At 39.3% G+C, this 230,686-nt stretch carries 227 protein-coding genes, 1 pseudogene and 2 riboswitches (2 of these 230 cut by a window edge); of the genes and pseudogenes, 61 read left to right on the top strand and 167 right to left on the bottom strand.

All coding sequences use genetic code 11. The features are described from left to right. Together EM808_RS15435 and EM808_RS15430 are read right to left on the bottom strand one after the other, a co-directional pair. Positions 1–340, bottom strand: the 5' end (the start) of a protein-coding gene (locus EM808_RS15435) for a glycoside-pentoside-hexuronide (GPH):cation symporter (RefSeq protein ID WP_127739090.1). It extends 1,040 nt beyond the left edge of the window; only the first 340 of its 1,380 coding nucleotides appear in the window; its start codon is at positions 338–340; the stop codon falls past the left edge of the window. Positions 341–345: 5 nt separating this feature from the next. Next, complete coding sequence (locus EM808_RS15430) at positions 346–2,745, bottom strand: hypothetical protein (protein WP_127739089.1); 2,400 nt, start codon at positions 2,743–2,745, stop codon at positions 346–348. Positions 2,746–2,946: 201 nt separating this feature from the next. Between EM808_RS15430 and EM808_RS15425 the strand changes: the two genes are divergently transcribed. Continuing rightward, complete coding sequence (locus EM808_RS15425) at positions 2,947–3,816, top strand: AraC family transcriptional regulator (protein WP_164849675.1); 870 nt, start codon at positions 2,947–2,949, stop codon at positions 3,814–3,816. A 52-nt stretch (positions 3,817–3,868) separates the two neighbouring features. Here EM808_RS15425 and EM808_RS15420 read toward each other — a convergent pair whose 3' ends face one another. From EM808_RS15420 to EM808_RS28620, 3 genes are all read right to left on the bottom strand, one after another. Further along, positions 3,869–4,186: a hypothetical protein gene (locus EM808_RS15420; protein ID WP_127739087.1), complete on the bottom strand. Its 318-nt coding sequence runs from the start codon at positions 4,184–4,186 to the stop codon at positions 3,869–3,871. Between the two features lie 538 nt (positions 4,187–4,724). Next, positions 4,725–5,174 (bottom strand): hypothetical protein, encoded by a 450-nt coding sequence (locus EM808_RS15410; protein WP_127739085.1) that lies wholly within the window; start codon positions 5,172–5,174, stop codon positions 4,725–4,727. A 261-nt stretch (positions 5,175–5,435) separates the two neighbouring features. Then, entirely contained in the window at positions 5,436–5,594 is a 159-nt protein-coding gene (locus tag EM808_RS28620; RefSeq protein ID WP_164849674.1) for a hypothetical protein, read from the bottom strand. Positions 5,595–5,930: 336 nt separating this feature from the next. Between EM808_RS28620 and EM808_RS15405 the strand changes: the two genes are divergently transcribed. Continuing rightward, the gene (locus EM808_RS15405) at positions 5,931–6,821 is read left to right on the top strand and encodes a helix-turn-helix domain-containing protein (RefSeq protein WP_164849673.1); all 891 of its coding nucleotides are present in this window, start codon (positions 5,931–5,933) and stop codon (positions 6,819–6,821) included. A 64-nt stretch (positions 6,822–6,885) separates the two neighbouring features. Here the strand turns inward: EM808_RS15405 and EM808_RS15400 are convergent, their stop codons facing one another. Continuing rightward, positions 6,886–7,464, bottom strand: a complete 579-nt coding sequence (locus EM808_RS15400; protein ID WP_127739083.1) for a TetR family transcriptional regulator — start codon at positions 7,462–7,464, stop codon at positions 6,886–6,888. Between the two features lie 214 nt (positions 7,465–7,678). Here EM808_RS15400 and EM808_RS15395 point away from each other — a divergent pair, with 214 nt between their 5' ends. Then, a complete protein-coding gene (locus EM808_RS15395) occupies positions 7,679–8,305 on the top strand; it encodes an FMN-dependent NADH-azoreductase (RefSeq protein WP_127739082.1) in 627 nt (208 codons plus the stop codon). Positions 8,306–8,345: 40 nt separating this feature from the next. Here EM808_RS15395 and EM808_RS15390 read toward each other — a convergent pair whose 3' ends face one another. The 5 genes from EM808_RS15390 to EM808_RS15370 all read right to left on the bottom strand — a co-directional run bounded on the left by EM808_RS15390 (position 8,346) and on the right by EM808_RS15370 (position 14,920). Further along, complete coding sequence (locus EM808_RS15390; RefSeq protein WP_127739081.1) at positions 8,346–9,605, bottom strand: hypothetical protein; 1,260 nt, start codon at positions 9,603–9,605, stop codon at positions 8,346–8,348. 438 nt (positions 9,606–10,043) lie between these two features. Then, positions 10,044–11,414, bottom strand: a complete 1,371-nt coding sequence (locus EM808_RS15385) for an allantoinase (protein WP_127739080.1) — start codon at positions 11,412–11,414, stop codon at positions 10,044–10,046. A 39-nt stretch (positions 11,415–11,453) separates the two neighbouring features. Continuing rightward, entirely contained in the window at positions 11,454–12,851 is a 1,398-nt protein-coding gene (locus EM808_RS15380; protein WP_127739079.1) for an NCS1 family transporter, read from the bottom strand. 850 nt (positions 12,852–13,701) lie between these two features. Continuing rightward, positions 13,702–14,244, bottom strand: coding sequence for a YdhK family protein (locus EM808_RS15375; RefSeq protein WP_127739078.1), 543 nt, complete (start codon positions 14,242–14,244; stop codon positions 13,702–13,704). Positions 14,245–14,317: 73 nt separating this feature from the next. Further along, entirely contained in the window at positions 14,318–14,920 is a 603-nt protein-coding gene (locus EM808_RS15370; protein WP_127739077.1) for a LysE/ArgO family amino acid transporter, read from the bottom strand. Positions 14,921–15,048: 128 nt separating this feature from the next. Between EM808_RS15370 and pdxR the strand changes: the two genes are divergently transcribed. Next, a complete protein-coding gene (gene pdxR / locus EM808_RS15365) occupies positions 15,049–16,488 on the top strand; it encodes a MocR-like pyridoxine biosynthesis transcription factor PdxR (protein ID WP_127739076.1) in 1,440 nt (479 codons plus the stop codon). Between the two features lie 17 nt (positions 16,489–16,505). On the opposite strand, the gene EM808_RS15360 is transcribed toward pdxR, so the two are convergent. The 5 genes from EM808_RS15360 to EM808_RS15340 form a co-directional block, all read right to left on the bottom strand. After that, the gene (locus EM808_RS15360) at positions 16,506–16,847 is read right to left on the bottom strand and encodes a PTS lactose/cellobiose transporter subunit IIA (protein ID WP_127739075.1); all 342 of its coding nucleotides are present in this window, start codon (positions 16,845–16,847) and stop codon (positions 16,506–16,508) included. Between the two features lie 18 nt (positions 16,848–16,865). Next, positions 16,866–18,185, bottom strand: coding sequence for a PTS sugar transporter subunit IIC (locus tag EM808_RS15355; RefSeq protein WP_127739074.1), 1,320 nt, complete (start codon positions 18,183–18,185; stop codon positions 16,866–16,868). A gap of 31 nt (positions 18,186–18,216) precedes the next feature. Further along, positions 18,217–18,531, bottom strand: coding sequence for a PTS sugar transporter subunit IIB (locus tag EM808_RS15350; protein ID WP_285093806.1), 315 nt, complete (start codon positions 18,529–18,531; stop codon positions 18,217–18,219). 138 nt (positions 18,532–18,669) lie between these two features. Next, a complete protein-coding gene (locus tag EM808_RS15345) occupies positions 18,670–20,601 on the bottom strand; it encodes a BglG family transcription antiterminator (RefSeq protein ID WP_235856623.1) in 1,932 nt (643 codons plus the stop codon). Between the two features lie 111 nt (positions 20,602–20,712). After that, positions 20,713–22,740 (bottom strand): Na+/H+ antiporter, encoded by a 2,028-nt coding sequence (locus EM808_RS15340; protein WP_127739072.1) that lies wholly within the window; start codon positions 22,738–22,740, stop codon positions 20,713–20,715. Positions 22,741–22,919: 179 nt separating this feature from the next. Between EM808_RS15340 and EM808_RS15335 the strand changes: the two genes are divergently transcribed. Continuing rightward, positions 22,920–23,189, top strand: a complete 270-nt coding sequence (locus EM808_RS15335) for a DUF3949 domain-containing protein (RefSeq protein WP_127739071.1) — start codon at positions 22,920–22,922, stop codon at positions 23,187–23,189. Positions 23,190–23,541: 352 nt separating this feature from the next. After that, positions 23,542–23,703: a hypothetical protein gene (locus EM808_RS28615; RefSeq protein ID WP_164849672.1), complete on the top strand. Its 162-nt coding sequence runs from the start codon at positions 23,542–23,544 to the stop codon at positions 23,701–23,703. A 37-nt stretch (positions 23,704–23,740) separates the two neighbouring features. Here the strand turns inward: EM808_RS28615 and EM808_RS15330 are convergent, their stop codons facing one another. The 10 genes and pseudogenes from EM808_RS15330 to EM808_RS15285 all read right to left on the bottom strand — a co-directional run bounded on the left by EM808_RS15330 (position 23,741) and on the right by EM808_RS15285 (position 31,419). Then, entirely contained in the window at positions 23,741–24,580 is an 840-nt protein-coding gene (locus EM808_RS15330) for a permease prefix domain 1-containing protein (protein WP_127739070.1), read from the bottom strand. Further along, positions 24,577–24,915, bottom strand: coding sequence for a PadR family transcriptional regulator (locus tag EM808_RS15325; protein WP_127739069.1), 339 nt, complete (start codon positions 24,913–24,915; stop codon positions 24,577–24,579). Before EM808_RS15325 ends, EM808_RS15330 begins: the two co-directional genes overlap by 4 nt. Positions 24,916–25,341: 426 nt before the next feature. Continuing rightward, positions 25,342–26,247 carry a sensor histidine kinase gene (locus tag EM808_RS15320; RefSeq protein WP_127739068.1) on the bottom strand — a complete coding sequence of 302 codons (906 nt, stop codon included), beginning with the start codon at positions 26,245–26,247 and terminating at the stop codon, positions 25,342–25,344. Between the two features lie 20 nt (positions 26,248–26,267). After that, entirely contained in the window at positions 26,268–26,939 is a 672-nt protein-coding gene (locus EM808_RS15315; RefSeq protein WP_127739067.1) for a response regulator transcription factor, read from the bottom strand. A 10-nt stretch (positions 26,940–26,949) separates the two neighbouring features. Continuing rightward, on the bottom strand, positions 26,950–27,729 hold the full coding sequence (locus EM808_RS15310; protein ID WP_127739066.1) for an ABC transporter permease: 780 nt from the start codon (positions 27,727–27,729) through the stop codon (positions 26,950–26,952). Then, positions 27,722–28,639: an ATP-binding cassette domain-containing protein gene (locus EM808_RS15305; protein ID WP_127739065.1), complete on the bottom strand. Its 918-nt coding sequence runs from the start codon at positions 28,637–28,639 to the stop codon at positions 27,722–27,724. The genes EM808_RS15310 and EM808_RS15305 overlap by 8 nt, the downstream gene beginning before the upstream one ends. Before the next feature lie 168 nt (positions 28,640–28,807). After that, complete coding sequence (locus EM808_RS15300; RefSeq protein ID WP_127739064.1) at positions 28,808–29,455, bottom strand: DUF4352 domain-containing protein; 648 nt, start codon at positions 29,453–29,455, stop codon at positions 28,808–28,810. A gap of 341 nt (positions 29,456–29,796) precedes the next feature. After that, a complete protein-coding gene (locus EM808_RS15295; protein ID WP_127739063.1) occupies positions 29,797–30,738 on the bottom strand; it encodes an ATP-dependent 6-phosphofructokinase in 942 nt (313 codons plus the stop codon). Between the two features lie 21 nt (positions 30,739–30,759). Continuing rightward, positions 30,760–31,208: pseudogene (gene rpiB, locus EM808_RS15290) on the bottom strand (ribose 5-phosphate isomerase B). Between the two features lie 19 nt (positions 31,209–31,227). Continuing rightward, positions 31,228–31,419 (bottom strand): GntT/GntP/DsdX family permease, encoded by a 192-nt coding sequence (locus EM808_RS15285; protein ID WP_127739062.1) that lies wholly within the window; start codon positions 31,417–31,419, stop codon positions 31,228–31,230. Positions 31,420–31,667: 248 nt separating this feature from the next. On the opposite strand from EM808_RS15285, the gene EM808_RS15280 reads away from it, so the two are divergent. From EM808_RS15280 to EM808_RS15270, 3 genes are all read left to right on the top strand, one after another. After that, positions 31,668–31,862, top strand: coding sequence for a hypothetical protein (locus EM808_RS15280; RefSeq protein ID WP_127739061.1), 195 nt, complete (start codon positions 31,668–31,670; stop codon positions 31,860–31,862). 17 nt (positions 31,863–31,879) lie between these two features. Then, entirely contained in the window at positions 31,880–32,779 is a 900-nt protein-coding gene (locus tag EM808_RS15275) for a gluzincin family metallopeptidase (protein ID WP_164849671.1), read from the top strand. A 115-nt stretch (positions 32,780–32,894) separates the two neighbouring features. Next, positions 32,895–33,161, top strand: a complete 267-nt coding sequence (locus tag EM808_RS15270) for a hypothetical protein (RefSeq protein ID WP_127739059.1) — start codon at positions 32,895–32,897, stop codon at positions 33,159–33,161. A gap of 55 nt (positions 33,162–33,216) precedes the next feature. On the opposite strand, the gene EM808_RS15265 is transcribed toward EM808_RS15270, so the two are convergent. The 4 genes from EM808_RS15265 to EM808_RS15250 are packed head-to-tail and all read right to left on the bottom strand — an operon-like array spanning position 33,217 to position 35,727. Then, on the bottom strand, positions 33,217–34,446 hold the full coding sequence (locus EM808_RS15265) for a glutathionylspermidine synthase family protein (RefSeq protein ID WP_127739058.1): 1,230 nt from the start codon (positions 34,444–34,446) through the stop codon (positions 33,217–33,219). Between the two features lie 2 nt (positions 34,447–34,448). Further along, positions 34,449–34,904: an RNA helicase gene (locus tag EM808_RS15260; protein ID WP_127739057.1), complete on the bottom strand. Its 456-nt coding sequence runs from the start codon at positions 34,902–34,904 to the stop codon at positions 34,449–34,451. A gap of 15 nt (positions 34,905–34,919) precedes the next feature. Further along, positions 34,920–35,318 carry a DUF350 domain-containing protein gene (locus EM808_RS15255; protein WP_127739056.1) on the bottom strand — a complete coding sequence of 133 codons (399 nt, stop codon included), beginning with the start codon at positions 35,316–35,318 and terminating at the stop codon, positions 34,920–34,922. Positions 35,319–35,343: 25 nt separating this feature from the next. Beyond that, complete coding sequence (locus EM808_RS15250) at positions 35,344–35,727, bottom strand: aminotransferase yhxA (RefSeq protein WP_235856622.1); 384 nt, start codon at positions 35,725–35,727, stop codon at positions 35,344–35,346. 141 nt (positions 35,728–35,868) lie between these two features. Here EM808_RS15250 and EM808_RS15245 point away from each other — a divergent pair, with 141 nt between their 5' ends. Further along, positions 35,869–36,261, top strand: coding sequence for a GNAT family N-acetyltransferase (locus EM808_RS15245; protein ID WP_127739055.1), 393 nt, complete (start codon positions 35,869–35,871; stop codon positions 36,259–36,261). 24 nt (positions 36,262–36,285) lie between these two features. Here EM808_RS15245 and EM808_RS15240 read toward each other — a convergent pair whose 3' ends face one another. Next, positions 36,286–37,251 (bottom strand): quinone oxidoreductase family protein, encoded by a 966-nt coding sequence (locus EM808_RS15240; RefSeq protein ID WP_127739054.1) that lies wholly within the window; start codon positions 37,249–37,251, stop codon positions 36,286–36,288. Positions 37,252–37,408: 157 nt separating this feature from the next. Beyond that, positions 37,409–37,924, bottom strand: coding sequence for a DinB family protein (locus tag EM808_RS15235; RefSeq protein ID WP_127739053.1), 516 nt, complete (start codon positions 37,922–37,924; stop codon positions 37,409–37,411). Positions 37,925–38,492: 568 nt separating this feature from the next. Here EM808_RS15235 and EM808_RS15230 point away from each other — a divergent pair. Continuing rightward, positions 38,493–39,077, top strand: coding sequence for a hypothetical protein (locus EM808_RS15230; RefSeq protein WP_127739052.1), 585 nt, complete (start codon positions 38,493–38,495; stop codon positions 39,075–39,077). A gap of 729 nt (positions 39,078–39,806) precedes the next feature. Here the strand turns inward: EM808_RS15230 and EM808_RS15225 are convergent. From EM808_RS15225 to EM808_RS15190, 8 genes are all read right to left on the bottom strand, one after another. After that, entirely contained in the window at positions 39,807–40,148 is a 342-nt protein-coding gene (locus EM808_RS15225; protein ID WP_127739051.1) for a GIY-YIG nuclease family protein, read from the bottom strand. Positions 40,149–40,165: 17 nt separating this feature from the next. Beyond that, complete coding sequence (locus EM808_RS15220; protein ID WP_127739050.1) at positions 40,166–40,918, bottom strand: DUF2087 domain-containing protein; 753 nt, start codon at positions 40,916–40,918, stop codon at positions 40,166–40,168. Positions 40,919–41,048: 130 nt separating this feature from the next. After that, positions 41,049–41,882 (bottom strand): metallophosphoesterase, encoded by an 834-nt coding sequence (locus EM808_RS15215; RefSeq protein ID WP_127739049.1) that lies wholly within the window; start codon positions 41,880–41,882, stop codon positions 41,049–41,051. Next, on the bottom strand, positions 41,883–42,635 hold the full coding sequence (locus EM808_RS15210; protein ID WP_127739048.1) for a hypothetical protein: 753 nt from the start codon (positions 42,633–42,635) through the stop codon (positions 41,883–41,885). A gap of 208 nt (positions 42,636–42,843) precedes the next feature. After that, positions 42,844–43,320 (bottom strand): GNAT family N-acetyltransferase, encoded by a 477-nt coding sequence (locus tag EM808_RS15205; protein ID WP_235856621.1) that lies wholly within the window; start codon positions 43,318–43,320, stop codon positions 42,844–42,846. Between the two features lie 41 nt (positions 43,321–43,361). Then, complete coding sequence (locus tag EM808_RS15200) at positions 43,362–43,991, bottom strand: class I SAM-dependent methyltransferase (RefSeq protein ID WP_225314755.1); 630 nt, start codon at positions 43,989–43,991, stop codon at positions 43,362–43,364. A 129-nt stretch (positions 43,992–44,120) separates the two neighbouring features. After that, a complete protein-coding gene (locus EM808_RS15195; RefSeq protein WP_127739046.1) occupies positions 44,121–45,002 on the bottom strand; it encodes a GNAT family N-acetyltransferase in 882 nt (293 codons plus the stop codon). After that, on the bottom strand, positions 44,980–45,825 hold the full coding sequence (locus EM808_RS15190) for a tyrosine-protein phosphatase (protein WP_127739045.1): 846 nt from the start codon (positions 45,823–45,825) through the stop codon (positions 44,980–44,982). Before EM808_RS15190 ends, EM808_RS15195 begins: the two co-directional genes overlap by 23 nt. Positions 45,826–46,232: 407 nt before the next feature. Between EM808_RS15190 and EM808_RS15185 the strand changes: the two genes are divergently transcribed. After that, positions 46,233–47,189, top strand: coding sequence for an exonuclease domain-containing protein (locus EM808_RS15185; protein WP_127739044.1), 957 nt, complete (start codon positions 46,233–46,235; stop codon positions 47,187–47,189). Between the two features lie 516 nt (positions 47,190–47,705). Here EM808_RS15185 and EM808_RS15180 read toward each other — a convergent pair. The 4 genes from EM808_RS15180 to EM808_RS15165 all read right to left on the bottom strand — a co-directional run bounded on the left by EM808_RS15180 (position 47,706) and on the right by EM808_RS15165 (position 51,124). Next, positions 47,706–49,034, bottom strand: a complete 1,329-nt coding sequence (locus EM808_RS15180) for a 6-phospho-beta-glucosidase (RefSeq protein ID WP_127739043.1) — start codon at positions 49,032–49,034, stop codon at positions 47,706–47,708. Then, positions 49,031–49,360 carry a PTS lactose/cellobiose transporter subunit IIA gene (locus EM808_RS15175; RefSeq protein ID WP_127739042.1) on the bottom strand — a complete coding sequence of 110 codons (330 nt, stop codon included), beginning with the start codon at positions 49,358–49,360 and terminating at the stop codon, positions 49,031–49,033. The genes EM808_RS15180 and EM808_RS15175 overlap by 4 nt, the downstream gene beginning before the upstream one ends. A 106-nt stretch (positions 49,361–49,466) precedes the next feature. Next, positions 49,467–50,795: a PTS cellobiose transporter subunit IIC gene (celB, locus tag EM808_RS15170; RefSeq protein ID WP_127739041.1), complete on the bottom strand. Its 1,329-nt coding sequence runs from the start codon at positions 50,793–50,795 to the stop codon at positions 49,467–49,469. A 20-nt stretch (positions 50,796–50,815) separates the two neighbouring features. Then, positions 50,816–51,124, bottom strand: coding sequence for a PTS sugar transporter subunit IIB (locus EM808_RS15165; RefSeq protein ID WP_259347236.1), 309 nt, complete (start codon positions 51,122–51,124; stop codon positions 50,816–50,818). A gap of 355 nt (positions 51,125–51,479) precedes the next feature. Here EM808_RS15165 and EM808_RS15160 point away from each other — a divergent pair, with 355 nt between their 5' ends. Then, positions 51,480–51,671 carry an aspartyl-phosphate phosphatase Spo0E family protein gene (locus tag EM808_RS15160; RefSeq protein ID WP_225314743.1) on the top strand — a complete coding sequence of 64 codons (192 nt, stop codon included), beginning with the start codon at positions 51,480–51,482 and terminating at the stop codon, positions 51,669–51,671. 166 nt (positions 51,672–51,837) lie between these two features. Here the strand turns inward: EM808_RS15160 and EM808_RS15155 are convergent, their stop codons facing one another. From EM808_RS15155 to EM808_RS15145, 3 genes are all read right to left on the bottom strand, one after another. After that, positions 51,838–52,869 (bottom strand): homoserine dehydrogenase, encoded by a 1,032-nt coding sequence (locus EM808_RS15155; RefSeq protein WP_127739039.1) that lies wholly within the window; start codon positions 52,867–52,869, stop codon positions 51,838–51,840. 138 nt (positions 52,870–53,007) lie between these two features. Continuing rightward, on the bottom strand, positions 53,008–54,423 hold the full coding sequence (locus EM808_RS15150; protein WP_127739038.1) for a SpoVR family protein: 1,416 nt from the start codon (positions 54,421–54,423) through the stop codon (positions 53,008–53,010). Between the two features lie 174 nt (positions 54,424–54,597). Beyond that, a complete protein-coding gene (locus EM808_RS15145) occupies positions 54,598–56,601 on the bottom strand; it encodes a penicillin-binding transpeptidase domain-containing protein (RefSeq protein ID WP_127739037.1) in 2,004 nt (667 codons plus the stop codon). A 189-nt stretch (positions 56,602–56,790) separates the two neighbouring features. Here EM808_RS15145 and EM808_RS15140 point away from each other — a divergent pair, with 189 nt between their 5' ends. Beyond that, positions 56,791–57,240 carry a thiol-disulfide oxidoreductase DCC family protein gene (locus tag EM808_RS15140; protein WP_182103849.1) on the top strand — a complete coding sequence of 150 codons (450 nt, stop codon included), beginning with the start codon at positions 56,791–56,793 and terminating at the stop codon, positions 57,238–57,240. A gap of 295 nt (positions 57,241–57,535) precedes the next feature. On the opposite strand, the gene EM808_RS15135 is transcribed toward EM808_RS15140, so the two are convergent. Both EM808_RS15135 and dcuS read right to left on the bottom strand, forming a co-directional pair. Further along, complete coding sequence (locus EM808_RS15135; RefSeq protein WP_127739036.1) at positions 57,536–58,243, bottom strand: response regulator; 708 nt, start codon at positions 58,241–58,243, stop codon at positions 57,536–57,538. After that, entirely contained in the window at positions 58,240–59,838 is a 1,599-nt protein-coding gene (dcuS, locus tag EM808_RS15130) for a DcuS/MalK family sensor histidine kinase (RefSeq protein ID WP_127739035.1), read from the bottom strand. The genes EM808_RS15135 and dcuS overlap by 4 nt, the downstream gene beginning before the upstream one ends. A 485-nt stretch (positions 59,839–60,323) precedes the next feature. Between dcuS and EM808_RS15125 the strand changes: the two genes are divergently transcribed. The 4 genes from EM808_RS15125 to EM808_RS15110 all read left to right on the top strand — a co-directional run bounded on the left by EM808_RS15125 (position 60,324) and on the right by EM808_RS15110 (position 67,390). Continuing rightward, positions 60,324–61,208 (top strand): helix-turn-helix domain-containing protein, encoded by an 885-nt coding sequence (locus EM808_RS15125; RefSeq protein WP_127739034.1) that lies wholly within the window; start codon positions 60,324–60,326, stop codon positions 61,206–61,208. 472 nt (positions 61,209–61,680) lie between these two features. Then, positions 61,681–62,748 carry a C40 family peptidase gene (locus EM808_RS15120; RefSeq protein WP_127739033.1) on the top strand — a complete coding sequence of 356 codons (1,068 nt, stop codon included), beginning with the start codon at positions 61,681–61,683 and terminating at the stop codon, positions 62,746–62,748. A gap of 213 nt (positions 62,749–62,961) precedes the next feature. Beyond that, a complete protein-coding gene (locus EM808_RS15115) occupies positions 62,962–64,578 on the top strand; it encodes an SWIM zinc finger family protein (RefSeq protein ID WP_127739032.1) in 1,617 nt (538 codons plus the stop codon). Continuing rightward, the gene (locus EM808_RS15110; RefSeq protein ID WP_127739031.1) at positions 64,565–67,390 is read left to right on the top strand and encodes a DEAD/DEAH box helicase; all 2,826 of its coding nucleotides are present in this window, start codon (positions 64,565–64,567) and stop codon (positions 67,388–67,390) included. Before EM808_RS15115 ends, EM808_RS15110 begins: the two co-directional genes overlap by 14 nt. Positions 67,391–67,495: 105 nt before the next feature. Here EM808_RS15110 and EM808_RS15105 read toward each other — a convergent pair whose 3' ends face one another. Then, positions 67,496–71,290 (bottom strand): S8 family serine peptidase, encoded by a 3,795-nt coding sequence (locus EM808_RS15105; protein ID WP_127739030.1) that lies wholly within the window; start codon positions 71,288–71,290, stop codon positions 67,496–67,498. Positions 71,291–71,685: 395 nt separating this feature from the next. Here EM808_RS15105 and EM808_RS15100 point away from each other — a divergent pair, with 395 nt between their 5' ends. Then, positions 71,686–72,123, top strand: a complete 438-nt coding sequence (locus EM808_RS15100; protein ID WP_127739029.1) for a YwpF-like family protein — start codon at positions 71,686–71,688, stop codon at positions 72,121–72,123. Positions 72,124–72,162: 39 nt separating this feature from the next. Here EM808_RS15100 and EM808_RS15095 read toward each other — a convergent pair whose 3' ends face one another. From EM808_RS15095 to spoIIID, 7 genes are all read right to left on the bottom strand, one after another. After that, entirely contained in the window at positions 72,163–72,561 is a 399-nt protein-coding gene (locus tag EM808_RS15095) for a hypothetical protein (protein WP_127739028.1), read from the bottom strand. Positions 72,562–72,720: 159 nt separating this feature from the next. Beyond that, complete coding sequence (gene fabZ / locus EM808_RS15090) at positions 72,721–73,155, bottom strand: 3-hydroxyacyl-ACP dehydratase FabZ (RefSeq protein WP_127739027.1); 435 nt, start codon at positions 73,153–73,155, stop codon at positions 72,721–72,723. A 101-nt stretch (positions 73,156–73,256) separates the two neighbouring features. Beyond that, complete coding sequence (locus EM808_RS15085) at positions 73,257–73,538, bottom strand: DNA-directed RNA polymerase subunit beta (protein ID WP_127739026.1); 282 nt, start codon at positions 73,536–73,538, stop codon at positions 73,257–73,259. A gap of 15 nt (positions 73,539–73,553) precedes the next feature. Further along, positions 73,554–74,396 (bottom strand): flagellar hook-basal body protein, encoded by an 843-nt coding sequence (locus EM808_RS15080; RefSeq protein ID WP_127739025.1) that lies wholly within the window; start codon positions 74,394–74,396, stop codon positions 73,554–73,556. A 47-nt stretch (positions 74,397–74,443) separates the two neighbouring features. Continuing rightward, positions 74,444–75,262, bottom strand: coding sequence for a flagellar hook-basal body protein (locus tag EM808_RS15075; protein WP_127739024.1), 819 nt, complete (start codon positions 75,260–75,262; stop codon positions 74,444–74,446). Positions 75,263–75,525: 263 nt separating this feature from the next. After that, on the bottom strand, positions 75,526–76,527 hold the full coding sequence (mreB, locus tag EM808_RS15070) for a rod shape-determining protein (RefSeq protein WP_127739023.1): 1,002 nt from the start codon (positions 76,525–76,527) through the stop codon (positions 75,526–75,528). Positions 76,528–77,168: 641 nt separating this feature from the next. Further along, the gene (gene spoIIID / locus EM808_RS15065; RefSeq protein WP_016204804.1) at positions 77,169–77,441 is read right to left on the bottom strand and encodes a sporulation transcriptional regulator SpoIIID; all 273 of its coding nucleotides are present in this window, start codon (positions 77,439–77,441) and stop codon (positions 77,169–77,171) included. 406 nt (positions 77,442–77,847) lie between these two features. Between spoIIID and EM808_RS15060 the strand changes: the two genes are divergently transcribed. The 3 genes from EM808_RS15060 to EM808_RS15050 are packed head-to-tail and all read left to right on the top strand — an operon-like array spanning position 77,848 to position 79,858. Further along, positions 77,848–78,345: a hypothetical protein gene (locus EM808_RS15060; protein WP_127739022.1), complete on the top strand. Its 498-nt coding sequence runs from the start codon at positions 77,848–77,850 to the stop codon at positions 78,343–78,345. A 12-nt stretch (positions 78,346–78,357) separates the two neighbouring features. Next, a complete protein-coding gene (locus tag EM808_RS15055; protein ID WP_127739021.1) occupies positions 78,358–79,281 on the top strand; it encodes an FAD:protein FMN transferase in 924 nt (307 codons plus the stop codon). Then, positions 79,274–79,858 (top strand): ferric reductase-like transmembrane domain-containing protein, encoded by a 585-nt coding sequence (locus EM808_RS15050; RefSeq protein WP_127739020.1) that lies wholly within the window; start codon positions 79,274–79,276, stop codon positions 79,856–79,858. Before EM808_RS15055 ends, EM808_RS15050 begins: the two co-directional genes overlap by 8 nt. 115 nt (positions 79,859–79,973) lie before the next feature. On the opposite strand, the gene EM808_RS15045 is transcribed toward EM808_RS15050, so the two are convergent. The 28 genes from EM808_RS15045 to prfA all read right to left on the bottom strand — a co-directional run bounded on the left by EM808_RS15045 (position 79,974) and on the right by prfA (position 105,665). Further along, positions 79,974–80,885, bottom strand: coding sequence for a M23 family metallopeptidase (locus tag EM808_RS15045; RefSeq protein WP_127739019.1), 912 nt, complete (start codon positions 80,883–80,885; stop codon positions 79,974–79,976). A gap of 214 nt (positions 80,886–81,099) precedes the next feature. Further along, on the bottom strand, positions 81,100–82,116 hold the full coding sequence (gene spoIID / locus EM808_RS15040; RefSeq protein ID WP_127739018.1) for a stage II sporulation protein D: 1,017 nt from the start codon (positions 82,114–82,116) through the stop codon (positions 81,100–81,102). A gap of 301 nt (positions 82,117–82,417) precedes the next feature. Continuing rightward, the gene (gene murA, locus EM808_RS15035; protein WP_127739017.1) at positions 82,418–83,725 is read right to left on the bottom strand and encodes a UDP-N-acetylglucosamine 1-carboxyvinyltransferase; all 1,308 of its coding nucleotides are present in this window, start codon (positions 83,723–83,725) and stop codon (positions 82,418–82,420) included. 33 nt (positions 83,726–83,758) lie between these two features. Next, on the bottom strand, positions 83,759–84,514 hold the full coding sequence (locus EM808_RS15030; protein ID WP_127739016.1) for a YwmB family TATA-box binding protein: 756 nt from the start codon (positions 84,512–84,514) through the stop codon (positions 83,759–83,761). 208 nt (positions 84,515–84,722) lie between these two features. Continuing rightward, positions 84,723–84,959 carry a DUF1146 family protein gene (locus EM808_RS15025; protein WP_127739134.1) on the bottom strand — a complete coding sequence of 79 codons (237 nt, stop codon included), beginning with the start codon at positions 84,957–84,959 and terminating at the stop codon, positions 84,723–84,725. Between the two features lie 203 nt (positions 84,960–85,162). Next, on the bottom strand, positions 85,163–85,570 hold the full coding sequence (locus tag EM808_RS15020; protein ID WP_127739015.1) for a F0F1 ATP synthase subunit epsilon: 408 nt from the start codon (positions 85,568–85,570) through the stop codon (positions 85,163–85,165). A gap of 21 nt (positions 85,571–85,591) precedes the next feature. Next, on the bottom strand, positions 85,592–87,010 hold the full coding sequence (gene atpD, locus EM808_RS15015; RefSeq protein WP_127739014.1) for a F0F1 ATP synthase subunit beta: 1,419 nt from the start codon (positions 87,008–87,010) through the stop codon (positions 85,592–85,594). 59 nt (positions 87,011–87,069) lie between these two features. Beyond that, positions 87,070–87,930 carry an ATP synthase F1 subunit gamma gene (gene atpG, locus EM808_RS15010; RefSeq protein ID WP_127739013.1) on the bottom strand — a complete coding sequence of 287 codons (861 nt, stop codon included), beginning with the start codon at positions 87,928–87,930 and terminating at the stop codon, positions 87,070–87,072. Between the two features lie 35 nt (positions 87,931–87,965). Further along, on the bottom strand, positions 87,966–89,474 hold the full coding sequence (gene atpA / locus EM808_RS15005; protein WP_127739012.1) for a F0F1 ATP synthase subunit alpha: 1,509 nt from the start codon (positions 89,472–89,474) through the stop codon (positions 87,966–87,968). Between the two features lie 24 nt (positions 89,475–89,498). Beyond that, positions 89,499–90,035, bottom strand: coding sequence for a F0F1 ATP synthase subunit delta (locus EM808_RS15000; protein WP_127739011.1), 537 nt, complete (start codon positions 90,033–90,035; stop codon positions 89,499–89,501). Beyond that, on the bottom strand, positions 90,032–90,565 hold the full coding sequence (locus tag EM808_RS14995) for a F0F1 ATP synthase subunit B (RefSeq protein ID WP_127739010.1): 534 nt from the start codon (positions 90,563–90,565) through the stop codon (positions 90,032–90,034). The genes EM808_RS15000 and EM808_RS14995 overlap by 4 nt, the downstream gene beginning before the upstream one ends. Positions 90,566–90,667: 102 nt before the next feature. After that, positions 90,668–90,880, bottom strand: coding sequence for a F0F1 ATP synthase subunit C (atpE, locus tag EM808_RS14990; protein WP_127739009.1), 213 nt, complete (start codon positions 90,878–90,880; stop codon positions 90,668–90,670). Positions 90,881–90,951: 71 nt separating this feature from the next. Further along, positions 90,952–91,656, bottom strand: a complete 705-nt coding sequence (gene atpB, locus EM808_RS14985; RefSeq protein WP_375545222.1) for a F0F1 ATP synthase subunit A — start codon at positions 91,654–91,656, stop codon at positions 90,952–90,954. A gap of 25 nt (positions 91,657–91,681) precedes the next feature. Beyond that, positions 91,682–92,071, bottom strand: a complete 390-nt coding sequence (locus EM808_RS14980) for an ATP synthase subunit I (RefSeq protein WP_127739007.1) — start codon at positions 92,069–92,071, stop codon at positions 91,682–91,684. A 377-nt stretch (positions 92,072–92,448) separates the two neighbouring features. After that, the gene (locus EM808_RS14975; RefSeq protein WP_127739006.1) at positions 92,449–94,707 is read right to left on the bottom strand and encodes a S8 family serine peptidase; all 2,259 of its coding nucleotides are present in this window, start codon (positions 94,705–94,707) and stop codon (positions 92,449–92,451) included. 136 nt (positions 94,708–94,843) lie between these two features. Further along, positions 94,844–95,473, bottom strand: a complete 630-nt coding sequence (gene upp, locus EM808_RS14970; RefSeq protein WP_127739133.1) for a uracil phosphoribosyltransferase — start codon at positions 95,471–95,473, stop codon at positions 94,844–94,846. Between the two features lie 155 nt (positions 95,474–95,628). After that, on the bottom strand, positions 95,629–96,870 hold the full coding sequence (locus tag EM808_RS14965; protein ID WP_127739005.1) for a serine hydroxymethyltransferase: 1,242 nt from the start codon (positions 96,868–96,870) through the stop codon (positions 95,629–95,631). A 303-nt stretch (positions 96,871–97,173) separates the two neighbouring features. Further along, positions 97,174–97,746 carry a TIGR01440 family protein gene (locus EM808_RS14960; RefSeq protein WP_127739004.1) on the bottom strand — a complete coding sequence of 191 codons (573 nt, stop codon included), beginning with the start codon at positions 97,744–97,746 and terminating at the stop codon, positions 97,174–97,176. Positions 97,747–97,778: 32 nt separating this feature from the next. Beyond that, entirely contained in the window at positions 97,779–98,228 is a 450-nt protein-coding gene (gene rpiB, locus EM808_RS14955) for a ribose 5-phosphate isomerase B (RefSeq protein ID WP_127739003.1), read from the bottom strand. A 147-nt stretch (positions 98,229–98,375) separates the two neighbouring features. Then, positions 98,376–99,668, bottom strand: coding sequence for a methyl-accepting chemotaxis protein (locus EM808_RS14950; RefSeq protein WP_127739002.1), 1,293 nt, complete (start codon positions 99,666–99,668; stop codon positions 98,376–98,378). Positions 99,669–99,679: 11 nt separating this feature from the next. After that, positions 99,680–100,129 carry a low molecular weight protein arginine phosphatase gene (locus tag EM808_RS14945; protein WP_127739132.1) on the bottom strand — a complete coding sequence of 150 codons (450 nt, stop codon included), beginning with the start codon at positions 100,127–100,129 and terminating at the stop codon, positions 99,680–99,682. A gap of 190 nt (positions 100,130–100,319) precedes the next feature. Next, positions 100,320–100,874 carry a manganese efflux pump MntP gene (locus EM808_RS14940; protein WP_127739001.1) on the bottom strand — a complete coding sequence of 185 codons (555 nt, stop codon included), beginning with the start codon at positions 100,872–100,874 and terminating at the stop codon, positions 100,320–100,322. A gap of 102 nt (positions 100,875–100,976) precedes the next feature. Further along, positions 100,977–102,017, bottom strand: a complete 1,041-nt coding sequence (locus EM808_RS14935; RefSeq protein ID WP_127739000.1) for an L-threonylcarbamoyladenylate synthase — start codon at positions 102,015–102,017, stop codon at positions 100,977–100,979. A gap of 164 nt (positions 102,018–102,181) precedes the next feature. Beyond that, positions 102,182–102,640, bottom strand: coding sequence for a GNAT family N-acetyltransferase (locus EM808_RS14930; protein WP_127738999.1), 459 nt, complete (start codon positions 102,638–102,640; stop codon positions 102,182–102,184). A gap of 85 nt (positions 102,641–102,725) precedes the next feature. Continuing rightward, complete coding sequence (locus tag EM808_RS28610) at positions 102,726–102,863, bottom strand: hypothetical protein (protein WP_164849670.1); 138 nt, start codon at positions 102,861–102,863, stop codon at positions 102,726–102,728. Further along, positions 102,856–103,602 carry a stage II sporulation protein R gene (spoIIR, locus tag EM808_RS14925; RefSeq protein WP_127738998.1) on the bottom strand — a complete coding sequence of 249 codons (747 nt, stop codon included), beginning with the start codon at positions 103,600–103,602 and terminating at the stop codon, positions 102,856–102,858. Before spoIIR ends, EM808_RS28610 begins: the two co-directional genes overlap by 8 nt. 121 nt (positions 103,603–103,723) lie before the next feature. Further along, positions 103,724–104,581, bottom strand: a complete 858-nt coding sequence (gene prmC, locus EM808_RS14920; protein ID WP_127739131.1) for a peptide chain release factor N(5)-glutamine methyltransferase — start codon at positions 104,579–104,581, stop codon at positions 103,724–103,726. A gap of 10 nt (positions 104,582–104,591) precedes the next feature. Further along, on the bottom strand, positions 104,592–105,665 hold the full coding sequence (prfA, locus tag EM808_RS14915) for a peptide chain release factor 1 (protein WP_127738997.1): 1,074 nt from the start codon (positions 105,663–105,665) through the stop codon (positions 104,592–104,594). Between the two features lie 165 nt (positions 105,666–105,830). Between prfA and EM808_RS14910 the strand changes: the two genes are divergently transcribed. Continuing rightward, positions 105,831–106,679 carry an STAS domain-containing protein gene (locus tag EM808_RS14910; RefSeq protein WP_127738996.1) on the top strand — a complete coding sequence of 283 codons (849 nt, stop codon included), beginning with the start codon at positions 105,831–105,833 and terminating at the stop codon, positions 106,677–106,679. Between the two features lie 47 nt (positions 106,680–106,726). On the opposite strand, the gene EM808_RS14905 is transcribed toward EM808_RS14910, so the two are convergent. The 6 genes from EM808_RS14905 to EM808_RS14880 form a co-directional block, all read right to left on the bottom strand. Further along, complete coding sequence (locus tag EM808_RS14905; protein ID WP_127738995.1) at positions 106,727–107,341, bottom strand: thymidine kinase; 615 nt, start codon at positions 107,339–107,341, stop codon at positions 106,727–106,729. A gap of 208 nt (positions 107,342–107,549) precedes the next feature. After that, positions 107,550–107,762, bottom strand: coding sequence for a 50S ribosomal protein L31 (rpmE, locus tag EM808_RS14900; protein WP_127738994.1), 213 nt, complete (start codon positions 107,760–107,762; stop codon positions 107,550–107,552). Positions 107,763–107,958: 196 nt separating this feature from the next. Next, a complete protein-coding gene (rho, locus tag EM808_RS14895) occupies positions 107,959–109,236 on the bottom strand; it encodes a transcription termination factor Rho (protein WP_127738993.1) in 1,278 nt (425 codons plus the stop codon). Positions 109,237–109,624: 388 nt separating this feature from the next. Then, on the bottom strand, positions 109,625–110,911 hold the full coding sequence (locus tag EM808_RS14890; protein ID WP_127738992.1) for a UDP-N-acetylglucosamine 1-carboxyvinyltransferase: 1,287 nt from the start codon (positions 110,909–110,911) through the stop codon (positions 109,625–109,627). A 640-nt stretch (positions 110,912–111,551) separates the two neighbouring features. Next, positions 111,552–112,409: a class II fructose-bisphosphate aldolase gene (locus tag EM808_RS14885; RefSeq protein WP_127738991.1), complete on the bottom strand. Its 858-nt coding sequence runs from the start codon at positions 112,407–112,409 to the stop codon at positions 111,552–111,554. A 319-nt stretch (positions 112,410–112,728) separates the two neighbouring features. Next, on the bottom strand, positions 112,729–113,091 hold the full coding sequence (locus EM808_RS14880; protein WP_127738990.1) for a response regulator: 363 nt from the start codon (positions 113,089–113,091) through the stop codon (positions 112,729–112,731). 306 nt (positions 113,092–113,397) lie between these two features. Here EM808_RS14880 and EM808_RS14875 point away from each other — a divergent pair, with 306 nt between their 5' ends. Further along, entirely contained in the window at positions 113,398–113,931 is a 534-nt protein-coding gene (locus EM808_RS14875) for a DUF2529 domain-containing protein (protein ID WP_127738989.1), read from the top strand. Between the two features lie 45 nt (positions 113,932–113,976). Here the strand turns inward: EM808_RS14875 and EM808_RS14870 are convergent, their stop codons facing one another. After that, positions 113,977–115,581 carry a CTP synthase gene (locus EM808_RS14870; protein ID WP_127738988.1) on the bottom strand — a complete coding sequence of 535 codons (1,605 nt, stop codon included), beginning with the start codon at positions 115,579–115,581 and terminating at the stop codon, positions 113,977–113,979. Positions 115,582–115,885: 304 nt separating this feature from the next. Beyond that, the gene (gene rpoE / locus EM808_RS14865; RefSeq protein ID WP_127738987.1) at positions 115,886–116,476 is read right to left on the bottom strand and encodes a DNA-directed RNA polymerase subunit delta; all 591 of its coding nucleotides are present in this window, start codon (positions 116,474–116,476) and stop codon (positions 115,886–115,888) included. Between the two features lie 352 nt (positions 116,477–116,828). On the opposite strand from rpoE, the gene cls reads away from it, so the two are divergent. Both cls and uvsE read left to right on the top strand, forming a co-directional pair. Beyond that, a complete protein-coding gene (cls, locus tag EM808_RS14860; RefSeq protein WP_127738986.1) occupies positions 116,829–118,028 on the top strand; it encodes a cardiolipin synthase in 1,200 nt (399 codons plus the stop codon). Between the two features lie 27 nt (positions 118,029–118,055). After that, the gene (uvsE, locus tag EM808_RS14855) at positions 118,056–119,012 is read left to right on the top strand and encodes a UV DNA damage repair endonuclease UvsE (RefSeq protein WP_127738985.1); all 957 of its coding nucleotides are present in this window, start codon (positions 118,056–118,058) and stop codon (positions 119,010–119,012) included. 54 nt (positions 119,013–119,066) lie between these two features. Here the strand turns inward: uvsE and EM808_RS14850 are convergent, their stop codons facing one another. From EM808_RS14850 to EM808_RS14835, 4 genes are all read right to left on the bottom strand, one after another. Further along, positions 119,067–119,453, bottom strand: a complete 387-nt coding sequence (locus EM808_RS14850; protein WP_127738984.1) for a hypothetical protein — start codon at positions 119,451–119,453, stop codon at positions 119,067–119,069. A 595-nt stretch (positions 119,454–120,048) separates the two neighbouring features. Then, positions 120,049–120,234 carry a XapX domain-containing protein gene (locus EM808_RS14845; protein ID WP_127738983.1) on the bottom strand — a complete coding sequence of 62 codons (186 nt, stop codon included), beginning with the start codon at positions 120,232–120,234 and terminating at the stop codon, positions 120,049–120,051. 75 nt (positions 120,235–120,309) lie between these two features. Then, positions 120,310–121,290 (bottom strand): sensor histidine kinase, encoded by a 981-nt coding sequence (locus EM808_RS14840; RefSeq protein ID WP_127738982.1) that lies wholly within the window; start codon positions 121,288–121,290, stop codon positions 120,310–120,312. A 13-nt stretch (positions 121,291–121,303) separates the two neighbouring features. Continuing rightward, positions 121,304–122,002, bottom strand: a complete 699-nt coding sequence (locus tag EM808_RS14835; RefSeq protein WP_127738981.1) for a LytR/AlgR family response regulator transcription factor — start codon at positions 122,000–122,002, stop codon at positions 121,304–121,306. Between the two features lie 231 nt (positions 122,003–122,233). On the opposite strand from EM808_RS14835, the gene EM808_RS14830 reads away from it, so the two are divergent. Next, a complete protein-coding gene (locus EM808_RS14830; protein WP_127738980.1) occupies positions 122,234–122,986 on the top strand; it encodes an ABC transporter ATP-binding protein in 753 nt (250 codons plus the stop codon). Next, positions 122,976–124,130 carry an ABC transporter permease gene (locus EM808_RS14825; protein ID WP_127738979.1) on the top strand — a complete coding sequence of 385 codons (1,155 nt, stop codon included), beginning with the start codon at positions 122,976–122,978 and terminating at the stop codon, positions 124,128–124,130. The genes EM808_RS14830 and EM808_RS14825 overlap by 11 nt, the downstream gene beginning before the upstream one ends. A 39-nt stretch (positions 124,131–124,169) precedes the next feature. Here EM808_RS14825 and argS read toward each other — a convergent pair whose 3' ends face one another. The 4 genes from argS to speE all read right to left on the bottom strand — a co-directional run bounded on the left by argS (position 124,170) and on the right by speE (position 128,287). After that, positions 124,170–125,840 (bottom strand): arginine--tRNA ligase, encoded by a 1,671-nt coding sequence (gene argS / locus EM808_RS14820; RefSeq protein ID WP_127738978.1) that lies wholly within the window; start codon positions 125,838–125,840, stop codon positions 124,170–124,172. Further along, complete coding sequence (locus EM808_RS14815) at positions 125,837–126,277, bottom strand: YwiB family protein (RefSeq protein WP_225314744.1); 441 nt, start codon at positions 126,275–126,277, stop codon at positions 125,837–125,839. The genes argS and EM808_RS14815 overlap by 4 nt, the downstream gene beginning before the upstream one ends. A 214-nt stretch (positions 126,278–126,491) precedes the next feature. Next, positions 126,492–127,364, bottom strand: a complete 873-nt coding sequence (speB, locus tag EM808_RS14810) for an agmatinase (protein ID WP_127738976.1) — start codon at positions 127,362–127,364, stop codon at positions 126,492–126,494. 95 nt (positions 127,365–127,459) lie between these two features. After that, complete coding sequence (gene speE, locus EM808_RS14805; RefSeq protein ID WP_127738975.1) at positions 127,460–128,287, bottom strand: spermidine synthase; 828 nt, start codon at positions 128,285–128,287, stop codon at positions 127,460–127,462. 377 nt (positions 128,288–128,664) lie between these two features. Here speE and EM808_RS14800 point away from each other — a divergent pair, with 377 nt between their 5' ends. Then, a complete protein-coding gene (locus tag EM808_RS14800; RefSeq protein WP_127738974.1) occupies positions 128,665–130,734 on the top strand; it encodes a transglycosylase domain-containing protein in 2,070 nt (689 codons plus the stop codon). A 48-nt stretch (positions 130,735–130,782) separates the two neighbouring features. Here EM808_RS14800 and EM808_RS14795 read toward each other — a convergent pair whose 3' ends face one another. Both EM808_RS14795 and EM808_RS14790 read right to left on the bottom strand, forming a co-directional pair. Next, the gene (locus tag EM808_RS14795; protein WP_127738973.1) at positions 130,783–131,292 is read right to left on the bottom strand and encodes a YwhD family protein; all 510 of its coding nucleotides are present in this window, start codon (positions 131,290–131,292) and stop codon (positions 130,783–130,785) included. A 21-nt stretch (positions 131,293–131,313) separates the two neighbouring features. Next, the gene (locus EM808_RS14790; RefSeq protein ID WP_127738972.1) at positions 131,314–131,952 is read right to left on the bottom strand and encodes a site-2 protease family protein; all 639 of its coding nucleotides are present in this window, start codon (positions 131,950–131,952) and stop codon (positions 131,314–131,316) included. Between the two features lie 204 nt (positions 131,953–132,156). On the opposite strand from EM808_RS14790, the gene EM808_RS14785 reads away from it, so the two are divergent. Next, entirely contained in the window at positions 132,157–132,342 is a 186-nt protein-coding gene (locus EM808_RS14785; protein WP_127738971.1) for a 2-hydroxymuconate tautomerase, read from the top strand. 34 nt (positions 132,343–132,376) lie between these two features. Here EM808_RS14785 and EM808_RS14780 read toward each other — a convergent pair whose 3' ends face one another. The 3 genes from EM808_RS14780 to EM808_RS14770 form a co-directional block, all read right to left on the bottom strand. Continuing rightward, entirely contained in the window at positions 132,377–132,883 is a 507-nt protein-coding gene (locus tag EM808_RS14780) for a YwgA family protein (RefSeq protein WP_127738970.1), read from the bottom strand. A gap of 36 nt (positions 132,884–132,919) precedes the next feature. Beyond that, on the bottom strand, positions 132,920–134,221 hold the full coding sequence (locus EM808_RS14775; protein WP_127738969.1) for an HD domain-containing protein: 1,302 nt from the start codon (positions 134,219–134,221) through the stop codon (positions 132,920–132,922). Positions 134,222–134,396: 175 nt separating this feature from the next. Then, complete coding sequence (locus EM808_RS14770; RefSeq protein WP_127738968.1) at positions 134,397–134,621, bottom strand: YuzB family protein; 225 nt, start codon at positions 134,619–134,621, stop codon at positions 134,397–134,399. 299 nt (positions 134,622–134,920) lie between these two features. Between EM808_RS14770 and EM808_RS14765 the strand changes: the two genes are divergently transcribed. After that, a complete protein-coding gene (locus EM808_RS14765) occupies positions 134,921–136,252 on the top strand; it encodes an MFS transporter (protein ID WP_127738967.1) in 1,332 nt (443 codons plus the stop codon). 136 nt (positions 136,253–136,388) lie between these two features. Beyond that, positions 136,389–137,174 carry an RsfA family transcriptional regulator gene (locus EM808_RS14760; protein WP_127738966.1) on the top strand — a complete coding sequence of 262 codons (786 nt, stop codon included), beginning with the start codon at positions 136,389–136,391 and terminating at the stop codon, positions 137,172–137,174. Between the two features lie 125 nt (positions 137,175–137,299). Here the strand turns inward: EM808_RS14760 and EM808_RS14755 are convergent, their stop codons facing one another. Continuing rightward, a complete protein-coding gene (locus EM808_RS14755) occupies positions 137,300–138,148 on the bottom strand; it encodes a lipoate--protein ligase family protein (RefSeq protein WP_127738965.1) in 849 nt (282 codons plus the stop codon). Between the two features lie 131 nt (positions 138,149–138,279). Continuing rightward, positions 138,280–139,257 (bottom strand): phosphate acetyltransferase, encoded by a 978-nt coding sequence (pta, locus tag EM808_RS14750; RefSeq protein ID WP_127738964.1) that lies wholly within the window; start codon positions 139,255–139,257, stop codon positions 138,280–138,282. 311 nt (positions 139,258–139,568) lie between these two features. On the opposite strand from pta, the gene hemQ reads away from it, so the two are divergent. Both hemQ and gerQ read left to right on the top strand, forming a co-directional pair. Continuing rightward, a complete protein-coding gene (gene hemQ, locus EM808_RS14745; RefSeq protein ID WP_127738963.1) occupies positions 139,569–140,312 on the top strand; it encodes a hydrogen peroxide-dependent heme synthase in 744 nt (247 codons plus the stop codon). A 206-nt stretch (positions 140,313–140,518) separates the two neighbouring features. Then, a complete protein-coding gene (gerQ, locus tag EM808_RS14740) occupies positions 140,519–141,031 on the top strand; it encodes a spore coat protein GerQ (protein WP_396898686.1) in 513 nt (170 codons plus the stop codon). A 55-nt stretch (positions 141,032–141,086) separates the two neighbouring features. On the opposite strand, the gene EM808_RS14735 is transcribed toward gerQ, so the two are convergent. The 5 genes from EM808_RS14735 to EM808_RS14715 are packed head-to-tail and all read right to left on the bottom strand — an operon-like array spanning position 141,087 to position 143,465. Continuing rightward, on the bottom strand, positions 141,087–141,458 hold the full coding sequence (locus EM808_RS14735; RefSeq protein ID WP_127738961.1) for a DUF423 domain-containing protein: 372 nt from the start codon (positions 141,456–141,458) through the stop codon (positions 141,087–141,089). A gap of 16 nt (positions 141,459–141,474) precedes the next feature. Further along, entirely contained in the window at positions 141,475–141,783 is a 309-nt protein-coding gene (locus EM808_RS14730) for a YwdI family protein (protein ID WP_127738960.1), read from the bottom strand. Positions 141,784–141,814: 31 nt separating this feature from the next. Beyond that, positions 141,815–141,985, bottom strand: coding sequence for a uracil-DNA glycosylase (locus tag EM808_RS14725; RefSeq protein WP_127738959.1), 171 nt, complete (start codon positions 141,983–141,985; stop codon positions 141,815–141,817). 59 nt (positions 141,986–142,044) lie between these two features. Beyond that, positions 142,045–142,734: a uracil-DNA glycosylase gene (locus EM808_RS14720; protein ID WP_127738958.1), complete on the bottom strand. Its 690-nt coding sequence runs from the start codon at positions 142,732–142,734 to the stop codon at positions 142,045–142,047. A 14-nt stretch (positions 142,735–142,748) separates the two neighbouring features. Next, positions 142,749–143,465 carry a DUF4230 domain-containing protein gene (locus tag EM808_RS14715; RefSeq protein WP_127738957.1) on the bottom strand — a complete coding sequence of 239 codons (717 nt, stop codon included), beginning with the start codon at positions 143,463–143,465 and terminating at the stop codon, positions 142,749–142,751. A 196-nt stretch (positions 143,466–143,661) separates the two neighbouring features. On the opposite strand from EM808_RS14715, the gene EM808_RS14710 reads away from it, so the two are divergent. Beyond that, positions 143,662–143,985 carry a YflT domain-containing protein gene (locus EM808_RS14710; protein ID WP_127738956.1) on the top strand — a complete coding sequence of 108 codons (324 nt, stop codon included), beginning with the start codon at positions 143,662–143,664 and terminating at the stop codon, positions 143,983–143,985. 40 nt (positions 143,986–144,025) lie between these two features. On the opposite strand, the gene EM808_RS14705 is transcribed toward EM808_RS14710, so the two are convergent. The 3 genes from EM808_RS14705 to EM808_RS14695 are packed head-to-tail and all read right to left on the bottom strand — an operon-like array spanning position 144,026 to position 145,752. Further along, positions 144,026–145,048 (bottom strand): ThiF family adenylyltransferase, encoded by a 1,023-nt coding sequence (locus tag EM808_RS14705; RefSeq protein ID WP_127738955.1) that lies wholly within the window; start codon positions 145,046–145,048, stop codon positions 144,026–144,028. A 13-nt stretch (positions 145,049–145,061) separates the two neighbouring features. Further along, the gene (locus EM808_RS14700) at positions 145,062–145,295 is read right to left on the bottom strand and encodes a MoaD/ThiS family protein (RefSeq protein ID WP_127738954.1); all 234 of its coding nucleotides are present in this window, start codon (positions 145,293–145,295) and stop codon (positions 145,062–145,064) included. After that, complete coding sequence (locus EM808_RS14695) at positions 145,288–145,752, bottom strand: molybdenum cofactor biosynthesis protein MoaE (protein WP_127738953.1); 465 nt, start codon at positions 145,750–145,752, stop codon at positions 145,288–145,290. The genes EM808_RS14700 and EM808_RS14695 overlap by 8 nt, the downstream gene beginning before the upstream one ends. A gap of 411 nt (positions 145,753–146,163) precedes the next feature. Between EM808_RS14695 and pdxK the strand changes: the two genes are divergently transcribed. The 3 genes from pdxK to bshB2 are packed head-to-tail and all read left to right on the top strand — an operon-like array spanning position 146,164 to position 148,054. Continuing rightward, complete coding sequence (gene pdxK / locus EM808_RS14690; protein WP_164849678.1) at positions 146,164–146,988, top strand: pyridoxine/pyridoxal/pyridoxamine kinase; 825 nt, start codon at positions 146,164–146,166, stop codon at positions 146,986–146,988. A 22-nt stretch (positions 146,989–147,010) separates the two neighbouring features. Continuing rightward, the gene (locus tag EM808_RS14685) at positions 147,011–147,358 is read left to right on the top strand and encodes a YojF family protein (RefSeq protein ID WP_127738951.1); all 348 of its coding nucleotides are present in this window, start codon (positions 147,011–147,013) and stop codon (positions 147,356–147,358) included. A gap of 27 nt (positions 147,359–147,385) precedes the next feature. Then, on the top strand, positions 147,386–148,054 hold the full coding sequence (gene bshB2 / locus EM808_RS14680; RefSeq protein ID WP_127738950.1) for a bacillithiol biosynthesis deacetylase BshB2: 669 nt from the start codon (positions 147,386–147,388) through the stop codon (positions 148,052–148,054). A gap of 26 nt (positions 148,055–148,080) precedes the next feature. Here bshB2 and EM808_RS14675 read toward each other — a convergent pair whose 3' ends face one another. Next, positions 148,081–148,548 (bottom strand): SRPBCC family protein, encoded by a 468-nt coding sequence (locus EM808_RS14675; protein ID WP_127738949.1) that lies wholly within the window; start codon positions 148,546–148,548, stop codon positions 148,081–148,083. 240 nt (positions 148,549–148,788) lie between these two features. Between EM808_RS14675 and EM808_RS14670 the strand changes: the two genes are divergently transcribed. The 3 genes from EM808_RS14670 (at position 148,789) to EM808_RS14660 (ending at position 151,264) form a co-directional block, all read left to right on the top strand. Continuing rightward, positions 148,789–149,523, top strand: a complete 735-nt coding sequence (locus EM808_RS14670; protein WP_127738948.1) for an ABC transporter ATP-binding protein — start codon at positions 148,789–148,791, stop codon at positions 149,521–149,523. Then, on the top strand, positions 149,513–150,526 hold the full coding sequence (locus tag EM808_RS14665; protein WP_127738947.1) for an ABC transporter permease: 1,014 nt from the start codon (positions 149,513–149,515) through the stop codon (positions 150,524–150,526). Before EM808_RS14670 ends, EM808_RS14665 begins: the two co-directional genes overlap by 11 nt. Before the next feature lie 87 nt (positions 150,527–150,613). Further along, entirely contained in the window at positions 150,614–151,264 is a 651-nt protein-coding gene (locus EM808_RS14660; RefSeq protein WP_127738946.1) for a TetR/AcrR family transcriptional regulator, read from the top strand. 66 nt (positions 151,265–151,330) lie between these two features. Here the strand turns inward: EM808_RS14660 and EM808_RS14655 are convergent, their stop codons facing one another. Beyond that, complete coding sequence (locus EM808_RS14655) at positions 151,331–152,191, bottom strand: Cof-type HAD-IIB family hydrolase (protein WP_127738945.1); 861 nt, start codon at positions 152,189–152,191, stop codon at positions 151,331–151,333. A gap of 489 nt (positions 152,192–152,680) precedes the next feature. Here EM808_RS14655 and EM808_RS14650 point away from each other — a divergent pair, with 489 nt between their 5' ends. From EM808_RS14650 to cydC, 4 genes are read left to right on the top strand one after another with little or no spacing between them, the layout of a single operon-like run. Beyond that, positions 152,681–154,084, top strand: coding sequence for a cytochrome ubiquinol oxidase subunit I (locus EM808_RS14650; protein ID WP_127738944.1), 1,404 nt, complete (start codon positions 152,681–152,683; stop codon positions 154,082–154,084). Continuing rightward, entirely contained in the window at positions 154,077–155,093 is a 1,017-nt protein-coding gene (gene cydB, locus EM808_RS14645; RefSeq protein ID WP_127738943.1) for a cytochrome d ubiquinol oxidase subunit II, read from the top strand. Before EM808_RS14650 ends, cydB begins: the two co-directional genes overlap by 8 nt. Then, positions 155,093–156,793: a thiol reductant ABC exporter subunit CydD gene (gene cydD / locus EM808_RS14640; RefSeq protein ID WP_127738942.1), complete on the top strand. Its 1,701-nt coding sequence runs from the start codon at positions 155,093–155,095 to the stop codon at positions 156,791–156,793. Before cydB ends, cydD begins: the two co-directional genes overlap by 1 nt. 14 nt (positions 156,794–156,807) lie before the next feature. Next, positions 156,808–158,550: a thiol reductant ABC exporter subunit CydC gene (cydC, locus tag EM808_RS14635; RefSeq protein ID WP_127738941.1), complete on the top strand. Its 1,743-nt coding sequence runs from the start codon at positions 156,808–156,810 to the stop codon at positions 158,548–158,550. A 28-nt stretch (positions 158,551–158,578) separates the two neighbouring features. On the opposite strand, the gene EM808_RS14630 is transcribed toward cydC, so the two are convergent. Beyond that, complete coding sequence (locus EM808_RS14630; protein WP_127738940.1) at positions 158,579–159,478, bottom strand: SDR family oxidoreductase; 900 nt, start codon at positions 159,476–159,478, stop codon at positions 158,579–158,581. Between the two features lie 69 nt (positions 159,479–159,547). Next, positions 159,548–160,024 (bottom strand): Cys-tRNA(Pro) deacylase, encoded by a 477-nt coding sequence (gene ybaK / locus EM808_RS14625; RefSeq protein ID WP_127738939.1) that lies wholly within the window; start codon positions 160,022–160,024, stop codon positions 159,548–159,550. Positions 160,025–160,193: 169 nt separating this feature from the next. Between ybaK and EM808_RS14620 the strand changes: the two genes are divergently transcribed. After that, the gene (locus tag EM808_RS14620; protein ID WP_164849669.1) at positions 160,194–160,916 is read left to right on the top strand and encodes a class I SAM-dependent methyltransferase; all 723 of its coding nucleotides are present in this window, start codon (positions 160,194–160,196) and stop codon (positions 160,914–160,916) included. 36 nt (positions 160,917–160,952) lie between these two features. Here EM808_RS14620 and EM808_RS14615 read toward each other — a convergent pair whose 3' ends face one another. Beyond that, positions 160,953–161,849 carry an NAD(P)/FAD-dependent oxidoreductase gene (locus EM808_RS14615; RefSeq protein ID WP_127738937.1) on the bottom strand — a complete coding sequence of 299 codons (897 nt, stop codon included), beginning with the start codon at positions 161,847–161,849 and terminating at the stop codon, positions 160,953–160,955. 186 nt (positions 161,850–162,035) lie between these two features. Here EM808_RS14615 and EM808_RS14610 point away from each other — a divergent pair, with 186 nt between their 5' ends. Next, on the top strand, positions 162,036–162,200 hold the full coding sequence (locus EM808_RS14610) for a hypothetical protein (protein ID WP_225314745.1): 165 nt from the start codon (positions 162,036–162,038) through the stop codon (positions 162,198–162,200). Between the two features lie 13 nt (positions 162,201–162,213). Continuing rightward, positions 162,214–162,302: riboswitch (cyclic di-GMP riboswitch) on the top strand. Between the two features lie 226 nt (positions 162,303–162,528). Here the strand turns inward: EM808_RS14610 and EM808_RS14605 are convergent. From EM808_RS14605 to EM808_RS14565, 9 genes are all read right to left on the bottom strand, one after another. Further along, a complete protein-coding gene (locus tag EM808_RS14605; RefSeq protein WP_127738935.1) occupies positions 162,529–162,792 on the bottom strand; it encodes a YwqI/YxiC family protein in 264 nt (87 codons plus the stop codon). Between the two features lie 2 nt (positions 162,793–162,794). Continuing rightward, a complete protein-coding gene (locus EM808_RS14600; protein ID WP_127738934.1) occupies positions 162,795–163,220 on the bottom strand; it encodes a YwqH-like family protein in 426 nt (141 codons plus the stop codon). Then, positions 163,220–163,732, bottom strand: coding sequence for a type VII secretion protein EssA (gene essA, locus EM808_RS14595; RefSeq protein WP_268926517.1), 513 nt, complete (start codon positions 163,730–163,732; stop codon positions 163,220–163,222). Before essA ends, EM808_RS14600 begins: the two co-directional genes overlap by 1 nt. Further along, complete coding sequence (gene esaA, locus EM808_RS14590; protein ID WP_164849667.1) at positions 163,719–166,811, bottom strand: type VII secretion protein EsaA; 3,093 nt, start codon at positions 166,809–166,811, stop codon at positions 163,719–163,721. The genes essA and esaA overlap by 14 nt, the downstream gene beginning before the upstream one ends. Further along, positions 166,811–171,277 (bottom strand): type VII secretion protein EssC, encoded by a 4,467-nt coding sequence (essC, locus tag EM808_RS14585; protein ID WP_127738931.1) that lies wholly within the window; start codon positions 171,275–171,277, stop codon positions 166,811–166,813. Before essC ends, esaA begins: the two co-directional genes overlap by 1 nt. Positions 171,278–171,317: 40 nt before the next feature. Beyond that, positions 171,318–172,481: a type VII secretion protein EssB gene (gene essB / locus EM808_RS14580; protein ID WP_127738930.1), complete on the bottom strand. Its 1,164-nt coding sequence runs from the start codon at positions 172,479–172,481 to the stop codon at positions 171,318–171,320. A 14-nt stretch (positions 172,482–172,495) separates the two neighbouring features. Further along, on the bottom strand, positions 172,496–172,735 hold the full coding sequence (gene yukD / locus EM808_RS14575) for an ESX secretion system protein YukD (protein WP_127738929.1): 240 nt from the start codon (positions 172,733–172,735) through the stop codon (positions 172,496–172,498). Between the two features lie 176 nt (positions 172,736–172,911). Further along, positions 172,912–173,205 (bottom strand): WXG100 family type VII secretion target, encoded by a 294-nt coding sequence (locus EM808_RS14570; protein WP_127738928.1) that lies wholly within the window; start codon positions 173,203–173,205, stop codon positions 172,912–172,914. A 285-nt stretch (positions 173,206–173,490) separates the two neighbouring features. Beyond that, on the bottom strand, positions 173,491–174,828 hold the full coding sequence (locus EM808_RS14565) for a 6-phospho-beta-glucosidase (RefSeq protein ID WP_127738927.1): 1,338 nt from the start codon (positions 174,826–174,828) through the stop codon (positions 173,491–173,493). Between the two features lie 111 nt (positions 174,829–174,939). Between EM808_RS14565 and EM808_RS14560 the strand changes: the two genes are divergently transcribed. After that, the gene (locus EM808_RS14560) at positions 174,940–175,695 is read left to right on the top strand and encodes a MurR/RpiR family transcriptional regulator (RefSeq protein WP_127738926.1); all 756 of its coding nucleotides are present in this window, start codon (positions 174,940–174,942) and stop codon (positions 175,693–175,695) included. Between the two features lie 153 nt (positions 175,696–175,848). On the opposite strand, the gene EM808_RS14555 is transcribed toward EM808_RS14560, so the two are convergent. From EM808_RS14555 to EM808_RS14545, 3 genes are all read right to left on the bottom strand, one after another. Then, positions 175,849–176,304, bottom strand: a complete 456-nt coding sequence (locus tag EM808_RS14555) for a threonine/serine exporter family protein (protein WP_127738925.1) — start codon at positions 176,302–176,304, stop codon at positions 175,849–175,851. A gap of 11 nt (positions 176,305–176,315) precedes the next feature. After that, positions 176,316–177,080, bottom strand: a complete 765-nt coding sequence (locus tag EM808_RS14550) for a threonine/serine exporter family protein (RefSeq protein WP_205685858.1) — start codon at positions 177,078–177,080, stop codon at positions 176,316–176,318. A 196-nt stretch (positions 177,081–177,276) separates the two neighbouring features. Beyond that, a complete protein-coding gene (locus EM808_RS14545; protein ID WP_127738924.1) occupies positions 177,277–177,603 on the bottom strand; it encodes a MerR family transcriptional regulator in 327 nt (108 codons plus the stop codon). Positions 177,604–177,851: 248 nt separating this feature from the next. Between EM808_RS14545 and EM808_RS28605 the strand changes: the two genes are divergently transcribed. The 5 genes from EM808_RS28605 to EM808_RS14525 all read left to right on the top strand — a co-directional run bounded on the left by EM808_RS28605 (position 177,852) and on the right by EM808_RS14525 (position 183,466). Then, complete coding sequence (locus EM808_RS28605) at positions 177,852–177,989, top strand: hypothetical protein (protein WP_164849666.1); 138 nt, start codon at positions 177,852–177,854, stop codon at positions 177,987–177,989. Positions 177,990–178,208: 219 nt separating this feature from the next. Further along, complete coding sequence (locus tag EM808_RS14540) at positions 178,209–179,621, top strand: M20 family metallopeptidase (protein WP_127738923.1); 1,413 nt, start codon at positions 178,209–178,211, stop codon at positions 179,619–179,621. A 157-nt stretch (positions 179,622–179,778) separates the two neighbouring features. Then, positions 179,779–180,552, top strand: coding sequence for a MurR/RpiR family transcriptional regulator (locus EM808_RS14535; protein ID WP_127738922.1), 774 nt, complete (start codon positions 179,779–179,781; stop codon positions 180,550–180,552). Positions 180,553–180,706: 154 nt separating this feature from the next. Next, entirely contained in the window at positions 180,707–182,266 is a 1,560-nt protein-coding gene (gene malX, locus EM808_RS14530; protein WP_205685857.1) for a maltose/glucose-specific PTS transporter subunit IIBC, read from the top strand. 9 nt (positions 182,267–182,275) lie between these two features. After that, complete coding sequence (locus EM808_RS14525) at positions 182,276–183,466, top strand: MalY/PatB family protein (protein ID WP_127738921.1); 1,191 nt, start codon at positions 182,276–182,278, stop codon at positions 183,464–183,466. Between the two features lie 285 nt (positions 183,467–183,751). Here EM808_RS14525 and EM808_RS14520 read toward each other — a convergent pair whose 3' ends face one another. From EM808_RS14520 to EM808_RS14485, 8 genes are all read right to left on the bottom strand, one after another. Then, complete coding sequence (locus tag EM808_RS14520; RefSeq protein WP_127738920.1) at positions 183,752–184,735, bottom strand: ABC transporter permease; 984 nt, start codon at positions 184,733–184,735, stop codon at positions 183,752–183,754. After that, positions 184,732–185,673: an ABC transporter ATP-binding protein gene (locus EM808_RS14515; RefSeq protein ID WP_127738919.1), complete on the bottom strand. Its 942-nt coding sequence runs from the start codon at positions 185,671–185,673 to the stop codon at positions 184,732–184,734. The genes EM808_RS14520 and EM808_RS14515 overlap by 4 nt, the downstream gene beginning before the upstream one ends. A 201-nt stretch (positions 185,674–185,874) precedes the next feature. Next, complete coding sequence (gene ald / locus EM808_RS14510) at positions 185,875–187,011, bottom strand: alanine dehydrogenase (RefSeq protein ID WP_127738918.1); 1,137 nt, start codon at positions 187,009–187,011, stop codon at positions 185,875–185,877. 147 nt (positions 187,012–187,158) lie between these two features. Continuing rightward, positions 187,159–188,400 (bottom strand): PucR family transcriptional regulator, encoded by a 1,242-nt coding sequence (locus tag EM808_RS14505; protein WP_127738917.1) that lies wholly within the window; start codon positions 188,398–188,400, stop codon positions 187,159–187,161. 181 nt (positions 188,401–188,581) lie between these two features. Continuing rightward, positions 188,582–189,286 (bottom strand): chitin disaccharide deacetylase, encoded by a 705-nt coding sequence (chbG, locus tag EM808_RS14500; protein ID WP_127738916.1) that lies wholly within the window; start codon positions 189,284–189,286, stop codon positions 188,582–188,584. Positions 189,287–189,438: 152 nt separating this feature from the next. Then, the gene (locus EM808_RS14495) at positions 189,439–190,428 is read right to left on the bottom strand and encodes an ABC transporter substrate-binding protein (protein ID WP_127739128.1); all 990 of its coding nucleotides are present in this window, start codon (positions 190,426–190,428) and stop codon (positions 189,439–189,441) included. A 199-nt stretch (positions 190,429–190,627) separates the two neighbouring features. Then, positions 190,628–191,446: an ABC transporter permease gene (locus tag EM808_RS14490; RefSeq protein WP_127738915.1), complete on the bottom strand. Its 819-nt coding sequence runs from the start codon at positions 191,444–191,446 to the stop codon at positions 190,628–190,630. 26 nt (positions 191,447–191,472) lie between these two features. Further along, a complete protein-coding gene (locus tag EM808_RS14485) occupies positions 191,473–192,231 on the bottom strand; it encodes an ABC transporter ATP-binding protein (protein ID WP_127738914.1) in 759 nt (252 codons plus the stop codon). A 185-nt stretch (positions 192,232–192,416) separates the two neighbouring features. On the opposite strand from EM808_RS14485, the gene EM808_RS14480 reads away from it, so the two are divergent. Both EM808_RS14480 and EM808_RS14475 read left to right on the top strand, forming a co-directional pair. Beyond that, positions 192,417–193,103 (top strand): NAD-dependent epimerase/dehydratase family protein, encoded by a 687-nt coding sequence (locus EM808_RS14480; protein ID WP_127738913.1) that lies wholly within the window; start codon positions 192,417–192,419, stop codon positions 193,101–193,103. Positions 193,104–193,124: 21 nt separating this feature from the next. Next, entirely contained in the window at positions 193,125–194,093 is a 969-nt protein-coding gene (locus EM808_RS14475) for a bile acid:sodium symporter family protein (RefSeq protein WP_127738912.1), read from the top strand. A 63-nt stretch (positions 194,094–194,156) separates the two neighbouring features. Here EM808_RS14475 and EM808_RS14470 read toward each other — a convergent pair whose 3' ends face one another. The 11 genes from EM808_RS14470 to EM808_RS14420 all read right to left on the bottom strand — a co-directional run bounded on the left by EM808_RS14470 (position 194,157) and on the right by EM808_RS14420 (position 206,941). Next, positions 194,157–194,495, bottom strand: a complete 339-nt coding sequence (locus tag EM808_RS14470) for a PTS lactose/cellobiose transporter subunit IIA (protein ID WP_127738911.1) — start codon at positions 194,493–194,495, stop codon at positions 194,157–194,159. A 17-nt stretch (positions 194,496–194,512) separates the two neighbouring features. Further along, complete coding sequence (locus EM808_RS14465; RefSeq protein WP_127738910.1) at positions 194,513–194,833, bottom strand: PTS sugar transporter subunit IIB; 321 nt, start codon at positions 194,831–194,833, stop codon at positions 194,513–194,515. A 17-nt stretch (positions 194,834–194,850) separates the two neighbouring features. Next, complete coding sequence (locus EM808_RS14460) at positions 194,851–196,293, bottom strand: glycoside hydrolase family 1 protein (RefSeq protein WP_127738909.1); 1,443 nt, start codon at positions 196,291–196,293, stop codon at positions 194,851–194,853. After that, on the bottom strand, positions 196,293–197,342 hold the full coding sequence (gene uxuA, locus EM808_RS14455; RefSeq protein WP_127738908.1) for a mannonate dehydratase: 1,050 nt from the start codon (positions 197,340–197,342) through the stop codon (positions 196,293–196,295). Before uxuA ends, EM808_RS14460 begins: the two co-directional genes overlap by 1 nt. Before the next feature lie 2 nt (positions 197,343–197,344). Further along, a complete protein-coding gene (locus tag EM808_RS14450; protein ID WP_127738907.1) occupies positions 197,345–198,676 on the bottom strand; it encodes a PTS sugar transporter subunit IIC in 1,332 nt (443 codons plus the stop codon). A 189-nt stretch (positions 198,677–198,865) separates the two neighbouring features. Then, entirely contained in the window at positions 198,866–200,779 is a 1,914-nt protein-coding gene (locus EM808_RS14445; RefSeq protein WP_127738906.1) for a BglG family transcription antiterminator, read from the bottom strand. Positions 200,780–200,937: 158 nt separating this feature from the next. Then, complete coding sequence (locus EM808_RS14440) at positions 200,938–201,546, bottom strand: DNA-3-methyladenine glycosylase (protein ID WP_205685861.1); 609 nt, start codon at positions 201,544–201,546, stop codon at positions 200,938–200,940. Positions 201,547–201,754: 208 nt separating this feature from the next. Next, entirely contained in the window at positions 201,755–202,147 is a 393-nt protein-coding gene (locus tag EM808_RS14435; RefSeq protein ID WP_127738904.1) for a hypothetical protein, read from the bottom strand. A 436-nt stretch (positions 202,148–202,583) separates the two neighbouring features. Further along, a complete protein-coding gene (locus tag EM808_RS14430) occupies positions 202,584–203,954 on the bottom strand; it encodes an FAD-dependent oxidoreductase (protein WP_127738903.1) in 1,371 nt (456 codons plus the stop codon). Between the two features lie 282 nt (positions 203,955–204,236). Then, positions 204,237–205,253: a PTS transporter subunit IIC gene (locus EM808_RS14425; RefSeq protein WP_127738902.1), complete on the bottom strand. Its 1,017-nt coding sequence runs from the start codon at positions 205,251–205,253 to the stop codon at positions 204,237–204,239. A 482-nt stretch (positions 205,254–205,735) separates the two neighbouring features. Continuing rightward, complete coding sequence (locus tag EM808_RS14420; RefSeq protein WP_127738901.1) at positions 205,736–206,941, bottom strand: MFS transporter; 1,206 nt, start codon at positions 206,939–206,941, stop codon at positions 205,736–205,738. 353 nt (positions 206,942–207,294) lie between these two features. Between EM808_RS14420 and EM808_RS14415 the strand changes: the two genes are divergently transcribed. Further along, positions 207,295–208,638, top strand: coding sequence for an MATE family efflux transporter (locus tag EM808_RS14415; protein WP_127739127.1), 1,344 nt, complete (start codon positions 207,295–207,297; stop codon positions 208,636–208,638). Positions 208,639–208,674: 36 nt separating this feature from the next. Here the strand turns inward: EM808_RS14415 and EM808_RS14410 are convergent, their stop codons facing one another. Beyond that, positions 208,675–210,006 (bottom strand): MATE family efflux transporter, encoded by a 1,332-nt coding sequence (locus EM808_RS14410; RefSeq protein ID WP_127738900.1) that lies wholly within the window; start codon positions 210,004–210,006, stop codon positions 208,675–208,677. A 138-nt stretch (positions 210,007–210,144) separates the two neighbouring features. Here EM808_RS14410 and EM808_RS14405 point away from each other — a divergent pair, with 138 nt between their 5' ends. Next, positions 210,145–211,083, top strand: a complete 939-nt coding sequence (locus EM808_RS14405; protein ID WP_127738899.1) for a Gfo/Idh/MocA family protein — start codon at positions 210,145–210,147, stop codon at positions 211,081–211,083. A 38-nt stretch (positions 211,084–211,121) separates the two neighbouring features. Here the strand turns inward: EM808_RS14405 and treP are convergent, their stop codons facing one another. The 5 genes from treP to tenA form a co-directional block, all read right to left on the bottom strand. Then, positions 211,122–212,555, bottom strand: coding sequence for a PTS system trehalose-specific EIIBC component (treP, locus tag EM808_RS14400; protein WP_127738898.1), 1,434 nt, complete (start codon positions 212,553–212,555; stop codon positions 211,122–211,124). A 289-nt stretch (positions 212,556–212,844) separates the two neighbouring features. Next, on the bottom strand, positions 212,845–213,576 hold the full coding sequence (locus EM808_RS14395) for an energy-coupling factor transporter transmembrane component T family protein (protein ID WP_127738897.1): 732 nt from the start codon (positions 213,574–213,576) through the stop codon (positions 212,845–212,847). Continuing rightward, positions 213,542–215,161, bottom strand: coding sequence for an ABC transporter ATP-binding protein (locus EM808_RS14390; RefSeq protein ID WP_127738896.1), 1,620 nt, complete (start codon positions 215,159–215,161; stop codon positions 213,542–213,544). Before EM808_RS14390 ends, EM808_RS14395 begins: the two co-directional genes overlap by 35 nt. Next, positions 215,139–215,735 carry an ECF transporter S component gene (locus EM808_RS14385; protein ID WP_127738895.1) on the bottom strand — a complete coding sequence of 199 codons (597 nt, stop codon included), beginning with the start codon at positions 215,733–215,735 and terminating at the stop codon, positions 215,139–215,141. Before EM808_RS14385 ends, EM808_RS14390 begins: the two co-directional genes overlap by 23 nt. Further along, positions 215,735–216,418 carry a thiaminase II gene (tenA, locus tag EM808_RS14380; protein ID WP_127738894.1) on the bottom strand — a complete coding sequence of 228 codons (684 nt, stop codon included), beginning with the start codon at positions 216,416–216,418 and terminating at the stop codon, positions 215,735–215,737. Before tenA ends, EM808_RS14385 begins: the two co-directional genes overlap by 1 nt. Positions 216,419–216,544: 126 nt before the next feature. Beyond that, positions 216,545–216,646: riboswitch (TPP riboswitch) on the bottom strand. 310 nt (positions 216,647–216,956) lie between these two features. Between tenA and EM808_RS14375 the strand changes: the two genes are divergently transcribed. The 3 genes from EM808_RS14375 (at position 216,957) to EM808_RS14365 (ending at position 220,850) form a co-directional block, all read left to right on the top strand. Next, positions 216,957–218,573, top strand: coding sequence for a lactate permease LctP family transporter (locus EM808_RS14375; protein ID WP_127738893.1), 1,617 nt, complete (start codon positions 216,957–216,959; stop codon positions 218,571–218,573). 27 nt (positions 218,574–218,600) lie between these two features. Next, a complete protein-coding gene (locus tag EM808_RS14370; protein ID WP_127738892.1) occupies positions 218,601–219,548 on the top strand; it encodes an L-lactate dehydrogenase in 948 nt (315 codons plus the stop codon). 210 nt (positions 219,549–219,758) lie between these two features. After that, positions 219,759–220,850 (top strand): alpha/beta fold hydrolase, encoded by a 1,092-nt coding sequence (locus EM808_RS14365; RefSeq protein ID WP_127738891.1) that lies wholly within the window; start codon positions 219,759–219,761, stop codon positions 220,848–220,850. Positions 220,851–220,890: 40 nt separating this feature from the next. Here the strand turns inward: EM808_RS14365 and EM808_RS14360 are convergent, their stop codons facing one another. Next, positions 220,891–221,229, bottom strand: coding sequence for an MGMT family protein (locus EM808_RS14360; protein WP_127738890.1), 339 nt, complete (start codon positions 221,227–221,229; stop codon positions 220,891–220,893). A gap of 113 nt (positions 221,230–221,342) precedes the next feature. Here EM808_RS14360 and EM808_RS14355 point away from each other — a divergent pair, with 113 nt between their 5' ends. Then, on the top strand, positions 221,343–222,539 hold the full coding sequence (locus EM808_RS14355) for an NAD(P)/FAD-dependent oxidoreductase (RefSeq protein ID WP_127738889.1): 1,197 nt from the start codon (positions 221,343–221,345) through the stop codon (positions 222,537–222,539). Between the two features lie 66 nt (positions 222,540–222,605). Here EM808_RS14355 and rfbB read toward each other — a convergent pair whose 3' ends face one another. The 8 genes from rfbB to EM808_RS14315 form a co-directional block, all read right to left on the bottom strand. Continuing rightward, positions 222,606–223,598, bottom strand: coding sequence for a dTDP-glucose 4,6-dehydratase (gene rfbB / locus EM808_RS14350; protein WP_127738888.1), 993 nt, complete (start codon positions 223,596–223,598; stop codon positions 222,606–222,608). Between the two features lie 559 nt (positions 223,599–224,157). After that, positions 224,158–225,540 (bottom strand): DUF4179 domain-containing protein, encoded by a 1,383-nt coding sequence (locus EM808_RS14345; protein ID WP_127738887.1) that lies wholly within the window; start codon positions 225,538–225,540, stop codon positions 224,158–224,160. Beyond that, positions 225,533–226,057 carry a sigma-70 family RNA polymerase sigma factor gene (locus EM808_RS14340; protein ID WP_235856620.1) on the bottom strand — a complete coding sequence of 175 codons (525 nt, stop codon included), beginning with the start codon at positions 226,055–226,057 and terminating at the stop codon, positions 225,533–225,535. The genes EM808_RS14345 and EM808_RS14340 overlap by 8 nt, the downstream gene beginning before the upstream one ends. Before the next feature lie 112 nt (positions 226,058–226,169). Further along, positions 226,170–226,877, bottom strand: coding sequence for an ABC transporter ATP-binding protein (locus EM808_RS14335; RefSeq protein WP_127738886.1), 708 nt, complete (start codon positions 226,875–226,877; stop codon positions 226,170–226,172). Next, complete coding sequence (locus tag EM808_RS14330; RefSeq protein ID WP_127738885.1) at positions 226,877–227,659, bottom strand: ABC transporter ATP-binding protein; 783 nt, start codon at positions 227,657–227,659, stop codon at positions 226,877–226,879. Before EM808_RS14330 ends, EM808_RS14335 begins: the two co-directional genes overlap by 1 nt. Further along, complete coding sequence (locus EM808_RS14325) at positions 227,649–228,587, bottom strand: branched-chain amino acid ABC transporter permease (protein ID WP_127738884.1); 939 nt, start codon at positions 228,585–228,587, stop codon at positions 227,649–227,651. Before EM808_RS14325 ends, EM808_RS14330 begins: the two co-directional genes overlap by 11 nt. A gap of 9 nt (positions 228,588–228,596) precedes the next feature. Continuing rightward, positions 228,597–229,472: a branched-chain amino acid ABC transporter permease gene (locus EM808_RS14320; RefSeq protein WP_127738883.1), complete on the bottom strand. Its 876-nt coding sequence runs from the start codon at positions 229,470–229,472 to the stop codon at positions 228,597–228,599. 87 nt (positions 229,473–229,559) lie between these two features. Beyond that, on the bottom strand, positions 229,560–230,686 hold the 3' portion of the coding sequence (locus EM808_RS14315) for an ABC transporter substrate-binding protein (protein WP_182101938.1). The gene runs 43 nt beyond the window's last position; only the last 1,127 of its 1,170 coding nucleotides appear in the window; its start codon lies beyond the right edge, outside the window — the gene reads right to left on this strand; it ends in the stop codon at positions 229,560–229,562.

Below are 230,686 nucleotides of genomic sequence, written 5' to 3'. Positions count from 1 at the left end.
AGGTTAAAAAGAATATTACGCCAAATGGGATTGCCAGCCAGAGCCAATATGGACGGTTTTTACCCCATTTTGTATTAGTATGGTCAATGATTAATCCCCAAATCGGCGCATCAAGGGCATCAAAAATCCGGGCAACAAGCAAAATAGTTCCTGTTGCAGCAATAGATATTCCAAAAACATCTGTATAAAAGTACATGATAAAGCTAGTTAATGTACAATATAGCAAATTTCCGGCAGTATCTGTACTTGCATATGCCAAAACTCGTTTTAAAGGCATTTTTGAGTTATTATCGTCTACCTTGTTGTCTTGTAGCTGTTTAGCAGTGCTGCTTTCTACCATTTCTCTCACTCCCTAGTCAGTAATTGTTCTTTCGGCCTAAACTTGCCATTTGTAAACAAAACCTGTGGAACTAGTTGCCCGTTTTCTGAAATGAAGTGTATCTCTTTGTCATAAAAATGATATTCTGTTGGAATGGGAGCATAGCTTGTAATTAACAGCCCTGCTTCTGTTTCTTCGATTGAGCCATTCACAACAGCGATTTTGCCATTTTCCTCATATAAGAACGTCTTTTTGCCAAAACCATCTAAATAAGCAACAAGCTCCTCACCCATATCCCAATCTGCTGTTTCCTCTTCCTTTGTGAATAGACGGGTAAAGATACCGCCATCTCGAAAGAAGGTTGATTGCCCAAAGCGGTTGCGCGATAAATCTGGTCTGTTTACATGAGGACCAGCAATGCTGTAAGTGGAAGCAGCTTCCCCACTATTCAGCTTCGTATCTGTTGCCTTTGCATTTGTGTCATAGCAATACAAAATTCCAATTGTCGCCCGATATGCAGCCTTTAAGTATCTCGTATCATGCAGCTCTTCGTAAGCTTTAAGGCAAGCAGCAGCTGTTACCCCGCCCCAAAGGGAATGGATCATATAAGATAATGCTTCCCACCAGCGATCAGGACTTTGAGCGCGGAAGTCATTAGAAAAGCCTATGTTGGCAAGAACTAATTCTCCGTATCTGTTGGCAGCATCCTGATGATGTGTGCTTGCTAAAGCTCCTGTTGCCGGACCAAAGCCAGCATTATCGTAAAAATGCTCTGTTACTGCCGCTTTATAGGTGGAACTGTCCTGCGCTACCGTTTGGGCGATTTTAGACCAAAGAGAATGAATTTCTTCGTATTTCGCTGTTAAACCGCGACTTTTAAGCTGTTCCAATAATTCGTCGATATATAAGAAAAACACGCCTAGCATTTGGGCTTCTTCTTTTCCTCTTGGAGTCTCGTGCAGATTTGGGTTAACTCGTAATGAAAATACATCTGCGGCCCAGGCTAAATAGGTATCTGGCTTATGCAGCTGCAATACGTCCTCATCGAATTGAGAAAGAAGGTAAAACACATGCGCAATATACTCAAAATCCATACAGCGGTAGAAGTCGCCATACAAATTAACCGGCTTTGTGAAATCCCCATTTTCAAACCACTTTTGGCGAATATAATGGACACAGCTTTCTTCCACCTGCTGTACTTCCTTGCCATTCAGACTGCCGAGCAGGTTATTCTTCAGCACTAAGCTCAATTTTCCTAAAGACTCACCTTGATTAGAAATGGGTGAGTAGCTGTATGGATTTTCGCTGTCAGCGCCATTAAATAACTGATTACTAATATAGCGGGAACGATTTTCGATGATTGTTTTGATTGGTTCCATTACATTCAGGATAATGCTGTCCAAATACTGATCATCTACTTCAATCGTGATTTTATGTTCACCGGCATCACGGAAAAGAAGCTTAGCATTGTATCCCTGTTTCGTTTTTTTCATTTTGCCGACAATATTGACCTTTTTTCTGTTTCCGTATTTATCCAAATGCTCAACAAACGCATCTGTTACATATTTAGTTGCTGGTAGCTGCACCGCAAAATCATAATACTTGCCTGCTATGGCAAGGGGCTGGAATTCAAAGACAGGATGATTGTATTTTGTTTTACCAATTTCGTAGAAGTCCTGCTGATCTTTAAAAGACTCCAGCTTGTATTCCCATTCCTTCTCACCGAAGCCTGCAAGCGTAAAGCCAGCCTTGTTGTATAACCAATCCGCATTTTCAAAGCCATCTGGATAGCCGCCTGCCAAAATCAGCTGGTGGAATAAAAGACCATCCAAGGACGGGGAAACGCTTTCAAAAAAGAGATTATGATAAGCACAATACGTTCCGACAGATAATGTTTGCCCTTTCGTTTGGTACATCCCTAAATGCGGTGCCTCGTTGCTTCTGCGCACACATGCCAGCTTCGTATAATCATTCGAAATAGAGGGATAAACAGCAGCAGAATGATTTGTTTGCATATCCAGATCATTCATCTTGTACATAACATAGGAAAAGGACGACCAGATCGCAAAGTCTGTGATAGTCACTTCCTTCTCTTGACGGTTTTTCATCGTTATATTCCAAGTCAGATTATCCTCAGCCTGCTTTAAATCGTATGTCATATTGACTTCTACTTGTTTAAAGGTGTATGTGACTGTAATTATGGCCTCGTCTTTCCTAACCATTGGTGCTGTATCCGCATTTGTTAGTCTTTTTCCATCAACGACAACAGAAAAATTTCCGAACAGCTTATCTTGTTCTTCATATCCACTTTGCTTGAGATAGCTAGCATCAATAACCCAGTTCATTTTATGTGTATCTTCTTTTAAGATTAAATTTGTTAAATTTCCACTCGGTGAAACTTGTAAGGTGAATCTTTTATTCTCCAAGGAAATACCTCCTTTTTTAATAATTTAACTGAAGCAAAATGAAGATTTTGAAGGTATAATTAATTGTAAACGCTTGCTTTTGTTAGTGCTCTTAAAATATAACAAAATAAATTTAAGATGAACATAAAGGATTCTAATCAATTTTTAAGATATTTCACTCCCTTTTATATGGGAATTAATTGAATTACTGAGGTGATAATGGTGGAAATCGTTTCAATAGCAGTGCCTCCCTTTCCAATTTTTATCGAAGGCAATATCACTACATATGAGAAAGGAACAAACCATCCGGATCGAAGCGATTTAGAGTACTTCGATATTATTCTTGTGCGGAAAGGCCGTCTTTGCTTAACAGAGGACAATAAGGAGTTTATTATCAATAAAAATGAAATGTTTATCCTGCTGCCTTTCAAACACCATTTTTCCACAATCCCGACAGAGGAAGACACAGAGTTTTATTGGCTGCATTTCTATACAAACAGCTATTATACAGAGGAAGGCCAACCGCGGAAGCTAGAATCGACCATTCCTATTCCAGCATTGCATTTTCATAATCACAGCTATACATTGCATCTGCAAAAGCAGTGCAGACTCGTTGATTATGATGAAATTTATAAAAAAATAGACCAGCTGTTAGCGGCCACTACGAAGGAAAATAAGGATTTATCCTTTTGGGATATCCAGATAAGCTTCTTTTCTCTTATTAATCTCTTAGAATCGCAAGGCATGGCAAAGGACAGCGGCTATATCATTTCCGAAAAGGTTGCCCAATATATAAGAGATCACTATAACCAGCCAATAACAAGCACGATACTAGCTAAGGAATTCAATGTTCATGAAAATACGATCGCTAAGTATATGAAAAAATTCTACAAAGTAACTGCACTTGAATATTTAAACACGTACCGGTTAGAGCAAGCCCGCATTCTATTATTAAAAACAGATAACCCGATTCAAACTGTCGCAGAACAATGTGGCTTCAGCTTTGGCCCTTATTTCTCCAGTGCTTTTAAAAAGACTTATGGCATTTCGCCGTTAAATTATCGGAAGAGGCATATGGGGAGGGAGAAATGAGGCTAGACTCTGATAAAAAAGGTGCACTCCATTCACTAAAGTGCACCCCATTTTATTTCTCTATTTTCAATGTTATCGGCTGATTTTCTGCCATCTCCGCCTTATAAAGAACAATATCCCCCTCCATTGGTAGCGATGCATTTGAATTTCTCTTAAAGTTCTCCGCTAAAGCGATTGTCCAGACTGCTTGATCATCCTTTGTCAGCACAACGGCAAGTGTGCCAAATTGAACAATATTCCCCCATTCAAACTGGTCTGTTATCCCGTTTTCTTTTATGGATATTCCTTCTGTGTTACTGATAACCTGAACATTTTCGCCTTGCCAGCTGCCGTGAATTTCAGCTCCAACATGATAATAGCCTCTGCACACTCTCTTTACATTTCAAGCACAGTTAGCCCCAGCCAAGCGCGCATAAAGTAACGATTTCTGTTTTATTTTCATAAGTCTAATACCTCACCATATCGACATAGAGAGAAGTATTAAACCACTCCAATTATACTATTTATTACATCATCGGTACCTTGGTCAGTTTAATTTCCCTTCAATTAAATGGAGCTTTTCACCTTAACCTGAAAATTCCCAATTCCCTATTTCAATATGTGATAATATAAAGACTATACTTATTAATTAGAATAAGTTAGGTCGATTCTATCCGAAGGAGTTGAGCTATATGTTTTTTAAAGAAGACAAAAATTTCGACAGACCTAGTTTTAACATCGCATGTTATACTACCTTTATATATTGGGCATTGCTTTTATTTATTAATGTTATTTTAGAAGGAAATGAGAAAAGTACAATAAGTTCCTTGTTCATACTTTTATCCGGTGTAATGCTTTTGTTTATTAGTGAAAAAGTAACTAAACTTATTAGAAAAAGGAAGGTTCACTAAATGAACCTTCCTTTTTTATCATTGGGACTTACAAAAATAAGTATTAGTAGCACCCGTTCCTGCTTTGATAATTATAATCCCTTTACTTTTCTTATTACATTTATCAAGAATAGCTATACCTAATGCAGGGATAGCAACTAAAAATGCTGTCAATACTGTAGGACTTTTACTCCAGACTTTAGCTACAGCAGCTGCAATGCCCCAAAACCCAGCATTATAAGCTACATTTTTTTTAAGTTCCTTTAATTTGGAATTACTAATTTTATATTCTTTATAAGTAATTCCGCCAATACGCCCCTCCTTTTTGCTTCTTGGATTTTCCTTTTCAATCTCATTTATATAGTTTGCCAATACCATTTGGGGGTTTTCTATAAAGTCTTGACTATTTTCATATTCTTTGATGTAATCATAAAAGTTTCTTGCATTTTCACTTAATAGACTTACCTCATTCTCACTAATCGAAGACATCTTGTGAAGTCCCACAGGCAGAGAGTACAGATGAAATAATCAATAAAAAACAGATACCTATCTTTAATCTAAAGTTACTTAACATGATAACCACCGTTCTATCTATTATTAATAATATAAGGTGAAAAAGAATGTATACAAATCTGTTAAAACTACAAGGAATATACGAATACAAGATTATGATTATAGTATAACTGAAAATCGAACAATATTTTCCATAAAAAAGAGCTGCCACGAGCAGCTCAAGCCTTCTATCTTCTACTATTCTGTTCCACCCAGCAGTTCAATCTCCGAGCGTCTGACAAGCTCTACCGTATAGCTGTACTGCTGAAGATCCTTTATTTCCAGGAAACCGGAGTTATATATATGTATGATTCGGTATTTTCTCCCTTTATATTTGACCTTTTTTCCCAACAGCATATGGTAAACCTCCTACTTAAAATGAGACTAGCGAATCATGAAAATTCTACAAACTTATCAATGCTCAAACGGCAGCCCTGCTGCCTTGACGATCGGATTGTCTAAGGATTGAGATAGGTTTCCAAGTGGTGAGATCAATAGACCAAACAACAAAATGGCTGCAAATAGTTTTTTCATAAGATCACCCTCATCTTTCGCTTTTTTCACAGTATACGTCACTCTTCATACACTTGCGTTTCCGATGAGAGCACTTATCAATCTATATGCTATAATTAAAGGCAGAAAAGCTAGATTTCCCTCAAAAAATATAAAATTTTTTATAAAATGGTGAGAATGATGGTAGAGTTGAACGCTAAAGCACTTGGGGCAGAAATTAAAAGACTGCGGAAAATGAATAAGATTTCTCAGGCACAGCTGGCAGACGGAATTTGCACACAGGCGACAATCAGCGGAATTGAAGCTGGCAGGGGCTATCCAGGGGTGGATATTCTATATATTATTTCTATTCGCCTGAAGGTATCACTAGAATACTTATACAAGATTCTTGTAAATGATGCCGAGGATTATATAAAGGAAACAGAAGAGCTTTTGGAAAATTTAATGAAACAAAAAAATTATCAAGAAGCATTCGAAATATGTCAAAGTGAACGAAAGCAAGGAAGCAGGCAGCTCGGCTATAAATTCGAGCAGCTCATTGCATGGGTACATATCGTTTCTGGCTATTATCTAGAAAAATACGATTATCCCACTGCTATCAAGGAGCTCGAAAATCTTCTCGATGATGATCATCCCCTCTTCGGACAAGACTTTATCGATTTCCGCATTCAAAACAGCATCGCGATCATCTACGCTGAAAACAATCTGTTCCAGAAAAGCTTACGGCAATACAAAAAAATTCTTACCTATAAGGAATTCTTAAAACAACAGCATAAATTCCAAATCAAGCTTCATTATAATATATCGAAATTATTCTTTCTACAGAAAGAATATACGCTGTCATTAGAGCATGCTGATCTCGGTATCGCCCTTGGCAAGCAGAAGGAAGACATATCAATGACAGGCCAGCTTTACTTCCAGCGCGGAGAATGCCTTGAAGTATTATCAGGAGATATAATGAAAGCAATCGACTCATACAGAAGGTCCATGTTCATCTTCGAACTGCTCGGAAACGAACAATATGTGAAGATGGTGAAGGAGCAGAAACGCGAGATATTTGCGCCTGTTTAAGCTCGGAAGCACCGCCTTCTTTCCACAAAAAGAAGCCTTCCCAACTGCTTGGGAAGGCTTTTTATTATCCTTTAAAATAATGGTCCAATCCGCTGACCCATATTGGCACCATCTTTGCGACAAGCTCTTCTGCCGATATTTTTCTGCCTTCCTTGTTCCAGGAATAGCTTGCTCCGTATATCCCCCAGCTCAATGTGGTAGCAATCGCAATATGCTCTTCCTTCGGATTTTCTTCATGCTCCAACAAATGGAGAATCACATCATGAACTGCTTCAATCATTTTGTTCTGGAAGTGATCGCCGAGAGATTCATAGTTTTTGGCACATTGGCCGCTTAATTCTTGATGGTATTGGCACATAACGTAAAACAAACTGCTCAGTGAATTTTCGTTGAACACGGCGTGACAAGATAGACGCTGGTGCAGCGTTTCTCTAAAACCATCCAGTAATGTCAGATCCAGCAGCTCATATTTATCAAGGAAATGCGCATAGAAGGTTGCCCTATTGATGGTTGCCTTTTCCGTGATATCCTTGACCGTTATGTCTTTGAAATCCTTCTCCTGTATCAAAACAGTAAAAGCATCCAATATAAGCTGTCTCGTCCTAAGTACTCGTGGGTCGCTTTTTGCTACGGTCGTTTCCATTTATTCACCTCCATATGTATGTAAATGTTCTATATATTGAACTAAACGACATTTATCGACATTTGTTGTTTAGGCTACATATCAATAATAATGACGATTGCTACTAGTATAATTATATTCTATCATAAAGTAAGCAACACATGTTGTTTAACCAATATGAGTTTAACTAAAACTGCTAGAAATATATAAAATTTAAAATAGGGGTGTTTTAAGAATGGCAAACGTATTATTCGTAAAAGCAAACTCTCGTCCTGCTGATCAAGCAGTGAGCGTTCAATTGTATGATGCTTTCTTGCAAAGCTACAAAGAAACTCACAAAGAAGATACAATCACTGAATTGGATCTTTTCGAAGCAAACCTACCATACTTGGACAACGACAAAATCAACGGTATGTTCAAGCTTGCTAGAGGTATGGAATTAACAGAAGGCGAAAAAGCTGCAACTGACCTTGTAACTAAATACTTGGATCAATTCCTTGCTGCTGATAAAGTAGTATTCGGTTTCCCATTGTGGAACTTCACTGTGCCTGCAGTATTGCACACATACCTTGACTACTTGAGCCAAGCAGGCAAAACTTTCCGTTACACTGCTGAAGGTCCAGAAGGACTTGTTGGCGACAAAAAAGTTATGCTATTGAACGCTGCTGGCGGCGTTTACTCTGAAGGACCTGCTGCTTCTGTTGAATTAGCAGTTCGTTACGTAAAAACAATCCTTGGATTCTGGGGCGTACAAAATCCTGAAACAATCATCATTGAAGGACACAACCAAAACCCAGACCAAGCTGCAGAAATCATTGCTGCTGGTGTTACTAAAGCTGCAACTGCTGCTGCATCATTCTAATATTACAAGGGCTGCTGTATTGCAGCCCTTTTTTATGCTGTCACAGGTCGTTCAAGAGTCCGACTTTGCCTGTTTCAGCGTCTACATAGTGGTGGCAGTCAAGGTAGCCGCATAATGTATATTCTTCGTTGTCATTATCGTAGACATAGCGTGGCTTTAGGATGAAATGACTTTTTACTGCTTCGTATGCTGCTTCTTTTGAAATGTTAATTTCCTCTGGCATTTTATAATTCGGAAGACTCTCTAACATTCCTTTATTGTCCATATAATTAAATGCCTTAAAACTGCTGCCATCCAGCATGATTAGTAGCTTTCTTTTATTGATATTATTAGATTTGGCTGTTTGAACAAGCTTTACGTCAATAAAGTCATAATGTCGGTGAATACTAGTCATTCTCCAATTGCCTGAATCATTTGGATACACTTTCTGCAGAAAGCACCTCACCTCTTTCACGCACATTTTGATGTCTTTATCTGTAAGCGGGAAGGTTTCTGGATGTGGTTCACATGCAAAGGCCTGTTCTGGAGTTACTTTCGTCGTAAGTTCAACTTGCTTCCGTTTAAATCTATTAGGTGTAGGTACATCCCATTTCATCACATAATCGACTTGCTTTGTATTGAGTGTAGGCTCAAAAGAGAATGTTCCGCTAAGGTCATTGCGAATATAAATCTCCTCAATGGCGTATGCACGAACTATCCGCTTTTGCTCATCAACAGGAAAATCCCATTGCTGAAATTGTTGCTTCGTAATTTGCTCTGCTTTGTGAAGGTCGAGTGTATATAGCTCCTCTTTTACAAGGAGTTTGTTCATAAAGTCTCCGTACATACTGAAAAACACAAGGTTGCCCTCTTCATCAAACTCGATATCTATCCACTCTGTTGGTGATATTTCCACGCCAATGATTATTCTTTTAAATGAAAGCCTGGTCTCCTCTTCCCTCCAAAATACAAAATCCTCTTCATAAGTTAAGCCTGTTTCCGCCTCTATCCACTTGATGATTCCCGCTTTATCCTTTACCTGCAAAATAGGCTTGTTTAAATAAGATTTACCGCCAACAAATATGATACTGTTAAACTTCCTTGAATCGATGTAAATACTGATAGAAGCTACTCCTTCTGGAACCTCGTCTTCCTCATCATATGCTTTAATATGCTCTGGCAGCCATTCCATTTCCAGTGTGTACAGTGTTTTGTTCTGATTCGATACGCTTCTGTCTAAATCATGGGAATGAAGATAATAGTTTTCCAAACCAAGCTTCTCCTGCGTATAGTCCACTAATTCTTGTAATCTCGCATCCATGCCTTTCGCCTCCTCTTATAGAAGTTGTTAAGGTAAATTATACCATTATTCGATATGAAAAGAGGCTGGGACAAAACTTTCTAAACACTAATAATAAAATTACATCTAAATTTGAAAAATGAAGCACGTGCTGAAAGAATATTGGTTTTTAAAATTAGTTCGTTTCATTGCGCGCTCGTCCACTCGCTTTCCGCGGGGAGGAAGCTGAGCCTCCTCGTCTTCGCCTGCGGGGTCTCAGCCTGTCCTCTATTTCCCGCAGGAGTCGAGTGTCCTCTGCTCCATTCCACTAAGATTTCTAATCATTGTATTTAAACTAAAAACACAAAAAAACCGAACTATTTAATTGTTGTTGATTAAGTAGCTCGGTTTTTACGCAGATTCACATACTTATGTCCCTGTCTCATTCTCCAATATAAAAAAATCCTAAACCGCTATGGTCTAGGATTTGATTTCTATTTGTTGAATTGGTTTTATCCATTCTCCTTCAGGTCCGTCTGCCTGAATGCCTCCATCATTAAAAATGAGCTTGCCGCGATTAATTGTGCTGTTTATTTTGCAAGGAAAAGTATGGCCAATATATAAGCTGATTTTATTTTTGGCAAAGAAGTTTTCCTCCCTGACAGTATATGATTCATCTGTAGAAACAAGGACAAAGTCTGCATCATAGCCTTCTGCGATTCTTCCTTTTGCTTTCAGTCCAAATCGTTCTGCTGGATTTAAGGCCGTTATTTTTGCGATTTGTTCAAATGGAATCTCGTATTTTAATGCCAATTCCAGCATGGACAGGAAGGAAAACTGTCCGCCGCTAATACCACCCCATGCTTGAAAAATATTGTATACAGCAGAGTCCTTCAAATCACTTGTACATGGCGAATGATCAGAGGAAATCATATCAAACTTTTGCTCAATCAGTAATTTAATAAGCTTTTCCTGTTCCTCTTGTTTACGCAGGGGCGGAGCACATTTTGCGACAGGTCCAAACTCACTCAATGCGTCATGGTTAAATAACAAGTAGTGCGGGCATGTTTCTACTGTGACATTCATGCCTTTTTTCTTTGCTGCTTCAATCTTCTCGATTGCCTCATATGAACTGATATGAACAAAATGCAGCGGGCAGCCAGTTACCTCGGCATAATATAAGGCACGCTGCACTGCCTCTGCTTCTGCGGCAATTGGACGTGTTTCCAAATAGTCATCTGCTGACACTTGCCCTGCTTCTATTTTGCGTGCTGCGAGCCAATCCGTTATCGGACCGCTTTCCGAGTGCAGGGCGAGCACCTTGTTTAAGCCAGCGATGATTTTCATGCCATTAAGCAATGTCACGTCATCGACATTTTCAAATTCTTTATTGCCTGTTGTGGACAGAAATGCTTTAAAGCCAATAACTCCCTCTTCAGCAAGTTCAGCTAAATCTGCTTCATTCCCTGGAACCAAGCCGCCCCACAGCGCAAAGTCTGTATAGGACTCAGCCTGCCCTCTGTCACTTTTCAGGTAAAGAGCTTCTTTATTGATCGTCGACGGAATGCCATTCAGCGGCATATCAAAAAATGTCGTCACACCGCCTGCTGCCATCATTTGTGAGCCTGTGCGGAAGCCCTCCCAGTAATCACGGCCTGGGTCACTAAAGTGAACATGTACATCTATCATGCCTGGAAACACATACTGACCAGATGCATCGATAATACGATTTGCTCCTGAAACAAACTCATCTCCAATTGCGGTGATTTTCCCATTCTTTATGCCAATATTTGTTGTCTGGACTTTATCTGGAAAAACAACCGTTCCATTTTTTATAAGCATGTCAAACATAAGTCTCTCTCCTTTTTTTCAACATATTGAATTAATCATTTATCTTTCAAAAATGGTCCCTTTTTTGAACACAGAGTCTTTAAATGTATATTTCATCAGCAAGAAATAGGAAGCTCCACCAACAATCACTCCGACAATCCAGCCTAAGTCTACTTCAATGAAGGCAGCGCCTGCTCCAAGCAGCATGGCAATGAGGGCACATGGATTAAAGCCGGCAAATGGGCCATTTTCGTTATATATATCAGCAACATTCACAGTTTGTTTTCTCAAAAGATAGTATTCTACGAGCAGGATAGCTACAATCGGACCTAAAAAGGCAGAGTAGATTAACACAAATGTATTCAAACCAGCAGCAGAATCATCTTGAACAAGCACCCAAGGAAAGGAGCAAAATGCCAGCAGACCTGTTATGACAACAGCTACCTTATACTTCAACTTTGTCAGCATTGTGATTACATATGTCGGTGGAATGATATTTGCAACCATGTTAACTGCGACTGCACCAATAACGATGAATGCCGAAACTGCTGCCGTAATGTACGGATTGTCAACAACAATCGCAAACGCCTTAACAGGGTTAGAAATGCCTGTTGCAGATGCAAGCATTGCGCCAATCGTAAGAACAAATCCATACGCGATAAAAATCGGCGAGAAATATAAAATTCCCCGTTTTTTAGTGCTGATGCCTGCCTTCAGCTCACGAGAATAATCAGCCGCACTTAAAAAAATAGCTGCATAGTTGCCAAGGAATACCATGATAAAGGCAAAGAACGGCAGCCCCCATGTACCTTCAGAATGAACCCATCTTTCTGCGATGATTTCTCTGTGTGAAGCCATAAGCACATAGAATACATAAACTAAACCAAGCATAATCACTACAGAAGCTAGAATTTCCACCCATTTAATGGCATGGAAGCCGTAAAGAGAAAGGACGATTTGCACTAGCTGAATCACCACAAAACAAATCACTGTATTATCGAAGGAACCGCCTGTTACTATCTTGGCAATCTCATTTAAGGCAGTGCCACCAATCCAGCTTTGAAAACCAAACCAAATAATTGCTGGAATGCCCCGTAACAAGGCAGTAATGAAGCTTCCCTTTATTCCAAATGACATCCTAAGCTGCATTACGTAAGGTATTCCTGTCTTATAGCCGAGCCGATCATTCAAAGTGAAAAATAAAGAAATGATGCCAATCGCAATAATCGCAGCTACGAATGTTTGCACAAGGTTTAATGTTGCTGCTCCCGCAACAATCAAGCTTGCGCCTAAGGTCATATTCCCTAAATTGACGCCATCACCAATCCACATAAACATATAGGAAAGCGAACCAACTGTCCTCGATTCACCCGATTTCGGCATTAATGATTCATCGACTTCGCCCCCATTCGGGACCTTTACCTCTGCTAATGATTGACTTGCTAAGTTTGTAGACATGGACATCCAACTCCTTTTTATCAAATGTTAAAGCTGAAAATTAAGAGTATTGAGAAAATTCAAGATGCAGCTTGCCAGCTATTTCAGTTGACCAATTCTCCTCCTATTTATTTAACGAATCATTTTCTATCAAGAAATCATTTTAATTGTTAGGTGTAGTAACAATTAGTGTTAAAAAACCTTACATCAGTTAATATGTGTTAATAATATATAAGTTGTTTTTGAAATGCATTGGAGAAAATGTTAATTTTGCGGAGTTTTTCTGGATTATTTGCACATTTTATGGAAAAAGCTTCGAAAAGTAAACAGTTAGTTAACAAAAAGCAAAAGTCCTATCCTAATGTTCGCTTTTTGCCAAGTTATAGATTCGGCTTTTAGAAACTTGTTAACTAATAAATTCGGGATTAGATGGAGAGCACACTACTTTAGCTGCTGCTAGAGATGGCACTGCCCCCTGTGTATCATATTTAATAGTGAAAAACTTTACTAGATTAGCTTTATACATTAAAAACACAACAAATAGGATGAGGCAAAATAAAAGCTAAGCTTTCTAAACACGAATAATAGAATTACAACTAAATTTGAAAAATGAAGATTGTGTCTAAATAGAATGTTGAGTTAAAGTTAGTTCGTTTCATTGCGCGCTCGTCCTCGCGCTTTCCGCGGGGAGGAAGCTAAGCCTGCGGGGGTCTAAGTCTTTCCTCTTTTTCCCTTAGTAGTCGAGTGTCCTCCGCTCCATTCCACTAAGATTTCTAATCATTGTTTAAAACTAAAAAACAAAAAAAAACCGAACTATTTAATCAGTTCGGTTTTTACACAGATTCACATACTTATGTCCAGCTTCCTGCCTTCACTCTCTAGCTTCCAACTCATCCTCTGTCAGCCACTTATGGTCTGTAACTTTTTTTCCGCCATTTGTCGGTGTATAGTCGACCATGTAAACTGTTGTTTCTTCTGCGGCATCAATGACCGCTTCTGCGCCTTTCATGCCTTCCATATGATCTGCTTCTAATGTTACTTCCGTTCCTGGGGCAAGCTTCTCATCGCCTGCGTCCTTGATTTCCTCCTGAACAACCCATTTATGGTTATTCACCTTTTCGCCTCCGTCAACAGGCGTATAGGAAACCTCATATGCAGTCGTATCATAGGCACTCAGCACAGTTCCTTCTGCCCCATCCATGCCTTCCATATGGTCTGCAAGAATGGTAACCTGACTGCCCTCAATAAATTTCGGATTAGTTGCAAGCTCTAGCCCCTCAGGAATTTCGCTTGTTCCTGTATGCATGTGACTCTCACTAGCCGTATCCTCTGTTTCTTTATCTTCTGTTGACGAGCAGCCACCCATTATCAGGGCAGCCGATAATATAGGTAAACTAAGCAGCTTCCACTTCATATGTATATGTCCTCCTTTTATGTATTAGTAATATTGTTATCACTAACAGAGGCTTTTTAAACATGAAGCTTTGTTACAGCAGCTGTTTTGCCATTACTATTGCCATTACCCACATCACAAGAGCTGAGGCTTTGTTAAGCAGTACAAGCAAATTTCCAGTTTTATCTACTTTGCCAAGCATTCTCCCTGTTATCGCAAGTCCAATAAACCAAAGCCACGATACAAGGATACAAGAAAGCGCAAAAAGCTGCTTTTCTGTCCCGCTGTACAGAAGAGAGCTTGTGCCGATTACTCCAACTGTGTCCATAATGGCATGGGGATTCAACAGGGAAACAGACAGCGCAAAGCCGATTTGTTTCCCTGCGCTGAGCGTTTCGCCGCCCTCTGGATTCGGCTTGCTTTTCCATGTCACATAGCCCATATATACAAGAAAACAAGCACCTGCGATAAGAAGCAGGGTTTTTAGCCACACAACATGAAATAAAAACAAGGATACTCCTAATACTGAAAGGAGTATCAGCAATGTATCACATATACTTGCTGTCACAACGGCAGGCAGGCTGTTGCGAAACTTCGCATGCCCTGCTCCTTGATTAAAAATAAATATATTCTGCACACCTAAAGGCAAAATAAGCCCAAGTGCTAATAAAAAACCATGAATTGCTGCTTCTATCATCCGTATTTCTGCTCCTTTAATCTTTTAATAAACATCAGTTTACGGCAACTTTCTCCCTTTGTCTCCAACCAATTGGATGGTAATCTACCCAACCATTTTATATAATGAAGAAAAAACAGGAGACGGAAATGACTTCAGAAAATCATTGGCAGCCAAGCAAGCACATTGCGGTACCGCTTTATCAGCAAATTTATGAATATATTCGAGAACAGATTATTTCAGGAACTTGGCCTGTCGGCTACAAGCTTCCCTCCCAACGTAAATTAGCAGACACGCTTGCCGTTAACCGAAGTACTGTTGTGTATGCGCTAGAAGAACTTAAAGCAGATGGATGGATTGATTCCACTGTTGGGCGTGGAACAGTTGTAGGCAAAAGCACATGGAATTCCCTTGCGGCAAACAAGCCGGCTGATTGGAAAAGCTATGTCCAATCAGGGACACATCTTCCGAATATCCAAATGATTCAGGAGATAAACAAGGCTGAATTCTCTGCTAAGGTGATTAGACTCGGTACAGGGGAGCTTTCGCCAAGCCTCCTGCCAACACATATAATCCAGCAAGCCTTCCAGGAAAGCGCCACATTGTCATTAAGCTATCCAGAAGGAAAGGGAAGCTTTGAATTAAGACAGGCTATCAGCCATTATTTGCGAAAAAAAGGGATTGCCGCATCCCCGAATTCGATTATGATTGTTTCTGGTGCTATTCAAGCATTACAGCTTATTTCCATCGGCCTTCTCGATCAAAATTCTGCCATATTAAATGAATCACCATCCTATTTAAATTCCATCATGGTTTTTCAGTCGGCCGGCATTCAAATGATCCCGATTCCTATAAACAATGACGGGCTTTCATACTCGGCAATCAGCAGGGCGAAAAGGCAGTATAGCACGTCCTTGCTGTACACAATTCCAACCTTTCATAATCCAACAGGATATGTGCTTTCAGAAGCAAAACGGAAGGAGCTGCTTGAGGCATGCTCAAAGGAAAGAATTCCGATTCTGGAAGACGATGTTTATGGAGATTTATGGCTTGATGAACCACCCCCGCCTTCACTTAAGGCGCTCGATAAACAAGGCAATGTCTTGTATGTGGGCAGCATGTCCAAGGTGTTAGGTCCTGGCCTCCGTATTGGCTATATCGCCGCACCAGAGCCTGTCATTGATAGGCTCGCAGATATAAAAATGCAGACAGATTACGGCTCAAGCACACTCTCTCAGTTCGCTGTCGCTAAGCTGCTGGCAAATGGTCAGTACGAAGTGCATATCGAAAAGATGAGACTTGAACTACGGAAAAGACGAGATTTTGTGTTAACACTTCTCTCCCAGTATTTTGCCGATCTTGCTGTTTGGGAAAAGCCGGCAGGCGGTTTTTATATTTGGCTAACACTAAATAAGGAAATTCCGCTGCAGCTATTGTTTAAAAGAGCACTTCAGCAGGGCATCCTAATTAATCCCGGCTCTCTTTACGGAAACTATCACCGTCATATTCGCTTGTCCTATGCTTATGCTTCCTATGAGGAGCTGGAAAAGGGGCTTATTGCCCTTGCTGCATTAATTAGAGAATTTTAATCATAAAAAAGGCAATGTCATCTGCTGACACTGCCTTTTTCCATTATATCAATTCGCTTATACATCGTAATCATTTCCTTCACAAGCTCATAGGTTGTCTCGGCACTCATTAGCTGGTCTTCTGCATGCATAAAGAGGAGGGAAAACGGCAGGCTTTCACCGTTTGCTTCCCTTTGAATTAATGTGCTATGTGTCTTGTGGCTGATAAGGAAAAAGTTTTGCGATTCTTTCAGTTTTTGTTCTGCCAGCTCGTATTCTCCCTTTTTCGCTGCATAGAGTGCTTCCATGACAAGGCTTTTTGCCATTCCAACATTGCTGATGATTGTAAAGCCTGTCATCTCCATTGCATTCTCTGCCATTTCTATATCACGTCCTTATCAAGAATTAAAGTTAACTCCACCATTGGAGATTTCTGCTTGCTCTTGCTCCTTTTCATTCTTCACTGCGATTTTGTCAACAGACTTGAAGAAAGGATAATAGAGGAGAATGGAAATTCCAATTTGGACAACGTTCAACAAAGCGCCTTTCCAGCCACTGACTAGAAAACCGGCGATAATTGGTGGTGTCGTCCATGGAATATTCGTTCCATTTGTTAGCGGGACAAGCCCTGATGACATCGCAAAATAGGCAACAGTCGCCAAAATCAGCGGGTTTAAAATAAACGGAATCATCATAATTGGATTTAGCACGATTGGAATTCCGAAAATAAGCGGTTCATTTATTCCGAAGATTCCAGGGCCGATTGCAAGCTTGCCTAATGTTTTATATTGCTTAGACTTTGCAAAGAATACCAGGATAATAGCAAGTCCTAATGTTCCTCCAAAGCCGCCGACCTTCATGAAGTTTGCGTAAAATTGGAAGTTGATGATATGCGGGATTGCTTCTCCTGCACTGAATGCTGCTGCATTATCTGCTGTCAGTGCAAGCCAGATTGGCTTCATAATACCGCTGACAACATTTGAGCCGTGGATACCAAAGCTCCAAAGTACGCCTTCAAATATGGTAACGATTAATGTTGCTGGTAATGTGTCTCCTAAATATAGCAATGGGACTTGAAGATAATGATAGATGAAAGCTTGAACTGTCCCAAATGGTGTTAGTGTAAAGAGGATGCGAACAAGATTAAAGACGATGATAACGAATAATGCTGGAATAAGAGCAGAGAAAGATCTCGCCACATTTTCCGGCACAGAGTCAGGCATTTTTATCTTCCAGCCTTTTTTATCAATATAACGGACAATTTCAACTGCGGCTATCGCTACAATCATCCCTAGGAATAAGCCGCTTGCCCCAAGATTTGTAACCGGAATTCCTAAACCGCCATCTTTAAGCTCAAGCATTGGAGTAAGAATAAGGAATGCGACCACAACAATGCTGATACAGGCAATACCATCAAGCTTATATGTGCGGGAAAGGCTGCGCGCCATCGCAATGATAACATACACTGTCATGACGTTCATTGTTACATCATAAGGAACAGTAAAATAGGTTGCCCAGTCACTTCCTAATAAGGAGCTCATGAACTCGGCATAGCCACCAATCGGGATATTGCCAAGAAGTAAAAAGATTGAACCGATAATCAATAAGGACATAACACCAAAAAACCCGTCCTTGATTGCTGTAATATATCTGTTGCCATCAAGCTTCATTGCTATTGGACCCATCTTGCTTTCAAGGCTTTCAATAAATTTCTGCATGATCTCCCCTCGTTTCTCTGTTATTGATCTATCAGCTTCCTACAAGACCTAGTGCTTGATCCAGCACCTTTTCTCCATCCATCATCCCGTAATGCTGGATATGGATTTCATCAAGAAGAATATTCTTCCCCTTAAGTCTTTCTGCTATCTCTTCCCTTCTGAACTTCACTTGCGGGCCGAGCAGCATGCAATCAACCTTTCTTGTCTCAAGAACATCGTCAATCTCTGTTGCGGATACTGCAAATATGTTAATGTCCAAGCCTTTTGCCAGGGCTGCTCTGCGCATTTTTGTCACAAGCAGGCTCGTGCTCATTCCTGCTGCACAAACGAGCATGACTGTTTTCACTTTAAGTCCCTCCTGATTGTTAGGATTTCTCTACATTTCCATTGTATAATGAAAGCGCTTAATTTATCATATCTGCATTTTCCGCTTAGGAGCGGAAATCTTTACATGAAATATAAAAAAGCTAATTGCGGTTAACAATTAGCTTCGTACTTTATCATATTGAAACAAGCGGATGACCTCCTGTTTTGACTTCGCCTTAATGACTTGCTGGATGACCTTTTTATCCTCAATGATGGAGATGAGCTGTTCATACATATCCTCTAAATCTCCCTTTGCGTCCTTACTTATATTCAATAAACAGACGACTTGAACCATTTGATTTTCATTCCAGTTAATTGGCCTGGCTAATGTGCAAATCGTCCAAAACGTTTCTGTTGTGTCTGGTGTTGTCGGGTGGGGAATTGCGACGAGATTACCGAAGCTTGTTGCAGCAATTGCTTCCCGCTCTAGCACTAAATTGGCATACTCCTTTGAGACGAGGCCCTGTTCATATAGCATTTCACTCAAAAACTCAATAACAGCCTCTTTTGAGTCGAGCCTTTTTTGGATAAATACATGGGATTCGGCAAGATAGCTGTCTTTATTTTCTTTATCAGCTGAAATAAGCTGTTTCTTAATTCCTTTAATATCCTCTGTTTCAAGGAAATTGCTGACAACTTGAACAGGTGCGATTATTCTTTCCGAAATCGGAATGGTGCTGATGACTAAATCTATAGATGACAAATCATAGTCCGCCAGCCTATAGTAATTAATGCATTCGACGATTTCCAGCTCCCTGTTAAACAACTCTTGCAGTCTGTAGGATAATAGCTTTGCACTGCCAACTCCTGATGCGCATACAAGGATGACCCGTTTCCGTCTTCTTGCCTTTCGCTTCATTCGCTCTAAAGCCACACCGATATGCAGCGCAATATAGCCGATTTCATCCTCCTCAATCTTGATAGACAGCCGCTCCTCCAGACATTTGCTTGCAATAATCGCCCCTTCAAAGGCACTTGGGTATTTCAGCTTGATTTCGTTCACCAATGGGTTGCGAATATTCATTTCATAGCGCAAGCGGTTAAGAGCTGGCCTGATATGAAGAGCAAGAGCATGGGAAAACTCCTTATCGTCAGAAAAATCCCAAGCAAGCTCCGCCTTTAATCTTGCAAGCATACAGACAATTATTTCCCTCGTCTCATCGAATTCCCTGTATTCTGTCAGCGCATTTTCATGTAAAAGCTTTGTCCCCATCAAATGAATAATAATATAATCCAGCTCTGCACTCGGAAATGAAAATCCTGCCAGTGCTTCCACCTCTGCGATTATTTCACCTGCGACCTTTTTTTCAAAAGGATGCTCCTCGCCAATCGGGTGCTCGAGATTCTCCATGGCGAACCCTTTTTCCATTCGTCTGCAGGCAATGACAATATGGTTTGTCAGATTCCCTAAGGCTATATCAGAGATTTCGATATTGTGGACATTCACTTTGCTGATAATAATTTTTTTAATTTGTTCTGCAAAATTTTCGTCTGTTTGCCATGAACTCCTCATTTGAGGAGAGAGCTCCTCCTCCAAAAGCCGATAGTTGGAAAAGCATAGTCGCTTTCTGTATTCACTGCCTGCCACATATACACCGTAATGAGGCTTGACGACAAGTGACAGCTTATATTTCCCAAGCATTTCCCTGACAAAACGCAGGTCCTTTTGAATGGTTGATTTAGAAACATACATTTCTCCCTCAAACTGCTCCAGCTTAACATACCCTTCCTGTAATAAAAGCTGCTTTAACAAAAAGTAGACTCTTCCCTTTTGCTCAGAAAAATCATATCCGACTTGAGGGGAAGCCTTCTGAACTGGTTCGATTTCCTGCTGAAAAACGTTAGCATCCAGCACGTGAAGGCGATATCCCTTCCCCTTCATTGGGCTGATACAAATCCCCAGGTTCTCACAGTCCTCCTGGATGGTTTTTAATTCCTTCCGAATCGTCCTGTCGCTCACGCTCAGCTCCTTTGCAATCCATTCAGCAGTCAACGGTTCTGTATGCTTGCTCAGCAGCAGTAAAATCTCCCTTTGTCGACCAGACAGCATGCCAATCCTCCCCTCTCTTCTGTTTTCTCCTATTATAGCAGAAACCGCTTTCTTATTTTGACAAAAAAATAACAGCAGCCAATAAAAATGGGACTGCTGCTCTTGTCTTATTTATTCTGTATGTTCATATAGTGCCGCACTTTCCACGTAATTGATAAATCTTCTGAGCTCTTTTACCTCTTCTCTATTAATTTCGCCACTCTCATACATACTCTGAATTTCCGATCTTTCCACATCAAGCACCTTTATACGAAGCTCTTCTTTCTGTTCCTCTTGTTTCTCATCGTACTTAACGGAAGAGGTACTCAGCCTTTCTATTATCATCTTGTAATCGAGGATAACCGCTTGGATTTGACCTCGCAGCTCCTCCACTTCAATAGCAAAGTTCTCGAGGAATTCAATAGCTGCCTTCATTGCCTGGATTTGCACATCCTTGCCCTTGCCTATTTTGGCAATAACCAATTCCTTTTCCTTGCGGGAAAACTTCCGCAGCTTTCTCCACCTTCTGAACATTTTGCCGACAAGATAAAGCGTTCCTGATTGGAGGCTGCCTGCTAAAGCTTCTTCCCTGTATTCTAGAGATTGCTCAAATGTATGAAACAGATTGACATCTATTTTATTTTCATCCATTAAGCCTTGTATATAGCGCCTTTCAGCCTTTACTGCCTTTATGCGGATTTCTGTTCTCACATCCATTTCCACATCGAGTGCTTTCATCTTCCCGTTCTGCGCCTTGCCTAGATCGTGTATTCTGCGCCGATATTCTCCAATAAGCTCGTAGGCAGCTGTTTTATTTTCATCCTTCATTTGCTCCTTGATTTGTTCGACCGCCTTATATAACAATCTCTGCTTAAATGGAGCCAAGTCCCTGTCTCCCTCTGCATTCTCCGCTTCCTCTCCCTTGCTTAACATCGGCAGAAAAACGGTTGCCACAATTAAGGTGAACAAAATGACACCTGCTGCTAAAAACAGAAGCAGCGACCTGGCCGGAAATGCTTCGCCACTGTCTAAAAAGTAAGGGATAGACAATATCCCTGCCATTGTTACAGCGCCGCGCACTCCAGTTAACGACACAAACAAGGCATTTTTTAAATTCGGTTTAGCTCCGCCAGGCAAATACCGATATTCGAAATGAGCAAACACATACGACCACACGAAGCGGATTCCGAGGATAATAACACCAATTGCAAGCACATAACCAATCACAAGCCAGTTACCGATGCTCGGATCTGAGACTGTATCTCTCATTGATGATGGGATATTTAATCCTAACAGTAAGAACACAACCCCATTTAATATAAAAAGAATAAGGGACCAAATATTTTCTGTCAGCACCTGTTCCTCTGCACTTGCAAATTCTCGTCTTTCTCTAACTAGTGAATGAACAATTCCGCCCACAACAACAGCGATTACCCCTGAAGCATGCAGCAAGTCCTCTGTCACAATGAAAATAATGAAGGGAGTAATAATATGTAGTAAGGTGTGGAACGTAACATCATTGATACCTTGTTTGCGAAGAATAAACCTCGCCCAAGTTATCAGCAATGCCAGCACCGCACCAAGCAATGCTCCCAATATAAACTTGTACACAAAATCAAGAGATGCCTCCGATAATGAAAAATAACCTGTCACTACTGCAGCAACAGCATAGTTAAAGGCAACTAAGCCAGAAGCATCATTGATAAGCGACTCCCCTCTGACAAGATGAAGCACTCCTGCAGGAATATGGATGCGTTTTGCAATCCCGTTAACAGCAACTGGATCTGTCGGTGACAGAATTGCTGCCAGCGCAAAAGCCGCTGCCAGCGGCACAGCTGGAATCATCCAATTAATGAAATAACCGCCGCCAATTGCTGTCAAAATAACGAGAACAATTGCATTTCCGAATATCGGCGCCCTCATCTTCCATAGCTCCTCTCGTGGAAAATAGCGCCCGTCATTATACAAAAGCGGTGCTACGAATAATAGAAGGAACCATTCTGTATCAATCTCAAAGGAGATATCTTCAAAGACAAAGGCTAAAAGCATTCCAAAAGCAATTTGCGTCAATGCCGTTGGAATGGAGGGTATGTAATGACTAATGATATTTGATATCAACAAGGATAATAACAGCAATATAATCGTGATCAGTAAATCCATGGCATTCTCCCTTAAAAATGAAATTTGGCATAGTTTTTGTCATGTATGTCACTTTTATGTTAGCACAACAAACTATTATGAAATGAATAATCAGCTTACATGAGGAAATCACTTACAATAAGTGGTATAATTATCATAATACAGAATACTCACACTTTTAATCAAAGGAGGTGAATAGAATGTATTCTACCATTTTCATAACGGTAATCAGCCTTTATATACTGCTTTCTATTGTAATGCTTCCATTCCAATACCGCTTTTTAGTAGCATTGAAGCAAGAAGAAGCCAAATTTAAAGCAAAAGGCAAAACACAGGGAGATATGTATGACGAAATGAATGCAGGAGAACAAGCGCTGCACAGCAATATCCAAGGAAGTGCGTTGTTTTTCCTTGCTAATATAATGGCATCCATCGTTTATAAGCTAAAGCACCCAAAGACAAGCGTATAATAACAACTTGAGCAGCCCTAAGCGGCTGCTTTTTATTTTACACGATGGGTCTTTAATGCAAACCTAATCCTCTCTCTTTAACTTAATTTTTTTTCCCGTATATGTTTATAGCCATATATTGTACAACTCAAAACACATTCCAAAAAAATTCTTCCATTAACTTATTACCGTGGTACCCATTTCCTTTATCGTCAGCATATTGATTTCCGAAGATGTAAGAAGACAAGAGGAAGCGAGATTTCTTATTTATAAACAAACTTTACATTATTTAACATACATAAAAACACTTTTATGTTAATATACATTTATGGATAAAAATGTAAACTCTTTTACATTAAATGAGGAGCGAATAATGAATATCAAATGGTTAAATGTTATTTCCCTACTATTATTCTTAGCAGCAATTATGTACAAACTCATCGACCATCAAGCGTTTAATATGGCGGGGGTCTTGATTGCAGCAGTATTTATTTGTATGAATCTTGTGGCGCTAATGAGGAAGAATCCAACATAAAAAAGGAAGGAAGACACATAGGTTCTTCCTTCCTTTTTTATGTTAGAGAGTTTTCTGCTAATTTTTGATGATGTGCTTTGCTTGCTAAGACATATGCTAAATAACCAATAACATTAAATAAAGCAAATGCTATTACCCAACCGATATGTAGTCTTCTATGATGATATGCATTAACAATTGCCCAGATGGTGAATAGAACAATATAAACTGCTAATCCAGCAAATAACGCAATATGAATAAAGCCTTCCATATGGATCGTTTCCATTTTTATGTACCAATCTGACGTCACATACATATAATTGTCATTCATTAACCATTGAGGAGCCCAAACATGTCTTTCTATTTTATAGTTTGGATCAGCTTCTTTTCCATTTGCCCATATGGATGGGGAACCAGATTCCGCTTCTAAATCATGAACATTATAGATTTTCACTTGTGCAATATGGTCTGTGCTTTGAACAATTGCGACGATTTTCTGTTTTGTAGCTTCAGAGATGTTTTGATCCTTTTGTAAAATCGTATACATATTTGTGGCTGCATTAGTATTTTGGATATCGTTTTTTTGTTGATAAAGCTTACTAGCTTCAAATAAAGCTAAACTAGTAAAAAGGACAATTACGGCTAGCCAAAGCACCCATTTTGCGAATGTTTTTTGTGCCTGAAATAGCTGTCTCACAATGGAACGCATTTCCTTTTCGCCGCCAAAACGGGTAATAGCTATCTCGATTGCTTCCTCTTCACTTTTGCCTTCCTCTTTCAATTCATAAACAGCCTCTAGTAAGTGATTTTTCATTTCTGCCTTTATTTCTGCTATCTCTTGTTTATTCCCACCAACACTGTGATAGGCTTCATTAACGAAAGCTTCAATTTGTTTCATATTTCTTCTCCTTCCAAAAATGCATCCATGATTGTTTTAACAAGCTGCCACTCTAATCGTTTTTCTGCATAGCCTTCCTCGCCTAAAGGAGTGATTTTATAATATTTCCGTCTACCCCCAGGCCCTTGCTCATCACCCCAATAAGAAGTGATCCACTCCTGTTTTGCTAATCTTTTTAAAGAAAGGTAAAGAGTCCCTTCCTTTAGTTCAAATTGTTCTTTACTTGTTTCTCGTACAATCTTTGCTATTTCATATCCATACATGTCTCGATTGTTTAATAGTGAGAGGATTAATGTATCTATATGGCCTTTAAGAACTTCTTTATTAATTTCCATTTTTTTCACCTCTGTGAATAATAGTAAAACACAATACCTTATAATGCAAGGTATTATGTTAAAGAGTGGTTATATCGACTCACATAACACAAATAAAAAAAGCTGCAATTAGCAGCTTGACTCCCATTCTAAATAAAAATAGTAATCGCAAAAACTATAAGCAATATGATATGCAGCCACACCATGAATTTAATAATGAAGAGCGCCCAGCTTTTCTTCCTCCTGCCGAAATACAGAAGAACTAGAAATAATAATAGACTAAATAAGCCGCGCGTAATCTGGCCGTCTATTAGAATTAGGATGCTGTTTACGATGGAAGCAATGATAAATAGCACTATATATATGTTGTGAATTTTGGTTTTTTTTCTGGCTTCATGTTGAAATTCGTACAATTTCTTCTACCTCTTTTATAATTTAAGACCTATGTTACTGCAACTGTATTTTAGGGAGATAAATTTTTAGGACAAACAAATTCCCCTCAAGCTCTGCCTGCATTTTCCCGTTCATCTTTTCTACTAGTTTTTTGGAAAGATATAATCCTAATCCGCTTGTTTCTGTGTTCGTTCTGCTGGTGATTTCTGTATAAAAAAGGGTAAAAACCTTTTCTATTGCCACTTTACTTTCGTGTTTAATATCATTTTTCACCGTAAAAATAACATAGCTGCTGTCATCCTCATAGCTGATAAGCGCATTGCTGTTTGCATAGCGAAGAATATTCTGAACGATATTTTGGAATACACGGATAAGCAGCAGGCGATCTGCAATAATTTGGCTGTCTATTATTTGTTCAGGAAATTGCAGGTCAATTTTGTTTTCCTCGAATTGCTCGTAAAAGGACAGGAAAACTTCTTCCACCAGGCTACTAAGGGAAATCGAAGCTAAGTTTACTTCCTTCTGATTTGTTTCCACACGAGCTAAATCATAGAAATTATCGGTCATTTCCATCAGGCTTCTAACAGATTGCTCAATAACGGTTAAATAATTGGCCCGCTTCGCTTCATCCTCTGTTGTGTTTAAGAGTTGGACATATCCATGAATGGATGTGAGCGGTGTTCGCAAATCATGAGATAGTCCGGCAATTGTCAGCTTCACATTCTCTTCCATTTGTTTTGCTTGGTGATTATTCCCCTCGAACTCCGTAATCATTTGATTTAACTCATCCACTAAATTCAGCAATGTTTTGTCACGAAAATCAAGAAATAATCTGCTGCCAAACTTAGCGCGAGCAGAAAGCCCCTTAACACCACTTTTCAGTTTTCGTAGCTCTCGCTTCAAGAAATAAAGATAGAGGATAAGTGCTAACACAAGGAATACTAATATCCACTCCCACATCACTCCAACAAGCCTTTCTGTTAATCAAATTTGAAGCCAATGCCCCATACTGTCTTAATATAATTTGTACCATCTCTATTTAGCTTATTGCGCAAGTTGCTGATATGCATATTAATCGTTTTATCACTGTCAAAAAACGGTTCATTCCATACACTTTCGTATATATTGGCACGGCTGAATACTTTCTGCGGATTTTCTAAAAACAACAGCAGGATCGCATATTCCCGCCCAGTGAGATGAATGGCTTGCTCCTTTTTCTTCACTTCACGATTTTCCAAATTCAAGGTGATATCCCCGTAATAAATGTCCTTCCTAATGCTGACAGAAGCCTTTGCCGCATGTCGCAACTGAATATGAATTCGCGCAAGCAGCTCCTTTATGTCAAAAGGCTTTGTAATATAATCATCTGCCCCGCTCGTTAATAAATCTAATTTTGTATGCTGCTCATTTATAGCCGAGATGACAATGACGGGAACCATTGAGCTTTGGCGGATTTCTTGCAGAAATTCTTGTCCATTCATCCCTGGAAGCATTAAGTCAAGCAGCACTAAATCTATTTGCTTTTGTTCAAAAAGTAATTTCCCCTCCGTACCAGAATAGGCACTAAGTGTTTCAAGCTTATGCAAAGCTAATGCTTCTTTTATAAGTGAATGAATTGCCATATCGTCTTCAATAATTAAAATCGTTGCCATCTCTTTTCCCCTACTTTATGTCTGTTCGTTTAAACAGAAGGATTCCTAAAGTTGATGATACCACGATTGTAATCACACTTACTAATACCATATTAGGATATTTTGCGATATCTATTGGTGCGGCAAAATCAGCATAAAACAAGAATGATTCTGTGAACCAAAAGGTAAGCTCCTTAAAATGCTCCGTTTGCTGAAATATGCCTGCGCCAAAGCCTGTTCCCATCGTATAAAGAAAGCTCCAAATAAGAGAAATTCCAGTACTTTTTGTTAAAAAGGTAATGAAAATATAGATAGAAACGTTCGCCAATAGGAGCAGATATAATGTACTAAATGATTTAATCATAAACGAAGTGTAATCACTGATATGCGCAATTTCCCCAAAGCCAAAAACAGTAGAGAAGCCTGCCATACCGAGTCCTGTCATGATGATCACACCAATAAGTGAAAGAGCTGCGGCCATAATCAATTTTGACAGATAATAATGTGTGCGGCTGCGGCCTAATGATAAGGCATTACGAATTGTCCCATTTTGAAATTCTTCACCAATAAAAAAACTAATAAAGGCGCTGATGATGAGCAAAATCGTTAAAGCATTTTTCTCCATCATCAAAATACTTGTTGCTCCATTAACGACTGTATCGATTGCTTGAACAAGCTTTGCCCCATTACTAACATTCCATTTCGTATTTATAACCTGCAGGATCGGAAGCACCGTTAAAATTGCTAATACAACCCATAATTTTTTACTGTGAAGCAGCTTGATTCTTTCCGCTGTTAAAAGATTAAGCATGTGTGGCACCTCCTGTTAATTGCAAGAAATAATCTTCGAGTTTTTGTCTAGTCACACCAATGCGCAAAACATTAATATCCGCTAATACTAATGACCGGTTAATGCTCGCAACAGCCTCTAATTGTTCATAAATGCTAATTTCTGTTCCATTAATGACTGCATAATCTTTTATTCCTAATTCATCTAATATGACAACAGCCTTTTGAACCTCTGTTGTTTCTAGCTCAATGTATTGACGGGTTTTCGTTGCTAGCTCCTCACGGGCAAACTCACTGATGAGCTTGCCTTCATGCAAAATACCATAATGTGTGGCGATTTGGGAGAGTTCATCAAGCAAGTGACTTGAAAGTAACACAGTAATGCCGCGTTCTGTCACTAAACGCTGAATAATTTCACGCATTTCCACTATACCTGACGGATCAAGCCCGTTTGTTGGCTCATCTAAAATAAGAAATTCCGGATTTGTTATAAGTGTAGACGCAATAGCTAACCGCTGCCGCATTCCTAACGAAAAATTCTTCGCCTTCTTTTTGCCAGTATGACTCAGGTTCATTAGTCTTAATAAGTCCTCGACCTCCCGTTCACTGACACCACCATTTGCCGCTTGTACCTTCAAATTATCACGAGCCGTTAATTCTGGGTAAAGTGCAGGCGTTTCAATGGATTGCCCCATTTTCCGTCTTGCAAGCTGCAAGCCCTTCATCCCAGTTTCACCAAACAGCTCCATGTCGCCCTCCTTAATCGTGATTAGCCCCATAATAATCCGCATAAAGGTTGATTTCCCGGCACCGTTCTCCCCAATCATCCCGTAAATCATTCCTCGTTTAATTTCAATTGAAACCTTATCAAGCGCTTTATGCTTGCCATATAATTTTGTAATATTCGTGGCTTTAAGAATTGTTTCTGCCATTGTTAATCGCCCTTTCCGCTATAATGAACTTAGAATAAATGACAGGTTTAAATAATTTATCTAGAAAAGTATAAAGAAAGTATAAAGAAAATGAGTGGAAATAAAAAAATAGGCTGTCGAGTTTCCCGACAGCCTATAGCACTATATAATACAGTGCCCTTTTTTATATTACTTAATTTCGACTTTTTCGTCACCACTAATAGATAAATACCACTTACCTTTAGCATAAGCATCTTTAGAGATTTCATATACTTGTACATCTGTTACCTTAATACCAGGGTTTAGGTCACTTGCGATCTTGGAGTTATCAATATCTGTTTCAATCGAATAGTTAGAAGAGGCGTCAATATCAGCATCGTATTCTGTACCTTTCTCATCCACTAATTTAAATGATGGTGTAGAGAACATGCTAAGTGGCTTGTCAGATACGTTTTTCACTGTCAATTGAACTGCTACGAATACACCGCCATCAGAAACATCTTTATTTACATACTCATTCCCAACATTGTCTTTCTCTTCAACTTTTGTTACAACTACTTCTGCTTTATCGTCAACTGTTACAGTATCATTTACTTTATATATTTTCTCATCAGACTTAGTTTCAGAAGCTTTTCCAGATGCTGGAGCTGCTTTGTCATCTCCGCCCCCACCACCAAGTGAGCTGATTACTGCAATAATGATTATTATTCCAATAAAGGATAAGAATTTGTGTCTCATAAACCAGTTACGTTGGTCCTTACCGCAATTAGGACATTTTTTTACTCCTTTTGCGATTTCTTGATTACATGCCTTACATGGTACTAACTTTGATGCCATTTCTTTGTTTCCCCCTAATAGTTATATGTATGCATACATATAATACTATATCTTATAAAAATTTGGATATTTTTTATGAAAAAAGTTCTAGCCCGCTATAAAAAATAGGTATTTAGTCATGTTTTATTTTTATTAATATGTTAGCATAGTAAAACACTTTTAATGACAGCGAAGAAAACAAATAAAACTCACCCTTGGTTTGGTGAGTTAAATGATCACTTGGTAACGCTTACGAGAAATTAAACATTTTAATGTCCGTTCATATGCTCCTCTTAAGTTAAATTTTGCTCTTACGTAAAAAAACTCTTTACAGAGAATGGATATTATTTAAATCTGTTAATTCAAATATTTTGAGATACAAAAGGAAGAAACGGTTTGTTATTAGAAGCATGAAGCACCTTATCCAATTCTAACTCCACAATTTGATTGTTTTGAACAGCAAGGCAAACACCCGTCCTGCCTTCAAGCAGAGTGTTTACACTTTGCTCTCCAAATTTTATCCCCATAATCCGGTCTGTAACAGATGGTTTACCGCCTCGTTGAATATGACCAAGTACTAATGGATGGACTTTATATTCAGAGTGACTTTCAATTTCGGCTTTAAATTGATCTGCACTAATGGCTCCCTCTGCTAAAATATATATTTGGCTTTTTCCAGCAGACATTTTTATTCCTTTTAGCACTTTCTCTAAATTCCAGTCGTTGTTCGTTCCGATAATGCCGTCAGCGGCAGTTGCCAGTCCTGCCCAGATCGCAATATCAGAGGCTTGCCGTCCCATCACTTCTATCCCGAAAATATGTTTATGGCTTGCTGCTGATGTTTTTACTTTATCAATGGCATCCACCGCATTTTCTACGGCTGTGTGAAAGCCGAGTGTGATATCAGTCAAGGCGATATCATTATCTATCGTGCCAGGAATGGCGGCAACAGGAAAGCCTAATTGCGACAAAGCCCTTGCTCCATGATAACTGCCGTCCCCGCCGATTACAGCTAACCCATCTATTTCATGCTTCTTTAAGATATCGACTGCTTTTGTCTGGATTTCCTTTTCTGCAAATTCGGGAAATCGTTGGGTGCCGAGAATGGTTCCGCCAACATCAATGACCTTAAATAGCTCTGCTTCTGTTAACAGCATAAATTCTTCTTTAATAATGCCAATATAGCCATTTACACAACCGAAAACCTCTATATCATGTCTGGCTGCTGCCTTCACGACTCCAAAAAGGGCAGCATTCATTCCTGGTGCGTCACCGCCGCTCGTAATGACTGCGAGCTTCTTCATTCCCTATTCCTCCGATCCTTGTTAGCATAGAGATTCTTCTTCCATATCTGCAATCATGCCAATTCTTCTTGCATGCCTGCCTCCCTCAAACTCTGCATCTAACCATGCCTTCACGATTTCCTTTGCTAATACACTGCCGACTATTCTGCCGCCAAAGGCTAAAATATTCGTATTGTTATGCTGTTTCGATAGTCTTGCTGTTGCAGGCTCACTGCAGACAACTGCTCGGATTCCTTTAACCTTATTAGCAGCGATTGATATGCCGACACCAGTTCCGCAAATTAAGATACCCGCGTCTACTTTGTTTGCAACAACATCTTCTGTACCATTTTTCCATATTGAGGATAGTCTGTACTTTCCCCTGACTTAGGTGAATACTCTATTACATCATGCCCTAATTCCTGTAAATATTCCGCAATGCTTGGTCTTAAATTATCTCCGCCATGGTCACATCCAATTGCTATTTTCATTGTAATCCCTCCGATATATTTATACAAATAAGTCTAATATCAGTGTGCAAACCAGTCCAATGACAGAAGAAATCGTCGAAAGAACGGTATATGTTCCGAATGTTTCTTTTAATGTCATGCCTGAATATTCCTTTACAATCCAAAATGCAGCATCATTTACATGGGAGCATATTGTACCGCCACAGCCTATTGCTAACGTTACTAGCGCCAAACATTTTGAAGCATCTGTTTACACTGTACTAAACAAGTAGCTCCATTGTACTTTAATTTTCAATAGTAGTATCAAAAACAAAATAAAGCATTCTATTTATTACACAACACTCGTGTACTATTCCACGATATTAATATTCCAATCATTATCAACTAAAGTTATTTTTCGTTAATTTCTAATTTTTTGACATTTATGTTAATATTATATATATATTGATTGTCAAAATAACTTGTTGAGAGGGAATTTGCTTGAATAAACTTAAGGTTTTTTTCATTATTTTGATTACATTATTAATCATTAGTACGGTTGGGTTTATTATTGTTGGTAAATATCAAATTGGTTTTGGAATAGGGTCTTTTGCCATATTAATTATTGGTGGAATAACTAACTATTATTCTGCAAAATCAAATGATTATATATATCAAAATAAACATAAGAGGTAAGGATTAAATTGTTGAAGATGAAGAACAGCATATTTAAAAGAAGTTTAGTCATTATATTACTTATTTCATTAATTATGGCTGCCTTACTGCTTGTTAATAGACAAACCGAAGCTGTAAGCGATACATATAATGAAGATGGGCTTATTGAACAAAGAGAGCTGAACATAAGCGTTAATGATGAAAACAGGAAGTTTGTAATCATTAACAGTGGATTAAGCTCTAATAAAATAAATAAACTTACAGATGAATTAAAAATAGTCTATAAAAAAATGGTGGAGTTAAATGACTCTCCTACTTATACTCCACCAAAGAAAATAATGATCGAGCTTAATAAAAGTAATTTAATTAGCTATGCTCAAAAGAACAAAGTTGTATTATACAACATGTATAGTGATAATTATTTATTAGTACATGAGCTTTCACATACGTTGTTTGGGTTTGGAAACAGCGATAACAATGAGTTTTATGGTAATTATGGTTTTCTTACACAAGAAGGTTTGGCTGTTTTTTTGCAGTTTTATTTAGAACCAGATAAAAGTGTTTTTCCCAATAACTCTGTTAATCCTGATAAGATTGTCAAATATCTTAAGGGGAAACAAGAGGTCATTAGCCTAAGTAAACTGGGTAATCCCGAAACAGCCATGAATTATTTCAGTATTGAAGGTAACACTCAAACGAGTTATGAAACTTGGATTAGTTATGTAGAAGCAGGTTCCTTTATCCAATTCATCATTAATCAATACTCTTTTGAAGAACTATTCAAAATTTATAATACGGAGAATTTGGAAGCCTCTGTTTCCACTGTATTAAACAAGTCTTTGACAGAGCTAGAGGAGGAATGGCTGACCTATATAGATACATCTGTTTCTGATCTTAGTCAACAAGATAAAGATAATATTATTTTTTTTATTTCGTAGAAAATAGGGCTTTAAAGCATCCTTCTGGTAAAAAAACACCAATAAAACCTCAAGTTTATTTGGAATTTTATGTTAAACTATCCATATAGCGTAAATATTATTGGAGGGATTAGTGATGATGCTTTTTGGTCCATTATTAATAGCCTGTATTCCAGGTATATGTATCCTGCTCATTACTTGGTGGCTTAGTAAAAAAAGCGTATCCTTATTTGTAAAGTTGTTACCGGGGCTTACAACAATAGTCATTGCGATTGTGCTGTTCTACATTGGATTTGAGAATATTAGAGGTTTTGAGGGTGCGGCATACGGACTATTTGCCATATTCCTTTTCCTGTTTGCATCATCTTCTTTCGTGTTTGTAAGAAGGCCAAAAGCAACGTAAAAGAGTGGTAGTTTCGCAACTACCACTCTTTCCTTTTTATCGAATATCCTACTTATCAACCAATGCCAACTGGAAGATAATAAGATAAATTATTCGTTATCGTCCCTCCGGCTCGAAGTCCGATGGCTGATGGCTTTCCGTCGAGGAGGAAGCTGCCGACGAGAAGGTTTGCTTCTTGCTTGCCTTTTTCTGTTTTGATTGGTGCTTTTGGATGCTCGACATATTGTTGGTAGACTGGCAGGAAGTCGGTATATGACTGCTGTGGGTCTGCGGTTGATAGTTTGCCGCTACCTTTGTAGATTTCAACAGTGTCTCCTTCTCTGCCAAATGCCGGCTTTTTCACATATGCTGTGTTTCGTTCTATAAATGGATCTGGCTCTAAATAGGTTGGCAAAAAGTAATTTTCTATCCACTGATGCTCTTCTTCTGTAAAGAAGGCGTGCTGTTCCTCATGAAGGCTCCAAATCACTGCTTGAACTGCCTTGTTTTGCAGAAGGAATGCGGACGGAGGATTGATAATGGACAGCTTTCCTTCCTCGACTAACTCTAACAGCCAAATGCCGATTTTATTTTCCTCCTCATCCTCATCAAGGATAAGGTTTTCAATCGGAAAGGTTTGTCTGTACAAAATATCAATCTGATTTCCAGCCACATCAAATAACCCTTTTCCTCTTTCAATTTGCAGCATATGCAGCGGTATGTATGTACCAATTGTCTCTGAGATTTCCAGTAAATATAGTATGGTTTCCTTATCTTCGATGTTGTCATCATGTGCAGTGAAGGCAACAGTTGGACTGGCCTTGCCACTTGTTTTCGCTGCAGCTTGTATCGCGGTGCGAACAGCTTTTCCTAATGCCTCCTCCATGCCTGCATTTGGATTTTCCACATGGAACTCAGCACAAACTTCGGCATTTGTGGAAAACAGCTCCTTAATAAAGGTTGGCGTATCTGCGTTGATTTCAATGCATTTATAGCTGTTGTTATAAGGAATTAAATCTAGCCTTGAAATGACGCTGGCCTGCTCTATCGTTTCAAGGCGCAGGAAGGAAAACACTTCCTCCGGGAAGCCCATTTCCCGAAACGTTCTGTCTGGTACCTCCTTCAAAAGCCTCCATGCCTTGAAGAAAATATGACCAACCCTTTCACTGATAAGACGGATCTTTTCGACCTCTTTTCTTTCTAGCAAGTGCATATCATAAAGGGCATACTCCTCCCCATACAGGTCTGCCCAAAAGCTGTCTATTTGTGAATAGAAGCGCCTTCTGTTCATTATATGGCGATCCATCCTTACTCCTCCTCCAAATCCTTTACGTACAAGACATAAACGCCTCTGTCCTCATCGATTTCTGTTGATGATACCTCCATTTGACCAACATTAGGCACATCAATGATATCCTTCAGTAAATAGCGGATTACCTCAAAATGGCTTGCAATCGGGATATGAGATATTAGCTTATAGTTATCTGCTTCCAGATGGTTCCTGAACTCTATATGAATACCTTGGCCTCTGTAGCTCTTTTCATCGAGAACCGATACATTTCTGCCTCTATCCTCGATAACGAGTATCTCTTCATTGCCATCCATCTCATTGGAAACAAGCTCATATTGCTGTCCTCTTAAGATGAGGTATGTGCATAATTGCCTTGCATAGAGCTCATCAACACCGACATCCCGAACATCATATTCATAAAACGGGTCGTATTGGCCGTTTCCTTTATCAATAAAATACGTCAGTTTCTTCACTTTGCATCTCCTTCATTAATAGGACAGACATTTCGCCACAATCCAGCCAATTGCAAGCGACAATGAAAACAGCATAACACCGACTGCCCGATTATCTTCTTTAATAGCATTGCTGATGCTAAAGCGGATTGTCACAACCTCTGCCAGCACAAATACGATAATTTGCGATACAATTCCGATTGCCCCCCAGATTGCCATATCTATAAGTGAAACAGAATATTCAGCTGCCGCTCCTAATACAATCGCAAGTCCAATCACCTTACCGCCAAGCAACAGTGCTGCACTGACGTTTTTTTCAGCGATAAGCCTCATTTCATTTATTTTTGGTGTACTTAACATAAATAACAGAATACCGATGACAAGCAGCAAGATTGCTACTCCTAAATAAGAACCGAAATTAAGATATAAGTTCACATTTACACTTCCTCTCTAACATTAATTAGCCTCCGTAGCTCTTCTTCCCGCTTCCGAAGCCACTGCTTTTGTTTGTAGAGTCACTACCGCCGCTCACACTCGAACTGGAGCTGCTTGATTGCTGTTGCTTCTTGTAGCTTGTATTTTTCAACAAGGATGACTTGGAATTATAATATTTTCCGCCATAAAAATAATGGCCGTAATAGCGGGAATTGCTGTCCTCACATTCCCAAACGCCATCATCATCATCCCATTCCCAATTTGTACAGTTCGTATCATCTGGTACTGGCGGGATATCACTATTGCTGTTTGAATTGCCTGTCGCTGTTCCACTGCTGCTGCAGCCTGTAATACCAATAAGGACAGCCGTTGATAAAATGCCTGTCATGACTGTTTTTGTTTTTCCCATGCTAATCACCCCACTCTCATGATGTAACTATACGAATGGATCTTCATAAAGATTCTATTTTTGCAAAAAAATAGTCGGTGACCTAAATTTATTCCTTTATAATAGCTTTATAGCAGGGTTTTTAGGAATGGTGTGGAGCGAATGCAGGTGCAAATAATAGTCAATCTTTCGATTCAGGATAATGAAGTCCCAGATTTGCGGGAGGCTGTCGGCTGGGGCAGACGGGACAAGGATTATCCTGCCTTATTTGAAAGATGTAATTTCTGGGCAGGAGCACGGGATGAAACCGGGAAGCTAATCGCTTTCGGCTATGTTTGCGGGATGGGACTTGAGCATGGATATGTCGAGGATATTATTGTTCACCCAAGCAAGCAGAAGCAAGGAATTGGCGTGAAGCTTGTGAAGGCTTTAATTGAAGAGGCAAAAAGCTTTGGATTAGGCATTTTGACAGTTTCCTTTGATGAGTATAATGCCAACTTTTACAGAACAACTGGGTTTACTGTCTCATCAGGTGGCGTGCTTTATTTGGATTGATAACTACTAATAATCCTCCAGCCATTATGGCAGGAGGATTATTTTTCCGATGTTTTCTCTGCTTTCCAATAAACCATGAGCAGCTTGTCCCTCACTTAACGGAAAAGTAGTTATCGGCGGGAGCAGGAGCCGATTTGCTGCCATTAGCTGAAACAGTTCACCAGAACGGCTGATTCTGTCTGCTCTAGTTTGGAGGACATTCCATAAATCTCCTCCTGTTAACGTTTTGCTTGTATCCATGAGCATACGCGGATCAATCAATGGCGGATCTCCTCCAGCCATCCCGTAAAATACGACCGTCCCGCCAGTTTTTGCTGCTTCAAAGCTCTGCATTAACGTTGCCCCAACAGCATCATAAACAACATCTGCGCCTTTATTGTCTGTCAGCTTCTTAACTGAAGCAGTCCAGTCGCCATCATATGTTAGTGTATGATCTGCTCCTGCTTTTTTTGCTGCTGCCACCTTCTCTGATGTCGAAGCGATCGCAATAACTACCGCGCCTTTCAGCTTCGCCAATTGCACAAGCAGCTGCCCAACACCTCCAGCGGCTGAGTGAACAACCACGAAGTCTCCTTGTTTCACATTAAAGCTGTCTGCAGTCAAATACCCGGCTGTTAACCCTTGAAGTAAAACTGCTGCCGCTTCTTCAAAAGTAATATCATTAGGTACAGGAATCGCTTTATCGAAGGGGACTGCCACTAATTCAGCATTTGCGTAAGGAACATCTGCAAAAGCAATGCGGTCACCTATGTTAATATCCTTCACACCAGCACCAATTGCTTCTACAATTCCTGCCCCTTCATAACCTAGAATGTACGGCGGTTCCCCTTCAAGATGGTAATTGCCCTTCCTTCTGTATATATCTGCATAATTTACGCCAATTGCTTTTGTTCGAACGATTATCTCCTGCTCATGGATGAGGGGATCTGGCACCTCCATCAGCTTTAGCACTTCCTTCGGGCCAAATTCCATAAAGCATAATGCCTTCATTTTAAAAACCTCCTTTTCTTGCTCCTTTTATTTTATTATGTCCACATCCTTCACAAAAGCGGAATATATCTATGGTAATCATCGGGAGTTTCGATTTAGGAATTTAAAAAAGGGACTGAATTGACTCCAGTCCCTGTGCTGTTGCAATAAACCTTTATTAAGCTTCAAGCAAATATCTCGACTTCAACAGCCCAGCATGATGGCGCTCATGACCTGCAATAATATAGGCGATAGAGTTGACGGTAAACTCACCATTATTAGCAAATCCTGTTCTTGTCCAAGCATCCTTTGGCAAACCTTTCAGCAAGGCAACAGTAGCTGCTCTCACAATCGTCCATTCTGCCAAAAGATCTGCAATTGTTCTGCTTGAAAAGAAGGACGCTTCCACATACCTTTCATCATCATACCCGGAAAGTGGTGTTTGGTCGCCTCTTGCCATTCGTAAAATGCGGTAATTCATAATTCTTTCCGTATCCATCACATGACCGACAACCTCTAAAACACTCCATTTCCCTTCCGCATATCTAAAGTCAGCCTGCTCCTTTGTTATGCCTGCGAGCAGACTCTTTGTATCCTCAAGCTGACTTTCTATGATTTGAATAATGTCTCCTTCTGGCACTAAGTTAACGTAATTTCGATAGTGCTCTGGATATTCGGTAATTGCTGGTTTCATTCCTGTCACTCCTTTTTTTATCTCTCTTATTTGATTCTGCCTTTTTCCGCTTTTCCCTTCCTGAAAGGAATCTAAATAAAGACACTAATTACAATATAGCTGCCAATATATACAATATATAAAACGGGTAAGCTGATTTTATATTTTTCACACCATGTTTTAAGCTGTACAGTCCAGTTTTACTTTCTAGTTAATACTTGAAAAATAATAAAAACGAGCAAAATGAAAAATACCATTTAAATGCCTTTTTTCATTTTGTTCTGTGAAAACTTTTTAATCATTCTTGTTTATTTCTAAGAGCACGTTACACAACTATTACCAAGAATAGGTTATCCTAGTCTTATTTACTGAGTGGATATAAAAAAACCATTAAGTTGGCAAAGTCCCTGTAATAACTAAAGTATTTAAAGGAAAAAGGTTTATTAAGTTCTTTGGGAACTAACATGGCAGGTTATTTTTAGAAGGAAATGCTCTTTCTACCGTCGAATATCCATGAGTAGATACCCATAATAGTTGATGAATATGTCATCAAAAAACCTATTATTTCGCAATCTTAAGGGGGACAATTATGTCTAATATACCAATTGGACCAGTTATTGAAGGTGTTAAAAAAACAGGGAAATTCGTTAAAGACAACAAAAAAGAGATTGGGGCAATTATAGGTGTTGTAGGTAGTATTGGAGGAGCAGCAAAAAAGTGGAAAAAAGAATCCAAAACAAACGACAAATTGCATCCAAGGCATAATAGTTATTTACATTATAAAACTAAAATACTAACGGAATTGGATAATCAAAATAGGAATGAACTTTTTCAATATATAGATGAAATTGAACAATTTATCCAACAGATAAAAAATGAGGAAAAAAGGGGAATTGGCGTAAAAAAGCCTATACATAAAAAAAGAATTAATAATTGGAATGATATTCTTATTCAAATTAAAAATAAGATGTCTACAAAAGATTATCTTGAATTTATTAAAATTTATAACAACCCAAATTATCAAAGTGAATATTTTAGAAGTTTTGAGGGACATGTAGAGAAATTCAAAAAACTCAATAATGTTGAAAATTATGATGGCCTATTGAAATATATTGCAGAAATAACCAGTAGGAATATTGAAAAAATCAAGAAAGATTTTTTACTAAAAGACTAATATATTACCCGAAATATTAAGCCAACATAGTTAAAATAAAGGACTGAGGGGCTGCTGCATAATCCCTATAATTTGTTAAAAGGGAAATACAATACAGTATAGGCATGCTTCTTATATGAATTTTTTTAAGCTTTCTCTGAGTAGAAAAATGAAAGTTTTAAAAAAGTGCAATGTGCATATTAAAGTAATGGATGCATGAGTTAAAGAAATGATTGCTTCGGCGGTCATTTTTCTTATTGCGTTAAAGGAAGTGTTAGTTAAACAAGACATAGCAATATTAAAACGTTTTTAGTGCAAATCAACACCTAAACTAAATGAAAAATAACTCCTAAAGTGACACCCTATATACTTTCACAAAATAAAAAAGAGGCTTGGACAAAAGTATGTGAATCTACTTAAAATGCGAACTACTTAGTCAACAAATGATTAAATAGTTCAGATTTTCGTGTTTTTTAGTTTTGACACAATGATTAGAAATCTTAGTGGAATGGAGCGGAGGACACTCGACTCCTGCGGGAAATAGAGGAAAGGCTGAGACCCCGCAGGCGTAGACGAGGAGGCTCAGCTTCCTCCCCGCGGAAAGCGAGTGGCTGTAGCGCAACGAAACGAAACGAAACGAACTAATTTTAAACCCATATTCTATTTAATCGTGCTTCATTTTTCAAATTTAGATGTAATTTTATTATTCTTGTTTAGAAAGGTTATCTTTTGTTTTGTCCCAGCCACTTCTTAATTATAGCCTCGTCCACCAAATGGCTGCAGCTCCTCGAGCCACTTTTCCTCAAGCTTGCCTAATTCCTCTTTTTCATTAAAATACGGATCGTCCTTTTTCTTTAAGACTTCCAATACCTCAAAAGTAAACGTATCCTTTCCGAACTGCTTCCACTCTGCAACAAGCTGCTTGTTCATATGCCCGCCGTTTTCCAAGCTGAATTTCACACCGTTTAATGTTTTGAGATTTCGTGTGCTTCCGACAAACAGCTTGCCATTTTCCGTATTTTTAATGAGGTAAATACCTGCCTCGATCGGCGTTTCCTTATAAAGCTGCTTCAATTCCTTTTTTCTGTCCATTTATTTCACCTGCTTGTTTATTTTTTAACCCAATACTCGCTTCCGTCATCTTTTCTGTCGATAAAACCGTACTCAATTAATAATCTGCGGATTAGAACATAATCTTCATAAATTGGCTTCAAAATATCATTTAATGCCTTTTCGCTGTAAGTCTTGTCATTGTCTATATGTTTAATGATTTCTCGCAAAATAATAAGGCGTTGCTTTTCCTTTAGCGGGAATTTCTTCAGCCTTGCCTCCTGCTGGTCCTCAAAATACTTGCGGACTGTTTTCTCCTGCTCTTCCTCTGTGATGTTATAACGGTCATCTACCATTTTTGCTGTCTTGTGGACTGGTATGAAGCTTGGTGCATGATTATCCTTTTCCTTTAACAGCTCCATTAAAGCAAGAAACGTTTTTGCCTGTCTTTCCTTTTCCTTCAACACAAACCGATGATGACGAATCGTCGAGGCACTGCCAATTTCCAGCTCCTTTTGTACTTCCACATCGCTTTTCCCTTGATAAAACAAGCCCAACAGATTGCTTTGATGCTCGGTTAATCCTGTAATTTTCTTATCAAGACCGATTAAATAGGCAAAAACAGATTGATGATTTCTTTCAATATGAAGCTTCATATATCTTTCTGCCTCGTATAACATCTCTTGGTAAGGATAAATAATCCCTTTTTCAATTACTTCACCACATAAAAGGCACACAAAGGCATCCGTTTCCTCTTTATAGCCTTTTTTCAATTCCTCAAGTGATGCATTACTAAAAACATCCTCATTCATAACAAACACTCCAATTAAAAGTTTGTATTTTTATAAACAAAACTTAAATTTGTTTGTTTTTATTTTATGTAATTGTTATGAAAATGTCAACGCCATAAAAAAAAGAATGCGGCTGTCCGCATCCTTCGGTCTATTTTTTTCCTTTGATAGTAATCTCGACGATTTCTGGAGTATTGAATAACCTTTGTGGAATAATACTGTTCCCAAGTCCGCGATTGACAATCATTGCTGTATCATCTTGTTCATATTTCCCTGCTGTATACTTTGGTAAAAAGCCTTGGTCAGGTGCAACCAATCCACCCACAAATGGGAGTCTGACCTGGCCGCCATGAGCATGTCCTGAAAGAACGAGATCAATATTATGTTCAGCATAGATGGAAAAAAGCTCAGGCCGGTGTGACAGCAGCACGACAAAGTCTTGATCATTCACACCCTCTAAGGTTTTTGCCAGCTCTGTCTCAACAGTTACTGCACTTGCTTCATTGCTAATTGCTGGGTCAGCAATACCTGCGAGGAGAAATGTTGTTCCATTCAATTGGAGCTTCTCCCTCTGATTATGTAAAATGGTGACACCAGTTGGCTTGATAATCTTCTCCAATTGGTCATATTTCCCTGACCAATATTCATGATTACCTGTGACATAATAGGTTGGCGCTATTTCCTTAAGCTGCTTCAGCAAGGAAAGTACTGTCTTTTCATCATATTTATCCTTATCAATAATATCACCAGTAAAGGCAATGATATCAGGACTTAATGCTTGTACTTTAGTAACTAGACGATGCTGATTTTCACCGAATTCCTTACTATGCAAATCGGATAATTGAATAATTTTTAAGCCATCACCAGTTATTTCATGTGATGTAATGGTAAATCTGCTTATGGAAAGCCAGTTATTTTGAAAATAGGAAAAAACAACGGCGCAAAGAAGAAGAAGAGTTATGATGAACAGTATCTTTTTTTTCATTTATGTTTCTTGCTGGCGCTGCTGCCATTCTACATCAAAACCGCCACGCAAGCCGTTCCCTTTCAATACAATTGTATATGTTCCTGTCTTCTTGATATGAAGCTTCAGCTCCCTACTTTCTTCCTCTAATTGTGAAAGGGTTCTGTTTTGACCATCAACAATATAATAGCTGTATCCACCGCCATTTTCATTTTGCACCTGTACTTTCACAAGCAATTCCTCCCCTGCCTTTGCTTCAACTGGTATTTCCTTTTCCCCATTAAAATATAAAAAGTAAGCAGAATAGGAATTTTGGCCAACAACTTCATTCCATTCCTTTTTTACTGTTGTATCTGGAAGAAGAATTAGAAAAAGCAGAAAAAGCAGCGGAATAACACAAAAGCTTGCTTTAAATATCTTGATGTTCTTAGCCAAGTATTTCCCAAAATAAAGAAGCAAGGTACAAATCGCACCATACAACCCTGCAAGAGCAATGGTATGTGTTTGCTGAAGAAGCAGAAAAAACACACCGAATACAACTATATATACAGGCAGCTTCCAGCTCGGACGGCTGGAAATAATCTGACCAATCAACAAGGAACAGAGAGTCCCACAGCACCAAAAAACAACCCAATAGGCTAAATTAGTAGTAAACGCATACATATTTCTGTCCAAAAATAGGATTATCCCCATATAAACAACAACTAAAAAACCGGCACCAGCAATATCACTAAGCAAGAAAGCCCTTCTTCGTTTACCTTGAACGGTTTCCATCATGATCCTCCTCTGCTACAATACCTGTATTTTATCAGAAGAGCAGGTGTTTGTTCCAATTTTTTCTATTTTACTAGTTTGTTATTGGGTTTATATGGATAATGATTATGAGGTTTTACTAGTTTCATTAAGAATAATAGAAAGCAAAAAAACATAACTAGACTATACGCTGTTTTATTGGATTCAAGCTGTTATAATTGGTTTTCTTTTATCGCAGTAACTCGCTAGAGTGACTCTTTTCCATAACAAAAAACGTCACCTCTTCGCCAGCAAACATATATGTCTTCCGGAAACCAGCCCTTTCATAAAGAGTAATAGCCCGCTCATTAAAATCAGCAACCGTTAATCGGATAGACTTACTCCCTTTTATCTGCTCCAAAACAAACTGAATATAGCTTTCACCATTTCCTTTGCCAGTCAGTTCAGGCTTCATCCCTAAACCAATGTCTAAGCAGTCCTCCTGATAAGCGCCGAAAAGATAGCCTAAAGGCACTTGTGCAGCATAACCAATGCAATAAAAGCCGACCAAGTTTCCATCATCATTCAGAACGGCAAAATAAGGTTCCTCAAGTAGCTCCTTCATTGACTCTTCTTTATTATTATCGTTGTAAAAGTCATACGGAGGCTCATACCTCCAGTCGAGAATTACCTCCGCCCAAGCTTTTGTCATTTTAATAGCTTTCATCTTATTTCTGAATTCCCTTCTAAATCGCTTATTTAAAAGCCTTATACCTTCACAATTCTCAGCATCGTATCAGCATTTCTCTGAAATTCATACCCAACCTTTCGCTCTTCTGCTTTATGACCCTTTGCTGCTAAGCGACTAATCACTTCATCTAAATATGCATATCTGTTTCCATCTAAATCAACTGTCGGGAAGATGCGAATTTCTGTTTTAGCGACTCTGAGGAGTTCGTCAATTACAGCAAAATGAAAATCCTTGTCGAGCCTGTCTGCATAGGTAAATAAAAAGTGAGCTGACAGCACAATATCAAATTCCTCTGCTGCAAATGGCAGTGAGGGCAAGGTACACGCTAAATATCTTGCAGGGTTATTTGCTCTGTCCTTATAACAAGCAGTCAGCGCCTCTTTTCGACTTGCTTTCAAGCCGCTAATATCTTGAAAGTAGTTCCAAACATAGTGGTCCTTGACCTTCTCAAGGGAATCGACAGTATGCTTTATGTCTTCAAGTCCTTTTTCATACAGGTCTTGATTCTGATGATAGTAGGCAATGTCTGCCGCCATGATATTAAGACCATGCACTGCCCCTTCTGCTGTAAAGGAACAAGCACCTGCAGGACAATCTAAAATTTTTTTACCCTTCAAATCGTTTAGCTTCAATGAGAACATATCCATGTATTCTTTAAAAGTTCTGCCGATAAAGATAATTCTCTCTAAGGATAGTCCTTCCTTTGCCACTACAGCATCACCTCTATCATTATATTCTTCCAGACATTTTTAACATTTTATTATTTTAAAATAGTTTTATGCTTTCGCCATAACAGGATGCTTAACACCTTCTGGATAGATACTTTCCCCAGTCACTTTCACAAAAAGGACATCATCCGTTTCAGCAGCCTTTCTGCTTAATAAGCCGCTTAAATTCTCTGGAGTAAAATGAAGGATGATTTCTGTCGTTCCCGAAGCTGTAATTTTCACAAGCAGCTTCTCGATATCTACAGCATAGCTTGCGATAACGTCATACAGATGAAGCTTGTTTCCATCCTTCTCACAGATGATAATCACTTCCTCCTCTTCTAAAAGGTATATATTATCATGAAATACATTTAAGCAATAAAAAAGCAAAATACCACTCGTTTGCTCTGTTGAAAAGACTTGTGACAAGGATTTACGCTTTATTGCAAAATCCAGAATAAATTGTAGGTCTCTCAAGTCTTTTCCATCCAGCTTTCGCATCTTGCCAGGCAATGCGCCTGCATTATCACTATAAATAAAGTACTCTGCCTCCTCTACTCTATTGAAACCAAACTTAGGATAAAACTCCAACACCTTATGATTGGCAAAAAGATAAAACAGATCTACTTTATTCTCGAACTCCGCAAGTACCTTTTCCAAAAGAGAGCGTGCAAGCCCTCTGTCTCTATAGTCTTGATGTGTCATGACCGTACCGATTTGTACAGCCTTTTTAAGCTTTCCTGCCACAATTAAATCAACGAGATTAACTGATACATTCGCAACGATCTGTCCATTATCACAAAAGGAATAGGGAATATAACGTTCATTCCAAAAGCCCTTTACATACCAATCTTCAAAGCTTATTCCAAAAATATTAACCGCAAGCTCTGAAAAGCTTTTCCGCAAACTGTCATTCTGTTTATAATCTTTAACGAAGAACAATTCTTGCATAAGGCTCCTCCTTGATTATCTTGTCATCACTCGCTAACAGCAGCGCTCTCATGCTTTTAAGCGTTTGGGTGGAGATGCCGCATGCTGTCTGCAGATAATTTCCAATTGTTCCATAATCTTTAATAATTGCTTCATATACGGGCTGCAAATATTCACGCCGAACCTCAAGGACTGGTCTGAGACGGGCAGATGACACCCTAAAAAGGCTGATCCAGCGCAACATATTCTCCAGTTTCTTCATCTTTGGACCAATCAGGTTATTGGAATGGAGATAATCAGCCATTACCTCTTCATAATTTATGCCAATTGCCAGCTGCAGCATTGCTGACATAAAGCCAGTACGGTCCTTTCCGCCAGTGCAATGAATTAATATCGGATAGTTTTCACGATGTGCTAATAGCTCAATCATTTGCTTGAGCTCCTGATTACATTGAAAGGCCATATATTTATACATGTCATGCATAATATCCTCAAAGTTAATATCCTTTGTTCCCATAACAAGAAATCTAAAAAACTCTTTGCGGGTAAACTCCCTGCTTTTATCGTTCATGGAAAGTGTGATCACATTTATTCCATGCTTTTCATTAAGCCTGCTTACCTTCGACTTTCGTTCTGCATCCGATCTTAAATCACAAATGGTTTTTATTCCTAAACGCTTTATTTTGTTTATATCTTCCTTCGACAGCTTAGATAGTTCCTCAGACCGAAAAACGAGTCCAAGCCCCATCTTTTCACCGTTATAACCGCTCCGCCCGCCAACATCCCGAAAGTTGGCAAGCCTGTCAAACTGTAGCTCCAAACTATTATTCTGTAAATGCTTCATCCTGCCTCTCTCCTCCAAATAATCCATATACCACCGCTGCATTCATCACTAGGTAACAGTAAAATCCAGTTGGAATAACCTTTTCCTATTTATTAAAATTGTCATCCTTCATTCTCCTTTTAGAGTTAAATTTCACCCTTTAAATTAATGGGTTGTACAAAGCATATCCATTATATGACTGAATGTACAGAAAAAGTAATAACTCCATCGGAAAACGCTACCATACAAACGTATACTATTATTCTTGAATAATAATACTTGCGTGTGAATTGGAAATTCATATAGGTAGTTCTCTTTTATGAGGATATATTGCATGTTGGAATTATTTGCACCAGTTCTTAAATATCAATCTATCAAACATACGTGGTATATTATTAGAAAGAGAAGTTTTTGTGAGGAGTGATACGATGGATTTTATTGCGATAGATTTTGAGATTGCGAATGAAGAAATGGACAGTGCCTGCTCGATCGGACTTGCTTATGTTGAAAACAATCAGGTGGTAAAGACAGATTATTATCTTATTAAGCCGCCTGTGTTAAGATTTAACGAAAGATTTGTCGCTGTTCACGGGATAACAGCAGATGATGTACGGGAAGAACCAACCTTTGATCAAGTTTGGGAAAAGCTGAAGGACAAGCTGGAGAACCAGCTCCTGATTGCACATAATGCCCAATTTGATATGAGTGTCTTGCATAGCTGTTTGGTGAAATACGGTCTTCCGATACCAACACTTCGTTATGCTGACAGCATTTCAATAAGCACGGCAGCGTGCAGAGGGGAAGGGATACGCCAATCCTTAAAGGCTCGCACTGCTAGATTTGGTGTCAAACTGGAGGATCACCACAATGCGGGAGCTGATGCGATAGCTTGTGCTGAATTAGTTATCGCAAGTATTAAAGCGATGGACGAGTCTTGTCTTGCTGATTATTTTAAGACAAATAAGCGCATCGCAGTTAAGCTATTTACAGAATTAAAGCCGCAAATCTCCTTCAGCAAAAGAAGACCAGCACCAAAAACAACGAAAAAGTTCCATTCTGTGTCTATTTCTGAAATTGCAGCAACTACCGAAACCTTTGATGAGTCACATGCATTGTTTGGTAAAAATGTTGTTTTCACAGGAGATTTAGCAACATTGGACAGAAAAGCAGCGATGCAAAAAGTAGTGGACGCAGGCGGTCTTGTTAAAAGCGGTGTTAGCGGAAAAACGAACTATCTTGTCGTTGGTGTTCAAGACAAGCAGCTTGTCGGTGCCACAGGCATCAGCACAAAGGAGAAGAAAGCTTACGAGCTAAAAGAAAAGGGACAGGATATTGAGGTCGTTAACGAAGAACAGTTCCTGCGCTTGCTTCACGATAACAGCTGAGCTTGAAACTAGGATATAAATAAATCCTGAATGAGGCTAGAACACAAATACGAAATTAAACCCGAACAAGTATTAAACGCTTCATACTTGTTCGGGTTTTTTGTTATCGAGGTGTGGAGAACGCGAGCATGGAGACGGACCCTTTCTAACATTGAAAATTACTCCTTTATATTTTTTACTCTAGTAAACTTCTTTCTATTTATATGTATAACAGTTTGCTAGTTTGGAAAGAATGGTATTACAAAGGAGGAATTGAGATGAATAAAATGACGAAATTAGATGTAAAGGATTTTATCATTGATGAAAAGTTTGAGCTTCACTCCTACTTAGCCTACTTATTTACACAAAAAGACAATACAGAGGAAGCTGCTGTTTAATAGCTATTATATTTTTTCTATGCAAAAGCAAGGGAATCTCCCTTGCTTTTTTGTTGGTTTCCAAGCTGATAAAAAGCTCTATTAATATCTTAATCTGGTTGAACTAAAAAAAGGACGGTTTCCCGTCCTTCCTTTCATATTATGCTTCAACCTTGTTGAAGAACTGTGGTAAATGTTCTTTATGTGCTTCAAGCATTTCGTCTACAATTTCCTTCGCAACCGTATCTGATGGAGATAGTGGGTTGATTGTAAGAGCCAGGATTGCTTTGTCATAGTCACCTGTTACTGCTGCTTCTGCTGCAACTCTTTCAAAGGATTTAATTTGCTGTACAAGTCCTCTTACTGCTACTGGAAGCTCACCCATTACGATTGGTTTTGGACCATCCTTTGTAATGATGCTGGAAACTTCAACTGCAGAGTCATTCGGAATGCCAGCGATAGCTCCGTTGTTGATTGTATTAACAGGCTGAATGTCGCGTTTGTCATTGTAAATAGAATTGATCAAGCGTACTGCTGCATCAGAGTAGTATGCTCCTCCGCGTTTTTCCAATTGTGGTGGCTTAATAGCCAGATTTGGATCTTTGTAAAGCTCGAACAATTCTTTTTCAAGTGCTTGCACGACTTCAGCACGAGTTCCTTCATTTTTCGAGTTCTTTTGATCTTTAGCGATCATTTCGCTCGTTTTGTAGTAGTACATATGGTAAGGACATGTGAGCACATTTAATGCTTTAATGAATTCTGGCTCCCAGCCAAGACCTTCGATATTTTTAACAAATGAACTGTTATTTGGGTCTGTTAGAAGGTTGATTACTTTATCCTTCACGCTTTCTCCATCGACATACACATCTAGTCCGTATACCATATGGTTTAATCCAGCGAAGTCAATGCGAACTCTAGAATGATCAACATCTAGAAGCTTCGCAATACCCATTTCCATACCGATTGGAACATTGCACAAGCCGACTACTTTTTTGATGTTGGAATAGCGCAGCACTGCTTCTGTAACCATACCAGCTGGATTTGTGAAGTTGATAAGCCAAGCGTTCGGGCAAAGCTCCTCAATATCCTTACAAATATCTAAAATAACTGGAATTGTACGCAAGCCTTTGAACAATCCGCCAGGACCGTTTGTTTCTTGGCCAAGCACACCATATTTCAACGGAATTCTTTCATCCTTTGCACGAGCATCAAGTAGGCCGACACGGAATTGTGTTGTAACAAAGTCTGCATCCTTAAGTGCTTCTCTGCGGTCAAGTGTCAAATGCACCTCAATTGGCAAGCCTGCTTTTTCGATCATACGCTTTGCCAGGTTACCAACGATTTCAAGCTTTTCCTTACCTGCTTCAATATCAACAAGCCATAGTTCTCTAATTGGTAATTCTTCGTAGCGTTTAATAAAGCCTTCTACTAATTCTGGTGTATAGCTTGATCCTCCGCCAATTGTGGCAATTTTAATTCCATTTGTCATTTTTGGACACCTCCAGGAGTTTTAACAAGTTCATATAAATCAATAATTTCTTGAGCTAAATCCTTAAGCGTTATTGCATTCATTAAGTGATCCTGTGCATGCACCATCAACAGGGATACCTCAATTTTGTTTCCTCTTACCTCATTTTGAATAAGGGATGTTTGGATATGGTGGGCATCATTTAGTGCTTCTGCAGCTTCCTCCATCTTCTGCTTAGCAAGCTCGAAGTTACCTTCTTTAGCAGCAGCAATTGCCTCCATTGCGCAGCTTTTTCCGTTTCCTCCGTGGAGGATAATTTGGAATACTGTTTCTTCCATATTAGCCATTTTATAATCAACCCTTCTATTTTAGAATGTAAAAATTATTAAGTATGTGCGCAAGTATTTTTGAAGCGTTTTCAAAAATACTCGCGCATTAATTAGCAACTAATTATTAGCTTACTTTTGTGAATTCTGTACCTTTTTCTTCTGCTAATTTTTGTTTATCCCAAGTTCTGAAGAATGGGAAGTAAAGTACAAACGCAATACCGATGTTAACAAGCTGCATTATTGCACCGGAAAGCTTTCCGCCTGTTGCCAAGTATCCACCGATTAGCGGCGGTGTAGTCCAAGGGATTGCAATTCCTGCTGGTCTTGCCACAAAGCCAAGTTTCATTGCATAGTATGTCACTGTGATTGTTATAATTGGTGTTAAGAAGAACGGGATGATCAATAATGGGTTCATTACGACTGGTGTACCGAAAATAACTGGTTCGTTAATCATAAATGCTCCCGGTCCGATTGATAATCGGCCTAAATCCTTCATTTGTCTGCTTCGTGCAAACAATACCATCATAAGAACGAATGCGAATGTTGCTCCAGATCCACCGATATTGATGAATACTTCAAAGAATTGTGCTGTGAAAATCTCTGGAAGCTCTTTTCCTGCTTGGAAAGCAGCTTTGTTAGCATCTGTGTTAGACAGCCAGATTGGGTTCATCACCCCACCAACGATGTTTGTACCGTGCAGACCTGCAGACCATAACAACATTACCAATCCATATGCGATAATAGAACCGATAAGTGATCCACCTAATAAGCCAAGCGGTTTGCCAAGTACTAGTGTTACAATATCATGTATACTGTTGATACCGAAATATTCTACGACTAAACGAATTACCCAAATGATAGCGATTACAATAAAACCCGGAATTAAAGCAACAAATGATTTACTTACTGCTGGCGGAACTCCGTCAGGCATTTTAATTACCATGTTTTTGTTAATGATAAAGCGGTAAACCTCTGTTGAGAACAATGCGATTAAGATTGCTACGAACAATCCTTTGCTTCCCATCATTGCTACTGGGATAGCGCCTGTTACTGCTACTGATTCTGTTGCACCTTCTGCTAGGAAAGGAACATTAAATGGTGTTGCCAAAAGGAAAGCACATAGTGAGATAACCCCTGCTGTAATAGCATCTAGTGAATATCTTTCAGCTAGTCTGTAAGCAATACCGAATGCTGCAATCAGACCCATCATATTGAATGTAGCGTCAACTGGATAAGAGATTTTTGTTAGCCAAGCATCTCCGAATACTCTTGCCATAAAGTCTGCATAGCCTGGAATTGGTAAATAACCTAGAATCAAGAACACTGAACCGATGATGATCATTGGCATTGCCAAGATGATACCGTCTTTTAATGCGCCTAAGTGCCTTTGAGCAGCCAATTTGGCTGCGAAAGGCATAAATTTTTCTTCTAAGAAGGCTAAGAACTTATTCATATTTATCACCTTATCCTATTTTAGTTGTTAACTAGGTTGATAGCTGATTTCAATACTTCTGCGCCGTTGCAAGTTCCGTAATGCATCATGTTGATAGAATCTACTGGAATCCCTTTTTCTGCTCCAAGTTTTTTCATTTGTGGAAGCAAATAGCGAACTTGTGGTCCAAGCAATAGGACATCTGCGTTATCGATATGGCTTTTTACTGCATCTGCGCTTTCTGCCCAGATTTTGCATTCAATTCCTTGTTCCTTTGCAGCAGCTTCCATTTTTGTTACTAATAGACTTGTAGACATTCCTGCAGCACAGCATAATAAGATATTCATAATATAATTCCTCCTAGAAATTGAATTGTATGATAAAAAAGAGTTTTTAGAATGCTTAACGCATACACTAAATTAATTCATTTATGGTTTGTTTTTCTTGTCGTATATGCTTTTTGCATTCCGTTTGTTGCTGTATTACCTTATGTCCTTATCTTAATGTAAAAGCGCTTACATGAACACATAATGTTTTTCCTTTGCCTAACGGAAATGATTGTGCCTCCTCAAAATCAAAGCCCATTTTTCTCCCATATTTAATAAATGTTTTTCAATTTATGTAAATTTCCTTATAAAAACACTTAATTTTTCCAAATTATTTTGTTAGAATAAGTACAAAGATTGATACCTAGGAGTAATCATTATGATAGCGAAAAAAGATAATAAGGAGAGTATGAGCGAGCTGCTGCAAGATATTGAATCTTTAAAGCTAGAACTGATTAAAGCAGGAAGTGACAGAGGTCTTAATGATCCTGGTACACTTCTGATCAGTGAACAGCTTGATACTTACATTGTCAGATATCAGAGAATGGCTGCCCAAAAATCCGCCCTGTAAGTTTGCAATGCCGAAAATATATAGCATCACGTATCTGATTGACACTTTTCCGGCATGCATTCGCCTGCAATGTTAGCGGAAAGTAATCATATGCCTCCTTGTAGCTTTTACGTTATCTCAATAATAAAACCGGTCTCCTATTAGGAGGCCGGTTTTGATGTAAGCACTATCCACGATACAAATTCAGCATATCCTTAATCGCCGCAGCTGCAGCTCCTCTTGGGTGGGATGCCCCACCTATACAGCAAATTGTCCCCATTTCCTCTGTATGAAATAAAATTCCTTTGTTTGTACCTTTCACATTCATTAGTGGATTATCTGCCGTAATGATTTCAGGCTTTACCTGAAGTGTTATTGTGCCGTCAATAGATCTTGCACTTGCCACAAGCTTAATGTCATTGCCGTTAATTTTTGCAAATTGCATATCAGCCTTTGAGACCTTTTCAATGCCTTCAATACTAATATCGTTCAAGGTCCATGTTTTATGGAACAAGCCGTTTGCCAGTAACAGGATTTTGCAGGCACTGTCGTAGCCTTGTACATCTAATGCTGGGTTGGCTTCTGCAATCCCTCTTTCTTGTGCAAGCTTTAGCGCATTTTCAAAGGAAAGACTATCCTCTGACATACTTGTCAAAATGAAATTGGAGGTTCCATTCAATATGCCTTCAATTTCCGTAATACGGCTGCCTGCCAAACTGTATTCACCGATATCGAGTGTTGGAAGTGCTGCTGCTGTTGCTCCGCTGTATTTAATGCGGCAGCCATTCGTATCAGCAAGCTTCTTTAGCTCTGGCAATGCCTGTACAAGCGCGCCCTTACTGACAGAAATAATATCCATATTCTTTGTGATGGCAGCTTTCATATAGGACAATGCCGGTTCACCGGTTTCTAAGTTGGTTGGAGAGCATTCGATTAGCACATCACCCTTTAGCTCTGGTGCTTGGATGTAAATCTGCTTTTGCTGTGCATATTGCCCGAGAGCCTGTGAGCCTTTGCCGAAGGAAAGCAGTGTTACTAAGTCAATGCCATCTTCTTCATAAATCATGCCTTTTGATCCTATTATTCCTACTATCTCTGCATAAAAGCCGTATGATTCCCGATACCGCTCCTTCTGTTCATTTATCATTTTCACGAACTCTTTTGCTACAGTTCCGTAGCCTGTAATCATTATTTTGCGTTTTGTATATGACTCACCCATTTGAAATTCTACCTCACTTCATACAAGCATTTGTTACTTAATTCTTGATGTAACAGCATTTTTCCTTCCTTTTGCCTGCAGATGATTTTTGCATAAAAAAAAGAAGCTCGCGCTTGCGAACCTCGACTCTTTCTTATTTTACAAATATTTACGATGCAATGCTTTTCCGTCATACGTATACAGAATGTTCTTATCCTCGACTACTGTTTCCATATGAACATTTCTGCCCCAAAGCTGATGGATATATGGAAGAACCTTCTCTAAATACTTCAAATCAAGTTCAATGCCCTCAAAGCCATGCTTTAAGTACAGCTCGCCGTTTTTTAAATAGTCGCCGTCGTTAACCGTAATATATGGGAATCCTCCATTAACTCTCATGCTGACAAGTTGATCCCTTACCTGCTCCCAGCCTTTATCGACCACTTTATATTCTCTGCCTTGCTTTTGGAATAAGTACATATCTTCTCTTGTTACTAAATCCTTCGTCAAATAATTCCTTAAAAAGGAGATATCTGATTCAATTTCTCTGACCTCAAACATTTTCTCTCTGCCAGAGTTTGGTTTAATGCCGCGTTTTTTCATCTCATCTGTCGGATTATTATAGCGGTCTTCAATGTCTTCAAATATCTTTAGACCAAGATAATAAGGATTGATGCCTGTTTTGGATGGCTGTACAACACCTGCATTCAGCTTAGCAAACTCAATTGCCTCAGAACTCGTCAAATCAAGCTCTCTGACTATCCGCTGATGCCAATAGGATGCCCAGCCCTCGTTCATGATTTTTGTCTCAAGCTGTGGCCAGAAGTACAGCATTTCTTCTCTCATCATTGTTAAAATATCCCGCTGCCATTCTGTCAGCTCCCTGCTGAAGCTTTCAATAAACAGTAAGAGGTCCTTTTCCGGCTGTGGCGGGAATTTTTTTATCACTTTCTTTTTTTCCTGCTTCGGTTTATTGCGGGTATCTAATCCCCATAAATCATCATACGGTGTTCCGATTGTTTCCTCTACTTCCTCATATTCCACATCATCCATCGTCCAAGCAAGCTTCGGTCTCATCAAGCTCGGGTCAATATGCTCGTCAATGGCTAGAACTGCATCCAGAAATGTTTCCACTTCATGCTTGCCGTACAAAATCTCATATTGACGTATGCGGTCGGCAGTGGCAGCCATACTTTCTACCATTTCTCTTTTAGTATTTTGGAAGCGGACGTTATTCTTGAAAAAATCACAATGGGCCAATACATGGGCAACAATCAGCTTATTGTTGATAAGTGAATTGCTGTCGAGCAAAAAGGCATAGCAAGGATTTGAATTGATAACAAGCTCATATATTTTAGACAAGCCTAAATCATAATGAAGCTTCATCTTATGAAATTGCTTGCCAAAGCTCCAATGGGAATAACGTGTAGGCATGCCGTAGGCGCCGAATGTGTAAATGATATCTGCAGGACAAATTTCATACCTCATCGGGTAGAAGTCCAATCCAAAGCCAGTAGCGATTTCTGTGATTTCTTCGATGGCATATTGAAGTTCTTTCTGCTCTACTTCATTCATTCCGTTCTCTCCCTTCACCGTCTTAAATTAATGTATGAGCGAAATGACTGATTGATGATTTTTTTACCGCTTTAAAAAGGTGGAAAAAAATTCATAAGGAAAAACAATACCATTATTTTTTTGCTGTTTCAGTAAAAAAGCCTGCAAAGGAATGAATCCCTTGCAGGCTTTTAACTAGTCTTCGAGAATATTTTTCACTTTTTTCACGACATGGCTTGAGCCGCCCTTGTCTTGGACACCTTCAATCATCATAGCAATAAGAATATCTTTATCCTTCTTATCATATGTCACATACCAGCCGTTTTCTGTACCCTTTTCACCTTGCTTTGCCTTCAGCTCTGCTGTTCCTGTTTTTCCAGCAAGTGTCATGCCGCTGATTTTGCCGGCGCGGGCTGTTCCGCTTGGATTGTCAATGACCTGCTGTAAATCATCGGAAATGGTATTAGCAGTGCTGCTGCTCATAACCCCCTCTTTCCAAACAGTCCCCTTCTTATCATCCTGGAGAAGCACAGGTTTAATCAGATTGCCGCCGTTAACAAATGGTGTATATGCTGTCGCAAGCTGAATAACACTTGTTTGGACTTGGCCTTGGCCATAGCCTGAATCAGCTAAGAGAATATCACTGTCCAGCTTACCAATTGTTGCTTTTGTAATAGGGTAAGCAAAGTCGAAATCCTCTTCAAAACCAAATTTCTTCAGCTCTGTCGTATATTTATCCTTGCCCAAATCCAATGCTGTCTGCGCAAAGTAAATGTTGTCACTGTAAAGCAGGGCATCTGCCAGATTAACTGGTGCACTGCTAGTATGCACTCTTGTTACATAATATTTGCCCCAGGATTTATCCTTTTGCCATTGCTTTGTTGTAATCTTCCGCTCTTGCTCTGGTGTGATAACACCTTCTGTCAATGCAGCTGCTGCGACAATCGGCTTCAGCACAGAGCCTGGAGCATAAGTATTTTTAAAGCGATTTGTGAAAGGCTCCAGTTTATTGTTGTTATAATCCTCTTGCTCTGATGTCGTTAAACCTGCGACAACCTTGTTTGGATCATAGGACGGGCTGCTGACAAGAGCCATCGTTTCACCTGTTGTCGGATTTATGGCAGCTGCTGCTCCTGCCTCTCCATCCATTTCATCATATATTTTCTTTTGGAGATCCCCATCAATTGTCAGCATGATGTTTTCTCCATTTTTAACTTCTTTATCTGCCAAGGTTACTGTCGTGCCATCTGATTTCTTGATCGATATTGTTGCACCGTTTGCGCCTCTTAGCTTTTCTTCATAAACTTGCTCCAAGCCTCTTTTTCCGATAACGTCAGAGCCAGTATACCCTTTGCCTTTTTGCTCTTCCAGCTCTTCAGCAGTAATGTTGCCAATATAACCAATTAAGTGGGCCGCAGCCTCACCATAAGGATAAATTCTTCCGGCAACATCCTGTTTCTGTACACCTGGAAGGGCAAACAGCTTTTCAAGATAAGCTTGATCGCCTGTTGCTAATTTCTTAATTGGCACAAACAGGTTAGGTTGTACCCAATCTGCACTTAATGCCTTTTCGATTGTTTCTTTTTTAATATCAAGCAATTTCGCTAATTTCTCTACTTCTGTTGTTTCATTCTCCATTTGCTCAGGTACAAGGCCGATTTGATAAATGATGCCATTCATCGCTAAGGGATTTTCATGAACATCCATAATAGCTCCGCGCTCTGCTGGAACCGTCTCTAAAGATACTTTGTCATCTGCGCCTAAATCGGCAAAGATATACGTTGTATCCCAATCAATATACCAGTTGTCTTCCTTGTCTCGTTCCTCTTTAACAAGCCTCGCATCCTTGTCAAAGCTAATCTCACCTGCCATGCTATTCATCTTTGCAGTGAAAGGAATTTCTGTAGACTCTTTTTTCTTATTGTCATCCTTTTGATCGTCTGACAGCTTTTTATAGGAAACATCTAAGTCTGTAATTTCCAAATCACTGTATAGCTTTTCATAGCGGGATACATAATCTTCCTTTGAAACTGACTTCTTCGCATCGGAAGACAGATAGTCGTACATCTCATCGAACTTCTGATCATTCCAAAGCTTTATGTATTGGGAAAGCCTCTCATCTGGGGTAGGCTTATCATTATTACATCCAGCCAATATCGCAATCAGAATCATCGGCAAAAGCCAAAATAGTTTCTTCATTCTCCTTTTCCCCTCCTAACATTAGCGTACCATTTTTTACACTTAAATTAAAAGAATATTACAACAGTCCACAAAAAATTAACAGTTTACCGTTATTTTTTGCGTATCGACACTTGCTATGCTTCGATAATAAGTATAAGGCAACCTGTCATTTTCTTGTAATATTAAGCCCTTTTTTTAGGAAAAGATATGAAATCTTATTCAGCACATGTTAGAGTAATAGAAAAAGCTAGAAACGCGGGTGGTAAAGTGAAAGCAGTCATATTATTTGATGGTGTCTGCAATCTTTGCAATGGTGCCGTACAATTTATTATAAAAAGGGATCCTGACGCTTATTTTTCCTTTGCTCCGTTGCAGGAGGAAAAGGGTCAGCAGCTTCTCCGTCCATTTAATAAGGAATTATCGATGAATAGTGTCATTCTTATTGAAAATGGCAGACTTTATGAAAGGTCAGCTGCCGCTTTGCAAATTTGCCGCCATTTACGGGGAGCCTGGAAGCTTCTATATGTCTTTAAAATTATCCCTTCATTCCTAAGAGATCCGCTTTATAATTATGTCGCTAGAAATAGATATAAATGGTTTGGCAAAAAGGACCATTGTATGCTGCCGACGAAGGATACGAGAAAGCGGTTTTTGTGAATATAACAACAGAAAATAAAGAAAACCCTAACAATGATGGAATTCCCCATCATTGTTAGGGTTTCTCTTTTACTGCAAACTAATTGCAGCCTCTAATCTATTCAATAAAAATGAACTCAAATTTAAACAATGAATGGATTGGAACGGATACAAGAATCGTCTACTTAAATTAGGAAAACAGTCGAGACTAAAAGCATTCTTTCCTGTGCTTCCTCGGGCACAACGTAGCACTAAAGCGGAAATCAATATCCCCTCGCCTTACCAACAGACAACTAAGACTGCTTTCACCTACTAATCACAAAAACTGCTCAAGCCAGCCAATCCTTTTTTTGTTCGTATAATAAACGTTAACTGGTCTGCCGATGCTTCCATATGTCAGTCTTACCTTAATGATATCCTGCTCGTTAAGAAAATTAAGGTATTTTCTTACTGAAACTCTTGATATCTTTGTTTCGTCTGCGATGATGTCTGTTGTGAACTCTTGCTCGTGCTGTAGTTCGATTGCTTCCCAGACAATCTTCAATGTTTCTTTTGTTAAGCCTTTTGGCAATTCTGCTCTTGCACCCTTTTGGTCACGGTTAAGAATTTGCTCATCTAATATACTTTGGCTGACCTTCGTTTGCTCTTTCATAAATTCCTTCTTTTGGACGTAATTCATCAATGATTCCTTAAAACGCTCGAATTTAAATGGTTTAATGATATAATCGACCGCTCCTAAGCGAAGCGCTGCTTGAATATGGTCCATGTCAGATGCGGCTGTTATGAGGATGACATCCATGTTTTCGTTCAGTTCCCGTATGTAGGAAAGAAACTCCAGTCCGCTTTTTCCAGGCATGAACACATCAAGTAGTACTAAATCGATGCTTTCCCTCTTTATTATCTCTATCGCATCATCCACATTGTTAGCAACACCGCCGATTTTAAAGCCATTCAGCTCTTGCAGGAACTGTTTGTTAAATTCAGCCACCATTGGATCATCTTCTACAATCAATACCGAAATCACCTTCCGTTTTCCTCCTTTACATATGGGATACTTGCTTTAAATATCGTACCTACATCAGGAGCACTTTCCAACTCTATCTTTCCGTGCAGCTTTCGCAAGCTCTCACTGACCAAATAAAGACCGTATCCACGGTTTACTCCCTTAGAGGAAATGCCCTTTTCAAAGATAAGGGCCTCTTCCTCTTTTGTTATCCCTTTACCTGTATCCTTTACAATCATTTCAATCATTCCACCGGTCTTAGCAAACTTTAATTCAATTTCCTTTGTTGAACTGTTTTCAACTGCATCTAAGGCATTATCCAATAAGTTGCCTAGTATCGTAATAATTTCGTATGAAACTGCCGCGGTTAATTCAGGAACAACTGTCATAATACTAATATTCAATACTGCTCCCTTTTCCCTTGCATAGCTTAGCTTCCCGAGAAGAAGTCCTGCTATAACAGGATCTTTAATATTACTTGTAATCGCAGATATATCTCCGCTTTGCTGGTCGACAATATCATCAAGATATTCCTTGAGTCTGTCGTAATTCTTCATATGAAGCATGCCGATGATAACCTGCATACGATTCATAAATTCATGGGATTGTGCCCGTAATGCTTCTGCATATGTTTTTACACCTGAAAGCTGATCAGATAACTTCTTTATTTCGGTCTTGTCTCTAAAGGTGGACAATGCGCCGACTATTTTTTTATCGACTTTAACTGGCACCCTGTTAACAAGAATGGTTGTGCCATTTATAGTCAGCTCTTCATCAAGCTGCTCCTCTCCTTTTGCCAAAACACGATCAAGTCCTTTGGAAGGAATATAGCTGCTTATTGGTAAACCGATTGGATTTGTATTCAAACCAAGCTTTTGTAAATAATCGATGGCCGACTGGTTCACAAGCGTAATATTTCCTTGCATATCTACTGCTATAATGCCCTCTCTGACAGAATTAATGACCGCGCTTCTTTCTTGAAGCAGCTTAGCAATAGCGGCCGGTTCAAGGTTAAACATCACTCTTTTAATATAGCTCGCCAGTATGTAGGCACCAACAATGCCTGCGATTAATCCAAGCAATGATCCATATACAATAATCCATTTGCCTTCAGACATTACTTCATTTACCTTCGCAAGCGAAATTCCAACTGCTGCTACGCCAATCTGTGTTCCATCATCTGAAAAAATCGGGGTAAGCGCCCGTAAAGACTTTCCTAAGGTTCCTTCTGAAGTGCTTGTGTGCTCTTCTCCTGACATTGCCTCAGTCTCGTCACCGCCCTGAAATTTCTTACCTATTTTCCGAACATCTGGATGTGTTAAGCGTATTCCGTCCATATTTAGAATTACGATAAATTCTACTCCATTTTGCTCCTGTATGTCACTTGTATAAGCTTGGATCTTCTTAAGAGCAGCTTCGTCTCCTTCAAGAGCATCCTGCACAAGCTCTGTTTTTGCCATAACTCTGGCTATCATTAATGCCTTTTCCTCAAGGCTGTTTTTGGTATGATCATTCAGCAGATTGCTTATCAATATATCTGTCATCAGTAGAGAGAAAATGACGACAGCACTGATAAGTGTCATAATGGTAGCGAACAGGCTCCATCTTTTTCTCATGGTTATTATGCTCCCAACAGTTTTTTCCCTATTATAGCAGATAGAACAGCTAGGATTAAATTGCCTTTAGAATTCACGCAGTTTGCGGGAGAACTTATTATTAGGTTAGCTATTGATGTGGGGTGGGGGTTTTTCCTTAACAAACAAAAAAAAGACCGCTCTCAGAAAGAAAACGGCAGAAAATTGGAGATAAAAGGACTACTCGTAAAACAGATAAATGGGGTTTAATAGAAACAATAGCTTCTATTAAGAGTGCTCAATTAAGGCATATAGTGCTCCTTGCTTAAAGAAGGCGTAGGGTGGCACTTCTCTAAAAAGCAAAATATTCTTAATATATTGCGATATAATCTATTAAAACATATTATATAAATAGGTGTATTCGTGATTATGACTGATTTTAAGTGATATAGCCTCTTTTTTAGGCTTTTTTACATGCAGATGCACAAAAATATAACTTTAGGAATATTTTTTTAGGGAGTGATGAATTGGATTTTTCAGCTGTCGGAGAGAAAATTAAGGAATTGCGAAAACAGGTAGGACTTTCACAAAAGGAACTTTCACATAACATCTGCACACAAGCGCAAATCAGTAAAATAGAGAAAGGCGAGGTCCTTCCGCTTTCTTCCACATTATACTTAATCTCGCAAAGATTAGGAATAGACGTGAACTATTTCTTTGATATCGGCACAACTCCAAGACTAGATTATGTTATTGAAACAAGTGAACAATTAAAAGCAGCAAGGCGAAATACAGACTACGAGACGATTAAGCAGATTGTCGAAGCTGAAGAGAAAAACCCTTTGTTTACCCGCAATAAGAAACACTATCAAATTCTTCTATGGCACAAAGCTATCTATGTTTATGAGGTAGATCACGACTTTCAAAAGGCACTTGAGCTTATTGATGAAGCCATAGCTTTAACATTCGACAAGGTCTTTACGGAAAAGGAAATAGAAATCTTCGTCAGCAGAGGCATCTTTTATTATGAAGAAGGTTTTAATGAGGAAGCATTGCAAATATATTGCAAGGCATTGTCTCAGTTGCAAAAAATTCCTCATCTGCAGGATGCTACAATTAAAAGCAGACTTTTCTTCAATATCGCTAAATCACTGACAGAATTAAATAAATATGAATCCTCCATCACTTATTGTAAAAAGGGAATTGATTGGGCGATTAAAAAGGACAATCTTTATCTTCTTGCCCATTTTCACTATCATATCGGATTTAACTATGAAATGCAGGAGAAATTTAACCTTGCCAGCAATTATATGAAAGAAGCTCTGCTAATTTTTCAATTAGTAAAGGATACCCGATATACCGAATATATTCAAGAGAAGATAGACGGTTGGAAAGAGCATTCTAATGAGTAGGTTAGGATAAAACAATATTCCATGCCAAAAAACGACTAATCTGACTTTGAAGTTCGTTTTATTGTGCGCTCGCACACTCACTTTCCGCGGGGAGGAAGATTCGCCTCCTCGTCTTCGCCTGCGAGAATCTATCTACTTCTTAGTAGTCGAGTGTCCTCCGTTTTATTCCACTTCTATTTCCTTTATTGTATTTAGCACGAAAATACCAATTAATATAGTTGCTTAATAGTTCCGTTTTAATATAGACTTCAATACTTGCGTACAAGCCTAATATTTCTTTATATAAAACACCTTCATACCCTATTACGAACTCTTTTTTTAATCCCCCCTAACAACCTTCTAAAATACCATGAGTAATTACCTATTTTTACTTGAAACCGCCTACTTTTCTATGGAAATGGGTACTATAGGCCGATATGTTATGATAAGATAGTTTTATATAAACATAATATTTGGGAGTGAGTGTAAAAAAATGAAGAAAAAAGTCACAGTCTTTGCTACTGCTGCTATTCTATCGACTGCTTTTTCTGTCCACGCCTCGGCTAGTAGTTATGTAGTAAAGAAAGGCGATACGCTAAGCAAAATTGCTGGCAAGTACAACACAACTGTAAAGCAATTGAAGTCAGATAATAATTTGTCCTCCGATTTAATCTTTATTAACCAAAAACTTAATGTAAAAGATTCAGATACATCATCCAAGAACACAACAACAAGCAAACAGACAGCAAGTACAAGCACAAAAACGTATAAAATTGTATCAGGAGATTCATTGATAAAAATTGCAAACAATTTCTCTATTACTTTAGGGGAATTAAAGCAATGGAACAACATCAATTCTACTATCATTTATCCTGGTGATGTCCTTATTGTTTCTAAACCATCTTCCTCTGGTTCAAACAATAACAACAATAATTCATCAAACTCAGGCAGTTCTTCTACTAAAGATAACACAACAACTGTAGCTACAGGTACATACACGATTAAAAGCGGAGATACTTTAGGCAAAATAGCTTCATCCTACAATCTTTCCGTTGCAAAACTAAAGCAGTTGAATAATTTGTCATCAGATCTTATTTTCCCAGGTCAAAAATTAAAGGTTACAGGGAACTTAACTGAAACAAGCAGCTCTGTCGAAAAAGAGGATGCGAGCAAACCAGAATTTATCTCGGACAACAGCAACTCTAACAAGAGCCTACTATCTGTAGCCAACAGCTTAATAGGCATACCATATGCCTGGGGTGGCTCCACAACAGCTGGTTTTGATTGCAGCGGACTAATCTACTACTTATTTAATCAAACTGGTGATTCAATCAGTCGTCTATCTGCACAGGGATATTATGATCGCAGCTTTTATGTGAATGTTCCTGCAGTTGGGGATTTAGTCTTCTTTGAGGGGACATATAAAGAGGGAATTTCTCATGTCGGTGTCTATATCGGCAATAACCAGTTTGTACATGCTGACTCTGACGGTGTAAGAAAAACAAGCTTGGACAATTCCTATTATAAGAAGCACTTTGTCAGCTTTAAGCGACTATACTAATTTGAAAAATCATTAGACCAGCCTACAGATAGGCTGGTCTGTTTGTTTATATCCAATTTTTCTCCGACCTCCTCCCTACCATCTGCTTCAAAAAAACGCTATAATTATTAAATGGACTTTTTTTTAGAAACGAACGCCAAGTTCTTGATTATCATAAATAAGAATCAGCTTTTCATGTAACCCGTTTCGCTGATTTTCTGGAGGGATTTACTTTTGCTGCACGAACAATATTTAGAGCATTTAAGCCATTGTGCCAAGAACTTTCAAGAAGCTCTTGATTCAAGTGATCCCTTAACACAAAAAATTGTAGAAAAAGGGCTGCTTCTATATCGGCAAAATTACGTGTCACAGGTAAAGCTGGACGATGAGACAGTAACAGGAATTATTCAAGATGTTAACCCAGCGAAAGCTATGCTAAACATTCACGATATTTCTATGAGCACCTGCACATGTTTCGCTGAAGGATACTGCCGGCATCAGCTTGCTTTATTCTTTTCTGTGCTTGGTCAGGCAGGAAAAGTGTCTACATGGCTGTCTGATTGGCGACAACCGCCCAAAAAAGCACCAGTAGATTTGAGCAGCCTTCCGCTCATGCGTGCAAGCGACCTATTAAAGAACCCAGCCAACAAAGAACCAGATTATCAAGAGTGGGTTGAATTCTTCACAGATACCTTCCAAACTTTAATGGAAGAAAACAGTAATAGGCCTGCTGGCATTTCTGAAACGTACTATATATATATGCGTAAACTAAAAAATGCCGCTCCTCAACAGAATGAGTGGAAATATTTATACCTTTTAGTCGGGCATGTTATTACATTTAAACTGTTTCTTTCCATGAGCAAGGACAAAAATCATGCGGATGGAGTCATCAACCGCTATTATCGTCATATATTCCAGGATCTTCTGCAAGGAGTGCAGGAATATTTGAATAGGCTGGCCAATTTCACCTTTCCCTTTTCCTTCGATTTGTTTTTGGAAAAATTAAAAGATGACAGTACAGAAATCCTATATATTCACGAAACAATTTCCTTTGAAAGTATTCAAATTTACCGGGTATTATGGACAAATCTGTTTACAAAAAAACAATGGAGACTAGATGAACTGCGTAAACTGGAGGGAATTATGTCCCCCATTTTCACCGAAAAAGTTGCTGCCGTTCATTTGCAGGTATTGCTTAGAGAAGATGCTAAGGCAGGACATAGTATTCAGGAGCTGCAAGTGGAAATAATGCCATATATGCTGTACTGGCTCGACATCTTAAACAGTAAACGGGAATGGAACAGGCTGGAGCTTTATTTAACTCCATTTATCCAGCATATAAAAAGCTATTTGCAGCAGGAAAATGAATTTGAGTTTTGCCATGAGTTCACAAGTATGAGCATCAGGGCAGCCACTCCATTTTGTCATGCCAAAAATAGGCTGGACATTTTAGAACGCCTGTTTATGCAAGCATTGCCTTACAGCTACAGAAAGTACGAGGACTTCCTGTATGAACAAAAGCAGTTTGATAAATGGATCGACCTATACACATATATGGGGCTTGGTATCGACATGCTATCAAAGGAGCAAATAAAGACATTGCAGGAGCATGATCAACAGCTGCTGCTCTCCCTTTATCACCGTTCGATACAAGAACATATTGAACAAAAGAGCAGAGATCATTACCGTATTGCTGTCCGCCAGATGAAAAAACTGCGAACTATCTATAAAAAACTGAAAAAACAACAGCAATTTGAGCTGTTCTTAACAATGACGCTTGAACGGACGAAGCGTTTAAGAGCCTTTCATGAAGAATGCAGAAAGGGTAAACTGATACATGCTGAAGAATAATTATTTAAAAATCAACGTTCATTATTATAAAGCCAACGGTTTTTTCTTAACTGGAGAGGCCGATCACGAATACCTATATCCAAGCTACTGGAAAAATCTCCTTTTCCAACATCATGAAGAAAGCTTCTATGGCACATTTTTAAACACAGTTACTGTCGATGGTGTTGAAGGAATCGCCCTCGATTCGTGGCAGCTTGTTACACTATTTGCAAACGAACGGTTTAACAGGTATTTGGAATGGGATTGGAATGACACCGCGCAGGTTTGCCTATCTGCTGCACCAAGCCTGTTTGAATCGATTTATAATAAAGAGTGGATTCCTGACTTCCAATCTTGGGAAAATGACACCTTCCAATGGGCACTGCCTAATCGTGTTACAGAGGAATTCACTGATTCCTTCTGGGAAGAAACACTGCAGGAGGAATTGGAAGGAGTCAGCAACCTAACATTTATTAAAAAATGGTTCCATGACTCCTTAGATGAATACTTAAATGCAAATGAAGAAAGCAAGCAGGCGTTTGGCGAGAAAATTAATGCATTGCGGAATGCAAATATATCTCCTGCCAGTTTGTCTCGCTATTTCACAGAGGAAACTTGGCAGGAGTGGATGGGGCTTAAAAGCACTCCTTATCCATTTACATTAGGAATAAAGCTTGTGGAGCCTGCTGACCTAAATGAAACGTGGAATATCGATATATTTTTAAAAGCTAAAAGCAATCCTGATAAAGTTATTGATATGGAAGAACAGGGCATCCCAGCCAAATGGCTTGAATATGAAGGCTATATAGAAGAAGAGCAAGCTCGGTGGATTTCCCTTTTCCCATGGCTTGAAGGGAAAAACGGGATGACAAATCAGCTCACAGAGGAGGAAGCATGGCTCTTTCTGACAGATGCCAGTGAAACATTACTTGCTCTAGGAGTTGATATTCTGCTCCCATCGTGGTGGCAAGCAATGAAAAGTGCCAGCATGAAGGTAAAAGCAAAGGTTGCCACGACAAATCATCGCCCTTCCTTTGTCGGGCTTCAGGCCATGCTCGATTATAACTGGCGCTTTTCAATGAATGGTGTCACCCTGTCTGAAGAGGAATTCAAGCAAATGGTCGAGGAAAAGCGCAGACTTGTCTTCGTGCGTGGCCGCTGGATTAAGCTTGACCCTTCCTTCATTAGACAAATTCAGGATCTCATAAAAAAGGCTGAACAGGAAGGCCTTCATGTAAGAGACTTAATTGAGCAGGAGCTGAATCAACAGGAGGACGGCGCAGTTGATGAGCTAGATAATCCGAAAGCATTTGCCAAAATCCAGATTGAGCTAAATAGACAATGGCGAACGATGATTCATCAATTAAAGGAAGTCAAAAACCTGCCCCTTGAACAAGTGCCAGGCAAGTTCCTTGGTGAATTAAGAAATTACCAGATTCTTGGGATGAGCTGGCTGCTATTTTTGCGTAAATACGGATTCGGGGCGATTCTTGCAGATGACATGGGACTTGGCAAAACCGTTCAGCTCATTTCCTACTTGCTGAAGGTGAAGGAAACAGAAACAGAAGAGCATTCCCCTGCATTGATTATCTGTCCGACTTCTGTTCTGGGAAATTGGCAAAAGGAAATTGAACGATTTGCTCCGTCCTTAAAAATCTATTTGCATTATGGATCGAATCGCTTGAAGGATGAGGAATTCCTAGAGAAGCTGCAACATTACGATGTTGTTTTGACATCGTATGGCCTATCCCATATTGACTTTGATCAATTTGAACAGGTAACGTGGAGCTCGATTTCCATTGATGAAGCGCAAAACATTAAAAACTCGCAGACAAAGCAATCACGCGCTGTCCGTAAATTAAAGGCAAAGCATAATATTGCCCTCTCCGGTACGCCAATGGAGAACAGATTAAATGAATTATGGTCCCTTTTTGATTTTACGAATCATGGCTATCTTGGCAGCATCGGACAATTCCAAAAACGCTTTGTTATTCCTATTGAAAAGGATAATAAAAAGGAAAGAATTGAACGGCTGCAATCTCTCATTCGCCCATTCCTGCTAAGAAGAACGAAAAAGGATGAGGAGGTTGCACTTAACCTGCCTGATAAGCTTGAGCAGAAGGAATATTGTGGCTTAACACCAGAACAGGCCGCATTATACGAACAGCTTGTTTCCGATACATTCGTGAAAATAGAGCAGCTAACAGGCTTTGAACGAAAAGGGCTTGTCCTGCAAATGCTGAGCAGGCTGAAGCAGCTTTGCAACCATCCAGCCCTTTACTTGAAGGAAGAGAATCCTGCTCAATTGGTTGACCGCTCCACAAAAATGGAGAAGCTGTCCGAACTGGTTGATGCAATTCTTGAGCAAAAGGAAAGCTGTTTGATCTTCACTCAGTATATTGAGATGGGGCATATGATTCAGGCTATGATTAAGAAGAAATATAATGTAGATGTGCCTTTCTTAAACGGTAGTGTGCCGAAAAACACGAGGGATAACCTCATACAGCAATTTCAAAACAATGAGTTTCCAATCTTCCTCCTTTCCTTAAAGGCGGGCGGAACAGGACTGAACCTAACTGCAGCAAACCATGTTATTCATTATGACCGCTGGTGGAATCCTGCTGTAGAAAACCAGGCAACAGACCGTGCCTACAGAATCGGACAAACAAAATTTGTTCATGTTCATAAGATGATTTGTACGGGAACATTGGAAGAAAAGATAGATGCTATGCTTGAGAAAAAACAAACATTGAATGATCAAATCATTCAAAATGAGAATTGGCTGACAGAGCTTTCAACAGATGATTTGAAGGATCTTGTTTCCCTTAACTAAAAGCTAAAAGCACCAGGTGAGAATACGTCCGCTGGAATGGACCGATCAGCCCTGTTTATTAACCAAAACAACCCCGGAGATATCTTGACTCCGGGGTTTGTTGTATTATTCTTTATCTGCTGGTACGACTGTTTTATTCGATTGCTTTTCTGTCTTCTCCAGCTTGTAGAAATAAACGGTTTTGGCTGTTTTATTCCCGCCAAGATCTGTTGCTTCAAAAGTGAATTCATTCAATCCTGGCTCAAGCTCAAGCTTAACTTTTTTGAGCTTTTTCTGCAAACTTCTCATCGCATACGGCTCTTTGAATTTTTGCGCATACAGCTGGCTGCCGTTTAATGTTAGCTTCAGCTCATCAAAGTTATCCCTTACTGTAACATCAACTGATACGTTTTTGGTGTTTGCTTTTACGATGCGGTTTAATGGTAATCCACTTAATTGCAGCGATGGCTTTTCATTATCAACCATAATGGTTCTTTTGAAGACTGCCGTATTATCTGCTGCATCAATTGCCTTCACTTCAAAGGAGTGGACACCACTCTTGAATGACATTGTACTGTTAAATTCGTACAAGCCCTTTTCCTGATTAAACGTTGTTGCTACTTTTTTCCCTGCAATGGTGAATTCCTTGATAGCTGATTCATCCTTGATTGTTCCTGTGAAAGGTACCTTTAATGTATTAAAGACACCAAGTGCTTCTGGGTCATTTAAAGATATAACAGGTATTGTTGTATCCTTTTTCGTGTCAACTGCTTCTAATTCAGTATCTGCTGTATTTCCTGCGTAATCATAGGCAATTACTGTTAGCTTTTCACCAGGACTCAATGCCTCTGGTAATGTATAGCTTGCTGCATCAGCGCTTAACGGTTTTTCTAATATCGTTTTTCCATCCTTTTGAATGTCGATATAAGCGATACCAGAGCCAGTTTTCTCATCGGCCGCTGCCACTTCAAGCACTTTATTGCTTTCTGTCAGCTCCGCTTTGACAGAAGGAGCCTTCGTGTCAACCTTTACTGGAATATCGACAACTTGCGGCTTAGCACCAGGATAATCAATAGTAGCACTTATACGATAATAGTATTGACCATCAGTAAGCTTATTGTTCACTTTGCCGTCCCAAGCCCAATCACTGTCTAACTTGTATGCTGTTCCATTCCCACCATCATAATAATCCTTTGTCACTTCTTCTTCTGTGAGAAGAGTGCGCACCGTCCTTTTGTTTTTATCTACAATCGAGAACTCTGCGATTTTCGCATTGCGCAGGAAGGAAAGCACTGGAATGACATCGTCCTGCGTACCGTCTGCATTTGGAGAAATTGCGATATCCTCCGTGAACTTGTCATTAACAGGGTCATATCCTAAGTAAGAGAAATCTTCTCCATCTGTAGATACAGCCCCACCCATACCATAGAAGGAATCTGTATCATATTTCATTCCATCAAGAATCGGTGCCTTGTTCCAATCACCTTTGAAACCTACATAAGGAACATGTAAGTCTGCATTTGTATCTGTCGGGTCTGTGAATGTCACAAAACCTTCAGCAAAATAGCCATTTTCAAAAACGTCATCAATATCAACAGGTGTCTCAAAATCCCCTGTCAATGATGGCTCTACCACTTTTGCTTTGCTCAAATCGACTGTCACCTTGATTTTTTTGCTTTTGTTTGCTCCGACTTTCACTGTTTTTTCTTTTTTTCCGTCAATCAGAATGCTTCCATCAATAATGTTTTGTGCCTCTAGCTCATCTGTATTGTATCCAAGCTCACCATATGCAGCAAAATCTGTTTGCAGATTAGCTGTCACATCATAATTCACAGCACTATCGCTAAAGTTCTCGACATTTAATGTAAAGCTGAACTTGTTACCTACCTCTTTCAGTGACACCTTTGCCTCTTTTGTTTTATTTTCAGTTATCATTACAGGAGATTGAAGGGCAGAATGCAGCTGCATTAGTCCTGCTCCCTGTCTGCGTGGGGAATACGGGTTGTCCCATTCAAACGCACTGTTTACTGTGCCAATATCCTTTACAGGCTCTGCTGTATTCATTAACAGGTTCTTTGCGATTCGGACACGTTCAAAGCCAGTGACCCCGAATTCATTGTCTACTCTTTCTAATACTAGGGCAGATCCTCCAGATACATGAGGTGCAGCCATTGAAGTTCCGCTCATCATGCCATATTGGTTATTCTCTAACGTAGAATAAATCTGTCCGCCAGGTGCTGTAATTTCTGGTTTGAAATCAAGGTTTGGCGTTAAGCCCCAAGATGTAAATGCACTCATCTTCCCTGACTCCGGATTAGCTGCTGTCACTTGACTGCCATCAAAATTAATGGATACAGCTTGATTTTTCTGTAACACAGCTGCTAGTTTATCACCATCCGTTTTCTGAAGGAACAGCTGAGGAATTTTGATTACCGGATCGCTTGCCATGCTAACAAACCCATCTGTGTTGTTATAAATGATAACCCCAGCAGCACCAGCATTCTGGGCATTTATAGCTTTATCCACAAACCCTATTTCTCCCCGTTGAACAAGGGCGAACTTTCCTTTCGCATCACTGTTAAAGTTTTCAGGCTTTCCAAGCCCTGCATAGAAAAGCTCATAATCCTTCTGTTTTAGATTATTCGGATGGACACTGCCTGCAGATAAAAAAGCAGCCTGTCCATTTTCATCTCCAGCCTTGAAATTAAAGCCATCCAATTTCATAAAGCTGTTTTCGACTGAGGCGACTTGAAGACTGTCATAGCTTAAGCCAGGTGAACCGGAAACACCGATGTCTGGATTAGAGCTTAGTGGATTAGCGAAGCCGCTGCCTAGATGTGCAGAGTTACCTGCTGATATCGACATGAGGATACCGTTATCAACAGCTTTACTGATTGCCTGCTGCTCTGGTGAGTCCTCTGACACAAAACCTGCTGTTGAGCCTAAGCTCATGTTAATCACATCTGCTCCGAGGATAATTGCGTCATCGATTGCCTTAATATAAATATCTCCCCATGTAGACTGCATATTTGGATCATTACCAAATACTTTAAGAGCAAGAAGCTGTGCTTCTGGAGCAATCCCCTTTATGCCGCCATTTTCTTCATCGCCATTTGCACCGACAGTTCCAGAAACATGCATTCCATGCATGCTCGCTCCCTCTGCAATATCCTGAATAATATTGTTTTCATCCATATAATTGTATCCATATGGCACTTTTTCTGTGTAGTAATCTCCAAGCAACCCATTATCTGTTTTTGCTTTGCTCACTTCAGATTCCGTCAGCTCTCCTTCTGTGGCATCTGACAGAATCATATCTTTATGCTTCGGATCAATGCCAGTGTCAATAACACCAACAATCATTCCTTCTCCTTTAAAGCCATAATCACGCCAAGCCTCTTGTGCTTGCACAAGCTCCTTGCTGTATACCATATCTGTCTCTTCTTCTGGTCTTTCATATTTGTTGACGATATGTACTTTTGCTACTTCTGGCAGCTTTTCCACTGTTTTAATGTCACCATATTTCATTTCACCACTAAACCCGTTGAAGACAGTTGTAAAGCTTTCTCTTTCTGTGAATTTCACTTTTTCCTTTTTCACCTTTTGCTTTACTTGCTTTTGCTCAGCTAGCTTCTCCTCTTTCAATTTTTTCTTTGTCGCTTTTGGCAGCTCCTTCACCTGCTTGGCCTGCTTTTGAGCATAATCAACTGTTGGCTCTGTCGTCATCTCAACGACAACCCGGACAGTGTCTGTATCTTTAAATGTCTCTTTCACATCACTGCCATTGATTTTTTTTACAGTAAGCTGATTGTCTTTTCCCTTCGTACTTTCTACCTTGTTCGGTATGCCAGCAGCTAAGACGCTATTGGAAAATAACATAAATAGCATGATGACAAAAACTAATATTTTTCCTTTTTGCATATCAAGGTTCCCCTCCCGATATTTCTATATTTTCTGAATATATTGACACCATATAAAATTATCATAGTTATTCCACTCGATTAAGGGGCTAAAGTCCTTTTGTCGTCATAATTATACTGATATAAAAGTTGTAATTTACCGCACCATTCCCTGCCATTCGACATATATCTACGTAAGGCATGATAGGATGACAGTTTTTTACCAACTGCTCCTGCAATTATATTGGTATAAATGTTAAATAATTTATCAATATAGTAATGACGCAAATATTCTAGCCTGACAGTAAGCCATTAAATTGCAAAAATCTGAAAAAGAAAAATAGGGGTCCTTTGGAGTGAGCGGTAAACTGAGTTATAATAATAGTAGGATTTTGACTTGAGGGGGAGGCATTTCTAGTGAAGACATTCAAACTTATCTCCATACAATTGCTACAAGGTGAAAATGCAACTGCAATACCAATATTGGACGGATTAATTATCAATAAAGAGGATGACCACCACAATTGGCTAATTGAATTATATATGGATCACCCTGATTATTCTTTCTTTGAAAATGCTCTAAACACTAGACAGAAACTGCTAGTACATGCTGTAATATCTAAAAAGGAAAATGACCCCGCACCGTTTGAAGTTGTTGTTCATTCTATTAGTAAATTTACTGACACAATCAGCGTGCTTCTCCAAGGAAGTCTGAAAAGAAACCGTATGGATTATGCAGAGATGCTGCTCGATCATCTCCTTGAGAGCGGATATGAGGGTAAAGCACTGTCTGAAAGGTTTAAGGAATTGATGCACAGCAAACAACAGCTTTTCCTTCAAAAGAAACCGCAATAAAAAAAGCAGTCTACATAAGTAGACTGCGCCTAATAAGGATTAGCTATCTTTATCATCCTTGTCATTTCTATCTTTTTTGTCCTCGATCATGTCCTCGCCAGGATCATTGTCATCATCTGCCGCGTCAAGATCGTTGTCTGTGTTACGGTCATTATTGTCATTATTGTTATCATCAATAAAGCCGTCATTACCATTATCTATATTGTTGTCATTATCGCCATTTCTGTTGTTAAGTCCGTCATCATTGTTCAGACGGTTGTTTCCGTCACCATCTGGAATAATGTTATTGTCCGGAATGATATTGTTATCCGTTGAATCTGTGTCTTCAACAGTCGTATCATCTTCCGGTGCCGGACTTTGATCATCATTATCTCCACAACCAGTAAGAAGCATTGCAGACATTGCAGAAACACCTAACAACTTCACCCATTTACTCATTGTATTGTCCCCTTTTCCTAACATATTTAATGACCACTAACGGTCAATAAATATTTTGTCCAAGAAGAAGAACAACTTACATGATATTGCACGTTCCCAAAATTTTATAAATAAAGGCATTAAACACCAGCTTTTCAGCTAATGTCTAATGCCTGTTTATTATTCCTTCTTGTCACCTAATGCGAACATAATTTCTGCTTCACAAGCGATTTCGCCGTCAACTGTAGCAACACACTTTCCTTTGCCGAAGTTCCCGCGCACTCGTGTCATTTCCACTTCAAGACGAAGCTGATCACCAGGTGATACTTGCTTTTTAAAACGGCAGTTGTCCACACCTGCGAAGAAAGCAAGTCTTCCTTTGTTTTCCTCTTTAATAAGCATTGCCACAGCACCTACTTGTGCTAATGCTTCAACAATAAGCACACCTGGCATTACAGGGAATTCTGGAAAATGTCCATTGAAATACTCTTCATTTGCAGAAACATTTTTAATTCCGACTGCACGCTTGCCTTCCTCAACCTCTAAAATACGGTCGACCAGCAAAAATGGGTAACGATGAGGAATAATTTCTTTAATTTGATTTATGTCTAACATAATTATGACCTCCTACTAATATGTGGTTATGTATAATTGTACTAAATTATCTTATAAAAAAGGAAGGGAAATCCCCTTCCTTTTTAAAAATATTTATATGCCTATTCTTTATCAACAAGATCGATTATATGTGTCCATGTATCTTTTTTGAATGTGTCGCCTGCTTTTCCGTTCCCAATCACACTATAACCGATTACAGCTCCTGCAGTCAGGCTTACACAAATCAAGACAATAACTATGATTAAACGTAGCCAAATCGGAATCATCCGGACTCTGCCAAGCCTTTTGGAAGAAGGTTTCTCTTGGTGGTTGTTGTCTTGGCGCTCTTCCCTTAACTGCTCTCGTGTTTTTATCAATTCTTGACTGCTTGTATTAGCTGACATTATTTACTCTCCCTCTTAGCGTATCTCATTCACTAGCCCCATCATCTGGTCAGCCATTGTGATAGCTTTTGATTGAAACTGATAGGAGCGCTGTGTCGACATCAAGTTAACCATTTCCTTGCTCAAATCAACATTTGACTGCTCAAGAACATACTGTGAAACAGCAACCTCACCTCGAAGTGCTCCATCCAAATCAGTAAGCACTTGATCTCTTGTCATATTGAGCTCATCTAAGTTAGCAGGCAACCCAAACAGGTTATCACCTTTCTTTTCGAGGAATTGAGGATAGTTGACAGCAGTTACACCAAGATTAACATTTTGTGTCTGTCCATTGTTAAGCTTAGCAAGAAGTGTTCCTGTTTTAGATAAGGAGTATTCATTCACATCTTTATTGAGCATAATCGGATTATTATTTTCATCAAGCACTGCATTTCCCTGTTTTGTGACAAGCATGTTTTCTGTATTCGATACTGGCGTCAAGTAGAAGGCGCCATCTCTTGTATACTGTACTTCTGAATTCTGGCCATTTTGAACAAGGACACGATAAAGCTGCCCTTCTGACGTAAATGCAGTATCCAATTGGCGGTTTGTTGTTTTTAATGTCCCTTGTGTCATAACCGTTTGGGTTTGCGCTACCTTTGCTCCATTACCTTGTCTTATACCGTTTGGTGTCTGGCGGTTAACCTCTTGTGTCGTATCCTTTTGGTTATTAACCTGTTGTACAAGCAAATCAGTAAATGCAGCATTTTTTTTCTTATAGCCATTCGTATCGACATTGGCAATATTATTGCTGATTGTATCCATTTGTTTTTGCAATTGTGTCATTGTATTTGTAGCAATAAGCATAGTTCTGTTCATATCATTCTCTCCCCCTTATTGGGCTGCTTCTCCTAAATGGACTGCTATTAAACTTTTCCTATTTCATTTGCGGCTTTATCCATGCCTTTGTCATATGCTTGAAGAATTTTCTGATTTGCTTCAAAGGAACGGTATGCAGACATCATGTCTGTCATCGTCCTGCTTGCATCAACATTAGAGCTTTCCAAGAAGTTTTGCTTCAATTGAAATGAAACGCCACCTGCTGTATACGCACTTTCAAGCGCTTGGCCATCTTCAGCCCGGAATAGGCCGTCTCCTTCTTTCACAAGCGATTTAGGGTCAGCTGTATAGCTTACACCAAGACGATATGCATCCCCTGCACTTGATGTTAAAATACCCTCATTAGACACAGTAAAATTATCATCTGGTAGCTGAATGCGTTCATTATTTTCATCTAAAACATACAAACCGCTTCCCGTTGTTAAATACCCTTGGCCATCAAGAGTAAAATTTCCGTTGCGAGTATATTTTGTTTCACCATTAGCATCTTGGATATTAAAGAAAATAGAGCCTGCAGTATTATTGTCATCTCCAGGAACATTTATATTCACTAAGGCGATATCTGTTTTCAAGTCTGTTTGTGTAATATCACCTTGAGCAAATGTTGGGATAGCTTCTTGCATATACACTCCAGTCCCTAATGAGCCAATCGTTGACTTAGTAGTTTTTCCGTTTTGTGAATATGTGTCAACGGTTTGCTGCAGCAAATCTGGGAAGGTGCGGACTGCAGATTGATCTGCCTTATATCCTGGTGTATTACTGTTTGCCATATTATTTGTCAGCATTTCTGTTCTTCTTTGCTGTGCCAACATCCCCGATGCCGCAGTATAAAATCCTTTAAACATATACTGTCCCCATTTCCTAAAATATCTTTGTGCTCATTTTTAGTCAGTCTATATATATTTATTATAAAATAAGTTCCTATTATCTTTGTAGTAATTTGTTGAATAACGTCATATCTTGCATGTAAACTTCATCCTTTATTATATCGGAAGTTATTTGCAAATATCTAATGGAATTTAATGCAAAATGTAAAATTTAATAAAAAAAGTCGGCTTCCAATGTGGACAGCCGACTTTTTTTATTAAAAATACCAGTAGAAAGCAGCTTATCCTAGCTTTCTTTTTGGCAAACGGTCAATATTATCAAGCATGATGCCTGTTCCGATCGCAACACAATCCATAGGATTTTCTGCAACTAAAACAGGAACCTTCAATTCATCAGCAAGCAGCATGTCTATTCCGTGAAGAAGAGCGCCGCCTCCTGTCAAAATAACGCCTCTGTCAATAATATCAGCTGAAAGCTCAGGAGGAGTTCTTTCAAGAACACTCTTAGCAGCTTGTACGATAACTGTCACAGACTCTCTTAATGCTTGTTCAATTTCCTCTGAATGAACCGTAATCGTTCTTGGAAGACCAGAAACCATATCACGTCCGCGAATTTCCATTTCTTCTTTACGCGCCCCAGGGAAAACAGTTCCAATATTAATCTTGATGTTTTCTGCTGTTCTTTCGCCAATTAACAGCTTGTACTCTCTTTTAACGTATTGCAGAATTTCACTGTCGAACTTATCTCCTGCCATTTTAATGCTGGAGGAAGTTACGATATCACCCATAGATAGAACTGCTACATCTGTTGTTCCTCCACCGATATCGACTACCATATTACCACTTGGCTGGAAGATATCCATTCCTGCTCCGATTGCAGCAACTTTTGGTTCTTCCTCTAAGTATATCTTTTTACCGCCGCTTTTCTCTGCTGCTTCTTTAATTGCTTTTTGCTCAACACTTGTAATGTTAGTTGGGCAGCAAATAAGAATGCGAGGCTTTGACAAAAATCCTTTAACATTCAGCTTATTAATAAAATGCTTTAGCATGGACTCTGTTACATCGAAATCTGCAATAACCCCATCCTTTAACGGACGGATTGCTACGATATGGCCTGGCGTACGTCCAACCATGCGGCGTGCTTCTTCTCCGACTGCAAGCACTCTGCCTGAGTTTTTGTCTAGTGCTACAACTGATGGCTCGTTTAAAACGATACCCTTCCCTTTAACATGAATCAATACATTTGCTGTTCCTAAGTCAATACCAATATCTCTAGCGAACATTTTTTACACTTCCTCCTTATAGCTATTATTCAGTTTTTTCAATTTGTTGTTTTTATAAACAGACCTTTACATGAAAAGTTAATTTTCTCCCATTATTTAAACGCAAAAAAGCGAACCGAGTTTCATTAAAATTATGTAAGCATTCAATAAGCGGATTATTTTAACCATTCAGATGCAATACTATGACAGAAAGAAGAACAGTTGTTCGATATAAAAGACAACTGCTACAAACCTCCTAAATTTCATTTATGATAAGCGTATGTCTAACACTTCACAAGCCTTTTAACCTTATTACAACAAGATTCGCATTAGCCCTACCCTAATTTTCTATTCTATCATACCGTTGACGAAAGAAGTAACTTTTTGTCAAAAATATGCGCATTTTTTCTTATTTTTATATGTAATTTTTTCATATTTGTTCGTTTAAACGATTAACTTATTTCTAATTAACTATCTGTTATATAACTGCTTAGGAAACAAATCTGTGTTAGATACCTAAAATTGTGTATATATAAAAAAGACTTAGCCTGCTAAGTCCGGAAATTACATTATTTATTTCTTCTACCGATGGAGGTTGATTATTGTCCTCCATCGATAGATAAAAGTGTGCTTACCTTTTGATGTCTGATTTATTTTCTGTCTTATTGTACTGTTTCCCCTTCCAACTCTTCCTTCTTGTACTTCATTTTTGTTGCTTCCCCACCGCGAAGATGTCTAATTGATTTATGATAATCAAGAATTTCCTTCACTTCATTCGCCAAATCCGGGTTTATTTCAGGAAGCCTTTCTGTTAAATCCTTATGGACTGTACTTTTGGATACGCCAAACTCCTTCGCAATAACGCGAACTGTTTTCCTCGTCTCCACGATATACTTTCCAATCTTGATAGTTCTCTCTTTGATGTAATCGTGCACACCACTCGCCCTCCCTAAATTGGATGTGAGAAGTGTGAAATGAGACTCGCTCTTCGCTTCATCGAAATTCTTCATCCCGCACGTTTCCTTTCATGGATAACTCTCTAACTCTCATGCGGCAGACAGCTCAACGCTTTCTGATCTTATCGTGATTAAACATGTCCTCGACTACATATCCATTTATCTATAACGATTCCTCACTCCAAACTTCAACTTTTGTAAGGTTTGTAACAGTTTATTAGCTTGGGTCAAAGTTTATGCAGAAAATTTTGAATAGGAACAAGGTTTACTTCTTTTTTGTCTTACTTATTTAAAAAATCTATCTACCGCTTAAGAAATAATTAAGGAAACTTTCGTACAATCCTTTTTAAGCAAATAATGACAAAGGAAACGAGGGAAATTGCATATGGCACCTAAAAAAACAAAGTGGATCATAGGTTTATCCAGCGTTGCAGCTTTTACAGGATTTATTGGTTTTTTAAACGGAACAACTTCAACTGGAGCAAGCCAGCAAACAGCATATAATAATCAACCGAATACAAATGGGCAACAAAGCGAGACACCAAGCAGTCAAAATCCTTTTGCACAGGAGGATGGCAGCAGCAGTCAGCTACCTTCAGATGGGAGCAGCGGCAGCTACACAACACCTGATGGCGGATCTGGCAGCAGTGACTCCTCATCCGGGAATAGCAATTCCTCTGGCAGCAGCGACTCTTGGGCAGGAGATTATCAAGGAGACAGTGACAGCTCCTCTTCTGATTCAACGCTCAATGGCGGCTCTGAGGATACAACAACAACTCCTGACAGTGGAACAAATAATTTCAGCGGCGGTTCAGGCTCTCAAGCACCTCCATCTAACGGTAGCATGGCAGAAGGCGGAGACCTGCGCAGCCATTCATCTTAAGGGGATAATTATATGCAGCAAACAGCCTTCACATGTATGAATACAACTATTCGCACATTCGATTTGCCAGCGGAATCTGTAAGAAAAATCACTCACTTGTTTAAGAAATCAGAACGTACATTATCACGTTTCAATCAGACAAGTGAACTGTCTCAATTAAACAATACAAAAAATATCCCTTTCCTATGTAGCTCTATTCTATTTGAGGCCATTAGGATAGCTGACTTCTACTATGCCGTCACAAAGGGCATCTATAATCCTTATTTAGGAAAACAACTTATCGCTCTCGGCTATGACCGAAGCTTTGAACTGCTAGAAGCAAATCCAGATGAAGAAGCATCACCATCATTAAACGCAAATATTCGCCCTCTATTAATCGATGCTGGTATGAGGAGTATAACTTTAAAGCAGGACATCCAAATCGATTTAGGCGGCATTGCTAAAGGCTGGACAGCACAATGCATTGCAGAGCTGCTGCAGGAGGATGGGATAAGGACAGGTGCGATATCTGCAGGAGGAGATATTTGCGCATGGGGATTAGAATATAAAAAGCGTGTCGTAAAGATTGACCATCCAAGGCGTACTGAAGAAACCATTGCCTCTATTGAATTACACAGAGATGCAGGAATTGCGACAAGCTCTATCGTTAAAAGGAATTGGGTAACAGCAGGAGGGCGCAGGCATCATCATATCCTTGATCCGAGGACAGGTATGCCAAGCACCTCTAATTTAATTCAAGCAACAGTCATAGCCCCTACGCTGACAGAAGCAGAGGCAATGGCAAAATGTATGCTTATTCTTGGCTGGGAGGAAGGATTAAAAAGATTTAATGACAATAAAAATATTGCTTTTATCGTCCTGACTGAGGAAGATCGATGTCTGTCAGGAGGTAATTTACACTTATATACAAACGAAGGAGTGAAACAGTATGAATGATATTATTTCCAATGTTAGTGACTTATTCAGCATATGGAACGTAACAAGGGCAGCAGCGATAACTTCCTATTTACTACTGTTTATCTCTATGCTGACAGGTTTAACCTTTAAACTACCGATATTTCCAAAGAAATCTCAAAAAATACTTTTAAATACTCACGAGGCTACAGGCTGGTTCGGCCTGCTGTTTGGAATGGTTCATGGTCTCGTTTTAGTATTCGATACAGATTACACCTCTTATACCATCTTTAATATTCTTATACCATTTACTGTTGAACATAATGCCATCTCCCTTTCATTGGGCATTTTCGCCTTTTACGGATTCCTGCTATTAGTGCTATCAACAGACTTCCTGAAAAAGCTTGGAAAAAGGGTGTGGAAAGCCATTCATTTTCTTGCATTCCCAACATTTTACGCAGCTCTCTTTCACGGATTTCTTATGGGTACAGACAGTCAGACAATATGGATGCTTATCATCTATATCTTCACAGGATCATCTGTGCTCATCCTGACAATTCTCCGTATCGTCCAAGCTGCTCAATTAAAAAAGAAGCAGGTTATGGTAAAGAAGGCATGATGTTCATTCCAGACATCATGCTTTTTTTTGCTGTTATTTCCCGAGAAATTTGTCGTCAAAATAACAAAAAAGAAGTCCAATTCTGTCGAAAGAATTGGACTTCTCCTCATAAGCATTATGCATTTGGATCTGCTGAAGTACTTTCATCTGCAGCGTCATCACTTGAAGAATCTGTTGATTCATCAGAAGCATCCGTATTTGTTGAATCTTTTGACTCATCACTTACTTCTTTTTTAGACTCATCTTGTGTTGCATCCTCTGATATAGCATCTTCTTCTGTTGCATTTTCCTCTGTCACTTCATTTTCCTCTGTAGCTTGGCTTGCTTCAGATGTATCGGCTTTTTCTAATGAAGCTAAAGATTTATTGAAATAGTCGATAGGATTTACAGCAACATCTGCTTTGCGAATTTCAAAGTGGACGTGGACACCGCCATCTTTGTTATATAGGCTTTGTCCAGATGTAGCTAGAGATTGACCTTTTTTCACTTCGTCTCCCTCTTTAACCTGGATATCCTTCACAGATTGATAGAATGTTTTAATTCCATCTGCATGTTCAATTTCAATAGTGTTACCAAGTACAGAATCTTCAGATACTTTTGTAACTGTTCCACTCAATGAAGCTAGAACTTCAAATTCACTGTTATCTTCCATTTTTAAATCTACACCAGTATTTGGCTGATACACATTATCATAGAACACTAGAGAGTTTACTTGCTCTTCTTTACTTTGGCTATTGTCATAAAAACCTTTTTGCGTTATTACATTATCCGGATCATTAACTGGCCATGCGAAGTTTTCTACATCATTTGTAACTGGTACTGCTGGTTCGTCATCAAGCTGTGTTGATGGATTTGATGCATCATACTTAAACTTGTCTGTCTCATTTGCACTGTTTTGATACCAAAGGACACCTGTTAGAATAATAGCTGCACTCGCGATATAAACAGCTGGAAATGCCCAACGCTTTTTAAAGAAATTCTTTACTTTTGATTTTGGAGAAGTACGTTTGTTTTCTTCCTCTCTCATTTTATCATCACCTCAGCAATCATTCTGAACAGATAATGATAAATATATACATTCTCAAAAAAATTTTTTAAAAACTTATTTTTCGACAAACTGAATTCTTTTATGCATGAAAATAAAAACTTTTTTTCTAAATTGTTTATATTTGCATTATGACACCTCCGTAAAACAATAGTAAGCTCCCTTGGTGTCCAAGGGAGCTTTTCTTATTCCACTATTACTTTTTTGCCATATATGCCGTCAGGAGGCTCTCTGAGTTCGTCACAGCTACATCTTTATAATAGTACTTGACGATATCCTTGTAATTCTTGCCTTCTGCCGCCATTCCATTTGCACCATACTGACTCATGCCTACACCATGTCCATAGCCCTTTGTAGTCACAATTATACTCTGACCACTTCTAGTCATTGTAAAATCTGTAGACTTCAATCCAAGCTTATCGCGTATATCAGTCCCTGTGAGCTCTTTACCGCTTATATTTGCCTTTGCAACACGTTTGCCCGAAGTATACTCGACATTTGTCATAATGCTGGCACTGCCTCCTAAGGAGACGCCAAGCTTGCTTTCAAAATCTTGAATGCTAATCTCTTCTTGGCCATTGAACTTCGGTGAGTTTTTATCCCAAGGGCTTTCGACGCTTTTTAAATAAGCAACTGAATTAGCCCATACGTCATTAGAATTCTCTGTATAGCCATTGCTAGTTGAAAAAAACAAAGCATCAATCGGCTGTCCATCATATGTCAGAATCTGTCCTGCTGTAGCTTGGACGGCATCCTCAATCTTCTTCATTTTCCAATCATAATCTTTGCTTTGCCAAGTTGTTTTTAATTCTTCTTTATTTTTATATACTTGGTAGGTAATCGAGTCACCAACCACTGCTCCATCTGGCAGTCCTGATTCTGTCTCAGAAATCATTCTCCGGACAATATAGGTTCTTGCTGCCAATGCCTGTGCCTTTAGTGCTTCTGGTTCAAAGCTTGCATTCATTTCATTTGCCACAACACCGGCAACATAATCTTCTAAATCAACTTTCTCTATCTTTTTTTGTTCTTCCCTATAGATGGAAACCTCCACAGCTGGTCCTGTATTTTCTGCTGGTGTTTCCTCTGCGGGAGGGGCGGTTGTGTCGTTTCCCCGTTCTGAAATAAAAGGGAGTACTAAAATTGCTGGAAGCAATAAGGTGATGCTGAACAGAATGGCTCCTAGTGCGATAAAGGGTTTGAATTTAATCATCTGTAGCCTCCATAAGAACGATGTAAATTTGTATTGCAAAAAATGTCTTACAAAACATTCTTATGGATTTGGACAAGCATTTATGACTGTATTTAAGGGGAAAAAGATAAGAAAAATCACCTTAGTTCTGTTCTATAATTTTATTCTGTGCATAGTATGTGAATAATATCTGCTACCCTTCACTTCCCTTCCCCTTGTACTCTTACATAACCTTATGCTCTTCATCCAAACTAAAAAACGGCAAAAAAAAAACAGCCATATCCATCTCATAAGGGAAATGAATAAAGCTGTTTATTATTTGTTACGCATTTAAATCTGCAACATAAGTTGCACTCAATGTTACTTGTTCTTCTTCTGTTACTCTTTCAATGTCAGCACCAATAGCTGCCAGCTTCTGATGGAAATTCACGTATCCGCGATCCAAGTGCTTCAGCTCAGTAACTCTTGTAATGCCTTCAGCAACAAGTCCTGACAATATTAATGCTGCTGCTGCACGAAGATCTGTAGCTGCTACTTCAGCACCTTGTAGGTTTGTTGGTCCATTCATAATAACAGAACGTCCTTCAATCTTAACATCGCCATTCATGCGTCTGAACTCTTCAACATGCATAAAACGGTTTTCAAATACAGTTTCCGTTATCATGCTTGTTCCTTGAGCACGAAGCAGCAATGCCATCATTTGTGACTGCATATCCGTTGGGAATCCTGGATGAGGCATTGTCTTAATATCAACTGCTTTTAAGTTTTCAGCACTAATTACACGCAGTCCGTCTACTTCTTCTTTGAAAACTACACCCATCTCTTCCATCTTTGCAATTAAAGATGACAGATGTTCTGGCACTGCGCCTTGTACAAGAACGTTTCCGCCTGTAATAGCAGCAGCAACTAAAAACGTACCTGCTTCAATTCTGTCAGGAATAATCGTATGTTCTGCACCGTATAGCTTATCTACACCTTCAATGTGAAGTGTACCAGTTCCTGCACCTTTGACTTTTGCTCCCATCGCATTCAGGAAGTTAGCTAAATCAACAATTTCAGGTTCTTTTGCTACATTTTCAATGATTGTTGTGCCTTTTGCCAAAGTCGCAGCCATCATGATGTTTTCTGTAGCTCCAACACTTGGGAAATCAAGATATATTTTTGCTCCTTGCAGACGATCTTCAACTGATGCTTCAATAAAGCCATTTCCAACCTGAACTTTAGCTCCCATTGCTTCAAAGCCTTTTAAATGTTGATCAATAGGTCTTGATCCAATTGCACAGCCACCTGGCAACGCAACTCTTGCATGGCCATTTCTAGCCAACAATGAACCCATTACTAAAACTGAAGCTCTCATTTTGCGCACATATTCAAATGGCGCCTCCACACTCAACTCTTTTGATGCATCTACTGTAACTTCGTTGTTGGCAAATGATACGTCAGCATTAAGAAAACGTAATACCTCATTTATTGTATATACATCCGAAAGAGTTGGAACTGATTTAATTATGCTTTTTCCGTCACTTGCTAATAATGTAGCGGCGATTACAGGCAAAACGGCATTCTTTGCGCCTTCTACTTTAACCGTTCCATTTAACCTTTTTCCGCCGCGGACGATGATTTTATCCAAAGTGTATTCCCCTCCGCGTCCAATGTCTCTATATTAATATTCAATCGTTATGATGGGTGTGCCAACTACAAAGGTAGTTTTACCGCCCATTCCTTGTGTCCTGATTCCCAATTGCAAGTTCATTACCTTGTCATTTTCCTGAATTTTCTCATCAAAGATAGACGTCATTGCTGAAGTTGATACAAAATCAGCTTCCTCTAACGCCTCTATTTGTTTCGCTTGAAAAGCATCCAATAAATGGTTTACATAATAAGGCAGACTCTTACTCATCTTATCATTGAATTCGCCTTTTATACAAGAGAAAATTGTTGGTTTTCCTCGAAATATAGCTGAAACTTTTTCTTCTATATCCTTTTCCAGCTTTTTGCTGAACTGGTCACTCAACTCCTTCCCTTTCACTTCATATATAACATATGATTGGGATGTTTGAGTTGTTAATGAAGCAGTGACAGTTAAACTCTCTTCTTTGTAGCCATCAGCTGCCAGAACAGCCTTAGCTTGCCAAGCGCTGTCAGTTTCCGCTTCCGTCCATTTCGCAGCTGGAAATTTTTCCTGCAAATCGGCTTTAACGGCTTTAGCATCTGATAAGCTTTTCACATTTCCCATTTTTTCTCTTGCATGCAGAGACCATTCAGTAACGTTAATGTTCTGATCCTTTTTTATTATTCCATTTATAATAAATAGGTCTAGCTGTTTTTTCGCGATAATGGGTTTATTCCCAATTGTGACTGCTGCCAAACCAACTAAGATCATTAAAACAAGATAAAATGCTCTTCTTTTTTTATTCATGCTCTATTCCTCTCCCTTACTAGAATTGTTTCCTTAGTAGGGGAATGAAATACTCGCAAATAGTCGTCACTTTTTGACATGAATATTTTTCTGATTTGCGTACAAACTATTTTTTAGCAACACGCAAATTGAATTGTACTCAAAAAGTGAGCAAAAGAAAACATGTATGAAGACCTATTTCGTTGGTAATTGTTTCTTCTAATGTATCTTATTGCATAATTAATGGCAATTGTTGTGACCAAAGCAGATAATTAAGGAAGAATTCACTGACAAGTGACCCAATTATTATGGATAATAATACATATAATACTCTTGCTTGCACTACTTTGTTTGCACGGATGAACTTTTCAATGTTCAGCGATTGCAACGCCCACCAAGCGAGGGCGATAAATACCACATTTGTTACGATGCTCAACAATGCCTGTTGGCCAAAATCTTCAATCAATGCGTTACCTCCACTTCTTTTAGCTTCCTTGCTAACTACTATTTGACGATTGATCATCATAAAAGGTTTCACTATTTTTCATTTTCTTTTCATTTTCTTTTCATTTCCATTTCTTTTTTTGCCTACATTTCTTATTCATACTCTTTTAGGACGTAAAAATGCCCCCCAATTTGCATTTTAACAAAGGGAGGCATTTTTGGTTATTAATATCTCTTTTCAACAATAGATATACGATTCATTGCACGCTTAAGAGCAAGCTCCGCACGTTTGAAATCTACATGTTCATTGCTTTGAGTATGCAATCTTTGCTCTGCACGCTCCTTAGCTCGTAAAGCACGATCATAATCGATATGTTCAGCGGTTTCCGCAGATTGAGCAAGCACCGTTACTTTATCAGGCCGTACCTCTAAGATTCCGCCGTTAACTGCCAAATACTCAGAAGTCTTTCCATTTTTTAAGTGTATGACACCTATTTTAAGGGGAGCAACCATAGGAACATGGCCTGCCATAATTCCAAGCTCTCCACTTTCTGCTTTTGCAATAACCGTCTCAACGTCTGAATCATGCACCGGGCCATCAGGAGTTACTACATGGACTTTAATCGTCTTCATTTCTACCCCTCCTGATTAGGATTATACTTCCACACCCATTTTTTTAGCATTTTCAATAGCTTCTTCGATTCTTCCTACAAGGCGGAATGCATCTTCAGGAAGATGATCATATTTACCGTCAAGAATATCTTTAAAGCCTTTAACAGTTTCTTTTACAGGGACATAAGATCCTTTTTGGCCTGTGAACTGCTCGGCAACGTGGAAGTTTTGTGATAAGAAGAACTGTACTCTTCTTGCACGGTGTACAACCATTTTATCTTCATCATTCAACTCATCCATACCAAGGATACTGATGATGTCTTGAAGCTCTCTATAGCGCTGTAAAGTGGACTGTACTTGACGAGCCACATTATAGTGCTCATCCCCTACGATTTCAGGAGACAAAGCGCGTGATGTAGATGCCAATGGATCTACCGCTGGGTAAATACCCATCTCTGTCAATTTACGCTCAAGGTTTGTTGTTGCATCCAAGTGAGCAAATGTTGTAGCAGGAGCTGGATCTGTATAGTCATCCGCTGGAACATAAATAGCTTGGATAGATGTTACTGATCCTACGTTTGTAGAAGTGATACGCTCTTGCAATCTACCCATTTCTGTTGCAAGTGTCGGCTGGTAACCTACTGCTGATGGCATACGGCCAAGCAATGCGGAAACCTCAGAACCTGCTTGCGTGAAACGGAAGATGTTATCGATGAAGAATAGCACGTCCTGTCCTTGCTCATCACGGAAATATTCAGCCATTGTCAAACCAGTTAATGCTACACGCATACGTGCACCAGGCGGCTCGTTCATTTGTCCGAATACCATTGCCGTTTTCTTGATAACGCCAGAATCCGTCATCTCATGATATAGGTCATTTCCTTCACGTGTACGCTCACCAACACCAGCAAATACGGAAATACCACCATGCTCTTGTGCGATGTTGTTGATAAGTTCTTGGATTAGAACCGTTTTACCTACACCTGCTCCTCCGAATAGACCGATTTTTCCACCTTTAATGTATGGCGCAAGCAAGTCTACTACTTTGATTCCAGTTTCTAGTATTTCAACTTGTGTAGAAAGCTGTTCAAATTTCGGAGCTTCTCTATGAATAGAATCTCTTCTAGCATCGCTAGCGATTTCTTGATCAAGGTCAATTGTTTCTCCTAATACGTTAAATACACGTCCTAGTGTAACATCACCTACAGGAACAGAAATGGACTTGCCTGAATCTGTAACCTGTGTACCTCTAGTGATACCGTCAGTGGAAGACATTGCAATCGTGCGGACTGTGTTGTCACCTAAGTGAAGGGCCACTTCAAGAGTAACTTCAACGCTGTCAGAACCAGCATCTCCTGAATTACGGATCACTTTCAAAGCATTATTAATGTCAGGCAAATGTCCGTCGAACTTTACGTCAACAACTGGACCCATTACCTGTAGAACTTGTCCTAAGCTCATGTTTTTCCCTCCTATACTTCTCATCATAGAATTGCGCGCAGGCAATTCTATTTCTTAAACTATTCCAACGCAGCAGCGCCGCCAACTATTTCCGTAATTTCTTGCGTAATAGCAGCCTGACGAGCTCGGTTATATACTAGACTCAAATCATCGATAATATCTTTCGCATTATCAGTAGAGTTCTTCATTGCTGTCATCCTAGCAGAGTGTTCACTTGCCTTACTGTCAAGCAACGCACCGTAAATCAAGCTTTCCGCATATTGCGGCAGCAATACATCCAGGATTTCTTCTGCTGAAGGTTCAAATTCATAGGAAGTAAGGGCAGCAGAATTATTTGCAAGCTCTGTAAGAGGCAAAATCTTCTTCTCCATTACATCCTGTTGAATTGCACTCACATAATGACTGTAAATGATGTGTACTTCATCGAAAGTACCATCACTGAACATACCGACAGATTTATTTGTAATATCCTTAATATCGAGGAAATCAGGCTGGTCTGCAATTCCGACGATATCGAGAATGACGTTTGTCCCTTGCTTAACAAGGAAATCTCTGCCGACTTTACCGATCGCAATAACTGCATACTCCTCTTTCGACTGATGCCTTTCCTTTACGATCTGGTTCAGTTTTCTGAGAACATTACTGTTATAAGCGCCAGCTAGTCCACGATCAGAAGTGATGATAATATAGCCTGTCTTTTTTACAGGACGGGCCACCAGCATTGGGTGGGAGCTCCCTTTGCTCCCTGCCGCTACTGAATGTGTCACTTCTTCTATCTTTTCCATATAAGGAACAAAAGACTTTGCATTTGCTTCTGCTTTGTTCATTTTGGCAGCAGAGACCATTTGCATAGCTTTTGTGATTTGGCTTGTCTTTTTCGTTGAGTTAATACGTGACTTTATATCGCGTAATGATGCCAAACGTTTTCACCACCATTCATCAGATTTTCCTTTAATTACTCAGTTGCAGCGAACGTTTTTTTGAAGTCGTTGATCGCAGCAGTCATTTCGTCGTCAGAAGGAAGCTCTTTCGTTGACACAATATGATTAAGCAATTCTTTGCGGTTGTGATCAAGCCAGTTCAAGAACTCATCTTCAAATCTTCTGATGTCATGTACTGGAATATCATCAAGGAATCCACGAGTCAATGCATAAAGAATTGCTACTTGTTTTTCTACTTTTAACGGCTTATTCAAATCTTGCTTAAGTACTTCAACAGTACGAGCACCGCGATTTAATTTATCTTGTGTTGCCTTATCAAGGTCTGATCCGAACTGTGCGAAAGACTCAAGCTCACGGAATGACGCTAAGTCAAGACGCAGTGTACCTGCAACCTTTTTCATCGCTTTAATTTGTGCAGAACCACCTACACGAGAAACGGATAGACCTGCGTTGATTGCAGGACGAACACCTGAGAAGAATAAATCTGACTGCAAGAATATTTGTCCATCTGTAATAGAAATTACGTTTGTTGGAATATATGCAGAAACGTCTCCTGCTTGTGTTTCAATGAAAGGCAATGCAGTAATAGAACCGCCGCCTTTTGCGTCGCTAAGCTTCGCTGCGCGCTCAAGCAAACGAGAATGCAAGTAGAATACATCCCCTGGATATGCTTCACGACCTGGAGGACGACGAAGCAGCAAGGAAAGTTCACGGTATGCGGATGCTTGTTTAGAAAGATCATCATACACGATTAAAACATGCTTGCCGTTATACATAAATTCTTCACCCATCGCTACACCTGCATATGGAGCAAGGTAAAGCAATGGAGCTGGTTGGGAAGCAGATGCAGTCACGACGATGGAGTATTCCAACGCTCCGTGTTTGCGAAGTGTCTCAACAGCATTACGAACAGTAGATTCCTTTTGTCCGATTGCTACATAAATACAAATCATATCTTGGTCTTTTTGGTTAAGGATTGTATCGATTGCTACAGATGTTTTACCTGTTTGGCGGTCACCGATGATAAGCTCACGCTGTCCACGTCCGATTGGAACAAGTGCATCGATTGCTTTAATCCCTGTTTGAAGCGGTTCACTAACTGATTTACGGTCCATAACACCTGGTGCCAAGAACTCAATCGGTCTAGTTTTGCTTGAATTAATCGGGCCCATTCCGTCAACTGGCTGACCTAATGAGTTAACAACACGTCCGATCAATTCTTCACCAACAGGAACCTCCATGATTCTTCCAGTACGACGAACTTCATCGCCTTCACGAATGTCTGTGTAAGGGCCAAGGATAATAATCCCGACATTGCTTTCTTCTAAGTTTTGAGCAAGACCCATTACTCCATTAGAAAACTCAACAAGTTCTCCTGCCATACAGTTGTCCAATCCATGAACGCGAGCGATACCATCACCAATACTGATAACCGTACCTACTTCACTCACTTGAACTTCTGATTGGTAATTTTCAATTTGCCTTTTTATAAGAGCACTGATTTCTTCCGCTTTGATGCTCATGCGTTTCACCCCTATCTCGAAATCTTATCCTAATAATGTACGTTGCAAACGAGCAAGCTTGCCTTGTAAGCTGCCGTCGAATATTTTATTTCCTATGCGAACTTTAATTCCGCCCAAAAGGTTGGAATCAACAATATTTTCAATATTTAACGACCGTTTTCCCACTTTAGCGGCGAACGCTGCAGAAATAGCCGATTTTTCACTGTCTGTAAGCTGTCTCACAGAGTAAACTTTCGCTTCTGCGATCCCTTTTTCATCGTTAACGAATTGCAAAAAGTAATCGCAAATGCTGACAATATAGTCTTCACGATGTCTGTCCATCAGAAGCATTAACATGTTTTGCACACTAACGCTCGCTGAAGCAAACGCATTTTTAACTATTTCTTTCTTCTGCTCCAATGAAATATTGGGAGACTTGAAAACTTGCTGCAAATCCGGTGAGTTGGCAACAACTGCTTTAACAACGCGCATTTCCTCTTCCAACTGCTCCACACTGCCATTTTCTTTCGCGATTTGGAAAAGGGCTAAAGCATAGCGCTTTGAAACTCCTGTATCCATCATCGATTTTCGCCTACCTCTTGTATGTAATCATTGATCAGTTTTTCCTGGTCCTGCTCACTAAGCTCTTTTTCAATTACTTTAGAAGCGATCAATACAGATAGGGAACTAACTTGCTCTCTGATTGCAGTAACAGCTTTTTCCTTCTGCTGTTCAATTTCAAGCAAGGCTGAATTCTTTAATCTTTCCGCATCTTTTCTAGCGTCAGCAATAATAGTTTCTCTTTGCAGCTCTCCTTGAGATTTTGCATTGTCGATTAACTCTTTTGCTTCCGTGCGCGCCTCTTTAAGCAATGCCCGCTGCTCCTCTAAAAGTTTAGCAGACTCGATGCGATTTTTCTCCGCGCTGTCTATTTCATTTGCTACAAATTCTTCCCTTTGCTTCATGATGCCCATAATCGGACCCCATGCAAATTTCTTTAAAAGCATTAGAAGAACTAGGAATATTACTAATTGAAATATGGCTGTCCCACCATTTATACCATCATGAGATGCTGCCCCAGCAGCTCCCAATACGAAGCTATTTAATAACACAACGGTTCACTCCCTTCCAACTGTATACCTTAAACTTTCTTTTTTTTTGCATAAAGCAAAGGCGAAGTTTTTGAAAAAGTCTTCGCCATTTTTTAGCTATTATTAACGGTTAAGTACCATGAATGCAATTACAACTCCGATAATCGGCAATGCCTCAACTAACGCTACCCCGATGAACATTGTTGTTTGTAGGAAACCGCGTGCTTCTGGTTGACGAGCGATCCCTTCAACTGTACGTCCTACGATCAAACCGTTACCAATACTTGCTCCCAATGCTGATAGACCAATTGCGATTGCTGCTGCTAATAGATTCATTATTTATTTTCCTCCTAAATATATAAATATGTGTATTTTATAGTTTCACCTTTTAAAGATAAGGGAATTGATTAATGCTCGTCACTTACTTTATGTGACATGTAAACGAATGTTAACATTGTAAAGATATAAGCTTGTATGAAGCCTATAAAGATTGAAAAACCTTGCCATGCCAATGTTAAAGGAATTGCAGCTATAAAGCCTGCCCAGCCTGTCCATGCTAATGAACCTACTAATAAGGATAAAAGCAGTTCCCCTGCATAGATATTTCCATATAGACGCAAACCAAGCGTCAATGTGTTGGAAAATTCTTCAATTATCTTCAAAGGAAGCAAGAACTTCATCGGCTGTACATAGCCTTTGAAATATCCTTTAACTCCTTTTTGCTTAACACCGTAATAATGTGTCAAAGCAATGATCATGGAAGCTAATGTTAATGTGATAATCGGATCGGCCGTTGGTGATTTCCACCAAAGAACACCGTCAACCACTATAGAAAATGGTAAACCAAGCAGGTTGGAAATTAACACGTAAAAGATGATTGTCATCCCTAACATGTGGAACTTCCCGCCATCTTTCCAATCCATGTTGCTTTTAATAATGTTTTTCACGAAGTCCATTACCCATTCTATCATGTTCTGCATCCCTGTTGGCTTTAAAGCAAGTCGACGTGTTGCAGCAACAGCGATAATGAATACGATCAAACTAGTGATAGCTATCATCAAGACACTGGATACATCTACTCTCAAGTATTCCGAACCGAAAAGGTAATACACTTTCTCTGTGTGATCCAAGCAATTCTCACCTCTCTTTTCTAATACTATTTTTAAAAACAGTACTAAATAAGTAATCTATCATAATGACTATGTAAGCCGTCATTAATCCAATGACAACGCTGATAAGGTGTATCTGCTCAGGAAATTCCATGGCTATTGCAACCCCAAGTACTGCAGCTGCCATCCTTGACAGCATCCCTAACGATTGCGTCTTTTTACCTTCATCTATATTTCTGCTGAATTTCGCCATTTTTCTTACTAAGAGCCAAATATTATAAAGGCTTAAGGCAGTCCCCAATAACAAACCCATAAATACAGGCTTATAAGGAGTTGCAGCCCACCCAATAAGGTAAAGTGAAAGCAGTATAGATATGTACTTAAATTGTTTTGTAAGCATCTGTTTTATTTCAAACATAATTTAGCCAAATCTCCTGACAACAGACTTTCTTTCAGACAGCTTATCAGGGAACAAAAATAATCTTTTTTGCAGAACAAAAAAGAGATATTTTTTTGAAAAGGCCCTGAAAACCCTATCATCTACTTTGTAAGCATACAATAAGGTTATGTCAAATGTCAATTGTAATTAACAACATAAAAACGTTAAGATCATGTATCTCCAAAAATATTGTATCCATTTGCAAACCGCGTTGATACAGTCTTCTGCTAGCTCTCCTTTCCCGGTAAAATTTTTCTTTTTTATTCTATCATGAATCAAAAAATTTTATATCGGAAAAGGAGTAAATTCACATATCTTTCAAATTATTTCCTATTAGTTTTATTTAAGGGATATTTTTACAAATTTTCTTTATCACTTTCGTTTTCTATACTATTATATAAAGCATGACTTCCTATTACACTTAACTGACCACTAACCGCATCTTCTTTTCCTGCCTTTTTAGCAAATGCAACAATTTCATAGATGCCTTGCTGCGGTAAAACCTCTTTTTTAATATTGCCCTTTAATTGACCTCTTTTCACTTCTTTTTTCCAATCCAAAAACTTCACAAATCTTAATGTTTCCTTATCAAAGACTGCAATACCAAATTCTTCTGCTCCAGTAGGTAAATACGCTTCATAACTGAAGCCTCCGTTATTCTCCTGCACCATATTGAACCCCATTAAGCGCGGATATTCCGGCTCCTCAAGCACATACAAGTATGGCACTGTCACCTTCTGCCTGCCTGCGTTCACCACGATTGCACCATTTTGGAGCTTGTTTTTAAAGAGCTCGCTGTCTATCATCATCTTAATGGGCAGTTTTTTCGTTTCACCTGCGGCTAGCGTTAAGGACAGCGGCAATTGCCATGTAACACCACTCTGTATACTTGGCTGATTAAACGTAATCCATTCGGACGACTTTCCTTTGTTACTAATCGTAATATATGCTGTATGTTCATGCAGATGATCTGCTAGCTTAAACTTTCCGAAGCGCATGCTTCCTGGCATAATCAACACACTTGCCTTCACTGCTTTATCAACTTGAATTCTGCCAGCACCTTGTTCATACACCTTGTATTGCTTGCCATCCCTGTCGTTAAGAGGAAGAGCTGTATTCATCAATGCAGCCTTCACTTCCTCCGGGCTCCAATCAGGATGAGCCTCAAGCAAAAGAGCAGCTGCGCCGGCCACATGAGGCGCTGCCATACTTGTCCCCTGCAGGGCAAGATAACCACCTGGCACTGTGCTATTTATCACAACCCCTGGTGCAACGACATCAGGCTTGATATCCCAAGTGCTTGTTACAGGTCCTCTTGAACTGAAATCTGCAAGTATATCCTGTTCCCAGTAGCTGTTAATTTTCGCGTAAACAGTTTTCTTTTTGCCAAGCTTTCTTTGCAGCTGGCTGCCTTCTTTTTTAGAAACACCTGCGACTGGAATTGGAATTTCTCTTTCAAGCATGCCGAGCAGTGGTCCGTCCATGTCATTCGCGATAAGAACAGCCTTCGCACCTGCCTTATAAGCATTTTCAGCCTTCTCCCCAAAGGTGAGCTCTCCTCGCTTAATAATAACTATTTTGCCTTTTACATTTTGCAAATCCTTTTGATAGCCAAGCTTGCCTTCCACAATTTCCAATGCATTTTCAGAACTCCACTGCTTACTCTTATCCATCTTATTTAAAATAATCTTTTCTCCGTCCACCTCTAAAAAAGGTACCTTTAACTTTGGTGTAGTTGCGCCGACAGAAATTGCCTTTGCCGCAGTACCGGGAGAACCAACAGTCCAATCAGCAGGACCTGCATTCCCAGCAGCTGCAACAGCAACAATGCCCTTATCGACTGCCTTATTTAACGCGAGGCTTATCGGCAAATCTGGACCATTTACCTCACTGCCAAGTGAGAGGTTAAGCACATCCACTTTATCCTTTATCGCTCTTTCAATTGCACTCAATATTTGTTCTGTGGTTCCAGAACCTCCTGGACCTAAAGCTCTATAAGCATATACTTCTGCATTCGGGGCAATTCCCTTAAGCTTTCCCTTTGCAGCAATAATACCTGCTACATGTGTGCCATGAAGCGTATCCCTTAGCCCATGCCCAACAGTTTCCATTGGGTCTTTATCCCGATCAACGAAGTCCCAGCCCTTTTTATAACTTCTCCTTAAGTCAGGGTGATTATAATCAATGCCAGTATCAATGACACCTACCTTTACACCTTTCCCTGTCAAAGCAGATGATTGGCTTTTTGATGCTCCTTGAATCCAGTCTGCGCCAATAATCTTTGCAGGTCCTTCGCTTTCTGCTGTATATGTTTTAACTTGGGATACAAGCTCCACATCTTGATAGCTTGTCAGCTTGTCCAAATCCTCCAGATTTGCACGTACAGAAAAGCCTGAAAAAATTTCACAAAAAACTGTTCTCTTTTGACCACTTTTCAGTTTAGCCATTATTTTATTTACTTTATCATCCGAACAGCTGCCTTTTAATTTTACAATGGCAACTCTTTTTTCTTGTTTGCTTTCAGCCGGAAGTTCCGGAAGCTCGTGCATGGCTGCAAAAGTATAATGATCGCAAGGGAGGATTATAGCTAAGAGCAGAAGGATTATTTTCTTCATATGTATTCTCCTTTAGGCATAGAGGGGTGTAGTTGCCATTATAGTTTGCAGTTGTGCATAAATTATGTCTGGGCATTTTTGGATTATCTAAATACAAAAAAAAGACTGACCTAATAGGCCAGCCAACTTTTTAGCATTATTTAGTTCCGAACAAACGGTCACCAGCGTCTCCAAGACCTGGAACAATATAACCTTTTTCATTTAGCTTTTCATCAAGTGCAGCGATATAAATATCTACATCTGGATGAGCTTCTTTTAAAAGCTCTACGCCTTCAGGTGCAGCAATTAAACACATGAACTTGATGTTTTTTCCTCCTCTAGTCTTCAAGGAGTTAATCGCTTCAATTGCAGATCCGCCTGTTGCAAGCATTGGATCAACAACGATGAAGTCTCTTTCTTCCACATCAGATGGAAGCTTCACATAATATTCTACAGGCTTAAGCGTTTTAGGATCACGGTATAGACCAATATGTCCAACTTTTGCAGCTGGGATAAGCTTCAAGATGCCGTCAACCATTCCGATACCTGCGCGCAGGATAGGAATAATCCCTATTTTCTTACCAGAAAGCACATTTGATTTCGTTCTGCTAACTGGTGTATCAATTTCAATTTCTTCTAAAGGCATATCACGAGTGATTTCAAAAGCCATCAATGTTGCCACTTCGTCTACTAACTCTCTGAATTCTTTAGTTCCTGTTTGCTTCTCACGAATGTATGTAAGTTTATGTTGAATAAGTGGGTGATCAAATACGTATACTTTTGCCACATCTTTCACTCCGTTTCCTTCTTTATCGTAAACACACTTCTTGTAATTCTACAGAAAAAAGGCTTTCAAATCAACTGAAATTTTTTCTTTTACTCACATTATTTTTACCCCAAAAAGAGCCAGCCTATGCTTATGATAGGCTGGCTTTGTGTTTCTTATAGTTCTTTATACAATACAAATTTACTAGTTAATGCTTCAACTCTTTTAGCTGCTTCTGCTAATTTTTCTTGATCTTCATGATTCTTTAATGTGAAGCCAATGATAGAAGCGATTTCGTCCATGTCTTCTAAACCGAAGCCACGAGAAGTAACAGCTGCTGTACCAATACGAATTCCACTTGTCACGAATGGACTTGCTGGATCGAATGGAATAGTATTTTTGTTTACAGTAATTCCAACTTCATCTAGTACGTGCTCTGCAACTTTCCCTGTCAAACCAAGAGTTTGCAAATCTACTAGCAATAAGTGGTTATCCGTTCCGTTTGAAACAAGTCTTAATCCTTCTTTTTGCAGACCTTCAGCTAAACGCTTTGCATTTGCGATGATATTTTCAGCATATACTTTAAAGTCATCTTGCAGTGTTTCTCCAAAAGCAACAGCCTTTGCAGAAATAACATGCATAAGCGGTCCGCCTTGAATCCCAGGGAAAATGGACTTATCAATTTTTTTGCCGAATTCCTCTTTACATAAAATCATTCCGCCGCGAGGACCTCTTAATGTTTTATGTGTTGTTGTTGTAACAAAATCTGCATAAGGAACTGGATTTTGATGTAACCCTGCAGCCACAAGACCGGCAATATGAGCCATATCAACCATCAAATATGCACCAACTTCGTCAGCAATCTCACGGAATTTTTTGAAGTCAATCGCACGAGGATATGCACTCGCACCAGCTACAATCAATTTCGGCTTATTTGCGCGTGCTTTTGCCAGCACGTCCTCATAGTCGATTTGCTCTGTTTCTTTATCTACGCCATACTCTATAAAATTATATTGGACTCCGCTGAAGTTAACAGGACTTCCATGTGTTAAATGACCACCATGGGAAAGATTCATCCCGAGCACAGTATCTCCTTGCTCAAGTATAGTGAAATATACAGCCATGTTTGCTTGCGCCCCAGAGTGTGGTTGAACATTGACATGCTCTGCTCCAAAAATCTCTTTCGCACGATCACGGGCGATATCTTCCACAATATCAACGTATTCGCAGCCGCCATAATAGCGTTTTGCTGGATAGCCTTCTGCATATTTATTTGTCAGTACAGAACCCTGTGCCTCCATAACTGCTTCACTCACGAAATTCTCTGATGCGATTAACTCAATTTTTGCTCTTTGGCGGCCTAGTTCCTGCTGGATAGCTTGATATACTTGCTGGTCGTTTTGTGCTAAATGCTTCATTTGAATCCTCCCTATAACGGATAATATAAAAATCTTTTAATCTACGTAAAATCTTCTTATATTCTAACATGGAACAATTTCAAAAAGAAGCTAAAAAATACGAATTATTATTTTATATTTAAAATTAAATGTTCGTGTTTTTAATAGAAAAATAGCATAAATTCATGTTATTACTTTCTTAAAATAATAAAAAAGCCAATCCACTGCAAAATTCACTATTATTCCCGTACATACAAATCAGTTTTTCTTCCATATATGTAAACAAAAAAGATATCCCAACTACTTTTGGGATATCTTTTTCTATTAGCAGGATTCATTATCTTTCGTTTTTTCATAAACAGCCCTTTGGCCGCCAATCAATTTCGGTCTTGTTTTAGCAAGCGTGACATGAGCTTCACCAAGCTGCTTGTGCGAAACCCTTATTGGCACGGCAACATGCTTAATATGCATGCCAATTAGAGTGTCCCCGATATCTATGCCACCATCTGCTGTGATATGTTCAACAACTACTGGATCCTTCATATGCTGATAGGCATATGCTGCCATTGCACCTCCAGCTTGACGCACAGGAATAACAGATACTTCAGATAAATTCTTTTCCTCTTGCAGCTTTCTCTCAACAACTAAAGCTCTATTAAGATGTTCGCAGCACTGAAAAGCTAGTTCTACACCTGCTGTTTCCTTATACTTCAAAAGCTGTTGGAAGATGATACCTGCAACGTCCACTGCACCTGCTGTACCAATCTTCTGGCCAATTACTTCACTTGTGCTACAGCCAATGACAAATAAATGGCGATCCGTCAATTTTGCCTGTTCTTGATATTCAGAAACAATGCTCTGAAGCTGATTTTCCAGAGCTGATATATTTATACTCATAAACAACACAGCCTTTCCAATTTAGCATATGCTTAGGAGGATGTTTCTAATTCGTATTGTGCTATTTTGTCTAGTCTTGTTTGATGTCTGCTGCCACTAAATTCTGAAAGCAGCCAAACCTTCGTTATTTCCCGGGCAAGTCCTGGCCCGATAACTCTTTCACCCATCGCAATTACATTGCTGTCATTATGCTCTCTTGTCAATCTTGCACTATACACATCATGTACAAGTGCACATCTAACACCTTTAACTTTATTAGCAGCAATGCTCATACCGATGCCAGTGCCGCAAATAAGTATTCCGCGGTCGAATTCTCCACTAGCGACCTTTTCCGCAACTGGCAGTGCATAGTCTGGGTAATCGACTGAAGCATTACAGTCACAGCCAAAATCAACATATTCTATTTTTAATTCTTCCAGTAAATTTTTTAATTCTTCTCTAATGGTTAAACCACCATGATCTGAAGCAATGGCAACTTTCATCCTGTTAACCTCCTCATATTCCTCTATTATTTTCACATAAAAAGGAGCAAATAGAAAGGCTGTTTACATTCTTTTTAGAAATGCCAGCCTCTCCTTAAAGATTAACTAAAATGTATAATAATCTAAGCAAAACTCGTAAAGAAAAGACTACACCTTAAATCTAGTGATTGTTTCTTTCAGCTGTTCAGCCTGCTCTTGCAGCTCAAGTGTAAGCATATCAACCTCATTAATAATCTTCGCCTGATTATCTGCAATAATCATAACCTGCTGCGTTCCCGCAGATGTCTCCTCCGCTATTGCCGCCACTTCCTGCGACTGGCGGGAGGTATGTTCAATCTGCTCCATTTGCTGATGTACCTGCTGTGTTATATGTTTTGTGGAATCTGCCATTTGTTTCACTATTGCTGTCATTTCCTGAAGCGTAGCATTTGTTCTTACCCCTTGCTCTGCCTCTGCATTAGCACTTTGCACCTGCTTCTTGATTTGAACGGCAACATTTCTTACCTCTGATTGCATACTATCGATAAGCTCCGCTACTCCATCAACTGCTTTCGCACTTTCATCTGCAAGAACTCGGACCTCTTCAGCAACAACAGCAAAGCCTTTACCATGCTCCCCTGCTCTTGCAGCTTCTATAGATGCATTTAAAGCAAGTAGATTCGTTTGCGTTGCAATTGTTCCAACAAGCTTAAGAATATCACCAATTTTCGCTGCATTTTCCTCCAAGCTTTTCACGGAAGATAAAGAGCGGCTATTCTCCTCTGCCAATTGCTTAAGGCCTGCCACAAGTGAATGAACTACTTTATTTGTCTCATCAAGGTTTGAAAGCATTTCATTAGAGATCGCTTGAGTATGATCTGCCGTTTCTTGAACAGTTTGGGCGATAGTCATTGATTGCTCCACCGCTTCAGCTGTTGCTTGCACAGAATTAGCTGCTACCTCTGATCCGCCCGCAATTTCTTCTACTGCTCTTGTAATAGAATCAGTCTGTGCTTGAGCTTCCTGCGATTTTTGTGTAATTGTCTTAACAGTTGCATTCGTACTATTGAAGTTTTTCTCAATACTTTTGACCATTTCTCTTAAATTAGAGAGCATATCGTTATAAGCCGTTCCGAGTGATCGAATCTCATCATCAGAGCTTGACAATTTCACATCTTCAGACAGATCCCCATGTGCTGCTTTAATGGCACTTTTCTCTAATCTTTGCAGTGGTTTAATAATAAAGCCAGCTGCTAAAAACGCCAAAAATCCAGACCATAGCACACCCAATGTCAATGTAATAAGATTGAATACAAAGGCGCTGATTCCGATTCCTGGCAGTAAAGGATATAGGACGTAGATGAAAAATGCACTTGTTGAATACGTAATAAGCGCTAGAATGGTAATAAATAAGGCAAGTTTTTTCCTCAAGCTGAACTTATATGAAGCAATCTTTTCCATGTTTTTCTCCCCTAGTATTCCTCTTGTAATTTTTTGATAAGTGACTGGATCAAGCCATCCAACTCCTGATATGTTTTTCTGTAAAGCTCGACCGAACCTCCAAATGGATCAACAATATCACCATACTTATCATCATTTACAAATTCCTTTAATGTAAATGTTTTTTCAATTGCATGGGGAAATTGACTGACAATGGCATTCTTATGTCCAACTGTCATTGTAAACACATGTGTTGCCCAATCTACTAAGTCAGCATTCAGCATGGATGAAAGATGATTATGCTTTATCCCCTTTTCTGTCAACACTTCCTTCACTTGATAGGAAGCTTCTGAACCTTCTATTGCATATACTCCAGCAGACTTTACTTGCATATTCCCTTTTCCCCTGTTTTTAAGGATGGCCTCTGCCATTGGACTTCGACAAGTGTTTCCCGTACAAACAAACAATACTCGCACCATTATTCCCACCTCCCTTTTAACGTTATTATAGATTTATTGCCGTTCTATTTCACCATTTGGATTCACTACTATATCTATCGACAGGATTTTCAAAATTTACACTTTCCACGTAGAGTTTTAGCTGTTTTTACCAAATAAAAAAGCAGCTTACTTTTAAGCTGCCAATGATTACTCAATGTTGAATCTTAAGATTTTATAGATGTAAAAGCAGCTTAATGCCAAAGGCAAGCAATATTCCTCCACCTAAAACCTCCCCATAATTCCCTAGAAGACCCTGAGCTTTTTTGCCAATAATTAAACCAAGCCATGTTAACAGTGTTGCGCTTAACCCAAAAGCAAGCAGAACAAGCCATGTATTGGCCTTATAAATACCTAAGCTTAGCCCTACGGAAAAGCTATCCAAACTTACACTGACCGCAAACACAATAAGTCCGAAGCCAACTGGTGTAATTTTGTAGGCATCCTCTTCCTTAAAGCCTGCCCATATCATTTGCACACCTAAAATAAGCAGAAGAACTCCACCAATAATTCCAGCAATCCCCCCAAAATTATCAGACAGAAATCTTCCTGCAAGGATTCCCAAAAGTGGCATGATGACATGAAATATTCCAATAACGATTCCAATTTTCATTATTTGCCTTAGCCGGAGCCTGTACATTCCCATGCCTAGCCCTACAGAAAATGCGTCCATCCCTAAAGCAAATGCCATTAGAACAAGTGTAAATATTTCTCCGATTAGTGTAGACATTACCTTCCTCCTTGGACTTGCTAATTAGAGAATATGCACGTCCAAGTTCTTTTAGAAGCATTATAAATGAGGGTTAAAATAATAATTTACACAATCGGTATGTCAATCAATAACTTGGTGAGAGGCTGCTTTCATTAAACGGTTCATGATGGCATGTCCCACTCCTTCATATGGAAATACCTCTGCGAAAATAATATCAACATCACTATGGTTAAAACTTCTTAAACCGTCATATAGATTTGCTGCAACTGTGGATAAGTCCGTTCTTTTTCCGCATACAAAAATATAATCTGCTTGATAATAATCCTTGTTTTCTTCTGTTGTAAGCACTCCTGCCTTTTTGCCATTGCGGCGCTCTTCTGCAACCAGTTCTTGAATTCTTTCCTTCGGTGCTTGCACTAAATACAGCGGAGCATTCGGTGCATAATGTGTATACTTCATGCCAGGTGATTTTGGTGCGGAATCTTTATTAACAAGGGCTTTATCCAGCATCACTTCCCCAATTACTTTTTCGATATCCTCCTGGGACACACCACCCGGACGAAGTATCACAGGGACAGAATCAGTACAATCAATAACCGTTGATTCAACACCAACACCTGTCGGACCGCCATCCACAATTCCGGCAATAACTGAATCTAAATCTTCCGTTACATGAAGCGCAGTAGTAGGGCTCGGCTTTCCAGATGTATTAGCACTTGGTGCAGCAATTGGTAAATTGGCCAATTCTAATAATTTTAATGCAACTGGATGGTCAGGCATTCTTATGCCGACAGTATTAAGTCCAGCAGTTGCCAGCTTCGATAATGCGCCTTCTTTAAGCTGAAATATAATCGTAAGTGCTCCTGGCCAAAAGGCTTCCATTAACTGTTCTGCCTTCTCCGGCACTTCTTTCACAAGCTCTGCCAATTGCTCTTGTTTTGCTATATGAATGATGAGCGGGTTATCAGATGGTCTGCCTTTCGCAGCAAAGATCTTAGCAATTGCTTCATCACTTTTCGCATTCCCTCCAAGTCCATAAACTGTTTCTGTTGGAAATGCAATTACTTCATTTTTGTTTAAAAGGTCTGCAGCTTGTTTAATTTGTGGATAACTACTATCTATATCCACATACTTATCCACTGACCATAAATTTGTCTTCATACTTATCCACCTTTATTTAAAACTTATGTAAATACATTGAAATCGCCTGTGTTTCTTCAATTTTCGACAATTCTCATTTGACCAAATACAGGCGATTTTTTCGTCTTTTATCTGACTTGTCCACAAATTGTGAATAAAAAGACGAAAACAGTGGATAACTCTTCCTAATTATCCACATTGTTTATCGAATAATACATAATTTTCGAGTTATTAACAACTTCTGCTGTCTTTACTGTTGATGATTGTCTGACATCCACAGGCAAATCTTCGACATTTATCTCCTTAAATCCAAGTAAATAGAAGAGATTCCTCGCATTCTTATTATTCACTACGCAATATAGCATACCTAATTTTTGTTCTTTAGCCAACCTTATGGCCTGTTGAAGCATATACAAAATGTCTTCGGCAGATCCATTTTTAAGCACAAGCGCCCTTAACAGCCCAGCGTCAGCAAAAGGCTGAATGCCGATTGTCCCCATTAATTCTCCTGACTGTGTATCCTCCGCAACAAGGCAGAAGTCCATCCAATTCTCCAAATCCTGCAATTCGACTTCCGTTCTTCCTAAGAAGCTTTTCAGGCCCTCTATATCTCCATTAGTTGCTGTTCTAACAATATGCTCCATATTTATAGTCCCCTTTATCATAAATTGAATTAGCTGTTCATTCTATTACTATGAAAAGGAGTTGAAAAAAATGATAGAATTTTTATTAATCTTCTCTACCAATAAGATTATTGCAAGCATAATTATACAGTATATGCCTAATGCAGCCGAACTCTCTTTCAAAAATAAAGCCATCTGTTACAAGCAGCATGTACTTGTGCAGATGGCCTAGTATCTCATCCAAAGATTTTATCCCATAACTCTACAAGGAAGAACTTTACTTCTACGTCACTCTCTTTTTCTTCATCCACATAAACAGGATATTCTTTGCTGTCTTTTGCTACTTCTTTCACTTCTGCTTTTTTATCTTCCTTAGCTTTCTTTGATTCTTCGTCTGCTTTGTCTTTCTTTTCTGCTACTACTTCTTCCTTCTTCTTGCTATCTTCTTCCTTCTTATCCTCTTCAAAGCCATCACTTACAGCGACACTGTTAGAAAAATCAAGGAAACATAATGGCGGAAACAGCACACACCACCAATTTGCTCCTTCTCCTGCTCCTAATGTAATTAAAATTGCTTCATATTCACCAGCAGGATATAAAAACTCTCCGTATAGCTTTGTAGGAAAATCTACTTTACCGAATTTCACCTTTACTGTCTGATCTGAGCTTTCTTCCATAACTACCTTTTCTGCTATCTTTTGAATTTCCGGCTGTTTATCCTTTAAAAGCTGTTTTGCTGCTTCCTTAGAAGTTAAATCTGCTACCCAGTTTGTTATTTCAGCATTGACTGCGTCCCTTACTTTTCTCTTTAAAGCTTGGTCCTCTTCGCTATCGCTATTTGCTAATATTCTTAGTCTAATAGCATCATTTGGAATTACCACTTCATCATTTGCTGTCACTTCATTTTTCGGTATATATAAACTCATAATAGTTGATAGGATAAGTACAAATATATATATTGTTGCCATTGATTTTCTTTTCATATTAATTCGCCCCCTCATAAAAACAGTGTGGACAGATTAATAGATTCTTAAACTAGCAAGTTTGATTTTTTTTGAAATAAAAAACCGCGGATTATCCGCGGTTCAAACTAATATAAAAATGTCACTCAAACCCTATTTCAGCAAATACCATTCGATCCTTTTTGTTAATGTCATACACAACATTTACCTTTGCTGATGGAAAAGCATTCACAATCAATTTTGAAACTGCTTCACTTTGTCCCATGCCGACTTCAAAGCCGACAATGCCTTTAGTCTTTAACACAGAAGGAAGCTGCTCGCATATTCTTCTGTAAATATCCAAGCCCTCTGCTCCTGCAAATAATGCTCGATGAGGCTCATGCTCTGTAACGACAACGGACATTTCAGCGGCATCTTGATCTGGTATATAAGGAGGATTTGACAATATTACATCAAATTTTCTTTGAGCTTTTAAAAATGGCTCAAACAAATCTCCTTGGACAAATTCCAGTTCTGCTTCAAGTGCTTTTGCATTTTGTCTTGCAACCTTTAAGGATTCTTCAAATAGATCTGTTGCAGTCACGTGAAGCTGTGGATATTCTAGTTTCATCGTTATTGCGATAGCCCCGCTCCCTGTCCCAATATCAACCAAATCAACAATTTCACTTCCATATAACACCTTGATTCGCTCTAGCATATTATAAACAAGCTCTTCTGTTTCCGGTCTAGGGATAAGAACCTCCTCATTGACTGTAAATGTCCGTCCGTAAAAGTCCTCATAACCCATTAAATATTGAATCGGTTTTCCTTCACCATGAAGATGGACATACTTTTGGAACTGGCAAAAGGCATCTTCACTCATCTCTTCTCTAAATTTCATCAGCATCTCAGAACGAGTCGCTCCTAATACATGACGCATTAGCAGTTCTCCAGCGTACTCCTCACGACCATGCACAGTCAAATAAGAAGAAGCCCATTTAAGGGCTTCAAATACTTTCATTTGTCCTGAATCAGACATCTGATGCACTTTCCAAACGGCTTGATTGCTCTTCCAAAATCAAAGCATCAATAATATCTTCCATTTTCCCTTGCAGGATTTGATCAAGCTTCTGGATAGTGAGTCCAATTCGGTGATCTGTTACACGGTTTTGCGGGAAGTTATATGTTCTGATACGTTCTGAACGATCTCCTGTACCGACTGCAGACTTACGCTGCTGGTCATACTCCGCTTGTGCTTCTTGTTGGAACTTGTCATACACACGAGCACGTAATACTTTCATTGCTTTTTCTTTGTTTTTGATTTGCGATTTTTCGTCCTGACAAGATACAACTGTTCCTGTCGGTAAATGTGTTAATCTTACCGCAGACATTGTAGTGTTAACACTTTGTCCACCAGGTCCGCTAGAAGTAAATGTATCAACACGGATATCCTTATCGTGGATTTCAATTTCAACCTCTTCTGCTTCAGGCAGACACGCAACTGTTGCAGTGGAAGTATGAATTCTTCCGCCAGATTCTGTTTCAGGCACACGTTGCACCCTATGTGCTCCATTTTCAAACTTAAGCTTTGAATAAGCACCTTTTCCGTTTATCATGAAAATGATTTCCTTATATCCACCTACGCCTGTTGAACTCGCATCAATTACTTCCATCTTCCAGCCTTGTGATTCTGCATAGCGGCTGTACATACGGAACAAGTCTCCAGCAAATAACGCTGCTTCGTCTCCACCTGCTGCTCCCCGAACTTCCATGATAACGTTCTTATCGTCATTAGGATCTTTTGGTATCAGCAATATTCTTAGACGTCCTTCTAATTCCTCAATTTTCGCTGCTGTTTCATCCAACTCTTCTTTAACCATTGCACGCATTTCTGAATCAAGCTTTTCCTCTAGCATTGATCTTGCATCTTGGTTTTGTGCTTTTACTTCTTTATATTCCCGGTAAACTTCAACCGTTTCTTGTATATCTGATTGCTCTTTAGAATAATCACGCAATTTTTTTGTATCATTGACAATTTCAGGATCGCTCAATAGCTCATTAAGCCTGTCATAACGATCCTCTACAGCTTGCAGACGATCAAACACGAATATTCACCTCAATTTTTTTCCATAACATTTTAATTATATTATAGGCTATTATCCCCGTCAAAACCAAATTAACATGTAAAAACAGCATTTACGAGGATATAATGCTTAACTTGTAACGTTTTGCTTTATAATAAAGATATTCATAGAAAGAGAGGACAAATAATGTCTCTATCCAACGAATCTGTCTATCACTATATAATGGAAAAGGCCCCAATAATTACGGAAAAATGGTTCGTCATAAAAAACGGCGAAGAAGGATCCATTTATAGTAAAGATTCTACTGATGCTGTTAACAATCTACTCAGGTCCCAACATGCTTTTACAATTGAAACTGTCATCAGTTCTTTTTTAGATGATGAGACTATCTTCTCCGCAAATTTATCGAAATGGGCAAACGAAATTGCCAAAAGCAGAGTAAAGCTTGGCGTGCCTGTTCACCAAGTACTGCATGCTTTAAGTCTGACTAGGCAAACCATCTGGGAAATGATTACTATATTCATTGAAGAAATAGGAGATGTTCCACAGGCAACCATATTGCATTGGAGTTCGGTCTTCCATCTCACTTTTGACAAACTGAACAATGAATTCACTGAAATGTACCACGAATACAATCTCAAAAAAATTCAGGCGCAGCAAGAAACAATCAATGAATTAAGCAACCCGATTATCCCCATTATCAATCATATCGGAGTTCTGCCGATTATTGGGGCCATTGACACAACAAGAGGGAATCTAATCTTAGAAAATGTCCCTGCAGGCTGCAAGGAAAGGGAAATTAGACATCTGCTTATTGATCTTTCTGGCGTATCTTCCATTGATACGATGGTACTGCAAAGGCTTCTAAGCTTAGTAAAGATTCTGAAGTACACAGGCATGGAAGCGAGTATATCAGGGCTAAGACCCGATATAGCACAAGTCATCAATAATTTAGGGATTAGCCTTGAGAATGTTCCTACATACAGCACACTCAAGCAGGCACTTTCAAAGCTTGGCTTATCTGTATCTTCCTAATAAAGTCCCCATTAGAGCATTCTAATGGGGACTTTTTTTGCATACAGTCATTTTATCGAAGTACTGTTGATTTCTTTCAGTGAAGGTGATTTAGGTACTTCATGATGATGACGACATCTAGGCTCATACGATTCAGAAGCACCGACAAGTATGATTGGGTCATCATACGATGCTGGCGATCCGTCAATTAGTCGCTGCGTACGGCTTGCCGGTGAACCACATACAGCACAAACTGCCTGCAGCTTTGTCACCAACTCTGCAATCGCCATAAGTTCAGGCATTCTTCCAAATGGCTCACCACGGAAGTCCTGATCCAATCCTGCACAGATAACTCTATAGCCGCTATTGGCTAAATGCTGGACAACCGCCACTATCTCCGGATCAAAAAACTGGACTTCGTCAATGGCAACCACTTCAACATCTGGTTTCACATATTCAAAGATTTCTGAGGAGTTGCTGATTGGGACAGCAACTGTTGTAGAACCATTATGTGAGACAACAGCTTCCTCACTGTAACGATTATCTATTTTAGGCTTAAACACAACAATGTTCTGTTTAGCAAATTGGGCTCTTCTAACTCGTCGGATAAGCTCTTCAGATTTACCGGAAAACATACTTCCGCAAATAACCTCTACCCATCCATGATGTTTCATCACATACATGAAACCTCTCCTTCCTTCCTCCAAAAACATGTCCTTTACTAAGTTAGCAAAGCGACTGTAGCGTTCATGTACTAATAGAAGACGCTTAAGAATACAAAAAATCCGTATTTCAGTTTCTTGTATTCTTAAACACCCTCTTAGTCCGCAGGATTATCATAAAGAAAGAACAGGCAAGGTATGAAACATTCTTGCCTGTTCTTTGGATTGATTATTGTTGTTGCGTTTTGATGCCGTATTTTTTGTTGAAACGGTCAACACGTCCGCCAGCTTCAGCGAATTTTTGACGTCCAGTATAGAACGGATGGCACTCAGAGCAAGTTTCAACTTTCATCTCTTTTGCAACAGAACCAGTTGTGAACTCGTTGCCACATGCGCATTTTACCGTAATTTCATTATAAGTTGGATGAATTCCTGCTTTCATTCCTTTTCATCTCCTTCCGCCCTGCAACTTTCGAAACAGAGTTATAGAATAATGCTTGGACAATGCTTTTTCCCATGCATTATTATTTCAAAAACACACTGTCATCATTATAACAAGTACATGGGCTTTTTGCAACTTCATTTCCTCATCTTGAATCATGAAATTTTTCCCAAGTTTTGAATTCACTTAACAGCAATTAAGAACGCTTCGCAGCAGTTCCTGCCTTCATCTGATCAGACAATACAGCGAAAAATTCTTCGTTAGACTTTGTTTGTCTTAGCTTACGTAAGAAACGTTCTGCAAAGTCAGGAGCATCAGACATGGACTTGCGAATGGCCCATAGCTTATCCAAGTGTTCCTTCGGTATAAGAAGTTCCTCTTTACGCGTACCAGAACGGCGAATATCAATCGCAGGGAAAATTCTTCTTTCTGCAAGAGAGCGGTCTAAATGAAGCTCCATATTACCTGTACCCTTAAATTCCTCATAAATAACATCATCCATACGAGAACCTGTGTCCACCAATGCAGTTGCAAGGATTGTTAAAGAACCGCCTTCTTCAATATTACGTGCTGCACCGAAGAAGCGTTTTGGACGATGGAAAGCAGCAGGGTCTATCCCTCCTGATAACGTTCTACCACTTGGAGGAATTACAAGATTGTATGCCCTCGCAAGTCTAGTTATACTGTCCATCAGGATAACAACATCACGCTTATGCTCCACAAGACGCATTGCTCTTTCCAAAACAAGCTCAGCAACTTTAATATGGTTTTCTGGAACCTCATCAAAAGTGGAGCTTACAACATCCCCGCTTACAGATCTTTCGATGTCCGTTACTTCCTCTGGTCGCTCATCAATTAAAAGGACAATAAGCTCCGCATCCGGATGATTCGTTGTGATGCTGTTGGCAATCTCCTTGATAAGCATTGTTTTACCAGCCTTTGGAGGCGCAACAATTAATCCACGCTGCCCAAAGCCGACAGGTGCAAGTACATCCATAATACGTGTAGAAGCATACTTTTGTGTTGTCTCTAGCTTCATCTGTATGTCTGGATATAATGGCGTTAGCGCTGGAAAATGAACCCTTTCCTTTGCTGTTGCCGGATCATCGCCATTTACTGCTTCCACTTGCAGCAAGCCGAAGTATCGCTCATTCTCTTTAGGCGGACGCACTTTACCTGAAACCTTATCCCCATTTCTCAAATCAAATTTTCTGATTTGGGAAGCTGATATGTAGATATCCTGTGAACTAGGTGAATAGTTAATCGGTCTCAAGAAGCCAAAGCCCTCTGATTGGATAATCTCCAGAACACCTTCCATGAAGAAATACCCTTCCTGCTCGGCTCTCGCTTTCAAGATAGAGAATATAAGCTCTTTTTTTGTCAACTTGCTGTAATAAGCTACTTTATATTCACGAGCCAATTCGTATAGCTCTTTTAATTTCATATTTTCCAAACTAGATATGTTCAATCCCATTTTGCCACCACTCTTTTTTCATTTTCAGTTATTCCTACCATTTAGCGAAATTTGTATTTGGAAAGGAATGTATTCATTTTTTTTGAGGCGTTACGTGTTTGAAGAAGAAAAAAACTATAAGATGTGTATAGTTAATGAAGTATAGTATTAATTCCCGCACTCCCGCATGTTAAGAAGTTTTTTTGCATAAAAGCAATCTCTATTTTACCTAATCTAATCGTTGATATGCAACTACAATTTAAAAGGAAAAGAATCCGTTTTCTTGGAATATCAACATAAGATAAAACGGGCAGAATGAGGCTGACCTCGCTTTAAAGCACCTCCACTTACAGAAGGGGTCCATTAAGATTAGCAGCACCCATTATTCCACCCTGATATCACTTCACTATCAACCATTTTTTATCTGTTCATACTCTTCCTGGGTCATTCCTTCACGCCAGATAGAAGCTCCTAAGCCCTTCAGCTTCTCTACAAGCTGTCCATATCCTCTGTCAATATGCTCAATACCAGTAACTTCAGTGATGCCATCTGCCATCAATCCTGCAATTACCAATGCTGCTCCAGCTCTTAAATCACTTGCCTTAACGCGTGCTCCTTGCAGATGAACAGGTCCATTGATAATTGCCGATCTTCCTTCCACTTTAATCGTGGCATTCATCCTTCTCAGTTCATCAATATGCTTAAAGCGGGCACTGTATATTGTATCCGTTACCATGCTTGTACCGTTTGTTTTTGTTAAAAGCGATGTGAACGGCTGCTGTAAATCTGTCGGGAATCCTGGGTAAACAAGGGTTTTAATATCCACTGGCTTCAAATCAGGATTGGAGCTGACAAATACTTGATCACCACTTGATTCTATATGCACACCCATTTCCCTTAATTTTGCGATAAGAGATTCTAAATGCTGTGGTATAACATTGTCAATCAGTATTCCATCACCGACCGCTGCGCCAATAATTATATACGTTCCTGCCTCAATTCGGTCAGGGATAATTGTATGACGGCAGCCATCTAACCGATCGACACCATCTATTCGAATAACATCCGTTCCTGCACCTTTAATCTTAGCCCCCATATTAGTCAGCAATGTAGCAACATCGATGATTTCTGGCTCTTTAGCGGCATTCTCAATAATTGTTCTGCCTTTTGCTCTTACAGCCGCAAGCATGATATTAATAGTTGCCCCTACACTCACCACATCGAGATAGATTCTGGCTCCCCTCAGCTCATCAGCTCTTAGATAAATGGCTCCCTGTTCATTTGTCACTTGAGCTCCTAATGCTTCAAATCCTTTTATATGCTGATCAATAGGCCTTGGACCTAAATGGCAGCCCCCAGGCAATCCAATTACAGCTTTTTTAAATCTGCCTAGCATTGCTCCCATTAAGTAATAGGAAGCACGCAGCTTTTTGACCTTACCATTTGGCATAGGCATGGAAATCATAGAAGTCGGGTCAATCGTCATATCAGAATCAGAGAATGAAACACTTCCTCCTAATTCCTCCATAATCCCTTTCAATATGTGTACATCAGAAATGTCAGGCAATCCCTCAATGGTCACTGGAGATTCTGCTAAAATAGTGGCTGGTATCAGCGCAACTGCACTGTTTTTTGCTCCGCTAATGCGTACCGTACCTTTTAATGGTGATCCACCTGCAATCATAAGTTTTTCCATTTCTAACTCCCTTCTAAGCCAAGCAATGCGTGTACTTAATTATGTAATTTTCGTATTATCCGAAATTACTTAGCCGTTTTGCGGCCCCTTTTCATTTGGGCAAGTACTGCTTTGCTAACTTCCCTGTTTACAGGAATATAAAAATTGACTTAAGTCTTGAATGTAATATCAATTATGAGTTCCTACTAATTCAATTATTATACCAAAATTTAAGGAAGATAGGAAAAGTGCTAGCACATGCACAATGTTTAGAAGGGCAAAAGCATGTCCAATTAACATTTAAGGACAATTGGGTATTCCCAATTTGGCTAATAAATCTCAAGTAGTATCAAAATTAATATCGCCAAGTCTAATTTGCGAACGGTGAAATTAATAATCAATAAAAATCTGGGTGTTTTTTCAATAGAAGCTTGATAACTAGAATACTGGATGTGTTGAACATAAAGGTGCTTTTAGTCTAGTCCAGATGGGGACTGCTTGTCTTGTTCCTTTAAGCAGCTTCAGCCAGTCTTCAAATGGGGAATTATCATTCTTTATACATCATAACCGACAATATGTCTGTTTATTCGACTGACTTTCTAAAATACAGTAAATGAACGGAAACCGCCCATTAAGGACGGTTTCGATCATTTATGTTATATTACGCTTTGTTTGAAGAACCGAATTCTTTGATTTTGCCAATAACAGTTGCTTTAATAGCGTCACGAGCTGGTCCTAAGTATTTACGTGGATCGTACTCTTCTGGTTTAGCAGCCAATGTTTCGCGAACTGCTTTAGCAGAAGCGATTTGGTTTTCCGTGTTAACATTGATTTTAGCTGTACCAAGAGAAACAGATTTTTGGATATCTTTTGTTGGGATTCCAGTTCCTCCGTGCAATACTAGTGGAAGACCAGTAAGGTTACCGATTTCTTCCATTTCTTTGAAACCAAGGTTTGGTTCACCTTTGTATGGTCCGTGTACAGAACCAAGTGCTGGAGCTAGAGTATCGATGCCAGTGCGTTTAACAAGCTCAACACACTCTTGTGCATTAGCGTAGATTACGCCTTCAGCTACAACATCATCTTCTTGTCCGCCAACAGTTCCAAGCTCAGCTTCAACTGAAACACCTTTTGAATGAGCATAGTCAACAACTTTTTTAGTTGTTTCAACGTTCTCTTCAAATGGGTGGTGAGAAGCATCGATCATAACGGAAGTGAATCCAGCGTCGATAGCTTCTTTACATTTTTCGAAGCTTGAACCGTGATCCAAGTGAATAGCAACTGGAACAGTGATTTTATAGTCTACAAGTAAACCTTCTACCATCTTAACTACAGTTGTGAAACCACCCATGTAACGAGCAGCACCTTCAGATACCCCAAGGATAACTGGAGATTTTTCTTCTTCTGCAGCTTGAAGAATTGCTTGAGTGAACTCAAGGTTATTTAAGTTAAATTGACCAACAGCATAGCCTTCTGCTTTTGCTTTGTTTAACATGTCTTTCATTGAAACTAAAGGCATATTTCTTCCTCCTTATTATGATCGTCGTTTTTACAAGGTAACCTTTATTAAATTCTCCAAAGAGAATTGTGAATATGTATACATTACCCCTAGTAAAATAAAACGAATCAATTAGCTTTTAAATTCCATAGGTAATCATACCAAAATAAGTAGAGAAATGCTATCTATCCAACCATTTTTTATAAAATGTCATAAAAAAATTAGTTTTATTCAAAAAATTGATAGAGCAATTAATTTGCTCTACCAATTTTTAGTTAATATGTATTCGTAAAAATTACTAGGTATAAGTGCCCCAAAAGGCTCCGTTTAGTTCCATACTTTAGCTGACGATATATTCCTTTACTGCCGCACGCAAATCATCAATGTCGAAAGGCTTCGCAAAATGTGTCAATGCACCAAGATCCTTTGCTTCCTGAATCATATCAAGCTCACCATATGCCGTCATGATAATTACACGGATATCCTTGTAAAGCTTTTTCATACGTTTTAATATTTCAATGCCATCCATTCCAGGGATTTTCATATCAAGAAGCACCAAATCAGGAACCTCTTGTGTCACTATTTCTAGTGCCTGCACTCCATTTGCAGCCTGAAATGTTTTGTAGCCTTCTTTCTGAAACACTTCATTTAATAAAATTCTGATACCGAACTGGTCATCCACGATTAATATTTTCCCTTTCATTTTAGACCCTACCCTTCCTAATTTTTCTCTGTTTTTTGCAAATGAAAAAGATGTTCCCCTATATCTGATAACCGGCTGCTGATATTCGACACAGCAAAAAAGACTATTTTAGACAATAGACCCAATTACATCCATTATATAACAAAGTTTTTCTCTATAAATAACTTTCTACTTTTTATTGATATTTTCCTGCTGACAGGCATAAATTTTGCCTTTTCTTGCCGTTTCCTTATAATACTATTGAATCACTCAAACTTTCCCTATCAATGGATAAGATTGTAAAAATAAATATGGGGGTGCCTCACATTGCTTAAAATGTTCTCCACTCAATTAAGTGGTTTATTTAAAAGACTTCACGAAAAGGAAGAAGAATCAATGGAGGATAGTGCCAGAATACTTGCTCAAGCACTTGGCGGAGATGGAAAAATCTTCATTTATGCCACTAATGAAATGAAAGCAGTTGTTTCTGAAAGCTTGTACAGTGCTGAACCGCTGCAAGGGGCAGAAGAATGGACAGAGGAGCATTCTGTTGATAATGTTAGCCCAAATGACCGCTTCTTATTGTTCTCACGAGCGTCAGATGATTCGGAGGTTCTTTCTTTAGCCAAGAAGCTTGCGGAAGAATATATTCCTTTTGTGTCTGTAAGTACCATTATTTCTGCTGATTCAGAAGGATTACAAGACATTGCAGATGTTCATATTGACCTTAAATTGACGAAAGGCCTGCTGCCTGATGAAGATGGCAATCGCTTCGGTTATCCTGCTTCTATCGCTGCTTTATTTGTCTATTATGGCATCAAGTTTACGTTGGATGAATTTATTAAGGAATATGAATTGTAAGCACAAAAAAGCTAACCTTCAAAAAGGTTAGCTTTTTTTTATTGCTTATTTCTCAGAAAAACGCAAGGAAGATCCTACAAACTCACGGAATAGTGGTTGTGGTCTTGTTGGTCTTGAGATAAATTCTGGATGGAATTGTGATGCTACAAACCAAGGGTGATCCTTAAGCTCAACAATTTCAACTAGACGGCCATCAGGACTTGTTCCTGAGAAGACGAAACCAGCGTCTTCCATCTCTTGGCGATATTGGTTATTGAACTCATAGCGATGACGATGTCTTTCATAGATAACCTCATCTTGGTATGCTTCATATGCTTTTGTGTTTTCTTTTAATTTACATGGATATAGACCTAAACGAAGAGTTCCTCCAAGATCCTCAATATCCTTTTGCTCTGGCAGCAAGTCGATAACAGGGTATGAAGTTTTTTCATCCAACTCAGAAGAATTAGCTCCATTCCAGCCTAATACATTGCGAGCAAACTCAATTGAAGCTACTTGCATTCCAAGACAAATTCCGAAGAATGGAACTTTGTTTTCACGAGCATATTGTGTTGTAATGATTTTTCCTTCAACACCACGGTCGCCAAATCCTCCTGGGACAAGGATTCCATCTGCATGCTGCAACAGCTCTTTTACATTTTCAGAAGTTACGTGCTCTGCATTAATCCACTCAATTTCGATATCTGCATCAAAAGCGTAGCCTGCGTGTTTTAATGCTTCTACTACAGAAATATAGGCATCCTGCAGCTCAACATATTTACCAACAAGCGCAATCTTAACTGTTTTAGACAGATTGCGGACTACATCAACAAGCTCAATCCATTCTGTCATATCTGCTTCTTCACACTTAAGATGAAGATGGTCGCAAACAATTTGATCCAAGTGTTGTTCTTGAAGTGCTAGTGGAATTGTATACAATGTATCTGCATCTTGACATTCAATAACAGAATTTGTATCAATGTCACAGAATAGAGCAATCTTATCCTTCATATCTTGTGAAATTGGCTTTTCTGTTCTCACTACGATTACATTTGGCTGAATACCTAAGCTGCGAAGCTCTTTAACACTGTGCTGTGTTGGCTTTGTTTTCATTTCGCCAGCTGCCTTGATATAAGGCACTAATGTACAGTGAATATACATTACATTTTCTCTGCCGATATCATTTTTAATTTGGCGGATTGCCTCTAAGAATGGCAATGACTCGATATCACCGACAGTTCCCCCGATTTCCGTTATAACAACATCAGCGTTTGTTTCACGGCCTGCTCGGAATACTCTTTCTTTAATCTCGTTCGTAATATGAGGGATAACTTGAACAGTTCCTCCCAAATAGTCTCCTCTGCGCTCTTTTCGTAGCACAGTTGAGTAGATTTTCCCTGTTGTGACATTATTGTATTTCGTTAGGTTAATGTCAATAAAACGCTCATAATGTCCTAAGTCAAGATCTGTTTCCGCGCCATCATCTGTAACAAAAACCTCACCATGCTGATATGGACTCATTGTTCCCGGGTCCACGTTAATATATGGATCGAATTTTTGAATGGTTACGCTCACTCCACGGTTTTTCAGCAGTCTTCCTAATGAAGCTGCAGTAATTCCTTTTCCAAGTGATGAAACAACCCCACCTGTAACAAAAATATATTTTGTCATTTTTATAATCCCCCTTAGTTAAAGTTTGTGCATATTTGTCTTTATTTAAAGAAAAATATTCGAATATTTTTTTCGAGGGGAGTGAATCAATTGCTGTAAAGCCACTTTTATAAAAAAGCCTTTCAGCGCCCTGTCCTAATCCTTTAAAACAGGTTCTGCGGCCTGAAAATCATTTTATAAAAACAAAAAAGCTCCACTTACTTTTTCAAGTAAGGGGAGCGCTATTTAAGCAAATATCAGTTCGTTCCTTTTTTAAGGAGCCCAAAAATGATTTTACAAGCAAGGCATCTAAAAGTCAAGGGTCTTATTTATCTTCTTCATCCTCGTCTTCAAACTCATCCTCGTCTTCTTCATCATCTTCTTCGTCTAAATCCTCATCCAGCTCATCTTCGTCGATTTCATACCCATCTTCCGCATCTTCGTCAAAGCTTTCTTCGTCTTCGTCTTCGTCTTCAGTAAGGTCGTCATCTAGCAAATCGTCCTCATCTTCAACATCATCATCGTCCTCAAGATCATCATCATCAAACTCTTCATAATCTTCTTCAACGCTGTCATCATAATCGTCGAAATCATCTTCAGTAGCTTTTTTCGCTTTTTTCTTCTTCGGCTTCGTTACTGTAACGACATCTTCCTCTGACTTATCAACAGGATACCATGTACGTAATCCCCAACGATTATCTCCTAATGACAAAAAGCGTCCATCGATATTAATATCTGTATAGAATTGTGCAAGTCTATCATTGATTTGATCTTCAGATAAATCCACTAGCCTGCTTACTTCCTTCACGATTTCATTGAAAGAATATGGTGTTTTTGCACCATTTAATAGTTCATATGCAATTTCAATTAATGACATTTCATTTAATTCTTCTTTTGTAAACTTATCAACACTCATTTTGGCACTTCCCTTCGCTATCTGCTCTTTATCCGAATTGGATTGTATGTAGTTATACCACATTTATTAAAGGCATTATCTTAATCTGCATGCAAGCGGAAATCTTTCTGCCTTAACATTTATTTCCTCATGGAGTTTCATTTTATACAGTTTCCATTTCATAGTAAAGAGAAAAAATACATATTCTCCATTATAAACAATTTTCTAGTGAATATGCTAGTTCTAGCTAAGGTTTATTTAGCTTTTCTTTTCTTTATTACCTACGGAATTTCTGAAAGTTCCTTAAGTCTGAACAACTCTCTTATAGAATAAGGAAAAACGGGAAACAATACATATTCAAGGGGGAACTTCTATGTATACTTTTTTAATAATCATTGGTGTTTTGTTACTGCTTATCTTTTTACTTTATATAGATTTCATTGTAGGCAAAGCTATCACTAAGCGAAAGGTTACGAGAAGAAATTATCCGTTTCGAGAAAGTAACTTTCAAATCTTCAACGACGGAAAAGACCTCTTTCCAGACTTATTCCAAGAGCTGGAGAATGCCGAAAAGCATATACATATATTATTTTACACTGTAAAAGCAGATACAATTAGCACACAGTTTTTAGAAATTCTCGAAAGAAAAGCACAGGATGGAATTGAGGTAAGACTGTTGCTGGATTACCTCGGAAGCTTTCAAATCAGAAAAAAAATCCGCAATAAGTTAAAGGAAGCAGGTGTGGAGTTTGCTTATTGCAATAAACCAACACTGCCATTTTTCTATTCTTTGCAGGTCAGAAATCATCGAAAGATTTCTATAATTGATGGAAAAGTCAGCTATGTTGGCGGTTTTAATATTGGAAAAGATTATATTCACGCCAATTTAAAATTAAGTCCATGGAGAGACTACCATTTTAAATTGACAGGTGAGGGTGTCGATGACCTGCAGCGCGAATTTTTATTCGACTGGACCGATGCTACAAAAACAAATCTGCTTCAAAACCCAATTTACTTTCCCGAACAGCCTAAAGGTAATGCCCGACATCAGATTATTCCAACCCAAGGAGTCTATTTAGAGGATGTCCTTTGTGGACTTATCCGCAATACACGGAAAACACTATTTATTGGCACTCCCTATTTCATTCCTAGCAAAAGGATAATGAAAGAGCTTTGCATGGCCCAAGACAGAAATGTCACAATCACGCTGTTATTGCCAACAAAGCCTGATCATATTTTAGTAAAGGAAGCCTCCTTTCCCTATTTACGTACCCTGTTAAAGGGTGGTGCAAGGGCTTATCATTATAAACATGGTTTTTTTCATGGTAAGATTATTACAGCAGATGATGAAATTTGTCTTGTCGGCACTCCTAATTTTGATAAAAGAAGCATCTTCTTGAACCACGAACTGGTTTGCTGTATTTTTGAACCCAGCTTCATTACAGAAATGAACAGCATTGTTGCTAAGGATATTGCCGTATCAGAGAAATACACGCTTCAATACTTAGAAAAGCCTAAACCTAAAACAGTATTGCTAGAGTGGATTGCCAGAATATTTGCACCTCTGCTGTAAATTTTCCAAAGGGAAAGGAGAACGAAGATGAAATTCAGATTTGGATATGTTTCCACAGCGACGAACCTTTGGGACGCTTCGCCCTCCAAAACAATGACCTTTGCACGTTACAAAGAATTGCCTGATGAAGAACGGAAACAAAGGCTGCTGGAAATAACAAAAACAAATCTCATTAACACAAAAAGAGCATTGCATTACAATATTGGGCATGAAATCATGCTTTACCGCATGTCGAGCTCCATTGTTCCGCTAGCAACACACCCTGATGTTATGTGGGATTATCTCACCCCATTTAAGGAAGAGTTTGCCGAAATTGGACAACTCGTAAAGGATCATGGTCTGCGAGTCAGCTTTCATCCTAATCAATATACATTATTCACTTCGCCAAGACCGGAAGTAACAAAGAATGCTGTCATTGATATGGAATATCATTACAAAATGCTAGAAGCAATGGGAGTAGAGGATAGAAGTGTTATTAACATTCATATTGGCGGCACATACGGTGACAAGGAGCAAACACTTATCCGCTTTTATGAAAATATCAAGTCATTGCCATTGCATATTAAGAAGATAATGACATTAGAAAATGATGACAAAACATATAACACTGAGGAAACATTAACAGTATGTCAAAACGAAACAATACCGCTTGTTTTTGACTATCATCATCATATGGCAAACTTATGTGATAAACCACTAGAAGAACTTCTATTGCCAATATTTGAAACTTGGAAACACCGCGGAATTATTCCGAAAATCCATTTGTCTTCTCCCAAATCAGAGAAGACATTCCGCTCACATGCAGATTTTGTAAACGCGGAGTTTGTCAAACCACTCATCCAGCTATTGCGTCCTCTTCAAATGGACGTCGATTTCATGATTGAAGCAAAGCTGAAGGATCAAGCTTGTTTACAGCTTGTTGAGGATTTAAGCAAAATTCGCGGGATTAAAAGAATCGGTGGAGCCACATTAGAATGGAATTAATTCTAAAGGAAGGAGACAGCAAGGATGCTGCCTCCTTCTTTCGTTTTAGCTCATTTAAATATCATCATTAATTGTTATTATTGGTAAATCCACAGCCTTATTTAAGGTAATTGGGTTAATGATAAATATATATGTTGTCGTATCTTTAAGATTAATTAGCTCTAACATTCCCAGGTTAACTAAACGTTCATAATATTTTAAAAGGGTTCTTGTACTGATTTCTAAATCCATGGATATTTGTTTATTGTCTTTTGACAAAACACCTAAATTTGACCGAGCTTCAGTTGCTAAATAATTAAATACTCTATAAATCTTGTAACGAATATCGTGTCTTAATGACATAACGGATATATATTGTTTATATGCACTTACGGACTGATTAAATTGTGCTTTTGTTTTAAAGAGGGCTAGGTTTGTATTATTATATTGAACAAGCTTCAATTCCTTCTAACTCCTTTCCTGGTTAATTCTTCATTACCTAAAATCAGCTTCCATTTCAGGAAACCTGTTTCGTTAAAATTAGATAAACCAGTGACCGTTTATTAAACAAACGTGATAGCAGGATGAAAGTTTTATTCCCAAACTTAATTAACACTTTATAGCAGATAACAAAAAGACATGAAAAGTTAGAATAAAGCTTAACCCACCGCAACTTTAGAAACTAATAAAAGCTCTAACAAGTACACCATAACAAGGAAAAGATTAAATTAAAATACTTTGCGCTAAATGTTACGAATATTGTCAATATTATTAGAGATTCATAGATTTCCCTTACCAATAATCTTATTATGTTTAACATATTTTCGTTATAGCAAAACAGTGAGAATAAATTTTAAGATTTACAGATTTCGCCTGTAGTGCTGCCTATTACCGGTGTAATTCTTACAAATCAGCTCAAAAGCTTCGTTTAGAATCTAGAAAGCTTTCTGTGCGAAGTCGAGCTCACAATAATTAAAAGCATACAATGGCATTTGCTGCCGAGACATTCTCGGACAGTACAAAAAAGAGGCAGCGATTATGCTGCCCCCTTCTTTTATCAGTGCTTTGTAAACAAGCTAGAGATCCATGGCTCTAAGCTAACATACACTTTAAAGCCTGCATAAATACCAACAATTCCGATTATCCCTGGCAATGCCCCTGGCGCTGGTATTGGCAGCTTGAGTAAAGCAAAGATAAAACCTGTCAAAAATCCGGTTATAAGTGCTAATAAAAGTAACTTCATAAACAACCTTCCTTTTCATATAATGCTCTTATTATTTGAAAAGAAGGCGTCTTTAAACCACATAAATAAATTAAATCAGCGGATAGCTGGCAGTTTAATCTTGACCGTAAATTCTTCTTCCTTATAAACAAAATCCAAAATACCTTGATGTTTTTTCACAATTTCATAAATTACCTTTGTTCCGATACCCCTGTCGCTACCTGTCTTTGTTGAATTCCCGAATTGAATATAGAGCCGATCCAATATTCTTGCTGGGATGGGCATTGTACGATTTCTTAAAGTTAATATATATAATCCACTTCGTTTCACTAAATTCAATGTGATAAAAGCTTGCTGGTGATAGACTTTTTGCCATTCTTGGCATGCCTCAAGACTGTTTTCAAGCAAATTGCCAATAAGAGCTACAAGCTCTTTATCTGGTACTGGCATGACAGAAATAGGCACATCCAAATCATAAATTACTTCTATATTTTCTTTTTGAGCTTTCCTATAATGCTGATGCAAGATAGCAGCAACTGCACCGCTTTCCCCCTTAATAGAGAGGTTTGTTTCCTTATAGCCATCAACAAGTACATTCAAATAGGCTGATGCTTCTTTAAATTCATTTTTCTCGACCATATAATGAATGGCAGCAATATGCTTCAGGAAATCATGGCGTTCACTTCTGACCGTTCGGAACGTCTCATTCATTTTTTCCCTTTCCCCATCAGTGCGTGCTAATTCCCTTCTCACCTCTGACAATTCAACTGTTACCATATTTCTAATTAGTTCAATAACCCAGAACAACAGAAAAAAAACAAGCCACAGCCATTCTGTCTTCACAGTTAGTGCTACTGCTGCAATAATTGTTTGCACAATCCAGAATAAAGCATGAAGCATCCATCCCAATTCAGTTATCAGAGCTTTCCCCCGTTTATAAACTAGACATATTCCTGCTAACAGTATGAGAGCCATTATCCCTAAGGAAAAATGCCAGTGAAAGACGTAGTAAAACAATCCTATATGAAAGGCGGAAACTGTACATAATATGATCCAATAAAGTTGATTTGCCTTCACAATTCTTTGCTCCTTAGAAATAATTATTTTGAATGAATTCGACCTTTTCCTTTGTAATCATTGCTTTTGCTTCCGTTCCTTCAAATGTCACCGTATAGGAATTTTTTGCATACAAGGAAAAGCTTTTAATGCAGTGGATATTAATAATAAAGGAGCGGTGTGATCTGACGAAGTCTCTCTCTCTTAATTCACCTTCAAGTTCATTAAGTGTCTGATATGTCTTAATCGCTTCCGTTTTCGTATGGATTGTTGTAGACCTTCCAGATCTCTCAATGAAAATAATGTCCTTCTTTAAAATGATATGTATATCATTCTTTTGTTTTATATAAATTCTTCCGGCTATTTCTGCAGACTGAGATTTTTCAATCAGCCTCTTAACAGACTGAACAAGCCGGTCTTTAGAATAAGGCTTCATAATATAGTCATGAACATTCAGCTCAAAGGCATGAACGGCATACCCGCTGTTTCCCGTTACAAAAATAACATTTATATTCAATGCATGTGAGTGAATAATGTCAGCTAACTCATATCCTGAAAGATTCGGCATTTCTATATCTGCGATGAGAAGAGAAATAGCTTCCTTTTTTATTTGTTCATATGCCTCTTCTGCCGAAGAGGTTGCAAATACAATTTCTACCTCTGGGATGGCAGAAACGATACCTATTAATTTATCTAAATCAATTGCCCTATCATCAACTAACCCGATTTTCATTTCATCTGCCCATTCCCTTTGTCAGATATTTTCTTTCCTTCCCTATCTTATCATGGTTTCCCCTCTTATTGGTTACAAATTGGAAATATAAGGTGTTCTCCAAAATGAGACTTTCCCACCCTTGTACAGCATTTTCACGACAGGAAATGGACTTTTCGCGACATCTGTACAGACGCTCATATCCTTTAACTGTATGATAAAAACAAAGATAACAAGAAGGAAGTGGTAACCATGATAACAGTACAAAAGGTATCGAAAACATTTAAAGATAAAAAGACTTATGTAGCAGCATTAAAGCATGTGTCTTTCCACATAAAGAAAGGAGAAACGGTCGGCTTATTAGGAGAAAATGGGGCAGGAAAAACAACCTTACTCCGGTCAATTGCTACTTTACTACAGCCAACAGAAGGGATTATCACTGTCTCTGGTTTTGATACGAAGACAAATCCAAATGAAATAAAGCAAAAGATTGGCGTATTATTCGGTGGTGAAACAGGTTTGTACGATCGCTTATCAGCAAGGGAAAATCTAGAATACTTTGCCCGCTTATACGGACTCAGCAAACATGAAACAAGGGTACGGATTGATGAATTAGCAAGGATGTTTGGAATGAGAGATTATCTTGACCGAAAAGTCGGCAACTTCTCTAAAGGCATGCGCCAAAAAGTGGCTATTGCTAGAACACTTATTCATAATCCAGAAATTATTCTTTTTGATGAACCAACGACAGGTCTTGATATTACCTCTTCCAATGTGTTTCGTCAGCTTGTCCACCAGTTAAAGCAGGACGGCAAAACGATTATATTCTCGAGCCATATTATGGAGGAGGTGTCACTTTTGTGTGACAGTGTTGCTATGATGCACAAAGGTGAGCTTGTCCACCATGGCAGCCTTGAAAATTTATATAAAGAAGAAGGAAGCAATGACTTGAACTATATCTTTATGAGCAGACTTGTTAGAGGAGGAAATGCCCATGTTTCTTAATATATATTTAAAAGAATTGAAGGATTCCTTTCGAGATAAACGGACATTATTATTAACGGTGTTTTTACCTATTATTATCATGACATTACTTACTTTATTTTATGAAAAATTGGTTTCCGAAGGCGAAGGTGAATCCTATCAGCTTGCTGTAGCTGCCAATCTACCTGAAGAAATAAGAACATCCTTGCTTGCCAACAGCAGCATTGAGCTAGTTGAAGAGAAGAACCCGGAAGAAGCGTTACAAAACGGAGAAGCCCAGGCTGCTTTACTGACAGATGATAATTTCGCCAACCTTGTAGCTGAAAAGCAAAATGCAGAATTGACGATTATCGGGGATTCGTTCAGTCAAAGCTCCTCTACACTCATGTCCCTTACACAAGCTGCTCTGTCCCAATATGAGAGCATAATAGTTTCAGAAAGATTAGAAGCTCTTGGCGTTGAAGCTGATACAATTAAGCCGTTGTCAATAACACAGGAAGAATTGAGTGAGGACCCGACTATTAATCTTGTGGCAATGCTCATTCCCCTTATTCTAGCTGTCGCGATCAGTGTTGGAGCAGGACCTTCTGCTGCTGATTTCTTTTCAGGGGAAAAGGAAAAGAAAACAATGGAGGCATTACTGATGACTCCTGTCAACCGCTCTACACTTGTATTTGCCAAATGGCTGACAATTTCAACAATAGGTACAGTCACAGGAATCATCACATTGCTTGTTGTCGTATTGGAAATAGCCTTCCTAACAGAAAATCTTAAAAATGCTATTGAGATTGGGGATAATTTTGGTTTAAGTGTTATCTTGGCAATTGTGCTAACAATTGTTTACTCCATGTTTATCGCTTCCTTGCTTATGCTGACTAGCATCATCGGCAAAACAATTAAGGAATCACAAAGCTATAGTGCGCCAATTATGATGGTTACGATATTGCCTTTAATGTTCATGTCAAATGTTGGTATAAACGAATTAGAGTTCAAACATTTCGCCATACCTGTTATGAATATTTATTCCCTGCTTAAAGAGCTGATCTTTGGAATAACTAACTTTGAGCATTTCTTTATCACAATTGGAAGTAACCTTATTGTATTAGTAGTTGTGTTCTTTATCGGCAGAATCATGTTTTTGAAGGATAAATGGGTGATGAATTAATAGAAAAAAGGATGGAATTGCTTCCATCCTTTTTTTTTATTACATTTTCTCTGGCGCAGAAACACCGATAAGATGCAGTGCATTTTTCAATGTAATTTTTGTTGATTGGATTAGTGCCAATCTTGCTTTTGTTCTTTCCATATTATCTGCGTCCAATACTTTTTCTGCATTATAGAAGCTATGGAATGTTGATGCTAAATCATAGATATAATTTGTGATGCGGTGAGGCATTCGTTTCGCTGCTGCTTCTGTTACTGCTTGTGGGAATTCCCCTAATTTCTTTAATAGGTCGAACTCCTTTTCTGCAGTAATATGGGAAACATCAAGATTATTATCTAGCTCAATCCCTTGTTCCTTCCCTTGTCTTAAAATGCTCGCAATACGTGCGTGTGCATATTGAGCATAGTATACAGGGTTTTCGTTTGATTGCGATACAGCCAAATCAAGGTCAAAATCAAGATGTGTGTCAGCACTTCTCATCGCAAAGAAGTAGCGTGTTGCGTCCAATCCTACTTCTTCCACTAAGTCTCTCATTGTAACTGCTTTACCTGTACGTTTGCTCATTTTCATCTTTTCGCCGTTTTTGTACAGATGAACAAGCTGGATGATTTCGACTTCTAAAGCATCCCTATCATAGCCTAATGCTTGGATAGCTGCTCTCATACGCGGAATATAGCCGTGGTGGTCAGCACCCCAAACGTTGATAAGCTTTGTAAAGCCTCTTTCCAATTTATCTTTATGATAAGCAATATCTGGAGTCAGATATGTGTAAGACCCGTCATTTTTAATAAGCACGCGGTTTTTATCATCACCGAAATCCATAGAACGAAGCCATGTTGCTCCATCCTCTTCGTAAATATAGCCATTTTCTCTTAATGAGTTCAATGCTACATCAATTTTTCCATTTTCATAAAGAGACGTTTCTGAATACCACACATCAAACGGAACACGGAAATCCTCAAGGTCTTGCTTTAGCTTGCCCATTTCGTATTTAAGTCCATATGTACGGAAGAAATCAAAACGTTCCTTTTCCTCTACATGCACAAATTTATCGCCAAATTCTTCTGCAAGCTTCTTACCGATTCCAATGATGTCCTCACCATGGTAGCCGTCTGCAGGCATTTCCTTATCTTGACCAAGTGCTTGGAAATAACGCGCTTCAACAGATAGCGCTAAGTTATTGATCTGGTTTCCAGCATCATTGATATAATATTCTCTTGATACATCATAACCTGCTTTATCAAGAATATTGCACAAAGAGTCACCAACTGCAGCACCTCTGGCATGTCCTAAATGAAGATCTCCAGTAGGGTTTGCTGATACAAACTCAACTTGCACCTTTTCCTTATTTCCGAAGCTAGTTTCTCCGTAAGCATCGCCTGCTTCAAGGATTGTCGGAATCAAGTCTGCTAAGTAGCTGTTATTCATATAGAAATTGATGAATCCAGGACCAGCAATTTCTACTTTATCAATGGATGCCTTTGTTTGGTCAAAGTTGTCGATAATTGCTTCTGCAATTGCTCTTGGCGCTTTTTTTGCCACTCTTGCCAGCTGCATCGCCATATTTGTGGAATAGTCCCCGTGCGCCTTGTCCTTTGGTAATTCTAGGATTACTTCTGGAATTTGTGCCTCTTCCGCAAGACCTGCCTTCACAACACTTGCTTTAATTTCATCCTTCAGTTTTTCTTTTATTTGATCTACAATATTCATGCTTGTACTGTCTCCTCCTTAAAATTAATTGTCATATGATAGGTTCCATTTTTATTGCCATTCGTATTTAAATCATACAATATATCAATAAGCCCTGATGGACTATGTGCTTCTTTTTCCATGCCTAGCCGCTTTGTATCTGTCACCATTAGAAAAGTACCATAAGGAGTTTCATAGCTGCCATTTCGCTTTTTGTTCAACAAAAAGGCCAATCGCATTTTCACTGCTCCGCTGCGAAGTATTAATCCTTCATTTCCAGACACTTTAACAATCGTTTTAATGGTGCCTTCCTCTATTTCTTCTTCGTACTTAATATAGCTGCTTCCGTCTTTTTCTAAGTATTGTCCAAATCCAACCCACTCGATACTATCTTTCGAGCTTCCGTTGTATATGTTGGTGGTCACATGTATTTTTATAGGTGCTTGCCCGTTAGACAACGGTAACACTTCCTTTTCCTCTAAACTATAACTTAATAAGTATAAATTTTTTAAATGGGAAGTGCAAGATGATGTAAGGATATAGATGAAGTTATCTGCTGTTCTTTTTGTTGAAAAGAAAAAACCCGTATAAATAACGGGTTTCAAGATGGAAAACACAAATCTATAGAGAAAACTCTTAATTTCATCTATACCAAAAGCTTCTAGCTTTAAGTTATTTTACCCAACCAAGGATCATTTCTCTGATTAGTTTGCTTGCTGTGTTTGCTGTTTGTTCTGATGGATCGTAGATTGGGGCTACTTCCACTAGGTCTGCTCCTACAACATTTACTTCTGAGCGTGCAATTTCGTGGATGGATGCAAGTAGTTCTTTTGATGTAATTCCGCCTGCGTCTACTGTTCCTGTCCCTGGTGCATGTGCTGGGTCTAATACGTCTATATCGATTGTAACGTATACTGGTCTGCCTGCTAATGTTGGCAGGATTTCTTTTAGCGGCTCTAGCACATCAAATTTGGAGATATGCATACCAACTTCTTTTGCCCATTCGAATTCTTCCTTCATACCTGAACGGATTCCAAATGAGTAGACGTTTTTTGGACCGATTAGGTTTGCAACCTTTTTAATCGGTGTGGAGTGAGATAACGGCTCTCCCTCATATTCGTCCCGTAAATCTGTATGTGCGTCCATATGAATAATTGCCAAGTCAGGATATTTTTTGTACATCGCTTGGAAAACACCCCATGAAACTAAATGCTCGCCGCCCATTCCAAGTGGAAACTTGCCTTCAGCCAATACTTTATCCACGAATTCTTCAATCATGTCTAAGCTTTTTTGCGGGTTTCCGAATGGCAATGGAATATCCCCAGCATCAAAGTATTTAACATCTGCTAAGTCACGGTCTAAGTACGGGCTGTACTCTTCAAGACCAACTGAAACCTCACGAATCCTTGTTGGGCCGAATCTTGAGCCGGGACGGAAGGATACTGTCCAATCCATTGGCATTCCATAAAGAACTGCCTTGCTTTCCTCAAAATTTTGGTGACTTTTTATAAAAGTATTACCTTGATATGCTTCATCAAAACGCAAAATCTGTCCACTCCTTTTAGGGATATTCCCTTAACTTCTTTTTTTATATTAAGCTCTGCTAGAATTACAGCTTCCTGCAGTTCTAGCGGAGCCTTCTACTCTGTTAAATCTTTTACGAACTTCGGCAGCACAAAAGCAGCCTTGTGTAATTCCTTCGTATAATATTTTGTCTCTAATTCATGAAAACGGTCATCCTTCACTTCAAGTGGATCATACTTTTTGGAACCAATTGTAAATGCCCACATTCCGCTTGGATATGTTGGTATATTAGCGATATACAGTCTCGTAATAGGGAATATCTCTTTAACATCCTTTTGGACAGCACGGATAAGATCTGCTTTGAACCAAGGATTATCGGACTGGGCTACAAATAAGCCATCCTCCTTTAATGCCTTTGCAATTCCATCATAGAATCCCTTAGTGAATAAATTGACTGCAGGCCCAACAGGCTCTGTAGAATCGACCATAATGACATCATAATCGTTTTCGCTCTCAGCAATATGCATGAAACCATCGCCAACCTTAACTTCAACCCGAGGATCATCCAATTTTCCAGCTATTTCTGGCAGAAACTTTTTACTGTATTCAATGACCTTTCCGTCAATATCTACTAAAGTAGCCTTTTTCACACTAGGATGCTTTAACACTTCCCTAATGACACCGCCATCTCCGCCGCCTACCACTAGCACATTCTCCGGATTCGGATGTGTGAACAACGGTATATGTGCAACCATTTCATGATATACGAATTCGTCCTTGACAGAGGTCATAACCATATCATCTAGCAGGAGCATATTGCCCCACTCTTCTGTTTCGACCATATCAAGCTTTTGAAAATCTGTTTGCTCTGTATGTAATGTTTGTTTAATTTTCATCGTAATTCCGAAGTTATCTGTTTGTTTTTCTGTAAACCATAATCCCATCTTTGCTTCCTCCATTCTTAATTGCCCTTATGCAGAAGGGTGTGAAATCTGCTTTGACTATTGATAGTATCGACCATATTGATAAAGTAATCCTAACAATTGGGACAGGCACATACGCAAAAAGCATATATTTATAAGGATTAATTACCCATTTACCCTATATACTTCCCAAACAAATAAATAACAAACACGAAAAAAAGTATAGAGTAAATTCGCTAAAAAGCAAGAAAAATTTACTAGCTCCGCTATAAAAGGTTTAAAATGTAAATCTTATTCACATACTAGTGCTATCTATTATTCCGAAAAACCTCAATATAGGAGTTTAAAAATATGACATCTATCATAAATAGGACAGGACACTTGGAGGTGTATTGTAAATGGAAGTCATTGCAAAAGATCGCCTGAAAAATTCAGCCAAATATATCAGGCTGATTGTCATCCTGGCAATACTCGCCGCGTTTATTTTCAGCATTGGTTTTGCAGGGGTTCTTATCTATGCGAAGGTTTTGGGTGCACCGCCTTTAACTGTTTCCCAGTCAACCATTTACTATTCTGACGATGGGACGATTATCGGTGAGAGCAACAGTGGACAAAAGAGATACTGGGTTCCGATTGAGGAAATAAGTCCAGATTTAATCAATGCGACAGTTTCCATAGAGGACAAGGGCTTCTATGACCATCATGGCTTTGATTATAAACGCATTGCTGCGGCTATGCTTGCTGACATAAAGGCAATGGCAAAGGTGCAGGGTGCAAGTACTATCACACAGCAGTATGCTAGAAATCTTTTTTTAGAGCATGAAAAGACATGGAAAAGGAAGCTTTCTGAAGCCTTTTATACAATAAGGCTTGAGATGTTCTATACAAAGCAGGAGATCCTTGAGGGCTATATTAATACCATCTATTATGGTCATGGTGCCTATGGTGCGGAAGCCGCTAGCCAATATTACTTTGGTAAACCAGCATCAGAGCTGACATTAGGCGAGGCAGCGATGCTCGCAGGTATACCGAAAGGGCCGAGTGTCTACTCTCCGCTAGTATCACCTGAAAACGCCAAGAAGAGGCAAGGAATTATTCTTCATTCCTTAATGGAAAACGGCTATATCAATGAAAAGGATATGCAGGCAGCAGTGACAGAAAAGCTTAAGTTTACAGGAGAATTCCCAATCTCAAGTGCTGAAACAGCACCTTACTTTCAGGATGCCGTGAAAAACATCTTAAAGACAGAGATGAATATGGACGATCGGAGCATTCAGCTTGGCGGGTTGCGTGTATACACAACCTTAAATACGAAGCAGCAAAAAATAGCAGAAGATACAGTCAAAAGTGAAATAAGTGATACGAGTAAAATCCAAGTTGGATTTGTTGCAATGGATCCAAGCAACGGTTATGTCAAAGCGATGGTTGGTGGCCGGGATTACAGCGAAAGCTCCTTCAACAGGGCAACACAGGCTGCCCGTCAGCCTGGCTCTACTATTAAGCCGCTTCTTTACTATGCGGCATTAGAGCATGGATTTACGCCTGTGACGATGATGAGCAGTGAAAAAACGACCTTCCGTTTTGAGGATGGCCGTGATCCATATATTCCTCATAATTTTAACAATAAGTATGCGGATGGAAATATCACGATGGCCCAAGCGCTGGCTTTATCAGATAATGTATACGCAGTGAAGACACATTTATTTCTAGGAATGGATGTGTTGGCAGACACAGCTAAAAGGTTTGGACTGTCGACACCGATGCAGGTCGTTCCTTCCTTGGCATTAGGAACATCCAATGTGAAGGTCGTCGATATGGCTAACGCATACAGCATGCTGGCAAATGGAGGCAATAAAACTTCACCGGTGTTCATTACGAAAATTGAGACAGCAGACGGACAATTGATTTATAGAAGTAAACAAGAAAAAGAGCAGGTTTTGGATGAAGATTTAGCATTCATCATGAATTCCATGATGACAGGGATGTTTGACAAAAATTTAAATGGCTATGCAAGCGTAACTGGCAGTACCATCTTAAATAATATCACGAGAATTTACGCTGGAAAATCAGGAACAACTGAATCTGACAGCTGGATGATTGGCTATACACCGCAGCTCGTCTCTGCTGTATGGACAGGCTACGATGAAGGTAGCCCAATTACCATCTCAGCCGATAAAACTTATGCCAAAAAGGTTTGGGTTAAATTTATGGAAAACAGCCTTAAGGAGCAACCAATAGCTGGCTTTAAACCAACTAAGGGAACTGCCGCTGCTTATATTGATCCGAAAAGCGGGAAGCTTGCGACAGAGGACTGTTCACCAAAAAGACTGATGTATTTCACTAAGGATAAGGTTCCGACTCAATATTGTGATGACCTCCCTAAAAATGAGTCATCGAACCCGACCGATAACAACGGAGAAAAGCAAATTGAGAAGCTACCATGGTATAAACGAATTTTCCATTGGTAATAAAAAGAAACAGCCTTCACTTCACGGTGAAGGCTGTTTCTTTTTCATTTATCCAAGTAAATCGTTTTTCAACTGATCTGTTGAATTGTTCCAAATTGACTCGTCGTGATTTACCAAAAAGTCTGCAAGCAGTTTTTTTGATTTGTCATCCATATGATCTACCATGATATGACGTTTCATTGATTTATCCATTTTGTTCACATGCTCTGGCAAGGACTTATAGCCTCTGCGAATTGAACGGTCAACAGTCATTTCACAAGCTGTAACCCCTGCATAATAAGCACCCTCCGGCTTGCGGTCAATTGTCACCCACACAAGCCAGTATGGCTTTCCATTTGGGACCTCTTCCTTTTCTTTCAAAAACTTAATCCCTTTTTCAACAACACTTCTCGCATGCATCGCACCGACATCAACAACAGCCTCGCCAGCTTCTACATCAATAATTACTGGAGAAACATTCTCCAGACTCAAAGCGCCGATTCCGAAGCCTTTATGTCCATCTGTCGGAGCATTTTTAATGATATTGAAGCCGATTGGTTTTTTCTTTTTCTCTTCCAACGTATACACTCCTTATTACGATTAATAAAATATGGAAATAAAGATATTATAAAAAAATGCGGATATATTACTTATCCAAGGTGAAATAGTCTGGCTTGACAATCCTGTTACAAGCAAGATGATAAAGATAATCGAGCCATACACCTCGTATTTAGACAACATGGCCCGCACTCTGGATGTAACTAAGTCCTCAATGATTCGATAGCCGTCCAATGGAGGAAGCGGCAGCAGGTTAAAGGCAAAGAGCATTAAGTTAATAGATACAAACTTCGACAAAAATGGATATAAATCAAAAGCTGTGCCTGTCGGAACACCTAATTTTTGCAACAATACCATTCCACCAAACCCTAAGAAAGCTAACACAAGATTGCTGAAAGGCCCTGCAAATGAAACTAACACACCTGCCAATTTTGGTCGTTTGAAATAGTGGCGGTTGACTGGCACTGGCCGTGCCCAGCCGAAACCGGCAATCAGGATGAAAATGGCACCGATTGGATCAATATGGGCGATCGGATTAAAGGTGAGTCTCCCTTGCTTTTGGGCGGTCGGATCTCCAAACTTATATGCCACATATGCATGGGCAAATTCATGGACCGTAAAAGCAATAATGATGGAGATGATAATGTATGGCAAACTCGCCAAAGACTGTGTAAATAACAAAATGCTATTCTCCCCTCAAATTACATATTATTTTCTATATAGGCTTATCTTTTTTCTATTAGTTAGTCGTACACCATAAAATTATACATGATATAAAATAGAAAATAAATCTTTCATACTGCACAGAGGAGCATTGTTTCCTTAAGCTTGCTATTTTTCTGAAAATATGAAAAACTGATAGCGAATTAGATTGGAGGAGTAATTATGCCATATATTACTGTGAAAATGCTGGAAGGCCGAACAGAGGAACAGAAGAAAAATCTCGTAGAAAAGGTGACAGAAGCAGTTGTTGAAACAACTGGTGCTCCGAAAGAGAATGTCGTTGTCTTCATTGAAGAAATGTCCCCAAACAATTATGGAGTTGCAGGCGTGCGTAAAAGTGACGAATAGAAAAAACAAGGATGCATACATGCATCCTTGTTTTTTATTGCTTTGCCATGCCTTTTAAAGCATCAATATATTGGTAAGCAGTTTCTACTTCTTCGACCGTGTACTTCTGCTTGCTTTTCAATGTAAAGACCTTTTCTTGCACTTCCTCTTTTTCCAGGCTGTCAAAAAAGAGGACTGTTGATACAAGTTCCAGGAATCGAGAGTTTTGACTGTTCATATCTTCAAGACAGCTTGGCAGTGCCGGCATTTCCACCTTATTCTGTTCGAGAAATTCCTGACCATTTTCTGTCAGTGTATACCGATATTGATAATATCCGCCCTTTTTCTCCTTTAATTCATTGAGGAAGCCCATATTGCATAGCTCTTCTATCCTCAATGTCAATTCCTCTGAGTACGGTCCAAAAAAATGAAATTGATATTTCTCATGGAAAGGGAAATCCAGCTTCTTTGCGATGTAAATCATCTTCTGCAATTTTTTTCTTCCGATAATTTCACCTGAAGCAGCAATCGCGTTCATAATTTTCGCATGATCTTTTAACAAAATTGGTCATCTCCTACTCCGAATAATCCTTAAATACTAATTAATATCTAATAACTGCCTTATCCGCATCTTCGCTTCTTTGTGTTCACGATCGTCCTTTAAAATGTCCTTAGGAAAATAAAGCTTATGATCTGTTCTTCTTTTACCGGAAATACTGTCAACAATCTCAGATTCTCTTGACAACTCTCTGATCTCATTATTTTTCATTAAGAGATGGATTGGCAGCCGCTCTTCTTCTTCCCCTGGACGGTAAAAGTCGTAAGGAAGGTCGGAGGAAGAGTCTACAACCAAATAATACTCCGGATCTAAACCAATCTCTGTAAATGCTTTTGACAATTCAGCAAGCATCTTATACTCTTTTGCTGGATCAAACTCCACATACTTGAATAAGTTCCTATTCATAAAACGTCTGCATAAATCCCTTAAAATCTCATCCTCTTCTTCTTGCCACATTTGGAAATAATAAAGAATGATAGACTCATCAAGCTTTAAGTAGTCTTCTAACGAAGTTTCATCTTCAAAGATGGAGTAAAAATGTGTCGGATGATGAATAAAGGAGTAAAATTGCTCATGTAAATGCTTCGCTCTATGTAGAATTTTCGTCAAAATGACTTCTGCACTTCTTGACACAGGGTGAAAATAAACCTGCCAGTACATTTGATAGCGACTCATGATATAATCCTCTACTGCGTGCATCCCGCTTTGCTTAATAACAGCCTGATCTTCACGAGGGCGCATAACACGAAGAATTCTTTCCATATCGAAATTACCGTAGCTTACTCCCGTAAAGTAAGCATCACGAAGCAGGTAATCCATGCGATCAGCATCAATTTGGCTGGAAATAAGGCTAACAACCAGCTTTTCATTTGATGTTTTACCAATTACCTCTGCAACTCTTTTCGGAAAATCCTCCGCTACTCTTGATAAAACCTGATTAACTTCTGTATCACCGAGGATAATATCCTGTGTGAATTGTTCATGATCAAGGTCAAACACCTTTTCAAAGGAATGAGAAAAAGGACCATGGCCTAAATCATGTAAAAGCGCGGCACATAAAGACAAAAGCCTCTGGCTGTTATTCCATTCCTTTCTGTCCTTAAATACATCATCTATAATTCTTCTGACAATCTCGTACACACCAAGAGAATGGTTGAATCTGCTATGTTCTGCTCCATGAAAGGTCAAATAGGTCGTGCCAAGCTGCTTAATTCTCCGCAGGCGCTGGAATTCCTTTGTGCCAATCAAATCCCAAATAGCGCGGTCTCTGACATGGATATAACGATGAACAGGATCTTTAAAAACCTTTTCTTCATTTAATTTTTCCGTAGAATATGCCATGCTTCTAGTCTTCCCTCTTTTCTGTGTTTGTCTTTTTTGTTAGGCAATGTATCTCTTAAAAAGAATATAAAAAGAGGGATTTCTGTTTAAAAAGGTTATCTGCGATTCAGGCTTTGCCCCTGGGCTGATGTTAACACTTTTTAGAAACTCCTCTTTCTGTTAAGCCAGTATAGAATTATTTCTTTAGCTTAGTATTTACTTTATCCATCAATTCCTCTTCCGTTAATGCTGCAAGCGGACGATTATTGACAAAAGCAAATGTTTTTTTGCGACCTGGTCCACAATAGGATTGGCAGCCAATATCTATCTTTGCATCTGGATCCATTTCCTTCAGACGCGGTATTAGCGTTTTCAAGTTCACTGCCTGACAATCGTCGCAAACTCTAAATTCGTTTGCCATCTTGACAACCCTTTCTATTTGAAACATCTCTTTGCTAGTTAAGATATTCATAAGTTCGTTATATTGCTATATGGTATTTTACCCCTTCTTCTACATCAATGCAAGATGCAAACTATTGTCAAAACCGCTCGAAAAAAGCAGGTTTTTGGTTCGTTTCAGCTCTTCCTAACTATGTTGTCAAAGAAGAGAAAAAGCTCTCTATAACGCCCGTCCCCTGCGTTTTTTTGATATTGAGCAAACACCTATGTTTCCACAGTAATTTACGGTATAATTCATCTGGAATTTAAGGAGGTATAAATATGACAAAAAGCAGAACATTAGTCATGGTCAGCATTGTCCTCGCCATGCTCGTTGCTTCTATAGATACAACGATAATGAATACGACAATGCCTATTATTGCTAAAGAACTGGGGAGATTCGACTTATACGCATGGTCGTTTGCCTCCTATATGATTACTAGCACTATCCTCTCTCCTATCGCAGGAAGGCTTTCGGATATATTTGGTAGAAAAAAGGTATTCGGGTTCGGCATACTTCTATTTTTAGTAGGCTCATTATTATGCGGGATTGCTGATGATATGGTCCAGCTTATATTGTTCAGAGCACTTCAAGGTATGGGTGCAGGCTTTATGATGCCATTTCCTGCTATCATCGCTGGCGATTTGTTTCCAATTGAAAAACGAGGGAAGATTCAGGCGTTATTCACAGCAATGTGGGGGTTATCTGCAATACTTGCACCACTGCTTGGATCTCTATTTGTAGAATTTTTGACATGGAGATGGATATTCTTTGTTAACCTGCCAGTCTGCATAGTGGCATTTTTGACATTACTGCCTTATAAAGAGGACTATGAGCCGAAAAAGGCGAGTGTCGATTATATTGGCGCAATCCTGTTTGGGGCGGCAATCACTTCCCTTCTGTTAATAACATTAGTAGAAGATGGACAGGTCTACTATGGGCTTGCTGGAGTAGTGTTATTAATTGCTTTTTACTTGTTTGAAAGAAAGCAAAAATCTCCGATTGTCCCGCTATCTATCTTTAAGAAGAAGACAATTACATGGATCTATATTAACGGTTTTATTGGGACATTGGCACTGTTTGGCACTTCAAGCTATATTCCCCTTTTCCTTCAGGACGAAGCTGGCCTTTCTCCCTTTATGAGCGGAATTGCCTTATTAGGTGTCGCAATTGGCTGGATGCTTGTATCTGTGCCTGCAGGAAAATGGATACTAAAATACGGCTATCGTATTCTACTAATCATCGGCAATGCACTGCTTGTGTTATCAGGGTTGATGCTTGTACTGCTGAATGATACGCATGGCTTTGTGTACACATTCAGCATCATGCTTATTCAAGGACTATCATTTGGTCTGCTATCAACAGTCGGTGTCATTGGCTCACAAGCTTTAGTTGGACCACATGAAAAAGGTATTTCTACATCCTTCTTCATGTTCTGCCGCAATATGGGGACTTCCATCGGTGTAACAATTATGGGGGCACTGCTTACTAGTCAGGCAGTCTTCATGACAGGCATCCATCACCTTTTCCTTTATGGATTTATTACAAGTATATTAGCACTTGTGACTGCGTTTTTTATCCAGAATGAAAGTTCACTAGAGAAAGGCAACTAAAGTATTATAACGACTTTTCTTTCGCTCTATAAAAAAATCTACTATCCTTGTATTTCGTTTGTATAAATAAGCGTCTTGGTGGCAATGATGTAACTAGAAATACTTATTTATCGAAAGAAATCGGGAGTTGAGTGATATGAAAATACGCCAAGATGCTTGGTCAGAAGAAAATGATTTATTGCTAGCAGAAACAGTTTTGCGCCACGTCAGAGAAGGAAGCACACAATTAAATGCTTTTGAAGAAGTTGGGGACAAGCTTAATCGCACATCGGCAGCTTGCGGATTCCGCTGGAACGCAGTGGTTCGCCATCAATACGAAAAAGCACTGCAATTAGCAAAAAAGCAGCGTAAACAGCGCCAAAGAATTCTCGGCAAGGATCAGGGCGGGAAGAAGAAGCTTTTATATTCACCACCTGTGCCTACTGTTGATGACTTAGAGGCTTTAACAGTGTCCACTAGCATGGAATTTGCTTCATTTGAAATACAGGATATAGATATGCAAGAAACGGAGGCTGCTCCAAGCTTCGAAGCAACCGTTCCAGAACAAATGCTGCTTGCTGCTCCGCAGGAAACACAAACACCTATTCACAAAAGTGTTCCTGCAAACACTAACAGTCTTGATTTTGACACTGTGATTTCTTACTTGCAAAATTTCCGTCATTCTCAGCTTCAAGTAGATGTTCTAAAAAGCGAGAATGAAAGATTAAAAAGAGAAATGGCGATGCTGAAAAGCCGCAATCAGGAATTGGAAGGGAAATTGGATAAGCTGGAGAGCAATTCAGAAACAATTCAGGAAGATTATGAAACATTACTTAAAATCATGAACAGAGCAAGAAAGCTGGTCGTTTTGGAAGAAGATGAACGCCCTGCAACGAAGTTCAAGATGGACCGGAACGGAAATCTCGAAAAGCTTGCTGAATAGTTTCATTCTAAATATGCCTTAAAGTCTGGTTTGGCAACCATTCTCGTTAAACATAAAAGAGGATTATAGATCGATAAAAACGCCCCGAACCAAGGGGACGCACTATCCATCTATAATCCTCTTTTTCAATCTCTAAAAGGAGCAAGAAATTTTTCATTGCGTTCTACGACACGTTCATAATAAGCATCAAACGAAGGCAGCTCTTCTCCTTGAAGCTGATCTGCGAAAAGAAATTCAGCATGGTCTTTTAAGGAATAAAGAAGCCTTGTCAGCACTTGATCTACTGTAAGCTCCATCCCAAATAATTCAGATAGAGAAGCCATCACCTCAGGCTTTAAATCAGGATAAACAAACTTTGTTTCCTCACCTTGCTTACCTATCTCATAGAACCTCTTGATGATTTCTGCCCGTTTTTGTCCACTTCCAGAAACACACAGATAGATTTGAACAGCGACCCCACTTCTTAGCCTTCTTTGCGAAATCCCTGCGAATTTCTTCCCATCTATACTTAAATCATAGCTACCAGGACAATAGGAGCCTACAATTTCCTTTGCTTCAATGTTTTTATGAAAATCAGAAAACATATACTTGATCAATTCCCACATCGTATCATAGCCACTATTAATATCGATGCTCTTTTCCTGTTCTGGAAGGATAAGAGAAATATTGAGTACTCCTTCATCAAGAACAACTGCAAGGCCTCCAGAGTTTCTGACGATATAATGATAGCCTTCCTTTTCCAGGTAGGACAAAGCATCCTTTAAATGAGGAAGTCTCGTATCCTGGATTCCTAATATAATCGACTTACCATGCACCCATGTCCGCGCTGTTGCTGGAGTCATACCACTGCCGACTGAGGCACATAATGTATCATCCATACCAAAAGAGTGCAGTGGAGAAACATGCAAGCCGGTGCTGGACTGGTCAATAATTCTCCATTTCTTCTGCATTAACAAACTGTTGTTTTCCATCATTGTAAAGCTCCTTCATAAGGAAAAAATAATGCTAGTAATACAAGCTTTGCATTTATATCACTTTATTATACAAGAAAAAACTATTCACCTACAGACATAAATTAACTGAAGATGAATAGTTTTGTTTAAGATTAATGGCTGATGCTTTGTCCTGCAGTAATCAATGCAAGCTTGTACACATCTTCTTCATTACATCCGCGAGAAAGGTCATTTACAGGGCGGTTTAATCCTTGAAGGATTGGTCCGACTGCCTCGAAATTACCTAGTCTTTGAGCGATTTTATAACCGATATTACCTGCTTCCAAGCTTGGGAATACAAATACATTTGCATCACCTTGGATAGGAGAATCAGGAGCTTTTTGTTTCGCAACAGACGGAACGAAAGCAGCATCAAATTGGAATTCTCCGTCGATTACAAGTAAAGGATCTTTTAGCTTCGCTTCAGCAAGTGCACCTTCTACTTTTTCTGTTTCTGGAGATTTTGCAGAACCTTTAGTAGAGAAGCTCAGCATTGCAACACGAGGGTCGATATCGAACATTCTTGCAGTTTTTGCACTTTCAACTGCAATTTCCGCAAGGTCTGAACTATCTGGATTAATATTGATTGCACAGTCTGCAAATACATATTTCTCGTCTTCACGAACCATGATGAATACGCCAGAAGTTTTCTTGACGCCTTCTTTTGTTTTGATGATTTGTAATGCAGGACGTACAGTGTCAGCAGTTGAATGGATCGCACCGCTAACTAAACCATCTGCTTGGTTAGCATAAACAAGCATTGTTCCGAAGTAATTTTCATCAAGAAGTGCTTTACGAGCATCCTCTTCTGTTGCTTTTCCTTTTCTTCTTTCTACAAAAGAAGCTACTAATGCATCGAATTGTGCATAGCTTTTCGGATCATAGATTTCTGCGTTTTGTAAAGAAACACCTAAATTGTCAGCTTTTGTTTGCACTTCTTGTAAATCACCGATCAAAATTGGTGTTAATATATTCTCTTCTGCCAAACGGCCAGCAGCTTTTAAAATTCTTTCGTCCAAACCTTCTGGAAAGACAATTTTAAGATTTTGGCCCTTCACTTTTTCCTTAAGGCCAGTAAATAGGTCGCTCATTATTGAATTCCTCCTTTATGTATACATACTATAGGATACTCTTCCTCGCTAAAAATTCAAGGAATTATACCAATATTTTAAAAAACATTGCCATTTGCTAAAATAGACGCTATTTTGTGTTCTAATAGGGTCAAAAAGCTTTAATTCTGTAGCATAACACCCTGATATATTTTCCCCTCCTGCTCTCATTTCATACAAGATTTTACTTAAAGCTTCTGAAAGAAGAAATGTTCAAGTTTTATTCACAACTAATATGGAGAAACTATGATATAGTAAATTTATATGAGAATTATTATCAAGGAGTGGTAGCAATGAGCGAAGCAGCAAAAACACTTGATGGCTGGTATTGCCTTCATGATTTCCGTACAATGGATTGGACAACATGGAAAATGGTGCCTGCTGAAGAAAGACAAGCAGCCATTAATGAATTTCTAGGTTTATTAGAGAAATGGACTACTGTTCAAACTGATAAACAAGGTAGCCACGCTATTTATAATATTGTTGGACAAAAGGCAGATTTCATGATGATGATTTTACGCCCAACAATGGAGGAATTACAGCAAATCGAAACAGAATTCAATAAAACAAAGCTGGCAGAATTCACTATCCCAGCTCATTCCTATGTTTCTGTAGTAGAGTTAAGCAATTATCTTCCATCTGATTCAGATGAGGACCCATATGAGAATCCTCATGTAAAGGCTAGACTATATCCGATTCTTCCAGAATCTAAATATGTCTGCTTCTACCCAATGGATAAACGCCGTCAAGGAAATGACAACTGGTACATGCTTCCGATGGATGATCGTAAGAGCCTGATGAGAAGTCATGGTATGATTGGTCGCCAATACGCAGGCAAAGTGAAGCAAATCATTACTGGATCTGTCGGCTTTGACGATTATGAGTGGGGAGTTACTTTATTCGCTGATGATGTTCTCCAATTCAAAAAGCTTGTTTACGAAATGCGTTTCGATGAAGTGAGTGCTCGCTATGGCGAATTCGGTTCGTTCTTTGTCGGCAATATCCTTACAGATATACCAGCATTCTTGGAAGTATAATCCGAAATTTATGTTAAATAAACCCTACTTATCTTTTAAAGACAAGTGGGGTTTTTTCTTCTTAATTTTCTTTATCCGCATCAGGAATATCTTCCATCACTCTCTCATAGGATGGAATAGTGAGCAAGCAGCCCAGTTTCTAAACTATAAATGTTCATGAGTTTGTAAATAAGAAATGTTGTTTTTTAAAAGATGGAGGGATGAAAATGAGTCAGTCCAATTATTACCCTTATCAAGACGGGCGAAACCAAGGTTATAGTTTCCCACAAGGCTATGGAACAGGACAGCAGGGTCAAGCATCGCCTGGCAGTCAAGGAGCAGCTCCTGGACAGTTTTTTGGTACGGCACCACAGCCTGGCTATGGCACACAGGCACCGTACATACAGCCTCAAGGCAATACTCAGCCAACAGCACCTTCCCTGCCAGGCCAATTACCTTTAGAAGCTTCTTATATAGAAAACATTTTGCGATTAAACAAAGGAAAGCTTGCCACTGTCTACACAACGTTTGAGAACAACCGCGAATGGAATGCAAAAATTTTCAAAGGGCTTATTGAAGCAGCTGGACGTGACCACCTTATCTTAAGTGACCCACAAACAGGTCAGCGCTACCTTATTCCAATGATTTACCTTGATTATGTAACATTTGATGAAGAAATTGAATACGAATATCCTTATGCCACAGGTGCACCAAACTTAACTTTTAATACGCCTAGATAAAGATCAAAACTAAAAGCCGCCCAAGTAGGGCGGCTTTTAAACATCTTTATGCTGATTACAAATACTTCACAGCGGCAATCACGATAAGAAGCCAAGCAACAATAAATGCCACGCCTCCAATTGGCGTGATTGCTCCCAAAATTCCTACTTGTGTAATGGCCAATATATATAGGCTTCCTGCAAAAAAGACAATTCCTGCAAGCATCAGCCAGCCTGCCCAAGGCAAAAGGCTGTTTTCAGGGAACTTACTCATAAGGATGCCGATAATAAGCAGACCCATACTATGAAACATTTGATATTGTACGCCAGTCTTCCAAATCTCCAAATACTTTTCGGGAATCTTCCCTTCAAGGCCATGTGACCCGAAAGCACCTATTGCGACAGATAATAACGCACTAATTGCACCAATAATGATAAAAATTTTCATACATTCTCCTCATTTCCTAGAAATCAAATAAAGAATCGCCATTCCCTTCGTCTGTATTCAATTTTGGCGTCTGCATTTGTTGCATTTGCTGAACTGGCTGCATCTGCTGCATTGGAACAGGGGAAGGCTGAATTAATACTGGCTGCTGTACCGGCTGGCTGTATGTGACGTTTGAACTGTTGCCACCCTCCTGTTCCAAAACAAGCTCACATAATGATTTAATAGCATATACCCGCTCACGAATAGTTGCCTCACTTCCGCTTGCTTTTGCTTCCTTGAGCTGGTCTTCTATTTTTGCCAATAGTTTTTGGATTGAAATGTTCATGTTATAATCCTTCCTTCTTTTGCTGCCGTATTTATTTGTTCGTGAAGCGGAGACAGTCTTGTCCTGATGCCCTCTTCACTTCAACGGATGGAAGCGCCCTGCCTTTAAATTCAAAGGCTTTGCACCCTTTTGGGAATCGAGAATCCCATGTTACATAAAAATGCTTGCATTTAAAGCAATCAATCCTTTTTTGCTCAGTCATCTTACTCTCCCCATCAAAAAGGGCGGACTAGTCTATAGTCCACCTCTTATTTTATTATATTATTCCTTATCAAAACAATCATCTGCACACCAATTTATCGGTTTTGTACCCAAATCTGCTAATATGGCGTTAATTTGAGAGAAAGGCTTGCTTCCAAAGAAGCCCCTGTAAGCTGATAATGGACTCGGATGACTTGAAGTAATAATCCGATGTCTGTTTGTATCAATAAGCTTCATTTTCTCTTGTGCCGGTTTTCCCCATAAAACAAATACTATTGGTTCCTGTCTTTCATTTAACGCTTTGATTATCTCATTTGTGAATACTTCCCAGCCCTTTCCGCGGTGGGAATTAGCCTTACCGTCTCTTACTGTAAGAACTGTGTTGAGCATAAGGCAGCCCTGTGTTGCCCAATTCTTTAAATAGCCATTTTCCGGAATGGAACAGCCAATATCGGCTTGCAGCTCTTTAAAAATATTAACCAGGGAAGGCGGCTTCTTAACACCTGGTTTAACTGAAAAGCTCAAGCCGTGCGCCTGGCCAGGACCATGATAAGGATCCTGTCCTAAAAACACAATCTTCACTTCATTATACGGAGTATATTTTAAACTGTTATAAATATCCTCCTTTGCAGGATAAATCGTATACTTGCTATACTCCTCTAACAAAAAGTCTTCTAGTCTAGTAAAATACTCTTTTTTTCGTTCGCGCTCTAACAGCAGCTGCCAGTCATTATTAATAAAATCCAACATGGTTAACCATTCCTTTAGTCTTCTGTATATTCTACTTTAACACTATATCCTAGTTGGCTATAAAATTCCTTTAGTGACTTTTCCGCATTTGCCTCAGCCTTTGCTAAAACTCCTTGCGACTCTGCTTCTTTCGCTATTTCTTCTTTAGCCTCTGCTGCAAGCTGATAACCTTCCTCCCAATCAACATCTCCTCTAAAAAGTCCCGAAATAGAATACGTTTCTACTTGATCAAAGTCTATAGAAGGCTCTTGCAAAAATTCAGCATGCGGAAGCTTCAGGCTAATCTCTTTATTATCCTCATCAACCGTTATACGGTCAGATTCAAGTCCTTCTAAATCAACACCTGCAGTTACAGATCCAGGGACAACGAGCAGGATTTTCCGTTGCGTTCCAGGCAGGTTTGCACTGATTTCTTTTCCAAATATCTCATTGTCCTCCTTCTCTAGAATAACCTTCACGAATGCTTGGGATGTCGCTAATGAGGATAAATCCTTCATCTGCTCAACAAAGCTTCCTTGCTTTATTGCTGGCTCATCTGCCAACATCGTTTTCCACCAAACAATGACAGCTGCTGCTAGGAGAAGCAGGATAACTATTAAAAAAAATGACCGTTTGATTTGTCGTTTTGTTTTATTGAAAAATCCAATTCTCGGAAAATAAGAGCTTCTTTCTGCTTCCATAACAGCTGCTGCTTGTTCACGATTTGCTTGTTTCCAATCTTTTCTTTTCATTCCTTCTCCCCTTTATACGTATTTTATAGTATCCATTATATAGGGAAATTTGTCGAAAGTGGCGTTTTTGGTGCTTGTATCATTTTACCAATTTAATAGTTTTCGAAAATATAGGTTTTGCTATTGACAAAAGCGGATAAATAATAACTAGACAGAGCGACAGATGCTCTATACAAACTCTAAGGAGGAATTAGATATGTATAAAGTAGAAGTAGTTGAAAATGGTGTACAAGCAACTAACGTAATTAACCAATTGGAAAACCAAGGATATACAAAGGAAAATATTTATATTTTCGCCCATGACAAAGATCGTTCAGAGGATTTGACAGCTGCCACAGATACTGGCGATGTCAGCATGAAGGAGCAAGGCTTAATGGACACAATCGGAAATGTCTTCCGTAAAAGAGGAGACGAGCTTCGTTCTAAAATGCAATCTGTTGGATTGACTGAAATGGAAGCAGAAAAATATGAGGAAGTGCTGGACACAGGCAAACTAGTTATCGTTGGCCACCAGCAATAATGGCAGAGGTCAGCCCAGATATGGGCTGACCTTTTTATGTTTAACCAAGCAGTTTATCGTATAAGGATCTTGCAAGCACCGTGTCTTTTGTATTATGTACGAGTGCTCTGCCATCCTCAAATAAAACAATCCTGTTTCCATCCATTTCAACAGACAGCAGAAATGGATTGGCTTTTACATGATAACCGTTCTGTTTTAAACTAGCTGTCAGCTTATTTAATGAGAGCTTCTTTTGTTTCGGGGGTCTTATTTGGACTGTATCTCGCCCACATAAAACAGCTGTTTTTGTTCGATTTTCGCTCCTCAGAAACGGATAGATGCGGTTCGTTCCGCATGTTTGGCAGGATGGGTTTTTGGCGCGAGAAACCTTCATGTTTGAATATTCATTTGTCCAAAGGTCAAAATGAAATAAACTCCCTCTTAAGGCCTGTCTGTCACCAACTAAAATTTTCAGCGCCTCCGTAACCTGATGTGATACAACCATTTGAACGGCTGGGGCAATAATTCCAACAGTATCACAGGTCATCCCTTGCACAGGAAGGGTGTGAAGCAGGCAATGGAGACATGGAGTCTCTTCTGGAATAATGGTGAAGCACATGCCGGAGCTTCCCACACAAGCACCATATATCCAAGGGGTTTGATGAAATACCGCCAAATCATTCAAAAGCATTCTCGTCTCAAAATTATCAGTAGCATCTATTAAAAGATCTGCAGCTTCCAAATATTCTTCTACTAATTCCTTTGTTGCCTCTGCCACTATTGGGGTAATAACCGCCTCGGTATTGATAGCTCTCAGCCTTTTTTCAGCTGCAATTGCTTTTGGTACTTTTTCGTTTGCATCTTCTTCTGTATATAGCTGCTGCCGCTGCAAATTGCTTAGCTCTACATAATCCCTATCTATTATTGTCAGCTTGCCGACACCAGCTCTGACAAGCATTTCTGCTGAACCTGACCCAAGTGCGCCGGCCCCAATGATAAGAACATGCTTCCTTTGAATTTCCGCTTGCCCTACAGCTCCTATTTGAGGAAACAATGTTTGTCTCGAATAGCGATTAGCTTCCATTTTCCTGCCCCTCTCACCCACCGCTTACTGGCGGTATAAATGCAATAATGTCATTTTTTTCAATAATGTCATCATCTAGAGCAAATTCCTCGTTAATTGCTGTCATAACTGAATTTAACGGCAGATCACTGTAAGTCGTCAAAAGCTCAGCCTTTGCCTCTCTTACCGTTTTTCCTATCAAATCCATCTCTAAATAATCAGCGTTAATAATCTCCTTCAAGCCTGCAAAAAAAAGCAGTTTATTCATTTACATCGACTCCTTCCGGCTTGCCGCTCGGATAGGCCTTTGTCTGCTTTTGATCACCTATCCATTCTTCTCCATCTTCCCAATGTTCCTTTTTCCAGATTGGCACTATTTCCTTAATTCTCTCAATCGCATAGCGGTTTGCCTCATATGCATCATTTCTGTGCGGTGTCGAAACTGCGATGACAACTGCTATATCTGTTATTTCCAGCTCACCGACCCGATGAAATATGGCTACCTTTGCCTCCTGCCATTTCTCTTTTATTTCAAGACCAATTTCTTCAAGCTTTTTTATAGCCATTGGCTCATATGCTTCATAGGAAAGCCATACTGTTTTTTTATTCCCTGTTATTTCCCTTACTGTTCCTATAAAGGTGGTGATGGCCCCTGCATTTCTGCTTGTGACAAGATCAATCGCATCTTGGATAACTATAGGTGTATGGACAATTCGATAGTTCATAGCCGGCTCCTTTACTTATATTCTGTTAAACTATCAGATAGCTATATTCTGACATTTCTTCGCTTCAAGCCTTATAAAAAACATCCATCTTAAGAAGAAATTTTCCTTTTAACATTTCTACTGTAAATCCACTATTAACGTTTTATTTTTAATTAAACCGAACTTTTTTACTTATTTCAACCTTTTTAACCGCGCAGAAGTGACGGCTTTATGACAGTTATTTGATTATTTTTTCTTTTTTTCAAATATGCTCGCATACACTTTCACACCAAGTGGCATCTTAAAGGATATGTCTATTAATGCGAACTTAATGAAAAAAAAAGTAAATAGTAGTATCATTAGTCTATTACGATTTACCATGAATTCCATCGATCATTAATAATTCATTAATGAGATTACATAGGAGGGCTTATAAACATGAAAAAAGTATTAACTTTAGCTGGATCTGATACGAGTGGAGGCGCAGGTATTCAAGCTGATTTAAAGACATTTCAGGAACTAGGAGTTTATGGAATGACTGCTTTGACAACAATTGTTACGATGGATCCGAAAAACCATTGGCATCATAATGTTTTCCCACAAAATATTGATACAGTAAAATCTCAATTGGAAACTGTTCTTTCTGTTGGAATTGATGCAATGAAAACAGGCATGCTTGGTTCTGTGGAAATCATTGAAGAGGCTGCAAAAATGATTGATGAGAATAAAGTCAAACATGTTGTCATTGACCCTGTGATGGTTTGTAAAGGCGAAGACGAAGTACTTCACCCGGAAACTGCTGACGCTTTAAGAGAACTATTAGTTCCAAGAGCTACTGTTGTAACACCTAATCTGTTCGAAGCTTGGCAATTAGCTAAAACAGATCATCCGATTAAAACTGTCGATGATATGAAGGAAGCTGCAGTTAAAATCCATGCTTTAGGACCAAAATATGTGTTGATTAAAGGCGGCAGCAAATTAAATCATGAAAAAGCTGTAGATGTTCTTTATGATGGAAAAGATTTTACCATTTTAGAAAGCGAACTTGTCGATACAACATATACGCATGGTGCTGGCTGCACTAATTCTGCTGCTATTACAGCAGAACTTGCAAAGGGCAAATCAGTGGAAGAGGCTGTGCAAGTAGCTAAGGATTTCATTACTGCTGCAATCAGCAATGGCTTTAAGCTGAATGAATATGTCGGCCCAACAATGCATGGTGCTTACCGCAACGAAAGAAACGGTGCTACTGTTTAAGCAAAACCTAAGGAGGGATAGCATGGAGTTTGTTCAAGCTGATAAGGTTCAAGAGCAAATTAATGATAAGGCAAACAAGGAAGTTTATATTCATTTAGAAACAACAAATGGCGCTTATGCAAATCATAATGATGAAACCTTCTTTAATTCAGGTGCCTACATCCGCAATGCAAAGCTTGTTTATGAATATGGAAAAATTACTGGTGAAGGACCATATCGAGTAGGACTTAAAACAGAGCTTGGCTGGATTTATGCAGAGGGAATCAACCATTATGAGGTGGATGATAAAGGACGCCTGCTTTTGGCTGGTCTTGATTTTACAGGAAAGCTTGCTGTAGCTTTGCAAATTAGTGATAAACCGTTTGATTAATTATTGATAAGACAGGAGGAAATAATATTGGAAAAAGAAAGACATGTTTTAGTCATCTTTCCCCATCCAGATGATGAAGCTTTTAGTGTTTCTGGAACTATTGCAAAGTATATACATGACGGAACGCCTGTCACATATGCTTGCCTGACACTGGGACAAATGGGCAGGAATCTTGGGAGCCCTCCATTTGCAACAAGAGAAACGTTGCCAGATGTTCGCAGAGAGGAACTTATGGAGGCAGCTAGAGTGCTTGGCCTTGAAGACTTAAGAATGCTGGGCTATAGAGATAAGACAATTGAATTCTTAGATGAATCCGTCCTTGTCAATGAATTCACAGGTTTGATTGAAGAATTGAACCCATCCTTGATTATTTCTTTCTATCCTGGATACTCTGTTCATCCAGATCACGATGCAACAGCAGAGGCTGTAGTTAGAACGTTAGAGAAAATGGACCCAGTGCAAAGACCCAAGCTGCTTTGTCTTGCCTTTTCCCGTAATTGCATAGAGGACTTAGGTGAGCCAGATGTCCACAATGATGTCCAAAACTTCGCAGAAAAGAAAATTGCTACAATTGCAGCACATCGTTCACAAACACAACTCTATGCTTTATCATTGCAAGAAGGTTTAAAAAACCAAGACCAAGCAATACTTGAACGACTTTATACAGAAAGACTATGGACTTACAAGTTCAAATAAAAAAGGATGCATCCGCATCCTTTTTTTTAATATTCTCTATTAATCTTCAAACTGGATTCTTCACTTTCCAGTAGTTCCTTCGCTCTTTGGACATGGTCGCCATCCTCTGTCTTAATGATATTAACAAGCACCCTTTTTGTCAGCCTCATCATTAAGCCCTTCACATGTACCTTTCCTTCAAACTCAACCTGAGTACCTTCTTGAATCTCAGCAAAGCGATAATCATAGTCAACAAGAAGCCCATTTGAATTGCTTCTTCGCTTAATTGCAACGTTTTTTTCATAAGCAAGATATTCTATTTCAGCTGTTGCGTTTTTTCCACGCACTTTTCTTAATTCCCTATATTTAGTTCCAACCCCGACAGGTCCATCTGTGAGCTTTTCTGTTTCCTCGACATTGCTCATGTACTCTGGCGCATAGCTCATATTGGCAAAGTAGGCAAAAACAACATCTACGGGTTCTGTTATAATGACACTTGCACGAAAGTCTGCCATTTTTTCCACCTCTAATATATTTTCTATCTATTAATCTCTTCTTAAATGCTTTTTATAAGTATAACCGATTTTTATAAAAGACTCTATTTTCTTATCATGCATATTTTTAAAAAAGAAAAGGTTAGTTTAAGCTTATTTCAACTTTTTTAAAAATGAGTGATTACTCACTTTACAATCAAAGGGATTGATTTTATGATAAAAGTGAGTAATTACTCACTTTTACTAACAGGAGGAGTTAATATGGATGTTAATCCGGTTGTATCTGTAAATCATCTCTCCAAGGCCTTTGGCAAACGTCCTGTATTAGAAAATATTGATATGGAGGTCCAGCAAGGCGAAATATTAGGATTGCTCGGTCCATCTGGTGCTGGTAAAACAACACTTGTAAAAGCAATCATTGGGCTCGAATCCCCTGATAGTGGCAATGTATCTGTACTAGGAATAACAATGCCCAATTTAGAAATCATCGAGCAAATTGGCTATATGGCTCAAGCTGATGCCCTTTATCATGATTTAACCGCATTAGAAAACCTTCAGTTTTTTGCCCGTTTGTATGGTCTAAGCAAGTTGCAACAAAAGGATAGGATTGTAGAGACCGCGCAGCTTGTAAATCTTTCTGACCATCTTCATAAACCAGTAGCGCAATATTCAGGTGGCATGAAAAGAAGATTATCTATTTGTATTGCCCTTTTAAATAATCCAAAGCTGCTTATTTTAGATGAGCCTACTGTCGGTATTGACCCTGTTCTTCGCAAAAGTATTTGGGAAACATTCCGTCAGCTTAAGGAGTCTGGAACCTCCATTATCGTCACAACACATGTTATGGATGAAGCGGAAAAATGCGACAGGCTTGCGATGATTCGCAATGGCAAAATCATTGCAATAGATTCCCCAAAGCAATTGATAACGCGGAGTAATACGCAAACAATGGAGGAAGCATTCTTATTTTATGGAGGGGTCGAGGATGAGAATTAGAGCGTTAGTTATTCGGATTTTACAGCAGTTTTACCGCGATAAACGAACCGTTGCAATGATGATTCTTGCACCAATCTTTATTTTGACAATGGTTCATCTCGTTTTTAACAGTGACAGCTACGAACCTGAAATAGGTCTTATTAATGCCCCAAGCAAGCTTGAAGAGGCATTTCCCGCTAATACAACAAGCATTTATAAAACAGAAGCAGCAGCAAAAGCAGACTTGGCCGCAGGTAAAATTGACGGTTATCTGCAAGTCGGCAGTACAATAAACATCATGGTGGAAGGCAGCAATCCAAGCATCAGCAAATCGGTAATAGAAAAGATTCGAACAGCCTTTCCATCAACAGATGCAGCTAGTCCAGATATTAAGGTAGATGCCTTATATGGGGAAACAGACATGAGCCAATTCGACTCCTTCGGCCCTATCCTTCTTGGTTTTTTTGCTTTTTTCTTTGTGTTCCTTGTTGCAGGGGTCTCCTTTTTAAGAGAAAGAACAACTGGTACATTGGAAAGGCTTCTTTCTAGTCCTGTCAGGAGATGGGAGCTTGTTCTTTCCTATATAATAGGATTTGGACTATTTACAATGATTCAGTCTGCCATCATCGTTTTCTATGCTGTTTATATACTTGGCATGATGAATGAAGGATCCATCCTTTTAGTGCTTATGACAACGTTAATTCTGTCTTTAACAGCACTGACACTTGGCATTCTGTTATCTACATTCGCTAAAAATGAACTGCAGATGATCCAGTTCATTCCGATTATTGTCGTACCACAGGTGTTCTTTTCAGGACTATTTCCATTAGAAACGATATCGCGCTACATCAGCTGGATTTCTAATATCACTCCATTGTACTACGCTGGTGATGCACTGAAGGACGTTATGATTAGAGGAAAAGGGCTAGGAAGTATCGCAGAACCACTCATAATACTGCTCTGTTTTTCCCTGCTGTTTATTGTTATTAATATAGCGGCATTAAAGAGGTATCGCAAAATATAACAAATTGGGTGTTGGCATTTCCGGATAGGTTTTCTCTATACTTCGTTGTACAATAGAGGAAAGATCCTGAAGTTAAAGGAGCGTCTCATGAGTGACCAAGAAAACATATTAGATTTCATCTTAAAGGATGAAGATAATGTGACTGAAAAACAAAAAAAGATAATTGCCGCTGCCATTGAAGCATTTTCCGAGAAGGGGTTTGCAGCGACCTCAACGAGCGAAATTGCCAAGAAGGCTGGTGTTGCCGAAGGAACCATTTTCCGCCATTACAAGACAAAAAAAGACTTGCTGCTAAAGCTTCTTTCTCCAATGGTGTCAAAGCTGATTGCCCCAATTGTTCTCAAGGATTTTAACAAGGTACTCGATGCCGAGCATCACAGCTTTGAGGAATTTCTTCGAGCGGTCGTTAAAAACCGCATGGAATTTCTTCAAAAAAACGATGCTCTATTTAAGATTCTTATACAAGAAATCCCTTTCCATCAGGATTTGAGGGAGATTTTTATTGATCAAATTGCCTCAAAGGTGTTCAAGCGCTTAAATGAAATAATGGATTTTTATAAGGAGAAAGGAGAAATACTAGACATCCCCAGCATGTCGGCAGTACGTTTAGCCATTACCTCTATCTTTGGATACTTTATTGCCAGGCACCTCATTCTTCCTGACATTCACTGGGATGATGAGGCAGAAATTGAAAGAACGATTCAGTTCATCTTGGCTGGTCTTGCGCCTAAAAGCTAAAAACAATAGAAAAACCCTTTTTGCCTGCAGACTAAAAAGGGTTTTTCTTTATATGTATTTGTGAACTTATACCCCAAGTGCAAGCTTAATTGCCTTGCCAACGCCACTTTCCTCATTCGTTGCTGTGACAAAGTGACACTGTCTTTGGATTTCTTCATCGGCATTTCCCATTGCGACTGCTCTTCCTACCTTTAGCATCATAGAAAGGTCATTATAATTGTCGCCAATTGCCATCGTGTCTTGTAAGGAGATGCCTCTTGCGTCAACAAACTCCTCTAACGCGATACCCTTTTGGGCTTCAACAGCTGTTATTTCAATATTTTCCTTGCCTGATGCACTGACTGCAAGCTTCGAATTGCCCTTCAGCTTCTCTCTTACCTCATTTAATGTGACTGGTTCGAAGTGGAATGCCAGCAGCTTATAAATAATTTGGGAATCATCCTCAAACAAAACAGCATAGCTGTCAAGCTGGTTAACCTCCTGCAAACGCTCCTCAGCAGCCTTCTTAATTTCATCCATATCCATATTCTTTACATGACCATTAACAGTAAAAATATCCATAATCAATGATCTGGCCATTGTTTTATCTAATGTATATGTTCCTTTATTCGTATACACTTCATAATAAACTTGATGACTATGCAAAATTTCAGCAACTTCCTTTGCAAGGTCCTTGCTTAATGGATTTGTTTGGATTACTTCATGAGCGCTGGTGCGGATTTCTGCCCCATTTGCACAAATCATCGGTGTAATGATGCCAGCATCCTTCAACAAGTCCCCTGCCTCTTCATATGCACGGCCTGTTGCAATCACTACTTCAACCCCGCTCTCTTGAGCCAGTTTTATCGCCTCGCGGTTTTCTGCCGTAATTTCCTGAGCAGAAGTCAGCAGCGTACCATCCATATCAATAGCAATACATTTTACCATTTAAAAAACACCCTTTTTATTTATTTGTGGCAGGAAACGCTATTCCTATATAGCGCTTCCAACCTGTCTTAAAAAAAAGCCTTTAACAGCATTTTCAGCCAATATCTCTATGATAACATGGATTCACCTATTTTAATAACTCTCCGCTTTGTCCTAACATGCTCCAACACAGAAGGCTATATTTGTCATAATTGTGAACTGAAATTGTGAACACTTTTCAAACACTCTGTGATTTATAACGCAAAATAATCCTTTTTCATTATGATATAGCTATCATTTCGAAAAGGGAGACGATAAACGCATAAACATCTTTATACCAGCTTTTCTTCCTAGTTGAGAAGACTGGCTTCAACAGATGGCCACATCAATTTGTATTCTGATCCAACACGCTTATTTATTTTTTATGTGCTTAGTCAACGATATTTGTCGCAATTTTACTTATCATGTTCACATCTTCACAAAAACATTTTAGAACAAGGAGGAAAACACATGGATATGGTGTTTTTATCACGTTTACAATTCGCTTCCACCACCATCTTTCATTTCTTCTTCGTACCAATTTCTATCGGCTTAGTTTTCATGATCGCTATTATGGAAACAATGTACGTTAGAAGCGGCAATGAAGAATATAAAAGAATGGCAAAATTTTGGGGGAAATTATTTCTTATTAACTTTGTCATCGGAATCGTGACAGGAATCCTTCAGGAATTCCAGTTTGGCATGAACTGGTCAAACTACTCTCGTTTTGTAGGAGATGTTTTCGGTGCTCCTCTTGCGATTGAAGCATTGCTTGCCTTCTTTCTAGAATCCACCTTTATTGGACTCTGGATTTTCGGCTGGGATCGGTTATCAAAAAAGGTCCACCTTGCCTGTATTTGGCTGACATCTTTCGGTACAATCATGTCTGCCTTCTTTATTCTTGTTGCAAACAGCTTTATGCAGCATCCTGTCGGTTATGAAATCAACAACGGCAGAGCGGAAATGAATGACTTTTTGGCGCTGCTGACAAATGGGCAGGCACTTGTTGAAATTCCCCATACAGTTCTCGGAGCTTTGGCAACAGGAGCTTTCCTTGTTACAGGGATAAGTGCAATTAAACTATTGAAAAAACAAGATGTTTCTTTCTTTAAAAAATCATTCCAAATTGGTATTACAGTTGCGTTAATTTCAACATTTTTAACAATGGTGGCAGGTCATGCACAAGCTCAATATCTTGTAGAAACACAGCCAATGAAAATGGCGGCAAGTGAAGGACTTTGGGAGCATAGCGATGATCCAGCTTCCTGGACTGTTTCAGCGTTTATTAATGTCGATAAAAAAGAAAATTCTGGTGAAATTAAAATACCTTATCTGCTCAGCATTCTTTCCTATAATACGTTGGATGGCAGTGTAAAAGGTATGAATGAGCTTCAGGCAGAATACGAGCAAAAATACGGCGAAGGTAATTATATTCCTCCTGTTAAAACAACGTTTTGGAGCTTCCGCATCATGGTTGTTGCTGGTGTTGCCATGTTTGTGCTTGGCATTTACGGTGTTTTCTTAGCTTGGAAAAGGAAACTCGTTACTAAACCAAATAAGTGGTTCTACCGTTTTATGGTGGCAGGTATATCCTTGCCATTTATAGCCAATACTTCAGGATGGATTATGACAGAAATCGGCAGGCAGCCTTGGACAGTTTTTGGTCTTATGCAAACAGCAGACAGTATTAGCCCAAGCGTCAGTGCCGGTCAAGTCTTATTTTCCATCATAACGTTCTGCACCGTCTATGCGATTCTGGCTGTAATCATGATCTTCCTTTATGTGAAGGTAATCAAAAAGGGTCCGTACAAAATGGACGCAGAAGAACAAAAAATCAACAACGACCCATTTGCAAAGGAGGGTTTCCATGTTTGATCTAGGTGTACTTTGGTTTATATTAGTTGCTGTCTTATTCATTGGATTCTTCTTTCTGGAAGGCTTTGATTTCGGTGTTGGCATGTCCACACAGTTAATTGCTAGAAATGATATGGAAAGACGAATTCTTATTAATACAATCGGTCCATTTTGGGACGCAAATGAGGTTTGGCTGATAACAGCAGGTGGAGCACTATTCGCTGCCTTCCCTCATTGGTATGCAACACTGTTCAGCGGATTTTATACACCGCTTGTCGTCGTACTGCTTGCTTTAATTATTCGTGCAACAGGCTTTGAGTTCCGGGCAAAGGGCAATCACCCTATCTGGAAAAAGAGTTGGGACATCTGTATATTTTTAGGCAGTCTCCTTCCTCCCCTTTTGTTTGGGGTTGTGTTTGCTTGCTTCATACAAGGATTGCCGATTGATAAAAACATGGAGCTTAATGCCGGCTTTTTCGATATCGTTAATGTCTACACATTAACAGGCGGCATTACTGTACTTATGCTTTGTCTAGTTCATGGGCTTATGTTTACAACAATTCGGACTGTCGGTGATTTGCAAGACCGCGCACGCAATCTTGGTCAAAAGCTGCTGCCGCCATTAGGAATTTTATTAACAGCATTTACTGTAATGACATATATCAAAACAGATATCTTTGAAAGACAAGGCACCATCCTTTCCTTTTTGTTCGGAATCGGTGTAATTGCCTTTGTTCTTAGTGGATATTTCATATCTAGGAAAAAGGATGGCTGGGCATTTGGTATGACAGGTGCTGTCATTGCCCTCTCCTTTATATCTATTTTTATCGGCTTATTCCCAAGACTGATGATCAGCTCAATCAACAGCTCATTCAGCTTAACGGTCTCCAATGCAGCCTCCGGGCATTACTCCTTAACGGTGATGACAATTGTCGCACTTACCCTGCTGCCTTTTGTGCTAGGGTATCAAATTTGGAGCTATATTGTATTCCGTAAACGTGTAACAGAAAAGTCCCATCTGGAGTACTGATGGACAAAAACTTAATGAAGTCAAAAGGAATCAAGCCGATTCTTGCATTGCTAACGTTCGCAACAATCTTTCAAGGTGCTGCCATCATTCTGCAAGCCAAATGGCTTGCAGAGGCCATCACCTCTTTATTCAATGGAGAAGGAATTCAAGAACAATATGAAACAATCATATTGTTCTTGTTGGCATTTCTGGCACGCCACCTCCTTCAATTATTCCAGCAAAGCATCTCTGCCCGTTTTGCCGAAAAAACAAGTAGAGAACTTAGATCACGCCTAACAAAAAAACTGTTTGAGCTTGGACCGAAATATACAAAGAAACAAGGCAGTGGAAACATATCGACACTTGTGTTAGAAGGAATTTCCCAATATAAAGGGTATGTTGAACTTATCCTTCCAAGGATGGTTGGAACCTCCGTCATTCCTCCGATGATATTGCTGTATGTATATTGGTTGGATTGGATTGCAGGCATCATCCTGACAATCACAATGCCGATTCTAATTGGTTTCCTCATTCTCGTCGGACTGGCAGCAAAGGGACAAATGAACAAGCAGCTTGCTACTTACCGAATTCTTTCCAATCACTTCCTTGATTCATTGAGAGGATTGGAAACACTTAAATTTCTAGGAAAAAGCAAAAAACACAGTGACAATATTGAAAAAGTGAGTGAGCAATATCGGACTGCCACGATGAAAACACTTCGTGTCGCCTTTTTATCCTCCTTTTCACTGGACTTTTTCACATCATTATCTGTTGCTTCTGTAGCAGTTAATTTAGGTGTACGTCTTATTGGCGGTGACTTGCTGCTGTTGCCGGCATTAATGATTTTAATTATGGCACCTGAATATTTTCTTCCAGTAAGGATGGTTGGAGCAGACTATCATGCCACTTTAAATGGAAAAGAGGCAGGCGAAGCCATATTGGCAATAATTCACGAGGAAAGCAAAAGCATGTCAAATACAACTGTATCAGCTTTGCAGGATATTTCGAATATTGCATTTAATCAAGTAGGATATCGTCACAGCAGTGCGGAAAATCTCACACTTGAGAGTCTATCCTTCCAAATTGCTGGCTGCAAAAAGGTCGGTATTGTCGGAGAAAGCGGCGCAGGGAAATCAACCCTAATTGATTTACTCAGCGGCTTTACGAGTATTACAGAAGGTGAAATTCTATTAAATAATAAGGAGATACCAAGTCTTATGACGGAGGAGTGGCGGCAGAAAACTGTCTATATACCACAATCCCCCTATATATTCAGCATGACACTCAGAGAGAATATTGCCTTTTATCAACCTGGAGCAGATGATGATGAAATTAAAGCTGCTTTAAGAGCAACAGGGTTGGAGACATTATATCAATCCCTTCCGAATGGCCTTGACGAGATGCTTGGTGATGGCGGCAGAACACTTAGTGGCGGACAGGAACAGCGCATTGCCTTGGCAAGGGCCTTTCTGACAGACCGAAAAGTGATGCTGTTGGATGAACCAACGTCTCACTTAGATATTGAAACAGAATTTGAGTTAAAGGAGACAATGCTGCCATTGTTTGAAAATAGGCTTGTTTTCCTTGCAACACATCGCCTTCACTGGATGAAGAATATGGATAAAATTCTTGTACTAGATAACGGAAAAATAGTTGAAACTGGCACACACGAAGAGCTTGTAGCGGCAAAGGGCTGCTATTACAGGCTGCTGATTCAATAAAGGAGCTGCTAATCATGAGAGAAGACAAATGGATATTGCCATTTATGAAAGAGAATGCTGGACGAATTATTATCATTCTCTTGTTAAGCATATTAGCACTGGGCACAGGAGCGATGCTCACCTTTACTTCAGGCTATTTAATCAGCAGATCTGCCATGCCGATTGAAAACATTCTAATGGTGTACATTCCGATTGTAGGTGTTAGAGCTTTTGGAATCAGCCGCGCTGTGTTCAGCTATTTAGAAAGACTTGCGGGCCATGATGCTGTTTTAAGAATATTATCGAAAATGCGTATAAAGTTATATGGAATTTTGGAGCCACAGGCACTTTTCATTAAGAGCCGCTTCAAAATGGGTGATATGCTTGGCATTCTTGCAGAGGATATTGAACAGCTTCAGTATATTTATTTAAGAACGATTTTTCCGACAATAGCAGCATGTGTTTTATATATCATGACAATTTGTGTTATCGGTATTCTTGATATCCCCTTTGCCATGCTTATGGCATTTTATTTAGCGCTGTTACTCGTTGTATTTCCAGTTTGTTCTCTGCTGTTAATGAGGAAAAGCCAGACAGAATATAAACAGCGCAGAAATGGCCTTTATCAAAAGCTGACTGACAGTATTTTAGGCATAACAGACTGGGTTATTAGTGGTCGCTCAAACAGCTTTATATCCTCCTATGAAAGAGACGACGCTTTAGCAGCAGATGTAAACCTTAAACTGACCCGCTTTTCGAGATGGCGTAATTTTGCCCAGCAGGCAGTTTCAGCAATAGTAATTACCTCTTTGCTATTTTGGGCGGCAGGACAATATGCAGAAGGACATATTCCTGTTGCGATGATTGCTGCCATTGTATTAGTTGCACTGCCAATACTGGACGCCTTTCTAGTTGTTTCTGAAGCGTTTGAGAGAATCCCAGGATATCAAGATTCCTTAAACAGACTAAAAGGGCTGGAAGGCTCTGAAAATAAGGCTGCCCAGCACAAAATGGCGCCTAAGGAAAATTCTGTCCATATTAAACTGGAAAATGTCTCTTATACCTATGAGAAAGGGAATACCCCCTCTGTCCAAAAAGTAAATATTGATATTCCCCAAGGAAAAAAAATTGCCGTGATTGGCAGGAGCGGTGCAGGAAAATCAACATTGCTAAAGCTTATTCAGGGGGTTATCACCACAAAGGATGGAAAGGTAACCTATAACGGGAAGGACGCGGGACTTCATCAGGAGGACACTTCAGCCATCATTTCTGTTTTAAACCAAAGTCCCCATCTATTTGATACAACACTAAGAAATAATTTGCTGCTAGGCTCAGATGACGCGGGAGAAAATGAGTTGACTAAGGCAATTAAACTAGCACAGCTGCAGGACTTAGTGAACAAACTGCCAGAAGGGCTTGATACCTTTATGCAGGAAACAGGCCAGCGCTTTTCTGGTGGTGAAAGACAGCGTGTCGCTTTAGCTAGAATTCTCTTAAAGGACACGCCGGTTGTCATATTAGACGAACCGAATGCAAGCTTGGACCCTCGTACAGAAAAGGAACTGCTTCAGACCATTTTTGCCTCCCTAGCAGGAAAGTCAATCATCTGGATTACCCACCATTTAGTTGGGGTGGAACAGATGGATGAAATCTTATTTATGGAAGCAGGCAAAATTGTGATGAGAGGCACACATCAAGAGCTTCTTGGAAACGAACGTTATAGACAATTTTATGAACTGGATCATCCAGAGTTCTTATTAAAAAAAGATGAGGCATAAACTTCCTCATCTTTTTTGCTGCCATTTTTTATGTCGTTACCATCTGACCGCCATTTATATGAATTACTTCCCCTGTCGTATAGCCAGAGTCATCTGAAGCTAAATAAACATAAGCAGGTGCGAGCTCAAAAGGCTGGCCTGCCCTTTTCCATGGCGTATCTATCCCGAATGTCATAACATTCTTTTCAGAAAAGCTTGCTGGAATTAATGGTGTCCAAATCGGTCCTGGCGCAATGGCATTCACTCTGATTTTCTTTTTTGCCAATGACATCGACAATGATCTCGTCAATGTAAGAATAGCTCCCTTTGTTGCCGAGTAATCGATTAAATCCTTATTTCCCTCATATGCGGTAACAGAGGTAGTATTAATGATCGAGCTTCCCGCCTTTAAATGAGGCAGAACTGCTTTTATTAAGTAAAAGAAGGAGAATATATTTGTTTCAAAGGTATTAGTTAATTGTTCCTTTGTAATATCAAGAATGCTTTTTTGAACAAATTGGACCGCGTGATTATTGACTAATATATCAATTTTCCCAAAGCGTTGGATTGCCTGCTGTGCGACAACTGCAGCGTTTTCCTCGACTCTAAGATCTGCTGCAATGAACAGGCTCTCTCCACCAAGCTGATTGATTCTCTGCTCTGTTTCTTGGGCATCTCTATGTTCATTTAAGTAAACGATAACGACCTTTGCACCTTCCTTAACGAAGGCATATGCCGCTGCCCTGCCAATACCGCTGTCCCCGCCAGTAATAATCGCTACTTTTCCCTTTAGCTTGCCACTGCCTTTATAGTTAGGGTTTTCGGAAATCGGCCGTGGATTCATTTCATACTCAAAGCCTGGCATTCTGTTCTGATGCTGTGGTGGAAAAGCAATTGGTGTATTCTTTACTTCTTGCTTATGATCATAATACGGATATTCTGGATACATTGTTTTTGCACTCCTTCTGGGCATTTATCTTTACATATGCTATGCCCAGAAGGAAAAGTTGTGCTTTTTTTATGAAAGAACATTCACTACTGCTGCGTCTGTTGCTTGAATAAGATTACTCACTTCCAGCTCCATCTGTAAGCCTATTTTGCCACCACTCACGACAATAGATGGCAGCCCCTCTGCACTGTCATCAAGAATTGTTTGATATTTTTTCTTCATGCCAATCGGTGAGCATCCACCTCTTATATAGCCTGTTAGCTTTTGAATATCCTTTACAGGTGCCATCTCGACTTTTTTTGCTTGCACTGCCTTTGCTGCCTTTTTTAAATCAAGCTCAGCTTGGACTGGGATGATGAATACATACGGCTCCTTTTCCCCATCTTGTACAACAAGCGTTTTAAATACCTGTCTTTTATCGACACCTATTTTTTCTGCTACCGAAATGCCGTCAATTTTTCCATCCTTATTTTCGTAAGAATGGGTGGTATAGGAGATGTGGAGACCGTCGAGAATGCGCATTGCATTCGTTTTGCCTTTTGCCATTACGTTTCAGCTCCTGTCTGACTTTTCACTCTTTTCCCCATTATAACTTAACCCGTTAGACATTTGGCCCCGATAATCAGAACCAATTTGCCGATATGCCATATAGTATTGGAAAGCTGCCTTAATCAAAGGGAGCGAAATGCGATTCCTGACTATTGGAGGAATAAAGATGAAACCATCTTATCAAGATGCACTTGCTTATTATGGAGTTAACGGAGCCCATCCTGGCGGGCTTTCCTTAACTAGATACTTGCTGCAGCAAGAAAAAATCACATCAGCCACAAGCCTGTTAGACGCTGGATGCGGGACAGGGCAAACCTCGGCTTTTATTAAAAAGCATTACCCTTGTTCTGTCACAAGCATTGACCTCCATCCAACGATGGTAAAAAGGGCTGCAAGCCGTTTTCACAAAGAAAATCTGCCTATAAATCTAGTGCAAGGCAGTATTGAGAAACTGCCATTCCCTGACGGAAGCTTTGACATCATACTTGTAGAATCTGTGCTTATTTTCACAGATATTCGCCACTCCTTAAAGGAGCTTAAGCGTGTCCTGAAGCCTAACGGTGTCGTTCTTGCCTTGGAAATGACTTCTGAGAGAGAGCTTACACCATTAGAACAAAATAATATGAGATCAGTCTATGGAATAGAGAAGGTATATTCTGAAGGCGAATGGGTGCACAACTTAGCTGCTGCTGGCTTTAGGAATGTGGAAATCAAGCTGTCACACACCGTTTACTCCCATATGTTTGCAAACATTGAAGTCGAAGAGGAAGAAATGGACGTCCATGTTACAAGAAATTTAGAGATGGAAAATAAGCTGACGGAGCATGCTCACATTTTATATACTTATGGAAATATTATTGGATATCGCGTTTACAGAGCAACACTTTAATAAAAAACACCCTCCTGAGTCAGGAGGGTGTCTTCATTAGTTTAACAGCGATTTATGAATCCATATGGCAGCCTGTGAACCGTCTCCCATGGCAATTGTCACCTGTTCGGAATGGGCAACAACATCACCTGCAGCCCACACATTTTCTACATTTGTCATTTTCGTTCTGCCATTAACAGGAATATGGTTATTCTCTAATATCTCCACACCGAGCTGTTTGGCAAGCTCTGACTTGACGATATTGCCCCCGAATGCAATAAAGCCATGCTCCCCTTCCAAAAACTCGCCATCGTCTAAAGTGAAGCCTTGCAAGCTTGATCCATCCGCTTCCACTTTCTTGATTTTCTTATCTATAACAGGGATATTTTGTTCAGCAAGCTTCTTCTGTACTTCCTCGTCGATTGCTTCTCCACCGTGGTTAACGTAGACAAGCTCCTTCGTCCAATACGTTAATGTTAACGCCATATTTGCTCCAACTTTTCCATTGCCGATAACAATAGTCTTTTTATTTTTAACCTCATAGCCATCACAATCAGGACATAAATACACACTGATTCCTAAACAGGGATAGAGCTCTGCAAATGGCGGGATATTGTCAATAATACCTGTTGCAAGAAGCAGTCTCTTCGCTTCATACTGACCTGATTCTGTATCAATAACAAAATAATCATCCTGCTTTTCCACATTTGTAGCTGTCGCGGAAAGAAACTCAACTCCAAGCTTTTTAGCCTGCTGCCTTCCCTTCTGACGCAGTTCTGTTCCGCTTATCCCATCTGGATAGCCAAGTATGTTATGATAGCTTTTGCAAAGAATAGACCTGCCTACTCCCGAATCTATAACCAATACATTATGTTTATACCTGCCGAGCTGTATAGCTGCCTGCAGGCCGGCGATTCCTCCGCCGATAATTACACAATCAAATGTTTTCTTCATCACAGACTCCTTCTATTAAAGTTTATCGGTTTTATTAGATTTCCTGAATTGTATACTGTTTATACAGTACGAAACCACGAACATTACTTTTACTATTTTTACCAAAATAGGATTGAATACTTTTCAAGATGGTTATAATAATGCATAATGAATTCATGCAACTCCAAATTAAGGAAGTGGTCTTGTTTGCAGTTAGTAAAAAGGGAGCTTGCGCGCTTATTAGATGATCATAACAGATGCCCTGATTTCCTGATAAAAAAGGCAATCGAAAAAGACATTCAATTATTAGAAGAAGCCATTTCCATCTACGAAAAACAACAACAGATTAGCTTCTACGAAAAGGAAAACTAAAATATATGAATATCTTGTCAAAAGGCAAATTTTACGAAAGTAAAAGACGCAAAGCCACGGACCTAAGATAGCAGCAACTATTATGGCCGCCGGGCTGCCAAGGTCGTTTATATTTTCCTTATTAACTACTACCCCAAATGAAAAAAGCATAACTTCTAGTGAAATTATGCTTGAAAATTACTATTATTAAATTTTAAAAGCAACTGAATGCAATATTATTGCTTGTAATGACCGCTTTTTAGTGTACTCTTAGAGAGAAATAATGCTTCGCTCTTGCTTCCATTGTATCGCGTAAGCCCTCACCATCTAGAAACTTCACCAGATCACCCTACCTAGTTATCGCTTCATCCTGTTCCTTTAATGCATCAATATTGTCCTTTGTATCTGCTATATTCTTTAAAACAATCTTTTTATACTCTTCTATTAAGCTCTCAATTCGTTCTTCTCTTTCTTTCCATTCCGTTGTGAAATCGAGCTTGTTGTCCTTCAATTTGCTTGCCGGTGTGCTGCTCAAGGCAAGACTGTGCACTGCCTGTTCTGCATTGCTTAATTTGCTGATTGCATTTGCATGGTTTAATTTAATCGTAGCCATAATCACAACATCCTTTTAATTTCAGATATTTTATTTGTGACATCGTCATACATATCTTCGCCAAGCTCGAATAGTTTTGATGCTTCACCAACAAGGCCGCCAATGCCATGAAGACTGGTTTTTTCCATTTGCAGGAGGTTGATCTTGCTTTGGATTGAGCTTTGATATTGTGGATATTCTAAGTTTCCGATATAGCTCATTGCCAGATACACATCGTCTCGCTTCCCGTCAAACTCATCTGCTCGTTGACCAACCCAATTATTGTTTAAATCAGGCTTTTTTAGCTGCCTAATTTCCTCTAGCATTGTATCCTGCTCGTTTTCCACTTTCTGTTTGGCTGATTTTAATCTTTGAATTTTACGCTCAATATCGTCTATTTTGCCGTTTACATCACCTTTTAGGCTTGCGAGCATACTTGAAAGACTCATTAATTATCACGCATCCTTTCCCCTTGTTTGGCTGTCCGATAGAAAACAGTTAAAACGATGCCTAGCAGAACAATACAGACAGCAATAAGAATGCCTAGAAATAAGGATAATGAGGAATGTGCATCAGACTGTATGTCTTCTGTTTTCCCCATTTTCACAGTCTCATCGTCCCCTGTAAATAAGCCAAGCTGTTCTGCATTCTGTTCAATTTTATTTGTTGCCGCCTTTTGGAAAAGTTTATTTTTAACATCATCAGCAGAAAAGGTCTTTTCACCTTCGAATGTCAGCTGCTTCTGTTCTTCAGGAATTTCAGACTTGCTCGTTGAAGAACCATCTTCATCGAGCAAATCAGTATTCTTGTCTGTTGATTTTCCTTCATATTCATTTGGTGCCAATTCATCAATATTGGATTTTGTTTCTGCATATGCCTTTTTCATATTTCCATAAGAAAAATAAACATTTATCCCCATAAAACAAACCACCAAGCAAATAATCCATTTACATCGTCTCATTTGCTCCCACCTCATGCTCCATGCTGCTAGAGCCTTTATAGCGCTCAATCAGCACTTGCAGAATTACAAGAAGAAGCAACGTAAACACTAAAACGATAGCAGCAGGGGCAAATAAGGATTCCGTGCTGTACTGAATGGAAATATAAACGTTGCTCATCGGATCCGCAAATTTAAAGTTAGGTGTGCTCAATGCCAGCAATGGTGTAACGTACAGGGCAATTACACCTGCGGTCACAAATAGGCCGACAAGGCGATGCAGTGAAAACGCAGCTGTAATTAGGCCTGAGCTGACCATTAGAAGCAAAATAGTAAACACAGTCCATTCCATTGTTGCCTGCTCTGCCAGCTGATATATTTTCAAGCCGTATAGGCTGATGATAAAGCCGACGAGCGTATTCACAATGAAGAACAATGCTGCGCGCACCCAATATGGCAGGCTGCTGAAATAATAGGTTGTATAGCCGATCAACAAGCTGCTTAATAAAACGATAAACAACACAACCACTGGCGGAACCGTATTTGTTTCAACCTTCTCAGAAGTTCCTGCAGTAAGCTGCAGCGGACTCGAAAGGAAGTCATAAACAACGCCATTGGATTGGTCATCAACAAAGGCATTGCCAAGCACCGAAAAGACATCATCTCTTATTAGCTCTGTAGATTTAACATTTGTTGACCATTTATTGTTCAACACATCTGCATCTGTTTGGACAGCAGATACTTCTTGATGTAGGCCATTTGTGTATTCAATAATTGTCTTTTGGCTCTCACTTGCATCCTGCAGGCCATTATGGAAGGAATTCATTTGCTCTTGAATAAGCTTATAACTCGTGGCGACACTAGCGCCTCTTGCCTCTGCACTTAAGTTACCAGCTTCATTTTGCGTTGGCTGGTGGATTTGCTCGAGCAATTGATTCGCATCAGCTTCCATTGAAGTAAAGCTTTCTAAGAGCTTGCCTTGGTTATCCTCAACTGATTTTTTGTAATCTGCCATAAACACTGTGAATCTGTCATTTAAAGCCGATAATCCGTCGCGCATTGTCGGCGTTTCCTCTTCGATTTGATTCCAATAGTTGTTTTCCTCATCACTCACTTGGAAAATCGCTTGGATTTGCTGAAGAAACTTGTCATTTGCCATAACTTCCTCTTTTGCTGGATTTTGGCCAAGCATGCTCGATAATGTACCTTCATACTCATTTAGGTATGCATAATAGTAAAGAAGATCTACTACCTTACCTGTTGCAATATCCTTATCAAACCAATTCTCCAGCTCCTGCTTTCGGTCTGCTGAAAGGGCGTTGGAGGCTAAAATAGACTGTTCCTTTTCTTCTATTACATCCAATATTGCTGTCATGTTATTAGCATATTGGGACAGCTGCTCCCTTAGCTCATTATTGACTTCTGTTAAATCCTCTGCATAATCTATTAATCTTTCTTTTTGTTTCGTCAGCTCATCAAGCTGTTTATTCAAGTCTTCATTTTTCGTTTCAAACTCTGACAGGCTTGTTGTGTTATTGTCTAGCTGACTCGTTAAATCTTCAATTTGAGCAAGCAGTCCTTTAACATAACCTTGCTGGTTATCTCCACTTGCTTTCAAGCTTTCGTTCACTTTAAATACACGTTCATTAATAGCCTTCAGCTGTTCAACAGCTTGGGCTATTTCTTCACTAGTAGTGCTTCCTGCCATGCCTGTCAGCTTGCCTTCAAGGTCTTGTAAAGCAGCTTGTATTCCCTCTAATTCCTTGTGCTCATTAGCTTCTGCATTAGAGTTTCCAGACTGCTGTTCCTGACCCTCGCCAGATTGCTGGGATTCGCTAGCTCCTGCTTGTTCGCTTACAGCCGCAATCACTCCGTTGCCGTCACCACCAACCGGCTCCTCACTATCTGAACCTTCCTCTCCTGTTCCTGGATTATCCACGCCCTCTTCCTCAGACATTTCAGAAGGCACTTCCGGATTCTCTGGTGGATCTTCTGGCAGCAGTACTTCATCTCCTTCTGACAAGCCTTGCTTAGCAGCTATAAGCTTACCTTGCAAGGAGTTAAGGGACTTCGTATCAACTAGTTGCTGATAGTAGTCTAAGAGATTGCTTTGATACTGGTTGTAAGACAGCAGCTGATTTTCGGCAGTATCCACCCGCTCCTGCTTTGTTTGCAGAAGCAGACTTTCATTTGTCTGCAGTTGGCTGTTTAAATCTGTCATTTGCTGTAATACTGTTTGTTCATTTTCATTTAACAAGCTTTGTGTCTGCAGATATGGTGATTTCTGATTCTCCGTTGCTGTGCTTATATTTGCTACGGCATCCTCTTGAATGCTTGCAAGTAGCTTTTGCTGCTCCTGCTGATACTGTTCATATGCTTGCACATTTTCAACAAAACCAGTTAAGTCTTCTGAAAAGGAGTCAGCCGAAGCCTCCTGATCTGTTCCTTGGTCAGCAACTTGGCCAAAGGAGCTCTTAATATTTTCGAGCATCGCTTGCTGTTCTTTGATTTGATCTGCCAAATCCTTTGAGCTCGGCTTATAGAAGGCAAGCATTGTCCCTTGGAAATCGACCTCCTTTTGCAAAATCTGGTCGAATTCCTTTTTCACTGAATTCATGTCTGTTGCAACATAACTCCAATATAGAGAGGAAAGCCGCTGATTTGTCCGCTTTGTTGCTTTTTCTACCTCCAGCTTCACCTTCTCTGTATTAACAGCATTTAATTGCGTTTGTAATTTATAGTCGAAAGTGACCTTGCTTGGATTAGCACTCTCATAATCCATCACTTTTTTGGAAAAGTCAGATGGAATATAAATGACCGCATCATATTTATTGCTGCGCAGCCCGCTTTCTCCGGCACTTCTGCCGACAACACTCCAATTATAAGAAGAATCCTTCGCTAGAATGCTTGCAGCACTTTCACCTAAATGAATTTCCTCTTCTTCCCCTTCTAAGCCAACATCTTCATTTACGATTGCAATTGATTTTGTTGCATTTTCCTTCTCCTTTAACGGATTTTCTCCAATTGCCTTAAAGAACAGCAATGGAGCGCCGATTATAAGGACTAGCGCAATAATTATCTTCCATATAGGAAAGCCCTTCACTATAGGCTCACCTTCCTTTCCACTAACATCAACGGAATTTGGATTCTCTTTTCTTTGCCATTTTCCACATAGTAACCAAACCCTGGCTGAACTTCCTGTTCCTGTCTTTCATATGCAAGTGTGAACAGTGTCTGCTCTGACTTCTTCATAAGAACAAGTGCCTGACGAACCTGCTTCAGCTCCAGCGTCAGCGGATCATAGCCTTTTGTCAGCTCATTATTTGTTCCAGAAACAACAATATGGAAGCCAAGATGACTGTAATTTTTCATAAGGCGGACGATGTTTTCTTGGATGCGGTTATCAACTTGCTGCAAGAACCTGCTGTATCCATCAATAAACATATAGATGAACGGCTGAACTTCTGGCATTCTGCCGCTGCGTACAGCCTCCTCGTAGTCTAATTCTCTCTGTTTTAACACGCTCTCCACATTTTCCAGCCAAGCAGAAATACTATCCTTATTATCAATAAAGCTGACTGTGTCCCTATCAACAACATGAGAAAGACTTCTATCAATAGAATCAAAGATTGCTAACTTTTCCGTTTGCTGGCGTGCAGCCTCGCTTAAGATATGCTGCATAGCGTTTGTTTTTCCCTTTTGAGCCTGGCCGAGAATTAAACAGTGGTTCATTTTGGCAAAGTTGATGCTGACAGGCTCAACACTCTCCTCTTCCAAGCCAATCGGAATCAAGCCTTGCCTTTGCTCCTTCACATACAGATAGAATTGCTTATTATTCAATTCAGAAGGCAGCATTGGTACAGCTTTCGGCTTTTCAAACTCGTTATACTTCTGTTTCAGTGCATCAATTTCTTCTTTCAGCAGCCGCAATTGTTCGTACTCATCGAGTCCAATATTCGGCAGCAATATTTGCGAGAAAAAGGCAGCATCTTTTTTGATGATGGCTCTCCCTGGGATAGGCTCTGGCTCAAATGGTACCCTGCCAAGAATCGAGTATGCCTCCGTGTTATCCATTAAGTAATGGACAATTTTCGTTCTGAGATTGTTCATGAGCGTTTGTCTAATGGAATTAACTCTCGTTGCACTAAAAATCATATAAATGCCGAGTGATTGACCATCCCTTGCAAACTGGTTCATCTGTGCTTCAAAATCATGCATTTCATCTTTTACGACATCATAGTTATCAATGACAATAAACCATAATGGCAAGATATCCTCAGCAAGAGTGTTATACATCTTGATCGAGCTTACCTCCATTTGCTGGAACAGTCTCTTTCGTTTTGCCATTTCACTCTTAATGATAGCGACAAATTTATTTGTCTTACGCTGTTCATCCATAAGGAAATAGTCTGCTGTATGCGGAAGCTGCCTTAATGGCATTAAGCCTCCATTCCCGAAATCAAGTAAATAGAAATGTGCTTGCTCTGGGCTTGCCTCTGCAGCAATCCCCATTAGCAATGTAATCATTGTTTGGGTTTTACCATAACCTGATGAGCCAAAGACTCCAATATTGCCATCCTCCACCCATTCATACGTATACGGAGACTGGCTTTGTTTTTCTGGCTCATCGACCATTGCGAGCAAGACCTTTTTATCTTCTCTTTCAATTGCTATATCTGGCTTATATATACGCGGAGATAATGGCGGAAGCCAAGGACTTGCAATTTTTTGAAGTCCTAGCTTATGCTGGACCGCTTCAATTTCCTCCACAATTGCTTCCATCTCTGTAATGGACTCTTTCCCCGTTGTTTCTTGTAAGGAAAGCTCTGATAAAGGCACAAGTCCAAGATCAGTAACAAGAGCAACTTCATCCTCATTAAGAGATGCTTCATCTTTATAGGCTGCCCCGCTCCAAGCAGATTGAAATAGTTCGTACACCTCATTATTGCCAACCTGCAAATACCCTCTTCCAGTAACCGTTAAGCCGGAAGCATCTGCATTTTTGAGAATCTCTCTGCTGTCCTCTGCATTCTGAACCTTCAGCGCAATACGGAAACGGGCATTACTCCAGATTTGAGCATCAATTATGCCGCCAGGCTTTTGCGTTGCCAAGATTAGATGAACACCAAGGCTTCGCCCGATTCTCGCAGCACTGACTAACTCTTGAATGAAGTCAGGCTGTTCACTTTTTAATTCAGCAAATTCATCTGAAATCAGGAACAGATGTGGTAATGGTTCTGTACTCTTATTCTGTTTATAAAGGCGGGTGTAATCATTAATATGATTCACCTCGTATTTGTCAAAAAGACGCTGGCGCCGCTTAAGCTCACTTTTGATGGAAGCCAATGCACGCTGGCTGAAGTTTTTACTTCCTTCAATATTCGTAATAGTCCCAAGCAGATGGGGCATATTTTTGAACGGCTGGGCCATGCCTCCGCCTTTATAGTCAATGAGCAGGAAGGCAACCTCATGCGGATGAAAGTGGACAGCTAGGGATAATATATAGGTCTGCAAAAATTCACTTTTCCCTGACCCTGTTGTCCCTGCCAATAACCCGTGAGGTCCGTGGGCTTTTTCATGTAAATTTAACCGAACTACATCTGTTTTCCCTTTCAGGCCAATCGGAACGGCAAGAGATTTAGCTGACTGATTGTTCTCCCAATTTTCTTGGATAGGTATATCCTTAACATCCTTTTGTTGGAGCATTTCCATAAAAGAGACGCTCTCGGGAATCGAGTTGGTAACTCCAATCTGATGATTCAGAGTCCTTAGCATTCTGGCGAAATATTCATTGTTCTCATACTTATGGACATCAAGCTTGAAAGGAATTTCAACAGCCTTTCTATCCTGCATTAAAATATCCCCTTGAGAGGCATTTATATATCGGACAAGTGTATGAATATTATCGGAAAAGCTTTCCTTCGCTTCTGATGCAAAAATGACGGATATACCGAGATGCCTGTGCTCACCCTCCAGGTATTCTAGGATGACATGCTCAGAAATGAGCTGCTGGTTGGCAATGATGAAAATATAATGCGGTGAGAACAATAGCTTTTCCTTATCCTCCTCCAAATCTCTCTCCCGAATCATTTCATAAATCGAGCTAAGAAGCTGATCTCTCGTGCTTTCATTATAAATCATGCCCTTTGCATGTGAATTTGGAAGCTGAAAATGGGGCAGCCGTTTCATCCACTCCCATGTGCTGTATTCCTTCTCATCAAAGATAAAGATAAAGCGGACGTCATGATAGCTGTGGAAGAATGCAAGTTGACCGACTAGCTGGTGAAGCTCTCTTTTTAAGACGGCTTCTTTCCCTATTAAACCAATCGCACCTTTTGAAAGATCGACAGTGATAGGCAGAGGCTCAAGCTCCTGATAGGTCTTCTCAAGCTGCTTTGACGCCTCCATTAGTTCATCCATTTCTCTGTTAGACATATCTTGTGAGCTCACGTCGATTTTGTAGCTTGCTGGCACCTTTCCTGTACCAATACGGAATTGTAAAAAATCCTGGCTTGTTAATGCCCGTTCCCAAATCCTGTCCGAAACTTCGGCGACCATATATTTCATCCGCTCAAACTCTGGAAAATGATACTCAAGTACTTCACGTTGCTTTTCTGCAAGCAGGTGAAGCTCTTCTCGCTTCTCATTTAAATAGTTTGTATAAATGCGACGCCTTCTGAGCTCCCATTCTTTGCGGTTTGCTTTATCCTTAAAATACTGAAAGATTGAAGTGAATAAGGTTGTCGCAAACATAACAAGAGAAACGACAATAAATATTCCTCTTGGTATAAAAATCGCAACAATTCCCATAACGATAAGCATCATTAAGGGCGGAAGGATTATTAACCATAAAGGCCTTTTTGTATGCTGTGCCTCCTGTCCCGGAAAGGTTAGTTGAACCTTTTCCTTTGGAAGTTCATACACCATTCTTGGTGTTCGTCTGTACAGTGGATAGCGTTTTTTCATTTCTGATTGATGAGGCTTAATTTCTTCCAGTGTTGTTCCATATTCTTTTACAGTGGCAATGGATAGAAGATCTTCATCTAAAAGTGTAATTTCCATCCCATTCCAGAGGAGAATATCTCCAAGCGCCAATTCACTGTCTGAATCCAATAAATGGCCATTAAGAAATACTCGGGACTCTCCTTTCTTTACTGTGCATCCGTCAGAAGCATCCATTAAAAAGCCTGCTGACAGCTCATCTTGGTCCTCTAGCAACCAAAATTCTGCATCATTCTCACGCTCTGCTTGTTGTGCTGCAAAATAGATTTCTTTTCTTTTCCCTATATAAAACGTTGTGTTAGGAATATCTCTTATTAAAATCAGCTCAATAATTGCAGACCCTGCCTTAACGTTCTGCTTTTCCTTTTCTTGAAGTTCGACCCATTTCTGTTCATATTGATATGTCGCAACTCCGTTTTTATCAACAGCTACTGTCAATTGGCCTTCCCAGCCTGCTATAGACATTGTGATACCCATTTCCATTGCTGTGCCTATTGTGATTGACTCATTCTTATCTAAATAGGCTTTTTCGTATGTATCATCGTGAAATACAAATAATGTGTACATCTTGTAATCCCCTTTTTAATCGCTGCCAGTAAATAAACGATTATGATTCGCTATCTTCCTCTTGCTGATATTCTTTAATCTCTCGGTCGATTTCATCCATCTTTTGCTGGCGTTCTTCACTGTCCATTGATTCATCAGCAGAAATATTTTCCCGATAATTTATAAGGGCAAAAACAATGAGATCTGTCTCCTCGAGGAATCTAGCCGTCTTAAGCGCCTCCTCTCCTTGTCCTCTTCCAATTTGTATCCAATAATCCAAATACTTAGAATCAGATTGCAGTGTAACTGTATTACGGACAAATGTCTTTTGCTCATCTGTCAGGTTTTCATTGGAGATGTAAGACATAGCCAGTTCAAACTTTGCAACCTTTGGCAATTGGTCAATTTCATATGGCTGGAGCGTACTGATTACATCACTGTAGGAACTAGAAAGGTATTGTTCTTGTGCCGTAATGATTCTGGCCTGCTTTGGCTGCAGAAAAAAGATAGAATAAAAAGAATAAATAATGGCTGGCACAAGCAGAATACTCACAGCAATCAAGCTGTTTCGGAACCATTTCCATTTCTTTTTTGTCACTTCCATATAGTGAGAGGAAGATTCCTTATCCTTCCTAATAAATTCCTCTATAATCTGTAACAGGGAGGCGAATGACGGAGCATCCAACACCTTTTTGCTGTCTTCACTCAATTCCAATGTCTTTTCATATTGAAGATATTCCTCAAACGAATGGGAGATATCTACCCACGAGGCAGCAAGCGCTTTAAGCTCATGCCAAAGCTGCTCTTCCTTTTTTTCATATGGAGGCAGGCTCTCTTTAACTCCATAATGAAGGAAATATGGTGTCATCCCTTGGTCCACGACAATGTTTTCTGGGCTAATAAAAAGATGCAGCCTTGATACGCGGTGATCTTTTACTTTATGAATCAATTGATATATTACTTTTAGCCTGTCTTTTTTCGGCAGTTTTTGAACAGATGTACCATATTGATAGGTACTTGGAATATCGATGCTTATCGAAAGAGCATCCTCTAATACATTTATTTCTTTATGGAGCTGTTTATCCAAATCCTTTAATATAAAGACTTCACCTTCTTCATCCATCTTTATCTTTTCGATTTGAAAAACGAATGAAATACGATTTTGAACTTTTTTTATCAACGCATCTAATTTTTTTTCTAAGTATGTACGTTCATTTTGCGGCATTTTCTATACCATCCTCATAAAATTTCAATAATATCTCCAGACGTTATTCCCGCATCTGCCAATCGCCTATTTCCCGGGAATACCTTTTGTTTATTCTTTACACGCACCCAATATCCTGATCTTGGAACACTGTCTATATGTGAAACCTGCCATGAAATGTCAATCAATTTTTTTATTGTGTAGAAGTCTGATAAGCGCAAGTCGATTGTTTCCTTATCGTACTTATGTAAATCGACCGTTACTTCTATATACATATTTTTCCACCTCAAAATATAAAGGAGCGCTTTGAATAAAAGCGCTCCTCCAAGGGTTTAGTTTGTTTATTAATATACCACGGCTTTTTACAAAGCTACATCCGCAATTATTTCGTTACCCATCATAAATACCTCATGAAGAAGCTCTAAGCTCTAACGATATTAAGTTCAGTCACTTAGCCGCGAATTTGATTGGCAATTTGTGCATCAGCATCTTCTAATGCTTTTGCTGTGCTATTCAATTGTGAGGAAATATCCTCTAGCAATTGCTGCATTTTAAGGAATGAAGGGCGAAGTGATTGATATTGCTCACTGAACGCTTGGCTTGATTGACCTTCCCACATGCTTTCTAATTCTTGGATCATTTGATCCAAACGAGTGACTTGTTCACCAACTTGACTTCCCTCGCTTGCGTAACGATTTGACATGCTAATAAGCTCTTCAGGAGTTACTCGAATGATTCCTGCCATTTTTCCTCTCTCCTTTAAAAATAATTTTAGCTATCATTCTTTATTACTATGTAGCTAATAAAAAACAAACATCTATATAATAATTACCATAATTCAATATCCAAATAAAGGATAAAGGCAACAAACACCCATAAATGCATTTATTTTCCTATACGTAATATAGTCAATAGGACATACCTTCTCTTTTCTCAGTACAAGCTTATAGTAAAATAGTTCCTTTTTGTTTTTCTCTATAAAAAAGAGGAGTGTCTTCTAGGACACTCCTCTTTTTTGGCTAGCAATTTATTAAGATAGTACTTTATTTTCTTTAAAGAACTGCGGTAAATGCTCTTTATGTGCTTCAAGCATTTCATTCAGAATTTCTTTCGCTACTTTATCAGAAGGCAATAGCGGGTTAATTGTTAAAGCAAGCAATGCTTTATCATAATCGCCTGTTACAGCTGCTTCTGCCGCTACTCTTTCAAAGGACTTGATTTGTTGTACTAATCCTCTGACAGGTACAGGAAGATCGCCGATAGAAATCGGTTTAGGGCCGTCTTTTGTGATGACACTGCTGATTTCAACTGCTGATTCATCTGGAATGCTGGCAATTGCTCCGTTATTGATTGTGTTAACAGGCTGGATGTCACGTTTGTCATTGTACATAGAGTCAATTAGACTGCAGGCTGCATCACTGTAGTATGCTCCACCGCGCTTTTCAAGCTGTGGCGGTTTAATATCAAGATTTTCATCCTTGTAAAGTTCAAACAGCTCTTTCTCCAGCTTTTGCACAACCTCTGCACGTGTACCTTGTTCTGCAGCTTCCTCGTGCTCATGCTCAAGCATTTGTGCCTGCTTGTAGTAGTAACGGTGGTATCCGCATGGAATAGCCCCAAGTGCCTTAATGAAGTCTGGATCCCAGTCAATTGCAGCAATATTACGCATAGTCGCACTTGCATGCTTGCCTGATGTCATTTCATCAAGCACTTCTTTTGTAACATCTTTACCGTCAAGATATACATGTAGTCCATATACCATGTGGTTCAGCCCTGCAAAATCAACATGTACACGCTCAGGTTCAACTTCCAACAGCTTAGCTACACTCATTTGGATTGAAATTGGAACATTGCACAAACCAACAATTTTTCTCCAGTTGCTGTGGCGAAGCACCGCTTCTGTCACCATTCCTGCAGGGTTTGTAAAGTTGATGAGCCAAGCATTTGGACATAGCTCTTCCATGTCTTTAACAATATCAAGAATAACAGGGATTGTGCGCAAGCCTTTGAAAAGACCGCCAGGCCCATTTGTCTCTTGTCCGATTACATTATATTTCAAAGGAATTCTTTCATCCTTCGCTCTTGCAGCCAACAAACCAACTCGGAATTGAGTTGTTACGAAGTCTGCATCCTTTAACGCCTCTCTGCGGTCAAGTGTTAAATGAACTTCAATTGGTAAGCCTGCTTTTTTCACCATACGCTTCGCTAAGTTACCGACAATCTCCAGCTTCTCTTGTCCTTCTGGAATATCTACAAGCCAAAGCTCACGTATAGGCAGAGAGTCATATCTTTTAATAAATCCTTCCACAAGTTCTGGTGTGTAGCTAGATCCTCCGCCAATCGTTACAATCTTAATTCCATTGCTCATCTACGAACGCCCCTTTTTCTTATTTTTGGGTGTGCAACCCTTTTCAATTTCTAAATTTGTTATAATAGGATTATCTAAGTTGGAGTAAATCTTTTTAATGGATGTGTTAATATGTTTACAAATGAGCAGATTCAAACCTTTTCTGATCTTGAATACGAGCTTTACAATTACATCATGAAGAATTCCCGTGAAGTAACCTATATGAGAATACGGGAACTCGCAAATGAAACTCATGTCTCCACAACAACCATACTTCGTTTCTGCAAAAAACTAGGCTTCGATGGCTTCACCGAATTCAAGGTTCATCTGAAAAATTATCTTGCAGAAGAAGAAACCTACCGTTTAAACAATACATATACGACGGTCTCCGACTTTGTAGAAAGAACATTATCAGCAAACTATGAAACTAAAATTCGCGAAATTGCCGAAGTAGTGGCAAAAGCGAAAATCGTTATTTTTATCGGTGCAGGCACTTCAGGTGTAATTGCTGAATATGGCGCAAGGTTCTTCTCTGGGCTTAAGAAATTTTCTCTTCATATTAAAGACCCATATTTCCCAATTTATAGCCACTATATAACCGACAGTGTCACGATCGTGCTGTCTGTGTCAGGCGAATCTAAGTCAACAATGGAAAAGCTTGACCGCCTTAAGCAGGACGGAAGCATCATCGTTAGCTTGACGAATCACTCTGACAGCTCGCTGGCCAAAATGTCTGATTATAACCTCGCCTATTATATAACGACGGAATATTTAGGAAATGTCAATTTAACGACTCAAATACCAGTCATGTTTCTGATTGAACGGTTAGGAAAAGAAACCTTTGACTATATGCAATCCTCCTTAATTGACAGGGATGAAGGGAAATAACACCGCTCCCTTTTGCTTTACATCTATACGTTACAACGCTTGCAATACATAGTAAATACATCTTCCTTATTTAGTACTTAGTCACACCGAATGGAACTTGTTACTTTATAGGAACAACCTGTTACATAACAAAAAAAGCAATGGAAGCACTTCTTAGATGCTTCCATTGCTTTTTCTCGTTTTTCGTTTATACATTAACTGATTGATTACTTCAGAGAACATTAATCCAATTGCAATGGATCCCGATATTAAAAAGGCTTTGGCAGCAAGGCTGACAGCGTAGTAATAGTCGTTTTCCACAAATTTTCTCATTGCATCATACGCCATCCCGCCCGGTACAAGAGGAATAATTCCTGCGACCGAAAAAATGATAACAGGTGTCTTATACCGCCTTGCGAACACTTGACTGAGTACTGCCACTAAAAAAGCACCAATGATTGTTGCTGGAACCTCATCGATGTGCAAAGAGACAGAGCCCCAATAGGCTATCCACCCTAGCATTCCGATAAATCCGCATTTCATTAGCAGTTTTGGCGGTGTGTGGAAAATCATTGCGAAGGCAAAGGATGCAATGAAGCTTGTAATTGCTTGTTCTATTAATTCCCACATATCTATTCTCCTTAAAATATTACGAATACTACCGCAATGCCTGACCCAATTGCAAAAGCTGTTAAAAATGCCTCTGCCCCTTTTGAGATGCCAGAAACTAAGTGGCCTGCCATTAAGTCCCTGACAGCATTTGTAATCAGCAACCCTGGCACTAGCGGCATGACTGAGCCAATAATAATTTTATCTGTTTGTGCGCCAAAACCGATATGAACGGAGCCAAAGGCAATAAGACCGATGAGCACAGCTGCTAAAAACTCCGCAAAGAACTTAATTTGGACAACGCGGTGAAAATACACAGAGCATAAGAAGCCTGCACCACCTGCAATAACAGCCGCAAAAAAATCCTGCCATATTCCTTGAAACATGATGAGAAAGCACCCGCTTGCAATGGCAGCAGCAATAACTTGTGCCAAATCTGAATACGTTTTGCTTTCCTTATCTATATCTTTTAAAAGATGATATGCCTCTTGTAAAGGGATATTCCCGACACTGATTTTTCTAGAAATATCGTTAACCTTCATTACCTTTTCAAGGTTAGTTGTCCGTTCAATAATCCGAATCAGCTTTGTTTTTGTCGGTTCCTGGCCCTCTAAAGAAAAGATGATACCAGTAGGTGTAACAAAGCTGTCCGAATCCTCCACTCCATATGCTTTTGCAATGCGCATCATCGTGTCTTCCACTCTGTATGTTTCCGCACCGTTTTTTAGCATAATCCGTCCAGCAAGCAAACAAACCTCTATAATTTCATACGTTTTTTCCTTGGATATATAGTCCATGCCAACTCTCCATTAATTGAACATTCTTTGAAGTTATCTTTTACCATCTACAAGTTTATATGAGAAGAACACCTATAATCAATAGAAGAATCTAGATATCGCTTAAGATTTCCTGTTTGTAAACATATAAAAAGCCCTTTAATTAAAAAGGACTTTCGCTTACCCTAGGCTTATTATAGGAAGTTATTAAGCTTGCTCAATCTTTTTGGATACCAAACCTGGCGTTGATTTGACCGCGTAACATTTGTTTTTTTATTTTGCGCTCTTCCTCTTCACGGTTTTTCTTAATTATTTCCTGGCGAATTTCGTGGGTCCTTACTCCTTCTTCCCGCTTGTTGGCAATCTCAATTAACCGTTCCACATCTGAAAAGGAATATTTACGATTTCCTCTTTCAGGCCTTTCAGGAAAAATAAGCTTTCTTTGTTCATAATAACGAATTTGCCTTTCTGTCAAACCAGTTAGTTCACTAACAACACCAATCGTGATTACTTTCCTTTTTTTGTAGGATGGCTCATGATCCATATTATCATCTCACCTCATGAAGTAATGATTTCTACCATTAATGCAATTATAATACGATTACACAAAACAGAATTGATTCTTGTCATATAATCTAACGCAAAATTCAAAAAATGGGTAAGAATACCTGACAATACAGACGATTTTTTAGAAAAAATCTTTTAAAATACTTGTATATAGTCGATAAATATTTTTTCTTTTGTTTAATCTGAGGAGAATGGATAATTTTACACCGAAAGGAGCTATATGCAATGATCAACAAAGAAGCAATCGAATTAGCAAAAAAAATTGTCGAGATCGACCTTCTTCGTGATGAGATATGGGAGAACTTCGCAGCAGTTGCAGGAGACAACGCCCATGATATTCTTCGTATTATTCAAAACAGCTAATTTCACATAAATAATTCATCCATTGCAGGCAGCTTGAAAAATACGGGTTATGCTTGTAATGGATTTTTGTTTTATCCATATATATGTATATAGATAAAACACGCCATAAATCTCTCTTACATATGTTAGGAAATCTAACGTTATTTTAATGGATGAAAGCTATAACTGCAAGCAAATGTCAAAATTTTTTTAATTTTTTATTAAAAGGAGGAAGTTTGCATGAGTAACTTGTATTGGATTACCGATTACTTAGAGGAAACAAAAGCAAAATGGAGCACAATAAGTGATTATATTTGGGATCATCCAGAAACAAGATTTGAGGAATACGCATCTGCCGCTTACTTAAGAACAGCTATACAAGAAGAAGGCTTTTCAATTACTGAAAATATCGGTGGAATGGAGACTGCCTTTATTGCAGAATACGGTTCTGGGAAACCAATTATCGCTTTCCTCGGCGAATTTGATGCCTTATCCGGTTTAAGTCAGGAAGCAGGAAAAACCATTCAGAACCCTCTCGTTCAAAACGGAAATGGACATGGATGCGGGCATAATCTTCTTGGTACAGGAGCCCTCGCTGCTGCCGTGGGACTTAAAAATTTTGTTGTAGAAAATAATATCCCATGCACCATCCGTTTTTATGGTTGCCCGGGAGAAGAAGGTGGATCTGGAAAAACATTTATGGTTCGAGCAGGAGCCTTTGACGATGTAGATTGTGCATTAACATGGCATCCAAGCGGTATTACCTCTGTAATGAACACGAGCTCGCTTGCTAATATCCAAGTATATTTCCGTTTTAAAGGAAAAAGCTCACATGCTGCCGGTTCCCCTCACTTAGGCAGAAGCGCCCTTGACGCAGTTGAACTGATGAATATCGGCTCCAATTATTTAAGAGAGCATATTATTGATCAGGCGCGAATCCATTATGCCATCACCAATTCAGGGGGACTTTCTCCGAATGTCGTACAAGGCTTTGCAGAAGTGCTTTATTTAATACGTGCTCCACAAACAGATACCGTCATGGAATTATTCGAAAGAGTAAAGGATGTAGCAAGAGGTGCCGCTTTAATGACAGGGACAGAGCTGGAGATTGTTATAGATAAAGCTTGCTCTAACTATATTCCGAGCAATACGCTCAATTTAGCTATGCAAGAGGCGATGCTCGAGGTAGGCCCAACAAAGTTTACAGGAGAGGAAAAGCAATTCGCCAAGGATATTCAAACAACTTTTAGCACGGAGGAGCTAAACGAAGCATATATTCCTTTAATTGGCCTTACAGATAGAAATACCCCTCTGTTTGAGGATGTTCTTGCATATGATGAGACAGTCTCTCTCATGTCAGGCTCAACAGATGTAGCAGATGTCAGCTGGGTAACACCAACAGCACAATGTAATGTTACAACATGTGCTCTTGGTACCCCATTTCATACTTGGCAGCTAGTGGCACAAGGGAAATCCAGCATTGCACATAAAGGAACTTTACAAGTGGCAAAAATTCTATTCCTTACTGCTGCAAAAGTACTGGAGGAGCCTGAGCTTCTTCTTAAAGCAACAGATGAGCTTAAGCAGGCTGTTGGCGACAGAGGCTATGTCTGTCCTATCCCAGATGAAGTGCAGCCAGCAGCAGCGAGATAATCTGTATTATCTATAAAAGCCGGGACCCTACTAGGTTCCGGCCTATTTCCTTCCATAAGCTTAAGTACTTTTTTTCCGTAATTGGCCTTATAATAAAAGGGAAAGCGTATACTTCAGGGTGGTTTTACCTCCTAATAAAGTGCTGGAGCTGAACAGTTTGAAAATCCTCTTAAAACGTCTCGCCCAATACAAAGGCGAGCTTAGCCAGTTAGAAAAACAAGTACTAGACTATATCATTGCAAACCCAGAGCAAATTGCTAATTCCAGCTTAAATGCACTGGCGAAAAACCTATTTATTTCAACAGCAACCATTAGCAGAACATGCAAACGCATTGGATTCAGCGGTTTTCAGGATTTAAAATATACGTTAAATAAAGATTCCGAACAAGAATTATATGAAGCTGCCAAGCCCTCGTTAAGCTTTCTATCCTCCCATATGGAACGGGTTCAGCAGGAAATTGAATGGACACTAGAGCATATTAATGAAGCCCAAATACAAAAGGCAGCCAACTTTATACACGAAAGTAACTTCATTGAATTCTTTGGCGTAGGAGCATCTCTGCCTACTTGTATAGACGCTGCTAGAAAGCTGACATTTTCAGGAACTATTTGTAATGCTAGAGAAGATTGGGATGAGCTAAGATGTGTTGCGAAGAGGCTTTCCAGTAAGGATTTGGCCATACTAGTTTCCTATAGCGGAGAAACAGCTCATATACTAGAGTTCGCTGCAATTTTAAAGGAACGAAACGTAAAAACCATTGCTATCGTCGGCAGAAAAAGCAGCCGGCTGAAGGATTTAGTCAACATAACATTTCATGCGCAAATACAAAACTGTTATCTCGGTGACCTTGATATGAGCTCAAGATTTCCTTTAAGTATTTTGTTAGATTTCATTATCCTTACAGCCATAGAGTCAAGGAAAAAAAGTTAGCAGGCTTCGAAGGCACAGTCCTAGAAGCCTTTTATTAATGTAAAAATAGCTATACAAAAAATGTATACCCTTACAAATTATTCGAAACTGATTGTTCTTCTTTTCTAAGGCAGTTACTCTTAACACAAATATATGTATTTGGAAGGAGTAAGTGATGATGAAAAATGCTAAATCACATTTTTGGGAATTTTTCCAAGGACTCGGAAAGACATTTATGCTTCCAGTAGCTCTGCTTGCATTTATGGGACTTATGTTAGGAATCGGCAGCTCCTTTACGAGTCCATCGACAATTGAAGCTCTGCCTTTTCTAGATAACCGCTTCCTGCAAACGATATTCCGGTTCATGTCTACAATTGGAGGCTTTGCTTTTACGTATCTGCCTGTTTTGTTTGCCATTGCGATTCCGCTGGGACTTGCGCGTTACGAAAAAGGAGTCGCGGCCTTTTCTGGATTTGTAGGATATGTCATTATGCATTTATCCATTAACTTTTATTTATCAGAAACAAAAAGCCTTGCTGCAGCTGAAGCATTGCGCGAAGCAGGTCAAGGCATGGTAATGGGAATACAAACGATTGAAATGGGGGTGCTCGGCGGTATTATCGTCGGCGTGATCGTCCATTTGCTGCACAGCCGCTTTTATAATATTCAGCTTCCAGATGCATTCGCCTTTTTTGGCGGAGCAAGATTTGTGCCGATTATCACTTCCCTTTCATTAGCTGTTGTCGGCATTTTAATTCCAATCATTTGGCCGATTTTCGCAATTGCTATCACTGGCATTGGACAGCTTATTCAGAAATCCGGTGCATTTGGACCATTTATATTCGGAGCTGGTGAACGTTTATTGCTGCCATTTGGACTGCACCATATTCTTGTAGCAATGATTCGTTTTACGGAAGCTGGTGGCGTTCAGGTTGTTGACGGACAGACTATTGCAGGAGCCCTGAATATTTTCTATGCCCAGCTGCAAAGCGGATCGCCAATCAGTCCTTCTGCTACTGCCTTTTTATCACAAGGGAAAATGCCTACTTTCATGTTTGGTTTACCAGCCGTGGCACTGGCTATTTATCATACAGCACTTCCTGAAAAGCGAAGTAAGATTAAAGGGTTGTTAATTTCAGGTGTCATCGCCACATTTGTGACTGGTATTACAGAGCCAATTGAATTTTTATTTCTGTTCCTGGCACCTGCCCTTTACGGTATCCATGTCATCTTAACAGGTTTAGGATTTATGACGATGCACTTGCTTGGAGTAGTAATTGGAAACACAGATGGCGGTATTCTCGACTTCATTATTTTCGGTGTCTTGCAGGGAACATATACAAAATGGTATCTCGTTCTCGTTGTTGGAGCTGTTTGGTTCGCCCTTTACTACTTCATATTCCGTTATGCCATTATTAAGTTCAATCTGAAGACACCTGGCCGTGAAGATGAAACAACTGCAACATCGAAGGAAGAATTAACTCATAAGAAAAAAGGTAAATATGATGCAAAAAGAATTTTAACTGCTTTAGGCGGCAAAGAAAATCTCGAAACTTTGGACAATTGTATCACCAGACTGCGTCTTGTTGTTCAGGATATGAGCAAAATTGATGAGCAGGAATTAAAGGCCTGCGGAGCTCTTGGCGTAGTGAAGCTGGATAATCATAATGTACAGGTCATTATTGGCACACAAGTAGCTTCTTTAAAGAACCAGCTGGAAATAGAAATGGAGTAGGAACCGTTTATGACTTATTCTTTTGATCGTATCACAGATAGAACTGGCACTTACTGCACACAGTGGGACTATATTGAAGACAGATTTGGAGAAGCAAAGCTTTTACCGTTTTCTATTTCAGATACAGACTTCCAAACACCGCCAGAGGTAATGAATGCTTTAACTAAGCGTTTGGAGCATGGTATTTTCGGCTATACAAGATGGAATCACAAGGAATTCAAAGCATCTATTCAAAAATGGTACAGAGAGCGTTTTTCCACAGAGCTAGATGAGGATTGGATTGTTTATAGCCCAAGTGTTATTTATACGATTGCAAAAATAATCGAGATGTTAACAGATAAAGAAGATCATATCGTGATACAGACTCCGGCTTATGATGCCTTCTTTAAAATGATTACCGATAATAACAGACAAATATCAAGAAATCCATTACTTGAAGCTGACGGAAACTATGTAATCGACTTTGCTGACTTAGAAAAAAAACTTGCCCACCCAAAAGCAAAAGTGTTGTTACTATGCAGTCCTCATAATCCGACAGGCAGGGTTTGGACAGCAACAGAGCTTGAACAACTAGTTAATCTTTGCCAAAAATATCACGTTTATATTATTAGTGATGAAATTCATATGGATATCGTTATGCAACCAAATAAGCATATTCCTATTATCAACAAAGCAATGAACTTACAAAACGTATGCATTTGTACCTCTGCTAGTAAAACATTCAATATCCCAGGATTAATTGGCTCTTATGCCATTATTCCTGGAGAAACAATAAAGGACGAATTTTTACTAACATTAAAAAACAAAGATGGCCTTTCCTCCACAAGTATACTAGGTTTAACAGCAACTATAGAGGCCTATCAATCATGCGGCAAATGGGTAGACGAAATGAATGACTATATTAAAGAAAATTTGGCTCTTACAAAGGAATTCCTGGAAATGAACCAGTTAGGCATGACTCTACAAATACCAGAAGCAACATACTTAGCATGGATAAATACAAAAAAGCTGCCGTATTCACCAGAACAAATTCAGCAAGCTCTTATCCACGAAGGCAAGGTAGCCATCATGTCAGGGGAAACATATGGGGCTGACGGCAGAGGTTATTTAAGGATGAATTTAGGCTGCCCACGGCCAAAGCTCACAGATGGCTTAAACCGAATTAAACAAGCCATCCATTATCTAAATAACAACAGCTAAAAAACCGAAGAGCAAGCCTCTCCAGTTTCAACTTTAAAACAAGAATATGTTATTACTTCTATCAACAGAAAATACGGATATTGATTGGAGCGGAAGGGGTGAGTCTCCTACGGGATTAGCGAGACAGGTGAGACCCAGCAGGCGCTTTAGCGCCGATGCGGCTCACCGCTCGCCCCGTGGAAAGCGAACCCCTGCAGCGGAAATCCATATACCCCTTGCTATTAGTGATAAGTGTTTAACCGCAAACTAAAACCGGAGAGCAACCCTCTCCGGTTTTCCATTAAATCAAATGCTGATATCCCTTTTTTGGAAAAAGAAAAATGTGATGAACATAAAGATAATATAATAGACTCCAAGAATACCTAATGATATCGGCATTGTAATATTAGTTAATATTTTATCATCCATTATAAAAACAGTCTGATCCAAGTGCGGGAAAATTAACGCCTTTGTCCACGCATATTTTTCCGAAAGCCCCACAATTATTGAGCCTACCGTTGAAGAAAAGAACAGTACAAAAATACCAATTCCAACTGCAATTGCTTGATTCTTAAAGAGAGTAGACAGCATAAATGCCAATGTCAGAATAAGAATTAAACCAGGCAAATAGTAAGCTAGGTTCTGTAAAAAGTAAACTCCACCGCTAACTGTCTCTGGACTATAAGCAGAATTATAGGCATAAATGTTATCATTAAACCCTGCTGTACCGAAGAAGGCAATACTCACTAAGTACCCAGCTATAGCAAGCACAGCAAGTAGGAAGATTGAATAAATAAGTATTGCAATGTATTTCGAAAGCAGAATTGCCCATCTTCTATGCGGGCGAATTAACAGCTGCTTAATGGTCCCATCGGAAAACTCAGACGAGATATTTCCCGCACAAACAATTACTACAAACAGTGTGATAAGGGACTTCATTGCAATTCCAAAATCACCTAAATAAGACCAGCTTGTCGTGTATGGATTAACATTATCCGTTAGATTTCCATTAAAATCATCAATTTGAGATTGAATATCTTCCTTCGTACCCTCTGACGGATATTCATCCTCTTTAAGATCATTATAGCTCGGAGCTTTTTCCATCTTCTTCTCCAGCTTGTTAATTTCTGATTGAACCTGTACCTTCCAATCATCTTCCTTTTGCTGATCGCTGACTTTCATCTCAAGCACGGCACTTCCTATAAGACCAAGTATAAGAATAATAGCAAAAATCCAACTCATCTTCTTTTCAAATATTTTTATCAGTTCATTTTGAATTAACCCGATCATCGTTTTGCTTCCTCTCCTTTTTTATTCGTGAGTTCAAGGAATCTGTCCTCTAATGTCGCTTTCGCTGCACTAATTCCGTACACAGATAATCCTTTTTCCACAAATAGTTTGTTCACAGCTGGAATGGAAGACTTCGACAGTTTTACTGTGAGCATATCCTCTTTTAGCGAAACCTCCTCAAAAGCCACTACGCCACTTCTCAGTGTTTCTAGCGCAATAGAAGCATCATCCATCTCAAAGGCTACCTCTCTTTGTTCATCTACTCCCTCTGCAACTGTCTCATCCATGGAAGAGATGTGGATAAGCTTGCCCTTTTCAATGATTGCAAAGCGATGGCACATAAGCTGCATTTCTGAAAGCAAATGAGATGAAACAAGCACAGATATTCCCGTTGCTGCCAGCTCGTGTAGATAATCACGGAATTCTCGTATCCCTTGTGGATCCAGTCCGTTTGTCGGCTCATCAAGGATTAAGATAGCAGGATTATGCAGAAGTGCTTGCGCAACACCTAGCCGCTGTCTCATTCCAAGTGAATAGGTCCTCACCTTTTGATGAATAGCATTTTCCAGCTTTACAAGCTTAACTACTTCTGCGATTCTCTCCTCCGAAATCTCATTTTTTGCCATTCTTGCATAATGGCGCAAATTCTTGTAACCACTCATGTATTTATAGAATTCTGGGTTTTCCACAATAGCCCCGAGGCTGCTCATCGCATCTGCAAAAGAAGTATCGAGGTTATGTCCATTTATGACAACCTCTCCTTCTGTTCTGTTAATCAAGCTGACTATCATTCTTATAATCGTTGTTTTCCCAGCACCGTTGGGGCCAAGCAGTCCAAAAATCTCCCCTTTTTCCACCGCAAAACTTACCTTGTCCACGATTGTTTTGCTTTTAATTTTCTTTGTGAAATTTCTCACTTCTAATGCATACTGTGACATGTTATACTCCTCTCTTTTTTATCTTTTAAACCTTTGCTCTTGTTATCTCTTTATCTTATAACCTCAGCATATCTATCCATATTGTTATACGAAACTCGCTTAATAGAAGTTTCATTTTTCTGGAAAAATTTTATAATCTTGTTAACAGAATCCACAAAAAAGCCGTACTTCCTCTGCTAGGAAGTACGGCTTTTAATATTGTTAAACTGCAGTAGTAGGAATTGAATTGATTACTTCTTGAACAGGGACATATTCAAGTCCTAGATCCTTGGCTACAGGAGCGTATGTTATATGACCATTAAAGGTATTTACACCTTGCTTTATCGCATAGTTGTTTTGGATGGCCTCCACTGCACCTTTGTTGGCAATCTGCAATGCATATGGCACTGTTACATTTGTAAGGGCAATGGTAGAAGTTCGCGGCACCGCCCCAGGCATATTTGCAACAGCATAGTGAACTACTCCATGCTTCACATATGTCGGATTATCATGTGTAGTAATATGATCAACCGTCTCAAAGATACCGCCTTGGTCGATTGCCACATCAACAATCACAGAGCCCGGAGCCATCTTTTTAACCATTTCCTCTGTCACAAGCTTAGGTGCTTTAGCACCAGGAATAAGGACAGCACCAATTACTAAATCTGCCTCCGCTACTGCCGCTTCAATATTGGCAGGATTTGAAATAACGGTATTTAGGCTTGACCCGAATTGATTATCAAGCTCTCTTAATCTTTCTGGATTTAGATCTAGTAATGTTACATTTGCGCCAAGACCAACTGCAAGTTTAGCAGCATTTGCGCCAACAATACCACCGCCAATGATTGTCACATTGCCACGCTTTACTCCAGGAACTCCTGCCAGCAAAATCCCTTTTCCTCCATGAGGCTGTTCAAGAAATTGTGCACCAATCTGAACTGCCATTCTGCCTGCAACCTCACTCATCGGAGTTAACAGCGGCAGTTTTCCATTCACTTCAATTGTCTCATAAGCAATGCCGGTAACACCCTTTTCCGTTAAGGCTGCTGCCAATTCCTTTTCAGCTGCTAAGTGAAGATAAGTAAACAAGATTAAGCCTTTGCGGAAGTAGCCGTATTCTGATTGAAGTGGTTCCTTTACCTTCATAATCATGTCCGCAGAATTCCAGACCTCTGCTGCAGTATCCATTATTTTCGCTCCAGAAGCAGCATATTCACTATCTGTAAAACCACTGCCTGAACCAGCACTTGTTTCAACTAGAACTTCATGCCCGCCATTTTGCAAGTAAGCGACGCCAGAAGGTGTAATCGCAACTCTGTTTTCATTGTTTTTTATCTCTTTCGGAATACCAATAATCAATACAATCCACCCCTTGTTAGAATTCCTTACTTAAATTGTTAGATATCTTATAATTATAATAGGACGAATTGCGAAATTATTCTTTGGTAAAAAAGATAAAAGTAAATCAGCGCCTTTGTGAAATTTCACAAAACTTACTTCAGTAGCTTATTTCTGATGCCAGCGTAGTAATTTCAAGTCGAGATAAAGCATGAATTTCTGGGAGGGAACAGAAAGGTCAACCTCCATAATCTCTGTAATTCGCTTTAGTCGATATGTTAGTGTATTCGTATGTATATGAAGCTTTAAAGCCGTTTTTTGCATGCTTTCACTCTCATCCAAAAAGGCCTCCAAGGTTAACAGCAGCTCTGTATTATGACTTTTATCATATTTCCTTAATTTCTGAATCGCAATATTTTCAAAGCCATCCTGTATTCGTTTTTCTAATAATACATCCATGAACTGATAGATTCCTAAATCTTGATACGCAGAAAAAGCTTGCGCCTCACCTGGAAATTTCGCTTTAACCTCTATTACCTTCTTTGCTTCCTTTAAGCACTTTTCGACATCCTTTAAATCAGTATAGATGCTGCCATATCCTCCATAAACATCTGTTATTTGAAACTTTTCCGCTAAGCTGCTTGGAAAATTTCGAATGAATTGCTTAAAAACAACAGCAGGGCTGTCTTGTCTGTTTATTGCACTTGCAAGCAATATTAATTCATGGTCATCCATCGTATAAAGTGAGATTTTGACATTATCCATTACTTTCAGCAAATAAATAATTTGTTTTTCCATTTCCTTCGTGATAATTTCTTTAAAGGTAAAAACCATAATCGTATAGTTATTGAGGGCAGTTTGATTTATTTCCATCAGCTTTTCTTCTGCCTCTTGCTTATTTACATGACCTGTAAGAAGCCTCCAAAAAAATTCTTGATCATCATTTGTTGATGGTCGTTTCGCCTTTGCAAAACGGGATAAAAGATGTTTTCCAACTGCTGCTGCATTCTCTAATATATCCATTTGGCTTGCTGTCAGCGCTTGATGCAGTTCAATTGCCCAAATATAGCCAATTACTTCATCCGCTCTCCAAATGGAAACTGCCACCCTGCTTCCGAGACCTATCTCTTGCTTCCCCTCAATTCTGATTGGCTTTTTACTTTGAAGAAGACTTGGGATAACTCCATCCTTCCACAAGCGGTTTATTACCTTTTCCGGGACTCTTCTGCTTATAATCGTAGAAATTCTGACAGGATCTGTTTCCTCATTATGGCTGCTATAAACTAAAACACGATGGTGTGTATCCTCAAGTGTAATCGGGCATCCGAGCAATTCACTGACATGGTCTACAAAACTTTCAAGAGAATCGTACATCTCCCGCCGGAAAGGATTCGATGGCTGATTAGGCATGGACCTGCTCCCTTCTTCCGTTGGAATGTTTTTTTAGTTTTTTTGTAGCTTTTCTACTATTCTATATAAATCAGGTTATGTACAACAACAAAATAATTTCAGAAATATTCAAAAGATAACCAATCAAATGAAACCATGAAAAAAAATGGGCTAAAGACAAGGCCCATTTCTGTCTTTCATTTCAAAGCAGCTTAACGTTTTCCGGCAATATTATTTCTGACAAAATTCTTGCTTCTTCCAATCTCTCCTGATAATAAGAGGTGCCATCCTTTAGTCTTGCATCCAAGTAGGCAGGATGTGTCATTACTTCCACCGTCTTGCCGTCCTCCACGCTTTCTTGCAGCTTATCAAAATAGTTTTCTGTCACTCCCTCACCAAAAAAGTCAACCATTAAAATATCGGTAACTGTTTTTACATCTGTAAAATGGGGACCAGCAATGCGGACGGGAAGATCATATTTTTCTGACAGCCTTTTGATGACAGGATAGAACTCTTTAATTCCATGAACATGGTGATGGCTGTCCAAATGGGCCGGTTTTAGTCCCGAAGCCAAAAACTTTTCTATTTGAGCAGTCCATTCCTGCTCCAAATCCTCAAGAGAAATGTCTTCAGGATGTCCGTATACATCTTTTTGCTTTTTGAAAAAGCCTTCTTCACCTATGAGGCTTGCTGCACTCGTTAGTGGCTTACCAAATGTGAGAACAAGATGAACTCCTACCTTTAAAGTAGGCGTCGACTTAGCAATCTCAAGAGCATGCTCTGTTCCTTCTGCATTCATCATCATTGTTGCAGAATTAACAATACCGTTTAAGTGAGTATCGAGAACCCCGTAATTGACTCCTCTGGAAAAGCCAAAATCATCCGCATTAACAAGTAATTTTATCATTCTAGTTCTCCTTTGCCCGATATATTATTTTGCACACTTCCGTTATCTATTTTTGCATAAAAACGGCAATAATGAAAGCGCTTTTAATTTAGAATTTCAAACAAAAAAGCCTGGTCTATGAAAAGACCTGGCTTAAGATCAGTTGAAAAAAACTACTTAGATAATTTCTCCACAAATTGCATATCAATAAGCTCATCGTATTTATAGCCTTCTTTATATACACCTGTTTTCTCGACAACATCCATAGGCTTTGCCAATGCTTCCTCAGAGATGAAGCCATCCTTGCTCCATAGCTGATCTGCATAAGCACGGTCAAGAGAAGCCTTCAAGCTATCATCTGATGTAGTCGGAAACTCTTTTTTCAATGCTTCCATTGCCAGATCAGGGTTTTCATCGACTGCCTTCAGTCCTTTAAGCATTGCCTTTACAAAGCTCTCAACCACTTCTGGTTCATTTTCTATGGTGGATTTTTTGACACTTATAACAGAATAAGGATAGTCCCCTAAACTCGGGAAACTATAGAAGGGTTCGTTCCAAACTCCTTTATTGATTCCTTCTGTTATTTGCGGTTCGCCACCATTTGCAATATCGGCCTGGCCTGATTCAACAAGTGAAACAACTGCGCTTGCATCAGCTGGCTCCTCCAGCTTAACGTCCTTATCCGGATCCAAACCGAGCTCAAGAAGCAGCCATCTTGTCAAAAGATTTGGGCTTCCACCATAACGGCCTGCTGCGATTGTTTTTCCCTCTAAATATTCTGCCAGCTCTGTTTCATTTGTACTGTCTACCTTTTCATCGGAACTGCCCATCAAATATACATTTGCTCTGTTAACGACATTCACAACCCCTTGAATTGGATCAGAGCTTCCCGGATTTGCCATCTGGTTAGAATCCGGCCCAGCGATATTTCCCCAAGCATCACCGCTTACTAAAGACGTAACGTGAGCTCCGCCTGTAGCTGTGATGACTTCTACTTCAAGTCCCTCTTCCTCAAAATACCCCTCCTGTATGGCTAAATAAAGAGGCAAATACCCAATCAAATGGACAGGCTCAGCTATAACAATTTTCTTTAAACCATCCTTTGTTCCGCCAGTTGAATCCTTTGAAGCACACCCTGCCAACAGCAGCATTATGCCTAACATCGCAATAAGCAATAGTTTGCCTTTCCGCACCTTAAATCCCCCTTTTTACTTCTAAGTTGCGATTAGCCATATCGTATCGCCAGAAGAATACATATCCTAAAAACTTAGCAAAATAATTGTTCTATCAACGAATGGTCATCGCTAAAATATATGGAAACCAGCATTGTCTATATTCTAAATTTCTGTTCTGTTTTAACCATTATGGAGCGCTTCTTCCCTTTAACAGCAGCTTCTCGATCCAAACTGTTGCAAAGTACATAAGAATCGACAGCAAGGACAATACAACAACTCCTACCCAGACAAGATTAATATTCATGATTTGACCGGCGTAAAGAATCATTCTTCCTATCCCTTGCCTAGAGCTGATAAATTCGCCGACAATTGTGCCTGCAAGGGCAAGTGCGATATTTATTTTCAATGAACTAACAATCCACGGCATGCTTGTCGGAATGACTACCTTTGTAAATACATGCCAGCGCTTTGCACCAAGTGAATACATTAGCTTTTCTAAATCCTTATCAACGGCCTTTACGCCGCTGTACGCTGCCAATGCGGTGACAATGACTGTCATCATAAAGGCAAGCACAACCTTTGAACTGAAGCCTATTCCAAACAGAATAACGAGAACTGGTGCCAGTGCCAGCTTTGGAATGGCATTAAATGCAATTAAATAAGGCTCGGAAATCCTTGAGTAATAATAAGACCACCAAAAGGACAAACCAAGCAATGCTCCAATAAATGTCCCAAGTATAAAGCCAAGAACTGTTGATCCGCTCGTATAAAGAAGATCCTCCAGCAAAGTTCCTTCTGTGAATGCTGTATAGGCAGTTTTCCAAATAGTTGAAGGACTGCTCCAATAATAGGAGTCAATAATTTTCCATCTTGCGAATAGTTCCCAAAGCAGTATTAACAGTATTCCAAGTGTCCACTGCCCGTATAGTGTGATGCGCGATCTTCTTTTTGCTGCTGCTTCCTCATCTTCAATATACGGAAGGGGATTTTGATTGAGCTGTGCCAACGTCGATTCCACCTTTCCCCTTATTCTTATTCCTCTGTTTTCAGTTGTTTTAAAACATGCTCTTTTAAGTCAATAAATTCAGGACTTAATAACGTTTGCTCATTTCTTGGCCTTGCTAGGGGAATAGTAACCTTCTCCTTAATAGTTCCAGGTCTCTGAGTTAATATATATATATCATCAGATAGGAAAATCGCTTCATCTATGTCATGTGTAATAAATAAGATGGTTTTCTTGAAATCCACCCATATTTGCAGAAGCCATTCTTGCATCAATAATCTTGTTTGTGCGTCAAGTGCTCCGAATGGTTCATCGAGCAGGATAATGTCTTGGTCATACAGCAATGTTCTGAGCAATGCTGCCCTTTGCCTCATTCCGCCAGATAACTCATCAGGATAATGATTTTCAAAACCGCCCAGTCCGTACCTTTCCAGAAGAGGAGCTGCTTGACTTATCGCTTCCTTTTTAGAAATCCCCTTTATTTCCAGACCTAAAATGACATTATGCATTATAGTCCTCCAAGGAAGCAGTAAATCCTTTTGCAGCATATAACCAACATAACCATTCTTTCCGACAATATCCTTGCCATCAAGGAGAACCTCCCCAGTGGAAGGCTTGATTAAGCCAGCAATAATATTGAACAATGTTGATTTGCCGCAGCCACTCGGACCGATAATGCTGACAAAGCTTCCTTCCTTTATTTGCAGACTAGTATCCTTTAATGCATAGAAATCCTTATTGTCTTTCCTGAATATTTTGCTGCTGTTTTTGATTTCTAATTTATGCACTTCCAACCCTCCAATCCTTAAACCCTTTTACCCATTCCGTTTACCTTAATGTATAATTATTCTAGGTATAACCATTATGTGCGAGATATCAATAGGCATTTGCTTAACATTCACAAGACTGACAAAAGCTGACTGTAATAATTTGCTATACTATATGTAAGAATTAATTAGAGAGGAACATCTAAATGGAAAAAAATGCTTTAATAATTGGAGCTACAGGGCTTGTCGGCAGGGAGCTTGTACAATTACTTGTAGAAGAAAATAAATATAAGCAAATAACAGTCCTCACAAGAAGGAAAAGCTTTGAGCATCCTGCCATTAAGGAAGTAGTTGCCGATTTTAACAATCTTGCTGCATACAAAGAAAGGCTTGAAGCTGATGATGTTTTTTGCTGTATCGGAACAACCATAAAAAAGGCAGGAAGCCAAGCAGAAATGGAAAAGATTGATTTGCATTATCCTGTAGAAATTGCCAGCCTGGCATTTGAGATGGGAGCGAGGCAAATGCTTGTCATCAGTTCGATTGGAGCTAACCGAGACTCGAAAATATTTTACAGCAGTCTGAAAGGAAGGCTTGAGGAAAGCCTCAAGACAATTGGCTATCCATCCTTAGCAATATTTCGTCCTTCCCTACTTCTTGGCAAAAGAGAGGAGTTCAGATTTGGCGAGAAATTAAGCTCCTATCTTCTGCCACCTCTAAGCTTTCTCCTTGTCGGTCCATTGCGGAAGTATCGGGGCATTTCAGCTAAAGCTGTCGCAGCTTCGATGAGCAAGATTGCGGAAATAAACAACGTTGGCGTACATATACTTGAATCAGATGAAATCGAAAGACATGCCCGCATGAAAAGAAGCTCATTTTCATTCACTAAATAACTTTGATAGGAGTCCTGTTACATGCTTCAAAGTATGAATGCTTTTCTTGGAAAATGGATGCCATTGCTTACTCCAGTTAGTGTAGTAGTGGGTGTGCTGCTATCCTCCTTTTTAAATAACTTTTCCTTTCTTGTTCCGTGGGTTTTTGCGGCCATGACATTCACAGGCAGCCTTAACTCAAACTTTAAATCTATGAAGCATACTATATTTCATCCATTATCTTTATTACTGACACTGGCAGTCCTTCATGTTATCACCCCAGTTTGGGCGTATGCGATTGGTCATTTATTCTTTGGTAATGATCCTTATACTATCACTGGGTTAACACTTGCCACTGTTATTCCAACAGGGATTACAAGCGTTATTTGGGTATCCATGTATAAAGGAAATGTCCCCCTTACCTTAGCCATCATTCTGGCGGACACACTTCTTTCCCCTTTTTTAGTTCCATTAAGCATGAGTATTTTTGTAGGAGAGGCAGTTCAGTTAGACGTTTGGGGTATGATGAGGGGGCTGCTTGTCATGATTGTTATTCCTTCCATTGCGGGTATGGCGATCAACCAGTTTTATTCTAAGGAAAAGGCCTTGCACTGGAACAAAACACTTGCACCTTTTTCAAAGCTGGGATTAGCAGCTGTTGTGGCAATCAACAGCTCTGTTGTCGCTCCTTATTTACGGCATATCGATTTGAAATTCATATATGTGGGCTTGACTATGTTCTTCGTAGCATTGTCAGGATACTTTTTTTCATGGTTACTCGGTGTTCTAACAAAACGGCAAAAGGATGAGACCATTGCAATGATCTACACAGGCGGAATGAGAAACATCAGTGCTGGTGCGGTTATGGCAGTCAGCTTCTTCCCGCCCCAGGTAGCTGTTCCTGTAGTTATCGGCATGCTTTTTCAGCAAATCCTCGCGGCACTGTACGGTCAAGCGATTCGACTGATGTACCAAAAGCCAGCACTTATGGAGGTCAAAAAAATCTCTTGAAAAAACACGAGATAATTATTATCTCGTGTTCATAGACAAAGTTACTATTATATGAGGCGGATCTTATTCGGCCTTTTTCCCATTTGTTAAGAAGACGGCACACATTTCCACCATTTCACATGCCATAATTTTTAATGTTTCTGTTGTCAGCATTTGGTCTTCTGCATGCATGAGGATTAAGGAAAATGGCAGAGCTTCACCACTTGCCTCCCTTTGCACAAAGGAGGCGTGAACTTTATGAATCTTATTATAAGAACGTTCACCTGTCTTTATAATCTCCTTCGCCTCATCTATATTCCCTGCCCTTGCCGTACGAATTGCCTCTACATAGCTGCTTCTTGCTTCGCCTGAATATGTTATGATTTGAAAAGCTGCCGCCTGCATTTCCTCTAACAACTCCATTTTGTCCCTCCGACAGCTTATTTTTGATTCAATTTTAATGCATGGTCGAGAATTTTTTCTCCATCTGCTGTTCCATACAGTCTCACATCAATAACATCAACTGGAATACCATATGGCTTTGCTGTATTTACCGCTGCTTGTTTCATGAAACGAACCTGTGGTCCAAGAAGAATGGCAATAATCCCCTTACTTGAGGTTGCAAGCTCATCCTCTATTGCACCCTCCGGAATAGCATAAACGTCTATTTCTTCTCCTCTTGCTTTAATGGCTGCCTTCATTTTGGAAACGACAATGGAGGTGGACATGCCCGCTGCACATGCCAATATTATTTTTCTCATGTTAATCCCGCCCTTCTTTATTTAACGATGTCGTCATCTTCTACCTCTAATGCTCGATTAGCAATAATGGATTTATACCATAAGGCCGACTTTTTCTTCTTCCTGTTTCTGTTGTCCTCTAGATTAATTTCTACAAGTCCGTAACGGTTTTTAAATGCATTCATAGGGGAAACATTATCTGTAAATGCCCACAGCATATACCCTTTACAATTGGAACCTTCCTCCACTGCCTTCAAAAGCCACTTCATATGCTCACTTATAAACTCGATTCTGTAATCATCCTGAATGCGGCCTTCCTCATCCTTATAGCGTGCCTCATTTTCAACACCCATGCCGTTTTCTGCGATAAACCATTCTATATTGCCATATTCCTCTTTCATCCTGATTGCCATATCGTACATTATTTGCGGATATATTTCCCAGCCGCGAAAAGGATTCATTTTCTTGCCGGGCATATCAAACATTTCGTAATAAAAGGAAGGATGGAACGGGGTTCCTTCATTCCATGCGATTGTCCTTGCTTTCACGCGATGCGGGTAATAAAGGTTAATCCCCACATAATCAACCGTATTCTTCTTGATTACTTCTAAGTCCTCTTGTGTATAATCAAAGGCAATGTCATGCTTTACCATCAAGTCAAAAAGCTGCTGTGGGTATTCACCCTTAATGGATGGGTCCAAAAATATCCGGTTAAAAAACAAATCATATATTTGTGCGGCCTGCTGATCATGTGGAGCAGTGGAGCGCGCATATGTCACTTCCGGATTCAAAATAACGCCCATCTTCGCCCCAGTCTTCTCTTTGAGACCCTTCTGCTTAAAAAGCTCCACTACTTTAGCTGTTGCTAATGCTTTATGAAAGTTCCACTGCATCCATTTCTTTGTGTTTTGTTCAAAGGGATAGCGAATAGCATCCAAGTACACCCTTGTTTGCACAACAATCGGTTCATTGAAGGTAAACCAATGCTTAACCTTATGCCCAAAGCGATCAAGCACTTTATCCGCGTATTTTACGAAAAGGTCAACCACATGCTTAGAATTCCAGCCTCCATATTTCTCGAACAAGTATGCTGGCACTTCATAATGCTCCAAGCAAATCATCGGTTCTACACCTTTTTCCAAGAGCTCATCAATTACCTTATCGATATATGCCGCATATTCTTCATCAACTTCCGCTTCTTCATAATCACTCAAAAAGCGGGACCAATTAATCGATGTCCGGTAATGCGTAAGCCCAATATCTGCCATTATTCCGATATCTTCTTTATACCTATTATAAAAGTTAGTAGCTACTCCTGGCCCATACCCGTTATGCCAGACATTCTTGTTATTTTTGTACCATAAATCCAAATAGGAATCCTGTGATTCTTTTTTTCCAGACCAGCCCTCTGTTTGCCAGGCAGAGGCAGCTGCACCAATTATGAAATCATCTGGTATGTTCACTTTTAGCTTGTTCGACATTACTTACCTCCTGATTTTTCAAGCATTTCCCATATGCCTGAAAGATACGTGCTCCCTAGTGCCCTGTCATATAGCCCATATCCTGGTTTTCCAGTTTCTCCCCAGATCATTCTGCCGTGATCTGGTCTTATATAACCTGTAAATCCGTTTTTATAGAGTGCTTGTAAGATAGCAGCCATATCAAGACTTCCATAGCTCGAAATATGTGCTGATTCTTCAAAATCGCCGTTTTCGAGAATCTTTATGTTGCGCAAATGAGCAAAAGGCACTCGATTAAGGCTTATATATTTTGCTGCCAGCTTCACCATATCGTTATCACTAGTGCAGCCTAACGATCCTGAGCATAAGGTGATTCCGTTTGCCTCACTGTCATATAAGTTTAAAAACCGATCAAGATTTGCCTCGTTTGTAATAATGCGAGGGAGGCCAAAGATACTCCAAGGCGGATCATCTGGGTGAATGGCCATCTTTATGCCATGCTCCTCTGCCGCTGGGATAACTCTATTTAAGAAATATTCCAGGTTGCTCCAAAGACCAGCTTCTCCCAGCTCCTTGTATTTGCTGATTAATGCTTGGAGCTCTTCTCTTGTGTAGGACGCATCCCAGCCTGGCAATGACAAGTCGCTGTAAACTGGATCCATCTTTTTTAGCTGTTCCTTGTAATAAACTAATGCTGTAGAACCATCCTCTAGCTGCTTATCAAGCTGTGTTCTCGTCCAGTCGAATACAGGCATGAAGTTATAGCAAATAACTTCAATGCCGATTTTTGAAAGTCTTGCAATAGTATCTATATAGTTATCAATATACGTATCTCTATTTGGAAGACCTAATTTAATATCTTCATGAACAGGCACGCTTTCAACTACCTTAAACTCCAATCCTGCTGCTGTTATATCTCGATACAGCTCCTGAATGCTTTCCTCTGGCCATGCTTCTCCTGGCGGAACATCATAAACGGCACTGACAATGTTTTTCATATTAGGAATTTGCCGAATATACTCAAGAGGGATGCTGTCTTGCCTCCCATACCATCTAAAAGACATCTTCATGCTTATATCACCTTCCTTGTATTTTCACCTTCTTCTCCTGTTTGCTGTGTCACTTTATTAGCCATTAAAACAAACGGTAAATAGATGAACACAGATGCAGCGATACAAATCAACTGTGTAACGACTGCTCCCATGCTGCCAGCCGTTGACAGCCAAGCATTGATAATTGGTGGTGTCGTCCATGGAACCATCACGACTGCCTTACCAGCGAAGCCAGTTGCGGTGGCAATATATCCAATAGTCCCAGTTATTAGCGGTGTGATGACAAACGGTATTGCCATAATTGGATTAAGCATGACTGGAAGCCCAAAAATAACGGGTTCATTGATATTGAAAATCCCTGGACCGAAAGATAACTTAGCAATACTTCTCATTTCCTCTCGTTTCGAAACAATAAAGATCGCAATCAGCAAACCAATCGTCACTCCAGATCCGCCAATGCTCATATATACATCCCAAAACGGCATTGTAATAATGTTCGGAATCTCTTTTCCTTCTTGGAAGGCTGTCATATTGACCGTTATGGAAGCTAGCAAAAGCGGTTCTCTGATTGGTTTAATCATTTGGTTTCCATGTATTCCTATCACCCAAAAGAATTGAGCAACAAACATAAGAATCAATATACCTGGAAGTCCTTGCATAACACTTTCAAGCGGCTTTTGCACAACATTGTAGATTGCTTCATAAAGATATATGCCAGTAACTTTATAGAATATGAAGCCAAATGTTGCGACAATCGTTACAGTCAAGATAGATGGAATTAATGCTGAAAAGGAGGTTGCTACATTATAAGGAACACTGTCAGGCATCTTAATCTTTAATTTCTCTACATTCGCCAGCTTGCTGTATATTTCCACAGAAACAATGGCAATGATCATCCCGAGAAATAAACTTTTAGGATCAGAGAATTGTCTTGCCAAAACATCTGTCACAAGCTGATTTTCTTCGTTAACAAGCAATTCTATCGTTGTCGGCACAACAGAGATATACGACATAATAGCGAGTATCCCTGGAAAGAGCGATTTGTGACCATTTATGCGACCAAGCTCGATCCCTATTAAAAAAACAGCTCCGATTGTCAGGAAATTCAATGTAGCATATTGAATGGCCGTCATAATTGGCTTGTATTCAGCCAGGAAGGCAAACATTTCAAAATGCGCTAAGCCACTTTCTGTACCTAAAATCATATTTGCCACAAGTACAGCAAAGGCTCCTGTAATAATGACAGGCATTAAGGTAACAAATGCTTTCTTGATTGCCATGATATATTTCTGATTGGTAATCTTATAGGCGACATTGCCTAAAACATCTGCTGCATTTTCTTTAAAGCTCATCATAAAACCTCCATTTCATTTAAGAAGAATTTTTTTATAACATCCTTGTAGCTAGAAAATATGATTACGATTGCTCTTGGTTATCAGTTTATATAAAAAGCGCTTTCATTTACATACACACTTTTTCCAACTTTACATGGAAATAAGTGTCTCGAGATAAAAAAAAGAGGACAGCATGCGCCGTCCGTTCTACTCCTCTAAAGGAAGCAAAATACTAACAAATTCTTCATAGGAATTAACTTTTACAAGCCTTTCGACAAGAGCCGCATTCCCTGAGATTTTCACTAAAAGCTGATACATCCTTTGCAAATCCTTTTTATATTCCTTTTGCACACTTAAAAGACAAATAAACTGTACGCGGCTGTCTCCCCATTGAATTGGCTTTTTTAATGTGCAAACAGCCCATAATGTATTTTTCGTTACAGGTCTTATTGGATGTGGAATAGCTACCATTGTTCCATAGCTTGTCGGCGCTATCCTCTCTCTTTCCTCCACAAGCTCCTGGAAATCAGCAGGAATATCCTCCAGCCTTTCCAGATTACTGCAAAGAAAATGGAGCACCTCCTCCTTTGACTTTAAATCCTGTTGGAAAAAGGTAAGATCTTGTCTAATATACTTGATGACACTTCCAATATTCTCAATCACCAGGTTTTCTAGCTTCTCAATATCCTCATCTCTTAAGATCGTGTTCACATCGATGATTGGTACAGTTAATTTTCTCTTTATCGGGATTGTGGTAATAATAAAATCGAGTGACCCTAAATCATATTTATGTAAATCAAACACATTAGCAGTACCTACTATCTGCAGCCGACTCCCAAATGTGGCGTGAAGTCTATGGTACAGCAATTGTGCGCTTGCAACTCCTGTAGCGCAGACAATCAGACAGCGCTTCGCCCTTCCCTTTGACTTTTTCCGTTCCATTGCCGCACCTACATGCAATGCCATATAACCAATCTCTTCTTGGTTTATTGCCATTCCTGTTTCCAGCTTCAGCGTTTTTCCCATTAAAATTGCCGCGTCAAATGCTACAGGATAGTTTTTCATAATTTCCTTCAATAGTGGATTACGAATACTCAAGCCATATTTATACCGGTTAATGGCCGGCTTTAAATGCAGGCACAAACCATAAATAAGTTCCTCATCATCTGATATGCCAAGCTGCATAATATTTTCTGTCTCATTTAATAGTTTTTTGGAAAGCTCGAGAATATCTCTTTCAATCATATCAAGGATATTAATCTCAGCAGTCGGCTGGTAGGAGATAATTTTCGAGCCTAGTAAATGAATCGCAATATAAGCAATCTCTTCCTCAGGAAATACCGTCCCTAACGCTTTCTGCAAATCAAGCACAATTGCTTTAGCAACTTTATATTCCTTTTCTGCCCTTATTGCTTCAAGCTCTTTTTTTGGCATTGAAACATAATTATCATGAAAAATACGTTTACACGCTATGGCAATGTGTGTGATTAAATTAGATTTGCCTATATCAGAGAGCAAAATTGCTGCCTCTTTTGTTCTTTCCGTTAAAATATCGCCTATTATTTCTAATTCTTGTGAAGGTAATGCCTGATAAGACTGACGTTCAGAATGAAAAACAAACTCAGCCATACAAATGCGCATTTTTGCTTCAGGACCAATTATTTTCAGCCCATAATTTGGCCGTTTATCCAAATCCAAGCTGAAGCGCCTCAAGACTTTCTTTACTTCCCTCAATCCATTTTTAACTGACGTTTCGCTTATATACAGCTCCTTTACTAGCTGCTCTACCTTGATATACTCATCTGACAAGAGCAAACGTCTCAGCATATAATCCATTCTTTCCGCTGGATCTGCTGGAACTGCGTAATCCTCGTTTCTGACTATTGCCTCCTGTAAAAAAGGACGGAAATATTTATAATCTTCAATTATCAACTCATAGCCTTGCCCTCTTTTTAAAACAATGTTAGCACCATTTTCTTGAAGTTTATCTGCAAGCATTTTTACATCACTTCTTATTGTCCTTGATGTGACCTGCAAAACAGACGCCAGATCTGCTCCTGTCAGTGCTTCTTCTTCCTGCATCAATAAATGCAGCAGTTTTTGTTGACGTAATGAAAGCATTCCGATTACACCCTTTCATCAACTACATCTTCTTTTTCTATAAGCTAAATGTTCAATTAGTATTTTCCTATTAACATCATAGCTGAAGAAGAAGACTAGTGAAAGCGCTATCTGAGTAACTTTTTCATTTTTTCTTTTTTAGAAAATGTGTACTTTCATTAAGACCAGCAATCCGCTAGTGCTTTATAATCTCTTTTTCTCATCCCAGAAACATAGGGATTTCCTTCTACAAAGAATCGCAATGGTTTTAACGTCCAGTCTCCTTTATTGGGAATGCCGACTCTGGCAGAAGCCACAATGCTAGCAGGTACCTTTCCGAGCGCTTCATCAATGGTAAGTGCAGAGGCATCTATTTTCCTCCCATTCAATTCCTTTGTTATTGCCATTGCCTTCGTTAATTTACCAGGTCCATTACAAACAGCAACTCCCGTGGTACCCCTGTTTTTTACCATTCTGTCTAATCCACAGGCAGGCTCAATTGCCCGAATAAGAACTGCTTGTGGATCATTTTGCTTCTTTGTCACAATATTAAGCATTGCATGCGTATGCATCGTATAAATATAAATAGTTCCTCCCGTTTGATACATGGACTCAACCTTTGGCGTTCGCTTCCCCTCATATGTATGGCAAGCCATATCCTCTATGCCAATATAGGCCTCTGTCTCAACAATATAGCCTGAATAAACTCCATCAGGTGTTTCATGGATTAATAATTTTCCTAAGAGCTCCTTCGCAATAACCTCTGTCTTATTATGAACATAATCAATCATAGTGACCTCCACTCTTTTCATTCCTAGTTTCTTTATTATATTTTTTCTATTAAGAAAAAGAAAAGGATGGATAGTACTATACAAAAAAAAAGCTGAAACATATCAGCAGCATTTCATTTATTTTAAAATACTAAAGTCCAAAGGGTTTGCCGTTTAATAAATTTTGCTAGTAATTAAAGAAGCAATACAGTATACAAGGTAAACTCTACTGCCTTTTCCATTTCCCCTTCAAAACAGTGTTTAAATCCTTTGGAATAACAACATAAATAAACGTTGGTCTCTTCGTACTATTAACATCTGCGAATTTATATTGTTCAATCATGCCAAGCATTAACAGCCTGTTGAAATGATTATAAACGGTGCTGATGCTTAGCCTTAAATCGTCCGCCACTTGTTTTCTTCCTTTTACATAAATACCTATTGGCGAAACAGATTGATCTAATAAATAATCTAATACTCTCAGAAGGTTATAACTCAAGTCTGGCCGCAACGATTTAGTTAAAATAAACTTTTTATATTTACTCACCGATTTTCTTAATTGCTCTTTCGTCTGGTAATATGTCAACCTTTTAAAATCCTCTTCGATAATAAGCTTCAACCTTTTCCTCCCTTTGAAGAAATATTCTTAAATACCTTTGTTCCCACTAACAAAACCACCTTAACAATTTATATAGTAAATATAAATACTCCACACAGTATGTTGCGAATATTGTCAAAATCAGTAGGACTTTCACTCTAAATAGTTCATTTTAGTCCAAAAAGACCGCTTCTCATATTGTTAAATATCTTATAAAATTAACTGCATATCTACTATTGGTAGCATATGATTCTTCCTAAAAATAGTATCAATTACGTTCTTTACAACTATTAAAATTCGAAAGTGTTAATGTAATACATCACTATCAGGTCTGCTATTGAATGGACAATAATGCTTAAGTGTCAGCTAAAAAAGTGGGTAAATCTTTCACAATACGAAAAGACCGCCAACAAACTAATGTAGTTTATGGCGGCCTTCTAATTAAACTAATCTATTCTTAAACACCTGTTGGTTCTTTTACCTTTTCAGCTTGTTTTGCTACTGCTGCCAAACCTGCTTGGTTCAATGTGTTCCATGGTTTATTGAAATGCGGTTGGAAGAAGAAGTCAACAAATGCTAGCTCGTCAATTGTCATTTTTGTTTGAATGCAGACAGATAATGTGTTCATCATTTGTGTCATATCTGCTTTTGAAATAATCTGCGCTCCTAATATTTCTCTTGTTTCCTGATGGTAAAGCACTTTTAAGCGCACCTCTTCAAATGTCGGCATGAATTCTGGACGGTCGTTTTCAATGATTGTTGCTGCTTCATAAGGAATATTATTAGCTTTAGCAGTCAATTCTGTAAGACCTGTAGATGCCATACTTAATCCAAATAGATGCAAGCCAGAAGTTCCTTGTGTACCCATATACTTCACGTTTTGACCAGCGATATTATATCCTACCAATGTACCCATGCGCACTGCGTTCGTTGCAAGTGGAATATAGACTTTATCACCTGTTGGATTATAGTTGACCGCACAGCTGTCTCCTGCTGCATATATATCTGGATCGCTAGTTTGCATATATTCATTAATTTTAATTGCTCCATTTGGCAATAGGTCCACTTTGTCTTTAAGCAAGCCAGTATTTGGTCTGAATCCTACACAAAGAATAACTAGGTCTGTCTCATATTCACCTTTAGTTGTAATAACCTTTGTTACATTCCCTGCTTCATTTCCCTCGAACTTCGTTACAGTTTGCTGCAATGCCAGCTCAATATCTTTTCCTTTAAGCTCTTCTTCAATAATATCTGTAAATTCTTTATCTAAATACTTGTTCAGAATGCGGTCTTCACTATCAATAAGCGTTACCTTTTTACCGTTTTGCTCAAAGGCTTCTACTAATTCAACACCGATATAGCCTGCACCAATTACAGTAACATGGTTAACGTCCTTTGTTTTTGCAATTATATCATTTGCTTGATTATAGTTTTTAGATAAAAGAATGTTTCCAAGTCTTATTCCTTCAATTGGCGGAATGATTGGCCAAGAACCAGTTGTCATTACTAACTTATCATAGAAATCAGAACGAGTTTCCCCACTGTTCAAATCCTTCACAAGCACTTTTTTGTTTTCTGTATCAATTTCCAATACTTCATGCTCCATATGCATTGTTGCGCCTAATGATTTAAGCTCATCTGGTGAAGAGTAGAACAATTGACTAGCATCCTTCGCAACTCCACCTACATATAACGCGATTCCGCAAGATAAGAAGGATACATTATTATTTTTTTCATATACAGTGATATCTATATTATTATTTACATTTGCTAACGTTTTAACAGCAGCTGTTCCTGCGTGTGTACATCCAATTACAATTACTTTCATGGTTTAGAAGCTCCTTTGTAAAAGAATTTTTGTATTTATTGTGAACTAATTCACATATTAAGTAAAAAAAATCACAAATTATGTGATGTCATTCACAATTTGTTCATACCTTTATTATACATACTATTTTTTCGTATGCAAGCCTTTTGTGATTTATTTCACATGTTTTTTTTACAGGTTTATCTTTTCCTTATTAAATACTTTCATCCATCTTATTTTTTTAGACTTTTTTGCGAAAGAAAAAGAGCCTTCGTTAAGTCGAAGGCTCTTTTCTTCTATATATTATTGAACTTTCATTGCTAGGTCTCCTGTTTTTGCCCAGCCGACTCTTAGAATGACATAGTATAAAGGCAATGTGATGGCGATTGGAAGGACTACACCTAATGCCATATATGTTAAGAAACCAGTTGCTCCTTGTGTTGCCAAAATGCTGATTGGAGCAATCAAGGAGTTTAATCCAAGACCAGCTAATTCATATGTTGCTGTGAAGCCAAAGCCTAATGTTGCAATTGGTGCACAAATGACTGCTGCAACAAATGGAGGGATGATTAACAATGGGTTTTTCACCAGGTTTGGGAACTGTACCTTTGGCGTGATGATGGATTGCGCCAAGAAGCCGCCCATGTCGTTCTGACGAAGTGACATTGCTGTAAAACCAACAAACTGCACTGTACAGCCAATTAATGCTGCTGCACTTGAAACAGGATCCATCTGCAAGGCAATTGCTAATGCTGCAGAGGAGGCAGGTGTCATTAACAAAATGCTCCAAACCAATGAAATTACCATTGATGCTACTAACGGTGAACCTTGAACAGAAGAAGTAATTTCAGCGCTGATCCATTCTAATAACGGTGTTGTAACATAAGCCAAACCTACACCTGCAAATCCGCCGACTAGAATTGCCCCTGCCGGAATAGCAATCATATCCAATATTGTTTTGCCGACAATCTTTTTACCAACGATTGTTGCAATTACAGCAGCTAGTACAGCACTTATCGGTTGTCCCGTAACAAGAACCATGCCTGATTCTGTTAAATGCATGGCATTTCCACCAATTGTACTACAAACCATTGCACTGAAAATCACTAATGTATTACCACCAAGCTGATAAGCAATTCCAGCACCGAAAGCAGGTGCCAACAGGACTTTTGCTACAGAGCCAATGTGGGTAAGAGTGTCCCACCCTAACGCTTTTCCGATTGATTCTAGCAGCAAGCCTAACCCTAACGTAACCAATACTGCGTTCGACATTCCTGCTGATGCTTTATATAAACCATCCATAAAAGTTTTTTTATTCATTTCTCTCTTCTCCCTTGTCTTATTTATCTCCAATAAAAAAGCCTGTCCGCTATTCGGAAAGGCACCAATCGTACACATCACGTTTAGCGCCGTTGTTTGAAACAACAAAAACTGGACTAAACGATTCCCTATTATTGTAATGGGGGGTTCATTTAATCCTACGTGCTGAGTATGAGAATAATAATGAGTGATGTAGTGAAAATTGTATTTGCTTTTGCTTTCATGATATTCTCCTCCTAAAACAAGTTATTGTGAAGCAATAATATCACCAATATTCTGAAAATGTAAATAATTTTTTTATTTCTGAATATAGTAAAGCGTTCTCATTTTTAACCAATTCGGAAGAATTTCTCCTCATTTTTTGCTATATTGTCATTTTTACTGGTATTTTTTTAGCTTTACGCAGGAATATATAGTTATTTTTTTCACATTTGCAGTTTTTTAGAAATTAAAAAAAGAATAGGGAAAAAACCCTATTCCGATTATGCGATGTCCGTATTTTTTGTTTCTCTTCCGAAGAAGAAAACTGTTGCTGCTCCTATAAGAACCGCGATACAAAAAATAGTGAATATGCCTGAAATTGCTATATTCTGGGCTACTAGATATGGGACAAGCAATGGACCAAGCACTCCTCCAATTCTCCCAAAGGATGCTGCCATGCCTGCTCCTGTACCTCGGACATTTGTTTTATACTGCTCAGGAGTATATGCATATAACGCTCCCCAAGCACCTAAATTAAAGAAGGATAACAATATTCCTGAGGTCATAAGCAACGCTGTGCTTTCTGCTGTGCCAAACATATAGGCACTTATTGCTGTGCCAATCAAAAACACAACAAGTACAAATTTACGACCAGCCTTTTCAATTAAGTATGCTGCTAGTGCATAACCAGGTAGCTGTGCCAATGTCATGATCAACACATATTCAAAGCTCTTTATTAAGCTGAAGCCTTTTATAACCATCACACTTGGCAGCCATAAGAACATACCATAATAGGAGAATACGACACAAAACCACAGCACCCAAAGCATTGCAGTGTTTTTCGCATTATCCTTTGACCAGACAGTTTTAATGCTTTCCCAAGCTGTCAGTCTTTTCTTTTTCTCTACCTCTAAGTACTTTGGTGAGTCTGGAAGATTCCATCTTAAATATAAGGCATAGATTGCTGGAAGGACGCTGATTAACAAAGCAATTCTCCAGCCATTATCAAAGTTCGGTATGATGAAATAGGAAATAACTGCTGCAAGAAGCCAGCCAAATGCCCAGAAGCTTTCCAGTAAAACAACTACTCTTCCCCGCTTCTCGTTAGGCACACTTTCAGAGACAAGTGTTGATGCCACTGGGAGCTCTCCTCCCAACCCCATGCCAATCAAAAAGCGCAGGACAAGGAAAAGCCAGAGAGATGTTGTGAATGCAGATAATCCACTGCCGATTGAGAATAGTAATAATGTAATAATAAAAACATTTTTTCTTCCTACTCTGTCTGCCATGATGCCAAACAAGAACGCACCAACAGCCATCCCAATAGAGTTTATACTGCCAATCCAGCCCATCTCTTTTACTGATAAGCCCCAATCTGCTTGGAGTGCAGCAATGATAAAGGAAAGCATTCCGACATCCATTGCGTCAAACAGCCAGCCTAGTCCTGCTATTCCAAGCAGCTTTTTATTTGATACTTCTTTTTTCATACTAGCCTCCTAGTTCTTTTCTATAGTTTCTCCGTCTAAAAGTAATTTATGATAACACTCTACTATATTAACATGTGTCATGACAGTAATCATTACATTTTTACAAAGTGCGTAATTTTTCTTTATCATTTATCAGAATATTTCCTTAAAAGACCTGAAAACTCGAATGAAAACGCTCTATTTCTTCAATAAGAACAAACCTATTACTCTATGCAAAACAGTGTAAAATTTTCCAAAAAAAAATGATGTTTTCCTCTTTACTTTCTTATAAATAAGCATAAAATGGTTCTTATATTTGCCAATAATCTTTAAAAGTAAAGGGGATATAAAGTTTGAACGTTACAGCAAAAAAAATGCATGAACAGACTCTTTTTAACATTTCTTGGCCTCTGTTTATAGAACTTGCATTGCATATGGGTATGGGTGTTATTGCCACACTTATGCTTAGCCATTATTCAGATAATGCGGCATCCGGAGTCGGTGTGGCTAACCAGCTGCTAGGGATATTTATTCTCGTTTTCAACGTCACTTCCATTGCAGCCATGATATTAATCGGGCAAAGACTAGGAGCTAATGAGCTTAGCCAGGCAAGACAATTTGCAAGATCTGCTGTCGGCCTTAATGTCTGGTTCGGAGTGATTGTTGCCATCCTCGTTTTAGTCTTCGGTGAGCCTTTGTTACGATTATTTGATATACAAGGAGAAGTTTTAAATTACGGGCTTATATTTATCCGCATATGTGGTGCTTCCCTCTTCTTAGAATCTCTTTCACTTGCACTTAGCGCTATCTTACGCAGCCACGGTTTTACGAAAGAATCAATGATTGTCAGTATTATGATGAATATTATCAGTGTCATTGGTTATGCTTTAAGCATTTTTGGGTTATTCGGTATGCCGATTACAGGAGTAATTGGGGTTTCTTGGACAATTGTAATTGCGCGGGCATTTGCCGTTTTTGTTTTGCTTTACTTAGTTTACAAAAGAATTGCGCTGACATTTAAAGTTCAGGACATCATTAAAATCAACAAGCAGGATATTAGGGATATGCTCTATATTGGGATTCCATCAGCTGGAGAAAATCTTTCCTACCAATTTTCCCAATTAATCATCACTGCAATTGTTGCGTCATTAGGAGATGCTTCCTTAGCAGCGAGAGTATATATTTCTAATATCTCCATGATTTGTTATTTATTCACTGTTGCTATTGCAGAAGGGACACAGCTCCTTGTTGCAAGATATATCGGCGGAAAGCAGTACGACCGTGCACTCAAGCGCGGCATAAAAACATTACGAATTGCCATGGTTGCATCTTTAACAGCTGCTGTCGTAATGGCACTTATTGGCTCACCAATACTAGAGCTGTTTACAGATAACTACCAAATCCTTGCAGTCGGTGTGCCAATTCTGTGGGCGGTTGTATTTACAGAGCCTGGAAGAGCAATGAACATTGTTTTGATGAGTTCTTTAAAATCTGCTGGAGATGTGCGCTTCCCAGTTATTATTGGAATCATCTCCATGTGGGGCATTGCCGTTACACTAAGCTACACTCTCGGTATAACATTCGGCTTAGGCTTGCTTGGTGTTTGGCTGGCCCAAGGTATTGACGAATGGTTCAGAGGTATTTTCGCCTGCAAGCGCTGGCTGTCAAAGCCGTGGGAGCGGGTACGTGTAAAAAACACAGCCAAAAGTCATATTTAAAAAAAGGACCACCGCATCTATTATGCGGTGGTCTCTTTATGCTGAAGTATGTTTGTTCATGAATGGCAGCCTTTTCTCCAATGCTGGCATATAGCGCACTAGCAGGATGGAGCGAAACAGGCTGAAAACAATGAAGGAAAGCCATAATCCATGGTTGCCCCAATAGTGGGTTGCGGGAAAAAGGATTGCTAAGAAAACCGCAACAGACACTAGCATGCTGTTCCTCACAAGCCCTGCCTCCGCGGCACCTGCAAAAATCCCATAAAACACTAACCCTATGCTTGAAGCAAGTGGAAACAATATAAGCCAGCCTTCATACTGCTTCGTGATGAGAACTACCTCCTCTACGACTGTGAACAATGGAATCACTGCATCCTTGCAAAGGAAAAACGCAAGACTGATTGCAGCAGAAAAGGTAAAGGACCAAAAATATGATTTCTTAACAGTTGCTTCATAAAGCTGACCATTCCTTTGCCCAACTGCTTTTCCTGTCAAAATACTTGCTGCATTTGCAAGCCCATCATAAAAATATGCCATGATGTAATGTATTTGAATGAGTATGGCATTTGCTGCCAGAACCTCTTCCCCATATACCGCTCCTTTTGCTGTAAAGGTATTGAATACAGCCAACAGACAAATGGTACGGATAAACAAATCCCTGTTCACTATCATCATCCTTTTTAAAGGTTCCTTATCATATAGATTTCTGAACAGTTCCTTTGTGCTCATGCTTACCTTCAGCTTACCGCTTCGCACAAGCAGGATAATTCCAAACACAAACGCAAAAATCTCTGCACATAACACAGCAATCGCAACACCTGCTACTCCTAAGTGAAATACAAGGACGAGCACAACTGCCAGCACAATATTAAGAATATTCATCAGTACTTGGATCAGCACCGTAGCCTTGATTTGTTCCATTCCTAACAGCCAGCCTAAAACAGCATAATTCATCAATGCAAAGGGCGCTGCCCATATCCGAATATGAAAGTATACGGAGCTAACCTCTTTCACATTTCCCTGCACACCTAAAAATGAAATGGACAGATTAAAAATCACCTCTTGAAAAAGTAAAATTACAAGTCCGATAATAAGACCAATACAGACAGGACGCAAAAAGGCCATCGAGCCTTGCATCTCATCGTCTGCTCCCAATGCTTGGGAGGCAAACCCTGATGTGCTAACCCTCAAGAAACCGAACAGCCAATAAATACTGTTAAAAATGACTGTTCCAACAGCAACTCCGCCAATATAGGCCGGGTCTGGCAGCTGACCAACAACTGCTGTATCAACAGCACCAAGCAGCGGGACAGTAATCGTTGCAAAAATTAACGGCAATGCCAATGATAAAAAATAACGATGTGTCACCCCACTACTCCTTTCCATCCTGTTTTTCCAATAATTATAGCACTCTCATTTTTTTCTATCGAAATATTTTTCACAACCAAGACAGAATAGTCTAAAAACTGGTAAACTATTGATAGTTTACATATAGGAGAGATGTTTATGTTAAAAGTAGCAATTATCGGGTTAGGAGCAATTGGTCAGCGGCTTATTAAAAACTTTACAGAGCATCCAGAAATGGAGATTGTAGCTGTTTGTGATCCTTTAGAGGAACTGCTTAACGATACAGTCCAAGCACTTGGAGGTATCCAAGGCTTTGCAGATTATAAAGAGCTGCTTGAAAAAGCAGAAATAGATTTAGTTTATGTCGCAGTTCCCCCTAAGTTCCACTTTCAGATAGTTTCAGATTGTATCGCAAAACAAAAGCATGTTTTATGTGAAAAACCTTTAGCGAATTCATTGGAGGAAGCGGAAAGCCTTTATAAGCAGGCAAAGGAAAAGGGCGTCATTCATGCAATGAATTTCCCTCTCAACTACAGCGTGGGCAATGCTACCTTTGCTTCGTATATAAAAAAGGGCTATATAGGCAATTTACGCAGACTGGAGCTGAAAATGCATTTTCCGCAATGGCCGCGGGCATGGCAGCAAAACGATTGGGTTGGGCGCAGAGAGCAAGGCGGATTTGTACTGGAGGTTGGTGTGCACTGGATTCAGCAAATTCAAAAGATATTTGGTCCTGTACAATTAGTCCATCGCAATATTAGCTTCCCGGAAGATGCTAGCCTATCTGAAAATGGCATACTGGCAGTTTTAGAGCTAGCGGATGGCACACCATTATTTATTGATGGAATCAGCCAAATAGCAGGAAAAGAGGAAGTAACATTCACTGCTTACGGCACAGAAGGGACACTTGCACTGCATAACTGGTCTGATCTTTATGGAGGAAAGCTTGACAATGACCTCGAAAAGCTAGAAGAAAACACACCTGTTTCTTCATTAATTGATGAATTGGCAAAAGCTCTCCAGAACAAGGATGCAGATTTACCAGATTTTTATGATGGGTATCAAGCTCAAGTTGTACTCGAAGGTTTAAGAAATTAGAACAGGAAAAAAGCAGCTGAAGATCAGCTGCTTTTCCTTTATGCTCTTGATTTTTTCAAAGAGATTTTGCCCATGTTTGCTTTAGCAAAAATGATAGTTAATACAAACGGAATAACGATTGCGACAACCATTGCGATTGCAAAGGCAACCATATGCTGTGGCTGGATAGACAGAATTCCTGGAAGTCCTCCGACTCCAATTGAGTTTGCCATAACATGTGAACCAACCGAAATCACACCTGCTACCATGGAACCGATCATTGCTGCCAAGAATGGGTAGCCATATTTCAGGTTTATACCAAACATTGCCGGTTCTGTAACTCCTAAATAACAGGAGATTGTTGCTGGAATGGAAACTTGTTTTTCTCTTTCATCCTTGCGATTAATGTAGATCATTGCCAATACAGCAGAACCTTGTGCGATATTAGATAGCGCAATCATTGGCCATAGGTTTGTGCCATTAAATTCGCTCATAAGCTGCAGGTCGATTGCATTTGTCATATGATGCAAGCCTGTAATAACAAGCGGTGCATAAGCAAAGCCAAATACTGCTGCGAACAGCCAACCTAGTGAAGAAGTCAAACCAGAATATACAATATCAGAGATAAATGAACCGATTTGCCAGCCAATAGGACCCAACACAGTGTGGGCAATAAGAACTGTCGGCACTAATGCTAGGAATGGCACAACAATCATGCTGATAGCATTAGGGATGATTTTGCGCAAACGCAGCTCCAAGAAGGAGAACAGCAGTCCTGCAAATATTGCCGGAAGCACTTGTGCTTGATAACCAATCTTGTCAACATGAGCAAAGCCAAAATCCCAAAATGGAATTTCTTGTGTGCTCGCCACAGCGTAAGCATTAAGCAGCTGTGGTGAAACAAGTGTAATACCTAGGACAATTCCCAATATTTGCGTTGCACCCATTTTCCGAGTAACCGCCCAGGTTATACCAACTGGGAGGAAGTGAAATATCGCTTCACCAATTAACCAAAGAAAATCGTTTGTTCCTGCCCAAAATTGGGAAACTTCCACCAATGATTTTGTACCGTCCTCAACCATTTTGATTTCACCGATGATGTTTCGGAAACCTAAAATCAGACCGCCAACAACGATAGCTGGAATTAATGGTGTAAAGATGTCTGCCAAGTGAGCAATCATTCTTTGCAGGAAGTTCATGTTTTGCTTTGCTGCTTGCTTTGCATCATCCTTCGATGTATCGTTTACACCTGCAATGCTAATAAAATCATTGTAAAAGGAAGATACTTCATTTCCGATAATAACCTGAAACTGACCAGCTTGTGTAAATGTCCCTTTAACAAGGCCGATTTCCTCTACCTTTTTAATATCCGCCTTTGATGGCTCTTTCAATACGAATCTCATTCTTGTTGCACAATGAGTAACAACAGAAATGTTATCGCTTCCACCAACATGCTCAAGAAGCTGTTTTGCTGGTTCTGTATACTTGCTCATAGTTCATCCTCCCTTTTTTTCCGTAAACAAAAGCTGTTCTATCTATTCTAATATGATTGCGATTTCATAAACATGTATATACAAGTAAACTGTTTACGCTTTCAATTATATGTTGTATATACATGTTGTGTCAATTCTTTTTTCATTAGATTTTTTTTCCATTTTCACGTTAATAAACTATGTTAATTTTCCTTGTAATAAACCTCTTTATGAAAACTTACTACTAAAAAATCCAAGAACTTTAAGGTATCATCCCCTTTTTAGTCCTTGGATTTTTACTTTTTGGCACTTAAAGAAAAACCATCGAAATAGCAAACAAAAGAAGCAGACCGACATAAAGAACGTCTATTGGTGTAATTGCTGTTGTTTTGTAATAGCTTCTGTCCCTGCTTCCGGTAAACCCTCGTGCTTCCATAGCAATCGCCATTCGTTCAGACTTTCGAATAGCATTTGTAAGAAGTGGGATAGCATATCTTTTGAATGACTGCCAGCTTCTTCTTTGCTTATAGCCTCTTATACGGTGCGCATCCTTCAACTGCATAAGCTCTGCTTGAAACATCGGAATACAGCGGAAGCCTGCCAGAAAACCATAAGCCCATTTCGGAGATACCTTTAGCTGGTGGATCAAACTCATCATAAATAAGTGAAGATTAGTAGTTGAGGTAAAGAGTAAGCCGATTGTAACGAAAGCCAGCATTCTTAAGGAAATGGTCAGGCCATTACCGATACTTTCCTCTGTTATCCGAAACCACGCCCACTGCCATATTTCGTTATCTCCCTTCCCGAACGCAGCAAGCATCCAGAAAACAAGCACAAAAAACAAGCAGTAAGGAACCATTACTTTTAATAAATACTTTACTGTCCACCCGCCTATTGCTAACCCTACCAGTAAGAATGCGATCCAGAATAAGAATGTTTTTATTGGGTTTCCTATAAACATGAGCATAACCATAACAATAATATGAGCAATCAGCTTATAGCTCGGATTAATTTGGGACAAGCAGGATTGATTGCTTTCCAAGTAAATACTCCTCCTTCACTGCTCGTTCATAAGCATAATGTAATGGTGGAATAAGTCCGGTTTTCTCCAGCAGCTCGTCATCTGAAAATAAGGAAAAAGGGTGACCATCAAAGCAAAGATTTTTTTCATCAAATAAAAGTACCCTATTTGAATACCAATCAACAATATTCATGTCATGTGTGACCATTACGATTGTTGTCCCACGCGCTTGTTGCTTTTTCAATAAGCTTAACAGCCTCTCTGCCGAGTGCTTATCCTGTCCGAAGGTTGGTTCATCAAGCAAGAGAACTTCCTGATTGAAAAGCAGCATTGTCGCTACACTTAATCTTCTTTTTTGACCAAAGCTTAAGTTAAAAGGGTTCCGGTCTGAATAGTTTAAAAGCCCAAATTCCTTCAGCAGTTCCAATGCTTTTGCTTCAGCTGACTCCCTTCTCACATTTTGCTGTTCTCCGGAGAAAAGTATTTCTTCATAAACTGTTTTAGTGATGAACTGCCATTCTGGATTTTGGAAAACAACTCCGATTTCCTCGTATAACTGGCTCTCCTTCCAGCTTTTCAAATTGATATCCTTGAAAACAATACTGCCCTTGCTGACTTTTTTCAGCTTTGCCAATACCTTTATCAAGCTGCTTTTCCCGCTTCCATTCTTACCTATAATCGAAATCCACTCCCCTTTTCCAAACTGGAAGTTTATATCATGGAGAACGGTCTTCCTTTCATAGGAAATAGTAACAGCCTCTGCAGACATAAGTGAATCATTATTATGCTGTAATGCCTCTTTTTTCAGCTTACTTTGCAAGTACTTTTCGTTTAGTTGCTTACTTAAAGGATGATTCTTGTCACGAATAACTTCAGGCCACTCATATGGATAAACCTCTGGCCGCCATATTCCCGCTTCCTCCATTTGGCTTTTATACTTCGCCAGTATATATTTGGGATGACCGTCACCAATCACTTCGCCATGCTTATTTAACAGGATGACCCGATCCATCCATTCAATGCAGCCATCAAGGACATGCTCCACAAAGATCATTGTTTTCCCAGTCTTAATCGAGAGCTGCTTCAATAGCTTAAATAACTCCTTCCTGCTAGCAGGGTCAAGCTGTGCAGTAGGTTCATCTAAAAGCAGCACGTCAGGCTCTAATGCGAGTACACAAGCTAACGCAAGGCGCTGCTTCATACCTCCTGATAATGCATCGATTTTCGCATGAAGCTCGACCTTAAGTCCGACCATATCCAGCAATGTTTTTATCTTTAAGACCATCTCCTCTGTTGGAACATTTCTATTTTCAAGACTAAAGGCAATTTCCTCATCTACATGCTGCATACAAAACTGCGTATCCGGATCTTGAAACAGGATACCCACGTTCTGCTTTCGGATTACCTCGCCTTTAACCTTTGCCTCTATATGGTCTGGAATGATTCCAGCAAGGACAGACAAAAGTGTCGATTTGCCACTGCCACTCGGACCAAGAATTAACACATTCTCTTCATGCTGGAAATCTATTGAAACCATATTAAGAACAGGCTTCATTTGACCGTAAAACTGGACAGTAAGGTTTTTACATCCTAACAATGAACTCATCGTTATCATCCTTTTGGGTATTCTGTTTATTTATAGCAAAATGATCGAGTGCACCTGTTGCTAATAAAGCATCCACTATGCCTTTCGCGAGTAGCCCGCCAAGCAGCATGCCGCTGATAATTTGAATAATGAATGTCAGCAGCAGTGTGCCAGTTGTATAATATCCGAAGCCATTGGCAATAAGGCTATACAGCATGCTTCCTACTGCCGCCATTGCGCCTGACAGCATTAAAACAGAAACATGATATTGCTTATAGCGAAAGACAGCAAAAGCTAATTCTGCACCAAGTCCCTGCAAGACACCAATCAGCAACGCAGACAATCCGAAGTGACTGCCAGTAAGCAGTTCTACCGCTGCTGCTGCAACTTCAGCAATAAATGCAGCGCCAGGCTTCTGAATGATATAGGCAACAATCGGGCTTGCTATTACCCAAATTCCAAACATAAAGTTAGCTCCAACAGGACCTACTAAAGCAGAAACCGGCAAATATAATGTAGACCAGCCTAAATAGAGGACTCCGCATGCAACAGACAAAACAACCATCAGCACAACTTCTTTTATCTTCCACTCCATTATGCTTTAGCCTCTATCTTCACAGGCCAGTCCTCCAGTGTATACGCCATGTCCCAAAACTTGTATTCCATATGGCAACTTATCAAAAAGTACTCTGTCAGCTTTTGCTTTTGCTGCTCACTTAAGCTTTCAGCCAATTCATCTAGACGTTCACAAAATGTGTCAGTAATACCCATCGACCCGCCCCCATAAAAACGAATCCAATCATGGAAGGGATGGCTTGAGTCTGGCTTTACCTCTTCAAGCAGCCTCTTGCCAATCTCCGCATATGTCCATGGACATGGAAGCAGTACGGCAAGAATATCGGGTATTCCTCCTGACTGAGCCACTGTTAGCATATGACGGATATAATGGTGTGCACTTGGTGATAAGGGGAACCCTTGCAGCTGCTCATATGTAACACCAGCTACTTCACAGAAATTATTATGAGGATGAATCTCACTATGCAGAACAAAGGAAATTTGCTCATTAAACATTTGCATATCCTTTCTGTTATCACACTTGGAAATAGCTGTTCCATAAATTTGCATAAAGGAGTTCAGGTACTCGAAATCCTGCTTCACATAATGGATAAGCTGTTCTGCCTGCAAGTCTCCATTTGCGATTCCTCTTACAAAGGGGTGTGCAAAAATAGCCTCAAAGATTGAATCTGCCTCTTGTCGTAATTGTTTAGAAAAACTCATCACTTATCTCCTCCTTTTTTGTTAATAGGAAAAATAAAGTGACCTTGTTACATTTCAGAACCGCAAAAAGGCCACCCCAAAAATGGAGTGGCCTATAAATAGTCAAATAAAAGCATGTAAACTAAATAGATACCGACTCCACTTTCCTACGCTAGTACGAACTAGATCAGGTTCGAAGGGTCCAAGAACTTCTTGTCTCAGCCTCAATTGGCTCCCCTAGTGGATTTTCCTATTAATTTACCTATACTTTACATAAATAGCTACTAGCTGTCAACTGAGTATTCTAAAAAATCAGACATAAGTACCTTCCAGCTGATCTAGAATATTCAGCATGAAATGGCTAAAAATATAAACAATCTGTTTTATTTTAACAAGGAAGAGAACTGAAATGTTACAAACTAGTGAACAACTTTTCGCCAAGAAAGCGTTTTACATATCGTATTCACAAAACAGACATAATTATGTGATATTTTTCACAAAGTAATCACTATAATGAAATTGTAAACAAAATAATTTATTCCAGAGGAGCTGAGAAAGCATGACAGCATGGAACCAAGTTTATGATCCTTTGAATAATTTATGGATCTCAGCCATCATTGCAGCTATCCCAATCTTATTTTTCATCCTCATGTTGACCGTATTTAAATTAAAAGGATATGTAGCAGGAGCATTGAGTATCCTCGTCGCAGGTATTGTTGCTGTTTTCATATATAAAATGCCTTTTGTTTTTGCACTTATGTCAGCACTATACGGAGCACTCGCCGGCATTTGGCCAGTCGCCTCCATTGTATTCGCAGCAATCTTTCTTTATAAAATTACTGTAAAAACGGGAAAGTTTGCCATTATCGAAAATAGTATTTCTTTTATCACATCAGATCAGCGCTTACAGGTTTTAATTGTCGCATTCTCATTTGGAGCCTTTTTAGAGGGGGCTGCTGGTTTCGGAGCTCCTGTTGCCATAACAGCAGCAATATTAGTTGGACTAGGCTTTAGCCCAATTTATGCAGCAAGTCTTTGCTTAATCGCCAATATTGCCGGAGGAGCATATGGAGCAATGGGAATTCCTGTAACAGTTCCAGCATTGCTAACAGGCCTTGATGGACTGGCAGTCGGCAGATATACAGCCATCATCATTCCCATTCTTGCTATCATCGTCGCATTTCTGCTTATTTTTATCATTGACGGCTGGAAGGGAATCAAGCAAACATATCCGGCAGTGCTTGTGGCTAGTATCTCCTTTGCCATAACACAGGCTGCAGTGCTTTATTTCATTGGTGCTGAACTAGCAAATATTTTCGCCGCAATCATAAGTCTCGTGGCATTAGCACTTTTCTTGCAAAAATGGCAGCCTAAAGAGATTTATCGTGTTAATAAAGAGGGAAAAACAGATAAAACGGTGAAGTACTCTCTATCTGCGATTGCATATGCATGGCTTCCATTTATCTTTTTAACAATCATTGTAACAATATTCAACTTATCTATATTCAAAAACTTGTTTATTACAGATGGGCCATTGGAAAAATTAGTATTCCTTCTTCCAATTCCTTTCTTGAATAATAATGTTATAAAGCTTCCACCTATCGTTCCAGAGGCAACACCATATGCAGCCGTTTTTAAATTTGATTTATTTTCATCTACAACAACAGCTATTGTCATCACCATTATTGTTGCTAGCATATTGTTTAAATGCAGCAAAAAACTGCTTGTGGAAACGACAAAGGAAACAGCAAAAGAGCTTTTAGCACCTGTGCTAACTATTTGCAGTGTCCTTGGATTTGCCTATATCTGTACTTATTCTGGCATGTCTTCTACATTAGGTCTTGCTTTCGCATCAACAGGTGACATATTTCCTTTATTTGCACCTTTGTTAGGTTGGTTAGGAGTTTTCCTAACAGGATCTGTTGTCAACAGTGGCTCCCTATTTGCACCACTGCAAGCTGTCACTGCTACCCAGATTGGAATTGCACCAGAAACAATGGTTGCAGTGAACGTCATTGGCGGTACAATGGCCAAAATGATATCACCCCAGTCTATTGCTGTTGCAGCCGCCGCCGTTGGACTTGCGAGAAGGGATAGCGACTTGTTCAAGGTTACCATCAAATATAGTGTTAGTTTATTAGTATTAGTTGGTCTAGTTAGCTGGATCTTATTTTAAAATAATAATCAAAGAGGAGAATGAATCATGAAAAAACAAAATATCAATCGTGTTGTCTTAATCGGAACTGGAGCAGTTGGATGTAGCTACGCTTATTCATTTATTAATCAAGGTGTTGCAGAGGAACTAGTGCTGATTGATGTGAATGAATTAAGAGCTGAGGGTGAAGCAATGGACTTGAACCATGGTATTCCCTTTGCACCGACTCCTGTGAAAGTATGGAGCGGCCAATATGCTGATTGCCAAAAGGCAGATTTAGTTGTCATCACTGCTGGATTGCCGCAAAAACCAGGTGAAACTCGCCTTGATCTTGTTGCAAAAAACACAGCTATTTTCAAAACAATTGTCAAAAATGTAATGGACAGCGGTTTTAACGGCATCTTCCTTATTGCCACAAACCCTGTAGACATTCTGACATATGTGACTTGGAAAGAATCTAGATTACCTAAAGAAAGGGTAATCGGTTCTGGTACAACACTCGATACTGCCAGATTCCGTTACATGCTTGGCGAATACTTTAATGTCGATACTAGAAACGTTCATGCTGCCATTATTGGCGAACATGGTGATACAGAATTGCCTGTATGGAGTCGCACTACAGTTGGTTTAGAGGAAGTCGAAACATTAATTGCAAAAAACAACAAATACAGTCAAAAGGATCTAGATGATATTTTCGTCAATGTAAGAGACGCAGCATACCATATTATCGAGCGAAAAGGAGCGACCTACTATGGTATCGGAATGTCTCTTGTCCGCATCACGAAAGCTATATTAGGAAACGAAAATTCTATCTTACCAGTATCTGTTCACCTGGATGGACAGTATGGGCATAAAGATGTATATATTGGAGTTCCAGCCGTAATTAATGTGGAGGGGATAAGAGAAGTCCTTGAAATTCCATTAAACCAAGAGGAACAAAAGCAGTTTGACCATTCTGTAAAAGTTTTAAAAGAGACAATGTCTACTGTTATATAAAATCAGATAAAGAAGATTTGGTCTCCATTGCGCTTAGCATTGGAGGTCTTTATCTGTTATAGTTTCCAAAAAAAATGACCATGCTATTTAGAAACTGTCCACGTGAGACCTTTGTGAAAAGCTGGAAAAGTTATTGTCTGTTTGATTTTATTCTGGTAATGTCTAGGAGGAATACATTTTAATAACCATTAAATAAGGAGGGACAACCAATTGCCGAAAATAAATTTCATAACAATATTGGATATGTTCCTCCTTCTTCTTTTTATCCTATTGCTGTTCAGGTGGATACTAGCAAATTCGATACGCCGAAAGCATAGAATTCACTCACAGCATGGGATTGATCAAGAGGTGATAATGGAGATAGGCGGTATCCAGCAATATCTTTATATAAGAGGACAAAATAGCAGCAATCCTATTATTCTTTTTCTTCATGGCGGTCCAGGTACACCAATGACGCCAGTGCTGCATAAATACCAATATGGCTGGGAATATGATTATACAGTTGTGAACTGGGATCAGCGCAATACTGGCAGAACTTATTTCCTTAACAAGAAAAAGGCAGACACAATTATTGCTTCTCTCACTGCAGACCAGGTTGTGGAGGATATTCATGAAATTGTCCTGTATCTCTCCAAACGATTTAATCAGGATAGAATCATCATTATGGGTCACTCATGGGGAACGACGATTGGAAGTCTATTTGTGCAGCGCTATCCTGAGCTGACAAAAGCTTATATTGGTATTTCTCAAATCGTCCAATTAAATGATGGGGCAGCACTTATGGCTGCGGAAATCCGAAAAAAAGCTCTCGTACAAGGAGCAAATAAGGATGCGGAAATACTAGAGCGCCTGCAAAAAGGGCTCCATGACAGCTTAAAGGCGACAGAAGCAGCCGTTGTTAAAATGTACAAAATAGCAAAAAATTATATTTCATATATGTCTGATTCCTTTGCCTTTTTAAAGGCCGGGGCAGTGTCTCCCTATTTTTCTTTAAGACACTTAAGCTATTTTCTAAGGAAGGAAAAACTTCAGGCACCCTTATCCGAATACGCAATAAAGCATGATATTAGAGAGCAATCTTCAAGCTATTCTGTACCTGTCATATACATTGTAGGGCAGTATGACTTACATTTTAAGTATTTATTTGAACAATACTACCCGCTTATTAAGGCACCATATAAAAACATGATTTCCATCGCAAACGCAGGACATAATGTCATGATGGATAAGCCTGATCAATTCAGCCAGGCTTTACAGAAGGGCTTACGAGAAATGAACAAGGTCACATTAATGGAACATTGAGACTCCAAAACAACTAAGTTTTGGAGTTTTTTCGCCTTCTTTATTCCTCAAAATAGTCTCTTTCCCATTCTTCGAGGGGGAAATACTGATATTTATTCAGCTCCAATTCACCTTCTCTATAAAAAATGACGCCCTCTTCCTCAAGAAGATGCTTCTGAAGTGAACTTCCTTCCTCGGCTTTTATTACTATGGCTCCTTTTGCATTAACTACTCGATGCCAAGGAAGCTGGTATTTTTGGCTGGAGCTGTGCAGTATTCTTACCACTTGCCTCGCACCTCTCGGGCTTCCAGCTATTCTTGCAATTTGTCCATAAGTCATTACTTTCCCTGTTGGAATCGATTGAATGATTTCTATTACCTTTATTGTAAATGGTGTCATATCTTCTGCCTCTTTACTTAATTTTTTGATTAGTAAAATTGAAAATTTTAGGACATGCTAATTTAGATTGGTTTTAATAGTATCAGATTAAAACATGAGAGGGGAAATAAGCAATGAAATTGCAATCCGGAAACTACTATTGGCCAACTACCTTCCCTGAAGCCCCTGCGTATCCTAGTCTTGGCGAGAATATAAGCTGTGATGTTCTTATTATAGGTGCAGGCAGCTCTGGTGCCCAATGTGCCCATTACTTAAAGGATACGGGACTGAAGGTTGCGGTAGTCGACAAACGGAGAGTAGGGGAAGGCAGCACCACAACAAACACAGCACTTATTCAGTATCTTGGCGATAAGATGCTTTTTGAGCTTGTGAACAGCTTTGGGGAAGATATGGCTATAAGGCATTTGAAATTATGTGAAGAGGCGATCAATGACATAGAAGGTGCGGCAAATGACCTTGATATAGCCTCTGACTTTAAACGGAGAGACAGCCTTTATTATGCAAGCTACCCAGAGGATATCGAAAAATTAGAAAAAGAGTATGCTTATCTTCAAAAGCATGGTTTTCAGGCAGTTTTGCTTTCCGAACAGGAAATAAAAGAAAAATACGGTTTCGGGAAATACAAGGCACTTTATACGTATAATGATGCTGAGCTTAACCCATTTAAATTCAATCATGCTCTAATCGATGGTGCGGCAAAAAAAGGGGTAGCAATTTATGAGAACACGAGGATCAATGGTAAGAAGCTAGAAAATAATCAGGCAGTCTTATACACAGACAAAGGCCATTCTATTACTGCAAAGCATGTGATCTTCGCTGCAGGCTATGAAAATCTTGAATTTAGAAATGAAAAAAACAGTGTGCTGGCAAGCTCCTATGCTGTCGTTACAAACCCCGTTGAGGATTTCTCAAGCTGGCATAAGCGGACATTGATTTGGGAAACAGCCCGCCCTTACATCTATATGAGAACAACGCTTGATAACCGCATTATTATTGGCGGCTTTGACGAAAATACAGCGAATGCCGATAAGCGAGATTCAAAAATCATCAGTCGGAAAGAAAAGCTTATCAAAGAATGTAAAAAGCTATTTCCTGAACTGGACATCCACGCTGAATATTATTTAGGTGCCTTTTATGGAGGAACACATGATGGACTGCCGTTAATTGGTGAATATGAGGAGTTTCCAAACTGTTATTTTTTGATGGCTTATGGAGATAATGGTCTTGTCTACAGTATGGCATTAGCGAAGATACTTCGTGATGTAATCACAAAAGGCAGCCATCCTGACCTATCCATCTATCAGCGGTAAATAATGGAGAAGCACACTTTTATACCTTTTAGTGTGCTTTACTAAAAACCAATAGTTACCTGATTTCTAATCATTTTTGCTGCCCACATGTATTTCCTTCAAAGGACGCCACCATGATTCATTTGTTAAATACCAATCTACCGTCTCTTTCATACCGGCAGCAAACGTATTGACAGGCCTCCAGCCAAGCTCCTTTTCTACCTTCATAGGATCAATAGCATAACGGTAATCATGGCCTGGACGGTCTTCCACATACTTTAGCCTGTCTTCTGGAAGGTTCAACCTATCCATGATAAGATGGGCTATTTCATTATTGGTCATTTCTGTTCTTCCGCCTATATTATATACTTCTCCCTTTTTTCCTTGTCGCAGCACACAGTCAATGGCAGCACAATGATCCTTAACATGAATCCAGTCACGAATATTTTCTCCGTCTCCATAAACAGGGAGAATCTCCCCATCAATACCATTTGTAATGAGTAACGGAATTAGTTTTTCTGGAAATTGGTATGGCCCATAATTATTAGAACATCTTGTTATAATCACATCTAAACCATATGTCTTATAGTAAGAACGCACAAGCAAATCACTTGCCGCCTTGCTTGCTGCATAAGGACTATTCGGCGCAATCTGGCTATTCTCTGTGAAATAACCCTCCTTGCCAAGACTGCCATAAACTTCATCTGTCGAGATATGAATGAACCTGTCAACCCTTTTCTCCTTTGCTGCCTCCAATAAAGTCAATGTTCCTTGCACATTTGTTTCCACAAAGGCACCTGGATTAACAATGCTTCTGTCAACATGGGACTCTGCTGCAAAGTTGATAATAGCTTCTATGTTATGAACATCCAGCAAATGAGTGATAAGCTCAAAATTTGTAATGCTGCCTCGGACAAAATGATGGTGAGGATTATTTTCGAAATCAGCTAAGCTATTAAAATTGCCTGCATATGTCAGTAAGTCCAGATTAACGATATTCATATCAGAATATGTATCAAGCATATAGCGGATGAAATTACTGCCAATGAACCCAGCACCGCCTGTTACGAGTATATTCATGTTATATCCTCCTGTTAGAAGTTATTTATGCAAGTACCTGCATAGATAACTAAGAAATCATAATTATTTATGTAAACGAATACAGAATATCTACTGTATATAATACATGGACATTGTACGTTATGGTATATATCAAACTATTACTGAGTAAATTTTCTTACTTAATCTTCAATTAACCTGAGATTTGACTTACAAATAAAGAGGCTGGGTCAAATCAAAAGATAACCTTCTAAACACGAATAATAAAATTACAATAAATCTGAAAAATGAAGATTGTGTCTAAATAAAATTTTGAGTGAAAGTTAGTTCGTTTCTTTGCGCTGCACCCTCTCGCTTTCCGCGGGGAGGAAGATGAGCCTCCTCGTCTTCGCCTGCGGGGTCTCATCCTTTCCTCTATTCCCGCAGGAGTCGAGTGGCCTCCGCTCCATTCCACTAAAATTTCTAATTTTTTGTATTTAAACTAAAAACAAAACAAAAACCGAACTATTAAATCGTAATTGATTAAGTAGTTCGGTCTTTACACTGGTTCACATACTTATGTCCCAGCCTCTTTTTAAGGTTATTTTCTCAATTCAACAGTAAAAGGCTCAAGCTTAACTGAGTTGAAATACATAGAAAAATTAATACTGAGGACTGTTTCTGTCAGTTTAAAATCTTCTATCTTTTCCTCCCCGTTTAAATCAAATACAGATTGAAAATGAAGCTTTTCTCTATCTAATATCTTAAGTTTATTTCTTGAGACGGAATGCCCCTCTGGCGGGAAGGGATTGTCTTCATCTATATCCTTTACATGCTTTTTATCAACCAGTGTCAAGTCATATCCTAAGTTATTAACTAAATCTGATCTAGACGCTTTATCTAAAGTTCCTGTTATATTGTAGTCTAATATCAGCTTGTCTTTTTCTTGTTTAACACTATTTACATGAAGTGCTAAATCTGTCCTTTTACTTGCCAATACAAATCCAGATTCACTCATATCGTGATATAAAGTGTCTTCAGATCTGTCAAGCACTGGATAGAAGGTTATAGAATTCGCCTCTTTATCTAAAATATTTAATTGGGAGGTAAAAGTCTCTATTGCATCTTCAGAAGAATCATCAACTAAAAATGAATTGATACCAGTAAACAGTTCATTCCCCTTATCATCAACCGCTTTTGACAAATATACCTTATTATTTTCATCTGGACTTGCTATGCTGTAAATTAATATCGGAGTCTCTGGTCCCTCTAGTATTCTCTTTGTTTCTATGTAACTCCCATACTCGAAGGCCTCCTTATGAGCAAATTCAACTTCTGTGAATTCCCTTTGTTCAACAGGTACAGAAAACTTCCAATCTCCTTTAACCCCATTAATATAATGAATAGTTACCGGCAGCACCATGTTCTCCTTTATATCCTCGTATGGATAATTCATTGTCCAATGAAATTCAAACCCATCCTTAATTTGATTGAAACTTTCTGATTTCATATTAATCCATGGATCTTCATCCCCCTTGTAATTCTCAAAGTTCATATCAAAGCTTATTTCATCTGGTTCATTTGCCGGCCATTTGCCTTTTTTGTAGACTTCTCCTACGATTGTCACTTGAAAGCCGTCAAAATAAGCACTCGTTACCTTTAATGTCACCCCATTTTTAGTAATAGTCTCATTTAGGTTAGTAACCATATCCTCTTCTGCCAGCTTCATACCAAGCTTGTCGTCAAACTTTTTATACAGCTCTCCTAATATTGGCGTTTTCGCTAACACTTGATTGGCTGTAGGGCTAACGAAGCCTGAACCGATAATGAGTGTTGCAGCTGCTGCTGTAAGAGCCCCGATAATCATCCGTTTTTTCCTACGTGGTTTTTCAGCTTGTTTAATTCCTTGGGAAATTGCCTGAAACACTGCCTCCTTCGGCACCTCGATGGAGTCTACTTCTTTTATCCACTTCTCTTTATCCATGGATCATCTCCTCCTTTAAGCATTTTCTTAACGCCTGTTTTCCTCTGCTTAAATTTGTCTTGACCGTTCCTTCCGGCAGCTCCATTACTTCACTAATCATTTTGATTGAATAGTCATGGTAATAAAAAAGGATGAGGGTTGTCCGAAAGCTTTCTTTAAGCTCCTTAATTGCATCCATTAGCTCGTATGCCGGTTCTGTGCTTCGTGATGTTTGTTTTGAAAGAATTTCATCTGTTAGTGGAATGACATCTTTTCTTTGTCTATAATGGTTCATTGCACAATGAATCACTATTTTTGTCAGCCATGTCATGAAATACTCTGGCTTCTTTAATGATTTAATTGATCTGAACGCTTGATATGCCGTCTCTTGGACTATATCTAAGCTGTCTTCCTTATTTTGTACATATAAATAGGCATTCCTGTATAATTGCTCATAATGTTTTTGGAGCAGCAGTTCCAAAGCCTTGCTGTTTCCTTTTATTGCTTTTTTAACAAGCACTATATCTCTATCCTTCAATCTTCATCTTCCCCCTTCCCTTATTAGTGAAAAAAGAGCACAAAAAAGTTTCATTTTTTTACTTCTCCCCATAAAAAAAAGCCGCCTCGCTAAAGGCAGCTTACCAAAATCATCAATGCCCGCCAAGATAGGCTTGCTTTAAGTCGTCACTTTCTTGCAGCTCAGCAGCTGTGCCTGACAGCACAACCTTGCCTGTTTCGATGACATAGCCTCTGTCTGCAATCGACAGAGCCATATTGGCGTTTTGTTCTACTAATAAAATGGTTGTTCCACTTTGATTTATTTCCTGAATTACTTTAAATATTGTCTTAACGAACAGGGGAGCTAAGCCCATGGATGGTTCATCAAGCAATAATAGCTTTGGTCTTGCCATGATAGCTCTTCCCATCGCAAGCATTTGCTGCTCACCGCCTGAAAGCGTTCCAGACAATTGCTTTTTCCGTTCCTGTAATCTTGGAAACACCTCATATACCTTGTCTAGGTCTTTTTTTATCTCATTTTTATCACTACGCAAATAGGCGCCTAATTCAAGATTTTCTTCAACTGTCATGTTGGCGAAAACTCTGCGTCCTTCTGGTACGTGGGAAATACCTGCTTTAACAATTGTTTGCGCAGCTTTTCCTGAAATAGGCTTACCCAAATACTGGATGCTGCCCTTTTTCGGTTTTAACAGTCCTGACAATGTTTTGAGAAGGGTGCTTTTTCCTGCACCATTCGCTCCGATAAGTGTTACAATTTCTCCTTCGTTCACCTCGAGGCTGACTCCCTTTAATGCTTGGATATTTCCATAATAAACATTGATGTCTTCTACTTTCAGCATTATTCTGAAACCTCCTCGCCTAAATATGCCTCAATTACCTTTGGATGATTGCGGATTACATCAGGAGTTCCTGCTGCTATCAGCTGTCCGTGATCCAAAACATAGATGCGCTCACAGATTCCCATAACAAGCGGCATATCATGCTCAATCAAAAGGATTGTTAAGTCAAACTGCTTTCTAATAAATGCGATCAGCTCCATGAGCTCATGTGTTTCTTGAGGATTCATGCCGGCTGCAGGCTCATCAAGCAAAAGTAATTTAGGTCCTGCAGCAAGTGCTCTGGCAATTTCCAGTCTCCGCTGTTGGCCGTACGGCAGGTTTTTTGCCTTTTCATCCTTATAACGTTCAAGCTGAAAGATTTTCAGGAACTCAATCGACTTTTCCTCCATTTCCTTCTCACCAGCAAAATGGGAAGGAAGACGAAGGATGCTGCTTATCATGGAATGCTTCGCTAAGGAATGATAAGCAACCTTCACATTATCAAGGACAGTTAACTCATTGAAAAGACGAATATTCTGGAAGGTTCTGCTGATACCACGTCTTGTTACTTGGAATGGCTTTAAACCCGTCAGCTTCTTCCCATCAAACACAATTTCTCCTTCTGTTGGTGCATACACACCTGTTAGCATGTTGAAGGTTGTTGTTTTTCCTGCACCATTCGGTCCTATTAAGCCAATCAATTCGCCACGGTTAAGCTCTATATTAATCTCTGATACTGCCTTTAGACCGCCAAATTGAATACCTGCACCCTTCACTTGCAATAGCGCTGTATTATTTGTCATTTGAGCCGCCTCCTTTCCGCTTGAATAAATCAGTGATTTCCATTGTACCCATCAATCCTTTCGGACGATACAGCATCACAATAACAAGAACAAGGCTGTAAATAATCATCCGTGTTGATGGATAGTCCTGCAGAAATGTTGAAATAATCGTTAAGAAGACAGCTGCTATCACGGAACCGGACAAGCTTCCTAATCCGCCTAAAACAACATAAATAAGAATGTCAAAGGACTTTAAAAAACCAAAGTTGGTTGGACTGATAATATAGAAATTATGTGCCTGTAAGGCCCCTGCAACTCCTGCGAATAAAGAGCCAATAGCAAATGCAGCAACTTTATAATAAGTTGTGTTTATTCCCATTGCGTCTGCTGCAATCTCATTTTCTCTAATGGAGATTGCGGCACGGCCATGCCGAGAGTTCGTAAAGTTTACAATGACCAAAACAGTGATGAACAAGCAAATAAATGCATATGTCCATGTTGTTAAGTGAGAAACCTGCATACCAGCAGCTCCACCAACATAATCAATATTTAAAAAGAATATACGAATAATTTCTGCAAATCCGAGTGTGGCAATCGCTAAATAATCTCCTCTTAATCTCAAGGTCGGAATTCCAACCAATAATCCAGCTAAAGCAGCAACAACGCCACCTGCTATAATTGCTACAGGGAAAGGAAGCTGTAATTTCATCGTTACAATTGCTGATACATACGCACCAACAGCAAGGAACCCGGCATGTCCAATAGAGAACTGACCAGTTATCCCAATTACAAGATGCAAACTAACCGCCAGCATAATATTGATTGCTGTTAAGATAATCATATTACTGTATACAGAATCAATTACTTGATATGTTATTAAATATTGGATTACACTGTAGGCAATAATGGAAAGCACCAAAAACACCCAAAAACTTTTTGATTTTTTCATCGTTCTCACCTACACTTTCTCTTTCGTATTCTTGCCTAAAATGCCTGCAGGCCTGAAGATAAGAATCAAAATTAAAATGATAAATGCAGCAGCATCTCTCCAAAGGGAGAAGCCCAATGCACTTACAATCGTTTCAACAAGGCCTAATATAAGCCCTCCGATCATTGCTCCTGGTATGATGCCGATACCGCCTAGTACTGCAGCAACGAACGCCTTCAAGCCTGGAATGACTCCCATCAATGGTTCAATTTTTGTATAATATGCACCGAAGATAACTCCGGCAGCACCTGCTAATGCCGATCCGATCGCAAACGTAGCAGAAATAGTTCTGTCTACATTTATTCCCATAAGTCTTGCTGCATCCATATCGTGAGAAACGGCACGCATTGCTTTTCCTGTTTTTGTTTTATGAACGATAAATTGCAATATAAGCATTAATGTTACAGATGTTCCCAGGATTAATAATGACTTGCTGCTGATTTGAGCACCAAAGAAATCAAAAGTTTTTGTTGGCAATACATTCGGGTAAGCAACAAGACCAGCTCCCCTAAAGTAAATAAATACATATTCTATTAATAAGGATACGCCGATAGCTGTAATTAACGCCGCTATCCTCGTAGCATTACGAAGCCTCTTGTAAGCAATTCTTTCAATGATTACTCCGAAAACAGCACAAGCTGCCATCGATACAAGCAAGGCCGGAAAGAAGCTAAGCCCCCATCCAGTAATCGAATAAAAGCCAATAAAGGCGCCAATCATAAAGACATCTCCATGGGCGAAGTTTATCAGTTTAATAATTCCGTAAACCATTGTATAACCTAATGCAATAAGTGCGTAAATGCTGCCAAGAGAGATGCCGTTGACAAGCTGCTGTATCCATTCCATGTTCTCTCACTCCTTTTTCCAAAACTAACCTTTTTTTCTCCTAAAATATAAAAATAGGGAGGATGCTCCCCCCCATTTTTTGAACTATTAAGGATTAACCTTTGAGTTGAAGACTTGCTTTCCATCCTTATATTCAAGCACTGTTGCCGATTTGATTGGGTTATGATTTTCATCAATTGTAACTACACCAGTAATCAAGGACAGGTCTTTTGTTTCAGCTAATGCATCTTTCACTTTTTCTGAATCTGTGCTTCCAGCTCTTTCCATAGCATCCTTCAATAAGTATACAGAGTCATAGCCAAGTGCATTGAATGCGTCAGGGCTCTTGCTGTACTTGTCATTAAACGCTGTAACGAATTTTTGAATGCTTTCATCTGGATCTTCAGAAGAGTAATGGTTTGTGATATATGTGTTGTTTAAGTTTTCTGCACCAGCAAGTTCGATAAGCTTCGGTGAATCCCAGCCGTCAGCTCCCATAAATGGAACAGTGATACCCATTTCACGAGCTTGCTTGATAATTAGTCCAACCTCTTCATAATAACCTGGGATAAATACGAACTCTGGTTTTTTCGCTTTAATATTTGTCAGTGTTGAGCTGAAATCTGTATCCTTTGCCACATAAGCTTCTTCTGATACAATTTCTCCGCCATTTGCTTCAAATGTTTCTTTAAACGCAGCCGCTAAACCTTTCGCATAGTCGCTGGCACTGTCAGCAAAAATTGCCGCTTTTTTAATATTCAGTTTTTCTGAAGCGAAGTTAGCTGCTACATTTCCTTGGAACGGATCGATAAAGGATGTTCTGAATGCATAATCATTTACAGAGCCATCATCATTTACCGTCACATTTGGAGCCGTTCCTGATGGAGTAAGCAATACTGTCTTTTTATCATTTGCAATTTGTACTTGAGCAACTGTATCGCCGCTTGTTGCAGCACCGATAATTGCAGATACTTTATCTTGATCAATTAGTTTAAGAGCTCCATTTGTTGCTTCAGTAAGATCTGATTTATTATCAACCTTTACTGGGACGATTTTTTTGCCGTCGATTCCGCCGTCTGCATTGATTTCTTCAATTGCCAAATCAATACCGCTTTCTAACGACTGTCCATAGGATGCTACCTGGCCAGAAAGCTCCAAGTTAACACCGATTTTTATTTCATCACTGCTAGCGCCGCCTTCACCTTTTGGACTACATCCAGCCAAGATTCCTGCCG

This window comes from Niallia taxi (assembly GCF_004005475.1).
Taxonomy (GTDB): Bacteria; Bacillota; Bacilli; order Bacillales; family Cytobacillaceae; genus Niallia; species Niallia taxi.
Note: the sequence above shows the minus strand (reverse complement) of the source record. Positions and strands in the feature narration are given on the sequence as shown.

What these genes read in the sequence shown, in the direction of transcription:
- EM808_RS14555 (WP_127738925.1), bottom strand. Translation starts at nt 176,304, where the DNA reads ATGTGGGAATTAATAGAACAAGCAATTACAAGCTTCATTGCATCCTTT.
- EM808_RS14620 (WP_164849669.1), top strand. Translation starts at nt 160,194, where the DNA reads ATGAAACCATCTTATCAAGATGCACTTGCTTATTATGGAGTTAACGGA.
- EM808_RS14430 (WP_127738903.1), bottom strand. Translation starts at nt 203,954, where the DNA reads ATGAAAGTAATTGTAATTGGATGTACACACGCAGGAACAGCTGCTGTT.
- EM808_RS15120 (WP_127739033.1), top strand. Translation starts at nt 61,681, where the DNA reads ATGAAGAAAAAAGTCACAGTCTTTGCTACTGCTGCTATTCTATCGACT.
- EM808_RS14710 (WP_127738956.1), top strand. Translation starts at nt 143,662, where the DNA reads ATGTATAAAGTAGAAGTAGTTGAAAATGGTGTACAAGCAACTAACGTA.
- EM808_RS14940 (WP_127739001.1), bottom strand. Translation starts at nt 100,874, where the DNA reads ATGTCTACACTAATCGGAGAAATATTTACACTTGTTCTAATGGCATTT.
- EM808_RS15320 (WP_127739068.1), bottom strand. Translation starts at nt 26,247, where the DNA reads ATGTGGGAGTGGATATTAGTATTCCTTGTGTTAGCACTTATCCTCTAT.
- rpmE (WP_127738994.1), bottom strand. Translation starts at nt 107,762, where the DNA reads ATGAAAGCAGGAATTCATCCAACTTATAATGAAATTACGGTAAAATGC.
- speE (WP_127738975.1), bottom strand. Translation starts at nt 128,287, where the DNA reads ATGGGATTATGGTTTACAGAAAAACAAACAGATAACTTCGGAATTACG.
- EM808_RS15360 (WP_127739075.1), bottom strand. Translation starts at nt 16,847, where the DNA reads ATGGCAGAGAATGCAATGGAGATGACAGGCTTTACAATCATCAGCAAT.
- EM808_RS15315 (WP_127739067.1), bottom strand. Translation starts at nt 26,939, where the DNA reads ATGGCAACGATTTTAATTATTGAAGACGATATGGCAATTCATTCACTT.
- EM808_RS15220 (WP_127739050.1), bottom strand. Translation starts at nt 40,918, where the DNA reads ATGAATGAGGATGTTTTTAGTAATGCATCACTTGAGGAATTGAAAAAA.
- EM808_RS15225 (WP_127739051.1), bottom strand. Translation starts at nt 40,148, where the DNA reads ATGGACAGAAAAAAGGAATTGAAGCAGCTTTATAAGGAAACGCCGATC.
- dcuS (WP_127739035.1), bottom strand. Translation starts at nt 59,838, where the DNA reads ATGAGAAAAAGATGGAGCCTGTTCGCTACCATTATGACACTTATCAGT.
- EM808_RS15200 (WP_225314755.1), bottom strand. Translation starts at nt 43,991, where the DNA reads ATGGATATGTTCTCATTGAAGCTAAACGATTTGAAGGGTAAAAAAATT.
- EM808_RS15145 (WP_127739037.1), bottom strand. Translation starts at nt 56,601, where the DNA reads ATGAAGAAACTATTTTGGCTTTTGCCGATGATTCTGATTGCGATATTG.
- EM808_RS14470 (WP_127738911.1), bottom strand. Translation starts at nt 194,495, where the DNA reads ATGGAGTTGTTAGAGGAAATGCAGGCGGCAGCTTTTCAAATCATAACA.
- EM808_RS15055 (WP_127739021.1), top strand. Translation starts at nt 78,358, where the DNA reads ATGCAGCAAACAGCCTTCACATGTATGAATACAACTATTCGCACATTC.
- EM808_RS14560 (WP_127738926.1), top strand. Translation starts at nt 174,940, where the DNA reads ATGTTTACAAATGAGCAGATTCAAACCTTTTCTGATCTTGAATACGAG.
- EM808_RS14515 (WP_127738919.1), bottom strand. Translation starts at nt 185,673, where the DNA reads ATGTCACAGTATGCATTAGAAGTGAGAAATTTCACAAAGAAAATTAAA.
- EM808_RS14415 (WP_127739127.1), top strand. Translation starts at nt 207,295, where the DNA reads ATGCATGAACAGACTCTTTTTAACATTTCTTGGCCTCTGTTTATAGAA.
- EM808_RS15305 (WP_127739065.1), bottom strand. Translation starts at nt 28,639, where the DNA reads ATGGCAGAAACAATTCTTAAAGCCACGAATATTACAAAATTATATGGC.
- EM808_RS15310 (WP_127739066.1), bottom strand. Translation starts at nt 27,729, where the DNA reads ATGCTTAATCTTTTAACAGCGGAAAGAATCAAGCTGCTTCACAGTAAA.
- EM808_RS15400 (WP_127739083.1), bottom strand. Translation starts at nt 7,464, where the DNA reads ATGGAAACGACCGTAGCAAAAAGCGACCCACGAGTACTTAGGACGAGA.
- EM808_RS14565 (WP_127738927.1), bottom strand. Translation starts at nt 174,828, where the DNA reads ATGAGCAATGGAATTAAGATTGTAACGATTGGCGGAGGATCTAGCTAC.
- EM808_RS15340 (WP_127739072.1), bottom strand. Translation starts at nt 22,740, where the DNA reads ATGGATTTACTGATCACGATTATATTGCTGTTATTATCCTTGTTGATA.
- EM808_RS14715 (WP_127738957.1), bottom strand. Translation starts at nt 143,465, where the DNA reads ATGAAAAGAAAAGATTGGAAACAAGCAAATCGTGAACAAGCAGCAGCT.
- uxuA (WP_127738908.1), bottom strand. Translation starts at nt 197,342, where the DNA reads ATGAAGATGTCTTTTAGATGGTATGGGAGGCAAGACAGCATCCCTCTT.
- EM808_RS15270 (WP_127739059.1), top strand. Translation starts at nt 32,895, where the DNA reads ATGATGCTTTTTGGTCCATTATTAATAGCCTGTATTCCAGGTATATGT.
- EM808_RS14775 (WP_127738969.1), bottom strand. Translation starts at nt 134,221, where the DNA reads ATGGCATATTCTACGGAAAAATTAAATGAAGAAAAGGTTTTTAAAGAT.
- malX (WP_205685857.1), top strand. Translation starts at nt 180,707, where the DNA reads ATGATGAAAAATGCTAAATCACATTTTTGGGAATTTTTCCAAGGACTC.
- prmC (WP_127739131.1), bottom strand. Translation starts at nt 104,581, where the DNA reads ATGAAAGTATTTGAAGCCCTTAAATGGGCTTCTTCTTATTTGACTGTG.
- EM808_RS15325 (WP_127739069.1), bottom strand. Translation starts at nt 24,915, where the DNA reads ATGGAAATTAATAAAGAAGTTCTTAAAGGCCATATAGATACATTAATC.
- EM808_RS14960 (WP_127739004.1), bottom strand. Translation starts at nt 97,746, where the DNA reads ATGAGTATAAATATATCAGCTCTGGAAAATCAGCTTCAGAGCATTGTT.
- EM808_RS14550 (WP_205685858.1), bottom strand. Translation starts at nt 177,080, where the DNA reads ATGGACTATATATCCAAGGAAAAAACGTATGAAATTATAGAGGTTTGT.
- EM808_RS14830 (WP_127738980.1), top strand. Translation starts at nt 122,234, where the DNA reads ATGATAACAGTACAAAAGGTATCGAAAACATTTAAAGATAAAAAGACT.
- EM808_RS15235 (WP_127739053.1), bottom strand. Translation starts at nt 37,924, where the DNA reads ATGAAACCAGCAATTACCGAATATCCAGAGCACTATCGAAATTACGTT.
- cydB (WP_127738943.1), top strand. Translation starts at nt 154,077, where the DNA reads ATGTTTGATCTAGGTGTACTTTGGTTTATATTAGTTGCTGTCTTATTC.
- EM808_RS14495 (WP_127739128.1), bottom strand. Translation starts at nt 190,428, where the DNA reads ATGTTAGGCATAATGCTGCTGTTGGCAGGGTGTGCTTCAAAGGATTCA.
- EM808_RS14480 (WP_127738913.1), top strand. Translation starts at nt 192,417, where the DNA reads ATGGAAAAAAATGCTTTAATAATTGGAGCTACAGGGCTTGTCGGCAGG.
- rfbB (WP_127738888.1), bottom strand. Translation starts at nt 223,598, where the DNA reads ATGAATATACTCGTAACAGGCGGTGCTGGGTTCATTGGCAGTAATTTC.
- EM808_RS15095 (WP_127739028.1), bottom strand. Translation starts at nt 72,561, where the DNA reads ATGAGTAAATGGGTGAAGTTGTTAGGTGTTTCTGCAATGTCTGCAATG.
- argS (WP_127738978.1), bottom strand. Translation starts at nt 125,840, where the DNA reads ATGAATATTGTAGATCAAATAAAAGAAAAACTGAAGGATGAAATTAAA.
- ybaK (WP_127738939.1), bottom strand. Translation starts at nt 160,024, where the DNA reads ATGGCAAAAGGCAAAACGAATGCAATGCGCATTCTCGACGGTCTCCAC.
- EM808_RS14320 (WP_127738883.1), bottom strand. Translation starts at nt 229,472, where the DNA reads ATGGAATGGATACAGCAGCTTGTCAACGGCATCTCTCTTGGCAGCATT.
- EM808_RS15405 (WP_164849673.1), top strand. Translation starts at nt 5,931, where the DNA reads ATGGTAGAGTTGAACGCTAAAGCACTTGGGGCAGAAATTAAAAGACTG.
- pdxR (WP_127739076.1), top strand. Translation starts at nt 15,049, where the DNA reads ATGACTTCAGAAAATCATTGGCAGCCAAGCAAGCACATTGCGGTACCG.
- EM808_RS15030 (WP_127739016.1), bottom strand. Translation starts at nt 84,514, where the DNA reads ATGAATAAAAAAAGAAGAGCATTTTATCTTGTTTTAATGATCTTAGTT.
- EM808_RS14800 (WP_127738974.1), top strand. Translation starts at nt 128,665, where the DNA reads ATGGAAGTCATTGCAAAAGATCGCCTGAAAAATTCAGCCAAATATATC.
- EM808_RS28605 (WP_164849666.1), top strand. Translation starts at nt 177,852, where the DNA reads ATGATCAACAAAGAAGCAATCGAATTAGCAAAAAAAATTGTCGAGATC.
- EM808_RS14655 (WP_127738945.1), bottom strand. Translation starts at nt 152,191, where the DNA reads ATGGTAAAATGTATTGCTATTGATATGGATGGTACGCTGCTGACTTCT.
- EM808_RS14845 (WP_127738983.1), bottom strand. Translation starts at nt 120,234, where the DNA reads ATGAAGTTACTTTTATTAGCACTTATAACCGGATTTTTGACAGGTTTT.
- EM808_RS14685 (WP_127738951.1), top strand. Translation starts at nt 147,011, where the DNA reads ATGGAGTTTGTTCAAGCTGATAAGGTTCAAGAGCAAATTAATGATAAG.
- EM808_RS15385 (WP_127739080.1), bottom strand. Translation starts at nt 11,414, where the DNA reads ATGTTTGACATGCTTATAAAAAATGGAACGGTTGTTTTTCCAGATAAA.
- EM808_RS15205 (WP_235856621.1), bottom strand. Translation starts at nt 43,320, where the DNA reads ATGAAAGCTATTAAAATGACAAAAGCTTGGGCGGAGGTAATTCTCGAC.
- EM808_RS14520 (WP_127738920.1), bottom strand. Translation starts at nt 184,735, where the DNA reads ATGATCGGGTTAATTCAAAATGAACTGATAAAAATATTTGAAAAGAAG.
- EM808_RS15020 (WP_127739015.1), bottom strand. Translation starts at nt 85,570, where the DNA reads ATGAAGACGATTAAAGTCCATGTAGTAACTCCTGATGGCCCGGTGCAT.
- EM808_RS15250 (WP_235856622.1), bottom strand. Translation starts at nt 35,727, where the DNA reads ATGGGAAAAACAAAAACAGTCATGACAGGCATTTTATCAACGGCTGTC.
- pta (WP_127738964.1), bottom strand. Translation starts at nt 139,257, where the DNA reads ATGAGCGACCTATTTACTGGCCTTAAGGAAAAAGTGAAGGGCCAAAAT.
- EM808_RS14720 (WP_127738958.1), bottom strand. Translation starts at nt 142,734, where the DNA reads ATGTTGGATTTTATTAATAATGACTGGCAGCTGCTGTTAGAGCGCGAA.
- chbG (WP_127738916.1), bottom strand. Translation starts at nt 189,286, where the DNA reads ATGATAAAATTACTTGTTAATGCGGATGATTTTGGCTTTTCCAGAGGA.
- EM808_RS14760 (WP_127738966.1), top strand. Translation starts at nt 136,389, where the DNA reads ATGAAAATACGCCAAGATGCTTGGTCAGAAGAAAATGATTTATTGCTA.
- EM808_RS15275 (WP_164849671.1), top strand. Translation starts at nt 31,880, where the DNA reads ATGAAGAACAGCATATTTAAAAGAAGTTTAGTCATTATATTACTTATT.
- essC (WP_127738931.1), bottom strand. Translation starts at nt 171,277, where the DNA reads ATGTACACATTATTTGTATTTCACGATGATACATACGAAAAAGCCTAT.
- EM808_RS14425 (WP_127738902.1), bottom strand. Translation starts at nt 205,253, where the DNA reads ATGAATAAAAAAACTTTTATGGATGGTTTATATAAAGCATCAGCAGGA.
- EM808_RS14505 (WP_127738917.1), bottom strand. Translation starts at nt 188,400, where the DNA reads ATGCCTAATCAGCCATCGAATCCTTTCCGGCGGGAGATGTACGATTCT.
- EM808_RS15335 (WP_127739071.1), top strand. Translation starts at nt 22,920, where the DNA reads ATGTATTCTACCATTTTCATAACGGTAATCAGCCTTTATATACTGCTT.
- EM808_RS15375 (WP_127739078.1), bottom strand. Translation starts at nt 14,244, where the DNA reads ATGAAGTGGAAGCTGCTTAGTTTACCTATATTATCGGCTGCCCTGATA.
- EM808_RS14375 (WP_127738893.1), top strand. Translation starts at nt 216,957, where the DNA reads ATGACAGCATGGAACCAAGTTTATGATCCTTTGAATAATTTATGGATC.
- mreB (WP_127739023.1), bottom strand. Translation starts at nt 76,527, where the DNA reads ATGTTCGCTAGAGATATTGGTATTGACTTAGGAACAGCAAATGTATTG.
- uvsE (WP_127738985.1), top strand. Translation starts at nt 118,056, where the DNA reads ATGAAATTCAGATTTGGATATGTTTCCACAGCGACGAACCTTTGGGAC.
- EM808_RS15230 (WP_127739052.1), top strand. Translation starts at nt 38,493, where the DNA reads ATGTCTAATATACCAATTGGACCAGTTATTGAAGGTGTTAAAAAAACA.
- EM808_RS14600 (WP_127738934.1), bottom strand. Translation starts at nt 163,220, where the DNA reads ATGAGTCTTTCAAGTATGCTCGCAAGCCTAAAAGGTGATGTAAACGGC.
- EM808_RS14545 (WP_127738924.1), bottom strand. Translation starts at nt 177,603, where the DNA reads ATGGATCATGAGCCATCCTACAAAAAAAGGAAAGTAATCACGATTGGT.
- EM808_RS14735 (WP_127738961.1), bottom strand. Translation starts at nt 141,458, where the DNA reads ATGAAAATTTTTATCATTATTGGTGCAATTAGTGCGTTATTATCTGTC.
- EM808_RS14360 (WP_127738890.1), bottom strand. Translation starts at nt 221,229, where the DNA reads ATGACACCATTTACAATAAAGGTAATAGAAATCATTCAATCGATTCCA.
- EM808_RS15330 (WP_127739070.1), bottom strand. Translation starts at nt 24,580, where the DNA reads ATGAAACAAATTGAAGCTTTCGTTAATGAAGCCTATCACAGTGTTGGT.
- EM808_RS14670 (WP_127738948.1), top strand. Translation starts at nt 148,789, where the DNA reads ATGGATGTTAATCCGGTTGTATCTGTAAATCATCTCTCCAAGGCCTTT.
- EM808_RS14615 (WP_127738937.1), bottom strand. Translation starts at nt 161,849, where the DNA reads ATGAAGAAAACATTTGATTGTGTAATTATCGGCGGAGGAATCGCCGGC.
- EM808_RS14870 (WP_127738988.1), bottom strand. Translation starts at nt 115,581, where the DNA reads ATGACAAAATATATTTTTGTTACAGGTGGGGTTGTTTCATCACTTGGA.
- EM808_RS15380 (WP_127739079.1), bottom strand. Translation starts at nt 12,851, where the DNA reads ATGTCTACAAACTTAGCAAGTCAATCATTAGCAGAGGTAAAGGTCCCG.
- treP (WP_127738898.1), bottom strand. Translation starts at nt 212,555, where the DNA reads ATGAGCAAGTATACAGAACCAGCAAAACAGCTTCTTGAGCATGTTGGT.
- cydC (WP_127738941.1), top strand. Translation starts at nt 156,808, where the DNA reads ATGAGAGAAGACAAATGGATATTGCCATTTATGAAAGAGAATGCTGGA.
- EM808_RS15390 (WP_127739081.1), bottom strand. Translation starts at nt 9,605, where the DNA reads ATGGATGCGAGATTACAAGAATTAGTGGACTATACGCAGGAGAAGCTT.
- EM808_RS15395 (WP_127739082.1), top strand. Translation starts at nt 7,679, where the DNA reads ATGGCAAACGTATTATTCGTAAAAGCAAACTCTCGTCCTGCTGATCAA.
- EM808_RS14525 (WP_127738921.1), top strand. Translation starts at nt 182,276, where the DNA reads ATGACTTATTCTTTTGATCGTATCACAGATAGAACTGGCACTTACTGC.
- EM808_RS15175 (WP_127739042.1), bottom strand. Translation starts at nt 49,360, where the DNA reads ATGGCTAATATGGAAGAAACAGTATTCCAAATTATCCTCCACGGAGGA.
- EM808_RS14835 (WP_127738981.1), bottom strand. Translation starts at nt 122,002, where the DNA reads ATGAAAATCGGGTTAGTTGATGATAGGGCAATTGATTTAGATAAATTA.
- EM808_RS14770 (WP_127738968.1), bottom strand. Translation starts at nt 134,621, where the DNA reads ATGGCAAACGAATTTAGAGTTTGCGACGATTGTCAGGCAGTGAACTTG.
- EM808_RS14335 (WP_127738886.1), bottom strand. Translation starts at nt 226,877, where the DNA reads ATGCTGAAAGTAGAAGACATCAATGTTTATTATGGAAATATCCAAGCA.
- EM808_RS15215 (WP_127739049.1), bottom strand. Translation starts at nt 41,882, where the DNA reads ATGAAAAAAAAGATACTGTTCATCATAACTCTTCTTCTTCTTTGCGCC.
- EM808_RS15265 (WP_127739058.1), bottom strand. Translation starts at nt 34,446, where the DNA reads ATGGATCGCCATATAATGAACAGAAGGCGCTTCTATTCACAAATAGAC.
- EM808_RS15180 (WP_127739043.1), bottom strand. Translation starts at nt 49,034, where the DNA reads ATGACAAATGGAATTAAAATTGCCACAATTGGCGGAGGATCAAGCTAT.
- EM808_RS14695 (WP_127738953.1), bottom strand. Translation starts at nt 145,752, where the DNA reads ATGAACTATCGAATTGTCCATACACCTATAGTTATCCAAGATGCGATT.
- EM808_RS14355 (WP_127738889.1), top strand. Translation starts at nt 221,343, where the DNA reads ATGAAATTGCAATCCGGAAACTACTATTGGCCAACTACCTTCCCTGAA.
- EM808_RS14630 (WP_127738940.1), bottom strand. Translation starts at nt 159,478, where the DNA reads ATGTATCCAGAATATCCGTATTATGATCATAAGCAAGAAGTAAAGAAT.
- EM808_RS14370 (WP_127738892.1), top strand. Translation starts at nt 218,601, where the DNA reads ATGAAAAAACAAAATATCAATCGTGTTGTCTTAATCGGAACTGGAGCA.
- EM808_RS15085 (WP_127739026.1), bottom strand. Translation starts at nt 73,538, where the DNA reads ATGTCAGCTAATACAAGCAGTCAAGAATTGATAAAAACACGAGAGCAG.
- EM808_RS14705 (WP_127738955.1), bottom strand. Translation starts at nt 145,048, where the DNA reads ATGGAAGCTAATCGCTATTCGAGACAAACATTGTTTCCTCAAATAGGA.
- rho (WP_127738993.1), bottom strand. Translation starts at nt 109,236, where the DNA reads ATGGGATTGAACATATCTAGTTTGGAAAATATGAAATTAAAAGAGCTA.
- essA (WP_268926517.1), bottom strand. Translation starts at nt 163,732, where the DNA reads ATGAGACGATGTAAATGGATTATTTGCTTGGTGGTTTGTTTTATGGGG.
- EM808_RS14755 (WP_127738965.1), bottom strand. Translation starts at nt 138,148, where the DNA reads ATGATGGAAAACAACAGTTTGTTAATGCAGAAGAAATGGAGAATTATT.
- EM808_RS14475 (WP_127738912.1), top strand. Translation starts at nt 193,125, where the DNA reads ATGCTTCAAAGTATGAATGCTTTTCTTGGAAAATGGATGCCATTGCTT.
- EM808_RS14385 (WP_127738895.1), bottom strand. Translation starts at nt 215,735, where the DNA reads ATGGAGTGGAAGATAAAAGAAGTTGTGCTGATGGTTGTTTTGTCTGTT.
- cydD (WP_127738942.1), top strand. Translation starts at nt 155,093, where the DNA reads ATGGACAAAAACTTAATGAAGTCAAAAGGAATCAAGCCGATTCTTGCA.
- EM808_RS14930 (WP_127738999.1), bottom strand. Translation starts at nt 102,640, where the DNA reads ATGGAGCATATTGTTAGAACAGCAACTAATGGAGATATAGAGGGCCTG.
- EM808_RS15345 (WP_235856623.1), bottom strand. Translation starts at nt 20,601, where the DNA reads ATGCTGTCTGGTCGACAAAGGGAGATTTTACTGCTGCTGAGCAAGCAT.
- atpA (WP_127739012.1), bottom strand. Translation starts at nt 89,474, where the DNA reads ATGAGCATCAAAGCGGAAGAAATCAGTGCTCTTATAAAAAGGCAAATT.
- EM808_RS14885 (WP_127738991.1), bottom strand. Translation starts at nt 112,409, where the DNA reads ATGCCTTTAGTTTCAATGAAAGACATGTTAAACAAAGCAAAAGCAGAA.
- EM808_RS14890 (WP_127738992.1), bottom strand. Translation starts at nt 110,911, where the DNA reads ATGGAAAAACTTATGATTGCAGGTGGATCACCATTAAAAGGTACGGTA.
- spoIIR (WP_127738998.1), bottom strand. Translation starts at nt 103,602, where the DNA reads ATGAAAAGAAAATCAATGGCAACAATATATATATTTGTACTTATCCTA.
- gerQ (WP_396898686.1), top strand. Translation starts at nt 140,519, where the DNA reads ATGAGTCAGTCCAATTATTACCCTTATCAAGACGGGCGAAACCAAGGT.
- EM808_RS14935 (WP_127739000.1), bottom strand. Translation starts at nt 102,017, where the DNA reads ATGAAGACAAATTTATGGTCAGTGGATAAGTATGTGGATATAGATAGT.
- EM808_RS15060 (WP_127739022.1), top strand. Translation starts at nt 77,848, where the DNA reads ATGGCACCTAAAAAAACAAAGTGGATCATAGGTTTATCCAGCGTTGCA.
- EM808_RS14540 (WP_127738923.1), top strand. Translation starts at nt 178,209, where the DNA reads ATGAGTAACTTGTATTGGATTACCGATTACTTAGAGGAAACAAAAGCA.
- fabZ (WP_127739027.1), bottom strand. Translation starts at nt 73,155, where the DNA reads ATGTTAGACATAAATCAAATTAAAGAAATTATTCCTCATCGTTACCCA.
- EM808_RS14825 (WP_127738979.1), top strand. Translation starts at nt 122,976, where the DNA reads ATGTTTCTTAATATATATTTAAAAGAATTGAAGGATTCCTTTCGAGAT.
- EM808_RS14725 (WP_127738959.1), bottom strand. Translation starts at nt 141,985, where the DNA reads ATGACTGAGCAAAAAAGGATTGATTGCTTTAAATGCAAGCATTTTTAT.
- EM808_RS14650 (WP_127738944.1), top strand. Translation starts at nt 152,681, where the DNA reads ATGGATATGGTGTTTTTATCACGTTTACAATTCGCTTCCACCACCATC.
- EM808_RS14325 (WP_127738884.1), bottom strand. Translation starts at nt 228,587, where the DNA reads ATGAAAAAATCAAAAAGTTTTTGGGTGTTTTTGGTGCTTTCCATTATT.
- EM808_RS14785 (WP_127738971.1), top strand. Translation starts at nt 132,157, where the DNA reads ATGCCATATATTACTGTGAAAATGCTGGAAGGCCGAACAGAGGAACAG.
- EM808_RS14605 (WP_127738935.1), bottom strand. Translation starts at nt 162,792, where the DNA reads ATGGCTACGATTAAATTAAACCATGCAAATGCAATCAGCAAATTAAGC.
- EM808_RS15195 (WP_127739046.1), bottom strand. Translation starts at nt 45,002, where the DNA reads ATGCAAGAATTGTTCTTCGTTAAAGATTATAAACAGAATGACAGTTTG.
- EM808_RS14675 (WP_127738949.1), bottom strand. Translation starts at nt 148,548, where the DNA reads ATGGCAGACTTTCGTGCAAGTGTCATTATAACAGAACCCGTAGATGTT.
- EM808_RS14460 (WP_127738909.1), bottom strand. Translation starts at nt 196,293, where the DNA reads ATGTCGAACAAGCTAAAAGTGAACATACCAGATGATTTCATAATTGGT.
- EM808_RS15045 (WP_127739019.1), bottom strand. Translation starts at nt 80,885, where the DNA reads ATGAGAGAGGAAGAAAACAAACGTACTTCTCCAAAATCAAAAGTAAAG.
- EM808_RS15370 (WP_127739077.1), bottom strand. Translation starts at nt 14,920, where the DNA reads ATGATAGAAGCAGCAATTCATGGTTTTTTATTAGCACTTGGGCTTATT.
- EM808_RS14975 (WP_127739006.1), bottom strand. Translation starts at nt 94,707, where the DNA reads ATGAAGAAAATAATCCTTCTGCTCTTAGCTATAATCCTCCCTTGCGAT.
- yukD (WP_127738929.1), bottom strand. Translation starts at nt 172,735, where the DNA reads ATGTATATAGAAGTAACGGTCGATTTACATAAGTACGATAAGGAAACA.
- EM808_RS14570 (WP_127738928.1), bottom strand. Translation starts at nt 173,205, where the DNA reads ATGGCAGGAATCATTCGAGTAACTCCTGAAGAGCTTATTAGCATGTCA.
- EM808_RS15185 (WP_127739044.1), top strand. Translation starts at nt 46,233, where the DNA reads ATGGATTTTATTGCGATAGATTTTGAGATTGCGAATGAAGAAATGGAC.
- EM808_RS15075 (WP_127739024.1), bottom strand. Translation starts at nt 75,262, where the DNA reads ATGTTTAAAGGATTTTATACTGCGGCATCGGGGATGTTGGCACAGCAA.
- EM808_RS15000 (WP_127739011.1), bottom strand. Translation starts at nt 90,035, where the DNA reads ATGATGGATACAGGAGTTTCAAAGCGCTATGCTTTAGCCCTTTTCCAA.
- EM808_RS14450 (WP_127738907.1), bottom strand. Translation starts at nt 198,676, where the DNA reads ATGAGCTTTAAAGAAAATGCAGCAGATGTTTTAGGCAATGTCGCCTAT.
- EM808_RS15295 (WP_127739063.1), bottom strand. Translation starts at nt 30,738, where the DNA reads ATGAAGAAGCTCGCAGTCATTACGAGCGGCGGTGACGCACCAGGAATG.
- EM808_RS15190 (WP_127739045.1), bottom strand. Translation starts at nt 45,825, where the DNA reads ATGAAGCATTTACAGAATAATAGTTTGGAGCTACAGTTTGACAGGCTT.
- EM808_RS15080 (WP_127739025.1), bottom strand. Translation starts at nt 74,396, where the DNA reads ATGAACAGAACTATGCTTATTGCTACAAATACAATGACACAATTGCAA.
- EM808_RS14330 (WP_127738885.1), bottom strand. Translation starts at nt 227,659, where the DNA reads ATGACAAATAATACAGCGCTATTGCAAGTGAAGGGTGCAGGTATTCAA.
- EM808_RS14445 (WP_127738906.1), bottom strand. Translation starts at nt 200,779, where the DNA reads ATGCTTTCATTACGTCAACAAAAACTGCTGCATTTATTGATGCAGGAA.
- tenA (WP_127738894.1), bottom strand. Translation starts at nt 216,418, where the DNA reads ATGAGTTTTTCTAAACAATTACGACAAGAGGCAGATTCAATCTTTGAG.
- EM808_RS15245 (WP_127739055.1), top strand. Translation starts at nt 35,869, where the DNA reads ATGCAGGTGCAAATAATAGTCAATCTTTCGATTCAGGATAATGAAGTC.
- EM808_RS15210 (WP_127739048.1), bottom strand. Translation starts at nt 42,635, where the DNA reads ATGGAAACCGTTCAAGGTAAACGAAGAAGGGCTTTCTTGCTTAGTGAT.
- atpE (WP_127739009.1), bottom strand. Translation starts at nt 90,880, where the DNA reads ATGAATCTATTAGCAGCAGCAATCGCAATTGGTCTATCAGCATTGGGA.
- spoIID (WP_127739018.1), bottom strand. Translation starts at nt 82,116, where the DNA reads ATGATTAAATTCAAACCCTTTATCGCACTAGGAGCCATTCTGTTCAGC.
- EM808_RS14700 (WP_127738954.1), bottom strand. Translation starts at nt 145,295, where the DNA reads ATGAATAAACTGCTTTTTTTTGCAGGCTTGAAGGAGATTATTAACGCT.
- EM808_RS15300 (WP_127739064.1), bottom strand. Translation starts at nt 29,455, where the DNA reads ATGGCATCAAAGTTAGTACCATGTAAGGCATGTAATCAAGAAATCGCA.
- EM808_RS14910 (WP_127738996.1), top strand. Translation starts at nt 105,831, where the DNA reads ATGTCTCTATCCAACGAATCTGTCTATCACTATATAATGGAAAAGGCC.
- EM808_RS14880 (WP_127738990.1), bottom strand. Translation starts at nt 113,091, where the DNA reads ATGAAAGGGAAAATATTAATCGTGGATGACCAGTTCGGTATCAGAATT.
- EM808_RS14390 (WP_127738896.1), bottom strand. Translation starts at nt 215,161, where the DNA reads ATGAGTTCATTGTTAGGATGTAAAAACCTTACTGTCCAGTTTTACGGT.
- EM808_RS15355 (WP_127739074.1), bottom strand. Translation starts at nt 18,185, where the DNA reads ATGCAGAAATTTATTGAAAGCCTTGAAAGCAAGATGGGTCCAATAGCA.
- rpoE (WP_127738987.1), bottom strand. Translation starts at nt 116,476, where the DNA reads ATGAGTGTTGATAAGTTTACAAAAGAAGAATTAAATGAAATGTCATTA.
- EM808_RS14660 (WP_127738946.1), top strand. Translation starts at nt 150,614, where the DNA reads ATGAGTGACCAAGAAAACATATTAGATTTCATCTTAAAGGATGAAGAT.
- EM808_RS14980 (WP_127739007.1), bottom strand. Translation starts at nt 92,071, where the DNA reads ATGTTTGAAATAAAACAGATGCTTACAAAACAATTTAAGTACATATCT.
- celB (WP_127739041.1), bottom strand. Translation starts at nt 50,795, where the DNA reads ATGAATAAGTTCTTAGCCTTCTTAGAAGAAAAATTTATGCCTTTCGCA.
- EM808_RS15140 (WP_182103849.1), top strand. Translation starts at nt 56,791, where the DNA reads ATGAAATCTTATTCAGCACATGTTAGAGTAATAGAAAAAGCTAGAAAC.
- EM808_RS14950 (WP_127739002.1), bottom strand. Translation starts at nt 99,668, where the DNA reads ATGGAAAAGATTGCTTCATATAAGTTCAGCTTGAGGAAAAAACTTGCC.
- atpD (WP_127739014.1), bottom strand. Translation starts at nt 87,010, where the DNA reads ATGAGCTTAGGACAAGTTCTACAGGTAATGGGTCCAGTTGTTGACGTA.
- EM808_RS14345 (WP_127738887.1), bottom strand. Translation starts at nt 225,540, where the DNA reads ATGGATAAAGAGAAGTGGATAAAAGAAGTAGACTCCATCGAGGTGCCG.
- EM808_RS15050 (WP_127739020.1), top strand. Translation starts at nt 79,274, where the DNA reads ATGAATGATATTATTTCCAATGTTAGTGACTTATTCAGCATATGGAAC.
- EM808_RS15105 (WP_127739030.1), bottom strand. Translation starts at nt 71,290, where the DNA reads ATGCAAAAAGGAAAAATATTAGTTTTTGTCATCATGCTATTTATGTTA.
- EM808_RS14765 (WP_127738967.1), top strand. Translation starts at nt 134,921, where the DNA reads ATGACAAAAAGCAGAACATTAGTCATGGTCAGCATTGTCCTCGCCATG.
- EM808_RS14905 (WP_127738995.1), bottom strand. Translation starts at nt 107,341, where the DNA reads ATGTATGTGATGAAACATCATGGATGGGTAGAGGTTATTTGCGGAAGT.
- EM808_RS15155 (WP_127739039.1), bottom strand. Translation starts at nt 52,869, where the DNA reads ATGGGTGAGTCATATACAAAACGCAAAATAATGATTACAGGCTACGGA.
- EM808_RS28615 (WP_164849672.1), top strand. Translation starts at nt 23,542, where the DNA reads ATGAATATCAAATGGTTAAATGTTATTTCCCTACTATTATTCTTAGCA.
- rpiB (WP_127739003.1), bottom strand. Translation starts at nt 98,228, where the DNA reads ATGAAAGTTGCCATTGCTTCAGATCATGGTGGTTTAACCATTAGAGAA.
- EM808_RS28620 (WP_164849674.1), bottom strand. Translation starts at nt 5,594, where the DNA reads ATGCTGTTGGGAAAAAAGGTCAAATATAAAGGGAGAAAATACCGAATC.
- cls (WP_127738986.1), top strand. Translation starts at nt 116,829, where the DNA reads ATGTATACTTTTTTAATAATCATTGGTGTTTTGTTACTGCTTATCTTT.
- EM808_RS15150 (WP_127739038.1), bottom strand. Translation starts at nt 54,423, where the DNA reads ATGAATGAAGTAGAGCAGAAAGAACTTCAATATGCCATCGAAGAAATC.
- essB (WP_127738930.1), bottom strand. Translation starts at nt 172,481, where the DNA reads ATGCCGCAAAATGAACGTACATACTTAGAAAAAAAATTAGATGCGTTG.
- EM808_RS15110 (WP_127739031.1), top strand. Translation starts at nt 64,565, where the DNA reads ATGCTGAAGAATAATTATTTAAAAATCAACGTTCATTATTATAAAGCC.
- hemQ (WP_127738963.1), top strand. Translation starts at nt 139,569, where the DNA reads ATGAGCGAAGCAGCAAAAACACTTGATGGCTGGTATTGCCTTCATGAT.
- EM808_RS14665 (WP_127738947.1), top strand. Translation starts at nt 149,513, where the DNA reads ATGAGAATTAGAGCGTTAGTTATTCGGATTTTACAGCAGTTTTACCGC.
- EM808_RS15240 (WP_127739054.1), bottom strand. Translation starts at nt 37,251, where the DNA reads ATGAAGGCATTATGCTTTATGGAATTTGGCCCGAAGGAAGTGCTAAAG.
- EM808_RS14465 (WP_127738910.1), bottom strand. Translation starts at nt 194,833, where the DNA reads ATGAGAAAAATAATATTGGCATGTGCAGCGGGCATGTCCACCTCCATT.
- EM808_RS15160 (WP_225314743.1), top strand. Translation starts at nt 51,480, where the DNA reads ATGATAGCGAAAAAAGATAATAAGGAGAGTATGAGCGAGCTGCTGCAA.
- EM808_RS14730 (WP_127738960.1), bottom strand. Translation starts at nt 141,783, where the DNA reads ATGAACATTTCAATCCAAAAACTATTGGCAAAAATAGAAGACCAGCTC.
- EM808_RS14965 (WP_127739005.1), bottom strand. Translation starts at nt 96,870, where the DNA reads ATGAAGCATTTAGCACAAAACGACCAGCAAGTATATCAAGCTATCCAG.
- EM808_RS14405 (WP_127738899.1), top strand. Translation starts at nt 210,145, where the DNA reads ATGTTAAAAGTAGCAATTATCGGGTTAGGAGCAATTGGTCAGCGGCTT.
- EM808_RS14420 (WP_127738901.1), bottom strand. Translation starts at nt 206,941, where the DNA reads ATGAAAAAAGAAGTATCAAATAAAAAGCTGCTTGGAATAGCAGGACTA.
- EM808_RS15410 (WP_127739085.1), bottom strand. Translation starts at nt 5,174, where the DNA reads ATGTCTTCGATTAGTGAGAATGAGGTAAGTCTATTAAGTGAAAATGCA.